Source organism: Actinacidiphila sp. bgisy160 (assembly GCF_965342435.1).
In the GTDB taxonomy this organism is placed as follows: Bacteria; Actinomycetota; Actinomycetes; order Streptomycetales; family Streptomycetaceae; genus Actinacidiphila.
The window spans coordinates 1-216,852 of sequence record NZ_CBDRCM010000004.1 but is presented as its reverse complement, the minus strand read 5'-3'; the positions used below and the strand labels follow the sequence as shown (position 1 = coordinate 216,852).

General features: G+C 72.2%; 192 protein-coding genes, 1 tRNA gene, 4 pseudogenes and 2 riboswitches. Of the genes and pseudogenes, 132 read left to right on the top strand and 65 right to left on the bottom strand.

Annotated features, from left to right (window positions below):
• Positions 1-32 precede the first annotated feature (32 nt).
• Positions 33-1,427, bottom strand: coding sequence for a cysteine desulfurase/sulfurtransferase TusA family protein (locus ACRWNP_RS06635; protein WP_431960032.1), 1,395 nt, complete (start codon positions 1,425-1,427; stop codon positions 33-35).
• Positions 1,428-1,697: 270 nt separating this feature from the next.
• On the opposite strand from ACRWNP_RS06635, the gene ctaC reads away from it, so the two are divergent.
• The 4 genes from ctaC to ACRWNP_RS06615 all read left to right on the top strand — a co-directional run bounded on the left by ctaC (position 1,698) and on the right by ACRWNP_RS06615 (position 6,183).
• Positions 1,698-2,663 (top strand): aa3-type cytochrome oxidase subunit II, encoded by a 966-nt coding sequence (gene ctaC, locus ACRWNP_RS06630; RefSeq protein ID WP_431960031.1) that lies wholly within the window; start codon positions 1,698-1,700, stop codon positions 2,661-2,663.
• Positions 2,660-4,402, top strand: a complete 1,743-nt coding sequence (gene ctaD / locus ACRWNP_RS06625) for an aa3-type cytochrome oxidase subunit I (RefSeq protein WP_431960030.1) — start codon at positions 2,660-2,662, stop codon at positions 4,400-4,402. The genes ctaC and ctaD overlap by 4 nt, the downstream gene beginning before the upstream one ends.
• Positions 4,399-4,797: a cytochrome c oxidase subunit 4 gene (locus ACRWNP_RS06620; RefSeq protein WP_431960028.1), complete on the top strand. Its 399-nt coding sequence runs from the start codon at positions 4,399-4,401 to the stop codon at positions 4,795-4,797. Before ctaD ends, ACRWNP_RS06620 begins: the two co-directional genes overlap by 4 nt.
• A gap of 120 nt (positions 4,798-4,917) precedes the next feature.
• Positions 4,918-6,183: an Ig-like domain-containing protein gene (locus ACRWNP_RS06615; RefSeq protein ID WP_431960027.1), complete on the top strand. Its 1,266-nt coding sequence runs from the start codon at positions 4,918-4,920 to the stop codon at positions 6,181-6,183.
• 2 nt (positions 6,184-6,185) lie between these two features.
• Here the strand turns inward: ACRWNP_RS06615 and ACRWNP_RS06610 are convergent, their stop codons facing one another.
• Positions 6,186-6,587: a hypothetical protein gene (locus ACRWNP_RS06610; protein WP_431960026.1), complete on the bottom strand. Its 402-nt coding sequence runs from the start codon at positions 6,585-6,587 to the stop codon at positions 6,186-6,188.
• Between the two features lie 169 nt (positions 6,588-6,756).
• Here ACRWNP_RS06610 and ctaE point away from each other — a divergent pair, with 169 nt between their 5' ends.
• The 6 genes from ctaE (at position 6,757) to ACRWNP_RS06580 (ending at position 13,912) form a co-directional block, all read left to right on the top strand.
• Positions 6,757-7,377: an aa3-type cytochrome oxidase subunit III gene (gene ctaE / locus ACRWNP_RS06605; protein ID WP_319163544.1), complete on the top strand. Its 621-nt coding sequence runs from the start codon at positions 6,757-6,759 to the stop codon at positions 7,375-7,377.
• Between the two features lie 80 nt (positions 7,378-7,457).
• A complete protein-coding gene (gene qcrC, locus ACRWNP_RS06600; RefSeq protein ID WP_431960025.1) occupies positions 7,458-8,267 on the top strand; it encodes a cytochrome bc1 complex diheme cytochrome c subunit in 810 nt (269 codons plus the stop codon).
• An 8-nt stretch (positions 8,268-8,275) separates the two neighbouring features.
• On the top strand, positions 8,276-9,316 hold the full coding sequence (qcrA, locus tag ACRWNP_RS06595; RefSeq protein WP_431960024.1) for a cytochrome bc1 complex Rieske iron-sulfur subunit: 1,041 nt from the start codon (positions 8,276-8,278) through the stop codon (positions 9,314-9,316).
• Positions 9,313-10,950: a cytochrome bc1 complex cytochrome b subunit gene (qcrB, locus tag ACRWNP_RS06590; RefSeq protein ID WP_431960023.1), complete on the top strand. Its 1,638-nt coding sequence runs from the start codon at positions 9,313-9,315 to the stop codon at positions 10,948-10,950. Before qcrA ends, qcrB begins: the two co-directional genes overlap by 4 nt.
• A 127-nt stretch (positions 10,951-11,077) precedes the next feature.
• Entirely contained in the window at positions 11,078-12,142 is a 1,065-nt protein-coding gene (gene trpD, locus ACRWNP_RS06585) for an anthranilate phosphoribosyltransferase (protein WP_431960022.1), read from the top strand.
• Between the two features lie 128 nt (positions 12,143-12,270).
• A riboswitch (SAM riboswitch) is annotated at positions 12,271-12,387 on the top strand.
• Positions 12,388-12,538: 151 nt separating this feature from the next.
• Entirely contained in the window at positions 12,539-13,912 is a 1,374-nt protein-coding gene (locus ACRWNP_RS06580) for an aminotransferase class V-fold PLP-dependent enzyme (RefSeq protein WP_431960021.1), read from the top strand.
• 42 nt (positions 13,913-13,954) lie between these two features.
• On the opposite strand, the gene ACRWNP_RS06575 is transcribed toward ACRWNP_RS06580, so the two are convergent.
• Together ACRWNP_RS06575 and ACRWNP_RS06570 are read right to left on the bottom strand one after the other, a co-directional pair.
• On the bottom strand, positions 13,955-14,236 hold the full coding sequence (locus tag ACRWNP_RS06575; RefSeq protein WP_018557042.1) for an Lrp/AsnC family transcriptional regulator: 282 nt from the start codon (positions 14,234-14,236) through the stop codon (positions 13,955-13,957).
• Positions 14,233-15,012 carry a rhomboid family intramembrane serine protease gene (locus ACRWNP_RS06570; RefSeq protein WP_431960020.1) on the bottom strand — a complete coding sequence of 260 codons (780 nt, stop codon included), beginning with the start codon at positions 15,010-15,012 and terminating at the stop codon, positions 14,233-14,235. The genes ACRWNP_RS06575 and ACRWNP_RS06570 overlap by 4 nt, the downstream gene beginning before the upstream one ends.
• Before the next feature lie 116 nt (positions 15,013-15,128).
• Here ACRWNP_RS06570 and ACRWNP_RS06565 point away from each other — a divergent pair, with 116 nt between their 5' ends.
• The 6 genes from ACRWNP_RS06565 (at position 15,129) to ACRWNP_RS06540 (ending at position 21,719) form a co-directional block, all read left to right on the top strand.
• Positions 15,129-15,380 carry a hypothetical protein gene (locus tag ACRWNP_RS06565; RefSeq protein WP_431960019.1) on the top strand — a complete coding sequence of 84 codons (252 nt, stop codon included), beginning with the start codon at positions 15,129-15,131 and terminating at the stop codon, positions 15,378-15,380.
• 134 nt (positions 15,381-15,514) lie between these two features.
• Positions 15,515-16,873: an NYN domain-containing protein gene (locus ACRWNP_RS06560; RefSeq protein WP_431960042.1), complete on the top strand. Its 1,359-nt coding sequence runs from the start codon at positions 15,515-15,517 to the stop codon at positions 16,871-16,873.
• 315 nt (positions 16,874-17,188) lie between these two features.
• Complete coding sequence (locus tag ACRWNP_RS06555) at positions 17,189-18,214, top strand: NlpC/P60 family protein (RefSeq protein ID WP_431960018.1); 1,026 nt, start codon at positions 17,189-17,191, stop codon at positions 18,212-18,214.
• Positions 18,215-18,368: 154 nt separating this feature from the next.
• Positions 18,369-19,424, top strand: a complete 1,056-nt coding sequence (locus ACRWNP_RS06550; RefSeq protein WP_431960017.1) for an NlpC/P60 family protein — start codon at positions 18,369-18,371, stop codon at positions 19,422-19,424.
• A 31-nt stretch (positions 19,425-19,455) separates the two neighbouring features.
• The gene (locus ACRWNP_RS06545) at positions 19,456-20,631 is read left to right on the top strand and encodes a hypothetical protein (RefSeq protein ID WP_431960016.1); all 1,176 of its coding nucleotides are present in this window, start codon (positions 19,456-19,458) and stop codon (positions 20,629-20,631) included.
• Positions 20,628-21,719 (top strand): M48 family metallopeptidase, encoded by a 1,092-nt coding sequence (locus tag ACRWNP_RS06540; RefSeq protein WP_431960015.1) that lies wholly within the window; start codon positions 20,628-20,630, stop codon positions 21,717-21,719. Before ACRWNP_RS06545 ends, ACRWNP_RS06540 begins: the two co-directional genes overlap by 4 nt.
• Before the next feature lie 471 nt (positions 21,720-22,190).
• Here the strand turns inward: ACRWNP_RS06540 and ACRWNP_RS06535 are convergent, their stop codons facing one another.
• A complete protein-coding gene (locus ACRWNP_RS06535; protein ID WP_431960014.1) occupies positions 22,191-22,715 on the bottom strand; it encodes a PadR family transcriptional regulator in 525 nt (174 codons plus the stop codon).
• A gap of 108 nt (positions 22,716-22,823) precedes the next feature.
• Between ACRWNP_RS06535 and ACRWNP_RS06530 the strand changes: the two genes are divergently transcribed.
• Positions 22,824-24,224 carry an MATE family efflux transporter gene (locus ACRWNP_RS06530; RefSeq protein ID WP_431960013.1) on the top strand — a complete coding sequence of 467 codons (1,401 nt, stop codon included), beginning with the start codon at positions 22,824-22,826 and terminating at the stop codon, positions 24,222-24,224.
• On the opposite strand, the gene ACRWNP_RS06525 is transcribed toward ACRWNP_RS06530, so the two are convergent.
• On the bottom strand, positions 24,106-25,356 hold the full coding sequence (locus ACRWNP_RS06525; RefSeq protein WP_431960011.1) for a glycosyltransferase 87 family protein: 1,251 nt from the start codon (positions 25,354-25,356) through the stop codon (positions 24,106-24,108). The genes ACRWNP_RS06530 and ACRWNP_RS06525 overlap by 119 nt on opposite strands.
• Before the next feature lie 134 nt (positions 25,357-25,490).
• Here ACRWNP_RS06525 and ACRWNP_RS06520 point away from each other — a divergent pair, with 134 nt between their 5' ends.
• Positions 25,491-26,621 carry a glycosyltransferase family 4 protein gene (locus tag ACRWNP_RS06520; protein ID WP_431960010.1) on the top strand — a complete coding sequence of 377 codons (1,131 nt, stop codon included), beginning with the start codon at positions 25,491-25,493 and terminating at the stop codon, positions 26,619-26,621.
• A 266-nt stretch (positions 26,622-26,887) separates the two neighbouring features.
• On the opposite strand, the gene ACRWNP_RS06515 is transcribed toward ACRWNP_RS06520, so the two are convergent.
• Complete coding sequence (locus ACRWNP_RS06515) at positions 26,888-28,684, bottom strand: AMP-dependent synthetase/ligase (RefSeq protein WP_431960009.1); 1,797 nt, start codon at positions 28,682-28,684, stop codon at positions 26,888-26,890.
• Positions 28,685-28,967: 283 nt separating this feature from the next.
• On the opposite strand from ACRWNP_RS06515, the gene ACRWNP_RS06510 reads away from it, so the two are divergent.
• The 6 genes from ACRWNP_RS06510 (at position 28,968) to ACRWNP_RS06485 (ending at position 34,237) form a co-directional block, all read left to right on the top strand.
• Positions 28,968-29,735 (top strand): metallophosphoesterase family protein, encoded by a 768-nt coding sequence (locus ACRWNP_RS06510; RefSeq protein ID WP_431960008.1) that lies wholly within the window; start codon positions 28,968-28,970, stop codon positions 29,733-29,735.
• 97 nt (positions 29,736-29,832) lie between these two features.
• Complete coding sequence (locus tag ACRWNP_RS06505; protein WP_431960007.1) at positions 29,833-30,276, top strand: SRPBCC family protein; 444 nt, start codon at positions 29,833-29,835, stop codon at positions 30,274-30,276.
• Between the two features lies 1 nt (position 30,277).
• Positions 30,278-31,510: an ArsA family ATPase gene (locus ACRWNP_RS06500; RefSeq protein WP_431960006.1), complete on the top strand. Its 1,233-nt coding sequence runs from the start codon at positions 30,278-30,280 to the stop codon at positions 31,508-31,510.
• Positions 31,511-31,577: 67 nt separating this feature from the next.
• Positions 31,578-31,979, top strand: coding sequence for a DUF5304 family protein (locus tag ACRWNP_RS06495; protein WP_431960005.1), 402 nt, complete (start codon positions 31,578-31,580; stop codon positions 31,977-31,979).
• A gap of 104 nt (positions 31,980-32,083) precedes the next feature.
• Positions 32,084-33,025 (top strand): ROK family glucokinase, encoded by a 942-nt coding sequence (locus tag ACRWNP_RS06490; protein ID WP_431960004.1) that lies wholly within the window; start codon positions 32,084-32,086, stop codon positions 33,023-33,025.
• A 444-nt stretch (positions 33,026-33,469) separates the two neighbouring features.
• On the top strand, positions 33,470-34,237 hold the full coding sequence (locus ACRWNP_RS06485; RefSeq protein ID WP_431960003.1) for an endonuclease/exonuclease/phosphatase family protein: 768 nt from the start codon (positions 33,470-33,472) through the stop codon (positions 34,235-34,237).
• A gap of 91 nt (positions 34,238-34,328) precedes the next feature.
• On the opposite strand, the gene ACRWNP_RS06480 is transcribed toward ACRWNP_RS06485, so the two are convergent.
• Together ACRWNP_RS06480 and ACRWNP_RS06475 are read right to left on the bottom strand one after the other, a co-directional pair.
• Positions 34,329-34,895, bottom strand: coding sequence for a hypothetical protein (locus ACRWNP_RS06480; protein WP_431960002.1), 567 nt, complete (start codon positions 34,893-34,895; stop codon positions 34,329-34,331).
• Positions 34,888-35,673: an alpha/beta hydrolase gene (locus ACRWNP_RS06475; RefSeq protein WP_431960001.1), complete on the bottom strand. Its 786-nt coding sequence runs from the start codon at positions 35,671-35,673 to the stop codon at positions 34,888-34,890. Before ACRWNP_RS06475 ends, ACRWNP_RS06480 begins: the two co-directional genes overlap by 8 nt.
• A 127-nt stretch (positions 35,674-35,800) precedes the next feature.
• On the opposite strand from ACRWNP_RS06475, the gene ACRWNP_RS06470 reads away from it, so the two are divergent.
• From ACRWNP_RS06470 to ACRWNP_RS06450, 5 genes are all read left to right on the top strand, one after another.
• The gene (locus ACRWNP_RS06470) at positions 35,801-36,517 is read left to right on the top strand and encodes a lysophospholipid acyltransferase family protein (protein WP_431960000.1); all 717 of its coding nucleotides are present in this window, start codon (positions 35,801-35,803) and stop codon (positions 36,515-36,517) included.
• Positions 36,518-36,631: 114 nt separating this feature from the next.
• A complete protein-coding gene (macS, locus tag ACRWNP_RS06465; RefSeq protein ID WP_431959999.1) occupies positions 36,632-37,771 on the top strand; it encodes a MacS family sensor histidine kinase in 1,140 nt (379 codons plus the stop codon).
• Positions 37,772-37,788: 17 nt separating this feature from the next.
• A complete protein-coding gene (locus ACRWNP_RS06460) occupies positions 37,789-38,448 on the top strand; it encodes a response regulator (RefSeq protein WP_431959998.1) in 660 nt (219 codons plus the stop codon).
• 179 nt (positions 38,449-38,627) lie between these two features.
• Entirely contained in the window at positions 38,628-39,656 is a 1,029-nt protein-coding gene (locus ACRWNP_RS06455) for a 6-phosphofructokinase (protein WP_431959997.1), read from the top strand.
• A gap of 131 nt (positions 39,657-39,787) precedes the next feature.
• Positions 39,788-40,450 carry a uridine kinase family protein gene (locus ACRWNP_RS06450; RefSeq protein ID WP_431959996.1) on the top strand — a complete coding sequence of 221 codons (663 nt, stop codon included), beginning with the start codon at positions 39,788-39,790 and terminating at the stop codon, positions 40,448-40,450.
• A 144-nt stretch (positions 40,451-40,594) separates the two neighbouring features.
• Here the strand turns inward: ACRWNP_RS06450 and ACRWNP_RS06445 are convergent, their stop codons facing one another.
• Entirely contained in the window at positions 40,595-42,538 is a 1,944-nt protein-coding gene (locus tag ACRWNP_RS06445; protein ID WP_431959995.1) for an anthranilate synthase family protein, read from the bottom strand.
• A 284-nt stretch (positions 42,539-42,822) separates the two neighbouring features.
• On the opposite strand from ACRWNP_RS06445, the gene ACRWNP_RS06440 reads away from it, so the two are divergent.
• Positions 42,823-43,407, top strand: coding sequence for a Uma2 family endonuclease (locus ACRWNP_RS06440; RefSeq protein WP_431960041.1), 585 nt, complete (start codon positions 42,823-42,825; stop codon positions 43,405-43,407).
• Positions 43,408-43,429: 22 nt separating this feature from the next.
• Here ACRWNP_RS06440 and erm read toward each other — a convergent pair whose 3' ends face one another.
• Positions 43,430-44,182: a 23S ribosomal RNA methyltransferase Erm gene (erm, locus tag ACRWNP_RS06435; RefSeq protein ID WP_431960040.1), complete on the bottom strand. Its 753-nt coding sequence runs from the start codon at positions 44,180-44,182 to the stop codon at positions 43,430-43,432.
• Between the two features lie 252 nt (positions 44,183-44,434).
• Here erm and ACRWNP_RS06430 point away from each other — a divergent pair, with 252 nt between their 5' ends.
• On the top strand, positions 44,435-44,959 hold the full coding sequence (locus ACRWNP_RS06430; protein ID WP_431959993.1) for a DUF1772 domain-containing protein: 525 nt from the start codon (positions 44,435-44,437) through the stop codon (positions 44,957-44,959).
• Here ACRWNP_RS06430 and ACRWNP_RS06425 read toward each other — a convergent pair.
• Positions 44,910-45,428: a hypothetical protein gene (locus tag ACRWNP_RS06425; RefSeq protein ID WP_431959992.1), complete on the bottom strand. Its 519-nt coding sequence runs from the start codon at positions 45,426-45,428 to the stop codon at positions 44,910-44,912. The genes ACRWNP_RS06430 and ACRWNP_RS06425 overlap by 50 nt on opposite strands.
• Before the next feature lie 280 nt (positions 45,429-45,708).
• On the opposite strand from ACRWNP_RS06425, the gene ACRWNP_RS06420 reads away from it, so the two are divergent.
• Entirely contained in the window at positions 45,709-47,058 is a 1,350-nt protein-coding gene (locus ACRWNP_RS06420; protein WP_431959991.1) for a class II 3-deoxy-7-phosphoheptulonate synthase, read from the top strand.
• A gap of 136 nt (positions 47,059-47,194) precedes the next feature.
• Complete coding sequence (locus tag ACRWNP_RS06415; protein ID WP_431959990.1) at positions 47,195-47,503, top strand: (2Fe-2S)-binding protein; 309 nt, start codon at positions 47,195-47,197, stop codon at positions 47,501-47,503.
• A 26-nt stretch (positions 47,504-47,529) separates the two neighbouring features.
• On the opposite strand, the gene bfr is transcribed toward ACRWNP_RS06415, so the two are convergent.
• A complete protein-coding gene (gene bfr / locus ACRWNP_RS06410; RefSeq protein WP_431959989.1) occupies positions 47,530-48,009 on the bottom strand; it encodes a bacterioferritin in 480 nt (159 codons plus the stop codon).
• A gap of 161 nt (positions 48,010-48,170) precedes the next feature.
• On the opposite strand from bfr, the gene ACRWNP_RS06405 reads away from it, so the two are divergent.
• Positions 48,171-48,785 carry a sulfite oxidase-like oxidoreductase gene (locus tag ACRWNP_RS06405; RefSeq protein WP_431959988.1) on the top strand — a complete coding sequence of 205 codons (615 nt, stop codon included), beginning with the start codon at positions 48,171-48,173 and terminating at the stop codon, positions 48,783-48,785.
• Positions 48,786-48,819: 34 nt separating this feature from the next.
• Here ACRWNP_RS06405 and ACRWNP_RS06400 read toward each other — a convergent pair whose 3' ends face one another.
• The 6 genes from ACRWNP_RS06400 to thiO all read right to left on the bottom strand — a co-directional run bounded on the left by ACRWNP_RS06400 (position 48,820) and on the right by thiO (position 54,591).
• On the bottom strand, positions 48,820-49,353 hold the full coding sequence (locus ACRWNP_RS06400) for a DUF4396 domain-containing protein (RefSeq protein WP_431959987.1): 534 nt from the start codon (positions 49,351-49,353) through the stop codon (positions 48,820-48,822).
• A 90-nt stretch (positions 49,354-49,443) separates the two neighbouring features.
• Entirely contained in the window at positions 49,444-50,346 is a 903-nt protein-coding gene (locus tag ACRWNP_RS06395) for a deoxyribonuclease IV (RefSeq protein WP_431959986.1), read from the bottom strand.
• Positions 50,334-52,232 carry a Stk1 family PASTA domain-containing Ser/Thr kinase gene (gene pknB, locus ACRWNP_RS06390; protein WP_431959985.1) on the bottom strand — a complete coding sequence of 633 codons (1,899 nt, stop codon included), beginning with the start codon at positions 52,230-52,232 and terminating at the stop codon, positions 50,334-50,336. Before pknB ends, ACRWNP_RS06395 begins: the two co-directional genes overlap by 13 nt.
• A gap of 187 nt (positions 52,233-52,419) precedes the next feature.
• On the bottom strand, positions 52,420-53,223 hold the full coding sequence (locus ACRWNP_RS06385; protein ID WP_431959984.1) for a thiazole synthase: 804 nt from the start codon (positions 53,221-53,223) through the stop codon (positions 52,420-52,422).
• A gap of 4 nt (positions 53,224-53,227) precedes the next feature.
• Positions 53,228-53,446, bottom strand: coding sequence for a sulfur carrier protein ThiS (thiS, locus tag ACRWNP_RS06380; protein ID WP_431959983.1), 219 nt, complete (start codon positions 53,444-53,446; stop codon positions 53,228-53,230).
• On the bottom strand, positions 53,443-54,591 hold the full coding sequence (thiO, locus tag ACRWNP_RS06375; RefSeq protein WP_431959982.1) for a glycine oxidase ThiO: 1,149 nt from the start codon (positions 54,589-54,591) through the stop codon (positions 53,443-53,445). The genes thiS and thiO overlap by 4 nt, the downstream gene beginning before the upstream one ends.
• A riboswitch (TPP riboswitch) is annotated at positions 54,588-54,701 on the bottom strand. (Overlaps the previous gene by 4 nt.)
• Positions 54,702-54,782: 81 nt before the next feature.
• Here thiO and ACRWNP_RS06370 point away from each other — a divergent pair.
• From ACRWNP_RS06370 to ACRWNP_RS06350, 5 genes are all read left to right on the top strand, one after another.
• Positions 54,783-55,988 carry an NAD(P)/FAD-dependent oxidoreductase gene (locus tag ACRWNP_RS06370; protein ID WP_431959981.1) on the top strand — a complete coding sequence of 402 codons (1,206 nt, stop codon included), beginning with the start codon at positions 54,783-54,785 and terminating at the stop codon, positions 55,986-55,988.
• 100 nt (positions 55,989-56,088) lie between these two features.
• Entirely contained in the window at positions 56,089-56,454 is a 366-nt protein-coding gene (locus tag ACRWNP_RS06365; RefSeq protein WP_431959980.1) for an Rv2175c family DNA-binding protein, read from the top strand.
• A 46-nt stretch (positions 56,455-56,500) separates the two neighbouring features.
• Positions 56,501-57,205: a thiamine phosphate synthase gene (gene thiE, locus ACRWNP_RS06360; RefSeq protein WP_431959979.1), complete on the top strand. Its 705-nt coding sequence runs from the start codon at positions 56,501-56,503 to the stop codon at positions 57,203-57,205.
• A 137-nt stretch (positions 57,206-57,342) separates the two neighbouring features.
• Positions 57,343-58,260 carry a methylenetetrahydrofolate reductase [NAD(P)H] gene (gene metF / locus ACRWNP_RS06355; RefSeq protein ID WP_431959978.1) on the top strand — a complete coding sequence of 306 codons (918 nt, stop codon included), beginning with the start codon at positions 57,343-57,345 and terminating at the stop codon, positions 58,258-58,260.
• 56 nt (positions 58,261-58,316) lie between these two features.
• A complete protein-coding gene (locus ACRWNP_RS06350) occupies positions 58,317-59,264 on the top strand; it encodes a hypothetical protein (RefSeq protein ID WP_431959977.1) in 948 nt (315 codons plus the stop codon).
• Between the two features lie 745 nt (positions 59,265-60,009).
• Here ACRWNP_RS06350 and ACRWNP_RS06345 read toward each other — a convergent pair.
• The 6 genes and pseudogenes from ACRWNP_RS06345 to ACRWNP_RS06320 form a co-directional block, all read right to left on the bottom strand.
• Entirely contained in the window at positions 60,010-61,539 is a 1,530-nt protein-coding gene (locus tag ACRWNP_RS06345) for a phytoene desaturase family protein (protein WP_431959976.1), read from the bottom strand.
• Positions 61,540-61,549: 10 nt separating this feature from the next.
• The gene (locus ACRWNP_RS06340) at positions 61,550-62,164 is read right to left on the bottom strand and encodes a DUF4126 domain-containing protein (RefSeq protein WP_431959975.1); all 615 of its coding nucleotides are present in this window, start codon (positions 62,162-62,164) and stop codon (positions 61,550-61,552) included.
• Between the two features lie 28 nt (positions 62,165-62,192).
• A pseudogene (locus ACRWNP_RS06335) lies at positions 62,193-62,405 on the bottom strand (IS200/IS605 family accessory protein TnpB-related protein); the annotation flags it as partial.
• A gap of 618 nt (positions 62,406-63,023) precedes the next feature.
• A complete protein-coding gene (locus tag ACRWNP_RS06330) occupies positions 63,024-63,635 on the bottom strand; it encodes a TetR/AcrR family transcriptional regulator (protein ID WP_431959974.1) in 612 nt (203 codons plus the stop codon).
• A gap of 43 nt (positions 63,636-63,678) precedes the next feature.
• On the bottom strand, positions 63,679-65,793 hold the full coding sequence (locus ACRWNP_RS06325; RefSeq protein ID WP_431959973.1) for a YhgE/Pip family protein: 2,115 nt from the start codon (positions 65,791-65,793) through the stop codon (positions 63,679-63,681).
• Positions 65,765-66,580, bottom strand: coding sequence for an ATP-binding cassette domain-containing protein (locus ACRWNP_RS06320; RefSeq protein WP_431959972.1), 816 nt, complete (start codon positions 66,578-66,580; stop codon positions 65,765-65,767). Before ACRWNP_RS06320 ends, ACRWNP_RS06325 begins: the two co-directional genes overlap by 29 nt.
• A gap of 200 nt (positions 66,581-66,780) precedes the next feature.
• On the opposite strand from ACRWNP_RS06320, the gene ACRWNP_RS06315 reads away from it, so the two are divergent.
• The 3 genes from ACRWNP_RS06315 (at position 66,781) to ACRWNP_RS06305 (ending at position 68,771) form a co-directional block, all read left to right on the top strand.
• On the top strand, positions 66,781-67,272 hold the full coding sequence (locus tag ACRWNP_RS06315) for an SAV_6107 family HEPN domain-containing protein (RefSeq protein WP_431959970.1): 492 nt from the start codon (positions 66,781-66,783) through the stop codon (positions 67,270-67,272).
• Between the two features lie 87 nt (positions 67,273-67,359).
• The gene (locus ACRWNP_RS06310; protein WP_431959969.1) at positions 67,360-68,130 is read left to right on the top strand and encodes a methyltransferase domain-containing protein; all 771 of its coding nucleotides are present in this window, start codon (positions 67,360-67,362) and stop codon (positions 68,128-68,130) included.
• Between the two features lie 233 nt (positions 68,131-68,363).
• Positions 68,364-68,771: a DUF3040 domain-containing protein gene (locus ACRWNP_RS06305; RefSeq protein ID WP_431959967.1), complete on the top strand. Its 408-nt coding sequence runs from the start codon at positions 68,364-68,366 to the stop codon at positions 68,769-68,771.
• A 240-nt stretch (positions 68,772-69,011) separates the two neighbouring features.
• On the opposite strand, the gene ACRWNP_RS06300 is transcribed toward ACRWNP_RS06305, so the two are convergent.
• The 4 genes from ACRWNP_RS06300 to ACRWNP_RS06285 all read right to left on the bottom strand — a co-directional run bounded on the left by ACRWNP_RS06300 (position 69,012) and on the right by ACRWNP_RS06285 (position 74,561).
• Entirely contained in the window at positions 69,012-71,555 is a 2,544-nt protein-coding gene (locus tag ACRWNP_RS06300; protein WP_431960039.1) for a transglutaminase TgpA family protein, read from the bottom strand.
• Positions 71,555-72,898, bottom strand: coding sequence for a DUF58 domain-containing protein (locus ACRWNP_RS06295; protein WP_431959966.1), 1,344 nt, complete (start codon positions 72,896-72,898; stop codon positions 71,555-71,557). Before ACRWNP_RS06295 ends, ACRWNP_RS06300 begins: the two co-directional genes overlap by 1 nt.
• Positions 72,899-72,932: 34 nt before the next feature.
• Entirely contained in the window at positions 72,933-73,910 is a 978-nt protein-coding gene (locus tag ACRWNP_RS06290) for an AAA family ATPase (protein ID WP_431959964.1), read from the bottom strand.
• A 108-nt stretch (positions 73,911-74,018) separates the two neighbouring features.
• Positions 74,019-74,561: a beta-class carbonic anhydrase gene (locus tag ACRWNP_RS06285; protein ID WP_431959963.1), complete on the bottom strand. Its 543-nt coding sequence runs from the start codon at positions 74,559-74,561 to the stop codon at positions 74,019-74,021.
• 235 nt (positions 74,562-74,796) lie between these two features.
• Between ACRWNP_RS06285 and mraZ the strand changes: the two genes are divergently transcribed.
• The 17 genes from mraZ to ACRWNP_RS06200 all read left to right on the top strand — a co-directional run bounded on the left by mraZ (position 74,797) and on the right by ACRWNP_RS06200 (position 93,682).
• Complete coding sequence (gene mraZ, locus ACRWNP_RS06280) at positions 74,797-75,228, top strand: division/cell wall cluster transcriptional repressor MraZ (RefSeq protein WP_431959962.1); 432 nt, start codon at positions 74,797-74,799, stop codon at positions 75,226-75,228.
• A gap of 156 nt (positions 75,229-75,384) precedes the next feature.
• Positions 75,385-76,353 carry a 16S rRNA (cytosine(1402)-N(4))-methyltransferase RsmH gene (rsmH, locus tag ACRWNP_RS06275; protein ID WP_431959961.1) on the top strand — a complete coding sequence of 323 codons (969 nt, stop codon included), beginning with the start codon at positions 75,385-75,387 and terminating at the stop codon, positions 76,351-76,353.
• A complete protein-coding gene (locus ACRWNP_RS06270; RefSeq protein ID WP_431959960.1) occupies positions 76,350-76,781 on the top strand; it encodes a hypothetical protein in 432 nt (143 codons plus the stop codon). Before rsmH ends, ACRWNP_RS06270 begins: the two co-directional genes overlap by 4 nt.
• A 73-nt stretch (positions 76,782-76,854) precedes the next feature.
• Complete coding sequence (locus ACRWNP_RS06265) at positions 76,855-79,215, top strand: peptidoglycan D,D-transpeptidase FtsI family protein (RefSeq protein ID WP_431959959.1); 2,361 nt, start codon at positions 76,855-76,857, stop codon at positions 79,213-79,215.
• A 169-nt stretch (positions 79,216-79,384) separates the two neighbouring features.
• Entirely contained in the window at positions 79,385-80,980 is a 1,596-nt protein-coding gene (locus tag ACRWNP_RS06260) for a UDP-N-acetylmuramoyl-L-alanyl-D-glutamate--2,6-diaminopimelate ligase (RefSeq protein WP_431959958.1), read from the top strand.
• Positions 80,977-82,401 carry a UDP-N-acetylmuramoyl-tripeptide--D-alanyl-D-alanine ligase gene (locus ACRWNP_RS06255; protein WP_431959957.1) on the top strand — a complete coding sequence of 475 codons (1,425 nt, stop codon included), beginning with the start codon at positions 80,977-80,979 and terminating at the stop codon, positions 82,399-82,401. The genes ACRWNP_RS06260 and ACRWNP_RS06255 overlap by 4 nt, the downstream gene beginning before the upstream one ends.
• Positions 82,401-83,465: a phospho-N-acetylmuramoyl-pentapeptide-transferase gene (gene mraY, locus ACRWNP_RS06250; RefSeq protein ID WP_361811110.1), complete on the top strand. Its 1,065-nt coding sequence runs from the start codon at positions 82,401-82,403 to the stop codon at positions 83,463-83,465. The genes ACRWNP_RS06255 and mraY overlap by 1 nt, the downstream gene beginning before the upstream one ends.
• A 74-nt stretch (positions 83,466-83,539) precedes the next feature.
• Positions 83,540-84,955, top strand: coding sequence for a UDP-N-acetylmuramoyl-L-alanine--D-glutamate ligase (gene murD / locus ACRWNP_RS06245; RefSeq protein WP_431960038.1), 1,416 nt, complete (start codon positions 83,540-83,542; stop codon positions 84,953-84,955).
• A 40-nt stretch (positions 84,956-84,995) separates the two neighbouring features.
• Entirely contained in the window at positions 84,996-86,396 is a 1,401-nt protein-coding gene (gene ftsW, locus ACRWNP_RS06240; RefSeq protein WP_431959956.1) for a putative lipid II flippase FtsW, read from the top strand.
• A 6-nt stretch (positions 86,397-86,402) separates the two neighbouring features.
• Positions 86,403-87,494 carry an undecaprenyldiphospho-muramoylpentapeptide beta-N-acetylglucosaminyltransferase gene (murG, locus tag ACRWNP_RS06235; protein ID WP_431959955.1) on the top strand — a complete coding sequence of 364 codons (1,092 nt, stop codon included), beginning with the start codon at positions 86,403-86,405 and terminating at the stop codon, positions 87,492-87,494.
• Between the two features lie 184 nt (positions 87,495-87,678).
• On the top strand, positions 87,679-88,452 hold the full coding sequence (locus ACRWNP_RS06230) for a cell division protein FtsQ/DivIB (protein WP_431959954.1): 774 nt from the start codon (positions 87,679-87,681) through the stop codon (positions 88,450-88,452).
• Positions 88,453-88,698: 246 nt separating this feature from the next.
• The gene (gene ftsZ, locus ACRWNP_RS06225) at positions 88,699-89,946 is read left to right on the top strand and encodes a cell division protein FtsZ (protein ID WP_431959953.1); all 1,248 of its coding nucleotides are present in this window, start codon (positions 88,699-88,701) and stop codon (positions 89,944-89,946) included.
• Positions 89,947-89,961: 15 nt separating this feature from the next.
• Positions 89,962-90,702, top strand: coding sequence for a peptidoglycan editing factor PgeF (gene pgeF / locus ACRWNP_RS06220; RefSeq protein WP_431960037.1), 741 nt, complete (start codon positions 89,962-89,964; stop codon positions 90,700-90,702).
• Positions 90,695-91,435 (top strand): YggS family pyridoxal phosphate-dependent enzyme, encoded by a 741-nt coding sequence (locus ACRWNP_RS06215; protein ID WP_431959952.1) that lies wholly within the window; start codon positions 90,695-90,697, stop codon positions 91,433-91,435. Before pgeF ends, ACRWNP_RS06215 begins: the two co-directional genes overlap by 8 nt.
• A 63-nt stretch (positions 91,436-91,498) precedes the next feature.
• Positions 91,499-92,080 carry a cell division protein SepF gene (locus ACRWNP_RS06210; RefSeq protein ID WP_431959951.1) on the top strand — a complete coding sequence of 194 codons (582 nt, stop codon included), beginning with the start codon at positions 91,499-91,501 and terminating at the stop codon, positions 92,078-92,080.
• A 62-nt stretch (positions 92,081-92,142) separates the two neighbouring features.
• Entirely contained in the window at positions 92,143-92,433 is a 291-nt protein-coding gene (locus ACRWNP_RS06205) for a YggT family protein (RefSeq protein WP_018557120.1), read from the top strand.
• 46 nt (positions 92,434-92,479) lie between these two features.
• Positions 92,480-93,682, top strand: a complete 1,203-nt coding sequence (locus tag ACRWNP_RS06200; protein WP_431959950.1) for a DivIVA domain-containing protein — start codon at positions 92,480-92,482, stop codon at positions 93,680-93,682.
• Positions 93,683-94,444: 762 nt separating this feature from the next.
• Here ACRWNP_RS06200 and ileS read toward each other — a convergent pair.
• Entirely contained in the window at positions 94,445-97,573 is a 3,129-nt protein-coding gene (gene ileS / locus ACRWNP_RS06195) for an isoleucine--tRNA ligase (protein WP_431959949.1), read from the bottom strand.
• Between the two features lie 554 nt (positions 97,574-98,127).
• Between ileS and ACRWNP_RS06190 the strand changes: the two genes are divergently transcribed.
• From ACRWNP_RS06190 to ACRWNP_RS06170, 5 genes are all read left to right on the top strand, one after another.
• On the top strand, positions 98,128-99,354 hold the full coding sequence (locus tag ACRWNP_RS06190; protein ID WP_431959948.1) for a TraR/DksA family transcriptional regulator: 1,227 nt from the start codon (positions 98,128-98,130) through the stop codon (positions 99,352-99,354).
• Positions 99,355-99,473: 119 nt separating this feature from the next.
• Complete coding sequence (lspA, locus tag ACRWNP_RS06185; protein ID WP_431959947.1) at positions 99,474-100,034, top strand: signal peptidase II; 561 nt, start codon at positions 99,474-99,476, stop codon at positions 100,032-100,034.
• Positions 100,035-100,092: 58 nt separating this feature from the next.
• Positions 100,093-101,028: an RluA family pseudouridine synthase gene (locus tag ACRWNP_RS06180; RefSeq protein ID WP_431960036.1), complete on the top strand. Its 936-nt coding sequence runs from the start codon at positions 100,093-100,095 to the stop codon at positions 101,026-101,028.
• Positions 101,021-101,458, top strand: a complete 438-nt coding sequence (locus ACRWNP_RS06175; RefSeq protein WP_431959946.1) for a GNAT family N-acetyltransferase — start codon at positions 101,021-101,023, stop codon at positions 101,456-101,458. Before ACRWNP_RS06180 ends, ACRWNP_RS06175 begins: the two co-directional genes overlap by 8 nt.
• A 35-nt stretch (positions 101,459-101,493) precedes the next feature.
• On the top strand, positions 101,494-103,089 hold the full coding sequence (locus tag ACRWNP_RS06170; RefSeq protein WP_431959945.1) for a Na+/H+ antiporter: 1,596 nt from the start codon (positions 101,494-101,496) through the stop codon (positions 103,087-103,089).
• A gap of 17 nt (positions 103,090-103,106) precedes the next feature.
• On the opposite strand, the gene ACRWNP_RS06165 is transcribed toward ACRWNP_RS06170, so the two are convergent.
• Positions 103,107-104,210, bottom strand: coding sequence for a mechanosensitive ion channel family protein (locus ACRWNP_RS06165; protein ID WP_431959944.1), 1,104 nt, complete (start codon positions 104,208-104,210; stop codon positions 103,107-103,109).
• 58 nt (positions 104,211-104,268) lie between these two features.
• Here ACRWNP_RS06165 and ACRWNP_RS06160 point away from each other — a divergent pair.
• From ACRWNP_RS06160 to ACRWNP_RS06150, 3 genes and pseudogenes are all read left to right on the top strand, one after another.
• Positions 104,269-104,379: pseudogene (locus ACRWNP_RS06160) on the top strand (RNA-guided endonuclease TnpB family protein); the annotation flags it as partial.
• A gap of 73 nt (positions 104,380-104,452) precedes the next feature.
• Positions 104,453-105,040: a dienelactone hydrolase family protein gene (locus tag ACRWNP_RS06155; RefSeq protein WP_431959943.1), complete on the top strand. Its 588-nt coding sequence runs from the start codon at positions 104,453-104,455 to the stop codon at positions 105,038-105,040.
• A gap of 51 nt (positions 105,041-105,091) precedes the next feature.
• The gene (locus tag ACRWNP_RS06150) at positions 105,092-105,544 is read left to right on the top strand and encodes a hypothetical protein (RefSeq protein ID WP_431959942.1); all 453 of its coding nucleotides are present in this window, start codon (positions 105,092-105,094) and stop codon (positions 105,542-105,544) included.
• Here the strand turns inward: ACRWNP_RS06150 and ACRWNP_RS06145 are convergent.
• Complete coding sequence (locus tag ACRWNP_RS06145; protein WP_431959941.1) at positions 105,523-105,924, bottom strand: hypothetical protein; 402 nt, start codon at positions 105,922-105,924, stop codon at positions 105,523-105,525. The genes ACRWNP_RS06150 and ACRWNP_RS06145 overlap by 22 nt on opposite strands.
• 45 nt (positions 105,925-105,969) lie before the next feature.
• The gene (locus ACRWNP_RS06140) at positions 105,970-106,590 is read right to left on the bottom strand and encodes a hypothetical protein (RefSeq protein ID WP_431959940.1); all 621 of its coding nucleotides are present in this window, start codon (positions 106,588-106,590) and stop codon (positions 105,970-105,972) included.
• Positions 106,591-106,679: 89 nt separating this feature from the next.
• Between ACRWNP_RS06140 and ACRWNP_RS06135 the strand changes: the two genes are divergently transcribed.
• Entirely contained in the window at positions 106,680-107,288 is a 609-nt protein-coding gene (locus tag ACRWNP_RS06135) for a helix-turn-helix domain-containing protein (RefSeq protein ID WP_431959939.1), read from the top strand.
• 351 nt (positions 107,289-107,639) lie between these two features.
• On the opposite strand, the gene ACRWNP_RS06130 is transcribed toward ACRWNP_RS06135, so the two are convergent.
• Positions 107,640-108,224 (bottom strand): GNAT family N-acetyltransferase, encoded by a 585-nt coding sequence (locus tag ACRWNP_RS06130; RefSeq protein ID WP_431959938.1) that lies wholly within the window; start codon positions 108,222-108,224, stop codon positions 107,640-107,642.
• Between the two features lie 595 nt (positions 108,225-108,819).
• Here ACRWNP_RS06130 and ACRWNP_RS06125 point away from each other — a divergent pair.
• Entirely contained in the window at positions 108,820-109,272 is a 453-nt protein-coding gene (locus tag ACRWNP_RS06125) for a hypothetical protein (protein ID WP_431959937.1), read from the top strand.
• Between the two features lie 355 nt (positions 109,273-109,627).
• Here ACRWNP_RS06125 and ACRWNP_RS06120 read toward each other — a convergent pair whose 3' ends face one another.
• The 3 genes from ACRWNP_RS06120 to ACRWNP_RS06110 form a co-directional block, all read right to left on the bottom strand.
• A complete protein-coding gene (locus ACRWNP_RS06120; protein WP_431959936.1) occupies positions 109,628-110,218 on the bottom strand; it encodes a DUF4240 domain-containing protein in 591 nt (196 codons plus the stop codon).
• 261 nt (positions 110,219-110,479) lie between these two features.
• Positions 110,480-110,830, bottom strand: coding sequence for a hypothetical protein (locus ACRWNP_RS06115; RefSeq protein ID WP_431959935.1), 351 nt, complete (start codon positions 110,828-110,830; stop codon positions 110,480-110,482).
• Between the two features lie 1,019 nt (positions 110,831-111,849).
• The gene (locus ACRWNP_RS06110) at positions 111,850-112,386 is read right to left on the bottom strand and encodes a hypothetical protein (RefSeq protein WP_431959934.1); all 537 of its coding nucleotides are present in this window, start codon (positions 112,384-112,386) and stop codon (positions 111,850-111,852) included.
• Positions 112,387-112,544: 158 nt separating this feature from the next.
• On the opposite strand from ACRWNP_RS06110, the gene ACRWNP_RS06105 reads away from it, so the two are divergent.
• From ACRWNP_RS06105 to dnaE, 6 genes and pseudogenes are all read left to right on the top strand, one after another.
• Positions 112,545-113,861: a DUF2252 domain-containing protein gene (locus ACRWNP_RS06105; RefSeq protein ID WP_431959933.1), complete on the top strand. Its 1,317-nt coding sequence runs from the start codon at positions 112,545-112,547 to the stop codon at positions 113,859-113,861.
• Between the two features lie 62 nt (positions 113,862-113,923).
• On the top strand, positions 113,924-114,571 hold the full coding sequence (locus tag ACRWNP_RS06100) for a hypothetical protein (protein WP_431959932.1): 648 nt from the start codon (positions 113,924-113,926) through the stop codon (positions 114,569-114,571).
• Positions 114,572-114,624: 53 nt separating this feature from the next.
• Positions 114,625-115,431 (top strand): DsbA family protein, encoded by an 807-nt coding sequence (locus ACRWNP_RS06095; RefSeq protein ID WP_431959931.1) that lies wholly within the window; start codon positions 114,625-114,627, stop codon positions 115,429-115,431.
• A 127-nt stretch (positions 115,432-115,558) separates the two neighbouring features.
• Positions 115,559-117,223, top strand: a complete 1,665-nt coding sequence (locus ACRWNP_RS06090) for an alkaline phosphatase D family protein (RefSeq protein WP_431959930.1) — start codon at positions 115,559-115,561, stop codon at positions 117,221-117,223.
• A gap of 228 nt (positions 117,224-117,451) precedes the next feature.
• Positions 117,452-118,042 (top strand): annotated as a pseudogene (locus tag ACRWNP_RS06085) (zinc metalloprotease); the annotation flags it as partial.
• Positions 118,043-118,159: 117 nt separating this feature from the next.
• On the top strand, positions 118,160-121,738 hold the full coding sequence (dnaE, locus tag ACRWNP_RS06080) for a DNA polymerase III subunit alpha (protein ID WP_431959929.1): 3,579 nt from the start codon (positions 118,160-118,162) through the stop codon (positions 121,736-121,738).
• Positions 121,739-121,831: 93 nt separating this feature from the next.
• Here dnaE and ACRWNP_RS06075 read toward each other — a convergent pair whose 3' ends face one another.
• On the bottom strand, positions 121,832-122,005 hold the full coding sequence (locus tag ACRWNP_RS06075; RefSeq protein ID WP_431959927.1) for a hypothetical protein: 174 nt from the start codon (positions 122,003-122,005) through the stop codon (positions 121,832-121,834).
• Between the two features lie 204 nt (positions 122,006-122,209).
• On the opposite strand from ACRWNP_RS06075, the gene ACRWNP_RS06070 reads away from it, so the two are divergent.
• The 4 genes from ACRWNP_RS06070 (at position 122,210) to ACRWNP_RS06055 (ending at position 126,133) form a co-directional block, all read left to right on the top strand.
• Entirely contained in the window at positions 122,210-123,457 is a 1,248-nt protein-coding gene (locus ACRWNP_RS06070) for an NYN domain-containing protein (RefSeq protein WP_431959926.1), read from the top strand.
• A gap of 61 nt (positions 123,458-123,518) precedes the next feature.
• Entirely contained in the window at positions 123,519-124,532 is a 1,014-nt protein-coding gene (locus ACRWNP_RS06065; RefSeq protein ID WP_431959925.1) for an ABC transporter ATP-binding protein, read from the top strand.
• A gap of 100 nt (positions 124,533-124,632) precedes the next feature.
• Positions 124,633-125,460 (top strand): ABC transporter permease, encoded by an 828-nt coding sequence (locus ACRWNP_RS06060; RefSeq protein WP_431959924.1) that lies wholly within the window; start codon positions 124,633-124,635, stop codon positions 125,458-125,460.
• Between the two features lie 67 nt (positions 125,461-125,527).
• Positions 125,528-126,133, top strand: coding sequence for an ABC transporter permease (locus ACRWNP_RS06055; protein ID WP_431959923.1), 606 nt, complete (start codon positions 125,528-125,530; stop codon positions 126,131-126,133).
• Positions 126,134-126,289: 156 nt separating this feature from the next.
• On the opposite strand, the gene ybaK is transcribed toward ACRWNP_RS06055, so the two are convergent.
• The 3 genes from ybaK to ACRWNP_RS06040 form a co-directional block, all read right to left on the bottom strand.
• Positions 126,290-126,790 (bottom strand): Cys-tRNA(Pro) deacylase, encoded by a 501-nt coding sequence (gene ybaK, locus ACRWNP_RS06050; RefSeq protein ID WP_431959922.1) that lies wholly within the window; start codon positions 126,788-126,790, stop codon positions 126,290-126,292.
• A 17-nt stretch (positions 126,791-126,807) separates the two neighbouring features.
• The gene (locus tag ACRWNP_RS06045; protein WP_431959921.1) at positions 126,808-127,524 is read right to left on the bottom strand and encodes an LON peptidase substrate-binding domain-containing protein; all 717 of its coding nucleotides are present in this window, start codon (positions 127,522-127,524) and stop codon (positions 126,808-126,810) included.
• Positions 127,525-127,830: 306 nt separating this feature from the next.
• Complete coding sequence (locus tag ACRWNP_RS06040) at positions 127,831-129,402, bottom strand: oxidoreductase (RefSeq protein WP_431959920.1); 1,572 nt, start codon at positions 129,400-129,402, stop codon at positions 127,831-127,833.
• A 130-nt stretch (positions 129,403-129,532) separates the two neighbouring features.
• Between ACRWNP_RS06040 and hisD the strand changes: the two genes are divergently transcribed.
• Genes hisD through hisF form a run of 8 tightly spaced genes read left to right on the top strand, consistent with a single transcriptional unit; the run spans position 129,533 to position 135,279 of the window.
• On the top strand, positions 129,533-130,855 hold the full coding sequence (hisD, locus tag ACRWNP_RS06035) for a histidinol dehydrogenase (RefSeq protein ID WP_431959919.1): 1,323 nt from the start codon (positions 129,533-129,535) through the stop codon (positions 130,853-130,855).
• Positions 130,852-131,952: a histidinol-phosphate transaminase gene (locus ACRWNP_RS06030; RefSeq protein ID WP_431959918.1), complete on the top strand. Its 1,101-nt coding sequence runs from the start codon at positions 130,852-130,854 to the stop codon at positions 131,950-131,952. Before hisD ends, ACRWNP_RS06030 begins: the two co-directional genes overlap by 4 nt.
• Positions 131,953-131,956: 4 nt before the next feature.
• A complete protein-coding gene (gene hisB, locus ACRWNP_RS06025; RefSeq protein ID WP_431959917.1) occupies positions 131,957-132,550 on the top strand; it encodes an imidazoleglycerol-phosphate dehydratase HisB in 594 nt (197 codons plus the stop codon).
• Positions 132,550-132,702 (top strand): hypothetical protein, encoded by a 153-nt coding sequence (locus ACRWNP_RS06020; protein WP_361803158.1) that lies wholly within the window; start codon positions 132,550-132,552, stop codon positions 132,700-132,702. The genes hisB and ACRWNP_RS06020 overlap by 1 nt, the downstream gene beginning before the upstream one ends.
• 13 nt (positions 132,703-132,715) lie before the next feature.
• Positions 132,716-133,366: an imidazole glycerol phosphate synthase subunit HisH gene (gene hisH, locus ACRWNP_RS06015; RefSeq protein ID WP_431959916.1), complete on the top strand. Its 651-nt coding sequence runs from the start codon at positions 132,716-132,718 to the stop codon at positions 133,364-133,366.
• Positions 133,367-133,379: 13 nt separating this feature from the next.
• Positions 133,380-134,114: a bifunctional 1-(5-phosphoribosyl)-5-((5-phosphoribosylamino)methylideneamino)imidazole-4-carboxamide isomerase/phosphoribosylanthranilate isomerase PriA gene (gene priA, locus ACRWNP_RS06010; RefSeq protein ID WP_431959915.1), complete on the top strand. Its 735-nt coding sequence runs from the start codon at positions 133,380-133,382 to the stop codon at positions 134,112-134,114.
• On the top strand, positions 134,111-134,518 hold the full coding sequence (locus ACRWNP_RS06005) for a Rid family hydrolase (RefSeq protein ID WP_431959913.1): 408 nt from the start codon (positions 134,111-134,113) through the stop codon (positions 134,516-134,518). Before priA ends, ACRWNP_RS06005 begins: the two co-directional genes overlap by 4 nt.
• Entirely contained in the window at positions 134,515-135,279 is a 765-nt protein-coding gene (hisF, locus tag ACRWNP_RS06000) for an imidazole glycerol phosphate synthase subunit HisF (RefSeq protein WP_431959912.1), read from the top strand. Before ACRWNP_RS06005 ends, hisF begins: the two co-directional genes overlap by 4 nt.
• Before the next feature lie 55 nt (positions 135,280-135,334).
• Here hisF and ACRWNP_RS05995 read toward each other — a convergent pair whose 3' ends face one another.
• From ACRWNP_RS05995 to ACRWNP_RS05985, 3 genes are all read right to left on the bottom strand, one after another.
• Positions 135,335-135,529: a hypothetical protein gene (locus ACRWNP_RS05995; RefSeq protein WP_431959911.1), complete on the bottom strand. Its 195-nt coding sequence runs from the start codon at positions 135,527-135,529 to the stop codon at positions 135,335-135,337.
• Positions 135,526-136,092: a hypothetical protein gene (locus tag ACRWNP_RS05990; protein WP_431959910.1), complete on the bottom strand. Its 567-nt coding sequence runs from the start codon at positions 136,090-136,092 to the stop codon at positions 135,526-135,528. Before ACRWNP_RS05990 ends, ACRWNP_RS05995 begins: the two co-directional genes overlap by 4 nt.
• A 186-nt stretch (positions 136,093-136,278) precedes the next feature.
• Positions 136,279-137,466: an MFS transporter gene (locus ACRWNP_RS05985; protein WP_431959909.1), complete on the bottom strand. Its 1,188-nt coding sequence runs from the start codon at positions 137,464-137,466 to the stop codon at positions 136,279-136,281.
• Between the two features lie 118 nt (positions 137,467-137,584).
• On the opposite strand from ACRWNP_RS05985, the gene ACRWNP_RS05980 reads away from it, so the two are divergent.
• Positions 137,585-138,289 carry a hypothetical protein gene (locus ACRWNP_RS05980; RefSeq protein WP_431959908.1) on the top strand — a complete coding sequence of 235 codons (705 nt, stop codon included), beginning with the start codon at positions 137,585-137,587 and terminating at the stop codon, positions 138,287-138,289.
• Between the two features lie 6 nt (positions 138,290-138,295).
• On the opposite strand, the gene ACRWNP_RS05975 is transcribed toward ACRWNP_RS05980, so the two are convergent.
• On the bottom strand, positions 138,296-138,934 hold the full coding sequence (locus ACRWNP_RS05975; RefSeq protein ID WP_431959907.1) for a TIGR03085 family metal-binding protein: 639 nt from the start codon (positions 138,932-138,934) through the stop codon (positions 138,296-138,298).
• Positions 138,935-138,973: 39 nt separating this feature from the next.
• Positions 138,974-139,756, bottom strand: a complete 783-nt coding sequence (locus tag ACRWNP_RS05970) for a hypothetical protein (protein ID WP_431959906.1) — start codon at positions 139,754-139,756, stop codon at positions 138,974-138,976.
• A gap of 81 nt (positions 139,757-139,837) precedes the next feature.
• Here ACRWNP_RS05970 and hisI point away from each other — a divergent pair, with 81 nt between their 5' ends.
• The 16 genes and pseudogenes from hisI to ACRWNP_RS05890 all read left to right on the top strand — a co-directional run bounded on the left by hisI (position 139,838) and on the right by ACRWNP_RS05890 (position 158,409).
• On the top strand, positions 139,838-140,185 hold the full coding sequence (hisI, locus tag ACRWNP_RS05965) for a phosphoribosyl-AMP cyclohydrolase (protein WP_431959905.1): 348 nt from the start codon (positions 139,838-139,840) through the stop codon (positions 140,183-140,185).
• A 32-nt stretch (positions 140,186-140,217) separates the two neighbouring features.
• On the top strand, positions 140,218-141,738 hold the full coding sequence (locus ACRWNP_RS05960; RefSeq protein WP_431959904.1) for an anthranilate synthase component I: 1,521 nt from the start codon (positions 140,218-140,220) through the stop codon (positions 141,736-141,738).
• A 58-nt stretch (positions 141,739-141,796) separates the two neighbouring features.
• On the top strand, positions 141,797-142,462 hold the full coding sequence (locus ACRWNP_RS05955; protein WP_431959903.1) for a TIGR02234 family membrane protein: 666 nt from the start codon (positions 141,797-141,799) through the stop codon (positions 142,460-142,462).
• 120 nt (positions 142,463-142,582) lie between these two features.
• Positions 142,583-142,795, top strand: coding sequence for an HGxxPAAW family protein (locus ACRWNP_RS05950; RefSeq protein ID WP_431959901.1), 213 nt, complete (start codon positions 142,583-142,585; stop codon positions 142,793-142,795).
• 87 nt (positions 142,796-142,882) lie between these two features.
• Entirely contained in the window at positions 142,883-143,320 is a 438-nt protein-coding gene (locus ACRWNP_RS05945; RefSeq protein ID WP_431959900.1) for a DUF2752 domain-containing protein, read from the top strand.
• 149 nt (positions 143,321-143,469) lie between these two features.
• Positions 143,470-144,279, top strand: a complete 810-nt coding sequence (trpC, locus tag ACRWNP_RS05940) for an indole-3-glycerol phosphate synthase TrpC (protein ID WP_431959898.1) — start codon at positions 143,470-143,472, stop codon at positions 144,277-144,279.
• Between the two features lie 8 nt (positions 144,280-144,287).
• Positions 144,288-144,425, top strand: a complete 138-nt coding sequence (gene trpM / locus ACRWNP_RS05935; protein ID WP_431959897.1) for a tryptophan biosynthesis modulator TrpM — start codon at positions 144,288-144,290, stop codon at positions 144,423-144,425.
• 185 nt (positions 144,426-144,610) lie between these two features.
• Positions 144,611-145,855 carry a tryptophan synthase subunit beta gene (gene trpB / locus ACRWNP_RS05930; protein WP_431959895.1) on the top strand — a complete coding sequence of 415 codons (1,245 nt, stop codon included), beginning with the start codon at positions 144,611-144,613 and terminating at the stop codon, positions 145,853-145,855.
• The gene (gene trpA, locus ACRWNP_RS05925) at positions 145,852-146,661 is read left to right on the top strand and encodes a tryptophan synthase subunit alpha (RefSeq protein ID WP_431959894.1); all 810 of its coding nucleotides are present in this window, start codon (positions 145,852-145,854) and stop codon (positions 146,659-146,661) included. The genes trpB and trpA overlap by 4 nt, the downstream gene beginning before the upstream one ends.
• Before the next feature lie 75 nt (positions 146,662-146,736).
• Positions 146,737-147,633 (top strand): DsbA family protein, encoded by an 897-nt coding sequence (locus ACRWNP_RS05920; protein WP_431959893.1) that lies wholly within the window; start codon positions 146,737-146,739, stop codon positions 147,631-147,633.
• A 76-nt stretch (positions 147,634-147,709) separates the two neighbouring features.
• Positions 147,710-148,756, top strand: coding sequence for a prolipoprotein diacylglyceryl transferase (gene lgt / locus ACRWNP_RS05915; RefSeq protein ID WP_431959892.1), 1,047 nt, complete (start codon positions 147,710-147,712; stop codon positions 148,754-148,756).
• Positions 148,757-148,949: 193 nt separating this feature from the next.
• A complete protein-coding gene (locus ACRWNP_RS05910; RefSeq protein ID WP_431959890.1) occupies positions 148,950-149,681 on the top strand; it encodes a VIT1/CCC1 transporter family protein in 732 nt (243 codons plus the stop codon).
• 274 nt (positions 149,682-149,955) lie between these two features.
• Entirely contained in the window at positions 149,956-154,542 is a 4,587-nt protein-coding gene (gene gltB, locus ACRWNP_RS05905) for a glutamate synthase large subunit (protein ID WP_431960035.1), read from the top strand.
• Positions 154,535-155,995: a glutamate synthase subunit beta gene (locus ACRWNP_RS05900; protein ID WP_431959889.1), complete on the top strand. Its 1,461-nt coding sequence runs from the start codon at positions 154,535-154,537 to the stop codon at positions 155,993-155,995. Before gltB ends, ACRWNP_RS05900 begins: the two co-directional genes overlap by 8 nt.
• Before the next feature lie 224 nt (positions 155,996-156,219).
• Positions 156,220-156,408 (top strand): annotated as a pseudogene (locus ACRWNP_RS05895) (glycoside hydrolase family 113); the annotation flags it as partial.
• 171 nt (positions 156,409-156,579) lie between these two features.
• Positions 156,580-158,409, top strand: coding sequence for an alkyl/aryl-sulfatase (locus ACRWNP_RS05890; protein ID WP_431959887.1), 1,830 nt, complete (start codon positions 156,580-156,582; stop codon positions 158,407-158,409).
• Positions 158,410-158,573: 164 nt separating this feature from the next.
• Here the strand turns inward: ACRWNP_RS05890 and ACRWNP_RS05885 are convergent, their stop codons facing one another.
• The 3 genes from ACRWNP_RS05885 to ACRWNP_RS05875 form a co-directional block, all read right to left on the bottom strand.
• Positions 158,574-159,476, bottom strand: coding sequence for a hypothetical protein (locus ACRWNP_RS05885; protein WP_431959886.1), 903 nt, complete (start codon positions 159,474-159,476; stop codon positions 158,574-158,576).
• A gap of 32 nt (positions 159,477-159,508) precedes the next feature.
• Positions 159,509-160,531, bottom strand: a complete 1,023-nt coding sequence (locus ACRWNP_RS05880) for a class I SAM-dependent methyltransferase (protein WP_431959885.1) — start codon at positions 160,529-160,531, stop codon at positions 159,509-159,511.
• Positions 160,532-160,651: 120 nt separating this feature from the next.
• Positions 160,652-161,050: a VOC family protein gene (locus ACRWNP_RS05875; protein WP_431960034.1), complete on the bottom strand. Its 399-nt coding sequence runs from the start codon at positions 161,048-161,050 to the stop codon at positions 160,652-160,654.
• 195 nt (positions 161,051-161,245) lie between these two features.
• On the opposite strand from ACRWNP_RS05875, the gene ACRWNP_RS05870 reads away from it, so the two are divergent.
• From ACRWNP_RS05870 to ACRWNP_RS05845, 6 genes are all read left to right on the top strand, one after another.
• Positions 161,246-161,488, top strand: a complete 243-nt coding sequence (locus ACRWNP_RS05870) for a hypothetical protein (RefSeq protein WP_431959884.1) — start codon at positions 161,246-161,248, stop codon at positions 161,486-161,488.
• 13 nt (positions 161,489-161,501) lie between these two features.
• Positions 161,502-162,098, top strand: coding sequence for a sortase domain-containing protein (locus ACRWNP_RS05865; RefSeq protein ID WP_431959883.1), 597 nt, complete (start codon positions 161,502-161,504; stop codon positions 162,096-162,098).
• 432 nt (positions 162,099-162,530) lie between these two features.
• Positions 162,531-165,026 carry an aminopeptidase N gene (gene pepN / locus ACRWNP_RS05860; RefSeq protein WP_431959882.1) on the top strand — a complete coding sequence of 832 codons (2,496 nt, stop codon included), beginning with the start codon at positions 162,531-162,533 and terminating at the stop codon, positions 165,024-165,026.
• Between the two features lie 122 nt (positions 165,027-165,148).
• Complete coding sequence (locus ACRWNP_RS05855) at positions 165,149-165,289, top strand: hypothetical protein (RefSeq protein ID WP_431959881.1); 141 nt, start codon at positions 165,149-165,151, stop codon at positions 165,287-165,289.
• A gap of 200 nt (positions 165,290-165,489) precedes the next feature.
• Positions 165,490-166,875 carry a pyridoxal phosphate-dependent decarboxylase family protein gene (locus tag ACRWNP_RS05850; RefSeq protein WP_431959879.1) on the top strand — a complete coding sequence of 462 codons (1,386 nt, stop codon included), beginning with the start codon at positions 165,490-165,492 and terminating at the stop codon, positions 166,873-166,875.
• Positions 166,872-168,305, top strand: a complete 1,434-nt coding sequence (locus ACRWNP_RS05845) for a lysine N(6)-hydroxylase/L-ornithine N(5)-oxygenase family protein (protein ID WP_431959878.1) — start codon at positions 166,872-166,874, stop codon at positions 168,303-168,305. Before ACRWNP_RS05850 ends, ACRWNP_RS05845 begins: the two co-directional genes overlap by 4 nt.
• Here ACRWNP_RS05845 and ACRWNP_RS05840 read toward each other — a convergent pair.
• From ACRWNP_RS05840 to ACRWNP_RS05830, 3 genes are read right to left on the bottom strand one after another with little or no spacing between them, the layout of a single operon-like run.
• Positions 168,247-169,005, bottom strand: coding sequence for a succinate dehydrogenase/fumarate reductase iron-sulfur subunit (locus tag ACRWNP_RS05840; protein ID WP_431959877.1), 759 nt, complete (start codon positions 169,003-169,005; stop codon positions 168,247-168,249). The genes ACRWNP_RS05845 and ACRWNP_RS05840 overlap by 59 nt on opposite strands.
• Positions 169,002-170,936: a fumarate reductase/succinate dehydrogenase flavoprotein subunit gene (locus ACRWNP_RS05835; RefSeq protein ID WP_431959876.1), complete on the bottom strand. Its 1,935-nt coding sequence runs from the start codon at positions 170,934-170,936 to the stop codon at positions 169,002-169,004. The genes ACRWNP_RS05840 and ACRWNP_RS05835 overlap by 4 nt, the downstream gene beginning before the upstream one ends.
• A 2-nt stretch (positions 170,937-170,938) precedes the next feature.
• A complete protein-coding gene (locus tag ACRWNP_RS05830) occupies positions 170,939-171,664 on the bottom strand; it encodes a succinate dehydrogenase cytochrome b subunit (protein ID WP_431959875.1) in 726 nt (241 codons plus the stop codon).
• A 93-nt stretch (positions 171,665-171,757) separates the two neighbouring features.
• Between ACRWNP_RS05830 and ACRWNP_RS05825 the strand changes: the two genes are divergently transcribed.
• Positions 171,758-172,642, top strand: a complete 885-nt coding sequence (locus ACRWNP_RS05825; protein WP_431959874.1) for a LysR family transcriptional regulator — start codon at positions 171,758-171,760, stop codon at positions 172,640-172,642.
• Between the two features lie 107 nt (positions 172,643-172,749).
• Here ACRWNP_RS05825 and ACRWNP_RS05820 read toward each other — a convergent pair whose 3' ends face one another.
• On the bottom strand, positions 172,750-174,567 hold the full coding sequence (locus ACRWNP_RS05820) for a bifunctional metallophosphatase/5'-nucleotidase (RefSeq protein ID WP_431959873.1): 1,818 nt from the start codon (positions 174,565-174,567) through the stop codon (positions 172,750-172,752).
• 172 nt (positions 174,568-174,739) lie between these two features.
• Here ACRWNP_RS05820 and ACRWNP_RS05815 point away from each other — a divergent pair, with 172 nt between their 5' ends.
• Both ACRWNP_RS05815 and pyk read left to right on the top strand, forming a co-directional pair.
• Entirely contained in the window at positions 174,740-175,444 is a 705-nt protein-coding gene (locus tag ACRWNP_RS05815) for an SIMPL domain-containing protein (protein WP_431959872.1), read from the top strand.
• A 140-nt stretch (positions 175,445-175,584) separates the two neighbouring features.
• Positions 175,585-177,024, top strand: a complete 1,440-nt coding sequence (gene pyk / locus ACRWNP_RS05810) for a pyruvate kinase (protein ID WP_431959871.1) — start codon at positions 175,585-175,587, stop codon at positions 177,022-177,024.
• A 251-nt stretch (positions 177,025-177,275) separates the two neighbouring features.
• Here the strand turns inward: pyk and ACRWNP_RS05805 are convergent, their stop codons facing one another.
• Positions 177,276-178,481, bottom strand: coding sequence for a hypothetical protein (locus ACRWNP_RS05805; RefSeq protein WP_431959870.1), 1,206 nt, complete (start codon positions 178,479-178,481; stop codon positions 177,276-177,278).
• A 138-nt stretch (positions 178,482-178,619) separates the two neighbouring features.
• Between ACRWNP_RS05805 and ACRWNP_RS05800 the strand changes: the two genes are divergently transcribed.
• Positions 178,620-179,522, top strand: coding sequence for a DUF4184 family protein (locus ACRWNP_RS05800; protein WP_431959869.1), 903 nt, complete (start codon positions 178,620-178,622; stop codon positions 179,520-179,522).
• Here ACRWNP_RS05800 and polA read toward each other — a convergent pair.
• Entirely contained in the window at positions 179,453-182,188 is a 2,736-nt protein-coding gene (gene polA, locus ACRWNP_RS05795) for a DNA polymerase I (RefSeq protein ID WP_431959868.1), read from the bottom strand. The two genes, ACRWNP_RS05800 and polA, sit on opposite strands and share 70 nt — an antisense overlap.
• Before the next feature lie 67 nt (positions 182,189-182,255).
• On the opposite strand from polA, the gene ACRWNP_RS05790 reads away from it, so the two are divergent.
• Together ACRWNP_RS05790 and ACRWNP_RS05785 are read left to right on the top strand one after the other, a co-directional pair.
• Complete coding sequence (locus ACRWNP_RS05790) at positions 182,256-184,565, top strand: FdhF/YdeP family oxidoreductase (protein WP_431959867.1); 2,310 nt, start codon at positions 182,256-182,258, stop codon at positions 184,563-184,565.
• A gap of 56 nt (positions 184,566-184,621) precedes the next feature.
• A complete protein-coding gene (locus ACRWNP_RS05785; protein WP_431959866.1) occupies positions 184,622-185,107 on the top strand; it encodes a PaaI family thioesterase in 486 nt (161 codons plus the stop codon).
• 87 nt (positions 185,108-185,194) lie between these two features.
• Here the strand turns inward: ACRWNP_RS05785 and ACRWNP_RS05780 are convergent, their stop codons facing one another.
• The 5 genes from ACRWNP_RS05780 to ACRWNP_RS05760 all read right to left on the bottom strand — a co-directional run bounded on the left by ACRWNP_RS05780 (position 185,195) and on the right by ACRWNP_RS05760 (position 190,451).
• Entirely contained in the window at positions 185,195-185,962 is a 768-nt protein-coding gene (locus tag ACRWNP_RS05780) for an ABC transporter ATP-binding protein (RefSeq protein ID WP_431959865.1), read from the bottom strand.
• The gene (locus ACRWNP_RS05775; protein WP_431959863.1) at positions 185,959-186,891 is read right to left on the bottom strand and encodes an ABC transporter ATP-binding protein; all 933 of its coding nucleotides are present in this window, start codon (positions 186,889-186,891) and stop codon (positions 185,959-185,961) included. Before ACRWNP_RS05775 ends, ACRWNP_RS05780 begins: the two co-directional genes overlap by 4 nt.
• On the bottom strand, positions 186,888-188,255 hold the full coding sequence (locus ACRWNP_RS05770; RefSeq protein WP_431959862.1) for a branched-chain amino acid ABC transporter permease: 1,368 nt from the start codon (positions 188,253-188,255) through the stop codon (positions 186,888-186,890). The genes ACRWNP_RS05775 and ACRWNP_RS05770 overlap by 4 nt, the downstream gene beginning before the upstream one ends.
• Positions 188,252-189,181, bottom strand: coding sequence for a branched-chain amino acid ABC transporter permease (locus ACRWNP_RS05765; RefSeq protein WP_018557217.1), 930 nt, complete (start codon positions 189,179-189,181; stop codon positions 188,252-188,254). Before ACRWNP_RS05765 ends, ACRWNP_RS05770 begins: the two co-directional genes overlap by 4 nt.
• A 133-nt stretch (positions 189,182-189,314) precedes the next feature.
• Positions 189,315-190,451 carry a branched-chain amino acid ABC transporter substrate-binding protein gene (locus ACRWNP_RS05760; protein ID WP_431959861.1) on the bottom strand — a complete coding sequence of 379 codons (1,137 nt, stop codon included), beginning with the start codon at positions 190,449-190,451 and terminating at the stop codon, positions 189,315-189,317.
• 283 nt (positions 190,452-190,734) lie between these two features.
• Between ACRWNP_RS05760 and ACRWNP_RS05755 the strand changes: the two genes are divergently transcribed.
• A complete protein-coding gene (locus tag ACRWNP_RS05755; RefSeq protein ID WP_431959860.1) occupies positions 190,735-191,292 on the top strand; it encodes a hypothetical protein in 558 nt (185 codons plus the stop codon).
• A 34-nt stretch (positions 191,293-191,326) separates the two neighbouring features.
• On the opposite strand, the gene ACRWNP_RS05750 is transcribed toward ACRWNP_RS05755, so the two are convergent.
• Complete coding sequence (locus tag ACRWNP_RS05750) at positions 191,327-191,965, bottom strand: ANTAR domain-containing response regulator (protein ID WP_431959859.1); 639 nt, start codon at positions 191,963-191,965, stop codon at positions 191,327-191,329.
• Positions 191,966-192,055: 90 nt separating this feature from the next.
• Between ACRWNP_RS05750 and ACRWNP_RS05745 the strand changes: the two genes are divergently transcribed.
• Positions 192,056-192,139 (top strand) — tRNA-Leu (locus ACRWNP_RS05745).
• A 77-nt stretch (positions 192,140-192,216) separates the two neighbouring features.
• Positions 192,217-193,005, top strand: a complete 789-nt coding sequence (locus ACRWNP_RS05740; protein WP_431959857.1) for a helix-turn-helix domain-containing protein — start codon at positions 192,217-192,219, stop codon at positions 193,003-193,005.
• Here the strand turns inward: ACRWNP_RS05740 and hrpB are convergent.
• Positions 192,986-195,622, bottom strand: a complete 2,637-nt coding sequence (gene hrpB / locus ACRWNP_RS05735) for an ATP-dependent helicase HrpB (protein ID WP_431959855.1) — start codon at positions 195,620-195,622, stop codon at positions 192,986-192,988. The genes ACRWNP_RS05740 and hrpB overlap by 20 nt on opposite strands.
• Positions 195,550-196,410: a class I SAM-dependent methyltransferase gene (locus ACRWNP_RS05730; protein ID WP_431959854.1), complete on the bottom strand. Its 861-nt coding sequence runs from the start codon at positions 196,408-196,410 to the stop codon at positions 195,550-195,552. The genes hrpB and ACRWNP_RS05730 overlap by 73 nt, the downstream gene beginning before the upstream one ends.
• 304 nt (positions 196,411-196,714) lie before the next feature.
• Here ACRWNP_RS05730 and rpsA point away from each other — a divergent pair, with 304 nt between their 5' ends.
• From rpsA to ACRWNP_RS05705, 5 genes are all read left to right on the top strand, one after another.
• The gene (gene rpsA / locus ACRWNP_RS05725; protein ID WP_431959853.1) at positions 196,715-198,211 is read left to right on the top strand and encodes a 30S ribosomal protein S1; all 1,497 of its coding nucleotides are present in this window, start codon (positions 196,715-196,717) and stop codon (positions 198,209-198,211) included.
• Positions 198,212-198,363: 152 nt separating this feature from the next.
• The gene (locus ACRWNP_RS05720) at positions 198,364-199,299 is read left to right on the top strand and encodes a PAC2 family protein (protein ID WP_431959852.1); all 936 of its coding nucleotides are present in this window, start codon (positions 198,364-198,366) and stop codon (positions 199,297-199,299) included.
• 41 nt (positions 199,300-199,340) lie between these two features.
• Positions 199,341-199,943 carry a dephospho-CoA kinase gene (coaE, locus tag ACRWNP_RS05715; RefSeq protein WP_431959851.1) on the top strand — a complete coding sequence of 201 codons (603 nt, stop codon included), beginning with the start codon at positions 199,341-199,343 and terminating at the stop codon, positions 199,941-199,943.
• 288 nt (positions 199,944-200,231) lie between these two features.
• On the top strand, positions 200,232-200,600 hold the full coding sequence (locus ACRWNP_RS05710; protein WP_431959850.1) for a tetratricopeptide repeat protein: 369 nt from the start codon (positions 200,232-200,234) through the stop codon (positions 200,598-200,600).
• 147 nt (positions 200,601-200,747) lie between these two features.
• Positions 200,748-203,852: an alpha-N-acetylglucosaminidase gene (locus ACRWNP_RS05705; RefSeq protein ID WP_431960033.1), complete on the top strand. Its 3,105-nt coding sequence runs from the start codon at positions 200,748-200,750 to the stop codon at positions 203,850-203,852.
• 15 nt (positions 203,853-203,867) lie between these two features.
• Here ACRWNP_RS05705 and ACRWNP_RS05700 read toward each other — a convergent pair whose 3' ends face one another.
• The gene (locus tag ACRWNP_RS05700; RefSeq protein WP_431959849.1) at positions 203,868-204,665 is read right to left on the bottom strand and encodes an N-formylglutamate amidohydrolase; all 798 of its coding nucleotides are present in this window, start codon (positions 204,663-204,665) and stop codon (positions 203,868-203,870) included.
• 119 nt (positions 204,666-204,784) lie between these two features.
• The gene (locus ACRWNP_RS05695) at positions 204,785-205,363 is read right to left on the bottom strand and encodes a methylated-DNA--[protein]-cysteine S-methyltransferase (RefSeq protein ID WP_431959848.1); all 579 of its coding nucleotides are present in this window, start codon (positions 205,361-205,363) and stop codon (positions 204,785-204,787) included.
• A gap of 169 nt (positions 205,364-205,532) precedes the next feature.
• Between ACRWNP_RS05695 and ACRWNP_RS05690 the strand changes: the two genes are divergently transcribed.
• The 8 genes from ACRWNP_RS05690 (at position 205,533) to ACRWNP_RS05655 (ending at position 216,696) form a co-directional block, all read left to right on the top strand.
• Positions 205,533-206,471, top strand: coding sequence for a hypothetical protein (locus ACRWNP_RS05690; protein WP_431959847.1), 939 nt, complete (start codon positions 205,533-205,535; stop codon positions 206,469-206,471).
• Positions 206,472-206,901: 430 nt separating this feature from the next.
• Entirely contained in the window at positions 206,902-207,489 is a 588-nt protein-coding gene (locus tag ACRWNP_RS05685) for a hypothetical protein (protein ID WP_431959846.1), read from the top strand.
• Between the two features lie 6 nt (positions 207,490-207,495).
• Positions 207,496-209,670 (top strand): bifunctional polysaccharide deacetylase/glycosyltransferase family 2 protein, encoded by a 2,175-nt coding sequence (locus ACRWNP_RS05680; RefSeq protein ID WP_431959845.1) that lies wholly within the window; start codon positions 207,496-207,498, stop codon positions 209,668-209,670.
• The gene (locus tag ACRWNP_RS05675; protein ID WP_431959844.1) at positions 209,667-210,821 is read left to right on the top strand and encodes an acyltransferase family protein; all 1,155 of its coding nucleotides are present in this window, start codon (positions 209,667-209,669) and stop codon (positions 210,819-210,821) included. The genes ACRWNP_RS05680 and ACRWNP_RS05675 overlap by 4 nt, the downstream gene beginning before the upstream one ends.
• 49 nt (positions 210,822-210,870) lie before the next feature.
• On the top strand, positions 210,871-212,967 hold the full coding sequence (uvrB, locus tag ACRWNP_RS05670) for an excinuclease ABC subunit UvrB (protein WP_431959843.1): 2,097 nt from the start codon (positions 210,871-210,873) through the stop codon (positions 212,965-212,967).
• A 109-nt stretch (positions 212,968-213,076) separates the two neighbouring features.
• A complete protein-coding gene (locus ACRWNP_RS05665) occupies positions 213,077-213,655 on the top strand; it encodes a TerD family protein (protein WP_431959842.1) in 579 nt (192 codons plus the stop codon).
• Positions 213,656-213,677: 22 nt separating this feature from the next.
• Positions 213,678-215,453: a TerD family protein gene (locus ACRWNP_RS05660; protein ID WP_431959841.1), complete on the top strand. Its 1,776-nt coding sequence runs from the start codon at positions 213,678-213,680 to the stop codon at positions 215,451-215,453.
• A 262-nt stretch (positions 215,454-215,715) separates the two neighbouring features.
• Positions 215,716-216,696 (top strand): TerC/Alx family metal homeostasis membrane protein, encoded by a 981-nt coding sequence (locus ACRWNP_RS05655; protein WP_431959840.1) that lies wholly within the window; start codon positions 215,716-215,718, stop codon positions 216,694-216,696.
• Positions 216,697-216,852: the final 156 nt, after the last annotated feature.

Below are 216,852 nucleotides of genomic sequence, written 5' to 3'. Positions count from 1 at the left end.
CCCCCCCCCCCCCCCCACGACCGCCGGGTTCGTCAGGAGACGCGACGCACCCAGTAGGCGACGCCCCGGGGCGCCGCGTGCGCGCCGAGGTACTCCTGCTCGCGCATGTCGCACCACGCGGGGATGTCGAGCCGGGCGGCCTCGTCGTCGGAGAGCACCGACACGACGCCGCCCAGCGGCACGTCCCCGATGACCTTCGCCAGCTCGATGACCGGGATCGGGCACCGCTTGCCGAGGGAGTCCACGACGAGGTCGGGCTCGCCCTCCGCCCCCGCCTCCGCCGTCCGTACCGCCCCCGCCGCGGGGCCGGACGCCGGCGCGCCGAGCCGCTCCCGCACCGTCCGCACCACCCCCGGCAGCACCTCGAGGAAGCGGTCCACGTCGCCCGCCTCCGCCCCCGCCGGCAGCGAGACCCGCACGTTCCCCTCGGACAGCACACCCATCGCCTTCAGGACATGGCTGGGCGTCAGCGTGCTGGACGTGCACGACGACCCGGAGGAGACGGAGAAGCCCTCCCGGTCCAGTTCGTGCAGCAGTGCCTCGCCGTCCACGTAGAGGCAGGAGAAGGTCACCACGTTCGGCAGCCGCAGCTCGGGGTGGCCCACCACCTCGACGTCCGGGACGAGTTCGGGCACCGCGGTGCGGATGCGGTCGACCAGGGCGGACAGCCGCGCCGCCTCCGCGGACGCCTCGGCGCGCACCGCCCGCAGGGAGGCCGCCGCGGCGACGATCGCGGGCAGGTTCTCGAAACCGGGCGCGCGCCCCGACTCCCGTTCGTCCGCGGGCCCCTGGACGGCGAAGCGGGTGCCCTTGCGGACCGCCAGCAGGCCCACCCCGGACGGCCCGCCCCACTTGTGGGCGCTCGCGGTCAGCAGCGACCAGCCGCCCGCCACCGCGCCCCAGCCCAGCGACTGGGCGGCGTCGACGAGCAGCGGCACCCCCGCCGCCCGGCACAGCTCCGCGGCCTCGTCGACCGGCTGCACGGTGCCGACCTCGTGGTTGGCGGACTGCAGGCAGGCCAGCGCGGTGTCCTCGCGCAGCGCGGCACCGAAGGCGCCGGCGTCGACCAGACCCGTGCGGTCCGTGCCCACCTCCGTGACATCGGCGTCGTCCACCGCGTGCAGCACGCAGGAGTGTTCGACGGCGGAGACGACCACGTGCCGGCCGACCCGGCGCCGGCCGGCGAGCGCCCCGGCCACCCCCGCGTGCACGGCACGTGTACCCGAAGGAGTGAAAACGAGTTCGTCCGGACGGCACCCGACGGCGTCGGCGGCGGCCTCCCGGGCGGCGTCGAGCAGCAGCCGTGCGCGGCGCCCCTCGCGGTAGAGCCGGGAGGGATCGGCCCACCCCTCGTCGAGCGCGGCGAGGAGGGCCTGCCGGGCGACGGGATGCAGTGGTGCGGCGGACGCGGCGTCGAAGTAGGGCACGTGGTGCACGCTACGCCCCGGCCCCGCCCCGAGCGTCTGGGGACCAGTCAAAAGCGCCCGAAACGGGGCCCTCCGCAGGTGCGCGGCGGTGCCCGACACCCCTTCGGGGGCCGCCCCGGCGCGTTGGCCCCCCTCCCCGCGCGCCCCAAAATCGAGTCCAGTAGGGTTTGGTCCGCATAAACATCCACACCACTGCCCGCGCCAGGGCGACCGACCAGCACAGGCCGGGACTCCGGACGCGCGCGGGCGAGACTCTCGGGAAGGCGCTACGTGAGTCCCTACGGCTCCGACCGCTCGTCGCGGCGCCCGATGCGGCGGATTCTGCCGCAGGCGCTGGCCGCGGGCCTGGTCCTTGCGACCGCCACCGGTTGCACATACGAGGACTTCCCCCGCCTCGGCATGCCCAGCCCCGTCACCAAAGAGGCCCCGATCATCCTGTCGCTCTGGCAGGGCTCCTGGGCTGCCGCGCTCGCGGTCGGCGTGCTCGTGTGGGGTCTGATCATCTGGAGCATCATCTTCCACCGGCGCAGCCGCACCAAGGTGGAGATCCCGCCCCAGGTCCGCTACAACATGCCGATCGAGGCGCTCTTCACCACGGTCCCGCTGGTCATCATCTCGGTGCTCTTCTACTTCACCGCCCGGGACGAGTCCAAGCTGCTGGAGACCTCGGCGCGCCCCGACCACGTCGTCAACGTGGTCGGCTTCCAGTGGAGCTGGGCCTTCAACTACGTCGAGGACGTGGACGGCAACCCGTCGACCCCCGCCGCCGGCAAGGTCCCCGCGGAGCTCTCCTCCATCCCGGCGAAGAAGCTGGACGCGCCCGCGGGCGCCGACGGCGTCTACGACTTCGGCACGCCCGCCTCCAAGGACCAGGACACCGGCAACCCGGGCCCGACCCTGTGGCTCCCCAAGGGCGAGTCGGTCCGGTTCGTCCTCACCTCGCGTGACGTCATCCACTCCTTCTGGGTGGTCCCCTTCCTGATGAAGATGGACGTCATCCCCGGCCACACCAACGTCTTCCAGGTGACTCCCAACAAGGAGGGCACCTTCGTGGGCAAGTGCGCCGAGCTGTGCGGTGTGGACCACTCCCGGATGCTCTTCAACGTCAAGGTCGTCTCCCCGGAGGCCTACAAGCAGCACCTGAAGGACCTGGCGAAGAAGGGGCAGACCGGTTACGTCCCGGCAGGCATTGCCACCACCGGCAACGCCAAGAACGCGGAGACCAAGACCCAGTGAGCATTCTCAACGAACCCCACGGTGCGGCCGCCGCGCACGGCGACATGTACGCGGACGAGCTGCCGGTCCGCACCAAGCAGCCCGGCAATGTCATCGTCAAGTGGCTGACCACCACCGACCACAAGACGATCGGCACGCTCTATCTGGCGACGTCGTTCTTCTTCTTCCTCATCGGCGGTGTGATGGCGCTCGTCATGCGCGCCGAGCTCGCCCGCCCGGGCACTCAGGTGGTGTCCAACGAGCAGTTCAACCAGCTCTTCACGATGCACGGCACCGTGATGCTGCTGATGTTCGCGACCCCGCTCTTCGCCGGCTTCGCGAACTGGATCATGCCGCTGCAGATCGGCGCCCCGGACGTCGCGTTCCCGCGGCTGAACATGTTCGCCTACTGGCTCTACCTGTTCGGCTCACTGATCGCGGTCGCAGGCTTCCTGACCCCGAACGGCGCCGCCGACTTCGGCTGGTTCGCCTACGCCCCGCTGACCGACGCGGTCCGCTCGCCGGGCATCGGCAGCGACCTGTGGATCATGGGTCTGGCGTTCTCCGGCTTCGGCACGATCCTCGGCTCGGTCAACTTCATCACCACGATCATCTGCATGCGCGCTCCCGGCATGACGATGTTCCGGATGCCGATCTTCACCTGGAACGTGCTGCTCACCGGTGTGCTGGTGCTCTTCGCCTTCCCCGTGCTGGCCGCGGCGCTGCTGGCCCTGGAGGCCGACCGGAAGTTCGGTGCGCATGTGTTCGACGCCGCCAACGGCGGCGCATTGCTCTGGCAACACCTCTTCTGGTTCTTCGGGCACCCAGAGGTGTACATCATCGCGCTACCGTTCTTCGGCATCATCAGTGAGGTCATTCCGGTCTTCTCCCGGAAGCCGATGTTCGGCTACGTCAGCCTCATCGCGGCGACGATCTCCATCGCCGGCCTCTCGGCGACGGTGTGGGCCCACCACATGTACGTCACCGGTGGTGTGCTGCTGCCGTTCTTCTCCTTCATGACCTTCCTGATCGCGGTACCGACCGGTGTGAAGTTCTTCAACTGGATCGGCACCATGTGGAAGGGCTCACTGAGCTTCGAGACACCGATGCTCTGGGCGATCGGCTTCCTGATCACCTTCACCTTCGGTGGTCTGACCGGTGTCATCCTGGCCTCGCCGCCGCTGGACTTCCACGTCTCCGACTCCTACTTCGTCGTGGCGCACTTCCACTACGTCGTCTTCGGAACGGTCGTCTTCGCGATGTTCTCCGGCTTCCACTTCTGGTGGCCGAAGTTCACCGGCAAGATGCTCGACGAGCGTCTGGGCAAGATCACCTTCTGGACGCTGTTCTTCGGCTTCCACGGCACCTTCCTCGTCCAGCACTGGCTGGGTGCCGAGGGCATGCCCCGCCGCTACGCGGACTACCTGAACGCGGACGGCTTCACCACGCTGAACACCATCTCGACCATCAGCTCCTTCCTGCTGGGTCTGTCGATGCTGCCGTTCATCTACAACGTGTGGAAGACCGCCAGGTACGGCAAGCCCGTAGAGGTCGACGACCCGTGGGGCTACGGCCGCTCGCTGGAGTGGGCGACCTCCTGCCCGCCGCCGCGGCACAACTTCCTCACGCTGCCGCGCATCCGGTCCGAATCCCCGGCGTTCGACCTCCACCACCCGGAGATCGCCGCTCTGGACCAGCTGGAGAACGTCGGCGCGGCTCCGGCCGTCTCCGGCGGCGATGAGAAGGAGAGCGGCAAGTGAAGTTCCAGGGCAAGCTGTTCCTGTGGCTGTCCGTCTTCTTTCTGGGCATGGCCGTGGTCTACGGCCTGTGGTCCAAGGAGCCGGTCGGCACCACGGCGCTGTTCCTCTCCTTCGGCCTCTCCGTGATGGTCGGGTTCTACCTGGCCTTCACCGCCCGGCGCGCCGACACCGGCGCCCAGGACCGCGAGGACGCGGACGTCGCGGACGACTCCGGCGAGCTGGGCTTCTTCAGCCCGCACAGCTGGCAGCCGCTGCTGCTGGCCTTCGGTGGCGCCCTGGCCTTCCTGGGCATCATCTTCGGCTGGTGGCTGATCTACTTCGCGTCGCCGTTCATCCTCGTCGGCCTGTGGGGCTGGGTCTTCGAGTACTACCGGGGCGAGAACCGCACCCAGTGAGCGCCCCGGCGCCCACGCACCGCACCACGATGGTCCGGACCCCGAGCGGGGGTCCGGGCCATCGCCCGTTCGTACGCGCTCGACGAGCGGCGTAGATCATCTCTGCTTAGCGTGGTGACCATGGGTCACTTTTCTCCGCGCCGCATGGCGACCGCGATCGCCGCAGTGACACTCTCCGCGCCGCTGGCCTCCTGTTCGGGCGGCGGCGATCCCCTCGCCACCGCCCCCTACGATGCCGCCGGCCAGGTCGTGTGGACCGGGGGAGCCGCCGGGTCGAAGAAGGCCGACCCCAAGAAGCCGCTGGAAATCACCGTCAAGGGTGAGGGCAACCGCATCACCGACGTGACGGCCACCGACGGTTCCGGACGCTACGTGAGCGGCCGCCTGTCCGCGGACGGCAAGCGCTGGCGCAGCACCTCGAAGCTCTCCGCCGCGGCGCACTACGTCGTCAAAGTGACCACCGAGGACGCGAAGGGCCACCAGGGACGCAGGACGCTCGCCGTCGACACCACGGGTACCAAGCGCCACCTGAAGGTCACCTTCGGCCCGGAGAGCGGCACCTACGGCGTCGGCCAGCCCATCACCGCCGAGCTGAGCGCCCCGGTCAAGGACACCCTCGGCCGGAGCGTCGTCGAGCGCAACCTGCACGTCAACGCCTCACCCGCGGCCGACGAGGGCGCCTGGTACTGGGTCGACGACAAGACCCTGCACTACCGTCCCCGTACCTACTGGCCCGCGCACGCCCGCATCGACGTGCGCAGCACCCTGAACAACGTGCACATCAAGGGCTCGCTCTACGGGGGTGACGTCAAGCCCCTGACGCTGCGCACCGGCGACCGCATCGAGGCCGTCACCGACGCCGCGAGGCACACCATGACCTTCAAGCGCAACGGCAAGCTCGTCCGCACCATCCCGGTGACCACCGGCAAGCCGGGGTTCTCCACCCGCAACGGCATCAAGGTGGTGCTCGGACAGGAGGCCAACGTACGGATGCGCAGCGAGACCGTCGGTATCGCCTCGGGCAGCTCCGACTCCTACGACCTGCCCGTCCAGTGGGCCACCCGGGTCACCTGGAGCGGTGAGTACGTGCACGCGGCGCCCTGGTCGGTGGGCTCGCAGGGGATCGCCAACGTCAGCCACGGCTGCGTCGGCATGAGCACCGAGAACGCCCACTGGTTCTTCGACAACGTGCGCGTCGGAGACCTCGTCTCGGTCGTCAACAGCCTGGGCGACGACATGCCCGCCTTCGGGAACGGCTTCGGCGACTGGAACCTGTCCTGGAGCGAGTGGCGCAAGGGCAGCGCGACGGGAACGCGCAAGGGCGCCGACCCGGCCGTGGCCGACCGTACCGACGCCCCTGGAGCCCGTCTGCGGCCCGAGATGTGACGCTACGCGTCGACGGCCAGCCGCTGCCTCAGCAGCTCCGCCAGGGCCTCGTTCAGCGCGACCGGGTCGACCGGGTGGCTCACCGCCGCGTCGGCCCGGCTCCAGCTGGCCAGCCAGGCGTCCTGGGGACGCCCGATGAGTACCAGCACCGGCGGGCAGCGGAAGATCTCGTCCTTCACCTGACGGCACACCCCCATGCCGCCGGCCGGGACGGCCTCGCCGTCGAACACGCACGCGTCGATGCCGCCGTTCTCCAGCGCGCTGAGGACCGCCGGGAGGGTCGCGCACTCCAGGTACTCGACCGGCGGCAGGTCGCTCGCAGGGCGGCGGCCGACGGCCAGACGGACCTGTTCCCGGGTGTTCCTGTCGTCGCTGTAGACCAGCACCGTCGCGGTCGTCTGCATCCGTGCCTCCTCGCCTTCGTGGAGTCGCCTGCCTGTGGCCGAACCTTACTCCCGAGCAGGGTCCTTCGAGGAGGGTTAGCTCCTTCGGGCGACGCCTTTCCCTACCTCAAGGGCCTTGACACACCGAATGGCACCCCCCGGAGTGAGCGCGAGATAAGCGACCGACATAATGTCGGTCGTGGCGACAGCAACAGCAGTAGAAACCGGGCACGCGCACCCGTCGGTCAACCGGCCGAACCTCACCAGCGTCGGAACCATCATCTGGCTGAGTTCCGAGCTGATGTTCTTCGCGGCCCTCTTCGCGATGTACTTCACCCTTCGCTCGGTGACGGGTGCCGAGTACTGGAAGGCGCACGCCGACGTCCTGGACATCCCGTTCTCGGCGACGAACACCACGATCCTCGTGCTCTCCTCCTTCACCTGCCAGATGGGTGTCTTCGCCGCCGAGCGCGGCGATGTGAAGAAGCTGCGCGCGTGGTTCATCGTGACGTTCATCATGGGCGCGATCTTCATCGGCGGTCAGATCTTCGAGTACACCAACCTGGTGAAGGAGGACGGCCTCTCGCTCTCCTCCGACCCGTACGGTTCGGTGTTCTACCTGACCACCGGATTCCACGGTCTGCACGTGACGGGTGGTCTCATCGCCTTCCTGCTGGTCCTCGGACGGACCTACGCGGCACGGCGGTTCACCCACGAGCAGGCCACCGCGGCCATCGTCGTGTCCTACTACTGGCACTTCGTCGATGTCGTCTGGATCGGCCTCTTCGCCACGATCTACCTGATCAAGTAGTCGGACCCCCGCGCCCGTTGCGCGCACGGTCACGACATCCAGAACCATCGACGCAAGAGATCCTGACACCGGGGTAATCCGTGAAAAAGCTCTCCGCACGACGGCGCCACCCGCTGGCGGCGCTCGTCGTCCTACTTGTCGCGCTCACGGCCATCGGGGGGCTGTACGCCGCGCTCGCGCCGGCGCCCAAGGCGCAGGCCGACGACAGCTCGCAGTCCCTCGCCATCGAAGAGGGCAAGAGGCTGTACACCGTCGGCTGCTCCAGCTGCCACGGCACGTCGGGGCAGGGCGGCAGTGACGGCCCCAGCCTCGTCGGCGTCGGCTCCGCGGCCGTGGACTTCCAGGTCGGCACCGGCCGCATGCCGGCCCAGCAGCCCGGCGCCCAGGTGCCGCGCAAGAAGGTCATCTACGACCAGAAGCAGATCGACCAGCTCGCGGCGTACATCGCCTCGCTGGGCCCCGGCCCGGTCACGCCCACCGAGGAGCAGTACGACCCGGCCGGTGCCGACAAGGCGCGTGGCGGGGAGCTGTTCCGCACCAACTGCGCCCAGTGCCACAACTACCAGGGCAAGGGCGGCGCGCTGACGCACGGCAAGTACGCGCCCACGCTGGAAGGCGTGAGCAACAAGCACCTGTACGAGGCCATGCTGACCGGCCCGCAGAACATGCCGTCCTTCCCCGACACGACGATGCCGGAGGAGAACAAGCGGGAGATCATCGCGTACCTCGACGCCGTCAACGGCGAGGGTGCGCCGAGCCCCGGCGGTATGTCGCTGGGCAGCCTCGGCCCGGTCACCGAGGGTCTCTTCGGCTGGATCTTCGGCCTCGGGGCCCTGATCGCCTGCGCCATTTGGCTCGCGGCCCACACCACCAAGGCGAAGAAGTCATGAGTCAGGACATGTCAGAAGAGAACCTGCCGGACAGGCCGGCACACGAGGGCGGCGGCCAGGTCGCGACCGCGGAGAACCCGTTCGCGGACCCGGGTCTCCCGGCGCACCAGCCGCGTCGCCAGGACATCGACGAGAAGGCCGCGAAGTCCTCCGAGCGCACGGTGGCGTTCCTGTTCACCGTGTCGATGCTCGCCACGCTGGGCTTCATCGCCAGCTTCGTGGTCCTCCCGATCGACAAGATCGTCTACATCTGGCCGCTGGGTCACATCAGCGCGCTGAACTTCGCGCTGGGCATGACCCTCGGCGTCTCGCTCTTCGCCATCGGCGCCGGCGCGGTCCACTGGGCCCGCACGCTGATGTCGGACGTCGAGGTCGCCGACGACCGCCACCCGATCGCGGCGAGCCCCGAGGTCAGGTCCCAGGTCCTGTCCGACTTCGCCACCGGTTCCGAAGAGAGCCAGATCGGCCGCCGCAAGCTGATCCGCAACACCATGCTCGGCGCGCTGACCCTGGTGCCGCTCTCCGGGCTGTTCCTGCTGCGCGACCTCGGCCCGCTGCCGGAGGACAAGCTCCGCCACACGCTGTGGTCCAAGGGCAGGCTGCTGATCAACCAGAACACCAACAAGCCGCTGCGTCCCGAGGACGTCGCCGTCGGCTCGCTGACCTTCGCGGTGCCCGAGGGCCTGGAGGAGGAGCAGCACGACTACCAGGAGCAGCTCGCCAAGGCGGCCCTGATGATCGTCCGTATCCAGCCGGACGACATCAAGGACAAGAAGTCCCGCGAGTGGGCGCACCAGGGCATCCTGGCGTTCTCCAAGATCTGCACTCACGTCGGCTGCCCGATCAGCCTCTACGAGCAGCAGACGCACCACGTGCTCTGCCCCTGCCACCAGTCGACGTTCGACCTGTCCGACGGTGCCCGGGTGATCTTCGGCCCCGCCGGTCACGCCCTGCCGCAGCTGCACATCAGTGTGAACGGCGAGGGTTATCTCGAGGCGCTGGGCGACTTCGATGAGCCCGTGGGCCCGGCCTTTTGGGAGCGTGGATGAGCACCAACACGAGCGCGAGCGGGAAGCCGCGCGGAAAGGCTCCGGCCGGCGAACGCGTCGCCGACTGGGCCGACGGCCGGCTGGGCATCTACAGCCTGAGCAAGGCCAACCTGCGGAAGATCTTCCCGGACCACTGGTCCTTCATGCTGGGCGAGATCTCCCTCTACAGCTTCATCATCATCATCCTGACCGGTGTCTACCTGACGCTGTTCTTCCACCCGGCGATGAACGAGGTCGTCTACGACGGCTCCTACGCGCCGCTGCAGGGCATCAAGATGTCCGAGGCGTACGCCTCGACCCTGCACATCAGCTTCGACGTGCGCGGCGGTCTGCTCGTCCGGCAGATCCACCACTGGGCGGCCATCGTCTTCGTGGCCGCGATGCTCGTGCACATGATGCGCGTCTTCTTCACCGGTGCGTTCCGCAAGCCGCGCGAGATCAACTGGGTCTTCGGCTTCCTGCTGCTGTTCCTCGGCATGTTCGACGGCTTCATGGGCTACTCGCTGCCGGACGACCTGCTGTCGGGCACCGGTATCCGCTTCATGGAAGGCGCCGTGCTGTCCGTGCCGATCGTCGGCACGTACCTGTCGTTCTTCCTCTTCGGCGGTGAGTTCCCCGGCACCGACATCGTGCCGCGGTTCTACACGATCCACGTGCTGCTGATCCCGGGCATCATGGCGGGCCTGCTGGTGGCCCACCTGATCCTGATCGTCTACCACAAGCACACGCAGTGGCCCGGCCCCGGCAAGTCGGAGAAGAACGTCGTCGGCATGCCGTTCTTCCCGGTCTACACCGCCAAGGCGGGCGGCTTCTTCTTCGTGGTCTTCGGTGTCATCTCGGCCATGTCCGCGCTGGTCTCCGTGAACCCCGTGTGGGCATACGGGCCCTACCGTCCGGACCAGGTGTCGACCGACGCCCAGCCCGACTGGTACATGGGCTTCTCCGAGGGCCTGATCCGCATCATGCCGGGCTGGGAGATCAACTTCCTGGGCCACACCCTCGTACTGGGCGTGTTCATCCCGCTGGTGGTCTTCCCGCTGGTGCTGGGCTTCATGGGGGTCTACCCGTTCCTGGAATCCTGGGTCACCGGTGACAAGCGCGAGCACCACCTGCTCGACCGGCCGCGCAACCGTCCCGTGCGCACGGGCATCGGCGCCGCCTGGATCAGCCTCTACCTGATCCTGCTCGTCGGTGGCGGCAACGACCTGTTCGCGACCCGCTTCCACCTGTCGATCAACGCGATCACCTGGGTGGTCCGGATCTCGTTCTTCGTGCTGCCGGTGCTGGTCTTCTTCGTCACCAAGCGGATCTGCCTGGGCCTGCAGCGGCGCGACCGCGACAAGGTGCTGCACGGTCGCGAGACCGGCATCATCAAGCGGCTCCCGCACGGTGAGTTCATCGAGATCCACGAGCCGCTGGAGCAGGGCGCGCTGTTCAAGCTCACCCAGCACGAGCAGCCCAAGCCGCTGGAGATCGGTCCCGAGGTCGACGAGAACGGCGTGGAGAAGAAGGCCGGCCGTACGGCGAAGCTGCGCGCGAGGCTGTCTCGCGGTTACTACGGCGAGGGGACGCAGATCGACAAGCCCACCGTCGAGGAGTACGAGGAGATCACGAGCGGCCACGGTCACCACTGATCACTGAAGCTGTGCCACCGGGCAGGGTCCCGTCCATTCGATGGACGGGACCCTTTCCCGTTCCCCGGCGCCGATAGGCTGGGGCGAAGGTTTCCCGTCGCACGTCAGACCCCATGGAGTGTGGACCATGAGCGTTGTGAACCCCGCCGGAGGCGCATCAATGGCGGGCGGCTCCTGGCCCGACGTCCTGGGTGCGCTGCTGAACGGCAAGGACCTGACCGCCGCCGACACGGCGTGGGCGATGGACCGGATCATGAGCGGTGAGGCCTCCGACGCCCAGGTCGCCGGCTTCATGGTGGCACTGCGGGCCAAAGGGGAGACCGTCGAGGAGGTCACCGGCCTCGTCGAGTCGATGTACGCGCACGCCGAGCCGCTGCACATCCCCGGCCCCGCCGTGGACATCGTCGGCACCGGCGGCGACCGCGCCAGGACGGTGAACATCTCCACGATGTCCGCCATCGTCATCGCCGGCACGGGCGCCAAGGTCGTCAAGCACGGAAACCGCGCCGCCAGCAGCGCCAGCGGCGCCTCCGACGTCCTGGAGAAGCTCGGCATCAACCTCGACCTGCCCGCCGACCGGGTGGCGAAGGTCGCCGAGGAGACCGGGATCACCTTCTGCTTCGCGGCGAAGTTCCACCCCGCGATGCGGTTCGCCGCCCCGGCCCGCCGCGACCTGGGCATCCCCACCTCGTTCAACATCCTCGGCCCGCTGACCAACCCGGCACGCGTGGGGGCCTCGGCCGTGGGGTGCTTCGACACCCGGATGGCCGGGCTGATCGCCGGCGTGCTGGCCCGCCGGGGCTCCTCCGCGCTGGTGTTCCGGGGCGACGACGGACTGGACGAGCTCACCGTCACGGCCACCTCCCAGGTGTGGGTGGTGCGGGACGGGAAGGTCGAGCAGGAGTCCTTCGACCCGCGCGACGTCGGCATCGAACTGGTGCCGATCGAGGCGCTGCGGGGCGCGGACGCGGCGTACAACGCCGATGTCGCCCGGCGGCTGCTGGCCGGCGAGACCGGCCCGGTCCGCGACGCCGTGCTGCTCAACTCGGCCGCCGCGCTGGTGGCGCTGGAGGGCGCGGGCGGTTCGCTGACCGAGCGGATCGCGGCCGGCATCGCCCGTGCGGCCGAGTCGGTCGACTCCGGCGCGGCGGCGCGGACGCTGGAGCGGTGGGCCGCGGCCACGCAGGCGTAGTCACCGAACCACCGTGCAGGGCCGGGGCCGTTGGCCCGGCCCTGCGTGCTGTCCGCCCGCGGGGGCGGGGCGTCCGCGATGCGGATCGCGGCTTGCGGCGCCCCGTGCGTGTGGCATGATGCTGGGCAGGTCACGAGTGACAGCGAAACGGCCCCGGCCCGCTGTCCGGCAACCCTCCTTCCGTGGCGGGGTGCCCCGGGTGATGACCAGGCCGCAGGCAGCGAGGTCTGCGGCAAGCGCGGTCAGAGGAGTTCTTCCATGAGCAAGCGAATGCGCTAGGGCCTTCGGGGCCCCAGCCGTATCCCCACCCTCCCCGGGCCTTCGCCCGTCGTGCCGAGGGCTGTTCCGTCTTCACTGACGTCTCGTCACTTCTGCTCGCTCCCAGGAGACTTCGCCATGTCGCTGCGCCCTGCCGCCCTGCCCTCGTCCGTCCATGCCCCGCTGCCCGTCCTCGGGCGCGACGTCCTCGTGCCGCTGGTGACCGGGGGCGAGGTCGGCTACGCGGCCCTGGACTACGCGGCCAGCGCGCCCGCGCTGCAGCGGGTCTGGGACGACGTGGCGGCCTATGCGCCGTACTACGGCAGCGTGCACCGGGGGGCCGGCTACCTCTCGCAGCTGTCGACCGACTTGTTCGAGCAGAGCCGGGCCACGGTCGCGGATTTCCTCGGCTGCCGCCCCGGCGACCAGGTGATCTTCACTCGTTCGACCACCGACTCGCTGAACCTGCTGGCCACCGCCGTGCCGGCCGGCACGAGCGTCTTCGTCTTCGAGACCGAGCACCATGCCTCCCTGCTGCCGTGGCGCGCCTCCGACGTGAGCTACCTGGCCGCCCCCCGCACGCCGGGGGAGGCCGTGACGACGCTGGAGAAGGCCCTGGCCGCCCGGGAGCAGCGCGGACCGGCGCTGGTCTGTGTGACGGGGGCGTCCAATGTGACCGGTGAGCTGTGGCCGGTGCGGGAGCTGGCCGCGGCGGCCCACGCGCACGGTGCCCGGATCGTGCTGGACGCGGCGCAGCTGGCCGCGCATCACCCGGTGGACATCGCCGAACTCGACGTGGACTGGGTGGCCTTCTCCGGGCACAAGCTGTACGCGCCCTTCGGCTCCGGTGTGCTGGCCGGCCGCGCCGACTGGCTGTGCGCGGCCGAGCCCTACCTGGCCGGCGGCGGCGCCTCGCGGCGGGTGGCCCGGCGCGCCGACGGCGGGGTGGACGTCGACTGGCACACCACGGCCGCCCGGCACGAGGCCGGCTCGCCCAACGTCATCGGGGCCTACGCCATCGCCTCGGCCTGCCGCGCGCTGGCGGAGGCCGGTTTCGCCCGGCTGGTCGAGCGTGAGCAGGCGCTGGTCGCCCGGGTGCGGGCCGGACTGGCCGAGGTCCCCGGGGTCAGGGTGCTCTCGCTGTTCGGCGAGGACGCCGCCCGGGTCGGCGTCATCTCCTTCGTCGTCGAGGGCTGGAACAGCTCCCACTTCGCGGCGGCGCTCTCCGCGGAGTACGGGATCGGCGTCCGCGACGGCCTCTTCTGCGCGCACCCCCTGGTGCGCACCCTGCTCGGCGGCACCGAACAGGAGCCGGGCGAGTGCGCAGCGCCCGACGCCGCCCCGGGCGAGCTCCCCTCGCTCAACGCCGTCCGTGTCTCCTTTGGCGCGGGCACCCCGGAGGAGCACGTGGAGCGTTTCGTCGACGCGGTGCGGGAACTCGTGGCGGACGGTGCCAGGTGGCGCTACCGCACCGAGGACGGCCGCTGCGTGCCGGACCGGGACCAGGCCTGAGCGGCGCGGCCCGACCCCGCGGGGCCGTGCAGGGCGGACCGGTTACGCGTCCAGGCCGATGGCGAAGGCCGTCTCGAGGTCGTGCTGGGAGTAGGTGCGGAACGCCACGTGGGTGTCCGTGGCCTCGACGCCGGGGATCTTGCTGATCCGGCCCGGGATGACGTCAGCGAGCTCGTCGTGCCGGGCCACCCGCACCATGGCGACCAGGTCGTAGGTCCCCGTGACGGAGTAGACCTCGCTGACACTGTCGAGCGCGGCGATGGACTCCGCGATCTCGGGGATACGGTCGACGCTGGTCTTGATGAGCACGATCGCGGTGATCACGGCTGTAGGTCTCCTTGGGTCGCCCTGCCTGCGGGCTCCAGCTTAGGCGTTGCGCGATAGCACACCCACGCGCACAGGAAGCCGAAGACGAAGCCGGTGATGTGGGCGAGGTAGGCGACCCCGGGGCCGGTCTGCTGGATCTCTCCGGCGAGCCACTGCAGGACGAACCAGAAGATCAGCACCATCCAGGCCGGGAAGCGCAACGGCAGGAAGAACAGGAAGGGGAAGACACTGGTCACCCTGGCCCGGGGATAGAGGTAGAGGTACGCGCCGAGCACCCCGGAGATCGCCCCGGACGCGCCGACCAGGGTCTGGACGGAGGAGGTGTGCCCGAGCGCGTAGCCGTAGGTCGCCAGGTAGCCGGAGGCGACGTAGAAGAGGAGGAACCGGAAGCGGCCCATGCGGCTCTCGACGTTGTCGCCGAAGACCCAGAGGAAGAGCATGTTGCCGAGCAGGTGGACCCAACTGCCGTGGACGAACAGCGCGGTGAGCACCGACGCGAACGGCGAGGTGGCGAAGGACCGCAGGGGCGGGCAGCCGGTCGGCATCGGCACCCGCGCCGGCGGGATCCGGCCGTGCCAGAGCTCGCTCGGGATGACACCCCAGCGGGCGAAGTACGTCGCCTGGGCACACACCTGATCGTGGCCCACGCCGTACATGAGGTTGAGCCCGGAGGACGGGCCGATGAGGAAGAGCACCGCGCACAGCCCGATCAGGGCGTACGTCACCACGGGTGTGCGGCGGACGGGGTTCTTGTCGTACACCGGGATGACCATGGACCGATCATGACGGAACGGGTGTAACGGACGTGGGGAGCCTCGCCGCAGCGCGTGGGACCACCGAGGCCGTAGGGTGACCGGAACACATCCGCGCGCGACCGAGGAGACGACCGATGCCGGTGCCCCTGCCGACCGCCACGACCCGCTGGCGTTGCACCCTGTGCGGCAATCTGACCCGGTTCGACGTCACCCGTTCCAGCAAGGTCGTCGAGTACGTCCACCTGGACCTGGCGGGCGAGCCCTCGGTCGAGGAGCGCGAGGTGCTCAGCGAGACCGTGGAGTCGGTGCGGTGCCGCTGGTGCAACGCCGTGGACCAGGTCGAGCTGGTCGACCGCCCCGACGCGGCGGCGGCGACGCAGGCCTGAGCGCCGCCGGGGACAATAGAAGAATGCGGCGCGGCCAGAGAGTTTGAAGGAGGCCGGGGAGGCGCCCACGGACTGGACGGGAGTGACGGGTGGACGGGACCGGCGGTAACCCGGGCCGCGGCGACGAAGCGGCCGTGCCCGGGGCCGCGGCTGCGCCGGAGGAGTCCGTCCACGGCGAGACGTTGGACCGTCCGCTGCCCGAGGGCGTGCGCCACCGCGTAGTAGCCCTGGCGGCGGAGGCGTTCGGCGGGCTGACCCCGGGCGAGCTGCCCGCGGTGCTGCGTCCGTACGCCCGGTTCACCCCGAGCCGCCGCGCCAAGTTCGCCGCGACCGCGCTCGCCACGGCCCTGGAGGGCGACCCGTCCTTCCGGCAGCGGGTGGGCGCCCGGCTGCGCGAGTCCGAACCGGAACTGTGCGAGGCGCTGGACGCCGGCACCCCGCCCCCCGCGGTCGACCCGCTGGATGTGGCGGCCGCCGCGTACCTGCTGCGTCCCGCGGGCTGGGCCAAGCTGGTGGCCGCGGCGGGCGAGGAGGCCCAGCGGGTCAGCGCCGAACGGGCGGGCGAGGAGGCGCAGCGTGAGCTGCGGCAGCTGAAGACGGAACTGGACGAGGTTCGCGCCCAGGCCCGTAGCGAGGCCGTGCGGGTCCGCACCGAGCTGGAGGCGGCCCGCAAGGAGGCCGAGTCGCTGCAGCGGAAGCTGCGCAGCGCGGCGAGCGACGTGAAGCGGGCCGAGGCCGCGCTGCGCAAGGTCGAGGCCGCACTCGACGAGACGCGCGCGGCCGCGGCCGCGGAGAAGGCCTCGGCGGACGGCGAGGCGCGCCGGCTGCGCGCCCGGCTCGCCGAGGCCGAGCAGGCCGTGGAGGCGTCCCGCCGGGCGGCCCGGGAGGGCCGCAGCACCGAGGACATGCGGCTGCGGCTGCTGCTGGACACCGTGCTCGACGCCGCCTCGGGACTGCGCCGGGAGCTGGCGCTGCCGCCGCGGGACACCATGGGGGCCCGGCCCGCTGACAGCGTCGACGCGGTGACGCCGGGGACGATCAGCCCGAAGGACATCGCGCGGCGCGCCCTGTCCGAGGACGACCCGGCGCTGCTGGACCAGTTGCTGGCGCTGCCGCAGTCCCATCTGGTGGTCGACGGCTACAACGTGACCAAGACCGGTTATCCGGCGCTGCCGTTGGAGAAGCAGCGGCTGCGGCTGCTGGGCGGTCTGGCGGTGCTCGCGGCGCAGAGCGGTGCAGAGGTCACCTGCGTCTTCGACGGGGCCGATCTGGACGCCCCGGTGCTGCTGGCGCCGCCGCGCGGGGTGCGGGTGCTGTTCAGCAAGGCCGGTGAGACGGCGGACGAACTGATCCGGCGTCTGGTTCGGGCGGAACCTCCCGGTCGTCCGATTGTGGTGGTTTCTTCCGATCGCGAAGTTGCTGACGGTGTGGCCCGCGCCGGCGCCCGGCCGGTCGCATCCACCCTGCTGCTGAAGCGACTTGCCCGGGTGTGACCTGGAGCACACCGTGGGGCGCGTGAGGCGCTTTTCGTGGACGCAGCGTCAACTGGTCATCACTGCACGTGCGATGTGTGTAAAGAAAACGTGGCCGAGCGACTTTTTTTCTTCAGGGATTTGATCCGATCACAAGATGGTCACTAGGGTCGTGCCTCGAACCTCTGCCCAGTCGATCATCCAGCCCGGATGGCGGTGGAGGTCCCGCCGATCTGAAGTGCCGTGCGTACGACGGGGGACGCCGGTGCTTGGAGCCGGGGAACGCAGTTCCCGATGCATGCGGCAGGCGGCTGGAGGAAGAAGGAGCTCGCCCGAGTGGCGTCCCACCGTCGTCCCAAGCAGGCCAGTCGCACACGTGTCACCGTGCTCACCGCGACCGCCGCCGCAGCCGTCGCCCTGTCCGCGCAGGCGGCCCAGGCCGCCCCTGCCAAGCCGTCCGTCAAGAGCGTCAAGGCCAAGGTCGACGGCCTGTACGAGCAGGCGGAGCAGGCGACCGAGAAGTTCAACGGCGCCAAGGAGAAGCAGGGGAAGCTGCAGAAGCAGGTCGAGGACCTCCAGGACGAGGTGGCCCGCGAGCAGTCCGAGCTCAACGACCTCCAGGACGACCTCGGCACCCTGGCCAGCGCCCAGTACCGCAGCGGTGGCATCGACCCGTCGCTCCAGCTCTTCCTCTCCTCCGACCCGGACACCTACCTCGACAAGGCGTCCACCCTCGACCAGCTGAGCACCAAGCAGGCCGAGGCGCTCAAGCAGATCGCGGAGAAGAAGCGCACCCTCAACCAGCAGAAGGCGGAGGCCGCGAGCAAGCTCAACGAGCTCGACGAGACCCGCACCGAGCTGGGCAAGAAGAAGAAGGAAGTCCAGGCGAAGCTCGCCGAGGCGCAGCGGCTGCTCAACTCGCTGACCGCCGCCCAGCGTGCCTCCCTTGCCGCCGCCGACGCCCGCGCCAGCCGCTCCAACGAGCGCGTCGACCTGGGCAACGACACCCCGGCCTCCTCCCTCGCTGCCGCCGCCCTCTCGGCCGCCAAGACCAAGCTGGGGTCGCCCTACGTCTACGGCGCCACCGGCCCGAGCTCCTTCGACTGCTCCGGCCTCACCTCCTGGGCCTACGCCCAGGCCGGCGCGTCCATACCGCGCACCTCGCAGTCCCAGGCCAACGCCGGCACCCGGCTGTCGATGAGCCAGCTGGCGCCCGGCGACCTCGTCATCTTCTACGGCGACCAGCACCACGTGGCCCTCTACGCGGGCAACGGCATGGTCCTGCACGCGCCGCGCACCGGCACGGTCGTGCGCTACGAGTCCATCAACAACATGCCGTTCCAGTTCGGTGTCCGCATCTGAGACGCGGGCGGAACCACCGGAACCCGTTGAACCTATCGGGTGATCTCGTACGGTGACGGCCTGGCGGTGACCTGCGCAAGCGGAGCGCCGCCCGGCCGCCCGGCGGTACCCGGTCTTTGAACTCTGCGCGTCCGGCTGACTACTGTCGGTCGACGTGCCATCCCATCGACGCATCCCGCAGCCCGGCCGGGCCCCGCGTACCTCCAGGGCCACGGTCCTGACGGCGGCGGCCACCGCCGCCGCCGCGATGGCGGGCGCGGCCGGCGCCGCGCAGACGGCCGCCGCCGACCCGGCGGACACCTCCGTCGATGTCGCGGCTCGCATCGACCACCTCTACACCCAGGCCGAGCGGGCCACCGAGCAGTTCAACGCCGCCCGCGAGAACACCCGGCGGCTCCGGCGCGAGGTGGAGGTGCTCCAGGACCGGGCCGCCCGCGGCCAGGAGCGGGTCAACCGACTCCGGGACGAACTCGGCACGTACGCCGGAGCCCAGTACCGCGGCGGGGGAGTGGACCCCACCCTCGCGCTGCTGCTCTCACCCGACCCCGCGACCTACCTCGAGCGCGCCGCCACCCTCGACCGGATCAGCAACCGCGGCAACGCGCGCCTGGGCGAACTCCGCTCCGCCCAGCGCTTCCTGGACCAGGAACGCTCCCGGGCCACCGAACGGCTCGGCGAGCTCGAGCGGGCCCGCAGCAGCCTCACGGCCCGCAAGAAGGCCGTGCAGCACAAGCTGATGGCGGCCGCCCGCCTGGTCAACTCCCTGTCCCCGGAGGAACGGGCCCGGCTCGCCCGCCGCCTGGAGGCCCGCGCCTCGCGTTCCGGCCGCATGGTCGACATCCCCGACCTCGGCCCGCTGTCCGTACGCGCCGCGACAGCCGTCGCCGCCGCGCGCTCCGCCGTGGGCGCCCCCTACGTGTGGGGTGCCACCGGCCCCGGCTCCTTCGACTGCTCCGGCCTGATGGTCTGGGCGTACCGCCAGGCCGGCGTGGGCCTGCCCCGCACCTCCCAGGCCCAGCTGAACGCCGGGCGGCACGTGCCGCTCAGCCAGGCCCGCCCAGGCGACCTGGTCATCTACCGCGGCGACGCCAGTCACGTCGCCATGTACGTCGGCGGCGGCCAGGTCATCCACGCCCCCTACCCCGGCGCCCGGGTCCGCTACGACCCCGTCGCCATGCTGCCGATCTCGGCCGTGACCCGGCCCACGTGACCGTCCACGCCGGGACCGTACGATCGGCGGCGTGGCCCTCTTCCGTTCGCCGACCCGCGCCGTGGCCGCCGCGCTGTGCTGCGCGGCGCTGCTCCTCGCGGGCTGCGGGCCCGCGGGCGACCGCGCGACGGGGCAAGGGCGCCCCGGGGACCCGGTCGTCCGGCAACTGCTGGAACGGCGGGCCGACGCGGTCCTGGACCGCGACGAGAAGGCGTACCTGGCGGATGTGACGCCCGCCCGGCGCGCCGCCGAGCGCCAGGTCTTCCACAACCTGGAGGAGCTCCCGCTCGCCTCCTGGTCGTACCGGCTGGTCTCCACGGAGGGCACCGACCCGGCGACCGTCCGCGTCCAGCTGCGCTACCGCCTGGGGGGCTACGACAGCGCCCCGGTCACCACCGACGAGTCACTGCTGCTGCGCGCGGACGGCGCCGGACACTGGCGGGTGGCCGGTGACGGCGACCCGGGCGGCCTGCTGTGGGAGCAGGGCGCGCTGCACGTCGTCCGCGGCAGCCACAGCCTCGTCCTCGGCACCGGTGACCGGGCGGTGCTCGCCGGGTACGCCACCGACGCGGACCAGGCCGTCCCGCAGGTGCGGCGGGCCTGGGGCGGGAAGGGCTGGACCGGGCGGGTGGTGCTCGAAGTGCCGTCCTCCCTGCGGCGCATGGGGCAGCTCCTGGACGCTCCCGCGCAGACGTACGCGGACGTCGCGGCCGTCACCACCGGGGAGGCCGGGGGCAGCGGCACAGCGCCCGCCGGACGCGTCATCGTCAACCCCGAGGCCTTCGCCGGGCTGTCGGCCTTCGGCCGTCAGGTCGTGCTGACCCACGAGACCACCCATGTCGCCACGCGCGCCGCGACGACCTCCCGCACCCCGCTGTGGCTCTCCGAGGGCTTCGCCGACTGGGTCGCCTACCGGGACTCCGGCCGCCCGGCGGCGAGCCTGGCACCGGAGCTGCGCCGCGACGTCATCGCCTCGGGCCCGCCCGGGCACCTCCCGGCAGACGCCGGCTTCGCGCCCGGCGCGCCCGGTCAGGCCCAGGCCTACGAGGGCGCCTGGCTGGCCTGCCGGCTCATCGCCGACACGTGGGGCGCCGACCGGCTGGTCGCGCTGTACCGTTCCGGTGCGGATCCGCACGGCACGCTCGGCATCGGCGAGGACGCCCTCACCGCGCGCTGGCGGGCCTACGTCAAGGGGGAGTTGGGATGACCGGCACGGACGCGGACTTCACGCCGGAGGAGACCGCCCGCGGCAGGGCGCTGCGCCGCGCCCAGCTGCCGGCCCTGCTCGGCGGCCGGGCCGCCGGGCTCGCCCTGCTGCTCGTGCTCGGGCTGACTCCCGCGGGCGCCGCCCTGGCCGGGCTGTTCGGCGACACCCAAGTGTTGCGCGTCCTGGCCGGCGGCCTGTCGCTGGTGCTGCTCCAGCAGGCGGTCACCCTGCCGTTCTCGGCCCGGGTCCGCGTCGTGCGGCGCCGGTACGGGCTCGTCACCCAGGGCTGGGGCGGCTGGGCCCTCGACGTCCTGCGCGGGCTGCTCGTCTCCGTGCCGCTGGTGCTGGCCGCGCTGTACGGCTACTACGGCCTCGGCTGGGCCTGGGCGGCCCTGGGCGCGGTCTGCGCGGCCGTCGTGCTGTCCTGGCTCGCCCCGGTCGTCCTGGAACCGCTCTTCAACCGCTTCCGGCCGATGGAGGACGGGCCCCTGCGCGACGCGCTGCTGGCGCTGGCCGAGCGGGACGCGATCCCCGTACGGGCGGTGCTCGTCGCCGACGCGTCCCGGCGGACGACCGCGCTCAACGCGTACGTCTCCGGATTCGGGCGCACCCGGCGGATCGTCGCCTACGACACGCTGCTGGGCACGGCCCCGGCGGAGGAGGTCGAACTCGTCGTCGCCCACGAGCTGGGGCACGTCAAGCACCGCGACGTGCTGCGCGGCACGCTGCTCGGCGCCGTGGGCGCGGGGGCGGGGGTCTGCGTGCTCTCCGCGGTCATGGCCGCCTCCTCGTACGGCACCGGTGATCCCCGCGGGCTGTTCCTGCTGGCCGCGGTGGCCGCGGTGCTGTCGGCGTGCGCCGGGCCGCTCGGCTGCGCCCTGAGCCGGCGGATCGAACGACGGGCGGACGCGCACGCCCTGGAACTCACCGGGGACGCCGAACGGTTCATCGCCATGCAGCGCCGACTCACCGTCGCCAACGTCTCCGACCCCGACCCCCCGCGCGTGCTGCACGCCCTCTTCGGCACCCACCCCACCCCCGTCCAGCGCATCGCCGCCGCCCGCGCCTTCGCCGCCACCACGCCCTAGCGGATCCGCCCCGCGCCCGGCCCCGCTGCTTACCGCCGGCCGGCCCATGGGTGGTCCGCGGCTCGCCGCGCATCGGCCCTTCGCGGTCGGCGGGCGTCCGCGGGAACGCCACTTGCGCCCGCGCGTCCGGCTCCCGCGGCGGCCTGGCCGCAGGCGGCGGGCGTCGTCCCCGGACGCGGTCCGCGAGGGCTTCTGTCCGGTCCCGGGTTGTTTGCTCGGGCCGTGGGTCGTCCGCGGCTCTTCGCGGTCGGCGGGCGTCCGGGGGAAGGCAGTCGCGCCCGCGCGTCCGGCTCCGGTCGCAGGCCATCCGCCTCCGGGCGGCTCGCGCTCAGGTCGTGCGCCCCTGCCGCGGTTGGTTGGCCCGGCCGTACGCACCGTCCCGGATGCGCGGTGCTCGCTTCCTTCCGCTCAGCGGGACGGCATGCGCGTGGCCCCGCGTATGCGGCTGTCGCGGGTCGGGCGGGCCGTTGCTCAGGCGGTGAGGTCGGCCAGGGTCTCCGTGAGCCATTCGCGTTCCGCTCGGCCCGTGGCGCGGGCGACGCGGAGCATGCCCTGGCGGAAGGGGTCGTCGGCCTCCTCGGCGCGGACCGGTCTGCCGCGGTCGTAGAAGAAGCTGGCGGGGGTCTCCAGGAACTCCAGGCGGCGTCGTAGCACCGTGGCCTGCGCTGTCGCGTCGGGCAGGTGCCTGAGGAAGGCCAGCACCGCGAAGAAGCGCGTGGAGTCGGTGATCTCGATCGGCTTGGGGTCGCGGAGCCGGGCGAGCAGCCGCGCGCGTCCGCTGTCGGTGAGCGAGAGCACGCGGCGCGGGGCGGCGCCGACGCCCGGCTCGCTGTGCTCGCTGACCAGTCCGGCCGCGGTCAGGCGGTTGATGGCCGGGTAGAGCGCGCCGTCGCTGACCGGGCGGACGTGGCCGTTGAGTGCGGCGATGCGCTCCTTGAGCTCGTAGCCGTGCAGGGATTCCTCGTACAGGAAGCCCAGGATCGTGAGCTCCAGCACCGCTGGCCGCCTTTCTCGATCACGCGTTCGGACTTGTCCGTTCGATGCCATCATGGTACCTCTAAACGCGGTATCTCGAAACGAGGTAACCCTTTGGGGAGGGGACCCATGACGCACCGCGCCCGACTGGTCGCGCTGGCCGGCCCGGTCTATCTGGAACTGCTCGCCGGCGTCGTCGCCGGGATCATCGACGTGCTGTGGGTGGCCCGGCTCGGCGGCGGGGGAGCGGCCGTCGCGGCCGTGGCGGTGGCCACGAACACCGAGAACGTGCTGCTCGGGGTCGTGCTGATGGCCGCGCAGGGGACGACGGTGCTGATCTCCCGGGCCGCCGGGGCGCGGGACCCGGCGGCGGTCAGGGCGGCCGTCCGCGGCGGGTGGGCGCTGTGCGCGCTGCTGATGCCGGCCGTGGCCGCCGGCGGCTTCCTGTGCCGGGAGCCGCTGGCGGCGCTGCTGCTCGGCGCGCACGGCGACCCGGAGGCGGTCCGCCTCGCCGCGGGGTACTTCGCGGTGTCGCTCCCGGGTACGGCGGTGTTCTACGCCCAGAACACCCTGGATGGCGTCTTCAAGGGCGCCGGCGACACCCGCACCCCGATGCGGCTCGCCCTGCTGGCGGGCGGGCTGATCCTGCTCCTGGACCCGTTCCTGATCCACGCCCTCGGGGTGCGGGGCGCGGCCGTGGCCACCGTCGTGGGCCGTGCGGTGGCCCTGGCCGCCGGGCTGGCGCTGCTGCGCTGCGACCCGCTGATGCGGCGGGCCGCGGCGGTGCCGGCCGCCGAACCGGTGGCGGCCGCGCTGCGCCGCACGGCCGTGACCGGGGCGCCGATGGCGGCGGACTTCCTCGTCCGGATGGCCGGCACGCTGACCCTGGTGGCGATCGTGGCCCGGCTGGGCGTCGACCGGGTCGCGGCGTACGGGATCGCGACCAAGGCGATGTACGTGGCGACCATGGGCTTCTACGCCGTGCGCCAGGCGGCCTCGATCCACACCGCGTACCACCTGGGTGCCGGCCGCGACGAGCGGCGCGCGATCGGCCGCCAGGCGTTGCTGCTCGGCGGCGGGCTGGGACTCCTCGCGGCGGTCGCGCTGCAGCCCACCGCGCCGTGGATCATGGCCGCCTTCGGCGCGGAGCCCGCCGTGGCGGCGGAGGGCACGGTGTTCCTGCGCACCCTGGGGCCGTACCTGGTGCTGCTCGCGTGCTTCATCGCGCTCGGCGGTGTCTTCCAGGGCGGCGGCGGGGCCGCGCTGCTGGTCCGGGTGACCCTGGTGGGCACGGCGGTGCAGCTGCCGCTCGCCTACGTGCTCGCCGTCCCGGCGGGGCTGGAACTCGTGGGCGTCAGCGTGGCGCTGGCCGTGGCCGCGGGGCTGCAGTGCCTGGCCGTGACGGCGGCCTTCACCAGGTCAGCAGCTTCTCGGCGTCCTGGCCGTGTTCCGGCTGAGCCGTCGTCGGCGCGCTGCGCGGCCGCTTCGGCAGGCGCGCCGAGGCCACCCACAGCCGGCGGCACGCGATGACCGAGGCCGCGACCAGCAGCCCGTTGCGCAGCAGCAGCAGCGTGATGCCGAGGTCGGTGCTGCCGACGACGTCCCCGAAGCGCACCGGGAACTCGTACAGGGTGAGCACCGTCGCCACCAGCACCAGCGTCGCGGGTACCGCCATCACGCTGGCCCGCAGCGTGAGGCAGACGGCCGCCAGGCCGATCAGCCAGATCATGTACTGGGGGCTGATCACCCGGCTGGTCGTGGTGAACAGCAGCACCGCGGTGAACGCCGCGTCGAAAGGCGTCTGCGGGCCGTACGTCCGCGCCCGCAGCCGCCACAGCAGCAGCCAGGCGAAGGCGGCGATGGTCAGCCCGAGCGCGATGTCGCTCACCAGGCCCACATGGGGCCCGAGGAACTCCATGGAGCCGTAGTTGAGCTGCACCTGCCCCTGCCAGCCGTGGTGTCGGGCGATGTGGAAGACCAGGGCGCCCAGGGACTCCACCTCGGTGCCCCGCTCGCCCTGGAAGCGCAGGAAGGCGAAGGCCCCCGGCATCCACAGCCAGAAGCCCAGGGCCAGGACGCCCGCTCCGGCCACGGCCGCCGCCCAGACCCGGCGGTCGCGGACCCCGGTGAGCAGCAGCACCGGCCAGACCTTGAGCATCGCGCCGAACGCGATCAGCGCGCCGGCGACCCTGGGGCGGCGCACCGTCGCCAGCAGCGCGGCCACGGCCACGGCGGTGACCATCACGTCGTAGCGCGCGTACGCGGTGGGCCCCAGCAGCGGCACTCCCAGCACCCACACATAGGCGCCGGCCACCCGCCGCCCCTTGCCGCGCGAACCGCGCAGCAGCAGCGCGAATGCGGCCAGGTCGGCGGCGCAGGCGAGCCAGAAGAAGGCGGTCGTGTAGTCGAGGAACGGCAGCATCGCGGGGGAGAGCACCGCGAGCGCGGCGGCGGGCGGGTACTGCCAGGTGACGTCCTGGTGGGGGAAGCTGCCGGCCCGCAGGACCTCGTACCAGCCGTGGTAGATCGCCGAGACGTCGGTGGTCACGTCCAGCGGGGACAGGCTGAGCACCTTGAACACGTAGAGCAGCAGCAGGACCCTGGTGGCCACCCAGGCGAGGACCGGCCCGACCGGGAGCCGCTTGCCGCTGTCGCCTGCCATGTCCACCTCGTCGAATCGGTTCTGCTGTGATGATGCATGATGCCGGTCTCACCCGTGGACAGGCGTGTGGAGCATAGACGCGCGGGGGGCCGCGGTCGGTTGCCGCGGACCGCACCGGATACCCTCGGCGCCGTATGGACAAGACCCTGATCGTCACCAACGACTTCCCACCACGTCCCGGTGGCATCCAGGCGTTCGTGCACAGCATGGCGCTGCGCCTCGATCCCGGCCGGGTGGTGGTGTACGCGTCGACCTGGCGGGACGGCTCCGAGGTCGCCGCGTTCGACGCCGAGCAGCCCTTCCCGGTCGTACGTGATCGTACGACGATGTTGCTGCCGACCCCGAGAGTGACCCGGCGGGCCGCCGCGCTGCTGCGCGAGCACGGCTGCACGTCGGTGTGGTTCGGGGCGGCGGCGCCGCTCGGGCTGATGGCGCCCGCGCTGCGGAAGGCGGGGGCGCGCCGGCTGGTGGCGACGACCCACGGGCACGAGGCGGGATGGGCACAGCTGCCCGCGAGCCGTGGCCTGCTGCGGCGCATCGGCGAGGGCACCGACACGATCACCTACCTGGGCGAGTACACCCGGTCCCGGATCGCCCGGGCGCTGACGCCCGGGGCCGCGGGGCGCATGGTGCAGTTGCCGCCGGGCGTGGACGAGAAGACCTTCCACCCGGCCTCCGGCGGCGAGGCCGTGCGTGCCCGCCTGGGCCTCACCGACCGGCCGGTGGTCGTCTGCGTCTCCCGCCTGGTGCCGCGCAAGGGCCAGGACACCCTCATCGAGGCGATGCCGCTGATCCTGGCCGCCCAGCCGGACACCGTCCTGCTGGTAGTGGGCGGCGGCCCGTACGCGGACGAGCTGAAGCGGCTCGCCGAGCGGACCGGGGTGGCGGAGTCGGTGCGGTTCACCGGCGCCGTGCCCTGGGAGGAGCTACCCGCGCACTTCGGGGCGGGGGACGTCTTCGCCATGCCGTGCCGCACGCGCCGCGGCGGGCTGGACGTCGAGGGGCTCGGCATCGTCTACCTGGAGGCCTCGGCCACCGGCCTGCCGGTCGTCGCGGGCGACTCCGGCGGGGCGCCGGACGCGGTGCTGGACGGCGAGACCGGCTGGGTGGTGCGCGGCGGGGAGCCCGGGGAGGCCGCCGAGCGGATCCTGGCGCTGCTGGGCGACGAGGAGCTGCGGCGCCGGATGGGCGAGCGCGGCCGCAAGTGGGTCGAGGACGCGTGGCGGTGGGATCTGCTCGCCGGGCGGCTGAAGGCACTCCTTTGACGTGCCCCCCGGCGTGAGGCCTGGGGTTCCGGCCCGGGTCGTCCGGGCCTTCGACAGCCGCGCGCGAACGGCCAGGACGGCCTCCTCCCCGGCTCCATCGGGGTCGAACCGTTCGTCACCATCACCGCCCCGGCCGAGCGCACCATCGCCAGGGTCCTGGCCCAGGACGGCATCACCCGGGAACGCCGGTGGCCGCCGCACGCCCAAGGCGTACGGCGGCCACCGTCAACGTGAGTGAGGGCCTGTCAGGCCCGTGCGGGGAGGGTTCACTTGCCGTAGATCGCGGCGATCTCGTCCGCGAAGTCCCGCAGCACCACGTTGCGCTTCAGCTTCAGCGAGGGCGTCACGTGACCGGACTTCTCCGTGAACTGCGTCGCCAGAACACGGAACTTCTTGACCGCCTCAGCCTTGGACACCGCGGCGTTGCCCTCGTCGACCGCCGACTGCACCTCGGCCAGCAGCTCCGGGTCCTCGCGCAGATCCGCGACGGTGCGGCCGGACTTGCCGTGCTGCTCGGCCCAGCGCGGCAGGAACTCCTCGTCCAGGGTGACCAGCGCCCCGATGAAGGGCTTGCCGTCGCCGACCACCATGCACTCGGCGACCAGCGCGTGGGCGCGGATCCGGTCCTCGATCACGGCCGGGGCGACGTTCTTGCCGCCCGCGGTGACGATGATCTCCTTCTTGCGGCCGGTGATGGTGATGTAGCCGTCCTCGTCCAGCGTCCCGATGTCGCCGGTGTGGAACCAGCCGTCGGTGACGGCCTCGGTGGTGGCCGCCTGGTTGTTCCAGTAGCCGGAGAACAGGTGCTCGCCGTGGAGCAGGACCTCGCCGTCGTCGGCGATGCGGACCGTGGAACCAGGCAGCGGCTGGCCGACAGTGCCGATCTTGGTGCGGTCCCAGGGGTTGAAGGCGGTGGCCGCACAGGACTCGGTCAGGCCGTAGCCCTCCAGCACCGTGAAGCCGATGCCGCGGTAGAAGTGTCCCAGCCGCTCGCCCAGCGGAGCCCCGCCGGAGATCGAGTACTCGGCGCGGCCGCCGAGCACGGCGCGCAACTTGCTGTAGACCAGCCGGTCGAAGACCTTGTGCCGGAACTTCAGGCCGAGCGAGGGGCCACCGGCCGAGTCCAGCGCGCGACTGTACTCGATCGCCACGTCGGTGGCCTTGTCGAAGATCTTCCCCTTGCCGCCGGCCTGCGCCTGGGCGCGTGCGGAGTTGTAGACCTTCTCGAAGACCCGCGGCACGCCCAGCAGCAGCGTCGGGCGGAAGGCGGCCAGTTCGCCGGTGAGGTTCTTGATGTCGCTGACGTGCCCGAGCTTGATCGGGGCCATGATGCTGGCGACCTCGACCAGCCGGCCGAAGACGTGCGCGAGCGGCAGGAAGAGCAGGATCGAGGAGTCGCCGGTGCGGAAGAGCGGCCTCAGGCGTTCCACGACGTTGCCGCACTCGGCGAAGAACGCGCGGTGCGTGAGCACGCAGCCCTTGGGGCGACCGGTGGTGCCCGAGGTGTAGACGATGGTGGCGGGGGAGTCGGCCTTGGCCCAGGCACCGCGCTCGTCCACCGTCGCCTCGGCGACGTCCGTGCCGGCCGCGCCGAGGGTCTCCACGGCGCCCGCCTCGATCCGCCACACGTGCTTGAGGTGCGGCAGGCGGTCGCGCACCGACTCCACGGACTTCTCGTGGGCCTCGCTCTCCACCACGGCGGCGACGGCCCCGGAGTCGCCGAGGATCCACTCGATCTGCTCGGCGGAGGAGGTCTCGTAGACCGGGACGGTCACCGCGCCCGCGCTCCAGATGGCGAAGTCGAAGAGGGTCCACTCGTACCGGGTGCGGGAGATCAGGGCCACCCGGTCGCCGGGCTGCACGCCGGAGGCGATCAGGCCCTTGGCGGCGGTACGGACCTCGGCCAGGAAGGCGGTCGCGGTCACGTCCGCCCAGTCGCCGGCCGCGGTCTTCCGGGCGATGACGGGAACGTCGGGATGCTGAGCGGCGTTGCGGCGGATGAGATCCGTCAGATTCCCGTCCGCGGGGACCTCGTACAGGGCCGGAAGGCTGAACTCGCGCAAAACTGCTGCTCCTCATCGGCGCCGGCGGCGGTGCTGGCTGCGTCCACTGCATGGTTGAGCGTGGAACGGTCGGCCTGGACGTTACCCACCGGTAAAGCTTCTCCGGTAGGGGTGCCGTGTAGATGTTTTGTGTGTCACATCGTCGTCACACGCCGGACGCCCGCCGCGGCACAGTGCGGATCCACTGGTCGGAAGCGTAGTCGAGGCCCCTGGTGACCCGCAGGTAACAGGGGCCCCGGTGTGCCCTCCCCAACCCCGCCCGGCGCGTCCTACAGTGATCGTCATGCGGGTCCATGTCGTCAGTGACGTCCACGGTGCCTCCGAGGCCCTCGCCAGGGCCGGGGACGGCGCCGACGCGCTGATCTGCCTCGGCGACCTGATCCTCTTCCTCGACTACGCCGACCACTCCCAGGGCATCTTCCCCGACCTCTTCGGCGCCGAGAACACCTCCCGCATGGTCGGCCTGCGCACCGCCCTGCGCTGGGACGAGGCCCGCGCCCTCGACCGCGAACTGTGGGCGGGGCTCGGCACCGACCGGCGCACCGCCATCGAGTCCGCCGTGCGGCGGCAGTACGCCGAGCTGTTCGCCGCGTTCCCCACCCCGACGTACGCCACCTACGGCAACGTCGACATCCCCGCGCTCTGGCCGGAGTACGCCCGGCCCGGCACCACCGTGCTCGACGGCACCACCACCGAGATCGGCGGTCTGGTCTTCGGCTTCGTCGGCGGCGGGCTGCGCACCCCCTACCGCACCCCGTACGAGATCGACGACGAGACGTACGCCGCCAAGGTGGAGGCCCTCGGCGAGGTCGACGTGCTGTGCTCGCACATCCCGCCGGCCGTTCCCGAGCTCTGCTACGACACCGTCGCCCGGCGTCTCGAACGCGGCAGCGAGGCCCTGCTCGAGGCGATCCGCCGGGTCCGGCCCCGCTACGCCCTCTTCGGCCACGTCCACCAGCCGCTCGTACGGCGGATGCGCCTGGGGGCGACCGAATGCGTCAACGTCGGTCACTTCAACTCCACCCGAACGCCGTGGGCACTGCACTGGTGACCGCCCCGGCGGTCTCCGGCCGCCCGACCAGGCGGTAGCCTTCACCAGCAGACATACGACAGCAGGTACGACGCGACGTCCCGGAGGGGCCACGGCGATGGCGGAACACACCAGGTCGAGCATCACGATCGACGCGGCCCCGGCCGATGTCATGGGCGTCATCGCCGACTTCGCCCGGTACCCGGAGTGGACCGGCGAGGTGAAGGAGGCCGAGATCCTCTCGGCCGGCGGTGACGGCCGCGCCGAGCAGGTCCGGCTCCTCCTGGACGCGGGCGCCATCAAGGACGACCACACCCTCGCCTACACCTGGGTCGGAGACAACGAGGTCCGCTGGACCCTGGTCAAGTCCCAGATGCTGCGCACCCTGGACGGCGCCTACGTCCTGGCCCCCATCGAGGACGGCAAGCGCACCGAGGTCACCTACCAGCTGACCGTCGACGTCAAGATCCCCATGCTCGGCATGATCAAGCGTAAGGCCGAGAAGGTCATCATCGACCGCGCCCTCGCCGGCCTGAAGAAGCGCGTCGAGTCCCAGGGCTGACGTGCGCACGCTCCTGGTCACCGGCACGGGCGGCGCCGGGCGCACGACGGTCGCCGCCGCCACGGCCGTGGCCGCGAGCACGCCCGGGCGGCGCGTGCTGCTGCTCTCCGCCGACCGTGACGCCTCCCTCGACAGGGTGCTGGGCCCGGTGCCCGCCCCGGCCGGGGGTGAGGGCGCTCCGCGGACGGACGAAACCGCAGCCCTGCCCATCGCCCCCGTCGCGTCCGTCCCCGGCCTGTGGGCCGCGCGCATCGACGCGGCCGCCGCCTTCCGAGCCGACGCCGGGGCCGTCCAGGAACGCCTCGGGTCCCTGCTCGACCTGCTCGGCGCGGCCCCGCTGGACCCCGAGGAGCTGACCGAACTCCCCGGCGCCGACGCCTTCGCACTGCTGCGCGCCCTGCGGGACACCGCCGGCGGCTGGGACCTCGTGGTCGTCGACCTCCCGCCGGTCCACGACGCCCTGGCCGCACTCGCGCTCCCCGCGCAACTGCGCCGCTACATCGCCCGGCTGGTTCCCCAGGAGCGGCAGGCCGCCCGCGCCCTGCGCCCCGTCCTCGCCCAGCTCGCGGGCGTGCCCGCGCCCGGTGCCTGGGCCTACGAGGCGGCCGCCCGCGTCGACCGGGAACTGGCCACCGCCCAGGCAGTGATCGAGGACTCCGCCACGACCGTCCGGCTCGTCGTGGCCCCCGGCACCCACGCCGCCGACGCCGTGCGCCGGGCCCGCACCGGACTGGCCCTGTACGGCCACCGCCTCGAAGCCGTCGTCGCCAACCGGCTGCTGCCCGCCGATTCCCCGGACCCCTGGCTCGCCGAACTCGCCGGCCACCGCCGCAAGGAAGTGCGCGCCCTGCGCGCGGAACTGGCCGGCACGCCCACCGCGCTCCACGAACTGCCGCACCTCGGCCGGGAACCACGCGGCGCCGAGGACCTCGCCCGGCTCGCCGCCCTGCCGCCGGCCGAGGTGCCCGAGGGCCCCGCCGCGCAGCCGTGGACCACCGAGGACCGGCTCGCCGCCGAGGGCCACTTGCTGTGGCGGCTGCCGCTGCCGGGCGCGACACGCGACACCGTCGACCTCGTACGCCGCGGCGACGAACTCGTCGTCGACGCCGAGGGATACCGCCGCATCCTCCCGCTGCCCTCCGCGCTGCGCCGCTGCACCGTGGCCGGTGCCGCGCTCCGTGACGGCGCGCTGCAGGTCCGGTTCGCCCCGGATCCCGGTCTTTGGCCCCGCTGAGCACTGAAAGCGCCGCCCCCGTTCGGGTACCGTCGTTGGTACCAAGCCGGAGCCTTACGGAGCCACCATGAGCGAATCCACGGACCGCGCGGGCCGCCCCGACACCGATTCCGACGCCTGGGCCAAGGCGAGCGCGGAGGACATCGCCGCGGAGAACGCCCGCCGACGGCAGCAGAGCGGCCAGACCGCCGGCAGCGCCGGCGAGGAGCTGAGGCGTCTCGCGGAAGCCGTCACCGACCGGTTGTCGATGCTTCGCGGCCCTGCCGCGGAGATGGCCGCGCAGGGGCTGATCTCGCAGGTCAAGCAGGCCGTCGAGCCGATCGTCGAGCGCAACCCCGAGGTCTTCGACCACCTCGCCGCCGCGGGCGCCGAACTCCTGGCCGCCTACCGCGCGGCGGTGAGCGGACAGGAACGCCGCTGGACCTCCGGCGGTGACACCCCGCCCAGCGAACGCATCGACCTGGACTGAACGGCGCGACGCGGACCCGGGAGGAACATCGGGCCCGAACAGGGCGCGGGTCGCCCTCCGGTACGGTTGGACGCAGCGGGGCTCGACCGAATACTGAGGGATACATGGGACTCACCATCGGCGTCGACATCGGCGGCACGAAGATCGCGGCCGGCGTGGTCGACGAGGAAGGCGCGATTCTCGAGATCGTCAAGGTGCCGACCCCGCAGACCTCCGGGGGCGTCGTCGATGCCATCGCGACAGCGGTGCACGACGTCAGCGCCAACCACACGGTCGAGGCCGTCGGCATCGGCGCCGCCGGCTACGTCGACGACAAGCGCGCCACCGTGCTCTTCGCGCCCAACATCCGGTGGCGCCACGAGCCGCTGAAGGACAAGGTCGAACAGCGCGTCGGCCTGCCCGTCGTGGTCGAGAACGACGCCAACGCCGCGGCCTGGGGCGAGTACCGCTTCGGCGCGGGACAGGGCCACGAGGACGTCATCTGCATCACCCTGGGCACCGGGCTCGGCGGCGGCATCATCATCGGCAACAAGCTGCGCCGCGGCCGCTTCGGCGTGGCCGGCGAGTTCGGCCACATCCGCATGGTGCCGGACGGTCTGCTCTGCGGCTGTGGCAGCCAGGGCTGCTGGGAGCAGTACGCCTCCGGCCGGGCGCTGGTGCGGTACGCCAAGCAGCGGGCCGTCGCCCAGCCGGAGAACGCCGCGCTGCTGCTGTCGTTCGGCGACGGCACGCCCGAGGGCATCCAGGGCCAGCACATCAGCCGGGCCGCGCGCGAGGGCGACAAGGTCGCCGTCGACTCCTTCCGCGAGCTGGCCCGCTGGGCCGGCGCCGGCCTCGCCGACCTGGCCTCGCTCTTCGACCCCTCCGCCTTCATCGTCGGCGGCGGTGTCTCCGACGAGGGCGAGCTCGTCCTCGAGCCCATCCGCAAGTCCTTCCGCCGCTGGCTGGTCGGCGGTCAGTACCGCCCGCACGCCCAGGTCCTCGCCGCCCAGCTCGGCGGCAAGGCCGGCCTGGTCGGCGCGGCCGACCTCGCCCGCCAGGGCTAGCCCCCCGGCGGTCACCCGCACGGCATCCGGTGCCCCCGTCGCTCCCGCCCAGGAGCAACGGGGGCACCCGCCCTTCCCGGGCGCGGCGGATGCGCGGCCGTGTGGGTGCGCACCCGGGCTGCGCCGTGCTTCGCGGCGACTTCGGCGAGCGGACGGGCGAGTTCGCGGGCGCCGTCCCGGGCGACGTCCCGGGCGCCGTCGAGCGGATCCGTGCCGGCCCCGCAGGCCGCCTCGCCCGACCTCGTGGCGCTCAGCCGCACCTCGGCGACGCAACCGGTGGTCCCCGGCGAACTCCGCCCGCGCGGAGGTGAAGGCGGCGACCCCGCAGACCTCCGACGGAGTCGTCGACGCCGTCGCGACAGCGGTGCGCGAGCCTCGGCACCGACCACACGCACGGGGCCGTCCCGCCGTCGCGCCCGACCGGGGCGCCGCTACAGTGACCCCGTGAGCCAGGGCCCGCCGCCGGAGCTGCCGGCGTCCCGTACCGAGCCGGACGGCTCCGCCGTCGTCCGCGTGCTGAGCTACAACATCCGCTCGATGCGGGACGACACCGCGGCGCTCGCCCGGGTGATCCGCGCCTGCGACCCCGACGTCGCGCTGATCCAGGAGGCCCCGCGCTTCTTCCGCTGGCGCAAGGCCGTCGCCCGTCTCTCCCGCGCCTGCGGACTGGTCGCCGTCACCGGCGGGGCCACCGCCACCGGCCCCCTCGTGCTGTCCTCCCTGCGGGTACACGTGGAACGCGCCGAGGACGTCCTGCTGCCCCGCACCCCCGGCCTGCACCGGCGTGGCTTCGCCACCGCCGTCGTGCGCGTCGGCGGCGCCCGCCTGTCCGTCGTCAGCTGCCACCTCTCGCTCCACGCGCGCGAACGCTACGAGCAGGGCGGCATGCTGCTCGACCGGCTCGCCGCCATGGGCGAGCCGCACGCGGTCGTCGGCGGCGACCTCAACGACCGCCCCCACGGCAGGACCTTCCGCCGGCTCGCCGACGACCTGCAGGACGCCTGGGCGGTCCGGCCCTGGGGCGGCGAGTACACCTCCACCCCCGAGGACCCGCACCAGCGGATCGACGCGATCTTCACGACCCCGGGTATCGAGGTCCTCGGCTGCGGCGTCCCGCACGGCCTGCCCGGCGTCACCCCGTACGACCTGCGGGCGGCCACGGACCACCTCCCGGTCCTGGCCGCCCTCAGGGTGCCCGCCTCCGCCCGATGACGGCGCGGCCTCAGGACCGCTGCATGGAACGGTCGCCGACCGTCCGGCTGCCGGGCCTCCGGTCCCGGACGAGAGCAGTACGTGGCGCCGGTCAGACGACGGCGCCGCCGCCCGGCAGGTCGTCGTCCTCGTCGCCGCCCGGACGCATCCGCGTCACCAGGGTGGCGAAGCCGCCGAGGAAACCGCCGACGCCGACCGTGAGTGCCCACCACGGCATCGGCTCCTGAAAGAGGACGAAACCGAAGATCAGCAGCGGCCCGCCCACGGCGGCGAGCCAGGCGAACTTCGTCGTCACGTCCGCCTCCGGCAGCGGCGGCGGCTCCGGCGGCTCGTAGTGGCCCTCGTCCTCGTCCTCGTCCAGTTCGTAGTCACGCGGACCGGACAGCACGGGGTGGATGACGATGCGCGTCGCGTCCGGCGCCGAGGGCAGTGCGGACGGGTCCGCCGTGCCCTCGCCGCCTTCCCGGTCGGCCTCGCCCTTGCCGTCCCGGTCCGCCGCCGGGACGTCCTCGGCCGCGGGCCAGGAGCCCGTCCCGGGCTCGGGGTCCTTCTCGTACGCCGCGACGAGCTCGGCCCACGCCGACTCCTCGTCCAGCGGCGTGCGCTCCGGCTCGCCGCCCTCCGGCACCTGCCGACGCTCCTCCTCGGGCTCAGCCACTGGCGGCGTCCTCCTTGTCCGCCCGCTCCCCCGCACCCGACAGGCGCTCGACGAAGGCGTACGACTCCTCGAAGACCGTCTCCGCGTCATGGTCCAGCGTCGCGACGTGGTAGCTGCGCTCCAGCACCGTCTCCGTGACGTCCGCCGACGACACCCGGCTCAGCACGACCGCCGAGTTCGACGGGTGCACCACGTGGTCGACCCGGCTGTGCAGCAGCAGGAGCGGCTGCGTCACCTGCGGCAGCTCGTGCCGGACCAGCTTCCAGAAACGGCTCAGCGAGTGCACCGCCCGCAGCGGGGTGCGGTCGTAGCCGACCTCCTCCGAGCCCTCCTTGGCGATGTCGCTCACGATGCCCGGCACGGAGGGCACGAAGTGGCGCAGGAGGGGGACGGCCTTCAGCCGATGGCTGTCGGCCTTGACCGAGGGGTTGACCAGGGCGATACCGCTGACCGCGGCGCCGTGCTGCGCGGCCAGCCGCAGGGTCAGGGCCCCGCCCATCGACATTCCGAAGACAAACACGCGGTCACAGCGTTCGGACAGTGCGCGGAATTCCCGGTCCACCTCCGCGTACCAGTCCTCCCAGCCCGTCAGCTGCATGTCCTGCCAGCGCGTGCCGTGCCCCGGCAGCAGCGGTGCGGACACGGTCAGGCCCCGCTCGGCGAGGTACTCGGCCCACGGCCGCATGGACTGCGGCGTGCCGGTGAATCCGTGGCACAGCAGCACGCCGACCTCACCGCCGTCCTGGCGGTAGGGCTCGGCTCCGGGCATCAGCGGCACCGTACGTCTCCTGTTCGGTGGAATGCGCGAAAAGCAATACCTCACAGTACGCGGACGGCCGACACCGGGGGAGAGCACCGGCGGATCTGGCGTTATGGTCTTCCCGTCAGACACAGGAGGTCATCGGTTGTTGTACGGCGTGATGAAGATCGCCATCGGCCATCCCCTGCGAGCCGCGTTCCGGCCGTGGGTGGAGGGCCTCGAGCACATCCCCAAGCAGGGACCGGCGATCCTGGCGAGCAACCACCTGTCCTTCTCGGACTCCTTCTTCCTGCCCGCCGTGCTCGACCGCAAGGTCACCTTCATCGCCAAGGCCGAGTACTTCACCACACCCGGCATCAAGGGCAAGCTCACCGCCGCCTTCTTCAAGGGCGTCGGCCAGCTCCCCGTGGACCGCTCCGGAGCGCGCGGCGCCGGTGAGGCCGCGATCAAAAGCGGGATAAAGGTCATCGAGGCGGGCGAGCTCTTCGGCATCTACCCCGAGGGCACCCGCTCGCCCGACGGCCGCCTCTACCGCGGCAAGCCCGGCGGACTGGCCCGCATCGCGCTCGCCACCGGCGCGCCCGTGATCCCGGTCGCCATGATCGACACGGAGAAGATCCAGCCGCCCGGCCAGGTCATGCCCAAGCTGATGCGCCCCGGCATCCGGATCGGCAAGCCGCTGGACTTCAGCCGCTACATGGGCATGGAGCACGACCGCTTCATCCTGCGCTCGGTCACCGACGAGGTGATGTACGAGATCATGAAGCTCTCCGGCCAGGAGTACGTGGACATCTACGCGACCGCCGCCAAGCGGCAGATCGCCGAGGCGGCGAAGAAGGAACAGCAGCACGGCGAGTCCTAGCCGGACGCGCCCGGGGGGAAACGGGGGGGACGGCCCATGGCCGGGGAGAAGACCGGCGCGACCGGGCGGAGAACCGCCGCGCCCGCCGCGGCGCGGCCCGCACGCGTCACACGCATGTCCGTCGAGCAGCCGCTGTGGCGCGCCCTCACCGGCTACCGGGTGCTGACCGCCGCCTACGCCATAGGGCTCTACGCCGTCGCCTACCACGAGCACGCGCACCCCCTGGCGGGCGCGGCCTACCTGACGGTGCTCGCCGTGTGGACGCTGGCCACCATCGGCAAGGTGAGCTCGCCCCAGCGCTGCACCAGGCCCTTCCTCATCGCCGACCTCGCCGTCGCGCTCACCGGCATCCTCATCACCCCGCTCGTCGAGGCGCACCAGCGCATCCTCGACGGCGGCCCCACCCTGCCGTCGATCTGGACCGCCGGCTCCGTGCTCGCCTTCGCCATCAAGGGCGGCTGGCGCTGGGCCGCCGCCGCCTCCTGCCTCGTCGGCGGCGCCAACATCGTCGAACGCGGCGCCCCGGCCCGCGACACCCTCCACAATGTGCTGCTGGTCGCCATCGCCAGCATCGCCATCGGATACGTCGTCGAGGTCGCCCGCGCCAGCGAACGCACCCTCGCCCGCGCCCTGCAGATCGAGGCCGCCACCCGCGAGCGGGAGCGGCTGGCCCGCGACATCCACGACAACGTGCTGCAGGTGCTCGCCATGGTGCAGCGGCGCGGCGCCGAGATCGGCGGCGAGGCCGAGGCCCTTGGCCGCATGGCGGGAGAGCAGGAGGCGGCCCTGCGCGCCCTGGTCACCGACGCCGCCCTGCCGTCCCCCCGCGACGGCACCGACGCCGAAGCCGCCGGCGAGGACGCCGACGCGCCCCGCGACCTGCGCGGGCTGCTCGCCCCGTACGGCAGCGCCCGGGTCACCGTCTCCGCCCCCGGCACCCCCGTCCTCCTCCCGGCCCGCGCCGCACGCGAGCTCACCGCCGCCGTGGGCGCCGCCCTGGAGAACGTCCGCCGGCACGCCGGAGAGGACGCACACGCCTGGATCCTCGTCGAGGACGAACCCGGGGCCGTGCTGGTCAGCGTCCGCGACGACGGCCCCGGCATCCCCGAGGGCCGCCTCGCCGCCGCCGAGGCCGAGGGCAGGCTCGGGGTCGCCCAGTCCATCCGCGGCCGGCTCCGGGACCTCGGCGGCACGGCGGAGTTGGTGTCGGTGCCCGGGCAGGGGACAGAAGTCGAGTTGAGGCTCGTCAAGTGAGGGAGGAGATTGGGGTCATGGCCGTGAAGGTGATGGTGGTCGACGACCACCCCATGTGGCGGGACGCGGTCGCCCGCGACCTCACCGAGGCCGGATACGTGGTGGTCGCCACCGCCGGCGACGGACCGGAGGCGGTGCGGCGCGCCAAGGCGGCCATGCCCGAGGTGCTCGTCCTCGATCTCAACCTCCCCGGCCTGTCCGGCGTCCAGGTCTGCAAGGACGTCATCGCCGACAACCCCGCCCTGCGGGTGCTGGTGCTGTCCGCCAGCGGCGAGCACGCGGACGTCCTGGAGGCCGTGAAGTCCGGTGCCACCGGCTACCTGCTGAAATCCGCCGGCCGCGAGGAACTCCTCGACGCCGTCCGGCGCACCGCCGTCGGCGACCCGGTCTTCACCCCCGGCCTCGCCGGCCTCGTCCTCGGCGAGTACCGCCGCCTCGCCTCCGACCCCGCCCCCGCCGCGGCCGACACGCCCGAGGCACCCCGGCTCACCGACCGCGAGACCGAGGTCCTGCGGCTTGTCGCCAAGGGACTCAGCTACAAGCAGATCGCCGAACGGCTGGTCATCTCCCACCGCACCGTCCAGAACCACGTCCAGAACACCCTCGGCAAGCTCCAGCTGCACAACCGCGTCGAACTCGTCCGCTACGCCATCGAACGAGGACTGGACGAGGAGTAGCCCCGACGCCGTCCCGGGGGCGCCCGGCCCCGCGCCGCGCGCCGCCCGGAAGGGTGAAATCGGCGCGCCAACATCCCCGTAGATCAAGGGATTTCACCGAACGGCCCATCCCACCTGTGACGCCGGTCACGCTAGCGTCGTGGGCGCAGGCAAAAGGTGCGAACGGGAAGGGATGGATCATGCGAGTTGGCGTGCTGACCGGCGGCGGAGACTGCCCCGGGCTCAACGCGGTCATCCGTGCCATCGTGCGCAAGGGTGTCCAGGAGTACGGATACGAGTTCACCGGTTTCAGGGACGGCTGGCACGGCCCCCTCAAGGGCGACACCGTGCCGCTCGACATCCCCGCGGTGCGCGGCATCCTCCCGCGCGGGGGCACCATCCTCGGCTCGTCCCGCACGAACCCGCTCAAGGCGGAGAACGGCGTGCGGCGCGTCAAGGAGAACCTCGCCAAGTACGAGGTCGACGCACTCATCGCGATCGGCGGCGAGGACACCCTTGGCGTCGCCACCGCCCTGTCGGACGAGTACGGCGTCCCCTGCGTCGGCGTACCCAAGACCATCGACAACGACCTGGCGGCCACCGACTACACCTTCGGTTTCGACACCGCCGTCAACATCGCCACCGAGGCCATCGACCGCCTCCACACCACCGCCGAGTCGCACATGCGCGTCCTCGTCGTCGAGGTGATGGGCCGCCACGCCGGCTGGATCGCCCTCCACTCCGGCCTCGCCGGCGGGGCCAACGCCATCCTCATCCCCGAGCAGCGCTTCGACGTCGACCAGGTCTGCGCCTGGGTGGAGAGCCGCTTCAAGATCCGCTACGCACCCATCGTCGTGGTCGCCGAAGGCGCCATGCCCAAGGACGGCGACATGGTGCTGAAGGACCAGTCGCTCGACTCCTTCGGCCACGTACGGCTCTCCGGTGTCGGCGAGTGGCTCGCCAAGGAGATCGAGCGGCGCACCGGCAAGGAGGCCCGTACCACCGTCCTCGGCCACATCCAGCGCGGCGGCACCCCCAGCGCCTTCGACCGCTGGCTCGCCACCCGCTTCGGCCTGCACGCCATCGACGCGGTCCGCGATCAGGACTGGGGCAAGATGGTCGCACTGCGTGGCACGGACATCGTCCGCGTTCCGCTCCGCGACGCGACGACCCAGCTCAAGACGGTCGATCCGCGCCTCTACACGGAGGCAGGCGTCTTCTTCGGGTAAACACCGCGTTTCCTCGGCGCCGTCTGCGCTTTCACCGCTTGCCATGGGCGATCACGCGGCCGTACATTCCCTGCACCCGGCTTGTCCGGCCGCTTCGTTTATCCCCCTTGAGCACATGAGGAGCGCCCGGCATGACGGGTGTACTGGCGGTCGCAGGCGGCACCGCATCCGGCAAGTCCACCCTTGCCGAGGCCCTGTCGCTGCAGTGTCCCGAGAGCATCGCACTGGTCCATCTGGACGACTACTACGTGCCCGCGCACGATCCCCTCAGGGGCGTGTGGACGGTCAGCGCCGCCGGGCACGCCATCCTCGACTGGAACCATCCCGGCTCCATCGACGAGGCCGCCGTCAGCGCCGCGATCGACGCGGCGCTGGCCCGGCCCGGCGTGCGCCTCGTGGTGGTCGAGGGCCTGTTCGCCCTGACGCTGCCGTCGGTACGGGAACGGGCGGACTGGCGGGTGTACGTGGACGCCCCCGACGACGTCCGGCTGGCCCGCAAGATCCTGCGCAAGATCGAGGTCCAGCGGCAGGACCCGCGGCTGTCCCTGCTGAACTATCTGCAAAGCGGCCGGGAGCGGCACGTCGCCCACGTCGCGCCCTCCCGGGCGCTGGCCGATCTGGTGGTGGACGGCACGAACGAGGGCCCGGAGATGGTGGCGGCGGTGCTGGGCCTCGTCGGCCCGCTCCTGTCGCCCGTCCCCGAGTCCGTACCCGACCCGGTCCCGGCCGCCCGCCCCCGCCGGCCCCGCGCGGTCACCCCGCGGACGCACCAGTTCCCCGCGGCGGCCGTCTGACGCGCCGGGGGTGCAGACCCGTCGGGGTGCAGACGCGTCGGCGGGCCCGGCGAGGACGGTCGCGCCGACGTACGACTCGACCCCTGCGCGGGCACTTCCCGCGCAGGGCCCGGCGGCGGCACCGGTCCCCCCCCACGCCCGTGGCTACCCGGCGACCGTCACTCCCGCCAAGAGCTCCGCCACGATCGCCGTGCCGTTCAGGCTGAGCACGGACTCCGGGTGGAACTGGACGCCCGCGAAGCCCGGGCCGCGCAGGGCGTGGACGTCGCCGGTGGCCCGGTCGCGGCTCAGCTCGACGCGGTGCATGGCCAGTTCCTCCGCCGTCGTGTCGTCGCAGCGGGCGGTGAAGGAGTTGTAGAACCCCACGGTCTCCGTTCGTCCGAACAGGTCGATCGGTGTCTGCGCGCCCTGGAAGGGGACGTCCTTGCGGACGATGTCGAGGCCGAGCTCGGCGGCGATCAGCTCGTGGCCGAGGCAGACGCCGAGCAGTCCGTGCCGGTGGCCGCGCACCAGCTCGGCGGCGAGGCCGCGCAGCAAGACCATCTTGGGGTCGTGGGTGTCGGACGGATCGCCCGGGCCCGGTCCGAGGACGACCGGGCCGCGGTGGGCGAGGGCGGCCTCGCGCAGACCCGGCTCGTCGAAGCGGCGCACGGTGACCTCCGGCCCGGACGACCGCAGAACGTGTGCGAGCATCGCGGTGAAGGTGTCCTCGCCGTCCACCACCAGGGCGTGCCCGGTCAGCGTGCGGGGCTGCTCCGCGGTCCGCATCCGCAGCCAGAAGGGCGCGAGGTTCCTGCGGCGCCCGTCCAGTGCGGCCCGCACCCGGATGTCGTCGCCGAGCCGCGGCCGCTCCGCCGCCGGCCGCGGCTCCCGCCCCGGCCGCACCCCGAGGGCGGCCAGCACGGCCGCCGCCTTGGCGTGCGTCTCGGCGACCTCCGCGTACGGGTCGGAGCGCCGCACCAGCGTCGCGCCCACCGGGACCTTCAGCCCGCCCGCGGCGTCGACGTCCGCGGTGCGGATCAGGATGGGGGAGTCCAGGGTCTGCGCGCCGCCCGCGTCCCGGCCGATCAGTGCCAGCGCGCCCGCGTAGTAGCCGCGGCCGCCGGGCTCGTACCGCTCGATCACCCGGCAGGCGTTCTGCACCGGCGACCCGGTGACCGTCGCGGCGAACATCGTCTCGCGCAACACGTCCCGCACGTCCATGGTGCTGCGGCCGCGCAGCTCGTACTCGGTGTGCGCCAGATGTGCCATCTCCTTCAGGCGCGGGCCGACGACGACGCCGCCGAGGTCGCCGACGGTGCACATCATCTTCAGTTCCTCGTCGACCACCATCGTCAGCTCCTCCACCTCCTTGGCGTCTCGCAGGAAGGCGAGCAGGCCCGCCGCGTCCGGCCCCTGAGCGGGGTAGCGGTAGGTGCCGCTGATCGGGTTCATGACGACCGTGCCCCCCGCCATCCGCACGTGCACCTCGGGGCTCGCGCCGACCAGGGTGCGCTCGGGCGTGCGCACCACGAACGTCCAGTAGGCGCCGCGCTCGCCGTCGAGCAGCCCGCGGAACAGCGCGAGCGCGTCCGCCGCCCCGAAGCCGGGGATCTCGCCGCGGAAGGTGCGCCGGATGACGAAGTTCGCGCCCTCGCCGCGGCCGATCTCGTCCTCGATGACACGCTCCACGATCCCGGCGTACGTGTCGTCGTCGACGTCGAAGGCCCCGCCCTGGACGCGCACCGCGTGCCCGGGCAGGGCCGCCATGAGCTCGGGCAGCGGCAGCTCGTACGTCTCCCGGGGGCGGAGCACGACCAGCGGCGCCCCGTCGTCGCGGACGTCGAAGCCGCGCTCCCTGATCTGCCGGTACGGCACCAGAGCCAGCGCGTCCACCGTCGGCCGCGCCGCCTCCGGGGCCCCGGTCGGCAGCGCGACGTCCGTCAGCCGCTCCGCCGTCCCGACCGGGCCGAGCAGCACTTCGACGGTGTCCGCGTACCGGCCCGGCGTTCTGCGCCTGAGCAGCGCGAAGGGTGGGCACGCGGGGTCCAGCAGCCGTTCGACGAGCGCGGCGGCGGAGGGTGCGGTGCGGGAATCGTGGTTCTCCACGGCGGTTCCTTCCGGTCTTCGGCGAGGGAAGGGACGGCCGCAGAAACACCGAAGGCCGCCCCTCGGGCGGCCTGAGCGTCTGCCTGTGCGTACGCGCTGCTAGTGGGCCGCCGGATCCGCGGTCCACCACCACTGCAGGTGCGTCTGCTCTGCGTACATGTTCCGCACCCTAACGCATCGGCTCACGACGCGGCGGCGGTGTCTCACGCTTTCGGGGCATCGCGGTGAGGTACTGCCCCGGTACGCTCGGGGATGCGTCCAGAATCCCGTCCATGGGAGGAACCATGACCGCCGAACCGCTGCCGGCCTGGGCGATTCCGCCGCGTGGCGGCTTCACCTCGGACGACCTGGACCGCATTCCCGACCTCCCGCCGCACACGGAGTTGATCGACGGGAGCCTGGTTTTCGTGAGCCCGCAGAAGAGTTTCCACTCGCTGGCCATGTACCTGCTGGAGCAGGGCCTGCGGGCGGCGGCCCCCGAGACCCTGCGGGTGCGGCGGGAGATGAGCGTCGTCCTGAACCGGCGCAACCGGCCCGAGCCGGACCTCGTCCTGGTGCGGGCCGAGGCCGCGAGCGACGGGGCCGACGAGACGGGGTACCAGGCGGCCGACGCCGTGCTGGTCGTCGAGGTCGTCTCGCCGGACTCCGAGGAACGGGACCGCAAGCGCAAGCCGCAGTTGTACGCCGAGGCGGGCATCCCGCACTTCTGGCGGGTCGAGAAGGGCGAGGGCCGGCTCCCCGTCGTCTACGTCTTCGAACGGGAGCCGGCCACCGGGACCTACGTCGCCACCGGCATCCACCACGAACGTCTCAAGGTGTCCGTGCCGTTCGCCGTGGACATCGACCTCGGCGGGATCGAACGGCTGTAGCCGCCCCTCCCGCCGGGTTGGCTCACCGCACCAGTCGCCACAGGGACGCCCACTGCTCGGCCGAGAGGTCCTTGGGGAGGGCGTACGGGGGGACGCGCTCGGCGCGGAGCCAGTCGCGCAGCGCCGCCCGGTCGAAGTGGCCGGTGCGGGTGAGGACTTCGCGCAGACCGCGGCCCGGGCCGGTGAACACCCGCTGGACGAAGGCCTGGTAGGCGCGCCGGTCGCCCGGGACGAGTGGCTCCGGGCGCCGGCCCATGCTGAGCAGGCCGCCGTCGACCGAGGGCGCCGGGCGGAAGGCGCGCGCGGGGACGCGGGAGTGGAGGGTGAAGTCGTACCAGGGCCACCAGGAGGCGGTGAGCATGCTGGCGCCGCCGACGCCGGCCCGGCGGCGGGCGACCTCCCACTGGACGAGCAGCACCGCGGACTCCCACCGGTCGGCGGCGAGGATCCGCCGCATGATGGTGGTCGTCAGGTGGAAGGGCAGGTTGCCGACGATCACGTGCGGCTCGCGCGGGAAGCGGTAGCGCAGGACATCGGTGTTGACGACGTGCGTGCCGCGCGGGAGCCGCCGCTGCAGGCGCTGTGCGCGCCGGGGGTCGGTCTCGACGGCCGTGAGGGGACGGCCGGTGCGGCTGAGGGGCAGGGTCAGCGCCCCGTCGCCGGGGCCGATCTCGACGATGGGCCCGCTGGTGGCGGCGACGAGGGCCTCGATGGAGGCGATGACGGTGCGGTCGGTGAGGAAGTTCTGGCCGAGCTCGTGCCGGCCACCCACCATGGACCGGTGGTGAGGCATGGGTGTGCACTCCGCGACATAAGAGGTTCCGACGGTGGACCCGATGCCGCGGCGAAGAGCGCCGCGGCTATGCCCGGCGCAGCCTGATGCAGTAGGTGCAACCCATGTGCCGCACGGTATCCCGCTCCCTGCCGGTGCCGCATCTGGTTTTCCAGGGGTCCGCGTGGACGCTCGCGCATGGGGTCGAGCGTCCGGGCCATGTTCCGTCTCACCGGGCGTGGCTTCACTGGGCGCATGACTTCCCGAGACGCCGTCCTCGTCGCGGCCACCGTCGCCGTCGGCCTCATGGCCGGGCTCTTCTTCGCCTTCTCCGTCGCCGTCATGCCGGGTCTGGCCAGGGCGGCCGACCGCACGCTCGTCGACGCGATGCAGCGCATCAACGTCGCCATCCAGAACGGCTGGTTCCTGCTGGCCTTCGGTGGTTCGCTGCTGCTGTGCGCCGCCGCGGTGGCGCTCTGCCCGCGCGACGGCGAGCGCGGCCCGCTCCCTTGGGTGATCGCCGCGATCGTGCTCTACCTGGCGGTGCTCGTCGTCACCTTCGGCGTCAGCATTCCGCTGAACGACCGGCTGGACGCGGCGGGCGACCCCGCACGCCTCGCAGACATCGCCGCCGTGCGCGAGCGGTTCGAGGCGGCCTGGGTCCGCTGGAACCTGGTGCGCACGCTCCTGTGCACGGGTGCGCTGGGCTGCCTGAGCTGGGCGCTCGTCCTCAGCGGCCGGGTCGCCGCGGAAGCGGCGCGTCGCGCAGGGCACATGTGAAGTCGCCGTCCTTGACGAGGCTGCGCTCGCCGCAGCGGGGGCAGTGCCGGAAGACGACCGCCTGCGTGAACCACCCGGGGCGGGCGAGCCCGGCGCGGTCGAGGGCAGCCGCCAGGGCCGGCCAGGACGCTTCGGGGTCGGGGCAGTAGCCGGTCGACTGATTGCCGACCTCGCTCACCTCCCACCCGCCGTCCTCCCGTACGGCGAACGCGATCTCCCCGGCGGCGAGCACGGGCCCGGCCCCGGCGCACGCCACGGGCTCGCTGCGGCGCGGTGCCAGCAGGAGCGTGCTGCCGGGGCCGACTACGTAGGTGAAGGGCTCCTCGCGTTCGGCAGTGCCGGTGCCCTCCAGCCACTCCCGGAAGTCGTCCGGCGACCGCACGGCCCGGCCCGCCGCGCCCGGCCGGACGACGGCGGCGCGGATGTCGTCCGGTGCCACGTAGGTGAACGTCCCGGACGGCGTCGGCATGGCGGCGGCCCCCTTCTGTCCCGGCTTCGGCGTGGGGTGCGCCGAGCGTATGTCCCGGCTGAGGGTCGTCTCACTGGGTGGACTCCGCGGCTGGGGGCGGGCCGGACGCGCCGTTGCCGCGCGCCGGGTTGCGCCGGTGCACGGGCCGGGCGGGCGCGCCCCTCCCGGGCCGTCGAGCCGCTCCGGGCGCCTCGAAAAGGGATCCGCGCGGTTCACCCCGTCGTCTCATCCTCTGGTCCGATGCGCAAAGGAACGGACACGACCACGTAATGTGGGCTTTGTGACCGTGAACGCTGAAACCCACGCCGGGCGCCAGACCTGGCGCTCACTGCCCGCGGCGCAGCAGCCTGAGTACCCCGACCCCGAGGCTCTGCGCGAAGTGATCGCGGACCTCGAGTCGTATCCGCCGCTCGTCTTCGCAGGCGAGTGCGACCAGCTGCGCGACCGCCTGGGGGCCGTGGCCCGTGGTGAGGCGTTCCTGCTGCAGGGCGGGGACTGCGCGGAGGCCTTCGACCAGATCGGGGCCGACCAGATCCGCAGCAAGCTGAAGACGCTGCTGCAGATGGGCGCCGTCCTCACCTACGCCGCGTCCGTGCCGGTCGTGAAGGTGGGCCGGATCGCCGGTCAGTACAGCAAGCCGCGTTCGAAGCCGACGGAGACCCGGGACGGGGTGACCCTCCCCACCTACCGCGGTGACTCGGTCAACGGCTTCGAGTTCACCGAGGCGGCCCGTGTGCCGGACCCGGAGCGGCTCAAGCGCATGTACAACGCGTCCGCCGCGACGCTCAACCTCGTACGGGCCTTCACCACCGGCGGTTACGCCGACCTGCGGCAGGTGCACGCCTGGAACCAGGACTTCGTGCGGTCCTCGCCGTCCGGGCAGCGATACGAGGCCCTTGCCCGGGAGATCGACGGCGCGCTGAACTTCATGCACGCCTGCGGCGCGGACCCGGAGGAGTTCAAGACCGTCGAGTTCTACGCCTCGCACGAGGCGCTCCTGCTCGACTACGAGTCGGCGCTCACCCGCGTGGACTCGCGCACCGGTCGGCTGTACGACGTGTCCGGGCACATGGTCTGGATCGGTGAGCGCACCCGTCAGCTCGACCACGCGCACGTCGAGTTCGCCTCGAGGATCCGCAACCCGCTCGGTGTGAAGCTCGGCCCGACGACCACGCCCGAGGAAGCGCTGGCGCTGATCGACCGGCTGGACCCGGACCGCGAGCCCGGCCGCCTGACCTTCATCACGCGCATGGGCGCCGGCAAGGTCCGCGAGCTGCTGCCGAACCTGGTGGAGAAGGTCACCGCCTCGGGCGCGCAGGTCGCCTGGGTGTGCGACCCGATGCACGGCAACACCTTCGAGGCGGCCTCGGGCCACAAGACGCGCCGCTTCGATGACGTGCTCGACGAGGTCAAGGGCTTCTTCGAGGTGCACCACGGCCTCGGCACCCACCCCGGCGGCATCCATGTGGAGCTCACCGGCGACGACGTGACCGAGTGCGTGGGCGGCGGCGACGAGATCTTCGTCGACGACCTGCACCAGCGCTACGAGACGGCCTGCGACCCGCGGCTCAACCGCAGCCAGTCCCTCGACCTGGCCTTCCTGGTGGCGGAGATGTACCGCGGCCAGTAGCCGCGGCCGTTCGCCAAGGACGCTCGGAGGGGCGCGGATCACATCGATCCGCGCCCCTCGTCGGTTTCCAGCCACTCGCCCGGCGGGTAAGGTTAGGTTTGCCTCATCAGGTCGGGATCGGAGAGAGGGGAACCGCGTGTACGTCTGCTCGTGCTTCGGCATCACCGAAGAGCAGGTCAAGCAGCATGCGGACGCCGGCCGCTGCACCCCTCGCCAGATCGCCTCCGCCTGCAAGGCGGGCACGGACTGTGGTTCCTGCGTGCGCCGGATACAGGCGCTTCTCGGCCGGGGCGAGGGCTGTGCCACCCGTACGAAGCTCGACACGGCGAAGCCCGGGACATCCGTCGCGCCCGTCGCCGTCCCCGCGCCGGCCACCCTGCCGGCCCCGTCGGCGCTGCCGGTGCCGGCCACGGCACCGCTGCCCGCGGCAGCCGGCGCCGCCTGAGCGACTCCGGCCCGGCCGTCCGACGTTCAGCTGTCGGGCTGCTCGATCACCTGCGCGATGTACAGCGGCTCCCCGAGCTTCTCGATGAGCTCGAGCTGGGTGTCCAGGTAGTCGATGTGGTGCTCCTCGTCGGCGAGGATGTCCTCGAAGATGTTGGCCGAGGTGATGTCGCCCTTGGCCCGCATGACCTCGATGCCGCGCCGGAGGCGGTCGATCGCCTCGACCTCGACCTGGCGGTCGGCCTGGAACATCTCGGTGACGGTCTGACCCACTCGGACATGGAAGAGCCGCTGGTAGTTCGGCAGCCCCTCGAGGAAGAGGATGCGGTCGGTCAGCACCTCGGCGTGCTTCATCTCGTCGAAGGACTCGTGCCGGGTGTACTGGGCGAGCTTCGTCCAGCCGAGGTTCTCCTGCATCTTGGCGTGCAGGAAGTACTGGTTGATCGCCGTCAGCTCGCCCGTCAGCTGCTCGTTCAGGAACTCGATGACCTCGGGGTCGCCCTGCATGGCAAGCCCGTCCTTTCGGGAGGAATCCACACGATGGGCGCATCTTCGCACCGCCGGTGGAAGCGATCCAGTAAGCCCACGCTTACTCCGCCGGCCCGGGTTGCCGTACTTTGCCCGGGTGCTGGTCGGTAGCACTGCGTCCGGTCTGTCACCATGGACGCATGGGTCAGTCCGAACGCCGCGAAGGGGAGCTTCCTCCCGGACAGCGGCTTCAGCGGGGCTGGCCGGTCACCCACTACGGTCCGGTACCCAGGTTCAAGCCCGAACGGTGGGAGTTCCAGGTCTTCGGCGCCACGGCGGACGGCGGCAAGGTCGCCTGGGGCCATGAGGAGTTCACGGCGCTGCCCTACACCACGGTCATGGGTGACTTCCACTGTGTGACCAAGTTCAGCATGCTCGGAGTCGAGTGGGGCGGTGTCCGCGCCGCCGAGATCCTGCGGCTGGCGCCGCCCGCGCCGGACGTCACGCACGTCATGGTGTGGGCCGAGTACGGCTTCAGTTCCAACCTGCGGCTGGCGGACTTCGCCGACCCCAAGTCGATATTCGCGACCCATCGCGGCGGCGAGCCGCTGACCGCGGAGCACGGCTTCCCGGTCCGGCTGATCGTGCCCCACCTCTACGCCTGGAAGGGCCCCAAGTGGGTGCGCGGCGTGGAGTACATGACGTCCGACCGCCGCGGCTTCTGGGAGGAGCGCGGCTACCACAACCTCGGCGACCCGTGGACCGAGCAGCGCTACTCCTACCAGGAGGAGCCCGGCGACGGCCCGGAGTTGTAGCCGTAGCCGTTGCCGCCGGGCTCCCGCCGCCGGATCAGTGGTACCGGTGGACGACCGCGTGGCCCTTGCCGCGGCCGATCATCCACTTGTTGACGGGTGTGGTCACCAGGAAGGCGACCGCGAAGGCCAGCGCGAGGCTGAACCAGAACAGCCCTTCCGACAGCGTCGCGTCCATCGCGCCCGGGAAGAGCAAAATCGTCCCGTTGTCCGCGAGTTCCATGAAGACGATCGAGACGGTGTCGGCGGCTAGCGCCACCCGCACCGCGCTGCGCAGGTCCAGGCCGGCCCGCAGGACGCCGCGCATGGTGAGCGAGTAGCCGAAGGCGAAGGCCAGCACGATCGCCAGGACCATCGTCGGGACGTTGTGCCAGCCGAGGGCCGTGCCGATCGCCATGCCGAGGACCTCGCCGATCGCACAGCCGGTGAGGCAGTGCAGCGTGGCCTGGACGGCGGTACCCCAGGAGGCCGGGCCGGAGTGGTGCTCGTGGCGCGTGGCCTGGTGGTGCCCGTGGTGCGCGGCTTCGTGCTGCGCGTGCTGTTCATGGTGGGAGTGTTCGACGTGCTGCATCCTTCGTCCCCCAGGGATGAGTGCGGGTGTCGTCGTGCGGTGCTTCCGGCCCAACCGTATACCCCCCTGGGGTATTCCCCGGTGGTCCGGTCAGGCCGGGCGCAGCGACTTCAGCACGGCCACGTCCGTCGCCATCCCGGTGCCCTTGGGGCCGCCGTTCGGCGTCTCCACGATCAGCGGCACGCCCCGCGTGGCGGGGTGCCGGAACAGTTCCCCGAAGGCGGCGGCACCGATGTGACCGGCGCCGATGTTCTCGTGGCGGTCCTTGTGGGCGCCGGCGACGTCCTTGGAGTCGTTGGCGTGGATCAGCTTCAGCCGCCCCTCGCCGACCGTCGCCACCAGCTCGTCCAGCACGGCCTTGACCCCGCCCGCCGCCGCGAGGTCGTGCCCGGCCGCGAACACATGGCAGGTGTCCAGGCAGACCCCCAGCAGCGGATGGTGGTCCAGGGCGTCGAAGTACGGGCCCAGGTCCTCCACCAGCGAGCAGAGCGAGAACCCCTGCCCCGCGGTCGGCTCCAGCAGCAGCCACGGGTCGTCGTCGCGCGTCAGCTCCTCCAGCAGCGGCAGCATCCGCTCCCGTACCTGCGCCAGCGCCGTGGCCCGGGAACGGCCGCCGGTCGCCGACCCGGTGTGCACGACGGTGCCGAGTGCGCCGATCGCCCGCCCGCGGCGCAGCGAGTGGCGCAGGGAGTCCACCGAGTGATCGACGGTCGCTGCGGTGTGCGAGCCGAAGTTGATCAGGTACGGCGCGTGGACGTACGCGGGGACGCCCTGAGCGGCGCAGCGCTCGCGGAACTCCTCGTCCTGCCGCGGACTGCCGGGCGGGGTCGCCCACCCGCGCGGGTTGGCGACGAAGACCTGCACGGTCTCGGCGCCCATCCGCGCGGCCTCCGCCAGCCCGGTGGTCGCCAGGCCCCCGGCCACGGCGACATGAGCGCCGACGGGGTTGCGGAGCGCCACGGCACCGCCGTCGGAGGTGGCTATCGCACCCACAGTGTGATCGTGCTGCCCTTCGGTGCCTCGGTGCCGCCGGCCGGCGACTGGTTGTTGACCTGACCGGTGAAGAAGAACTGGATCACGCGGACGTCGAAGCCCGCGGCCTCCAGCTTCGCCTTCGCCTCGTCGACGGCCAAGCCTTCCACGTCCGGGACCTCGACCATCTGCTGGCCCTTGGAGACCTTCAGCGTGACCGTGTCCCCGCCCGCCAGCCGCGTGTTGGGGCCGGGCGTCTGCCCGGCGACGGCGCCCTCGTCCGCCTGGTCGGAGTAGACCCGCCGCGGGTCGACCTTCACCCGCAGCCCGGCGTCCTCCAGCTGCCGGCGGGCGTCCTCCAGCGGCTGCCCGATCACGTCGGGGGCGTCGACGGGCACGCCCTTGCTCACCACCAGCGACACGGCCGAGTCCGGCCGCCGGCTCGCTCCCGAACCGGGGTCGGTGGAGATCACCCGGCCCTGCGGAATCTCGTCGCTGAACTCCCGGGTCACGGTCCCCGGGCTCAGGCCCGCGGCCTTCAGACGCCGCCTCGCCTCCGCCAGCTCCTCGCCCACGACGCCGGGGACCTTCACCCGCTCCGGGCCCTTGGACACGGTGATCGTCACCGTGCCGTTGTCCCGGATGCGCTCGCCGGTGCCCGGGTCGGTGGAGGCCACCTTGCCCTTGGTCATGGTCGGGTCGAACGCCTCGACGACCTCGACCCGCAGCCCGGCGTCGCGCAACTGGCGCTCCGCCTGCGCCTGCGGCAGCCCGACGACGGCGGGCGTCCTGGTGAACTGGCCGTCGTTGATGTACCAGACGCCCGCGCCGACGCCGACGATCAGCAGCAGGGCCGTCACCAGGGCGATCACCCCGGGACGCCGGCGGCGCCGGGCCCCCGGCCCGGCGACCGTCCGGGGTTGGTGCCGGGTCGGCTCGGGCGGCAGCTCCAGCCGCGCGGTGCGGTGCACCACCGTCGTCGGCTCCTCGGAGCCGGCCGGTGCCGCGGGACCCGGCGCGGGGATCCGCGCGGCCGGCGGCACCAGGTCGATCTGCTCCGGTGTCATGAGCCGGCGCACCGCGTGCAGCCGCCGCAGCAGCTCCGCGGCGTCGGCCGGACGCCGGGCGGCGACGCGCGCGGTCGCCTCGGCGACCAGCGCGTCCAGTTGCGGGGGCAGCCCGGGGGAGGCCGCGGAGGGGGCGGGCACGTCCTCGTTCACGAGCTGGTGGATCACCTGCACCGGGGTCCGGCCGCTGTGCGGCTTGCGGCCGGTGAGCATCTCGTAGAGCAGCACTCCGCAGGCGTACACATCGGTGCGCTCGTCGGCCGTGAGGTTCTCGACCTGCTCCGGCGCCATGTACGAGACCGTGCCGAGGACGCCGCTCGCGGAGGTGTCGGTGTGGGTGCCCGCGACCCTGACCAGGCCGAAGTCCGCCACCTTGACCCGGCCGTCGTCCCCTATGAGGACGTTCTCCGGCTTCATGTCGCGGTGCACCAGCCCTGCCCGGTGCGCCGCGCCGAGCGCGGCCAGCACGGGCTCCAGGATGTCCAGCGCGGCGCGCGGCGGCAGGGCGCCGCGGTCGCGCAGCACGTCGCGGAGGGTGCAGCCCGCGATGTACTCCATGGCCAGGTACACGTAGGTGCCGTCGGTGCCCTGGTCGTAGACCTGCACCACGTTGGGGTGGTCGAGGCGTGCCACCGTCTTCGCCTCGCGGATGAAGCGCTCCACGAAGCCGGGCTCGGCCAAGAGGGCGGGGTGCATGACCTTCAGGGCCAGCACCCGGTCCAGGCGGATGTCCAGTGCCCGGTACACCGTCGCCATGCCGCCGACCGCGATCCGGGACTCCACCCGGTAGCGGCCGTCGAGCGTCTGCCCGACCAGCGGGTCCTGAAGCGTCCTGTCCACGAAGGTGCAGTTTACGGTGCCGACATGACCCTTCTGGGCTAACCCGCGCAGGTTGTACCCCACCCGTGCGGTACCGCAACCGCCCCGTGACCCGGCGCGGTGGCGGTGTCCCTGGCGGGTACTGCCCCGCCCCGCCGCGGTTCCGGGGCGGTCCCGCGCAGGTCGCCGCCGTACGCCGGGCCGCTCGTCAGGAGGCGCCGAAGGCGGGGCGTTCGGGGTCGAACGTGGCGAGACCCACAGCGGGGGAGGACGCGGTCGCGTGGTGGCGGCGGGGGATACGCCCCGCCCGGTACGCCAGGCGCCCGGCCTCGACGGCGTGCCGCATGGCCTCCGCCATGAGCACCGGTTCCCTCGCCCGTGTGACGGCGGAGGCCAGCATGACGGCCGCGCAGCCCAGCTCCATCGCCAGGGCCGCGTCCGAGGCCGTCCCCGCCCCCGCGTCCAGGATCACCGGCACGGTCGCCCGCTCGACGATCAGCTCGAAGTTGTGCGGGTTGCGAATGCCGAGCCCCGATCCGATGGGCGAGCCCAGAGGCATGATCGCCGCACAGCCCACGTCCTCCAGCTTCCGGGCGAGCACCGGATCGTCGCTGGTGTAGGGCAGCACCGTGAAGCCGTCGTCCACGAGGGTCTCCGCCGCGTCCAGCAGCTCCACCGGGTCCGGCAGCAGGGTGCGCTCGTCGGCGATGACCTCCAGCTTCACCCAGTCCGTGCCGATCGCCTCGCGTGCCAGGCGCGCGGTGAGCACGGCCTCGCCGGCGGTGTAGCACCCGGCGGTGTTCGGCAGTACGCGGATGCCGTGCCGGGTGAGCACGGACAGCACGGAGCCCTTGACCGTGGGGTCCAGCCGCCGCATGGCGACCGTGGTCAGCTCGGTGCCGGAGGCGAGCAGCGCCTGCTCCATGATCTCCAGGCTGGGCGCACCGCCCGTGCCCATGATCAGCCGGGAGCCGAAGGTGGTATTGCCGATGGTCAGCGGGTCGTCGGCCATGGGGTCAGCCTCCCTGGACCGCGGTGAGCACCTCGACGCGGTCGCCGTCGCGGAGCGCGGTCGCCTGCCACTGGGCGCGGGGGACGACGGTCTCGTTGAGGGCGGCCGCCACTCCGGAAGGAGCGGCGGTCAGGGTCGCGACGAGGCGGTCGAGGGTGACGCCCTCGGCGACCTCCCGGGCCTCGCCGTTGACGGAGACGGACAGAAGGAGGGGCGCGGTCATGCGTGCTGCTCCTGGAGGGCGAAGCGGTCGGGGGAGAAGGGCCGGGCCGGTGCGGGGACCTCCGACCCGGTGAGGACCTCGGCCATCACGTCGCCGGTCAGCGGGGTCAGCAGGACGCCGTTGCGGTGGTGGCCGGTGGCGAGCACCAGTCCGTCCAGCGCGCCGCGGCCGAGCAGCGGGGCGTTGTCGGGCGTGCCGGGACGCAGTCCCGCCCGCGTCTCGGCCAGCGGGAGTTCGGTGATGCCGGGCAGCAATGCGTGGGCGTCGCGGAGCAGTTCGTACACCCCGCCGGCGGTGACGGTGGTGTCCCAGCCCATCTCCTCGCTGGTGGCGCCGACGACCAGTTCGCCGTTCTCGCGCGGCACCAGGTAGACGTGGCCGCCGCGCACCACGGCCCGAACCGTCCGTGACAGGAACGGCGCGTACGCCGCGGGCACCCGCAGCCGCAGCACCTGCCCCTTCACCGGCCGTACGGGCGGCAGTGCCCGTGCGGGCAGCCCCCCGACGCGGCCGCTGAGGCTTCCGGCGGCCAGCACCACCTGCCCGGCGGTGACCCGGGTGCCGTCCTCCAGGACCACCCCGTGGGCGCGGTCGCCCCTGACGTCCACCCGGGCCACCCGCGACCGCCGGAACTCCACCCCGGACAGCTCGCAGGCGCGCACCAGCGCCGCGGCCAGCCGCCGGGGGTCGATCTGGTGGTCGCCGTCGACCCGCAGCCCGCCGTGCACGCCGGGGGAGAGCATCGGCTCCAGGCGGCGGCACTCACGGCCGCCGAGCCACTCCGAGGCGAGGCCCAGGGACTGCTGGAAGGCGTGGAGTTCGCGCAGCTGTGCGCGGTCGTCGGCGTCGAGGGCGACGGCGAGGGTGCCGCAGGTGCGGTAGCCGAGGCCGAGACCGGTGGTCTCCTCCAGCTCGGCCACGAAGGACGGATAGCGGCGCGCCGCCGCGAGGTTGAGCTCGAGCAGCGCCTGCTCGCCGTACTGCACCTCGGTGACAGGGGCCAGCATCCCCGCGGCCACCTGGGCTGCGCCGCCGCCCGGTTCGGGGTCCGCGACCGCCGTGCGCAGGCCGCGCAGGCCGGCCCGCCACGCGGTGACCAGTCCGATGATCCCGCCGCCGACCACGACGACGTCATGACGGTGCATGATGTTCCCGCTCCTCCCTTCGCCGGCATGACCCGGATCAGGTTCGTACGGTCGGCGGCCGCTCCAGCCGCCCTCTCAGCCCGGTGCGCCGGGCTCCCGCGAGTGTTCCCGGCCCACCTTAGTACGCACCGTCCGCGGCGAGTAGGGCACGGGTACCGGCGGGCGACGCCCCGCGGCGTTACCGTGATCGCGTGACCAGCAGCAGTGAACAGCGCGTCGTCGTCGTAGGGGCAGGAATGGCCGGGGTGCAGACCGCCGTGTCCCTGCGCGAGCAGGGGTGGGGCGGGGCGATCACGCTGATCGGCGCGGAGCCGCACGCCCCCTACGACCGGCCGCCGCTGTCCAAGGGGGTGCTCTTCGGCGCCGAGGAGGGCCCGGCGCTGGACGTCGACTTCGCGGGCATCGGCGTCGAACTGCTGCTCGGGCGGCACGCGAGCGCCCTGCGCCCCGGCGAGCGGCAGGTCCACACCGACGCCGGCCCGGTCGGCTACGACAAGCTCGTCCTGGCCAGCGGCGCCGAGCCCCTCATGCTGCCGGGCAGCGAGGGCACGCCGGGGGTGCATGTGCTGCGGACCCTGGACGACGCCACCGCGCTGCGCCCGGTGCTGGAGGGCCGGCGCCGGGTCGTGGTGGTCGGCGCGGGCTGGATCGGCGCGGAGTTCGCCACGGCGGCACGTCACGCCGGGTGCGAGGTGACCGTCGTCGAGGCCGCCGGCCATCCGCTCGCCGGGGTGCTGCCCGAGCACATCGCCGAACGGATGCGCGGCTGGTACGCGGAGGAGGGCGTGGAGCTGCGCACCGGCGCGGTGGTCTCCTCCGTCGAACCGGGCGCGGTGCGCCTGGCCGACGGCAGCGTGCTCGCCGCCGAGGCGGTCGTCATCGGTATCGGCGCCCGGCCCGCCACCGGGTGGCTGGCCGGTTCCGGCGTCGAGCTGGGGCCGGACCGCTCGGTCCTCGCCGACGACCGGCTGCGCACCTCGGTGCCGGACGTGTACGCCGTGGGGGACTGCGCCTCCTTCCCCTCGGCGCGGTACGGGGAGCGGCTGCTGATCCACCACTGGGACAACGCCGTGCAGGGACCGCGCACGGCCGCCGCGAACATCCTGGGCGGCGACGAGCCCTACGACCCCGTCCCCTACTTCTGGTCGGAGCAGTTCGGGCGCTTCGTGCAGTACGCCGGGCACCACGGGGACTGCGACCGCATGCTGCTGCGCGGGGACCCGGACGGGCCCGCCTGGTCGGTGCTGTGGCTGCGCGACGGCCAGTTGGTCGCGCTGTTCGCCGTGGGCCGGCCCCGCGACCTGGCGCAGGCCCGCAAGCTCATCGGGCGCGGCGCCCACCTCGACGGTGCCCTGGCCACCGACCCTGCGGTGCAGCTACGGGCCGCGGTCGTCTGACACCCGTGGTGGTGCCGGAGGCGTGGCGGACCCGTCAGGACGGAGCAACGGGTGGCGTGAGCGGTTCCATGGTGTCGGTCCGGGATGGCACGCTTGTCCTGTGACCGAGATCGACGCAAAGATTGACTCCCTCATCCCCTCCTGGCTGTACGTCCCCGACGTCGCCGAGCGCCTCGGCGTGGAGGTGACCCGGGTCCGCCAGCTCATCAAGGAGGGCCAGCTCATCGCCGTACGCCGCGGTGAGAACCGGGTGCTCATGGTTCCCGCCGACTTCATCGGCGAGGAGAAGATCGTCAAGGGCCTCGCGGGCACCCTCACCCTGCTCAAGGACGACGGGTTCAGCGACGAAGAGGCCCTGGAGTGGCTGTTCACCCCGGACGAGAGCCTGCCCGGCACCCCCGTCCAGGCGCTGCGGGACAACCGCGGCACCGAGGTGAAGCGCCGCGCCCAGGCGCTCGCCGTCTGACCGAACGACCCGCCAACGCCGCAGCCACCGAGGGGGACCCTCCCGTATGAGCACGCGTACGAGCACGAGCAGCCGTGCCCAGCTCGCCGACGCCCGGCTTTACCTGTGCACCGACGCGCGCAAGCGCCACGGCGGCCTGAAGGAGTTCGCGGCGTTCGCGGACGCCGTGCTGGCCTCCGGGGTCGACGTCATCCAGCTGCGCGACAAGGGACTGGAGGCCCGCGAGGAGCTGGAGTACCTCGCGGTCCTCTCGGAGGAGTGCGGACGGCACGGCCGGCTGCTCGCGGTGAACGACCGCGCCGACGTGGCGCACGCGGCCGCGGCGGACATCCTCCACCTGGGCCAGGGCGACCTGCCCGTGCCGGCCGCCCGCGCGATCCTCGGCGACGAGGTGATCATCGGGCGGTCCTGCCACTCCGAGTCCGAGGCGGCAGCCGCGGCCGGGGTCCCCCATGCCGAAGGCCAGGGGCCCGTGGAGCCCGGTGCGGACTACTTCTGCACCGGGCCGGTGTGGCCCACCCCGACCAAGCCCGGCCGGCCCGCGCCGGGCCTCGGCCTGGTGCGGTACGCGGCCGGCCTGGGCACGGACCGGCCGTGGTTCGCGATCGGCGGGATCGACCTGTCCAACGTGGATCAGGTGCTCGACGCCGGGGCCCGCCGGATCGTGGTGGTGCGGGCCGTCACCGAGGCGGCCGAGCCGGGTGCCGCGGCGGCCGAGCTGGCCAAGCGGGTGCGCTCGTACGAGGCCTGAGCGACGACCCGCGCCGCTCGGCGCGCAGCGGGGCCCGCGCGGGGCCGTCTCGTGCCGCGAGTGCGGGATGTCCAAGGGGTGGACATTCGGGCCTCATCTGTTGGGACGGTCCGGCCCTCGCCGTTAGCCTGAGGCGCATGGCCCTCGGAACCGCCTCCACCAGGACCGATCACGCGGTCACCATTCGTGAGCTGCTGGCCTCCGGCGAGCGCTCGTACTCCTTCGAGTTCATGGCACCGAGGACCGAGAAGGGCGAGCGGACCCTGTGGAACGCGATCCGCCGCATCGAGGCGGTGGGTCCGACCTTCGTCTCCGTCACCTATGGCGCGGGCGGCAAGTCCCGTGAGGGCACGGTCCGGGCGACGGAGCGGATCGCCTCCGACACCACGCTGACCCCGGTGGCCCACCTGACCGCGGTCAACCACTCCATCGCCGAGCTGCGCAACATCATCGGCCAGTACGCGGACGCGGGCATCCGCAACATGCTCGCGCTGCGCGGCGACCCGCCCGGCGACCCCATGGGGGAGTGGCTGCGGCACCCGGAGGGCGTGGACTACGCCTACGAACTGGTCCGGCTCATCAAGGAGTCGGGCGACTTCTGCGTGGGGGTCGCCGCCTTCACGGAGATGCACCCCCGCTCGACCGACTGGGAAAGTGATACGCGTCACTTCGTCGAGAAGTGCCGGGCGGGCGCCGACTACGCCATCACCCAGATGTTCTTCAACGCCGAGGACTACCTCCGCCTGCGCGACCGGGTCGGCAAGGCGGGCTGCGAGACCCCGATCATCCCCGAGATCATGCCGGTCACGAACGTGAAGCAGATCGAGCGCTTCGCCCAGCTCGGCAACGCGCCTTTCCCGCAGGAGCTCGCGGACCGTATCCTCGCGGTCAAGGACGATCCGGCCGCGGTGCGGGCGATCGGGGTCGAGTACGCGACGGAGATGTGCCGGCGGCTGATGGCCGAGGACATCCCGGGGCTGCACTTCATTACCCTTAATCACTCCACGGCGTCGTTGGAAATCTACGAGAATCTGGGACTGCACCAGAGGTCGTGAGGGCGGACCCGCCGCCCCTGTGGGCCGACGACGGTGAACGGTGAGGAAGTGCGCTCATGGCCTACACAGTGCTCTACATCGCCTTCGGGGTGGTCGCGCTGTGGCTGCTCGGTGAAGTGCTCCTGCAGTACAAGGCGCGGCTGAGGTGGCGGCTGCTGGCCTTCGCGGGGTTCCTTGGCGTCGTCCTGGGCGTCAATCTGCCCTCGGTGCTGGTCATCGTGGTCGGCGCGGTCGCCTTCGGCGCAGGCCAGACCTTCGTCACGCTCTCCTACCGCCGCGGCTTCGTCGAGGGTTGGGCCCTGCGGTCCCCCAAGGAGGACGCCGACCAGGACGACGAGGAGGCGCCGCCGCTGCCGCGCCGTGCCGCCGGCCGCCGGGGCCGGGACGCGCAGCGCGACGAGGCGCAGGCCGACGACCTGGCGACGCCGTACGAGGAGCCCATCAACGAGGCCCCGGCCGGTGTGGGCGTCGGGCAGTCCTACGACAGCTACGCCACCGGCGGCCCGGCCGCCGCGGCACCCGCCGGGATGGACTCCACGCAGGTGTACCAGCCCATGCCCATGCACGAGGACAGCGGCGAGTACCCGATGTACAACGGACAGCCGAACTACACCCAGGACCCCTACGCCGGAGCCGGCGCCGGATACCAGAACTACGACGCCACCACAGGCTACGGCGACTGGAACGGCGGGCAGCAGCAGCAACAGCAGCCCGCCGCCTCGTACGAGGCCTACGGACAGCAGCAGAACGGTGGCTGGGAGCAGCAGCAGACGGCCTACGGCACTTACGCGGGCGGCTACGAGGACCCATACCAGGGCCAGGGCGCCCCTCAGCAGCAGCAGTACGGCTACGACACCCCGGCGGGCGGCGTGTGGGTGCCGCAGCAGGGCGGGGAGCAGCAGCCCTACATCCCGCAGCAGCAGAACACCTACGACCAACAGGGCCAGCAGCAGGGTCAGGGCCAGGGCCAGTACGACCCCTACGACCCCTACCGCTACAACTAGCGCCCGCGGCGCGCCCGTCAGCCGAGGCCGACCCACTCCAGCCGGAAGTCCGGCAGCCCGGCGTCGCCGAGGACCGGGGGCCGCCGCCGGTGGACCAGCGGCAGCAGTTCGAGCGGCGGGCCGCGCACCGCGACGGCCGCCTTCCGTGCGCGCGGCGCCAGATGATGACCACGCGGGTCAAGCAGACCACCCGCGCGGCCGCCGCTGCCGGCGCGGTGCCGGTGGCGTGGAGGTGGCGGGTGCGGCCGGGCCGAGCCGTTCACGCGTCCACGGATGGAGCCCCAAGTGCACCGGCAGCGAGGCGAGTTCCACCCACTCGTCGAGGGGGGGAGCGTGGAAGGCCGCCGTGCCGTTCGAGCCGGCGTCCACGGCAGGGCGGCCGGCCCGGCAGCCCGCAGGGTGTCCGCGAGGCGGGCGGCGCCGTCGGTGAGCCGGGGAACCAGTACGGCGGGGTCCATGTCGTCCAAGCAGGGCGAGGAGGCGGAACTTCCCCTCCGGCACGGGCACCGGCGCGGGGCCACGCACCACCTCCTCGGCCCGGCGCTGGGCGCCCCCGGGATGCCGCAGCCACTGGCCGGCGTTCCAGCTGGGACAGGGGGTACGGGGGAGGTCAGGTCCGCGCCCTCCAGGGCGTAGCGCAGCAGCCGGTCCGCGCGACGATCCCGCAGCACAGGCGGTCGTGGTTCAGACGGCCCATCGCATCACCGTAGGGGGTGCCACCGGTGTCCGGGCGTCGGCGCGCGCCTCAGCGGCTGCCGCCCGGACCGCCCATGATGAGGTCGGCGGCGATGGCACCGGACATGCCGGTGTGGGCGAGGCCCCCACCGGGGTGGGACCAGCCGCCCACCAGATACAGACCGGGGACGAGCAGCCGGTTGCCGGGGTGCAGATGCGCCCCGTCCGCGCCGGCGAGGGCGGGGCGGGGGAGCCGGCCGCCCGGGGTGCCCGTCTCCTCCTCGGTGTCGGCGGGCGTGTGCACGGCCCGCCACAGCAGGCGGTCCGTCAGACCGGGCAGCACCGCGGCCGCGGCCGCCTGCACCGCGTCGGCGGCGCGCTCGGCCAGACCCGGGGCCCGCCAGTCCACCCCCGAGGGGCCGTGCGGCGGGACCGTGACGTTCAGGGTGACCGACTCCGAGGCGTCGTCGGGCCGCAAGGTGTCGTCGTCGGGGCGCAGCACCGTGACGGTCGGGCGGTCGTACAGCTCGCCGTGCGCCAGGGCGGCCGCCTCGGCGTCCGGGTCCGCGCTGTGGACGACCGTACGGTGCACGGCGTCCGAGGGCCGGGCCCCGCGCAGCGCCAGGCAGACCGTGAGGCGCCCCGGGCCCTCGCAGCGGGGCCCGGGACCGACACCGTCCCACATCCGGTCGGCGTGCCAGGTGCCCCCGGCGCCGTGCGACAGCAGTGGGGGCAGCAGCCACGGGGCGGCACCGGCGACGACGGTGTCGGCCTCCACCCTTGTGCCGTCGGCGAGTTCGAGCCCGGCCGCGCGGCCGTCCTTCTCCACGATCCCCGCAACCTCGGCCCCGAGGTGGAACTCCACCCTCCGCGCCACGCACCGGGCGTGCACGGCGTCGGCGAGCGCCCGCATGCCGCCGCGTACGTACCAGCTGCCGAAGGTCTGCTCCATGTACGGCAGCACCGTGGCGCTGCCGGGCGCGGTGCGCGGGTCGAAGCCGTACGCCAGGGCGTAGGAGCCGAGGAGCGCGGCGAGCCGCGGGTCGTCCAGTTCGCGCCGGGCGATGTCGGCGAGGGTGGGCGCACCGCGCCGGAACAGCCCCCGACGCACGGGAGGCGCCGGATAGGGATCGCGGCCGAGCGCGGCCGGATCCCGGGCGAGGGCGTCCTCCAGCAGGGGGCGGCGCGTGGCGTCCCAGACCTCCCGGGCCCGCACCAGCAGCTCGCTCCAGCGCTCGCCCGCGCCGGCGCCGAGCGCCGCGTCCAGCACCGCGACGACTCCGCCGCGTGACGCGTTGGGCAGCGACACGGACGTGCCGTCGGAGAAGACGTGGCGGCTCGCCGGGTCGACCTGGCTCAGGGTGACGCTGCCCTCCAGGCTCTCCCTGCCGGTCTTGACGAACAGGTCGCGGTAGACCGCGGGCAGGTGCAGCAGGCCCGGGCCGGTGTCGAACCCGAAGCCCGCCCGCTCCAGCCGCCGCACCCCGCCACCGTGGGTGCCGGTCCGCTCGTACACCGCCACCCGGTGCCCGCCGGTGGCGAGCCGGGCGGCGGCAGCCATGGCGCCCATCCCCGCGCCGATCACCGCAATCCGTGCCATGAAGGGGACTCTAACCCCAGCCACCGACAACGCCGCGACCGGCCTTGCGGCGTTCCCTGCGGGCCGTCCAGCGCTGCCAGGCGCGCCGGATGCGCGACAGTATGAAGAACACCAGGACGACGCCCAGTACGAGCAGCACCGCCGCGATGCTCGCCGCCGCCACCGGGTGGAACAGCGCGAAGACGACGATCGCGGCGACACCGACGTCCTCCGCGAGACTGATCATGATGTTGCTCGCGGGTTCCGGCGAGGTGTTGACCCCCAACCGGATCCCGGCCTTCACCAGGTGGCTCACCAGCGCCGTCGTCCCGCCGACCGCGCCCGCCACCAGCTGCGGCAGCGAGCCGTCCTGCCCGGCCAGCAGGGCCGCCACCACGCCTCCGGCGACCGGCCGGATCGCGGTGTGCACCGCGTCCCAGGTGGTGTCGACGTAGGGGATCTTGTCCGCGACCGCCTCGCAGAGGAACAGCACCCCCGCGGCGACCAGCACGTCGGTGCGCTCCAGGGCCGGCGGCACCTCGTCGCTGAGGCCCGTCACGCCCATCAGGCCCAGCAGGAAGACCACGGCGTAGGCGTTGATCCCGCTCGCCCAGCCGCTGGTGAACACGAGCGGAAGTACAGACATGGGCGGTGATGCTACCGAACCGTTCCTGATCAGTGAGCAGGAGCGAGTCTTGTACCCGTGCCTGGTCGCTGAGGACATCCCGAACGGTTTTGGGTGTCCTGGTCGCCCGCGTACTCGCCGCGTTCGGCGGCACGGATCGTGTCCGCGGTCCGGGGTTGCGGGGGCGGGTTCCCTCACGCCCAGGAGTCTCCGGTCGGGCCTGGACGGTCCGATGCCCGCGACGATCGCTCTGGTCGTGCCGGACGCAATCTCGGACTCGACCCGGACGACCATGCCGCCCGCCCTGGCCGCCCACGCGGACAACCGCACCAACTGCCGCTCCAGATCGCTGGTCGTGCGAGCAGACGCGGGCATACAGACGCAGGCCGCCCACCGCTTCCGGAGCGGTGTTGGTCTCGATGTTCACCAGGATCGTGCGCGGCCCGACTCGCTGAGCCGGCACCGGCAACGTCCCCTCACGAAACCAGCGATACGCGGTCTGCGGATGCACCCCTGCGTCTTCGCCCATTCCGTCAGATTCACACTCTCACAACGACACTCACTCACACATGGTTACCCTCACTTACTCGATCTCGAGGACCAGCAGGCGAAAACCCCCGGAAAAGTGCCGCCGCCTTTGAGCGATAGGACTCGGTCATGAGTACCTGTACTCAGACCCCCACTTGAGTACCCGCGCGGATGAGCGCGGGCCGGCCCGGACGCCAAGGTGGAGGCAACGGAAGGGCACGGCACCGGCACCGCCGACACGGGGCGGCGGAACGGCGCGCGCCTTGCCGGAGCGGGGGTGCACGGAGCGCCGTCCCGGAACGGCCCGACGGGGGATCGGGCCGCGCCGGGGCGGCGCGCCGTCGTGCGGCGTTCAGGCGCGGGCGTGCCCCGCGACCCGTCCCTGCAGGAGCCGCGACAGGGCCGCGTGCACGTCGTCGATCGACCGCTCGGGCTGGAAGGACAGCCAGTCCAGCGCCGCGACGAGCACCATCCCGAAGAGCGCGGCCGCCGTGAGCGGCACGTCGATCTCGTCGCTGAGCTCGCCCGCCGCCACCGCGTCGCGCAACGCCTGTTCCACGACCGCGACCGCCTCCTTGCGCAGCACCATGAGCGTGTCCTGCCAGGCGCGGTTGGTCCGCCACAGCTCGGCCACGTACAGCTGCGTGAAGGACGGGTACTCGGCGATGAAGGCGAGCCCGGCCCGGATCATCGCGTCGATCGCGTCCACGTGGCTGCCGCCGCGGGCGGTCACGTCGGCACCCGCCTTCCGCAGGGAGGCCGTCAGCAGGCCGACGCCGTGCCGCAGCAGCTCCTCGAAGAGCTCGTTCTTGCTGGCGAAGTTGTAGTAGACGGTGCCCTTGGCCACCCCGGCGCGCTCGGCGATCTCGTCGACCGTGGTGGCGGAGAAACCCTGCTCGGCGATGAGCGTGACCGCGGCCTGGAAGAGCTTCTGCCGGGTGGCCTGCCGTCGTGCACTGTTCATGACGACGATTCTCTACGCTCCGGGCGGCCGGATCCGCGCGGCCTCACAGGGAAAGCTCCGGATGCAGCCGGTCCACCGTCCACACCTGCTTGCGGCGGGCGGACACCGCGGTGAGCGCCAGCGCGCCCGCGGTGAAGGCGAGCAGCACCAGCACCGCCCGCCACACCGGCCCGAGCCCGCCGCCTGTGATGAGGTGGCGCAGCCCCTCGACGACGTAGGTCATGGGGAGGAAGGGGTGGATCGCGTTGAAGAAGTCCGGGCTGGTCTGCACCGGGTAGGTGCCGCCCGCCGAGGTGAGCTGCAGCATGAGCAGTGCCAGCACCAGTACGCGTCCGGCCGGCCCGAAGCGGGCGTTGAGCCACTGCACGATGGCGGCGAAGCAGGCGGTCACCAGCACGAGGAAGCCGACCGTCCCGGCCGCCCGCACCATCTGCAGGCCGATCGCCCAGTGCAGCACCGCCATCAGGGCCAGCGTCTGCAGCACGCCGATGGTGAACACCGGCAGCCACCCGGCCATCGCGATCCGCCACGCGGGGGCGCCCGCGGCCATGGCACGCCTGTTCAGGGGCTGCAGCAGCATGTAGGAGACCATCGCGCCGACCCAGAGCGAGAGCGGGATGAAGTAGGGGGCGAAGCCCGTCCCGTAGTTGGGCGCCTTGTGCGCAGACTGCGCGGCGAGCCGGACCGGGTCGGCCATCACCTGGGTGCGGCCGGCGCGCTCCTCGCCGTCGTAGTCGGGGATCCGGGACGCGCCGTGGTGCAGGCCGTCGGCGAGCTGCCCGCTGCCGTCGGTGAGTTGGGTCAGGCCGGCCGTCAGCTGGTTGCTGCCGTCCGACAGCCGGTACATCCCGCCCACCAGGGTGTCGGCTCCCGAAGCCAGGTCCCGGAGCCCCGCGTCGAGGGCGCCCGCGCCGGCCGACGCCGATCGCAGGCCCTTCGCCACCTTGTGGGCGCCGTCGTTGAGCTGGTTGACACCGTCGACGGCGTTCTGCAGCTTCGTGGCGAGTGCCGGGTCCGACAGCTCCACGGCGGCCGAGTGCAGCGTGCCGAGGTCGTCGCGGAGCCCGTCGAGGGCGGCGGAGTGCCCGTGCACATAGGTGTCGAGGCGGGCGGCCACGCCCGCGACCTCGTCGGCGGCGTCGACGGCCTTCATCAGCGTCCGGCACTGTGGGGTGACGCCGCCCACGGGGCACTGCCCGGCGTAGGCGTCGTGGACCGCGGCGGCTGCCGCTGCGGCGTCCCGGGCCGCCCGCGCCGACTGCCGCGGCAGGTCGCCGATGCCGTCGCGGGCGGCCTGCGAGCCGCGGGCGACGACCCGCGCCACCGCGTTGATCTCCTTGACATGCTGCTTGACGAAGGTCAGTTCGTCCGAGGCGCCGTTGACCTCGTCGGCCAGGGCCTGGGTCCCCGCGGCGACCTGGCCCGCGCCGGTGTCGAGCGTTCCCAGCCCGCCGGCGAGCGAACTGCTGCCCTTCTTCGCCGTGTGCAGGCCCCCGGCCAGTCGCCGCGCGCCGTCCTCGGCGGTCGAGATGCCGTCGCCGAGCTTCTTGGAGCCCGTACGCGCCGTGCCCGCGCCCTTGGTGACGTCGTCGGCGCCGTCGGCGGCCTCGACCGTCTCGTCGTGGAGGTCGGAGAAGGCCACGAAGATCCGGTCGTAGAAGTCCCTCGACGCCTTGGTGGACGCGGCGGACCGAACTTCGGAGAAGACCGTGCGGGAGATCTGCCCCACGATGTAGTTGTTGGCGTCGTTGGTGCGCACCTGGAGCGCGCTGGTGCGGGGTCGGTCGCCGGAACTCGAGGCGACGCGAGCGCTGAAGTCCCGCGGGATGGTGAGCGACAGGTAGTAGGTGCCGTCCTCGACGCCCTTGGCGGCCTCGGCGGCGCTGGTCTCGCGCCAGTCGAAGGTGTCGCTCTCCCGCAGGCCGTCGACGATGGAGTCGCCCGCGGCGAGCCGCCGCCCGTCCACGGTGGTGCCCTTGTCGGAGTTCACCAGGGCGACGGGGATCTTGTCCAGCCGCCCGTAGGGGTCCCAGAAGGACCACAGGTACAGGGCGCCGTAGAGCAGGGGCAGGAGCAGCAGCGACACCATGGCCGCCCGTGGCAGACGTCCCCTGCCGAACTTCCTCAGCTCAAGCGCTGCCAGCCTCGGCGTGCGCATCGGCCGCCCCCTCCTCGTCGGTGTTCTCGTCGTTCGTCTTCGCGTCAGCCTCGTCGCAGGCCTCGTCACAGGCCTCGTCACAGGCCTCGGCGGCGACCTCGGCGGCGGCGTCCTTGTCCGCCGCGGGCGCCCGGGTGCGGACCACCACGGCGTCCTCCGGCGCCTCGGTGCACACCGCCAGCACGGTCGTGCCGCACGCGGCGATGCCGCGCAGCATCGCCCAGGCCTGCTCGCGTTCGGCCGGGGCGAGTTTGTGGTCGGCGTCGTCCACCGCCAGCACCTCGGGCCGGGCCAGCAGCGCGAGAGCGGTGCCCAGGCGCAGGGCCTCGAGCCGCTCCAGGTCCCGGGCAGCGGTGCGTTCGCCCTTGGGCAGTGTCGACAGGTCCAGCCCGGCCGCCGTCAGCGCCCCGTCGACGCGCGCCCCGTCGGTTCCGCCGGGCCGCACCAGCTCGCGCAGCGAGCCACCGAACCGACGCCGCAGCAGCACGCGTTCGCGCAGGTGCTCGCCGACGGTGAGGGCCGGGTCGAGTTCCGCGACCCCGGTGACGGGGCCGAGCGCGGCGACGCGGCGGACCGCGGCGAGCTGTTCGGGCAGCCGGAGCCCGGCCACCTCGGCCCGGCCCTCCGTGGCGCGCATCCGCCCGGTCAGCGACAGCAGCAGGCAGGTACGGCCCGAGCCGGAGGCGCCCTCGACGGCGATCAGACTGCCCGCCGGCGCGGTGAAGGTGATGTCGCGGAACACCCAGCCCGGGGACCCCTGAAGTCCGAACCCCTCCGCGGTGATCACGTGGCCGCCCCCTTTCTTTGCACTGACCAGTCAGTATAAAAACTGTACCCCAAGGGTCGGCGGCCCGCGAATCCCGGGAGACGTTGTCCGGCCATCACGCCCGTTTGTGCAGGTCGGCGTGATTGTCAGAGGTGTGCCTCACGATGAGTGGTGGAAGCCAGGAACTGTCGGACGCGTCATACGAAGACAGGAGGTATGTGATGACCGTGCCAGCCCGCAGCGCCGCCGTGGCCGGCGGCAGTGCCGCCGACGTCCACCCCGTGCTGCGCAGGGCCAACGCCCCCGCGGCCGCGCTCGACCTGCTCGTTCAGGCCCGGCGGGGACTCGACGAGGCCGCCGTCCTGCAGGCCCCCAACGACCGCTTCGCCACCGCCCACTTGGCCGCCCTGCGCACCGCGGCCGCCGTCCTCGCCGTACGCGGCCGCCCCGAGACCACCAGGCGGCGCCGTCAGCGGATACGCAGTGCCTGGGAGGTGCTGCCCGAGATCGCGCCCGAACTGTCCGAGTGGAGCGCCCTGTTCGAGGCGGGCGCCCTTCAGCGGGCGCGCGCCGAGGCCGGCATCCAAGGCGCGGTCAGCCCCCGCGAGGCCGACGACCTCGTCCGTGCGACGGGTATGTTCCTGCGCCTCGTGGAGCGCCTGCTGGTGCTGCGGCCCGTGCTGGACCGGCCGCAGACCGGTCGTCCCGCTTGATCGGCCGCCGGGCGGCCGCCCACTAGAGTGGGTCCCAGGCTGGGCCGACCGGTCCCCAGCCCCGTCCGTCCGCTAGGAGCCGTCCGCATGTCCCGTCCAGGAGGGGCCGAACCGCTGCGGCCCCGCGCAGCCCTGCGTACCGCCGTGGTCTGGGAGGTCCTGCGCGATGCGCTGGACCGGCAGGCCAAGGCCGCCGGACGGGACGTCCTCGACGTGCTCGACACCGGTGGCGGCACCGGCAACTTCGCGGTTCCCGTGGCCAGTCTGGGCCACCGGGTGACCGTGGTCGACCCCAGCCCCGACGCCCTGTTCGCCCTCGAACGCCGCGCGGCGGAGGCAGGCGTCACCGAACGCGTCCGCGGGGTGCAGGGCGACGCCCACGGACTGCTCGACGTCGTGCCGGCCGGCAGCCACGACGTCGTGCTCTGTCACGGCGTACTGGAGTACGTGGACGACCCCGCCGAGGGCGTGCGCAACGCCGCGGGCACCCTGCGCGGCTCCGGCGCCCTCAGCCTGCTCGCCGCCGGCCGCCACGGGGCCGTGCTCGCGCGCGCGCTCGCCGGTCACTTCGGCGAGGCCCTGCACACCCTGGACGACCCCGACGGCCGCTGGGGCGAGGGCGATCCGATGCCCCGCCGCTTCACCGCGGACGAGCTGACCGCGCTGGTCGCCGAGGCCGGGCTGCGGGTCGGCTCGGTGCACGGCGTCCGCGTCTTCGCCGACCTCGTACCCGGTGTCCTGGTGGACACCGAACCGGGCGCGATGGACGCCCTGCTGAGGCTGGAACTGGCCGCCGCAGAGCAGCCGGCCTTCCACGCCGTGGCCACCCAGTTGCACGTTCTGGCCGAGCGCGGCTGAGCGGGAGGGGGGCCGTTCCCCTTGCCTCTTCCGGTCACCCAGCGGGAGGAGTCCGTCACACGCCCCCCGATTCCCGGTGCAGGGCCGTATGCTGGCATGACGTGGCGTTCGACGGGGAAAACACCCCCCGTCGGATTGGCGTAGTGGGGCGGGTTTCACGGGGGCGATTCCCTGCCTATCCTGGAAGGGTCGTACCGGTCGCTCCCCCCGCGACCGACGAGGAGGAGGACTCCGTGCCGCTCTCGGAGCACGAGCAGCGCATGCTCGAGCAGATGGAGCGAGCGCTGTACGCCGAAGATCCCAAGTTCGCGTCGGCGCTTGAGGGAAGCGGGCTGCGCACCTACACCAGGCGGCGCGTCTACCTGGCTGTGGCGGGCTTCCTGGTGGGCATCGGGCTGTTGATGGGCGGAATGATCGCCCAGCAGCCCTGGATCAGCGTCGTGGGCTTCCTCGTGATGCTCGGCTGTGCCGTTCTCGCCGTCACCGGCTGGCGCCGTGCCGCCAAACCGGGTGCGGCCACCGCTCCCGCGCACCCGCTGCAGGGTGCGGCCGGACGGGGCCGTCGCCACCAGCCGCGGCGCAAGATGATGGACCGTATCGAGGAGCGCTGGCAGCGTCGGCGCGACGAACAGGGCCACTGACCCACAGACGAACACGAAGGGGGCGGGGTTCCGGTCGGAACCCCGCCCCCCTTCGTCATGCCGTCCTACGCGGCCCTCCTGCGGCCTGTGGTGTACCGCGTCGCACGGCCAGGCCGCTCACGCATCGCGTACGGACGCACACCCGGGATGCGGCGGGGTCCTGAGGGCCGGCCGTCCGGCCGGCCCTCAGGACCATCTGGCCCCTCAGGACCATCTGGCCCCTCAGGACCATCTGGCCCCTCAGGGGCTCCGGCGCTGCCGCAGCTGCCGCAGCACGCCATCGCCCGCACCGCGCAGCCGGGCCGAGAGGCGGGCCGAGCCCGCCGACCAGCGCTCCGTGGACCGCCAGACGATCCGGACCGTGGAACGCGGCAGCAGCACCGCACGGATCCGCGTCATGACGTCCGCGTTGGCGCTCAGCCCCTCGCGCACCAGCCGGACGTCCTTCGCCGAGCCCGTGGTGACCGGAGGCCGCGGCGAGAACAGGGCCTGCTCCACCGCGGTCGCCAGACGCCGAGCCGCCTCCGCCGCGGGCCCTTCCAGGCCGCCGTCGCGGATGAGGCGCGCCGCGACCCGGCGCGCGGTGTCGGACTCGTCGGCCCGCAGACCGTAGTCCCAGGCGGTGTCGATCAGCTCCAGCCAGGCGGCCAGGGTCCGGGCACCGTCCCGGGCGCCCATGGCGTCCAGCTCGTCGGGAGTCGGGCCCCGCGGGGTGCCGCCCTGCGCGTCCCCGTCGGCTCCCGCCGTGCCCCGGGCGCGTCCGGTGAGCTCCAGCCACGCCGCCAGGGCGGCCGGGTCCTGGCCGCCGTGCAGCCGCTGGAAACGCTGCCTGCGGCGCCAGAGCAGCGGCAGCAGCAGGAGCAGGACGACCAGCGGCAGCAGGGCCCAGGCGAGGACGCGCACCGTCCATTCGAGGATCCGCGGCCACAGCCGCTCGTCCTCGGTGCCGATACCCGAGGCCTGCCCCAGGGGGTCGCAGTTGCCGAGCTGGGCGTCCTTGCCCAGGCACGACGGGGAGGCGCTCGGGCTGCTGCCGGCCCCGGTCCCCGCGGACTGCTCCGGCGTGTCGGGCACCGAGGGCCCGGTGTCGGAGGCGGCCGTGTCCTGGGTGTAGCCCGGCACGGTGCCGCGGGTCGGCGTGGGCTCGAAACGCGTCCAGCCGACGCCCTCGAAGTACAGCTCGGGCCAGGCGTGCGCGTCCTTCAGCCCCACCGCGTACGCGCCGTCCGACTCCGCGGTGCCGGGCGTGAAGCCGACCGCCACCCGCGCCGGGATGCCCAGGGTCCGTGCCATCGCCGCCATCGTGAAGGCGAAGTGGATGCAGAACCCCTCCTTGTTGCGCAGGAAGCGGGTGATGGCCTGCACGCCTGTGCCGGAGCGCACCGAGGTGTCGTACGAGAAGGCGCCGGAGGTGAACCACCGCTGCAGCGCGACGGCCCGCTCGTAGTCGTTGGTGGCGTCCTTGGTGACCTCCATGGCCGTCCGCGCGACCACGTCGGGCAATGAGTCCGGCACCTTCGTGTACTCGGCCCGCAGCCGGGCGTCCGCAGGCGGCGCGCTCGCCAGCTGCTGCGCGGTCGGCTCCAGCGCCAGGCTGCTGACCTGGTAGCGGGTGTCGGAGGTGGTCTGACCGCGGTCGCCGATGATGGTGCGGCCGGTGGGCTCGTAGCGCCAGCGCCCGTCGACCTGCACCTGCGTGGCCGGGTACGGCAGCGGCAGCCACATCTGGACGTAGCTCTTGTCCGCCGCGACCGAGGTGGCGACCTCCGTCGCCTTCACGTCGGGACCGAGTCCCTGCGGGCTGGGCAGCACCTTGGGCACGCCGGTGAGGGAGCGCTGCGCGGGCTCCCATTTGTCACCGGTGAAGCGGTCGAGCGCCACGATCCGCAGGTACATGTCCGCGTTGGAGACGGCGTTCGTCCGGTACCGGAGCACGACCCGGTCGTCGGACTGGTTGAGGTTGTCCTGGAGCGCGACCACGGGGTTGACCGCGGAGATCGTGCCGCCGCCGCGTCCGTTGCCCGTGCCCGAGCCCCCGGTCGGCAGCAGCCCCACGCCCATCGAGGGGAGCACGGCCGGCGCCACCAGGGCGATGCCGAGCGCCAGCGCCCCGATTCGGCGGCCGGTCCGCACCGGGGCCACCGCCCCGGTCGGTCCGCCGTACCCGGCGCGCGCCCCGGAGCCGACACCGCCGAAGACCCGGCCCCAGCGCGAGATCCGGTCCCGGCCCTCGGCCAGCAGGAGCAGCAGATAGCCGACGGCGGCCAGCAGGAAGTACGGCCAGCGGGTGCCGTCGCCCCCGGCCAGTCCCGCCGCGATCGAGTACAGGGCCAGCAGCGGCAGCCCGGCCGGGGCCGCGCTGCCGTAGGTCACCGCCAGCGCGTCCACGATCAGCCCGATCAGCAGCACCCCGCCGAGCAGCAGCAGCCGAATGCCCGGGGTGACCGGCGCCGGGATGGCGAACTGGGTCACGTCCTGCATCGCGGCCGTCAGCAGGTTGCCGAACCGGGTGTACGCGGCGGGGCCCGGCAGGAATCCGAGCACGGCCTGTTCGCTCGCGAACATCAAGGTCAGCACCAGCAGCGTGAACACCGCCTGCGCCAGCACGGTCAGCGGCCGGGCCAGCGGCACCCGCCGGGCCAGCGCACCCACCCCGGTCTGGAGCAGCACCAGGAACACGGCCTGCAAAATCCACGAGTTCGGCGTCGCCAGCGGCAGCAGCGAGCAGGCGGTCATCAGTGTCGCCGCCGCCGCGCAGAGCGCGAGCCGTCCCCGTCCGCTCATCATCGCGTCCCCGCCTCCTCACGCGACCGGTACCGGTCGGCGCGCTGCCACAGGTCGGGCAGCCCGTCGCCGGCGGCGGCCGGGAGCACCGTCCAGCCCGCCTCGTGCAGCATCCGCACGGCCCGCGCCGCGCCGCCCTCGGGAGCATCGCCGTCCGCGTCCGGGCGCGGTGCCTCGGACCGTCCCGGCCCGTCCTCCTCCGTCGCCCCCCAGGCGGCGCTGTCCAGGACGAAGGCGACGGCGGCCCCCGCCCGCTGCCGCATCCGGCCGGCCATCGCGGCCTGCTCCTCGTCGAGGTCCCCGAAGAACGCCACCAGCAGGCCCTCGCTGCCCGTGCGCAGCACGTCGAGCGCACGGGAGAGTCCCGCGCCGTCCGAGTGGTCGATCACGGCCAGGGTGTCCAGCATCGTCCCGGCCGCGTCCGAGGAGTCGGCGCCGCCGAAGCCCTCGGCCCCCGGCGCCGTGCTGCCGGTGTCGGTGAGCAGCCGGACGGAGTAGCCCCGCTCCAGCATGTGCACCGCCACCGACGCCGCCCCGGAGACCGCCCACTCGAAGGCCGAGTCGGGGCCGGCGCCGAAGTACGCCACGGCACGGGTGTCCAGCAGCACCGTGCACCGGGCGCGGTGCGGCTGCTCCTCGCGGCGCACCATGAGCTCGCCGTACTTGGCGGTCGAGCGCCAGTGCACACGGCGCAGGTCGTCGCCGTGGCGGTAGCCGCGCGGGATCACGTCGTCCTCGCCGGCCAGGGCCAGCGCGCGGATGCGGCTCTCCCCGTAGCCGGAGGAGTCGCCCCGGAGCTTGACCGGTGGCAGCGGCTCCACGCGGGGCACCACCGTCAGGGTGTCGTACGCGCTGAAGGAGCGGGTCAGCTCGCACATGCCGAAGGGGTCGGTCAGCCGCAGCTGCAGCGGCCCCAGCGGGTAGCGCCCGCGCAGGTCCGAGCGCACCCGGTAGGACACCTCGCGATGCCCGCCGGGCTCCACCCGGTCCAGGATGAAGCGGGGCCGGGGCCCCAGCACGTACGGCACCCGGTCCTGGAGCATCAGCAGCCCGGTGGGCAGCCGCGACACGTTGTCCACCCGAAGGTGCACGCGCGCCTCGGTCATCGCCGGCACACGCGAGGGCGACAGCCGGCGGCTGCCGGCGACGCGGTAGCGGGTGCGGTACAGGACCGCCACACAGGCCAACGGCAGCACGGCCAGCAGCAGGCCGACCCGCAGCAGGTCCGGCTGTCCCAGCACGTAGGCGCAGACGGCCGCCGCGATCCCCGCGGCGAGGAACGAGCGGCCCCGCGTGGTGAGGCCGCCCAGGGCGGCCCGGAAGCCGCTTTCACGCTCGGTCACGCGGCACCTCCAGCGCCCCAGCCCGTCGTCCGGGTCACCGGCTGCCGTACGGGTCGGGGACCGGCGTGCGCTGCACGATCTCCGTGATGACCTGCTCCGGGGTGCGCCGGTTCAACTGGGCCTGCGCGGTCGGCAGCAGACGGTGCGCCAGCACGGCGCCGGCCAGCGACTGGACGTCGTCGGGGAGCACGTAGTCCCGCCCGTCCAGGGCCGCCGCCGCGCGCGCCGCGCGCACCAGGTGCAGCGTGGCGCGCGGTGAGGCGCCCAGCCTCAGGTCCGGGTGGTCCCGGGTGGCCGAGACCAGACTCACCGCGTAGTGCCGTACGGCCGGGGACACGTGCACCGTCCGTACCGCGTCGACGAGTTTGACGATCTCGTGCGCGTGGGCGACCGGCTGCAGGTCGTCCAGCGGGCTGACGCCCGCGTGCACGTCGAGCATCTCCAACTCGGCCTCGACGCTGGGGTAGCCGATGGAGACCCGGGCCATGAAGCGGTCCCGCTGCGCCTCGGGCAGGGGATACGTTCCCTCCATCTCCACCGGGTTCTGGGTGGCGATGACCATGAAGGGGCTCGGCAGCGGGTACGTGCTGCCGTCGATGGTGACCTGCCGCTCCTCCATCGACTCCAGCAGCGCCGACTGCGTTTTGGGCGACGCGCGGTTGATCTCGTCGCCGACGACGATCTGCGCGAAGATCGCACCCGGCTTGAACTCGAAGTCGCGGCGTTGCTGGTCGAAGACGCTGACCCCGGTGATGTCCGACGGCAGGAGGTCCGGCGTGAACTGGATGCGCCGCACCGAGCAGTCGATCGACCGGGCCAGCGCCTTGGAAAGCATCGTCTTGCCGACGCCGGGGACATCCTCGATCAGCAGATGTCCCTCGGCGAGCAACACCGTCAGCGCAATCCGTACGACCTCGGGCTTGCCCTCGATCACGTTCTCCACCGACCGGCGTACGCGGTCCGCCGTGGCAGTCAGATCGCTGAGGCTCGCTCGCGCGTCATAGGTCGTCACCCGGTTCTCCTCGGCCCGTTCCTAGGGACGCGGTCATCCCTGGACCGGCCCTCCCCGTTACACGGAGCATTCTCCCCTTCAACTATGCTCCGCGTCACTCCGCTTCCGTTACTCGTTTGTGATTTCGCGCAGCAGGCCGGTGTGCACGTCGAACACAAACCCCCGCACATCGTCCGTGTGGGTCAGGAAAGGGGAGGTCCGGACCCGCTGGATCGACTGCCGCACGTCCTGGTCGACGTCGCGGAAGGACTCCACCGCCCAGGTCGGGCGCTGGCCCACCTCCTGCTCCAGTTCCGTGCGGAACTCCTCGGTCAGCGACTCCAGGCCGCAGCCGGTGTGGTGGATCAGCACGACCGAGCGGGTGCCCAGTGCGCGCTGGCTGATGGTCAGCGAACGGATGGTGTCGTCGGTGACCACGCCGCCCGCGTTGCGGATGGTGTGGCAGTCGCCGAGTTCCAGGCCCAGCGCTTGGTGCAGGTCGAGGCGGGCGTCCATACAGGCGACGACGGCCACCTTGAGAACGGGACGGGCGTCCATGCCGGGGTCGCGGAACTGCTCCGCGTAGCGCCGGTTCGACTCGACCAGCCGGTCGGTGACGGACGCCGTGCCGGTGCCGGCGGGAACCGCGGTCTCATGCGCGTTTATCGACATGACACGACCGTAGAGGGCGCGGTCACTTCCGACCTGCTGGGGGGTCGGCAAATCTCGGTCAAACCGGTGCACTGTGAGGTAACCCACAGGCGTCGCGCGCGCTCGCCCGTGCGGGTGATTCGGGCGCTCGGTGCCCACGAGGGCGCCTGTGCCAGGGCAGGCTCTTCGTTGACCGTGGGGGCCGGTGGAGTAAAGTGGCGCGAAGTGGGTCGCCAACCTAGCGCGGGAGGTGCGGATGTTCCTCGGGACGTACGCGCCACGGCTGGACGACAAGAGCCGGCTGGTCCTCCCCGCGAAGTTCCGCGAGCAGTTCGCGGACGGCCTGGTCATCACCAAGGGCCAGGAGCGCTGCCTGTACGTATGGCCGGCCGAGGGCTTCCGCGCCCTCACCGAGGAGCTCCGCCGAGCCCCTCTCACCTCCAAGGCCGCACGCGACTACATGCGCGTGCTCTTCGCCGGCGCTCACGACGAGGTCCCCGACAAGCAGGGCCGGGTCACCCTCCCGCAGCCCCTGCGCGACTACGCCGGACTGCGCCGCGACTGCGCGGTGATCGGCGCCAACACCCGGGTCGAGGTGTGGGACGCGGCGGCCTGGGAGGACTATCTGGCGGGTCAGGAGGACGCCTTTTCGGCGTTGTCCCAGGAGGTGCCTCCCGGCTTACTGTGACCTCGCCCGTAGCCTGATGACTCACGTACGAGTACGTGACGCTCGGCCTCCTCCCGCTCCCCGGTCCGCTGGCACTCCTTCCCCGGTGCCAGATGGCCGCCCACGAGCGGGCGGGGACCCAGTGGTACGTCCCCGAGAGCAGATGAGAAGGGCTTCATGAGCACCACCCCGTCCGAGCCACGCCACGTCCCGGTCATGCTGGACCGCTGCCTGGACATGCTGGCCCCCGCCGTCGGCGCGCCGGGCGCCGTGGTCGTGGACGCCACCCTCGGCCTCGGCGGGCACAGCGAGGCGCTGCTGCAGCGGTTCCCCGGGGTCCGGCTGATCGCCGTCGACCGCGACCCCGCCGCGCTCAAGCTCGCCGGTGAGCGGCTCGCGCCGTACGGGGACCGGGCCACCCTCGTGCACGCCGTCTACGACGAGATCCCGCAGGTGCTGGAGCGGCTGGGCGTACCCAGGGTGCAGGGCGTCCTGTTCGACCTGGGCGTGTCCTCCATGCAGCTGGACGAGGCCGACCGGGGCTTCGCCTACGCCCAGGACGCGCCGCTGGACATGCGCATGAACCAGACCGCGGGCATGAGCGCCGCCGAGGTCCTCAACACCTATCCCCCGGGCGAGCTGGTGCGGGTGCTGCGCGACTACGGCGAGGAGAAGTTCGCCCGCAAGATCGTGGAGGCGGTCGTCCGCGAGCGGCAACGCGAGCCCTTCACCACCAGCGCCCGGCTCGTCGAGCTGATCCGCGAGGCGCTGCCGCAGGCCGCCAAGCGCACCGGCGGCAACCCGGCCAAGCGCACCTTCCAGGCGCTGCGCATCGAGGTCAACGGGGAGCTGACCGTGCTGGAGCGGGCCATCCCGGCGGCCGTCGCCGCGCTCGCGGTCGGCGGCCGGATCGTCGTGCTGTCGTACCACTCCCTGGAGGACCGGCTCGTCAAGGGCGTCCTCGCGGCCGGCGCTGCCACCACGGCGCCGCCCGGGCTGCCCGTGGTCCCGGAGCAGTACCAGCCGCGGCTCAAGCTGCTCACCCGCGGCGCCGAGCTGCCCACGGAGGACGAGATCGCCGCCAACCGCCGGGCGGCCCCGGCCCGCCTGCGCGGCGCCCAGCGGATCCGCGAGGCCCTGGCGTGAGGCGGCGCACCTCGGCGGCGCGCTCGCCCTTCGTCCTGCTGATCGTGCTGCTGCTGGGCGGCGGCCTGATCACCTTGCTGCTGCTCAACTCGGCGGTGAACCGGGACTCCTTCAAGCTCAGCGAGCTGCAGAGGAAGACCACCCAGTACACCGATGAGGAGCAGGCGCTGCAGCAGGAGGTCGACGAGTACTCGGCGCCGGACGCGCTGGACGATCAGGCCCGCGAGCTGGGCATGGTTCCCGGCGGCAACCCGGCCTTCCTCGCCCCCGACGGCACCGTCCTCGGCAAGCCCGGCGCCGCGCCGTACGTGCCGGCGCCCAGCCCGAGCACCGCGCCCGCCACCGTCGCGCCCAGCGGCTCCGCGGCCGCCTCCCTGGGCCCGACGCCGTCCGCCAGGCCCAGCACGAGCCCCAGGGAGACCCCGTGACCGCCGCTCCGGGGCCCCGCGCCCTGCGCCCACCACGATCCGCCCGCCCGGCCGGCAGGGAAGGTGCCGGGGCGTGGTGACCCGAGACGGGGAGCCGCCGCGCGACCGCGCCGAACGCAGTGACCGGGAGAACGGCTCCGGCCGCCCCGGGCGCGGCGCCCAGGGCCGTGGCGGCCGCGGTGACGCCGGAGGGACAGCCCCCCGGCGCCGGCCGGTGCCCCGGGGACGCGACGGCGACGCCGGCACCCCCGCACGCCGCGGCGAGCCCGGGGAACCCCGCCGCGGGACCTCGCCCGGGCAGCAGCCGGGAGCACGTCAGCCAGCCGCACGCGGCGCCCGGCCGCGCGACGACGGCGGCCGGGCAGCCCGCGAGACGGGCCGCGCCCCGCGCGCCCGCAGGCCCACGCCCCGCCGCGAGGGATCCGGCGCGTCCGGCGCCTCCGGCAGCGCCCGCGCCTCCGGCGTGCCGCGGGGACGCACCTCCGGGGCCCCCAGGCCGGCCGGCGGGCGCGAACGCGACGCCCAAGCCTCCCGGGACCGGGCCGGCCGCGCTGCCGTACCGCCGCGGCGCAGGCCCCCGCGCCCGGTCACGCCGGCCGGTGCCCCGCTGCTGCGGCTGGGCCGGCCCCGTCCCCGCCTGCGGCTGGTCAGCTTCGCGCTGACGCTCGTGATGCTGACCTTCGTGATCCGGCTCTTCCAGGTGCAGGCCGTGGACGCCGCGACGTACGCCGCCAAGGCCGAGGTCAACCGCAACGTCAAGGTGACCCTCGCCGCCGAGCGCGGGACGATCACCGACCGGAACGGGGTCGACCTGGCCACCACGGTCGACGCATACGACATCACGGCCGATCCGATGCTCTTCACCCCCAAGTACGCGAAGGCCGAGGACGCCCCGGCGCGTGCCGCCGAACTGCTCGCGCCGATCCTCGACGGCGACGAGAAGAAGATCGCCAAGCAGCTCGCCAACTACCCGGGGTCCCGCAACGAGATCATCGCCCGCCAGCAGTCCCCGCAGGTCTGGAACCAGATCAAGGACCTGCAGGGAGCGCTCGCCGACCGGGCCGAGAAGGGCGACGGCGTCAACTACCTCGCCGGGATCTTCCGGCTGCGGCACGCCAAGCGCGTCTACCCCGCGAGCGACCTCGCGGCGGGCGTGATCGGCTGGGTGAACGCCGCCGGCGCGGGCGGCGGCGGCCTGGAGAGCCGCCTCGACAAGGCGCTGGCGGGCAAGGACGGCACCATCACCTACGCTCAGTCCGGCGGCCGCCGGGTGCCGACGGCCAGCGTGCAGGAGCGCGCCGCCGAGCCCGGCACCGACGTGGAACTGACCCTGGACCGGGACATCCAGTGGGCCGCCCAGCGGGCGATCACCCAGCAGGTACGGGCGTCCGACGCCGACCGCGGCTACGTGATCGTCCAGGACACCCGCACCGGCGAGGTGCTGGCCATGGCCAACGCCCCCGGCTTCGATCCCAACGACCTGACCCGGGCCGACCCCACCGCGCTCGGCAACGCCGCGCTGCAGGACGCCTACGAGCCCGGCAGTGTGAGCAAGCTGATGTCCATGGCCGCGGTCCTCGACGAGGGCGTGGCCGCCCCGGACACCCACGTCACGGTGCCCGGCACCCTGCCCCGCGCCGACCGGGTCTTCCACGACGACGTGGACCACGGCACCTGGCACCTGACCCTGAACGGCGTGCTCGCCAAGTCCAGCAACATCGGCACGATCCTGGCCGCCGAGCAACTCGGCAAGAACCAGAAGCAGGCAAACCGCGTCCTTTACTCATACCTGAGGAAATTCGGCATCGGGCGGCCCACGGGGGTCGGCTTCCCCGGCGAGACGCCCGGCATCCTTGCGAGGCCGGACCAGTGGAACGCGTCCCAGCAGTACACCATCCCCTTCGGGCAGGGCCTGTCGCTGAACGCGCTGCAGGCAACGTCGGTCTACTCGACGATCGCCAATGGCGGGGTAAGGGTCGAGCCCAGTCTGGTGCGCGGCACGACCGGACCGGACGGCCGCTTCGTGCCGTCCCCGGAGGCGTCCAGGACCCGGGTGGTCAGCACGAAGACCGCCAAGACGCTCTCCACCATGCTGGAGTCCGTGGTCGGCGACGAGCAGGGCACCGGCACGAAGGCCCGGATCGCGGGGTACCGCGTCGCGGGCAAGACCGGCACGGCCAACCGGGTGGACCCGGAAACGGGCACCTACAGCGGCTACACGGCGTCCTTCATGGGCTTCGCCCCCGCAGACGACCCCCGGCTGACCGTGTCCTGCGTGATCCAGAACCCGACCCGCGGCAGTTATTTCGGTGGCCAGATCTGCGGCCCGGTGTTCAAACGGGTCATGGAGTTCGCCCTGAAGTCCCTGCAGGTGGCGCCCAGCGGAGCGAAGACCCCGAGCCTGCCGGTCGAGTGGGACCCCTCGAAGCCGTGACCGGCGCGCAGGGGAGGAAGGAACGGCGGCCGTGAACGGACACGAGCCCGCAGCGGCGGGTACGGACGGTAGCCCCGCGCACGCGGACCGTACCGGAGGAAGCGGCAGGCCGGAAGCCCGGCGAGGGGCTTTTGGCCCGGAGCCCGGCCCGGCGGGTACTCTCACCGCCGTGTCACTCGCCGATCAGTCCCCCCACCCCGAACAGACGCAGCCGGGCGCACCCCGCCCCACCCGGGTCCGGCCCGTACCGACCGCGGAACTGGCCGCGCGGCTGGGCACGGAACCGCCCGCGCCCGGTGCCACCCCGGTCACCGGGATCACGCACGACTCGCGGGCCGTCCGCCCCGGCGACCTGTACGCCGCGCTGCCCGGCGCCCGCTTCCACGGTGCCGACTTCGCCCCGCAGGCGGCCGAACTGGGCGCCGCGGCGATCCTCACCGACCCGGCGGGCGCCGAGCGCGCCGCCGCGACCGGCCTGCCGGTGCTGACGGTCGGGGATCCCCGGTCCCGGATGGGGGAACTGGCCGCCGAGATCTACGGCCGGCCGGGTGAGGACCTGCTGCAGATCGGGATCACCGGCACCTCCGGCAAGACCACCACCGCCTACCTCGTCGAGGGCGGCCTGCGGGCCGCGCACGGGGGCAGGACGGGACTGATCGGCACGGTCGAGTCCCGGATCGGCGACGAGCGGATCAAGAGCGAGCGCACGACCCCCGAGGCCACGGACCTGCAGGCGCTGTTCGCGGTGATGCGCGAGCGCGGTATCGAGGCCCTGGTCATGGAGGTCTCCAGCCATGCCCTGGTGCTGGGACGGGTGGACGGCGCGGTCTTCGACGTCGCCGTCTTCAGCAACCTCAGCCCCGAGCACATGGAATTCCACTCGGGCATGGAGGACTACTTCCAGGCCAAGGCGCAGCTGTTCACCCCGCGCCGCAGCAGGGCCGGCGTGGTCAACATCGACGACGAGTACGGCCGGCGCCTGGTCCGCGAGTCGCAGGTCCCGGTCACCACCTTCTCCGCCGAGGGCCATCCGGACGCCGACTGGCGCGCGGAGCACGTCGTGACCGGGCCGCTGCGCTCCACCTTCACCGTCGTCGGCCCGGGCGGCGTGCGGATCGAGGCCGCCTCGCCCCTCCCCGGCCCCTTCAACGTCGCCAACGCGCTCGCCGCCATCACCGCCCTGGCGGTGGCCGGGATCGACCCGCAGACGGCCGCCCAGGGCGTCGCCGCCGTCCCCGGCGTGCCCGGCCGGCTGGAGCGCGTCGACGCGGGACAGCCGTACCTGGCGGTCGTCGACTACGCCCACAAGACCGACGCCGTCGAATCGGTGCTGCGGGCCCTGCGCAAGGTCACCAAGGGCAGCCTGCACATCGTCCTCGGCTGCGGCGGGGACCGCGACGAGACCAAACGCGGCCCGATGGGCGCCGCCGCGGCACGGCTGGCCGACACGGCCGTGCTGACCTCCGACAACCCCCGCTCCGAGGACCCGCTCGCGATCCTCACCGCGATGCTGGCCGGAGCGGCCGGGGTGCCCGCGCACGAGCGGGGCCATGTCGTCGTCGAACCCGACCGGGCGGCGGCCATCGCGACCGCCGTCGCCCTGGCCCGGCCGGACGACACCGTACTGGTGGCCGGCAAGGGCCATGAGCAGGGCCAGGACATCGCCGGAGTGGTACGCCCCTTCGACGACCGAGAAGTGCTGCGCGCGGCCGTCGAACGGGCCGCCGGCACACCAGCGCAGGAGAAGGACCAGGACCAGCTGTGATCCCACTCACCCTCGCCGAGGTCGCACACGCGGTCGGCGGGAGCACGCACGACATACCGGACCCGACGGTGCCCGTCACCGGGTCCGTGGAAATCGACTCCCGCAAGGTGACGCCGGGCGGCCTCTTCGTCGCCTTCCAGGGCGAGCGCGTGGACGGCCACGACTACGCGGAGCAGGCCGTCGCGGCCGGAGCGCTGGCCGTGCTGGCCGCCCGGCCGGTCGGCGTGCCCGCGATCGTCGTGGACGACGTCCAGGTCGCCCTGGGTGCGCTGGCCAGGCACGTCATCGAACGGCTGGGCGCGACCCTGGTGGCGCTGACCGGATCGGCGGGCAAGACCAGCACCAAGGACCTCATCGCCCAGTCGCTGCAGCGGCTGGCGCCCACCGTGTGGCCGCCGGGCTCGCTCAACAACGAGATCGGACTGCCGCTGACCGCGCTGCGCGCCGACGCCTCCACCCGGCACCTGGTGCTGGAGATGGGCGCCCGTGGCATCGGCCACATCCGCTACCTCACCGGGCTGACCCCGCCGCGCATCGGCGTCGTCCTCAACGTCGGCACCGCCCACATCGGCGAGTTCGGCGGCCGCGAGCAGATCGCCCAGGCCAAGGGCGAGCTCGTCGAGGCGCTGCCGGAGGCCGCCGACGGCGGCATCGCGGTGCTCAACGCGGACGATCCCCTCGTACGCGCCATGTCCTCCCGCACCAAGGCGCGCGTCGTGCTGTTCGGCGAGTCCGCCGACGCCGACGTCCGCGCCGAGAACGTCCGCCTCAACGACCGAGGTCAGGCTGTCTTCACGCTCACAACACCTACCGGGTGCAGCGAAGTGACCTTGCGCCTGTACGGTGAGCACCACGTGTCGAACGCGCTTGCCGCGGCCGCCGTAGCCCGTGAACTCGGCATGCCCGTCGACGAGATCGCCACCGCGCTCTCGGAGGCGGGGACGCTGTCCCGCTGGCGCATGGAGGTCGTCGAACGGCCGGACGGCGTGACGGTCGTGAACGACGCCTACAACGCGAACCCCGAGTCCATGCGAGCCGCCCTGCGCGCGCTCGCGGCCATGGGCCGTGCCGCCCAGGCACGTGGGGGACGCACGTGGGCGGTGCTGGGCGAGATGGCGGAGCTCGGCGGGGAGGCCCTCGCGGAGCACGACGCTGTCGGACGGCTCGCCGTCCGGCTCAACGTCAGCAAGCTCGTGGCAGTCGGCGGCCAGGCGGCCGCCTGGGTGCAAATGGGCGCCTACAACGAGGGTTCGTGGGGTGAGGAGTCGGTGCACGTGTCCGACGCTGAGGCGGCGATCGACCTGTTGCGCAGTGAACTGCGTCCGGGGGACGTCGTGCTGGTGAAGGCATCGAGGGCGGTCGGCCTGGAGCGGGTCGCACTCGCGCTGCTCGACGGCGTCGAGGGCGGGGGCGCTCGGTAATGAACCAGATCCTGGTCTCGGGCGTGCTCGGGCTGTTCCTGTCCCTCATCGGCACCCCGATGCTGATCAAGCTGCTGGCCCGCAAGGGCTACGGGCAGTTCATCCGCGACGACGGCCCGAAGGAGCACCACAGCAAGCGCGGTACGCCCACCATGGGTGGCATCGCCTTCATCCTGGCCACGCTCGTCGCGTACGCGCTCACCAAGGTCATCACCTCCGAGCGCCCGACGATCTCCGGCGTGCTGGTGCTCTTCCTCTTCACCGGTCTGGGCGTGGTCGGCTTCCTGGACGACTACATCAAGATCGTCAAGCAGCGCAGCCTCGGTCTGCGGGCCAAGGCGAAGATGGCCGGCCAGCTGATCGTCGGCATCACCTTCGCGGTGCTGTCGCTGCAGTTCGCCGACTCCCGCGGTGTCACCCCGGCGTCCACCAGGCTGTCCTTCACGCAGGACTTCGGCTGGTCCCTCGGCCCGGTGATCTTCGTGATCTGGGCGCTGTTCATGATCCTCGCGATGTCGAACGGCGTGAACCTCACCGACGGCCTCGACGGCCTGGCCACCGGCGCCTCGGTGATGGTCTTCGCCTCCTACACCGTCATCGGCGTCTGGCAGTACGGCCAGTCCTGCTCCAACGTCATCACCGCGGGACCCGGCTGCTACGACGTACCGCACCCACTCGACCTCGCGGTCGTGGCCGCCGCGCTCATGGGCGCCTGCTTCGGCTTCCTGTGGTGGAACACCTCGCCGGCCAAGATCTTCATGGGTGACACCGGCTCGCTCGCGCTCGGCGGCGCCCTGGCCGGTCTGGCCATCTGCTCCCGCACCGAGCTGCTGCTGGCGATCCTGGGCGGCCTCTTCGTCCTGATCACCCTCTCCGTGGTCATCCAGGTCGGCTCCTTCCGCCTGACCGGCAAGCGCGTCTTCCGCATGGCCCCGCTGCAGCACCACTTCGAGCTCAAGGGCTGGAGCGAGGTCCTGGTCGTCGTCCGCTTCTGGATCATCCAGGGCATGTGCATGGCCGTCGGCCTCGGTCTCTTCTACGCGGGCTGGGTGGCCGCGCAGTGACCTCGGTCCCCGGGCAGGAACCCGGCCCCCGTCGAGGCGGACTTCCGCCGGCCGCCGTCGAGGCGGCCGCGCGGCTGGGCCTGCCGGGCCGCCGGGTCACCGTCGCCGGCCTCGGCGTCTCGGGCGTGCCCGCCGCCAAGGCGCTGCACGCCCTCGGCGCCCGTGTGACGGTCGTCAACGACGGCGACGACGAGCCGGCCCGGGCCCAGGCCGCCGAACTGGAGACGCTCGGCGTCACCGTACGGCTGGGGGACGGCCGGACCCTGCCCGAGGGCACCGAACTGATCGTCACCTCGCCCGGCTGGAAGCCCGCCAGCCCGCTCTTCGCGGCCGCCGCGGCCGCGGGCGTGCCCGTGTGGGGCGACGTGGAGCTGGCCTGGCGGCTGCGCGGCCCCGGGGCGGCGCCCTGGCTCGCCGTCACCGGCACCAACGGCAAGACCACGACCGTGCAGATGCTCGCCTCGATCCTTTCCGCGGCGGGCCTGCGCACGGCGGCGGTGGGCAACATCGGCACGCCGGTCCTGGACGTCGTCCTGTCCGGCGGGGAGTACGACGTCCTCGCCGTGGAGCTGTCCAGCTACCAGCTGCACTGGGCCCCCTCGGTCCGCCCGCACTCGGCGGCGGTCCTCAACCTCGCCCCCGACCACCTCGACTGGCACGGCTCCATGGCCGCCTACGCCGCCGACAAGGGCCGCATCTACGAGGGCAACAAGGTCGCCTGCGTCTACAACCTCGCCGACCCGGCCACCGAGGCGCTGGTGCGCGAGGCCGACGTCGAGGAGGGCTGCCGCGCGATCGGCTTCGGCCTCGGCAGCCCCCGGCCCTCGGAACTCGGGGTCGTCGACGGCATCCTGGTCGACCGGGCCTTCGCACCCGAGCGGCACAAGAGCGCCCAGGAGCTGGCCGAGGTCTGCGACGTGCACCCGCCGGCGCCGCACAACATCGCCAACGCCCTGGCGGCGGCCGCCCTCGCCCGCGCGTTCGGTGTCGCGCCGGCCGCCGTCCGGGACGGCCTGCGCGCCTTCCGGCCGGACGCGCACCGCATCGCCCACGTGGACCGGATCGACGACGTGGACTACGTCGACGACTCCAAGGCCACCAACACCCACGCCGCCGAGGCATCCCTCGCCGCGTACGAGCACATCGTCTGGATCGGCGGCGGCCTCGCCAAGGGCGCCACCTTCGACGAGCTGGTCACGGCCGCGGCCAAGCGGCTGCGCGGCGCCGTGCTGATCGGGGCGGACCGCGGCCTGATCCGTGAAGCGCTCGCGCGACACGCCCCCGAGGTCCCGGTCGTCGACCTCGACCGCACCGACACTGGGGCGATGGCGGCGGCCGTCCGCGCCGCGCGGGACCTCGCCCACCCGGGGGACACGGTGCTCCTGGCACCGGCCTGCGCCTCGATGGACATGTTCGCGAACTACAAGGCTCGCGGAAACGCCTTCGCGGAGGCCGTACGGGATCTGCGGGCGCCCGGCGCCGGGCAGTAGCCGGAGCCGCTCCGGCCCGCACCGCGACCTAGGAGGGGACATGACGGCAGCCGACCACGGTGACGCCTCCGGTTCTCGTTCCCGCAACGCCCTCAAGGCGCCCGCCCGCCCCCCGCGGGCGGCGCCGCCCCGGCCCTCGGCCGCCGCCTCCGGGGCGCGCACGCCCGGCGGGAAGGGGTCCAGGGGAAGCGCGCTGCGCGGCGCCAGGGTCGTACTGGACCGCGCCATGCGGGCCTGGGACCGCCCGCTGACCGCGTACTACGTCATCCTCGGCAGCAGTCTGCTGATCACCGTGCTCGGCCTGGTGATGGTCTTCTCCGCCTCGCAGATCAAGGCGCTGGAGTACGGGCTGCCCTCCACGTACTACTTCCGCAAGCAGCTGTTCGCCGCTGTGCTCGGCACCGGCCTGCTCGTGGCGGCCTCGCGCGTGCCGGTACGGCTGCACCGCGTGCTGTCCTACCCGCTGCTCGTCGGCTCGGTGTTCCTCATGGCCCTGGTCCAGGTGCCGGGGATAGGGCAGTCCGTCAACGGCAACCAGAACTGGCTCTACCTCGGCGGCCCCTTCCAGCTGCAGCCCAGTGAGTTCGGCAAGCTGGCGCTCGTCCTGTGGGGCGCGGACCTGCTGGCCCGCAAGGAGGACCTGAAGCTCCTCGTCCAGTGGAAGCACCTGCTGATCCCGCTGGTGCCGGTGGCCTTCCTGCTGCTCGGCCTGATCATGCTCGGCGGTGACATGGGCACCGCGATCATCCTCACCGCCATCCTGTTCGGCCTGCTGTGGATCGCCGGCGCCCCCACCCGGCTGTTCGCGGGCGTGCTGGGCGTCGCGGGCGCGATCGGCTTCCTGCTGATCAAGACGAGCGGCAACCGCATGGACCGGCTGGCCTGCATCGGGGCGACCGACGTCACTCCCGGTGGCGGCTGCTGGCAGGCCGTGCACGGGATCTACGCCCTGGCCTCGGGCGGATGGTTCGGTTCCGGACTCGGCGCGAGCGTGGAAAAATGGGGTCAACTGCCCGAACCGCACACCGACTTCATCTTCGCCGTGACCGGGGAGGAACTGGGGCTGACGGGCACGCTGTCGGTGCTCGTCCTCTTCGCGGCTCTAGGCTATGCGGGTATCCGCGTGGCCGGTCGAACGGAGGACCCCTTCGTGAGGTTTGCCGCGGGAGGCGTGACGACGTGGATCACGGCGCAGTTCGTGGTCAACATCGGTGCGGTGCTCGGCCTGCTGCCGATCGCCGGAGTCCCGCTCCCGCTGTTCTCCTACGGGGGCTCGGCCCTCCTGCCGACCATGTTCGCGATCGGGCTGCTCATCTCCTTCGCGAGGAGCGATCCCGGTGCGCGAGCGGCGCTCAACGCGCGGGGGCCCGGCTACTGGCCGGGGGCAATGACACGGACGATGAGGCGGTTCGCCAGACGGCGGCCGTCCGGAGAGCGGTGAATTTCGGTGCATGTCGTACTCGCCGGTGGGGGGACCGCCGGCCACATCGAGCCCGCGCTCGCGCTCGCCGACGCCCTGCGCAGGCAGGACCCGACCGTGGGGATCACGGCACTCGGCACCGAGCGGGGCCTGGAGACCCGGCTGGTGCCCGAACGCGGCTACGAACTGGCGCTCATCCCCGCCGTCCCGCTGCCACGCAAGCCCACCCCCGAGCTGATCACCGTCCCGGGGCGGCTGCGCGGCACCATCAAGGCCGCGGAGCAGATCCTGGAGCGCACCAAGGCCGACGCGCTCGTCGGCTTCGGCGGTTACGTCGCGCTGCCCGGCTACCTGGCCGCCAAGCGCCTCGGCGTGCCGATCGTGGTGCACGAGGCCAACGCCCGCCCGGGCCTCGCCAACAAGATCGGCTCCCGTTACACCGACCACGTGGCCGTGAGCACCCCGGACAGCAAGCTCCGGCACTCCCGCTACGTCGGCATCCCGCTGCGCCGGTCCATCGCGACCCTCGACCGCGCCGCGGTCCGCGCGGAGGCGCGTGCCGCCTTCGGCCTCGACCAGAACCTGCCGACCCTGCTGGTCTCCGGCGGCTCCCAGGGCGCCCGGCGGCTCAACGAGGTGATCGCCTCCGTCGCCCCGCGCCTGCAGCAGTCCGGCGTCCAGATCCTGCACGCGGTCGGCCCGAAGAACGAGCTCCCGCACGCCGACAACATGCCCGGCATGCCGCAGTACATCCCGGTGCCCTACCTGGACCGGATGGACCTCGCCTACGCCGCCGCCGACATGATGCTCTGCCGCGCCGGCGCCATGACCGTCGCCGAGCTCTCCGCCGTGGGCCTGCCGGCCGCGTACGTCCCGCTGCCGATCGGCAACGGCGAGCAGCGGCTGAACGCCCAGCCGGTCGTCAAGGCGGGCGGCGGCGTCATCGTCGACGACGCCGACCTCAGCGCGGATTGGGTGCTCGGCAACGTACTGCCGGTCCTGACCGATCCGCACCGTCTGTACGAAATGTCGCGCGCCGCGGCCGAGTTCGGTCGCCCGCACGCCGACGAGCTGCTCGTCGGCATGGTCTACGAGGCGATCGCCGCCCGCCGCGGCTGAACCGCGGTGCCGGCCGGGCACCTCCGGCACCCCCGGCGGGCGACGCCGAGGGTGCCCCGTGCTCCGTTGGGGTCACGGGGAAGGGGCCCGGCCCGCCGGGCGGCGCGCGGCCGCCCCGGCACCACAGCACGACGACTAGCCTGCCCGGAAGCGGAAGGCAGTTCCGACGACCCCGGAGGCGAACGTGGCCGTACCGACGACCGTCGAGGCGGCCGGCGACCAGGACGGCGGGGCCGAGCGCCCGCCGCGGCGGAGCCGGCGCGTCATCGTCCTTTCGGCGCTCGCCGCGGTCACCGTGCTGGGCGGCGCGGGCGCCTGGCTGTTGTACGGCTCCGCCTGGCTGCGCGCCACGCATGTCCGCGTGACGGGCGTTGAGGCGCTCTACCCCGACGAGGTGCGCGACGCCGCGCAGGTCCCGCTCAACGGGCCGCTGGTTTCCGTGGACACGGACGTGATCGCCCGCCGGCTGAAGGTGCGGCTGCCGCGCATCTCCGCCGTCGAAGTGGAGCGTTCGTGGCCGCACACGATCACGCTGAAAGTAACGGAGCGAACTCCCGCCGCCCTTGTGAAAGGTGACGGGTACTACATCGAAGTCGACGCGGACGGCTTCCGGTTCGACGAGCGGGACACTCCCCTCAAAGGTGTGCCCATCATCGAATTGAGGCCCGACCGCGGCTCCGCGAGCAATCGACTTTTCGGGACAAAGCGCCTAGTGGCGGCGGCGGTTCAGGTCGCGGCGGACCTGCCGAAAGTCGCATACCGGGACGCGCAGCTCATCGAGGTGCGCTCATATGACGACATTACGGTCGAACTGACCGGCGGACGTGCGGTGATGTGGGGGAGCGCGGATCAAGGGGCGGAGAAGGCGGTTGCCCTTGCGGCGCTGATGAAAGTCGAGCGCGATGCCGAGTTCTTCGACGTGAGTGCCCCAACAGCCCCTGCCGCGTCGGACGGTTGACGTCCCAGCCTTCTGTTCGACACCCTGGTTGGTCCGGCTCTGGCGTGATCACATAGGGTCAAAAGAAAAACGGGAGGTTCGGCGTGTTCGTTGAACGCGAACCGCTTGTCGATTTAGTGTCCTGTCCCAAAGACAGTGCGGGACAGACATACTGGTAACCCTAAACCTCAGGGTTAGGGTTCGGATCGGCCGGCCTTCCCGACCGTCCCCACAGGTATACGTAACTCGAGGCGAGAGGCCTTCGACGTGGCAGCACCGCAGAACTACCTCGCAGTCATCAAGGTCGTCGGCATCGGCGGCGGTGGCGTGAACGCCATCAACAGGATGATCGAGGTCGGTCTCAAGGGCGTCGAGTTCATCGCGATCAACACCGATGCACAGGCCCTGCTGATGAGCGACGCCGACGTCAAGCTGGACGTCGGCCGTGAACTCACGCGTGGACTCGGTGCCGGGGCCAACCCGGACGTCGGCCGCAAGGCCGCCGAGGACCACCGCGAGGAGATCGAAGAGGTGCTCAAGGGCGCCGACATGGTCTTCGTCACCGCGGGCGAGGGCGGCGGGACCGGCACCGGCGGCGCTCCCGTCGTGGCCAACATCGCCCGGTCGCTGGGTGCCCTCACCATCGGTGTGGTCACCCGGCCCTTCACCTTCGAGGGGCGCCGCCGGGCCAACCAGGCCGAGGACGGCATCGCCCAACTGCGCGACGAGGTCGACACCCTCATCGTGATCCCCAACGACCGGCTGCTGTCCATCTCGGACCGCCAGGTGAGCGTGCTGGACGCCTTCCGCTCCGCGGACCAGGTGCTGCTCTCCGGTGTCCAGGGCATCACCGACCTGATCACCACCCCGGGTCTGATCAACCTCGACTTCGCCGACGTGAAGTCCGTGATGTCCGAGGCGGGTTCGGCCCTCATGGGCATCGGCTCCGCCCGCGGTGACGACCGCGCGGTCGCCGCCGCGGAGATGGCCATCTCCTCGCCGCTGCTGGAGGCGTCCATCGACGGTGCCCGGGGCGTGCTGCTCTCCATCTCCGGCGGTTCGGACCTGGGCCTGTTCGAGATCAACGAGTCGGCCCAGCTGGTCAGCGAGGCCGCCCACCCCGAGGCCAACATCATCTTCGGCGCGGTCATCGACGACGCCCTGGGCGACGAGGTCCGGGTCACCGTCATCGCGGCCGGTTTCGACGGCGGGCAGCCGCCGACCCGCAACCGCGACAAGGTGCTCGGCTCGTACTCCTCCCGCGAGGAGAGCTCCTCCCCGGCGCCGTTCCGTCCGGCCACCCCGCCCGCCGAGCCGGCTCGCCCCGCCTTCAGCGGCCTGGGCAGCGTCACCCAGCGTGAGGAGGAGCCGCTGGGGGCACCCCCCAGCCGCCAGGCCGGGGGAGAGCCGGTCGCCGAGGTGCCGGCCCAGCCGATCGCCCCGCAGGTTCCGCCGGCGCGTCCTTACCAGGACACCGCCGCCGAGGAACTCGACGTCCCCGACTTCCTGAAGTAAGCACAATCACACGTGATAACGCTCAACCACGCACATCCGGGCGGCGCCCACTTCGCCTTCACCGACAGGTGGGGCGGGGTGAGCGCCGCTCCGTACGACAGCCTCAACCTCGGCGGCGCGGTCGGTGACGACCCGGCCGCCGTCCGTTCCAACCGCGACATCGCCGCACGCGAGCTGGGCCTCGACCCCGCCCGCGTGGTGTGGATGAACCAGGTGCACGGCAATGACGTCGCCGTCGTCGCCGCCCCCTGGGCCGACGGGCGGGTCCCGGAGGTGGACGCCGTCGTCACCACCCGGCCCGGCCTCGCCCTCGCGGTGCTCACCGCCGACTGCGTCCCGGTCCTGATGGCCGACGTGCACGCCGGGGTGGTGGCCGCGGCTCACGCCGGCCGCCCGGGTCTGCTGGCCGGCGTCGTCCCCGCGGCGGTCGAGGCCATGGTCGGCCTCGGCGCCCGCGCCGAGCGGATCACCGCGATGACCGGGCCCTCTGTCTGCGGCGCCTGCTACGAGGTGCCCGAGTCGATGCGCGACGAGGTCGCCGCGGTGGTCCCCGAGGCCCGTGCCACCACCAGCTGGGGCACCCCCTCCCTGGACATCGCCGGCGGAGTGCACGCCCAACTCGCGCGGCTCGGCGTCCCGGTGGGTGATAAATCCCATATTTGTACGATGGAGTCCGGGGACCACTTCTCCTACCGCCGCGAGCGGACCACCGGACGACTCGCGGGTTACGTCTGGCTGGACGGACCGAGTGACTGACCGCACGCAAGAGCGAAGGGCCGAGCTGGCCGGCAACCTGGCCGCGGTCGAGGAGCGCATCGCCGCGGCCTGCGCGGCGGCCGGCCGGGCGCGGGACGAGGTGACCCTGATCGTGGTCACCAAGACCTATCCGGCGAGCGACGTGCGGATCCTGTCGGAACTCGGCGTCCGCCAGGTCGCGGAGAACCGCGACCAGGACGCCGCCCCCAAGGCGGCGGCCTGTGCCGACCTCCCGCTGACCTGGCACTTCGTGGGGCAGTTGCAGACGAACAAGGTGCGCTCGGTGGTGCGCTACGCCGACGTCGTCCACTCGGTCGACCGCCCCCGGCTGGTCGACGCGCTCTCCGCGGCCGTCATGAAGTCCGAGCGGGCCGACCGCGAGCTCGGCTGCCTGGTCCAGGTCGCGCTGGACGCCGAGTCCGGGACGCAGGGCTCCCGCGGCGGAATCGCACCGGATGCCGTCGAAGGGATCGCCGAAGCCGTCGCCGCCGCTCCCGGGCTACGCCTCGACGGACTGATGACGGTCGCACCGCTGGCGGGGCTGTACGCCGGTCAACCCCGCGCCGCCTTCGATCGGCTGGCGGAAATCGCATCCTGCCTGCGCGCGGCGCATCCGGCTGCAAACATGGTCTCGGCAGGGATGAGCGCGGACCTCGAAGAGGCCATCGCCGCCGGTGCGACACACGTACGCATCGGTAGCGCGGTACTCGGAGTCCGGACCGGGCTCGGGTAACGTCACCAAACAAGTCGGACCACACAAAAAATATGGTCTTTCCCCGCTGAGAGGACGCAGAGCATGGCCGGCGCGATGCGCAAGATGGCGGTCTACCTCGGCCTCGTGGAGGACGACGGGTACGACGGCCCGGGATTCGATCCCGACGACGAGTTCGAACCCGAACCCGAGCCGGAGCGCTCCCGCCGACCGCACCAGTCCCACCAGCCACCACATCAGGCACAACCGGAGGAACCGGCACGCCTCGTGCACGCTCCGGTCCCCCGGGAGCCACGGATCGCCCCAGTGGCATCCATCACACAAGAACGCCATAGCCTGGAGAAGAACGCACCGGTGATCATGCCTAAGGTCGTGTCGGAACGAGAGCCGTACCGGATCACGACACTCCACCCCCGGACGTACAACGAAGCCCGTACGATCGGGGAACACTTCCGCGAGGGCACGCCGGTGATCATGAATCTGACGGAGATGGACGACACGGACGCGAAGCGACTTGTCGACTTTGCCGCCGGGCTGGTCTTCGGGCTGCACGGCAGCATCGAGCGGGTGACGCAGAAGGTCTTTCTGCTGTCGCCTGCTAACGTCGATGTCACGGCGGAGGACAAGGCCCGCATCGCCGAAGGCGGGTTCTTCAATCAGAGCTGAGATACACAACCGTACGAAACCGGCCGCGAGGCCCATGAACGAGCAGGGGAGAGGGAAGCGCGATGGACATCGCACTCCAGGTGCTGTGGATCGCGCTGATGTGTTTCCTGCTTGTCCTGATCTTCCGGTTGGTGATGGACTATGTTTTCCAGTTCGCTCGATCGTGGCAGCCAGGGAAGCCCATGGTGGTCGTCCTGGAGGCCACCTACACTGTCACCGATCCGCCACTCAAGCTTCTGCGGCGGTTCATCCCGCCGCTGCGTCTCGGGGGCGTGGCGCTCGACCTGTCCTTCTTCGTATTGATGATCATCGTGTACATCCTGCTCACCGTCGTAGGGGGCTTGCGAGGATGACCGATGCGGGCTCCCGATATGTCGACGATCACGTTGAGGTGAAGAGATGCCACTGACCCCCGAGGACGTGCGGAACAAGCAGTTCACGACCGTCCGCCTCCGAGAAGGCTATGACGAGGACGAGGTGGATGCCTTCCTCGACGAGGTCGAGGCGGAACTGACCCGACTGCTCCGTGAGAACGAGGACCTGCGGGCCAAGCTGGCCGCGGCGACCCGTGCCGCCGCCCAGAACCAGCAGCAGGGCATGCGCAAGCCCGAGCCGCAGGACGGCCGCGGTCCCGGGGCCCCCGTGCCCGCCGCCATATCAGGACCGCAGCCGGTGCCGCCCCAGCAGATGGGCGGCCCCGGTCCCCAGGGACCCGGCAGTGGCCTCGCCCTGCCCGCCGGGCCCAGTGCTCAGCAGGGCCCCGGTCCGATGGGCCAGGGTCCGATGCAGGGCGGCCCCATGGGTCAGGGTCCGATGGGGCAGGGTCCGATGCAGGGCGGCCCCATGGGTCAGGGTCCGATGGGGCAGGGTCCGATGCAGGGCGGCCCCATGGGTCAGGGCCCGATGGGCCAGGGTCCGATGGGCCAGCACCCCATGGGTGGTCCCGGTCACCCGATGCAGCAGCAGGGCCCCGGTGGCGACAGCGCCGCCCGTGTGCTCTCGCTCGCCCAGCAGACGGCCGACCAGGCCATCGCCGAGGCGCGCGCCGAGGCGAACAAGATCGTCGGCGAGGCCCGCAGCCGTGCCGAGGGCCTGGAGCGCGACGCCCGCGCCAAGGCCGACGCCCTTGAGCGGGACGCTCAGGAGAAGCACCGCGTCGCCATGGGCTCCCTGGAGTCCGCCCGCGCGACGCTGGAGCGGAAGGTCGAGGACCTGCGCGGCTTCGAGCGCGAGTACCGCACGCGCCTGAAGTCGTACCTGGAGAGCCAGCTGCGTCAGCTGGAGAACCAGGCCGACGACTCGCTCGCCCCGCCGCGCACCCCCGCGGCCGCGTCCCTCTCCTCCGGTTCCGGCGCAATGGGCGGCGGCACCATGGGCGGCGGCATGGCCACGGCCGGTGCCGGCACCATGGGCGGCGGCCAGACCTACGGCGGCCAGGGCATGGGCGGCCACGGCGGCCCGAACCCGACCTACGGCGGTCAGCAGCAGATGTCCCCGGCCATGACGCAGCCGATGGCACCGGTCCGGCCGCAGGGCCCGGCGCCGCTGCAGCAGGCGCCGACGCCGATGCGTGGGTTCCTGATCGACGAGGACGACAACTAGTCGCCGGCGCGACCGCAGCGCCATAGGGCCGGGCCCCCAGGGAAACGCTTCCCTCGGGGGCCCGGCCCTTGCGCGTGGGGGCGGCCCGGTTGCTTGTGTGCGGGTGCGTTGTGGTTTCTGTCGGGGGTTCCCCCGCCCTCCCGCCCGATTGCCCGGCGCGGTTGGTGGGGTATCGCGCGTACGTTGTGGGGTCGGGGCCGCGCCGGCGCACGTCCTCGACGCTCGCGGTGTGCGCCCCACATCCTTGGCGCCGGGTCCGCCGCTCGTCTCCCCCCGGCCTTCGGCCAGGGGGAGCACCCCGCCGCACCCCCTCCCTGTTGCGCGGGCGCAGGGTGTCCAGTTGATGGGTGCGCCGGACAGGTGCGGTGCCCCCGGACTGCCTTCTGGCCCCCACCGGCCGTTGGTCGCCGTCGATTCGGAGGGGGTGGGGCCGTAGGGGTGGGCGTTCTGGACGCTGACGTGTATTCGATGTGCGGCACAGACGGCACCGACGAGTGGTGCCCGCCATGCACATGAATATGCGGTACGGAATGCCCACCCCGCAGGCCCCGCCCCCGGCCCACCCAGCCACAGAGCGAGGCCCGCACCAACCGTGCCGGGCAATCGGGAGGGAGGGCGGGGGAGAGACCCGATCCCGGTCACAAACGCCCCGCAGACAACGACGGGCCGCAAGCAAGGGGCACCCCGGGCACACAGACGGCTGCGCCGTCGTCCGCCGGGGCGGACGACGGCGCAGCCGTCACGCGCGGGCCCCCCGGAGGGTTACCGCTTGCGGAGGTGGAACGTCAGGCCGAGCGCCTCGTCGGTGAAGGCGGGGCCGTAACCCTCCTCCGGGGCGCCGGAGGAGAAGTCCGTCGCGAGGACCTCGTCCGCCACGAGCCGCGCGTGCTCCGCGAGTGCCTCCGCCAGTTCCGCGTCGGCCGCGGCCCAGCGCAGCGCGATGCGGTCCGCGACGTCCAGGCCGCTGTTCTTGCGGGCCTCCTGGACGAGCCGGATGACGTCACGGGCCAGGCCCGCCCGGCGCAGCTCCGGGGTGATCTCGAGGTCGAGCGCCACGGTCGCGCCGGAGTCGGACGCGACGGACCAGCCCTCCCGCGGGGTCTCCGTGATGATCACTTCCTCCGCCGACAGGGCGACCGGCTCGCCGTCCACGACCACCGACGCGTTGCCCTCGCGCAGCGCCAGCGACAGCGCCGCCGCGTCGCAGTCGGCGATGGCCTTGGCGACGGCCTGGACGCCCTTGCCGAAGCGCTTGCCGAGGGCGCGGAAGTTGGCCTTGGCCGTGGTGTCGACCAGGGAGCCGCCGACCTCGCTCAGGGACGCCAGGGAGGCGACGTTGAGCTCCTCGGCGATCTGCGCCCGCAGCTCCTCGCCCAGCGCCTCGAAGCCCGAGGCGGCCACCAGGGCCCGCGAGAGCGGCTGGCGGGTCTTGACCCCGGACTCGGCACGCGTGGCGCGGCCCAGCTCCACCAGACGGCGCACGAGGGCCATCTGGTGGGACAGGACGGGGTCGACCAGCGCCACGTCCACCGTGGGCCAGCTCGCCAGGTGCACCGACTCGGGGGCGCCCGGGGTGACCGGGACGACAAGGTCCTGCCAGACGCGCTCGGTGATGAACGGCACCAGCGGCGCCATCAGCCGGGTCACGGTCTCTACGACGTCGTGCAGGGTGCGCAGCGCCGCCTTGTCGCCCTGCCAGAAGCGGCGCCGCGAGCGGCGCACGTACCAGTTGGACAGGTCGTCGACGAAGGACGAGAGCAGCTTGCCCGCGCGCTGGGTGTCGTACGACTCCAGGGCGTCGGTGACGTCCCGCACCAGCGTCCCCAGCTCGCCCAGCAGCCAGCGGTCCAGCAGCGGGCGGTCGGCCGGGGCCGGGTCGGCCTCGCCCGGGGCCCAGCCGGAGGTGCGGGCGTACAGGGCCTGGAAGGCGACCGTGTTCCAGTACGTCAGGAGGGTCTTGCGGACGACCTCCTGGATCGTGCCGTGGCCGACCCGGCGGGCCGCCCAGGGCGAGCCGCCGGCCGCCATGAACCAGCGCACGGCGTCGGCGCCGTGCTGGTCCATGAGCGGGATGGGCTGGAGGATGTTGCCCAGGTGCTTGGACATCTTCCGGCCGTCCTCGGCGAGGATGTGACCCAGGCAGACCACGTTCTCGTAGGCGTTCCGGTCGAAGACCAGGGTGCCGACCGCCATCAGCGTGTAGAACCAGCCGCGGGTCTGGTCGATCGCCTCGGAGATGAACTGCGCCGGGTACGTCCCTTCGAAGAGCTCCTTGTTCCGGTACGGATAGCCCCACTGCGCGAACGGCATGGAGCCCGAGTCGTACCAGGCGTCGATGACCTCGGGCACGCGCACGGCCTGGGCGGAGCACTGCGGGCACGCGAAGGTGACGTCGTCGATGAAGGGGCGGTGCGGGTCGAGGCCGGTCTGGTCGGTGCCGGTCAGCTCCGACAGCTCGGCCAGCGAGCCGACGCAGGTGAGGTGGTTCTCCTCGCAGCGCCAGATGGGCAGCGGCGTGCCCCAGTAGCGGTTGCGGGACAGCGCCCAGTCGATGTTGTTGTTGAGCCAGTCGCCGAAGCGGCCGTGCTTGACCGCCTCCGGGTACCAGTTGGTGCGCTCGTTCTCGCGGAGCAGGGCGTCCTTGACCGCGGTCGTGCGGATGTACCAGGACGGCTGCGCGTAGTAGAGCAGCGCGGTGTGGCAGCGCCAGCAGTGCGGGTAGCTGTGCTCGTACGGCAGGTGCCGGAAGAGCAGCCCGCGCGCCTGCAGGTCGTCGACGAGGGCCTCGTCGGCCTTCTTGAAGAACTGGCCGCCGACGAGCTCCAGGCCCTCCTCGAAGGTGCCGTCGGGGCGCACCGGGTTGACCACGGGCAGGCCGTAGGCGCGGCAGGTCTTGAGGTCGTCCTCACCGAAGGCGGGCGCCTGGTGGACCAGGCCGGTGCCGTCCTCGGTCGTCACGTACTCGGCGTTGACGACGAAGTGCGCGCCCTCCATCTCCACCAGGGCGAAGGGCCGTTGGTAGGACCAGCGCTCCATCTCGCGGCCGGTGAAGCTCTGCCCGGTGGCCTCCCAGCCCTCGCCGAGCGCCTTGTCCAGCAGTGGCTCGGCGACGACCAGCTTCTCCCGGCCGTCGGTCGCGACGACGTAGGTGACGTCGGGGTGGGCGGCGACCGCGGTGTTGGAGACCAGGGTCCAGGGGGTGGTCGTCCACACCAGGAGTGCGGCCTCGCCCGCGAGCGGGCCGGAGGTGAGCGGGAAGCGCACGTAGACCGAGGGGTCGACCACGGTCTCGTAGCCCTGCGCCAGCTCGTGGTCGGACAGGCCCGTGCCGCAGCGCGGGCACCAGGGTGCGACGCGGTGGTCCTGGACCAGCAGGCCCTTGTCGAAGATCTGCTTCAGCGACCACCAGACGGACTCGATGTACTCCGGGTCCATGGTCCGGTAGGCGTCGTCGAGGTCCACCCAGTACCCCATGCGGGTGGTCAGCTCGGCGAAGGCGTCGGTGTGCCGGGTCACGGACTCACGGCACTTGGCGTTGAACTCGGCGATGCCGTACGCCTCAATGTCCTTCTTGCCGGAGAAGCCCAGCTCCTTCTCGACGGCGAGCTCGACCGGCAGTCCGTGGCAGTCCCAGCCGGCCTTGCGGGTCACGTGGTGGCCCTGCATCGTCTTGAAGCGCGGGAAGACGTCCTTGAAGACGCGGGCCTCGATGTGGTGGGCGCCGGGCATGCCGTTGGCGGTCGGCGGGCCCTCGTAGAAGACCCACTCCGGCCTGCCCTCGGTCTGCTCCAGGGAGCGGGCGAAGACCTTGTTCTCCTGCCAGAACGCGAGCACCTCGTGCTCCAGCGCGGGCAGGTCGACCTGGGCGGGGACCTGGCGGTACTGCGTCATCGGATCTGCCTCCGGCGGACACGTTCGCGTGCGTATTCCGTCGGAGGGACGAGAGCACGTGCTGCCACTGCTCCCGCGGTACCACCCTCCTTGGCTGCGGACGGGCCCTCGCGGGCTCGCTCCGCAACCCCCTCATTGGGGTCGCGCTGCCGGGTCTACTCGCCCTTGCGGGCTTTCTTCCGGCGGCTCCGGGGTGATCTTCACGTCGCGCTGGCCCCCGGGCTTCCACCGTCCCCGGGTCGCTATGGGCTGCGTACGGCGCTACTCGTCCCCTTCCACGCCTTTCGCTCCGCCCAGTGTAAGGGGCCGCGGGGCGCGGTGTCGGCCGGGTTTCGGCGGCGGCCGGTGTGACCCGAATGGCCCGGTCCGCACCCTGTTACCCGTTGGTACCGGAATACCTCGCGGAGAGCTGGGCACAACGGATGCAGACCTGCCTCCCGACCCGGCGCGGCAGGCGAATCCGGCGGCGTGCCCCGTTGCCGCGGGCCCGGAGCCGATTTATCGTTCCGGCACGATTCGCGAGCAAGATCACAATATGTGAAGGGGCCTCGGCCATGGTGGCGAAGAAGACCACCGTCACGAAGAAGACGACGGCGAAGAAGACGGCACCGGCGGCCGCCCCCGCGGCCCGCAGGAACGCCGCGCCCGCCGCGCGGAAGGCCGCGGCCAAGCGCCCGGCCAAGGCCGCGTCCCCCGCTCGCAGGAAGACCGCCACGGCCGGCGAAGGAGCGGCCGAGGCCGGGCGGGCCCCCGAGAAGCGGGCGCTCCCGGTCACGTCCGTGCCGCCCAAGAAGGCCGCACCGTCCACCAGGACCGCCGCGAAGAAGGCGGCGGACGGGAAGAAGGCGCCCGCGAAGAAGGCTGTCGTACCCAAGGCGGCACCCGCCGCGAAGAAGGCCGCGGCAGCCGCCGCGGGAAAGACCGCGGCCAAGGCCGCAGGAAAGAAGGCGGCCGTGGCGGAGGAGACGACGGCCAAGGCGGCGTCCGCGCGGAAGACCACGGGACGTACGGCGAGGAAGACCGCGCCACCCGCCAGGAAGACGGTGACGGCGGCCGAGAAGCCCGCGAAGGCGCCGGCCGCGGCGAAGAAGGCCGCACCGGCGAAGAAGGCCGCACCGGCGAAGAAGGCCGCCAGGACCGTCAAGACCACCAAGACCACCGGCACGACCGCGGCGGCCGCACCCGCCGGGACCACGAAGTCCGTGACCACGAAGACCGGCACGACCGCCCGCGCGGCGGCGAAGACCACGAAGGCCGCGAAGGCCACGAAGACGGGAGCCAAGAAGGTGGCAGCGAAGAAGACGGCGGCCGGGTCGGCCGCGGCAGGGGCGTCCGCCTCCCCGGTCCCCACGGCCCGAATCGCCGAGGCGGCGGGTGCCGTCGCCGCGGGCGACCTGGCGGTTCGTCCGGACGAGGAGCCGTGGTCCGAGGAGGAGGTGGACGCGGCGCGCGCCGAGCTGCTGGCCGAGATGGACCGGCTTCGGTCCGAGATCTCCACCTCGGAGGACGCCATCACCGGGCTGCTGCGCGACTCGGGCGACGGTGCCGGCGACGACCAGGCCGACACCGGCACCAAGAACATCACGCGCGAGCACGAGATGGCGCTGGCCGCCAACGCGCGCGAGATGCTCGCGCAGACCGAGCACGCGCTGGAGCGGCTGGACTCCGGCACGTACGGGCTCTGCGAGTCCTGCGGCAAGCCGATCGGCAAGGCGCGGATGCAGGCCTTCCCCCGTGCGACGCTCTGCGTGGACTGCAAGCAGCGCCAGGAGCGCCACTGACCATGGGCACGGGGAATCGCGGGGCCCGGGTCCCCGCAGCCCCGCTGTTCGGACGTATGTGCCGTAACCTCGTCTGCGTCAGGATCCGGACTGGCGCAGATCAGGGCTGAAGGACTCACATGGCGAAGGCACAGGAGACCGCGGCGGACACGGCCGAGGAGCCGACCGGCGGTACGGACGAGGTCACCGGCAGGGGGCCGCGGCGCATCGCCGTGCTCCTCGGCGTCGCGGCGCTCGCGTACGTCCTCGACCTCCTCTCCAAGATCTGGGTGGTGACCAGCCTCGAGGGGCACGAGCCCATCGACGTGTTCGGCAGCTACCTGCGCCTGGAGGCGGTGCGGAACGCCGGCGCGGCCTTCGGCTTCGGCCAGGGCATGACCATCGTCTTCACGGTGATCGCGGTCACGGTGGTGGTGGTGATCGCCAGGATCGCCCGCAAGCTGCACAGCGTGCCGTGGGCGATCGCGCTGGGGCTGCTGCTCGGGGGTGCCTTCGGTAACCTCACGGACCGCGTGTTCCGCGCGCCGGGCTTCCTGCAGGGGCACGTGGTCGACTTCATCGCGCCGACCCACTTCGCGGTCTTCAACCTGGCCGACTCGGCGATCGTCTGCGGCGGCGTCCTGATCGTCCTGTTGTCCTTCCGCGGTCTCGACCCGGACGGAACCGTCCACAAGGACTGAGCCGGGAGCCGGGCGGCGAGGGACGCCCCGCGGATCCGGCATACTCGATCAGGTGAGTATGCCTGCCGAAGTTCGGTCCCTCCCTGTTCCCGAAGGCCTCGAGGGCGAGCGTGTCGACGCCGCCATCGCCCGCATGTTCGGTTTCTCGCGGACCAAGGCGGCCGAGCTGGCCGCCGCCGGGAAGGTGACGATCGACGGCAGCGAGGCCGGCAAGTCCGACCGGGTCTCGGGCGGTGCCTGGCTCGAGGTCGAGATGCCCGCGCCGCCCCGCCCGGTGGAGGTCGTCGCCGAGCCGGTGCCCGGCATGCGGATCGTGTACGACGACGACCACGTGGTCGTGATCGACAAGCCCGTCGGCGTGGCCGCCCACCCCAGCCCCGGCTGGACCGGCACCACCGTCATCGGCGGCCTGGCCGCCGCCGGCTACCGGATCTCCACCTCCGGCGCCGCCGAGCGCCAGGGCATCGTCCACCGGCTCGACGTCGGCACCTCAGGCCTGATGGCCGTCGCCAAGTCGGAGATCGCCTACAGCGACCTCAAGCAGCAGTTCCGGGAACGCACCGTCGACAAGCGCTACCACGCGCTGGTCCAGGGCCACCCGGACCCGCTCAGCGGCACCATCGACGCCCCGATCGGCCGTCACCCGAACCACGACTACAAGTGGGCCGTGACCGCCGACGGCAAGCCCAGCGTCACGCACTACGACCTCGTCGAGGCGTTCCGCGCGGCCTCCCTGCTCGACATCAAGCTGGAGACCGGCCGCACCCACCAGATCCGGGTCCACATGGCCGCCCACCGCCACCCCTGCGTCGGCGACCTCACCTACGGGGCCGACCCCACCCTCGCCAAGCGGCTGAAGATCGGCCGCCAGTGGCTGCACGCCGTCCGCCTGGGCTTCTCCCACCCCGAGGACGGCCGCTGGGTGGAGTTCGAGAGCCCCTACCCGGACGACCTGCAGTACGCCCTCGACACCGTGCGAGCCGACAGTGTCTGAGAACTACCAGGTGCGGGTCGCAGCCGACCCGGACGACCTGAAGGCGTACTACGCGGTACGGCACGAGGTCTTCGTCATCGAGCAGCAGGTCCCCGCCGATCTGGAGTACGACGCCCATGACGCCGACGCCGTGCACGTCCTGGCCACCGGCCCCGACGGAGCCCTCGGCGCCGGCCGGCTGCTGCTCGGCGAGGACGGCACCGGCATCCTCGGCCGGCTCGCCGTGACCGGCGCATCCCGCGGGCTGGGCATCGGCGTGGCCCTGGTGCGCGCCATCGAGGACGAGGCCCGCAAGCACGGCCTGTCCGCCGTCGAGTTGCACGCCCAGACCCACGCCGTCGGCTTCTACGAGCGCCTCGGCTACACGTCCTTCGGCGAGGAGTACGAGGAGGCGGGCATCCCGCACCTCTCGATGAGGCGCGTGCTCTGACCGGGCCGGGGCGGCCGGCATGCCACGCTAGGGGTGTGGATCAACTCGCGCTGTTCTTCGCCCTGATGCTCGCCGCCATCGTCATGGTGCCGCTGGGTGACCGGACGGGGCTGCCGTCGCCCGTTCTGATGACTCTGCTCGGGGTCGTGCTGGCCCTCCTGCCGTTCGTGCCGAACGTCCAGATCAACCCCGAGCTCATCCTGCCACTCGTGCTGCCGCCGCTGCTCTACGCCTCCGTACAGCGCACGTCCTGGCGGCAGTTCGCCGCCAACAAGAAGGCCATCTTCCTGCTGGCCGTCGCCCTGGTGCTGATCACCACCGCGGCGGTGGGCGCCATCGCCAACGCCATCGTCCCCGGCATCTCGCTGGCCGCGGCCCTCGCGCTCGGCGCGCTGGTCGCCCCGCCCGACCCGGTGGCCGCGACGGCCGTCGCCGGACGCCTCGGCCTGCCGCGCCGCATGGTGTCGACCCTGGAGGGCGAGGGGCTGTTCAACGACGTCACCGCGATCGTCGTCTACAACGTGGCCGTCGCCGCGGCTGTGACGGGCTCCTTCTCCTGGCCGGAGGCGTTCGGCGAACTGCTGCTGTCGGCGGTCGTCGCGGTCGCCGTCGGTGTCGTGCTGGGCTGGACGGCCTCCAAGCTGATGGGGGTCGTGGGCGACCCGACCCTGCAGATCGGGCTCTCGCTGCTCGTCCCCTTCGCCTCGTACGCGATCGCCGACGAGGCGCACGGCTCGGGCGTCCTGGCCGTGCTCACCACGGCGCTGTTCCTCGCCGAACATGCCAGCGACGCCGACGACGTGACCGGACGACTGGTCGGCGCCACCTTCTGGGAGGTCGTCGACACACTCGTCACCGGCGTCGCCTTCGGCCTGATCGGTTTGGAGCTGCACAACGTCTTCGGTGTCGGCGCCGGCCGCTGGGGCACGATGGTCAGCCACGCGGCGATCGTCGTCGGCGCGGTCGTCCTCGTACGGCTGGCCTACCTGATGCCGGCCGCCGCGGTGACCAAACGGCTGCACAAGCGGCGCGACCTCGACGAGGACATCCCGTTGTCCTGGCGCGAGACCGTCGTCATGTGGTGGTCCGGGATGCGCGGCGTGGCGTCCGTCGCCCTGGCGCTGGCCATCCCGCACACCACGGAGACCGGCGAGCCCTTCCCGGCGCGGGACGAGATCCTCTTCATCGCGTTCTCCGTCGTCCTCGCCACCCTTGTGCTGCAGGGACTCACTCTTCCGCAGGTCGTCAAGCGACTCGGGGTGAGCAGCGACACCCAGGTGGAGCACGACATGGAGATGATGCTCGCGCTGCGCGCCATGGCGGCCGCCAAGCAGCGGCTGAGGGAGGTCGAGGAGACCGAGGACTTCTCCGAGGAGGTCTCCGAACTCCTGCACCGCCGCGCCTTCGACGTCGGGGCCCGGATCTGCCCCGACATCGTCGACGACGAGAAGCGCGAGCGGCACACCGCCCGCGTGGGCCGCATCAGGACCGTCGAGCGCGTCCAGCGCGACATGCTCTCCGCCGCGCGGCACGAGGTCCTCGCCGCCCGCAGCGAGCCCGGCTACGACCCCGAGATCGTCGACCGGGTACTGCGTCAGCTCGACGTGCGCAGCCTGCGCGTGTCGCGGTAGGCGGTGCGGTTTGTTCCCTACCGGGCCCCGGGGCCGGGACCGACGTCCTCGGCCGCGGGCGTGGCCTGCTCCCGGTCCGGGGCCTCGGCCAGTCCGGGGGCGATGGCGGTGTTGATGCGCGGCAGCGCGTACGGGTGCTCGCGGCGCAGCCAGTCGATCATGTGCTCCCGCACCACACAGCGCACCGTCCAGATGTCGTCCGCGTCCTTCGCCGTGGCCAGGGCGCGCACCTCGATCGTCGACGGGGTGGTGTCCGTCACCACCAGGCCCCAGGCCCGGCCGTCCCACTGCTCGCACTCCTTGAGGACGTCGTGGAGGTGCTCGCGCATCAGGTCGACGGGCGTGGCGTGGTCCAGGTGGAAGTAGACGGTACCGGTCATCCGGGCGTTGCCGCGGGACCAGTTCTCGAAGGGCTTGCTGGTGAAGTACGAGACCGGCATGGTGATCCGCCGCTCGTCCCAGGTGCGGACCACGAGGTAGGTGAGGGTGATCTCCTCCACCGTCCCCCACTCGCCCTCCACGACCACCGCGTCGCCGATCCGGACCATGTCCCCGAAGGCGATCTGCAGCCCCGCGAAGAGGTTGCCCAGCGTCGACTGGGCGGCGATGCCCGCGACGATGCCGATCAGCCCCGCGGAGGCCAGCATCGAGGCGCCGAAGCCGCGCATCGCGGGAAAGGTCAGCAGCATGGCCGCGACCGCCACCACGCCGACGACCGCGGTGACCACCCGCTGGATCAGCGTCACCTGCGTCCGTACCCGCCGCACCCGAGCCGCGTCCTGCGCGGCGGAGGCGTACCGCGAGTAGGACGCCTCCACGATGGCCGCCGCGACCCTGACGACCAGCCAGGCACAGGCCCCGATCAGTACCAGCGTCAGCAGCTGCCCGATCCCGCGGGTGTGGCCGCGGGCCAGGTGCGCCTGTTCGTACGAGCCGCGCAGCAGCGAGCCGCAGATCACCAGCTGGAGGGGCAGGCGCGCGCGCCGCAGCAGGTTCCACAGCGGGGTCTCCCGGTGCCGGGCGTCCGCCCGGCGCAGCGCGTGGTCCACGGCCCAGCCCACGGCGAGCGTCACAATGAGGGAGCCGCCCACCACGCCGAGCGGCCGTATGACGGAATCCATCAATCCTCCTGGCAAGGGGACGTCCACCTGTTCGTCAAGCACGACCCGAGGTCTTCAGCGTCAGGCCACGCCGCGCCGTCCGGGCAGGGCGTTCCAGGCGTTCTTCCGCAGGGTCAAGGCCGGGCAGACCCCGGGCTACCCACGCTTCAAGGGCGTCGGGCACTTCGACGGTGACGGGGGGCATGATGGAGCCCGTACCCGACCGTGCGCCGATCATGGGAAGTGAAATTGTGACCTCGGGCATGACCATCGTGCTGTTCCACTCGGCCTACGGACTCCGTCCGGCCGTGCACGCCGCCGCCGACCGGCTGCGCGCGGCCGGCCACGAGGTGCACGTTCCCGACCTCTACGAGGGCCGCACCGCGGAGACCGTCGAGGAGGGCATGGCCATCAAGGACGAGATCGGCCGCGACGAGCTGCTGATGCGCGCCGTCACCGTCTCCGGGCCGCTCTCCGAGCGCGGCCTGGTCTACGCCGGGTTCTCGCTGGGCGGCTCCATCGCGCAGAACCTCGCCCTCGCCGACGCCAAGGCGCGGGGCCTCCTGCTGCTCCACGGCACCTCCGACATCGCCGACGACGCCACCACCGACATCCCCGTGCAGCTGCACGTCGCCGAACCCGACCCCTTTGAGCCGGACGACTGGCTGAACGCCTGGTACCTGCGCATGCGCAAGGCCGGCGCCGACGTGGAGGTCCACCGCTACCGCGGCGCCGGCCACCTGTTCACCGACCCGGACCTCGATGACTACGACGCGGAGGCGGCGGAGCGCGCCTGGGCGACCGCCCTGGACTTCCTCGCCGACCTCGCGGCGGAGGCGGATGACGCGTAACGCCCATGTGAGCGGGAGCCGTTGTCAGTGCCCGCTGAGATCATCCGGGACATGGGTGTTCTCTACGGGTACTACTCCGCCGCCGACGACAAGGACGCCGCCCGCGCCGTGGTCCGCGAATTCCACCACGCCGAGGGCGGCGGCCGCGACCAGCACGTGACCCAGGGCATCGACCCGGTGGTGGAGTTGCTCCCCGCGGAGGTGCTCATCACCGGCCGCGCCCCTGAGGACGTGCGCTCCGATCCGCGCCGCGGCGCCCTGGTGGGAGTGGCCGGTGAGGGCAGAGTGGTCGCCGTCTCCCTCACCGACAGCTTCCGCGACGCGCTCGCCGCCTTCGACGTGGACCTGCTGGACGACGTCGCCATGGGGTGGTCCCGCACTTCCGGAGGCCTCCACGGCGTGCACGGACCGGACGTCCTCGGGCCGTTCCTCAAGGAGCTCGCCGGGCTGGCCGGCCGCGCGTCGGCCGACGGACGGCGTCTCTACTGCTGGATACGCCCCTGAGCCGCGTCGGCCACCTCGGCCACCTCGGCCACCTCGGCGGCGTCGGCCGGGCCGGCCCGGCGCGGCCCGGCCGACGCGGCGAGCAGCAGGAGCGCGGCCGAAGGCAGGAACAGGTACATCGCGATCGCCGCGCCGATGACGGACCAGGCGACCAGCGCCAGTGCGATGACGACGCAGGCCTGGGCGAAGACCCTGGGGAAGCGCCCCAGGAGCGGCGGCAGCGTCAGGGGCACCACGGTCAGCACGAAGAAGCCGCCGTAGTAGCTGTCCAGCCCGTAGAGCAGTCCGGGCACCGCAGCGGCGAGCGCCCCCATCGCGAGCACCCACTGCCGGCGCGCGATCCCCAGCCGTACCTCCGGCCGCCCCGACCCAGCCCTCATGGCCGCCCCTTCCCCCTGGCGAACACCGCTTTGAACGCGTTCAACCTAGCGGATCGCGGCCCGGCTCAGTACCAGCGGCTGAACGCGGCGGCGCCGAGACCGGACCGGGCGGCGTGACGGAGCACGCGCAAGGGCGCGTCGAGCAGTTCCGCGGCGCCGAAGTCCGCGTCGCCCACGACGCGCATCCAGTCGGCCACGCGGGCGAGGACCTCCTCCCGCCGGGTGCCGGACGTCCAGGGCCCGCTCGACCCGGGGGAGTGCCGCCACCACTTCGTCGTGGGTCAGCAGGAACTCGCCGAATCTGCCGGGCAGCAAGGCTGTGGCTCCGGGGCCGAGCGCGTACACGAGCGCCGCGACCGGGCTCGCCTTGCGGGCGGCGACGGCGAACGGGCCGTCGCCGCCGGTCCGCGGCATGAGGTCCATGAGCTCGTCCTGCAGCGTCAGCGTCGGCTGGTCGTCCTCGGCGGCGGTCGCGCAGTGGACGAGTTCGGCGAACCGCAGCACGGCCGGGGCGTCCGCCAGGAAGCGCTGCCCGGCACCGCCCGCCGGCAACAACTCCTCTTCTCCGGTGGCGTGCGGGGACGTGTGCCCGGACAGCGCACGTGCCCGCGCCCGTGCCTCGTCGTCGGGGACGGCCCCGACCACCCAGACGCCCGTCACACTCACGGCCCCCACCTCCCTCCCGGCTCGGCTCCGACCGTATCCGCCGGCAGGGTTCGTTGCCGTTCCCGGGACGGCCGGGGTGGAATGGGCGGATGGAAGACCTGTCCCCGATCGCCGCAGCCCTGGCGGAGGTCGGCCCCCGCCTCAAACGCCTGCGCAAGGAGCGGGGTGTCACCCTGGCCGCGCTCTCCGCGGCCACCGGCATCTCCACGAGCACCTTGTCCCGCCTGGAGACCGGCGGGCGCCGCCCCAGCCTCGAACTCCTCCTTCCGATCGCCCAGGCCCACCGCGTGCCGCTGGACGAACTGGTCGGCGCCCCCGAGGTCGGCGACCCCCGGGTACGCCTCGAAGCCCGCCGCGTGAACGGCCGTACCGTCCTGCCCCTGACCCGGCAGCCGGGTTCGCCGCAGGCCTGGAAGGTCGTCGTCGCCGCGGGCCAGTGCGAGCCCGACCTTCGCGTCCACGAGGGCTACGAGTGGCTGTACGTGCTCTCCGGACGTCTGCGGCTCCTGCTGGGCGAGCGCGAGGTCGTCCTCGGCGCCGGCGAGGCCGCGGAGTTCGACACCCGGATGCCGCACTGGTTCGGCAGCGCCGGCGACCAACCCGTCGAGATCCTCAGTCTCTTCGGCCGCCAGGGCGAGCGCATGCACGTCCGCGCCAGGCCCGGCCGGAGGGAAGGGGCCGGCGGCGGTGCCGACTGAGGTCCCGCTGGTGCCGTCGCAGGGACGCGTTGACCGCGCATTCCCTGTCCCGGTGACCTCCGTCGAAACGGGGGAGAGACGGGTGGAAACGATGGGGGAACCAGGGGTCACTCGCGTCCGTCCCCATCCACGACAAGCTCCGGGCTGATCCGGCGGAAGCCCGACTCCACATCCTGCACAGGGTCGCGCCGCTGACGGTGCTCGGGCTGCTCGCGACCGGCACGTGGCACGACGAGAGTGTCCGCCGGCACCCGGCGAGCGGACGGGCCGCGCTCGTCGCCGCCGTCGCCACGCCGGTGACTCGGCCGGCGGGCCGTGTTCCACACCAGCGCAGCCTGTCCGGCGGGTTGGTCAGGCGCCGAACTCGAGACGAAAGCTCAACTGGGCCCCCACCTCTCGAAATCCGAGCGCGCCCGCGACCCTTCGGGACGGCTCAGGCCGAGCTCTCCATTGAGGCAGGAGACCCGCATCGAGAGCATGAGCCACTGCCGCGGAGGCCACGGTCCTCGCCAACCCACGGCCGCGGCGCTGCGGTGCCGTCAGTACCGACACATGAGCCGTGCCCCCGGGCCAGATCCGGTATCCCGCTGCGGCCACGGCCTCGCCGCCGTCGAGGATGACGAACGCGGGCGAGGAGATCTCACCCAGGCCGCTTTCGCCGGCGTCTTCGTGCCCCGCTGTCGCGAGCAAAGCCAGCACGTCAGGGTGTTTCACTGACAGACGCGCCACCGCGTGGTCCGTGGACACAGGACGGAACTCCACGTCAGACACGTAGGCGAGCGTGGCCGGACCCAGCACCTCGGCGACGGGCAGTACCGTCCGGAGCGCATCCGCCCGGACGAGGGTGTCCGGGGGAATACCAGCGGTGGCTTTGCGGAGCAGTACGGCAGCCTCGGCTGTCGGAACCGTGAGAATCCCTGCTGCGCCCAGCACCACGACCCCACACCACGAAGGGGGACACAACGCCGACCCCGGTGAGACGACCACGTCGGCAGCGGAGCGTCTGAATTCAGCGGGTGCGCAGGCCAATTCCCGCCACATGGCTCGAGCGCGAGCCATCAGGTCGTCAGGCATCCCTGCATCCTGCCATCGGAGCGCCGCGGAGGCGGGGAGCAGGGTGAGACGATGGGTCTCCTGCCGGACCTCGCCGCTCACTTGTCCCCGTGTTGCCCGGCTGACCCGCGCCCGTTCCACATGCGTGGGGGTCGACGCGGACGGGATGACAGCGGGGCAGGCTGTGGCTGGGGTGCGTGTCCCCCCGCGTGCCCGACCTGTCGGGAAGCCGGGGGGAACCACGAGGCGTTACAGGAAGGCTCCGACCCAGGTCAGCGAAGGTGCAGGTGCTCGGACCACGGCAGCTCCCGCCCACAGTCTCTCCGTGCCGACCTTCGCTGCCGGGCGCACGGGATCGTCACCGCGAAGTGGGTCCCGGCCCTGGTTGACACCAGGACTTGAACGCGTTCAAGATGATGTCCGCCGTCTACGTGGGGCGCCGCTCCCGGGCGTGTGCGAGACACGAGAGGCGGGGCGTATGGCTGTCGACCGGCATCAGCGGATACGACGTGCGTTCACGGGCGCTGCGTTGGGAGGCGCGGTGACATTCCTGTTGGCCTCCTGCTCCGGCTACTACCCGGTCGAGGTCGACACCGTTGATCAGCTGACGGGCGTGTGGTCGGACTGGAGCGGGGCCACAGTCGAGTTCAAGGACGGCGGCACGTTCACAGCCAAGGGCTTCGACAAGGCGGAGGTCGTCCGGGAGTGTCCGGGCGTCGCCGACGTGCAACATGGAACCTGGTCTCCCTCCGGAACGTCCGGCACGGTCACCTTCGACGGCGTGGACTGCGACGGCATGAAAGTGGCCTTCTACGGCTCCCCGAGTTCCTTCGTCGCCTGCTTCACTCGGGACGAGACTTCCGGGGGGTGCACGCACGAATTCAGCCGGCAGGCTGATCCGAGTGGTCCCGGTCGCGAACCGACTACGTGATCGCCACGTCACGGGACCTGTGCGGGACGACTCGTCAGCCGGAGGGCGAATCATGCGCTTGAACTGCATCGACATAGAGAATCGAACCGGCCTCCGGAGCCGTGCGTGCTGAGGCGTCATGTTTCTCCACGACCTCCGAACCCAGCAGGGCCCCTGCTCAGAGCACCCGAGTTACGGCCGTGCCCGATGATGTCGCGCAAGTCTTCACGCGGGAGGCGGACGTGCGGATCGAGGTTCGGGACCTCGGGGGAGAAGTCGTCATCGAGGCAAATGCGGCGCAGCCTCAATCTTCCAAACTGGGGCTCCGGGCCATGTTCGTCCCCGGTCAGCCCGCAGCCCCCAACGCACCGGGATCTCATGTCCCGATGGCGAGCGGGAAGGCGCTGCTCAACCTCGGCAGTTTGCGGCTTGCTTCCTCTTCATCGCGGACGTCCCAACGCTCGCCGGCGGGGTGTCGGGGCTCCGCATCACTACTCGCCCGGGCCTTCACGGCGTCATAGAACGCATCGCCGCAGTCGCCGGATTCTCCTGCCACCAGCTCATGGGCTTCCAGCGCAACGTAATCGAGCGACTCCCATCCCGGCCAAGCACCGCCCCACTCGCTCCGAGGAAGCCCCACCAGACGCCGGACCTCAGGCGTGCGGGCCAGGGCGTCAGGATCGGCCACCGCGCGTTCGAAAGCCTCGCGCCCCAGCCCCACCATCCAGAGACCGAAATAGCAGAAGCCGTCGTCCGAACACCAACCGCCGAAGATCCGCTCTGCGGCTGCCACCAGATCCCAAGTGAACGCATCCGCAGTCACCTGATTCAGGCATACCTGAAACTCCACGATCTCCGCCGGTGACCTCTGCGCCAACTCGCCGCGCAGCCACTCAAGCCGATCATCCTGACTCAGGGCTTGCTGTCGGCACGCCTCGATGAGAGTCCAGAAGGGATCAACGTCCACGTGGGCACTTTGCCAGGCGCCTCTGACAAGACCTGTCGGGGCCTGCCCCTGAATCGTGCAGTCCTTCCCAGGCGTCGTGCCCCTGGCGTGCCCGATCGCACGGGAAACCGCGGGGAACTACGGTGCCATCGAGCACGAAGAAGGGGCGCCCCCGTGTCTTGGGGCACCCCTTCTGTCCAGCGCCTTCGCCGGCCATTGCGGAGAGTGTGGGATTTGAACCCACGGTGACATCGCTGCCACGACGGTTTTCAAGATCGTGTATTAGCTTTGGACCGGAGCCCGACGCTCGTATCCGAGGATGTCGTGGACCCAACGATCGAAGTACTCGGCTTCGGCCTGTTGGTCACCCTCGATGGTCAGCCACTCACGGGCCGCCGTGACCATGTGCGCCTCAGCTTGATCCGTTTCCGTGGGCCGGAGCTCGACCCAATCCGTCAGCGCACCCCAGATGAGATGCAGCGAAATGCCTGCTTCGTCTCCGTCAGGCCCAGGCCACTCACCCATAGCGAGACGCCAAATCTCCAACGTCCGGTCGTACGGTGAAGCATCGCCCTCCAGCATGGCCGCCGCTTGCGCTCTGACCGCTACGCGAAACGCCTCGGAGTCCTCCATGCCTAGAGAGTAGGTGACGTGATCCCCTAGCTTGCACGGCAGAAAATCGCGTAGAAGCCACACCGCTACACCTCAGCCCGGGCCGTCTCTGGGCCGTCCGACGTAGCCAACGACGACAGATGACGACAGTCGCCGACGGCCCTTCCCCTGCTCAGGGGCGGTGCTCCGATCACCGGCGCAGGTGCTCATCCCCGAACGTCAGTTGTGGAAGAACTGATCTCGCTGCGGTACAGGGTGGGACGTAAAGTCGGCGCGTGACGTGCGAGCGTGGGGAGACAGGCTCTCCCGGCTGGGTCTACAGCTGGGCCGACGGTACAGGCCTGCTCGGGATGGACAAGCCAGCGGAAGTAGATGCGGCTTTTGACCGCGGGGAGCCTCACGTCGGAGTAGCCGTGATCGGCCTTGCCCTCAATCACTCCGATCCCCTTGCCATCCTTCCCAGGGTCGCCCGCGCTCTCCGCTCGGACTCGGAAGAGCTGCGCCGGCAGGGCACGATCGCTCTAGCGCACGTTGCACGTCTGCACCGCACGGTCGATGCCGAGTGCCTGGCCCTCTTGCGAGCCCGCACCAGGGGCAACGAAGCCGACGACGATCTCTGGTCGTTTGTCCCGCACCGTCACTTGCCGGTCTGGCTCTGGCGTCACCACCTGCCCCAGTACGTGAAGTGGCTACTCTGGAGCCGTTGGCGATCTTGACAGCCCGGCACGCGCCCGACCGCGATGGAGTTCCCTGGACCGTGCCACTCTCGTGCCAGAACGGTCGGGGCCTCACGGGGAACCAGGGTGCGCAAGGGTACGTGCTGCCAGACTCCGCCCAGGACAAGGAACCCCAGGTCAGGACCAGAACCGCCCCACCTCGCTCCTAAAGCGGGTGTCGCCCTGCAAGTTGAACACCGTCGCGGGGCCGTCCCTGGGCCGTGGGAGGTGGACCAGTGCTGACCAACGTTGACAACCAGTGACGGCATCAACGCTGGTCAGCGGGCCGTTCCGTCCGAAGCTGCAGCTCAGTTAGGCAGCGGCTCAGTAGACCGATATGTGCACGTGGTCGAAGTGGTTCTGCGTGATGGATCCGCGGTCCTCCATCAGCTTCCAGCCCTGCTGCGGGAGCCGGCTGGACCAGATGTGCTGTTCGTAGATGACGTACCAGATGCCGTATTCGTCCGCGTGCTCGCGGACCCAGGCCACGATGTCCTCGCCCAGGGCGTCGGGCTTGCCGGTGGCCTTCTCGCCGGCGGGCATGAGCATGAAGTCGCAGGCGCGGCCCAGGGGGTGTTCGCCGCCGCCGGCGATGCCGCCCTCCTCGCGGTAGCAGCCAGGGGCGCCCTTGAGACCGCGGGGGCCGAACTCCTTGACGACGGCGTCGCGGACGGTCTCCATGCGGGCGGTGATGTGCTGCGGCCCCCGGGGTTGCTCCTTCGGCCAGTTGGCCGCGCGGACCTGCGCGGAGAGCGTGGGCCACGCTATGGCGGCCAGTGCGAGGCCGCCGATCAGCAGCAGCCCGAATATGGTGCGCCGCCGGCCGCGACGCGCGGTGTCCCGCCCCCTGGTGGTGTTCATCGCAAGCCAGAACGCGCGACGGTGGCCGGAAGTGCCCGCTTGAACGCGGTGCGACGGTGACGCGAACGACACCCCGCCCGGGGTCGTCCCCGGGCACGCGAGCGTACGCTCCTGCGTTGACCCGGCAGACACGGACCAGCCCAGGAGGCACAGCACCGATGGCCACAGGCATGACGACGGACGAAGAGCGCGGCGAGCGGATCCTCGAGGTCTTCGGCACCGCGTTCGGGGAGCTGCTGGCCGCCGATCCGGCCGCGTTCCGGGTCAAGTTCCGCAAGATGGCGGCGTCGGCGTTCGCCTTCTACCGGGGCACCGCGTGCCTTTACTACGCCGACCTGGCCGACGCCGAGGACGGCAGCCCGTTCCTGGACGAGCGCACGTCCCGGGTGTGGATCCACGGCGACCTGCACGCCGAGAACTTCGGCACGTACCTGGACGCCAACGGCCGCCTGATCTTCAACGTCAACGACTTCGACGAGGCCTACGTCGGCCCGTTCACCTGGGACCTGCAGCGCTTCGCCGCCTCCGTAGCCCTGATCGGCTACGGCAAGGCCCTGGCCGACGACGTGATCTCCGGCCTGGTGCGCAGCTACGCCACGGCCTACCGCGGGCGGATCCGCGCCCTCGCCCGGGGCGAGGCGGTCCCGTCGCTGACGCTGGACTCCGCGCAGGGCCCGCTGCTGGACGCGCTGCGCCACGCCCGCTCGCAGACCCGGTTCGGGCTGCTGGACTCGATGACGGAGATCCGTGCCTGGGACCGCCGCTTCACCGCGGGAGGTGGCGCCGTGGAACTGGACGGCGGCACCCGCGAGAAGGTGCTGCGGGCCTTCGAGGCGTACCTGGACACGCTGCCGGAGACCAGCCGGATCAACCCGGACAGCCACCGGGTCAAGGACGTCGTGGGCCGGCGCGGCGTGGGCATCGGCAGCGCGGGCCTGCCCTCGTACAACATCCTCCTCGAGGGCCACACCGACGCCCTGGAGAACGACGTCGTGATCTACATGAAGCAGGGGCAGACCCCGGCGGTCTCCCGGCACATCACGGACCCGGCGGTGCGCGCGTACTTCCGCCACGAGGGTCACCGCACCGTGATCTCGCAGCGCGCGCTGCAGGCGCACGCCGACCCGTTCCTGGGCTGGACCGAGCTGGACGGCGTCGGCCAGCTGGTCGCCGAGGTGTCGCCTTACGCGGTGGACCTGGACTGGTCGGACATCGACGACCCGGAGCAGATCGAGGGCGTCGTCGCGGACCTCGGCCGGGCCACCGCCGGGATGCACGCGGCGGCGGACGACGAGAGCGGGCACTCGCTGGTGCCGTTCTCCACTGAGGACGCCATCGACGCGGCCATCGCGCGGGACGAGGAGGGCTTCACCGAGTCGCTGGTGGAGTTCGCCCACTCCTACGGCGCCCGGGCCCGCGCCGACCATCAGGTCTTCGTGGACCTGTTCCGCAACGGCCGCATCCCGGGGCTGTGATCCCGGGCCCTTGTTCCGGGGTTTAGGCATTGCTTACCCACCGGCATGGCACACTCTGCGCCATGGAAGGGACCGGACCCCGGCTGAGGGCACTGCGCGCGGGATGCTTCGCCGCGCTGTGCGTGACGCTGTCCGCGACCGCCCACATCATGCTCTCGCGGGAGCCCCTGCCGATGACGACCACGGCGGGGGCCTTCGCGGCCGTCTTCGCGGTCGCGTACGCGCTCGGCCGCCGCGAGCGCGGCTACTGGCCGATCGCCGGCCTGCTCGTCCCGCTGGAACTGGCCGTCGACACGCTGTTCACCGCGGGCCGGCACACCTGTTACGGCCCCGGCGGCGGGCCCGTCACCGGCTCGTGGCGCTCGATCAACGAGGTGCTGGTCTGCCACGGTGACGTCGGCGGCTCGCTCGCCGCCACGGCGCCGCAAGGGTCCGGCCCCACCACCTCCCCGTGGCTGCTGCTCCTGGCGCACGTCTGCGTCGGCCTGGTCGCCGCCGGGTGGCTGCGGTGTGGTGAGGACGCGCTGCACCGCCTGCTGCGCGCCGCCTTCCGGCCGCTGCTCGTCGCGGTGGCCGTCTTCCGGGCGGCCGGGCCGCTCGGCACCACCCGCCCCGGAGCGGCCGGGCCCGCGGCCGCCGCGCCGCCGCTGCCCCTGCTCCTGCACTCCGTCCTACGGCGAGGGCCGCCCGCCCGCCTCGGCTTCCGCTGAGCACGGCGCACCATCCCTCACCCACGTACGTACGAGTCGGAGATCACATCATCATGAGCAAGCGGAACAGCCAGGCCGCCAAGAACGCCGCCCGCGAGCGGCTGCGCGCGGAGCGCGAGCGGCAGCAGAAGCGGGAGCGGCTGCGGCGGCAGTTCTTCGTCGTCGGCGGCGTGCTGGGCGTGCTGGCGCTCGGCGCCGGCATAGCCGTGGCCGTCGTCAAGATGAACGCGCCGGGCTATTGGGAGAAGGCCGCGGAGAAGCCGCTGGTGAAGCCCGCCAACTCCTCGGGCAAGGACGGCACGTCGATCGTCATCGGCGACGAGAACGCCAAGCACACGCTGAAGGTGTACGAGGACCTGCGCTGCCCGGTGTGCGCGCAGTTCGAGCAGACCTCGGGCGAGACCGTCCAGAAGGACGCCAAGGACGGCAAGTACAAGATCTCCTACACCATGGGCGCCTTCCTCGACAACAGCCTCGGCCAGGGCCAGGGCTCGAAGAAGGCGCTGAGTGCGCTGGGCGCCGCCCTGAACGTCAGCAAGGAGGCGTTCGTCGACTACCACACGCTGCTGTACTCCAAGGACGTCCACCCCGAGGAGACCAAGGACGACTTCGGCAGCGCCGACAAGCTGATCGAACTGGCGCAGAAGGTCGACGCGCTCAAGGGCAACAAGACCTTCGAGAACGCGGTCCGCAACGGCACCTACGACAAGTGGGCGCTGACCATGGACAAGCAGTTCAGCGCCGACGGTGTCAACGCGACGCCGACCGTGAAGCTCGACGACAAGCCCATCGAGAGCGTGCAGGCGATGACCCCCGATCAGTACACGGCCGCGGTCGACCAGATCATCGGCAAGGGCTAGCACCGGCTCGCGGGTCCGCCCGCCCTCCGGTCCCCGGCGACATGCCGGGGACCGGGGGGCGAAGTCGTCCTGAACTCTTGTGCATTCTGGTCCGGAAAGGGGTTACTGGCGCGTAATCTGACCGCCCGTGACCGAGACCTCTGCACCCTTACAGACCTCATCGAGAACACCGAGCCGCCGTTCGGTCGTCAAGGCCGGCGCCGTCGTGACCGGTGCCGCGCTGATACCGCTGGCCGCGGGCGCCGCCCCCGCCACCGCCGCCGTGGCCCCCTCCTTCCTGCACGGCGTCGCCTCCGGTGACCCGCTGCCGGACGGCGTGCTGCTGTGGACGCGGGTGACCCCCGTGCCGGAGGCCGTCCCGGGTTCCGGGCTGGGCCCGGCGACCGAGGTGAGCTGGACCGTCGCCAGGGACAAGGCGTTCACCTCCGTCGTGGCGACCGGCACGGCGGCCACCACCGCCGCCTTTGACCACACCGTCAAGGCCGACGTGCGCGGGCTGCAGCCCGCCACGGACTACTGGTACCGCTTCACCGCCGGCGGCGTGACCTCGCCGGCCGGCCGTACCCGCACCGCGCCCGCCGACAATGCCACCGCCGACCGGCTGCGCCTCGGCGTGGTCTCCTGCGCCAACTGGGAGGCCGGGTACTTCTCCTCGTACCGGCACCTGGCCGCCCGCGGCGACCTGGACGCCTGGCTGCACCTGGGCGACTACCTCTACGAGTACGCCACCGGTGGCTACGCGGCCCGCGGCACCGTCGTCCGCCCGCACGCGCCCGCCCACGAGATCGTCACGCTGGCCGACTACCGCACCCGGCACGGCCGCTACAAGACCGACGGCGACCTGCAGGCGCTGCACGCCGCGGCCCCGGTCGTGGCGATCTGGGACGACCACGAGTTCGCCAACGACGCCTGGTCCGGCGGCGCGGAGAACCACACCGAGGGCGCCGAGGGCGCCTGGACGGCCCGGGTGGCCGCCGCCAAGCAGGCCTACTTCGAGTGGATGCCGGTGCGCCCCTCGGTCGCCGGCACCACCTACCGCCGCCTGCGCTTCGGCAAGCTCGCCGACCTGTCCCTGCTCGACCTGCGCTCCTTCCGCTCCCAGCAGGCCTCGCTCGGCAGCGGCTCGGTGGACGACCCGGACCGTACGATCACCGGACGGGCCCAGCTGGACTGGCTGAAGACCGGCCTGAAGGCTTCGGACACCACCTGGCGGCTGATCGGCAACTCGGTGATGATCTCGCCGGTCGCCTTCGGAGCGCTGCCGGACCACCTGCTGGCCCCGCTGGCGAAGCTGCTCGGCCTGCCCGCCGAGGGCCTGGCGGTCAACGTCGACCAGTGGGACGGCTACACCGACGACCGCCGCGAGCTCCTCGCCCACCTGCGGGACAACGGCATCCGCAACACGGTCTTCCTGACCGGCGACATCCACATGGCGTGGGCGAACGACGTCCCGGTGAAGGCGGCTACCTACCCGCTGTCGGCCTCGGCCGCCACCGAGTTCGTGGTCACCTCGGTCACCTCCGACAACCTGGACGACATCCTCAAGGTCGCCCCGGACACCGTCTCCACGGTCGCCGAGGCCGCCGTGAAGGCCGCCAACCGCCATGTGAAGTGGCTGGACATGGACTCCCACGGCTACGGCGTGCTGGACATCACCGGCGAGCGGGCGCAGATGGACTACTACGCGCTCTCCGACCGTACCGACCCGAACGCCTCGTCGACCTGGGAGCGTTCGTACCGCACCCGGTCGGGCACGCAGAAGGTCGAGCGGGTCTACTCGCCGGTACGCTGAGCCTCCCGAACGGCGATTTCCGGCCACCCCCCTCGTCATGCGGGGAGCGGCCGTCGGGGGCGGGCGGTGGGGAGACCCTCGGGTCCGAATCCGGACACACCGCCCGCCCCGCGTTCCGGCGCCGTCGCGCCGGCCGCCGCGGACCCTCAAGGGCCCTTCGTTGTCCAGGGTCCGCCAATGAGCCGGAAGGAGGCTGCACCGGTTCTGGCATGGACACATAGCCTCCGGGCGGTGCTCAACGCCGCCTACGCCGGACAGTGCACCGGCAACGTCGACTCCGGCTTCCGGTTCTCGCTGGCGGCGACGGACTACACCGACAAGGCGGCCTGGTACGACCTGACCGAGGGCTCGTCGGCCGAGACCGCGATGGAGACCGCTCTCCGCAAGGGCGGCGCGAGCGCGCTCAACATCTACTCGGCCAACCTCCAGGAGGACCTGCTCGGCTGGGCCACCTTCCCGAGCTGGTACGCGGGCAACCCCGAGGACGACGGCGTCGTCATCCTCGACGCGTCCGTGCCCGGCGGTTCCGCCACCAACTACAACCAGGGCGACACCGCCACCCACGAGGTCGGGCACTGGATGGGCCTGTACCACACCTTCCAGGGCGGCTGCAGCGCCAACGGCGACTACGTCTCCGACACGCCCGCCGAGAAGACCGCCGCCGGCGCCTGCCCGACCGGCCGCGACACCTGCACGGCCAGTGGGGTGGACCCGATCCACAACTTCATGGACTACACCTACGACTCTTGCATGTACCAGTTCACCGCCGGCCAGGTGAGCCGCATGAAGAGCTCGTGGACCGCCTACCGGGCCGGCTGACGCCACCGTCCGCGGCCGGCCGGTCACGGGGCCGGCCGGCCGCGGCGGGACGTGCGGGAATGGCTTCGGCTGTCGGACCCCCGGCGTAGGATTCCCAACGCCGCCAGATGACGACCGATGCCGGAGGTGTCGCTTCCCGTGACCACGCCGTTCACCCACCTGCATGTCCACACCCAGTACTCCCTGCTCGACGGGGCGGCACGGCTCAAGGACATGTTCAAGGCCTGCGGTGAGATGGGCATGACGCACATCGCCATGACCGACCACGGCAACCTGCACGGGGCGTACGACTTCTTCCACCAGGCCAGGGGTGCCGGGATCACGCCGATCATCGGCATCGAGGCGTATGTGGCGCCGGAGTCCCGGCGCAACAAGCGGAAGATCCTCTGGGGCCAGCCGCACCAGAAGCGCGACGACGTCTCCGCCTCCGGTTCCTACCTGCACAAGACCATCTGGGCGGCGAACGCGACGGGACTGCACAACCTCTTCCGGCTCTCCTCCGACGCCTACGCCGAGGGCTGGCTGACCAAGTACCCGCGCATGGACAAGGAGACCATCGCGCAGTGGTCGGAGGGCCTGATGGCCTCCACCGGCTGCCCCTCGGGCGAGGTGCAGACCCGGCTCCGCCTCGGCCAGTTCGACGAGGCGCTGAAGGCCGCCGCCGAGTACCAGGAGATCTTCGGCAAGGAGCGGTACTTCCTGGAGCTGATGGACCACGGCATCGAGATCGAGCGCCGGGTCCGCGACGGGCTGCTGGAGATCGGCAAGAAGCTCGGCATCCCCCCGGTCGTCACCAACGACTCGCACTACACCTACGCGCACGAGGCCGAGGCCCACGACGCCCTGCTGTGCATCCAGACCGGTAAGAACGTCTCCGACCCGGACCGCTTCCGCTTCGACGGCACCGGCTACTACCTGAAGACGACGGACGAGATGTTCGCCGTCGACTCCTCCGACGCCTGGCAGGAGGGCTGCCGCAACACCACGCTGCTCGTCGCGCAGCAGGTGGACACCGACGGCATGTTCCAGGCGCGGAACCTGATGCCCCGCTTCGAGGTCCCCGAGGGCTACACCGAGGTCACCTGGTTCCGCGAGGAGACCATGCGCGGCATGCAGCGCCGCTACCCGGGGGGCATTCCGGACGACCGCATGAAGCAGGTCGAGTACGAGATGGACACCATCATCCAGATGGGGTTCCCGGGCTACTTCCTCGTCGTCGCCGACTTCATCATGTGGGCCAAGAACAACGGCATCGCCGTCGGCCCCGGCCGAGGCTCCGCGGCCGGCTCGATCGTCGCGTACGCCATGGGCATCACCGACCTCGACCCGATCGACCACGGCCTGATCTTCGAGCGCTTCCTCAACCCCGAGCGCATCTCCATGCCCGATGTCGACATCGACTTCGACGAGCGCCGGCGCGCCGAGGTGATCCGGTACGTCACCGAGAAGTACGGCGCCGACAAGGTCGCCATGATCGGCACCTACGGCACCATCAAGGCCAAGAACGCGATCAAGGACTCGGCCCGCGTCCTGGGCTACCCGTACGCGGTCGGCGACCGCCTCACCAAGGCGATGCCCGCCGACGTCCTCGGCAAGGGCATCCCGCTCTCCGGCATCACCGACCCCGCGCACCCGCGCTACAGCGAGGCCGGCGAGATCCGCTCGATGTACGAGAACGAGCCCGACGCGAAGAAGGTCATCGACCTCGCTCGCGGCGTGGAGGGCCTGGTCCGGCAGATGGGCGTGCACGCCGCCGGCGTGATCATGTCCAGCGAGCCGATCGTCGACCACGCCCCGGTCTGGGTGCGGCACTCCGACGGCGTCACCATCACGCAGTGGGACTACCCGAGCTGCGAGTCGCTCGGCCTGCTGAAGATGGACTTCCTGGGCCTGCGCAACCTCACGATCATGGACGACGCCGTCAAGCTCGTGAAGGCCAACAAGGGCGTCGACATCGAGCTGCTGGCCCTGCCCTTCGACGACCCCAAGACCTTCGACCTGCTCGCCCGCGGCGACACCCTCGGCGTCTTCCAGTTCGACGGCGGTCCCATGCGGTCCCTGCTGCGCATGATGAAGCCCGACAACTTCGAGGACATCTCCGCCGTCTCGGCCCTCTACCGGCCGGGCCCGATGGGCATGAACTCGCACATCAACTACGCCCTGCGCAAGAACAAGCAGCAGGAGATCACCCCGATCCACCCGGAGCTCGAGGCCCCCCTCAAGGAGGTCCTCGACGTCACCTACGGCCTGATCGTGTACCAGGAGCAGGTGCAGAAGGCCGCGCAGATCATCGCCGGTTACTCGCTCGGCGAGGCCGACATCCTCCGCCGCGTCATGGGCAAGAAGAAGCCCGAGGAGCTGGCGAAGAACTTCACCATCTTCCAGGAGGGCGCCCGGAAGAACGGCTACAGCGACGAATCGATCCAGGCGCTGTGGGACGTCCTGGTGCCGTTCGCCGGCTATGCCTTCAACAAGGCACACTCCGCCGCGTACGGCCTGGTCTCCTACTGGACGGCTTATCTCAAGGCCAACTACCCGGCCGAGTACATGGCGGCGCTGCTCACCTCCGTGCGCGACGACAAGGACAAGTCGGCGATCTACCTCAACGAGTGCCGCCGCATGGGCATCAAGGTGCTCCCGCCGAACGTGAACGAGTCGGACGCGAACTTCACCGCGCAGGGCGACGACGTCATCCTGTTCGGCCTCACCGCCGTCCGCAACGTCGGCCAGAACGTGGTGGACTCGATCATCCGCTGCCGCAAGGCCAAGGGGAAGTACACCTCCTTCCCCGACTTCCTCGACAAGGTCGAGGCCGTGGTCTGCAACAAGCGCACCGTCGAGTCGCTCATCAAGGCCGGCGCGTACGACGAGATGGGCCACACCCGCAAGGGCCTCACCGAGCACTACGAATCGATGATCGACAACGTGGTCGCGGTCAAGCGCAAGGAGGCCGAGGGGCAGTTCGACCTCTTCGGCGGGATGGGCGACGACACCGGGGGCGACGAGCCGGGCTTCGGCCTCGACGTCACCTTCTCCGACGTCGAGTGGGACAAGACCTACCTGCTCGCGCAGGAGCGCGAGATGCTCGGCCTGTACGTCTCCGACCACCCGCTCTTCGGCATCGAGCACGTCCTCAACGACAAGGCGGACGCCTCCGTCTCGGCGCTGGCCGGCGACTACGCCGACGGCTCGATCGTCACCATCGGCGGCATCATCTCCGGCCTGCAGCGCAAGATGACCAAGCAGGGCAACGCCTGGGCCATCGCCACCGTCGAGGATCTCGGCGGCTCCATCGACTGCATGTTCTTCCCGGCCACCTACCAGTTGGTCTCGACCCAGCTCGTCGAGGACGCCGTCGTCTTCGTCAAGGGGCGGCTCGACAAGCGCGAGGACGTCCCGCGCCTGGTGGCGATGGAGCTGATGGTCCCCGACCTCACGGACGCCGGGACCAACGCCCCGGTGACGATCTCCATTCCGACGGTGAAGGTGACCCCGCCGCTGGTCGCCCGCCTCGGCGAAGTACTCGCCAGCCACAAGGGGAGCACCGAGGTCCGGGTGCGGCTGCAGGGCGCCCGCAAGACGACGGTGCTGAGGCTCGACCGCCATCGCGTCACTCCCGACCCGGCGCTCTTCGGTGACCTCAAGGCCCTCCTGGGCCCCTCCTGCCTCGCCACCGCCCAGCAACAGGCGGGCTGATCACCCCTCGCGCGAGCGGGGACAACGTGCCGAGGGTGGCACCCCTTCCGGACGGGGTGCCACCCTCGATCATGAGCGACCGGCGCTCGCGCGCTAGTTGTGGCCGAACTTCTTCTGCCGCTTCTGCGACACGTGCGGTTCGGCGCCCGGGGCCGTCATCGCCATCTGCTCGCGTCCGCCTGCGCTCCTCGCGTGCTCTTCGGTGGTCGCGGCGCTGCGGTCGTGGTGCTGGCCGGTACGTTCGCCCCGGTTCTTGTTCTTGCCCACGATTCCTCCTTGGGGGAAATCTCGGATGATGGGCCGCACTCAGGCTTGCACGGGAGTACGAAGGTCGCATTTCGGGCAGTTGCAGGGTGGGGCGCGCCGATGATCGCGTAACCGGTCACAACGCCCCGGTGTTCGGGCAGACTCGGGGCAACAGTGTTACCGGGGGGTCGGACGGCAGGACTTTCGGAAAAGAGGGTGAGACCGATGGACCGCTGCGTCGTCCTCGTGGACGCCGGCTACCTGCTCGGAGCGGCCGCGAGCCTCCTCGCCGGAGAGCCCTCCCGGTCCCGGATCACCGTCGACCACGCCGCGATCGTCGCGGGTCTGCGGGAGCGTGCCGAGCAGGAGACGGGCCAGCCGCTGCTGCGGATCTACTGGTTCGACGGCGCCCCCGACCGTGTCCCCCAACCGGAGCACCGGAGGCTGCGCGTGATGCCCCGGGTGACGGTCCGCCTCGGCGCGCTGACCCGGACCGACGGACGCTGGGCGCAGAAGGGCGTCGACGCGGCCATGCACGCCGAGCTGTCCGAGCTGGCGCGCAACCGCGCCTGCTCCGACGTGGTCCTGGTCACCGGCGACGGCGACCTGCTGCCGGGCATGATGTCGGCGAAGGAGCACGGGGTCGCCGTCCACCTGTGGGCCGTGCAGGCCGCGGACGGCGACTTCAACCAGTCCGAGGATCTGGTCGCCGAGGCCGACGAACGGCGCGTCCTGGACCGGGAGTGGATCACCCGGGCCATCCAGGTGCGCGAGCCCGCAGGGGTCTGCGCGCCCCTCACCCCACGGCCCGAGATCGCCGCCATCCTCTCCGCGCCGCTGCCCGAGTCAGCCCAGGGGGCCGAGCCGCAGCCCGCCGCCGAGCAGCCCGTGGAGCCGGCCGCCGCCGCGCCCCAGGTCGTCACCGCGGACCGCAACGGCACCCGCCCAAGCCCCGGGGTACCCGCCGTGACGACCGGCAAGGGCATGGTGCCCACCCCCAAGGACGTCGCCGGCATCGTCCACCGCGGGCACTCCTCCCCGCACCCGGCCTCCCCGGCCGGCACCGGGGCCACCCTGCGCTGGTCCTCCGACCGGGGGCTGGTCGGCGGCGCCGAGGGCGCCGACGCCGCCCTGCCCACGCTGGCCCAGCTCACCAGCCCCGAACAGCGCTGGGCGGACCGCGAGGAGGACATCACCGCCATCAGCGGCGACCCGTACGAGGTCGGCCAGGTCTTCGCCCGCCGCTGGATCGGCCGGCTCACCGACACGTCCCACCTCCAGGTGCTCTCCGCCGAGTACCCGCGCGTCCCGCACCGCATCGACGGCGAGCTGCTGCGCTACGCCGCCCGGTTCGGGCTGCTGGCCCACAAGGACGACCAGATCGACGAGCACGACCGTTACGCCATCCGGGCGGGGTTCTGGCGCGAGATCGACGCCCGCGCGGTCGTCGCCCGAGCCTCTCCGGGGGAGTGAGCGCGCCCGGACCCGACCCTGCGGCATGTCCCGGCCGGGATGCAGCGTAGGCTCGATCCTCGTGAGTACGGGCACGGAACAGGGCGCCACCGCGCGGACGGCGGTGGTGGTGACCGTGCGCGGGCTGGTGAAGAGCTATCCGGCCGGGCGGGGTCGGCGTGGCGCCGCGAGTTCCCCGGTGCGCGCCAACGACGGCATCGACCTGGACATCCGCGGCGGTGAGATCTTCGGGCTGCTCGGCCCCAACGGCGCCGGGAAGACCACCCTCGTACGCCAGTTGACGGGGCTGCTGCGCCCCGACGCGGGCACCGTCCACCTGCTCGGGCACGACCTCGTCCGGCACCCGGAGCGCGCGGCGCGGCTGGTCGGCTACCTCGGGCAGGAGTCGAGCGCGCTGGACGAGCTGACCGTCGCCCTCGCCGCCGAGACCACCGGACGGTTGCGGGGCCTGGACGCGAGGGCCGCGCGCGCCGAGCGGGACGCCGTCCTGGAGGAACTGGACCTGACAGCCCTCGCCTCGCGGCCCCTGAAGAAGCTGTCGGGCGGGGAGCGGCGGCTCGCCTGCTTCGCCGCCGCCCTGGTGGGTGAGCGGCCGGTGCTCGTGCTGGACGAGCCGACCACCGGCATGGACCCGGTGGCCCGGCGCGCGGTGTGGTCCGCGGTCGACCGGCGGCGCGCCGAACACGGCACGACGGTCCTGCTGGTCACCCACAACGTGATCGAGGCGGAGACCGTGCTCGACCGGGTCGCGGTCATCGACGACGGCCGGGTCATCGCCTGCGACACCCCGGCCGGGCTCAAGGCGCTGGTCGCCGACGAGGTGCGGCTGGACCTGGTGTGGCGGGACGAGCCGCCGCTGGCCGTGCCCGCCGTGGCCGCCCTGCGCGATGGCGCCCGTGTCACCGGGCGGCGCTGGACGCTGCGGCTGCCGCAGCAGCGGGCCCGTGCGGTGGTCGCCGAGCTGACCGGCGGGCCGGCCTTCACCGCGCTCGACGATTTCACCCTGACGGCGCCGAGCCTGGAGGATGTCTACCTGGCGCTCGGCGGCCGCCGGAAGGGACTGGTCAAGGCGTGAACGGCGGCAAGGGCGAGAACGTGACCCTGGACGGGTACCGGTACGTGAACCGGAACGTGGACCTGTACGTGCGCGGCACCGCGCGGTGGGGCGGCGCGCAGTGACGATCCTCTCCGCGGGAGCGGACACCCGGACGGCGGCACCGGCGGCGCCCGCCGCCCCCTTGGACGCGGCGGCGGCGCTCGCCCCGCGCGCCCGGCTGCTGCCGGCGATGGCCGCGGTGTACCGGGCGCAGCTGTCCCGGGCGAAGGTCGCCCGGATCCCGCTGCTGTTCGTGGCGACCTTCCAGTCGTTCGGCATCATGATCATGATGCGTGGTGTCGTCGACGGCGGCCCGGCCGCGCGCGCGGTGGTCGCCGGGTCGAGCGTGCTGGTCGTCGCCTTCGTGGCGCTCAACCTGCTGGCCCAGTACTTCGGGCAGCTGCGCGCTTCCGGCGGGCTCGACCACTACGCCACCCTGCCGGTCCCCCCGGCCGCCGTGGTGCTCGGCGCGGCCGGCGCGTACGCCTCCTTCACCGTGCCGGGGACGCTCGTGACGGCGGGCATCGGCTGTGCGCTCTTCCAGCTGCCGTTCGCCCACCTGTGGATCCTTGCCGCGGTCATCCCTTTGGCGGGGGCCGCCCTGTCCGGGCTCGGCGCGGCGCTCGGGCTGCTCGCGCCGCGGCAGGAGCTGGCCACCCTCGCAGGTCAGCTCGGCATGTCCGCGGCGCTGCTGCTGGGCGTGCTGCCGGCCGGCAACCTCCCGGAGCCCATCGGCTACGTACGGGACCTGCTGCCCTCCACCTACGGCGTGGAGGCCTTCATCCGCAGCTTCGACGCCCGCCCCGACTGGCTGGCGATCACCGCCGACCTGTCGGTGTGCGCGGCCGTGGGGCTGGTGTCGCTGGCGGTGGCCACCTGGGCCTACCGTCGCGCGGCCTGCCGCTGACCCGCGGGTGTGGTGCCGGTGAGGTGCCGGTGACGCGAGCCACGGACGGACCTGGCACGATGGCAGGGTGACCGCACCCCTGACGCCCCATGATCAATGGCCGCCCGCGCCGCTGCCGCCGTTCCCGGAGCGGGACCGCATGGACCCCGTCCGGGAGCTCAAGAACGGTGTGCTGACCGCGGTTCTCGTGGCCGTGGCGGGAGTGGTCCTCGGTCTGCTGTGGCTGTGGCTCGCGCCGCGGATCCCGCTGGTGTCGGACGGCAAGGCGGTCTACCTCAAGGACACCGAGGGGGAGCAGGCGATCGGCGCCGACGGCACCTTCGTGCTGCTCGCGCTCGCCGTCGGGGTGCTGACCGGGGCCGTCGTCTTCTGGCGGAACCGGCGCGGGGGAGTCGGTGTCGTTCTCGGCATGGCCGTGGGCGCCGTACTGGGCTCCGTGCTGGCCTGGCGGCTGGGCACCTGGCTCGGCCCCACCAGCGACCTGATCGCGCACGCCAGGGCGGTCGGCGCGAAGAAGGTGTTCGACGGCCCCTTGGAACTGCAGGCCAAGGGCGCGCTCCTGGCCTGGCCCGTAGGGGCCGTCCTCACCCATCTGCTGCTCACCACGGGCTTCGGCCCGCGCGACGAGCAGCCCCCCGCGGTGCACTGGAACCCGCCGCCCCCGGGCGTCTGACCCGGGGCCCGGGAGTCACGCCGGGCGCCTGCCGTGGTTGGCGTTGCGCTTCTTGATCCGCCACTTGCGCTTGCGGGTGCGCTTGGACATCGGACCTCCCCTGAACCGGCTGGGTCTGCGGGCAGAGTGCGCCCGTACGGCCCCGCCGTCCAGGGGTCAGGCGCGTCCGATCGGAGCGACCACCGCGTCCGTGAGCCGCACCAGGTCCTGCGGCGCCAGCTCGACCTCCAGGCCGCGCTTGCCCGCGGAGACGAAGACCGTGGGGTGTTCCAGCACGGAGGCGTCCACGACGGTGCGCAGCCGCTTGCGCTGCCCCAGCGGGGAGATGCCGCCCCTGACGTAGCCGGTGGTCCGCTCGGCGGCGGCCGGGTCCGCCATGCCGGCGCGCTTCCCTCCGGCCGCGGAGGCCAGCGCTTTGAGGTCCAGCGAGCCCGCCACGGGGACGACGGCGACGGTCAGCGCCCCGTCCACCTCGGCGACGAGGGTCTTGAACACCCGGTCGGGGGAGGTGCCCAGCGCCTGCGCCGCCTCCTCCCCGTAGCCGAGCTCCGAGGCGGGGTCGTGGGCGTAGGCGTGCACGGTGAAGGCGGCGCCCGCCTTCTCCAGGGCGACGGTGGCGGGCGTGCCGCCGGATGGTGACTGCTTCTTCTTGGCCATGTCGCTGTGAGAATACGTCAGTTCGGGCTCGGGACCTGCCGGGTCAGGTCCACGGCGGGCAGGGTGCGGAGCTTGTCGATGACGGCCGCCTCGCGGCGCAGCAGCCCCAGCTCCCGCTCCAGCCGGGCCGCGGTGTCCGGGGCCTCCAGCAGGGTCTGCTTCGCCGGGGTCTCGGCGACGGTGGCGGCGGCCACCAGGTACGACAGCACGGTCGGGTCGTCCGGCAGCTCCTGACTCCCCGCCATGCTCCGCTCCCGCGCTCCGGCCAGCCGCTTCTGGTAGGTGCGGAACGCCCGCGCGACGTCGGCCGCCAGCGCCCCCGACCCGGTGCCGGGCTCCTCCGCGACCTCCTCGACCTCACCGATCAGGTACGGCCCCGTGGAGTCCACCGACAGCAGCCGGAAGCGCGTCGTGCCGGTCGCCACGACGTCGAAGCCGCCGTCCTCGCGCTCCCCGATCGTCGCCGCGTCCGCGGTGCAGCCCAGCGCGTACAGCGCTCCGGACAGGTCCGCCGCGTACCCGGCCGCGGCCTCCACCGCCCCCGCGGGGGCCACTTCGTGGCCGTCCCGGATCGCCACGACGCCGAACCGGCGCGGCGTGTCCTCCGGCAGGGCCAGCAGGTCGCGGAAGAGCGCGCGGTAGCGCTCCTCGAAGACGTTCAGCGGCAGCACGAGCCCCGGGAAGAGGACGGAGCCGAGCGGGAAGAGCGGAAGACGAGCGGTCACGGTCAGCAAGCCTAGGGCCTGCGGCGCCCACCCCCATCGTCGCCCTCGTCCCCCGCCGCCCGTCCTGGCCGGGCGGCGGTCGCGCCTGCGGCGCCCACTTCGTGGAGGACGGCGCACCCGCGGTCATGGCGGCGACCGCGCGCCTCGCCCGGCAGGGCTGTGCCCTCGGCGCCTTCGGCCTCGCCGCCGGCCGGGGCGGCGCGTGCGCGTGCGCCCTGCGGTTCGCGCTGGTGGCGGCGTTCGCCCGGCGGCCTCGCCACGGGGTCCCGGTTGCCGCCGGACGGCGCGTCCGGGGCTGCGCCGCACGCCGCGGCGTCAGCCGCGGCGGAGGAGGCGGGAGGCGCCGGCGGCGACGGTGGTGGCGAGGATCCAGCCGAGCATGGTGAGGGCCGCGGCGGCCCATTGGGTGCTGCCGCCCAGGCGCCACGCGTTGTCCTGGCCGAGGTTGATCACCGGGAGGAGCAGGTCGAGGGCGAACAGGGGGGCGTTCCAGTGGGGGAAGGCGCCGTCGTCGACGGGCTTGGGCTCGCCCTGGACGGTGAAGAAGACCGCGCCGATCGCCCAGAGCAGTGCCATCCATATGGCGGCGCGGCCCGGGCGGTAGCCGTAGCCGACGGTCACGTCCTGCAGATAGCCCCACAGCTTGCCCGCGAGCGGGAGGGTTTCGCGGCGGCGGCGGTGCTTGGCCAGCAGCACCTCGCGGGCGTCGGCGTCCTCGCCGCTCGCACGCAGCGCGGCCGACAGGTGCTCGTACGGCTCGGGGCTGTACTCCGGGGTGGCCGCGGCCAGCCAGTCGATCCGGGCGCGCAGCGGGAAGGCGCCCTCGGGGCTGAGGGAACCGTAGGCGAAGCCGGTCAGGTCGAGGCCGCCGGCCTCGGGCCAGCAGGTGCGGCTGTCGGTGAGGTTGCCCACGCGCGCGCCGGCCAGCGAGATCGTCCCGGACGGCGGCTGGTCCAGGGTGAGCCGCAGTTCGGGCGTCTGGATCCGGCGCAGCGACAGTTGCTGGCCGCCGGTGAGCCGGAACCGCGCCTGGTGGATGATCACCGCGTTGCCGAACCGGCCGTCGTCCAGCCGCACCCCGCCGTCCGAACTGAAGCGCCGGGTGCGCACGCCCAGCGGCGGGGTGCCGCCGCCGGAGCCGCCGGTGCCGACGTATCCCGCGCTGAGGTAGAGGGTGTGCTCCACGGTGACCCGGGCCGCGTTGAGTGCGTAGCGCCCGTACGGGTTGTGCAGCCGGCTGCCGCGCAGGCTGAGGCGGCCGCCGATCCGGGCGCTGCGCAGGCTGATCTCGCCGGTCGCCTCGATCAGCTCGGCCTCGACGTCCTGGGCGACGCTGAGCCCGTCGGCCGCCAGGGCCCGGCCGTGCCGGTCCTTGCGCAGGGTGATCTGGTTGAGCAGCAGGTCCGTGCCGATGTGGGCGTCGGTGAGCCGGATCCCGCCCTCGATCGTGCACTGCGGCAGGTGCAGGTCGCCCGAGGTGTGCAGGCGGGCCGCCTCCAGCCGCGGTATCGCGCAGCGCACCATGCGCAGGGTCGTGAAGTTGCACTCCGCCAGCAGCACCTGCTGCTCGAAGCGGCAGTCGTGCAGCTCCACATACGGCACCACCGTGCCGCCCGAGAGGTTGAGCTGCCCGCTGATCTGGGCCCCGGACAGCTTCACGCACGACACGCGCCCCGACGCGGCCTGCGGCCCGTCGAGCAGCAGCTTGGCGATCACCTCGGCCCGTACCGTCCGGTCCGGGCCCCAGAAGCGGTCCGCGGCCGGGTCGTCCCGCTCGGGGATGCCGGTGCGCAGGTCGTACAGCTCACCCCGGCGGAAGGCCTCCCACAGGCCCTGCTCCACAGCGGTCCAGTCGTGCGGCGGCGCGACGTCCGACGGCTCGGTCACCGGTTTCCCTCCCGTGGCTGGCGACGACGACGGAAACGCTAGCCGGGGCGATCACGGGCCGGGGCCGGTACGCGTATCACGGACTGATACTCGACGAAGTCCCTGAGGGCGGTTCTCTACACTTGGGAGGGTGATCTCCCGAATCGATCTGCGCGGCGACGCCTTCCCGGCGGACGGCATCGACCGCGATCTGCTGCCCCGTGCCGAGCTCGACGTCGAGGCCGCACTGGAGAAGGTGCGCCCGATCTGTGAGGACGTGAAGCATCGTGGCACCGCGGCACTGATCGACTACGCGGAGAAGTTCGACGGTGTCACCATCGACCGGGTGCGTGTTCCGGCCGAGGCGCTGACCCGGGCCCTGGAGGGGCTGGACCCCAAGGTGCGGGCCGCGCTGGAGGAGTCGATCCGACGCGCCCGGCTCGTCCACGGAGAGCAGCGCCGCACCGACCACACCACGCAGGTCGTCCCGGGCGGCACGGTCACCGAGCGGTGGCTGCCGGTGGAGCGCGTGGGCCTGTACGTGCCCGGCGGCCGCTCGGTCTACCCGTCCTCCGTGGTGATGAACGTCGTGCCCGCGCAGGAGGCCGAGGTCGGCTCGATGGCCGTCGCGTCGCCGCCGCAGAAGGAGTTCGGCGGACTCCCGCACCCGACGATCCTCGCCGCGTGCGCCCTGCTCGGCGTCGACGAGGTGTACGCCGCGGGCGGCGCCCAGGCCGTGGCGATGTTCGCGTACGGCACCGAGGAGTGCCGCCCGGTGAACATGGTCACCGGCCCCGGCAACATCTGGGTCGCCGCCGCCAAGCGCCTGCTCAAGGGCCGCATCGGGATCGACGCCGAGGCCGGCCCCACGGAGATCGCCGTCCTCGCCGACGCCACCGCCGACCCGGTGCACGTCGCCGCCGACCTCATCAGCCAGGCCGAGCACGACCCGCTGGCCGCAGCCGTCCTGGTCACCGACTCCGTGGACCTCGCCGAGGCGGTGGAGAAGGAGCTGCAGCGGCAGGTGGTCGCCACCAAGCACGTCGAGGACCGGATCGCCCCCGCGCTGTCCGGCCGTCAGTCCGGCATCGTCCTTGTCGACGGGATCGAGCAGGGCCTGCAGGTGGTGGACGCCTACGCGGCCGAGCACGTGGAGATCCAGACCGCGGACGCCGCCGCCGTCGCCGCCCGGGTGCGCAACGCCGGCGCGATCTTCGTCGGCGCCTACGCCCCCGTCTCGCTCGGCGACTACGCGGCCGGCTCCAACCACGTGCTGCCCACCGGCGGCTGCGCCTGCCACTCCTCGGGCCTGTCCGTGCAGTCCTTCCTGCGCGGCATCCACGTCGTGGACTACAGCCGCGAGGCGCTCGCCGAGATCGCCCCGCACGTGGTGACCCTGGCCGACGCCGAGGACCTGCCCGCGCACGGCGCCGCGGTCCGCGCCCGATTCGATTGGACGGTACCGGGTTCGTGACCGGCATCGACGACCTGCCCATCCGGGACGAACTGCGCGGCAAATCCCCCTACGGCGCCCCGCAACTCGACGTACCCGTACGGCTGAACACCAACGAGAACCCGTACCCGCTGCCCGAGCCGCTGGTCGAGCGGATCGCCGAACGGGTCCGCGAGGCCGCCCGCGACCTCAACCGCTACCCCGACCGGGACGCGGTGGAGCTGCGCACCGAGCTGGCGAAGTACCTGACCCGCACCGCCGGCCACGCGGTGGGCCTCGCCAACGTGTGGGCCGCCAACGGCTCCAACGAGGTCATCCAGCAACTGCTGCAGACCTTCGGCGGGCCCGGCCGCACCGCGATCGGCTTCGAGCCCTCGTACTCCATGCACGGCCTGATCTCCCGCGGCACCGGCACCGGCTGGATCCCCGGCCCGCGCCGCGAGGACTTCACCATCGACGTGGCCGCCGCCGAGCGGGCCATCGCCGAGCACCGGCCGAACGTGGTCTTCGTCACGTCGCCGAACAACCCGACCGGCACGGCCGTCGCCGCCGACACCGTCCTGGCGCTGTACGAGGCCGCCCAGGCCGCCCGTCCCTCGCTGGTGGTGGTCGACGAGGCGTACGGCGAGTTCAGCCACAGCCCCTCCCTGCTGCCGCTGATCGAGGGCCGCCCCAACATGGTGATCAGCCGCACCATGTCCAAGGCCTTCGGCGCGGCCGGACTGCGGCTGGGCTATCTCGCCGCCGACCCGGCGGTCGTGGACGCGGTCCAGCTGGTGCGCCTGCCGTACCACCTGTCCGCCGTCACCCAGGCCACCGCGCTGGCCGCGCTGGAGCACACCGATACGCTGCTCGGGTACGTCGAACAGCTGAAGACCGAGCGGGACCGCCTGGTCGGCGAGCTGAGGGCGATCGGCTACGAGGTCACCGACTCCGACGCCAACTTCGTGCAGTTCGGCCGCTTCGAGGACAGCCACCGCGCCTGGCAGGCGATCCTCGACCGCGGCGTGCTCGTCCGCGACAACGGCGTACCGGGCTGGCTGCGGGTCACCGCGGGCACCCCGGCCGAGAACGACGCGTTCCTCGAAGCGGTACGCGAGCTGAAGAAGGAGCAGTAACCACATGACCCGCGTCGGCCGCGTGGAGCGCACGACCAAGGAGACGTCCGTCGTCGTCGAGCTCGACCTCGACGGCACCGGCAGGACCGAGATCTCCACCGGAGTCGGCTTCTACGATCACATGCTCGACCAGCTCGGCCGCCACGGCCTCTTCGACCTCACGGTCAAGACCGAGGGCGACCTGCACATCGACACCCACCACACCATCGAGGACACCGCCCTCGCGCTCGGCGCCGCCTTCAAGCAGGCGCTCGGCGACAAGGTGGGCATCCACCGCTTCGGCAACTGCTCCGTGCCGCTGGACGAGTCCCTGGCCCAGGTCACCGTCGACCTGTCGGGCCGTCCGTACCTGGTGCACAGCGAGCCCGAGAACATGGCGCCGATGATCGGCTCCTACGACACGACGATGACCCGGCACATCCTGGAGTCCTTCGTCGCCCAGGCCCAGATCGCCCTCCACGTCCACGTCCCGTACGGGCGCAACGCCCACCACATCGTGGAGTGCCAGTTCAAGGCGCTGGCCCGGGCCCTGCGCCACGCCTCCGAGCGCGACCCGCGCGCCGCGGGCATCCTCCCGTCGACGAAGGGCGCCCTCTGATGAGCAAGGCCGCTGTCCTCTTCATCCTGCTCGGTCTCTTCCTGGCCGGAGGGGTGTACTCCTTCTGGAAGCAGAAGATGCCCAAGAGCGTCGTCGTGCTGCTCGGCATCGGCTCCGCCATGTCGCTGGCGGCCGGCCTGCTGCGGCTGTAGGGGGGCTCGGTAGATGAGCAAGGCCGCCAAGAAGGTCGTGGTCCTCGACTACGGTTTCGGCAACGTCCGTTCCGCGGAGCGCGCGCTCGCCCGGGTCGGCGCGGACGTGGAGATCACCTCCGACTTCGATCAGGCGATGAACGCCGACGGGCTGCTCGTCCCCGGCGTCGGCGCCTTCGCCGCCTGCATGGCCGGGCTGAAGGCGGTGCGCGGTGAGTGGGTCATCGGCCGCCGGCTGTCGGGCGGCAGGCCCGTGATGGGGATCTGCGTCGGCATGCAGATCCTCTTCGAGAAGGGCGTCGAGCACGGCGTCACCACGGAGGGCTGCGACGAGTGGCCCGGCACCGTCGAGCCGCTGCGCGCGCCGGTCGTGCCGCACATGGGCTGGAACACCGTCAAGGCGCCCGGGGACTCGCGGCTGTTCGCCGGCCTGGACGCCGACGCCCGCTTCTACTTCGTGCACTCGTACGCGGTGCGCACCTGGGAGCTGGAGACCGCCAACCCCAGCATCCGGGCCCCGAAGGTCACCTGGGCCACGCACGGCGAGCCCTTCGTCGCCGCGGTGGAGAACGGCCCGCTGTGGGCCACCCAGTTCCACCCCGAGAAGTCCGGCGACGCCGGCGCCCAGTTGCTGACCAACTGGCTCGACACCCTCAAGGACTAGGACGTACGCCGTTATGAGCACGACGCACCGCCTCGAACTCCTTCCCGCCGTCGACGTCCGCGACGGCCAGGCCGTCCGCCTCGTCCACGGCGAGTCCGGCTCCGAGACGTCCTACGGCGACCCCATGGCCGCCGCCCTGGCCTGGCAGCAGGCGGGTGCCGAGTGGCTGCACCTGGTCGACCTGGACGCCGCCTTCGGCACCGGGGACAACCGCGAGCAGATCGCCGGTGTCGCCCGCTCCATGGACATCAAGGTCGAGCTGTCCGGCGGCATCCGCGACGACGAGTCGCTGGCCGCGGCCCTCGCCACCGGCTGCACCCGGGTCAACCTCGGCACCGCCGCGTTGGAGTCCCCTGAGTGGGTCGCCAAGGTCATCGCCGAGCACGGTGACCGGATCGCGGTCGGCCTGGACGTCCGCGGCACCACCCTGCGCGGCCGCGGCTGGACCCGCGACGGCGGCGACCTCTACGAGACGCTGGCCCGCCTCGACTCCGAGGGCTGCGCCCGGTACGTCGTCACCGACATCGCCAAGGACGGTACCCTGCAGGGTCCCAACCTGGAGCTGCTGAAGAACGTCTGCACGGCCACCGATCGTCCGGTCGTCGCCTCCGGCGGCGTCTCCTCCCTTGACGACCTGCGGGCGATCGCCACGCTGGGTCCCGAGGGGGTCGAAGGTGCCATCGTCGGAAAGGCCCTCTACGCCAAGGCGTTCACCTTGGAAGAGGCCCTGGAGGCAGTGTCCCGATGACGGAGACCCCCGGCGTACGGCGAGTGCAGAGCGACAGCCCCTGGGAGGAGCAGTTCGGCTTCGCGCGCGGTGTCGCGGCGGGGGACCGGGTCCACGTCGCGGGCACCATGCCGTTCGTCGGCACCGTGCTCTACGGCGAGGGCGACCCGTACGAACAGGCCAAGGTGGCCTTCACCAACGCCCTTGCCGCGCTCGAGGAGTTCGGCCTGGGCGCCGAGTCCGTCGTCCGTACCCGTATGTACCTCACCCACACCCGCGACGTGGACGCGGTGGGCCGGGCCCACAAGGAGTTCTTCGACGCCGTGCGCCCCGTCGCCACGGTGGTCGTGGTCTCCGGGTTCGTGGACTCCCGCGTCCTGGTCGAAGTCGAGTTGGAAGCATTCCGAGGAGCCCGAGAACAATGACCGTGGCGGTCCGAGTCATCCCCTGCCTGGACGTGGACAACGGCCGGGTCGTCAAGGGCGTCAACTTCCGGAACCTGCGGGACGCGGGCGACCCCGTCGAGATGGCCAGGCTCTACGACGCCGAGGGCGCCGACGAGCTGACCTTCCTCGACATCACCGCCTCGTCCGGCAACCGTGAGACGACCTACGACGTGGTGCGGCGCACCGCGGAACAGGTCTTCATCCCGCTCACCGTCGGCGGCGGCGTGCGGTCGGCCGACGACGTCGACAAGCTGCTGCGCGCCGGGGCCGACAAGGTCGGCGTCAACACCGCGGCGATCGCCCGGCCCGAGCTGCTGCGCGAGATCGCCGAGCGGTTCGGCCGGCAGGTGCTGGTGCTGTCCGTGGACGCCCGGCGCACCGACGCCGGGACCCCGTCCGGCTTCGAGGTGACCACGCACGGCGGCCGCCAGGGCACCGGCATCGACGCCGTGGAGTGGGCGCACCGCGCGGCCGAGCTCGGCGCCGGCGAGATCCTCCTCAACTCGATGGACGCGGACGGCACGAAGGACGGCTACGACACGGAGATGATCGCCGCCGTCCGCAAGCACGTCACCGTCCCGGTCATCGCCTCCGGAGGCGCGGGCCGCCTCACCGACTTCCCCCCGGCCATCGCCGCCGGCGCCGATGCCGTCCTGGCGGCCTCCGTCTTCCACTTCGGCGACCTGCGCATCGGCGAGGTCAAGCGGACGCTGCGCGACGCCGGGCACCCGGTGCGCTGAGGCGCTCGCCCAGGCACATCCGGGGCACCCGGGCACCCGCGCCCTGGGACGTGGTTCACGGTTCGCGCAGCAGCTCCGCACGCCACTGGAGCGGGCCGCGGGCGACCGCCTTGGGCACCTCCTCGTTCCACCGCTCGGCCAGTCCGTCCAGGGAGCGCACCAGAGCGCGGCGCATCCACGGCCGGGCGAGCCGCGCGACGACGGCCGCGGCCGGGCGCAGCAGCCACCGGCCGCGCACGGACACCGTCACACGGACCTGCCAGCCCCCTTCTGCCGGACGGGGAGCCACGGTGACCTCCGCCCGTGCCAGGGGATGGGCCAGACGTGCGCGCGCGGGTCCGCCGCGCGCGGGCACTCCGGCGTCCGCCGCGGTCCACCAGGCGTCGAAGTCCACCCGGGCGCTGCCCGCCGCCCGTGACAACCCAACCACGGCAGCGCTCCCACGCCCTGGACCGTGCCGTCCACCTCCACCAGCCGGGGCCGCCGGGCGTCCTTCAGCAGGCCCACCAAGCGGATGGTGCCGTCCGGCGCGGTCGTCACGTGCTCCAGGCGCACCCCGCGCCTGCGGTCCCAGTCCTTGACCGTGAACCGGACCTGCGCCTCCTCGTCCGAGGCGTCGTACACCGCCCCCGGCCGCAGGTGCCGCCCGGTGACCAGTGAGACGTCCGGCACGGTGCGCCCCCCGGGCAGAAGCACCCGCCCTCCGTCGGTCCGGGACTGCTCCGCGACCTCCGCGAGCATGCCGGCCATGCCCGTGAACCAGGCACGGGGTACCCGCGCCACGTGTACGGCATGACTGACGATGCGGACCACGGCGTCAGCATGGAGGCGGCGCGGTCGCGGCGACAGACGACGAACACGGCAGTCTCGTTCCCGGAAGCCTGCCGGAAGCGGGCACCGGGGGACGGCCTCCGGTGCCGGGAGCCTTCCACTCTCGTGTGGGCGGTGCTGTCCGCGGTATCGCGGCCGGCACCAAGGGCCGGCCGGCACCCCCCGGGCCTAACCGGCGGGCTGGACGGCGGCGCGGTCGCGGGCCAGGACGGGGCGCGCGGCGGCGAGGGTGAGGGCGGAGAGGGTGACGCCGCTCGCGGCGCTGACGGCGGCCGCCGGGAGGGAGCCGTCGGCGAGGATCAGCCCGCTGACGGCGGAACCGCCCGCGATGCCCGTGGTGACCAGGGTGACCAGCCAGGCGAAGGCCTCGGTGACGGTGCCCGCCGGGGCCAGTTCGCCGGTGAGGCCGAAGACCATGGTGAGCAGCGGCGCGAAGAACACCCCGCTGAGCAGGGCGACCAGCGCCATCGGCAGCGGGCCGGGGACCAGGGTGAAGGGCCAGAAGGTGACGGCCATCCCGGCGCCGGTGACGGCCGCCTTGGTGGCCGCGTCCGCCCGCCAGGGCAGGGCGGCGATCAGCAGGGCGCCGACCAGGGCGCCGGTGGAGTTCAGCGCCAGCAGGGTTCCGGCGCCGCCGGGCAACGGGTGCCGCTCGGCGTAGGCGACGGCGAGGACGTTGAACGTGCCCAGCGCCCAGCCGCAGCCGGTCAGCGCGCACAGCAGCACCACCAGGGCCCGGCTGCGCAGCGGCCCCAGCCAGTGGACGGAACGCGCGGCGGAGGCCCAGGCACGGGACGGCGCGGAGGTCGCGACGCAGATCGCGCCCACCACCCCGAGGACGGCCGCGGCCAGCAGCGCCAGCCGGGCCGGGCCGGCCACGGCCAGCCCGCCGACGAGCAGCGGGCCGCCGATGAAGACCAGTTCCTGCGCGCCCGCGTCCACGGCGTACGCCGACTCCAGTTCGTCCGGCTCCACCAGATCGGGCCACAGCGCGCGCAGGCACGGCTCCAGCGGCGGCGACGCGGCCCCGGCGACGGCCGGGCTGAGCACCGCCACCGCCGTGCTGCCCGGTGCGGCGGCCAGCGCCGCGAAGCCGGCGGCCGAGACCAGCGAGGAGACGATCAGCACACGCGGCTGGCCCAGCCGGTCGACCCAGCGACCGAGCAGCGGCCCGCCGATCGCTCCGGACACCGCGTAGACGCCCCCTGCGGCGCCGACCAGTCGGTAGTCGGCGCCCGCCGCGCGCAGCGCCAGGGCGATGGCCAGGGCCGCCATGGCGGTCGGCAGCCGTCCGACGAGCGAACCGGACAGCACCCGGCCCACATGGGGCCGGCGGAGCAGTTTCAGGTATGGCACACGTCACCCACGGAGGTCGAGCGCTGCGGCGATCACGTCGTGCACCAGGGTCTCACCAGGCGCGCGGTTCTCCTTCAGACGTTCGAGGTCCTCCGGGCCGAACCAGCCGGTCGCGGGGGTGCTGTTCGCGGTCTCGCTGGTGCTGCTGCTCGCCGTCCGCGTCGCCCCGCCGCCGCCCGACGACCGGGCCGCACGGGCGGGCGGCACCGCGTGGCGGGACTTGGTGGAGGGCCTGCGCTCCATACGCGGACGGCACGTGCTCACCGTGCTCGTGGTCGTCATCGCGGTCGGCGAACGCGGCTTCGCCGGGCCGTTCGACATCGGCCTCACACTGGTCGCCGCCGGCCGGGGCTGGGGCACCGCCGGGCTCGGCTGGATCGTCAGCGGCTTCGGCGCCGGGGCGGGCGCCGCCTCGCTGCTGCTGACGGTGCGCGGCCGACTGCCGCGTGCCGGGCTGGCCCAGGCCTGCTGCCCGGGACTGGGGGCGGCCGCGGTGGCCGGGTTCGTCTTCGTCCCCGTGCTGCCGGGGGCGGTCGCCGTCGCGGTCGTGGGCGGCCTGGTGGCGGGACTGAGCGGCGCGTTGTGCGGAGCCCTGCTGCAGACCCTCACCGACCCCGCCTACCTCGGCCGGGTCGGTTCGGTGGCCGCCCTGTTCTCGCTCGGCGTCGCACCGATGAGCTTTCCGCTCACCGGTGCCGCCATCGGCGCCTGGGGCCCGGCGCCGGTGTTCGTCGCCAGTACGGCGGTCGCGGCCGCGGGGGCCGTCGTGGGACTCGCCGCGCCGGCGCTGCGGCGGGCGGAACTCGCCCGCCGCCCCGGGTAGCCGGACTCAGGCGGTGATCCCCAGCCTGGCGTCGTACAGCCGGGTCACCGCGTCCTTGTCGCCCTCCGTCTCCACCCGGGCGGAGTCCTGCCGGCCGAAGGCGAACAGCAGCAGCTCGCCGGGCTCCCCGGTGACGGTGACGACCGGGGCGCCGCGGTGTGCCACCGCGGTCTGGCCGTCCGGACGGCGCAGCACCACGCCGACCGGGGCCTTGCGGCCCAGCAGGCGGGCGGAGCGCTCCAGACGGGACCAGAGCAGGTCGGCGAAGACGGGGTCGAGTTCACGCGGGGACCAGTCCGGCTGGGCCCGGCGCACGTCCTCGGCGTGGACGTAGAACTCGACGGTGTTGGCCGCCTCGTCGATCTGCTTGAGGGCGAACGGTGACAGCCGCGGCGGCCCGGTGCGGATCAGCCGGATCAGTTCCTGGTAGGGGCGTTCCGCGAACTCCTTGCGCACGCGCTCCGACCGGTCCGCGAGGAAGGGGATGACCAGGCCGGCCGAGGCGTCACCACGGCGCTCCCGCACCACGATGTGGGCGGCGAGATCGCGGGTGGTCCAGCCCTCGCAGAGGGTTGGCGCCTCGGGTCCGGCACTGTCCAGCAGGTCGGCGAGGAGCAGACGTTCACGCTGGGCATGAGTCGACATACCGTCAGCTTACGTCCGGCCCCCGCCTGCGGGCAGCAGCTACGGCAGCGGTTTGGTCAGCTTCTTGCCGTCCGGCCGGTTGCTGAGGGTCAGGGAGCACGAGACGGTGTCCTTGCCCTGCAACTGGTAGCCCGTGAGCTTCGGGTACAGCGCGTAGTAGAAGTACCCCGGGTTGTCCTTGACGTTCTTCAGGCGCTTCGCGGCGTCCGCCTCGCACAGCTTCAGGACCTTGGCCTTGAGCGCGCCCTCGGTGGCGAAGGTGCCCGTGATGGTCTCGTTGGCGATGACCTCGGCGTCGTGCGGTCCGTTGCAGGAGACCGTCGTGACCTCGGTGACGCTGCTGTCCAGGCCCGGGTCGTCGAAGCACTGGCCGGGGCTGAGCACGACGTACTTGCGGAAGGTCTCCGAGGGGTCCGGCTGCGTGGACGCGGTCGCCGTGTCCTCGGTGGTGGGGGCCGAGGCGGTGGGGCTGCTGCTCGTGGAACCGGTGGCGCCCTTGTCGTCGTCCTCGCCGCCGCTCAGCGCGACCGCCAGACCGCCGACGACGACGGCTGCCAGGACGATCGCGCCGATGACTATCGCGGCGACCTTCGCGCCACCACCGCTGCGCGGCGGCTGCGGCGGGGGCGGGTAGCCGTAACCGCCGCCCTGCTGCGGCGGTCCGGGGAAATGCGACTGGTTCTGGTACGGCGGCATCGGCTGCGGCTGGTACTGCGGTTGGGGCTGGTGCTGCGGCGGGCCGAAACCCCCCGGGGGCGGCCCAAAACCGCCGCCCTGTCCGGGGCGCGGGTCGTCGGGCGGCGACGGCGGAGGAAAACTCATGGACGAAGCATGCCCCATGCGGGTGACCGGGGTGGGAGCAGGAGCCGAAGTCACGTCGCCCGGAGCGGGCAGAATGGGGGTATGGAATCCCCGCTCGACCCCGCCGTCGCCGCCCGTCTCAAGCGCACCGCCGACGGCCTCGTGCCCGCCGTCGCGCAGCAGTACGACACCGGCGAAGTCCTCATGCTCGGATGGATGGACGACGAGGCGCTGCACCGCACCCTCACCACCGGCCGCTGCACCTACTGGAGCCGCAGCCGCCAGGAGTACTGGGTCAAGGGCGATACCTCCGGGCACGTCCAGCACGTGAAGTCCGTAGCCCTGGACTGCGACGGCGACACGATCCTGGTCAAGGTCGACCAGGTCGGCGCGGCCTGCCACACCGGCGACCGCACCTGCTTCGACGCCGGTGAACTGCCGCCGGCCTGAACCGGCCGCCCCCGGGCACTAGGCTGCGGACCATGACCACGGGCACCGTCACCCCCGACCTCGACACCTTCCGCAAGCTGGCACAGGACCGCCGGGTGATCCCGGTCAGCAGGAAGCTGCTGGCCGACGGGGACACCCCGGTCGGTCTGTACCGGAAGCTCGCGGCCGAACGGACCGGCACCTTCCTGCTGGAGTCCGCGGAGAACGGCCGCTCGTGGTCGCGTTACTCCTTCGTCGGCGTCCGCAGCGCCGCCACCCTGACCGAACGCGACGGCCAGGCCCACTGGCTCGGCACGCCCCCGATGGGCGTGCCGGCCGGCGGCGACCCGCTGGAGGCGCTGCGGGCCACCGTCGAGGCCCTGCACACCCCGCGAGACCTGCACGACGACGCCGGGCTGCCGCCGTTCACCGGGGGCATGGTCGGCTACCTCGGCTACGACGTCGTACGCCGCCTGGAGCGCATCGGCGACCACGCCCGCGACGACCTGGGGCTGCCCGAGCTCACCATGCTGCTCACCTCCGACCTGGCGGTCCTCGACCACTGGGACGGCTCGGTGCTGCTGATCGCCAACGCGATCAACCACAACGACCTCGACACCGGAGTCGACGAGGCGTACGCCGAGGCCGTGCGGCGGCTGGACGCCATGACCGCCGACCTGGCCCGCCCCGTGGACTCCGCGCCCGCCCAACTGCCGCCGTCCCGGCTCCCGGAGGAGGTCACCTCGCGCTTCGGGGGGGCCGCCTACCAGGCCGCGGTGGAGACGACCAAGGAGTACATCCGGGCCGGCGACGCCTTCCAGGTCGTGCCCTCGCAGCGGTTCGAGACGCCCTGCCCGGCGAGCGCGCTCGACGTCTACCGCGTGCTGCGGGCGACCAACCCCTCGCCGTACATGTACCTGCTGCGCTTCGACGGATTCGACGTCGTCGGCTCCAGCCCCGAGGCGCTGGTGAAGGTCGAGGACGGCCGGGCCATGGTGCACCCCATCGCCGGCACCCGGCCGCGCGGCGCGACGCCGCAGGAGGACCAGGCGCTCGCCGACGAACTGCTCGCCGACCCCAAGGAGCGCGCCGAGCACCTGATGCTCGTCGACCTGGGCCGCAACGACCTCGGAAGGGTCTGCGAGCCGGGCAGCGTCGAAGTCGTCGACTTCATGTCGATCGAGCGCTACAGCCACGTCATGCACATCGTCTCCACCGTCACCGGCAGCCTCGGCGCCGGCCGCACGGCCTTCGACGTCCTCACCGCCTGCTTCCCCGCGGGCACCCTGTCGGGGGCGCCCAAGCCGCGCGCGATGCAGATCATCGACGAACTGGAGCCCACCCGGCGCGGCCTGTACGGCGGCGCCGTGGGCTACCTGGACTTCGCCGGGGACTCCGACACCGCCATCGCGATCCGCACCGCGGTGCTGCGCGACGGGACCGCCTACGTGCAGGCAGGCGCCGGCATCGTCGCCGACTCCGACCCCGCCAGCGAGGACACCGAGTGCCGCAACAAGGCCGCCGCGGTGCTCCGCGCCGTCGCCACCGCAGGCCGGATGCGCACCGGGGCGTGACCGCCGCCGGACGGGCCCCGCGTGCCGGGGCGGGGGAGCGACGGGGGATAGTGGTCGGGTGAGCAGTTCCGTGCCCCAGCCCCACACCGTCGCCGAACCGGCCGCCGAGCCCGCACCCCGCCCGGCGGTCGGCCGCGGCAGTCTCCTGCTCGCACTGGCGAGCGGTGTGCTCGGCGCCGCGGTCGTGCTCCTGGCCTCGGGCAAGACCTGGCAGAAGGGCAGCGCCCCGTTCGCCGACGGCGGGATGCCGGTCAGCGTCTCCGGCCACCAGGTCACCGCAGTGCCGGGCGCGCTCGCGCTGGTGGGCCTGGCCGCCCTGGTGGCGGTCTTCGCCGTACGGGGAGCGGCCCGGCTGATCGTCGGGGGGCTGCTCGCGCTGTGCGGGGCCGGGGCACTGGCGGCGGCGCTGCTCGCGCTCGGCGACACCTCGGCCCTGGACGCGGCCGCCGCGACGGCCAGCGGCCTGTCCCGTACGACCGTCACCGGGGCCGCCACCAGCGCCTGGCCGGGTGTCTCGGCGGCGGGCGGCGCGCTGCTGCTGCTCGCCGGCGCCGTGGCCCTCCTGCGCGCGCGGACCTGGCCCGCCATGTCGAACCGGTACGACCGTGACACCCCCGGGGCGGCGCGTCCCGGCCGCACCCCCGCACCCGCCGCCGGGGAGGAGCGCCCCGAGGACCTGTGGAAGGCGCTGGACCGCGGCGAGGACCCAACCGAGACCTCCTGACGCGCCGGGCCACCCCCGCGCGCGGAGCGTGAGCGGAACGGGGGACAATGGCGCGTGACGCGCGTCATCGCGCGGGCGAACGAACTGACGACCCTTTTGTAGAACGACTTGGGAGCACTCATGGCGGGCAACAGCCACGGACACACCCCTGCCGCCTGGACCGGCGTGACCATCGCCTTCATCGGCTTCTGCGTCGCGGCTGCCTTCGTCGTCCTGGCGGAGCCGATCGGGATGTTCGCCGGCCTGGCGGTCGCCGCCCTCGGCGGTCTGATCGGTCTCGGCATGCGCGCCGCGGGTCTCGGCAAGCCGATGCCGGAGAAGCAGCGCGGCTGAGCGCAGCACGCACTACGGAGCCGCCGCCGGCGCATCCGCCGGCGGTGGCTCCGCGCTTTCCGGCCACCCCGGGTGTCCCCGGCGGCCATGGCGCGGGACAATCACCGCGTGACCGAGACTGCCGCCAGGCCGAAGCCGATTGCCCTCGCCGCCCCGCTGGGCGTCCTCGGCGGTGTCGCCGCCGCCTTCGCGTACGTCGGCACCTTCGACCCGAATGAGGCCGGGCACTACCCGGTCTGCCCCCTGCTGCACTACACGGGCCTGTACTGCCCGGGCTGCGGCGGACTGCGCAGCGCGTACGCGGTCGTGCACGGCGACTTCGGCACGGCGCTCGGCCTCAACGCGCTGGCCGTGGCGGGCTACGTGCTCTTCGCCGTGGTGTGGACGGTCTGGCTCACCCGGGTGCTGCGCGGCAGGCCGTTCGTGCTCCCGCTGCGGGCCGTCCACTGGTGGGCGATCGCGGGCGTCGCGCTGCTCTTCACCGTCGTCCGGAACCTTCCGTTCGGGGCCGCGCTGGCGCCCTGACCCGCGTCGATGGGGCGCCCGGGTCGTCCGCCGGGTGGCTCGGCGCTCCGCCGGATGCGGGTCCTCCGCCCCCCGGCGGTTACCATCGCAGTGCTGGTGGAACATCTCACTGGCTTGATCGTTTCGCTTTTCGGAAGGGGTCCTCTCGCGTGAGTGTGCTCGACGAGATCATCGACGGCGTCCGCGAGGACCTCGCCGAGCGGCAGGCCCGGGTCTCCCTCGACGAGCTCAAGGAGCGGGCGGCGAAGGCACGCGACGCCAAGGACGGCGTGGCGGCCCTGCGGGGGGACAGCGTCAAGGTCATCTGCGAGGTCAAGCGGTCCAGCCCCTCCAAGGGCGCCCTCGCCGCCATCGCCGACCCCGCGGGCCTCGCCGCGGACTACGAGGCGGGCGGTGCCGCGGTCATCTCGGTCCTCACCGAGCAGCGCCGCTTCGGCGGCTCGCTGGCCGACCTGGAGGCCGTCCGGGCCAAGGTCGACATCCCCGTGCTCCGCAAGGATTTCATCGTCACCGCCTACCAGCTCTGGGAGGCCCGTGCCTACGGCGCTGACCTGGCGCTGCTGATCGTCGCCGCGCTGGAGCAGGACGCGCTGGTCTCGCTGGTCGAGCGGGCCGAGTCCATCGGGCTCACCCCGCTGGTCGAGGTGCACGACGAGGAGGAGGCCGAACGGGCCGTCGACGCGGGCGCCCGCGTCATCGGCGTCAACGCGCGCGACCTCAAGACCCTCGAGGTCGACCGCGGCACCTTCGCCCGCGTCGCCCCGGAGATCCCGGACCACATCGTCAAGGTGGCCGAGTCCGGGGTCCGCGGCCCGCACGACCTCATCGCCTACGCCAACGACGGCGCCGACGCGGTCCTCGTCGGCGAGTCCCTGGTGACCGGCCGCGACCCCAAGGGCGCCGTGGCCGACCTCGTCGCCGCCGGCGCGCACCCCGCGCTGCGCCACGGGCGGGGCTGACCGGCACCATGACGACCTACGCGCGACTGGCCCGGGGCTGCCGTCCCCGTGGCTGCCGCGCGCCGGCGCGGCGCGTCCTCGGTCGCCGCGTGCGCTACCACATCGGCTGCGAGCCGGGTCAGATCAACGGGCGCCGATGGCGTTGACGGCAGCGCCGTCCTCCCGATGACCGGGGCACGGGTGTGCTCACCGGCGTCCCGCCGGTGAGCTCCGCCGTGTTCCCCGGCCGGGGGCGCGCATGCCGCCGACGGCGCCCACCGCGCCGTGACGTGACCATCGGTACGCCAGACCCTGGGGGCCCCGACGTGCCCCCGAAGGAGCCGAGAACGACATGTCCGAAGACTTCTTCATCCCCGACCCCGAGGGCCGGGTGCCCAGCGCCGACGGCTACTTCGGCCGGTTCGGCGGCAAGTTCATCCCGGAGGCGCTGGTCGCCGCCGTGGACGAGGTCGCCGTGGAGTACGACAAGGCGAAGTCCGACCCCGCCTTCGCCGCGGAACTGAACGACCTGCTGGTGCACTACACCGGCCGCCCCAGCCCGCTCACCGAGGTGCCGCGCTTCGCGGAGCACGCCGGCGGGGCACGGGTCTTCCTCAAGCGGGAGGATCTCAACCACACCGGCTCGCACAAGATCAACAACGTGCTGGGCCAGGCGCTGCTCACCAAGCGCATGGGCAAGACCCGGGTCATCGCCGAGACCGGCGCCGGCCAGCACGGCGTGGCCACGGCCACCGCCTGCGCCCTGTTCGGCCTGGAGTGCACCGTCTACATGGGCGAGGTCGACACCGAGCGCCAGGCACTCAACGTGGCCCGCATGCGCATCCTCGGTGCCGAGGTCATCCCCGTGAAGTCGGGCAGCCGCACCCTGAAGGACGCGATCAACGAGGCGTTCCGCGACTGGGTCGCCAACGTCGACCGCACCCACTACCTCTTCGGCACGGTCGCGGGCCCGCACCCCTTCCCGGCGATGGTGCGCGACTTCCACCGCGTCATCGGCGTCGAGGCGCGCCGCCAGATCCTGGAGCGCGCGGGCCGACTGCCGGACGTGGTCGCCGCCTGCGTGGGGGGCGGATCCAACGCGATCGGCCTGTTCCACGCCTTCATCCCGGACGAGGGGGTGCGCCTGCTGGGTCTGGAGGCGGCCGGCCACGGCGTGGACTCCGGTGAGCACGCGGCGACCCTGACCGTCGGCGAGCCCGGCATCCTGCACGGCTCCCGCAGCTACGTCCTGCAGGACGACGAGGGCCAGATCACCGAGCCGTACTCGATCTCGGCCGGCCTGGACTACCCCGGCATCGGCCCCGAGCACGCCTACCTCAAGGAGACCGGCCGGGCCGAGTACCGCCCGGTCACCGACGACGAGGCGATGCAGGCGCTGCGCCTGCTGTCCCGCACCGAGGGCATCATTCCGGCCATCGAGAGCGCCCACGCGCTCGCCGGCGCGCTGCAGGCCGGCCGGGAGGTCGGCGAGAAGGGCCTGCTCCTGGTCAACCTCTCCGGGCGCGGCGACAAGGACATGGACACGGCCGCCCGCTACTTCGGGCTGTACGACGAGGCTGAAGGAGCGCAGCGGTGAGCGGGCAGATCGAGCTGCTGGACCGGACCCTGGCCGGCGCCAGGGCCGAGGGCCGCGCCGCCCTGGTGGCCTACCTCCCGGCGGGGTTCCCGACTGTCGAGGGTGGCATCGAGGCGGCGAAGGCGGCGCTGGAGGGCGGTGCCGACGTCGTCGAGATCGGCCTGCCGCACAGCGACCCCGTGCTGGACGGCCCGGTCATCCAGACCGCGGACGACATCGCGCTGCGCGGCGGCGTACGGATCAAGGACGTGCTGCGCACGGTGCGCGAGGCGCACGCCGCGTCCGGGAAGCCGATCCTGGTCATGACCTACTGGAACCCGGTCGACCGCTACGGCGCCGAGCGCTTCGCCGCCGGGCTGGCGGAGGCCGGCGGCGCCGGCTGCATCCTGCCGGACCTGCCGGTGGAGGAGTCCGAGGTGTGGCGGAAGGCCGCCGAGCAGCACGGACTGGCCACCGTGTTCGTGGTGGCCCCGAGCAGCCGGGACGAGCGACTGGCGAAGATCACGGCGGCGGGCTCCGGCTTCGTCTACGCGGCCTCGCTGATGGGCGTCACCGGCACCCGTGAGAGCGTCGGTGCGGAGGCGGCCGACCTTGTGCGGCGCACCCGTGCCCGGACCGAGCTGCCGGTCTGCGTGGGGCTGGGCGTCTCCAACGCCGCCCAGGCGGCGGAGGTGGCGGGCTTCGCGGACGGGGTGATCGTCGGCTCGGCGTTCGTCAAGCGGCTGCTGGACGCGCCGGACCTGGAGCGGGGCCTCGCCGGCGTGCGCGAGCTGGCGGCGGACCTCGCCCGGGGCGTCCGCCGGTAGCTGCGCCTCACTCTTCCGGGCGAAACATGGGCCGGGGGTACGCGTGAGCGTGCCCCCGGTTCGTTGTGCCTGGGTGTGAGCGAGAAGAACCGTGAAGGAAAGCGCAGTGCCCGGGACCGGCTGCAGGAGCAGCGCGCGGTGGACCAGCGGCGGCAGAAGCGCAAGAGGACGGCGATCGTCGCCGGCTCCGTGGTGGGGGTCCTGGCCATCGGCGCGATCATCGGGGTCGTGGTGGCCAACAGCGGCGGCGGTGCCGGTGCCCCGGCCGTCACCCCGGTGGGCGCGACGGGCAAGGACAAGCTGGCCCTCCCGAACGGAGCGAGCGACGCCCCGTCCACCCTGACCGTGTACGAGGACTTCCGGTGCCCGGCCTGCGCGGCCTACGAGAAGGAGCTCCGCGACACCATCCACGGACTCCAGGACCAGGGCCAGCTCAAGGTCGAGTATCACCTCGTCCGGCTGATCGACGGGAACCTTGGCGGCACCGGCTCGCTCAACGCCGCCAACGCCGCGGCCTGCGCGCAGGACGAGGGCAAGTTCCGCGCGTACCACGACGTCCTCTACCAGAACCAGCCGGAGGAGAACGACGACCGCTTCGCCGACAAGACCTACCTGCTGGAGCTGGCGGGCAAGGTGCCGGGGCTGAAGACGCCCGCCTTCACCACCTGCGTGAAGGACGGCACGTACGACGACTGGGTGAACGCCAACAACGAGGCCTTCGGCGCCGCCGGCTTCAACTCCACGCCCACCATCCTGCTCAACGGCGGGGATAACCTGCTCGGCAAGGGCCAGCCCAACCTGACCGCGGACCGGCTGAAGCAGCTGGTCACCGAGGCCAACAAGGGCAAGAAGCCCGGCACCGCGACCCAGGGCGCCACCCCGAAGAGCGCGTCCGGGGCCCCGGGCGCTTCGGGACCGGGGAGCGGCTCGGCCCCCGCGCAGGGCTCTGCCCCGGCCTCGCAGAGCGGCTGAGCGTGCCTCCCGTTATCCAGCCGTTGCCGGGCGGGTGCCCGCCGCACCCGCCCGGCACGGTAGCGTCGGCAGTGCCATGGAACTCATCGCCTTCATTCCCAGCCCGTCGCGCGGGGTCATCCACCTCGGCCCCATCCCTCTGCGCGGCTATGCCTTCTGCATCATCATCGGTGTCTTCGTGGCCGTATGGCTCGGCGGCAGGCGATGGGCCGCCCGCGGCGGACTGAAGACCACGGTCGCGGACATCGCCGTCTGGGCCGTGCCGTTCGGCCTGGTCGGCGGTCGCCTCTACCACGTGATCACCAGTTACGAGCTCTACTTCGGCGAGGGCAAGGACTGGGTCAACGCGTTCAAGATCTGGGAGGGCGGCCTCGGCATCTGGGGGGCCATCGCCCTGGGGGCCCTCGGTGCCTGGATCGCCTGCCGGCGCCGTGGCATCTCGCTGCCCGCGTACGCCGACGCCGTGGCGCCCGGTATCGCCTTCGCCCAGGCCATCGGCCGCTGGGGCAACTGGTTCAACCAGGAGCTCTACGGGCGCGCCACTGATCTGCCCTGGGCGCTGAAGATCGACAGTGCCCACCGGCCGGCGGACAGCCTGGACGTCGCGACGTACCACCCGACCTTCCTGTACGAGTCGCTGTGGTGCGTCGGCGTGGCCCTGCTGGTCATCTGGGCCGACCGCCGCTTCAGCCTCGGCCGCGGCCGCGCCTTCGCGCTCTACGTCGCGGCGTACACCGTCGGCCGCTTCTGGATCGAGTACCTGCGCGTCGACGACGCGCACCACGTCCTGGGCCTGCGCCTGAACGACTGGACGTCCATCCTGGTCTTCGCCGCCGCCGTGGCCTACATCGTGGTCTCGGCGAAGCTGCGGCCGGGCCGTGAGGAGGTCGTCGAGCCGGCGGCCGTCGCCGCAGCCGACGCCTCCGCGCAGGGGACGGACCCCGACGCCAAGGACACCAAGGACGCCAAGGACGCCAAGGACGTGGACGCCAAGGACGCGGACGGGCACGCGGCTGACGCGAAGAAGACGGAAGCCGGCGAAGCGGAGTCCGATCAGAACCGGGACGAGGAGGACGGCGCCGCGGCCGTCGACGCCGGGGCCAAGACCGCCAAGAACCTCTGACGCGCACGTCGCGCAACCCGCGGCCGCCGTTCACCACCCCGGTGACGGCGGCCGCGGCGTTTCCCCTCTTAGACGCGTTTTCGCAGGTAAGGCAGGCTTTCCTTGCTGGAAGCGCAGGGAATTCGAGCGTACGGTCGAGGTGTTCGAGGGAGGGACGCGGGGATCGCCGCCCCGGGGAAGGAGCAACTGGACCATGCCGTCAGCCGTGGAGGATGAGCAGGTCGCGCCGTATCACGTCGCGCACCACACCCACCGGGACGTGAACGGCGGCTGGCTGCGTCCGGCCGTGTTCGGTGCGATGGACGGTCTGGTGTCGAACCTCGCGCTCATGACCGGCGTCGCCGGCGGCAACGTCGCCCCCTCCACCATCGTGATCACCGGATTGGCGGGACTCGCGGCGGGCGCGTTCTCGATGGCCGCGGGCGAGTACACCTCGGTCGCCTCCCAGCGGGAACTGGTCCAGGCCGAGCTGGACGTCGAGCGGCTGGAACTGCGCCGCAATCCCAAGGACGAGCTGCGCGAACTGGCCGCCCTGTACGTCGCCCGGGGCGTCGAGCCGGAGCTGGCCGAAGAGGTGGCCCGGCAGATGTCCAGGGACCCCGAGCAGGCCCTGGAGATCCACGCCCGCGAGGAACTGGGCGTCGACCCGACCGACCTGCCGTCGCCGCTGGTCGCGGCCGGTTCCTCGTTCCTGTCCTTCGGTGTCGGCGCCCTGCTGCCGGTACTCCCGTACCTGTTCGGCGCAACGGTGGTCTGGCCCGCCGTGATCGTCGCGCTGATCGGCCTCTTCCTCTGCGGGGCGGCTGTGGCCCGTGTGACCGCGCGCAACTGGTGGTTCAGCGGACTTCGGCAGCTCGTCTTGGGCGGAGCCGCCGCCGGGGTTACCTTCGTTCTGGGCGCGCTGTTCGGCACCGCCGTCGGTTGAGCCGGGTAACGGCCACAAGCCACGTGTTTCCCGCTCGTTTCAGCGCGACCGACACAGGGCATCAGTCTGTGGCGCCGTGGGCAGTGTCGCCTACGTCTCACGTGAGCGATGCTGGCCCGTACTGCCTGCTCGTAGCGCTGTCCAGTCCACATGATGGAACCAGGTATCCACTTTTCGGCCATCGGGCCATCATGTAACCTGCACGAAATCGCAGAGGGCCAACGTCGTCCCTAGTGCGCATGTCATATGCCAGATGACGACGACGGGAGAGCCGATGCGTTCCGCGTCCACGCACCCCCAGGCCGCCGGCTCCGGTTCCGGCCGGTCCCACATGGACGGGCGTCCCGCCCCCCAGGGGATGTACGACCCCCGCAACGAGCACGACGCCTGTGGCGTCGGCTTTGTGGCCACCCTCACCGGTGAGGCTGACCACGCGCTCGTGGAGCAGGCCCTGACCGTGCTGCGCAACCTGGAGCACCGCGGGGCCACCGGCTCCGAGCCGGACTCCGGCGACGGTGCGGGCATCCTGATGCAGGTCCCGGACGCGTTCCTGAGGGCGGTCGCCGGCTTCGAGCTCCCCGCCGCAGGCCGGTACGCGGTCGGCACGGCCTTCCTGCCCGTCGAGGACGAGGACCGCCGCAAGGCCGTCGAGTCCATCGAGCGGCTGGCCGCCGAGGAGGGCCTCGCCGTCCTCGGCTGGCGCGAGGTGCCGATCGGCCCCGACGCCCTCGGCGCCACGGCCCGCTCGACGATGCCGTACTTCTCCCAGCTCTTCGTCGCGGACGCCGCGGGCACCCGGTCCGGGATCGACCTCGACCGCCCGGCCTTCGTGCTCCGCAAGCGCGCCGAGCGCGAGGCGGCCGTCTACTTCCCGTCGCTGTCGGCCCGGACGCTCGTCTACAAGGGCATGCTGACCACCGGCCAGCTGGAGCCCTTCTTCCCGGACCTGTCCGACGAACGCATCGCCACCGCGATCGCCCTGGTGCACTCCCGCTTCTCCACCAACACCTTCCCCAGCTGGCCGCTGGCGCACCCGTACCGCTTCGTCGCCCACAACGGTGAGATCAACACCGTCAAGGGCAACCGCAACTGGATGCGCGCCCGCGAGTCGCAGCTCGCCTCGGGGCTCTTCGGCGGGGACCTGGAGCGGATCTTCCCGGTCTGCACCCCGGACGCCTCGGACACGGCGACCTTCGACGAGGTGCTGGAGCTGCTCCACCTCGGTGGCCGCTCGCTGCCGCACAGCGTGCTGATGATGATCCCCGAGGCGTGGGAGAACCACGACTCCATGGACCCGGCCCGGCGGGCCTTCTACCAGTACCACTCCACCTTGATGGAGCCCTGGGACGGCCCGGCCTGCGTCACCTTCACCGACGGCTGCGTCGTCGGCGCCGTCCTGGACCGCAACGGCCTGCGCCCCGGCCGCTACTGGGTCACCGACGACGGCCTGGTCGTGCTCGCCTCCGAGTCCGGCGTGCTGGACGACATCGCCGCGGACAAGGTGGTCCGCAAGGGCCGGCTGCAGCCCGGGAAGATGTTCCTTGTCGACACGGTCCGGCACCGGATCATCGAGGACGACGAGATCAAGGCCCAGCTCGCCGCCGAGCACCCCTACGAAGAGTGGCTGGACGCCGGCCTGATCCACCTCAACGACCTGCCCGAGCGCGAGCACATCGTGCACACCCACGCCTCGGTCACCCGCCGCCAGCAGACCTTCGGCTACACCGAGGAGGAGCTGCGGGTCATCCTGGCGCCGATGGCCAAGACCGGCGGCGAGCCGCTGGGCTCCATGGGCACCGACTCGCCGATCGCGGCGCTGTCCGAGCGACCCCGGCTGCTCTTCGACTACTTCACCCAGCTGTTCGCGCAGGTCACCAACCCGCCGCTGGACGCCATCCGCGAGGAACTGGTCACCTCGCTGATCAGCGCCGTCGGCCCGTCCGGCAATCTGCTGGAGCCCTCCCCGGCCTCCTGTCGCAACATCACCCTGCCGTTCCCGGTGATCGACAACGACGAGCTGGCCAAGCTCATCCACATCAACGCCGACGGCGACCTGCCGGGCCTGAAGGCCGCGACCCTGTCGGGCCTGTACCGGGTCTCCGGCGGCGGCGAGGCGCTGGCCGCGCGGCTCGCCGAGATCTGCGCGGAGGCGGACGACGCCATCGAGGACGGCGCCCGGCTGATCGTGCTCTCCGACCGGCACTCGGACGCCGAGCACGCGCCGATCCCGTCGCTGCTGCTCACCTCCGCCGTGCACCACCACCTCATCCGTACCAAGCAGCGCACCCAGGTGGGCCTGCTGGTCGAGGCCGGTGACGTCCGCGAGGTGCACCACGTCGCGCTGCTCATCGGCTACGGCGCCGCGGCGGTCAACCCGTACCTGGCGATGGAGTCCGTCGAGGACCTGCTGCGGGCGGGCACCTTCATCTCGGGCATCGAGGCCGAGGTCGCCATCAAGAACCTGATCAAGGCGTTGGGCAAGGGCGTGCTGAAGGTGATGTCCAAGATGGGCATCTCCACCGTCGCCTCCTACCGCGGCGCGCAGGTCTTCGAGGCCATCGGCCTGGACGGCGACTTCGTCGACACCTACTTCCACGGCACCACCACCAAGATCGGCGGCGCCGGGATCGACGTGGTCGCCAAGGAGGTCGCCGCCCGGCACGCCAAGGCCTACCCCGCCTCCGGCATCGCCCCGGCGCACCGCCGGCTGGAGATCGGCGGCGAGTACCAGTGGCGCCGCGAGGGTGAGCCGCACCTGTTCGACCCCGAGACGGTCTTCCGGCTGCAGCACGCCACCCGCTCGCGCCGCTACGACATCTTCAAGCAGTACACGGACCGGGTGAACGAGCAGTCCGAGCGCCTGATGACGCTGCGCGGCCTGTTCGCGTTCAAGGACGGCGAGCGCGCCCCGATCCCCGTCGAGGAGGTCGAGCCGGTCTCGGAGATCGTCAAGCGGTTCTCCACCGGCGCCATGTCGTACGGCTCCATCTCGCGCGAGGCGCACGAGACGCTGGCCATCGCCATGAACCAGCTGGGCGGCAAGTCCAACACCGGCGAGGGTGGCGAGGACCCGGACCGCCTGTACGACCCGGCGCGCCGCTCGGCGATCAAGCAGGTCGCCTCCGGCCGCTTCGGCGTCACCTCGGAGTACCTGGTCAACGCCGACGACATCCAGATCAAGATGGCCCAGGGCGCCAAGCCCGGCGAGGGCGGCCAGCTGCCCGGCCACAAGGTCTACCCGTGGGTGGCCAGGACCCGGCACAGCACCCCCGGCGTCGGCCTGATCTCGCCGCCGCCGCACCACGACATCTACTCCATCGAGGACCTGGCACAGCTCATCCACGACCTGAAGAACGCCAACCCGGCCGCCCGCATCCACGTGAAGCTGGTCTCCGAGGTCGGCGTCGGCACGGTCGCGGCGGGCGTCTCCAAGGCCCACGCGGACGTCGTGCTGATCTCCGGCCACGACGGCGGCACCGGCGCCTCCCCGCTGACCTCGCTGAAGCACGCGGGCGGCCCCTGGGAGCTGGGCCTGGCCGAGACGCAGCAGACCCTGCTGCTCAACGGCCTGCGCGACCGCATCGTGGTGCAGACGGACGGCCAGCTGAAGACCGGCCGCGACGTCGTGATCGCCGCCCTGCTGGGCGCCGAGGAGTTCGGCTTCGCGACCGCCCCGCTGGTGGTGTCCGGCTGCGTGATGATGCGCGTCTGCCACCTGGACACCTGTCCGGTCGGTATCGCCACCCAGAACCCGGTGCTGCGCGACCGCTTCTCCGGCAAGGCCGAGTACGTGGTGAACTTCTTCGAGTTCATCGCTCAGGAGGTCCGCGAGCTCCTGGCCGAGCTGGGCTTCCGCTCGATCGAGGAGGCCGTCGGTCACGCCGAGCTGATCGACACCACCGCGGCGGTCGATCACTGGAAGGCGCAGGGCCTGGACCTGGCCCCGCTCTTCCACGTGCCGGAGCTGCCCGAGGGCGCGGCCATGCACCGCACCACCGACCAGGACCACGGCCTGGCCAAGGCGCTCGACAACGAGCTGATCGCGCTCGCCAAGGACGCCCTCGACAAGGGGGACCCGGTCCGCGCCCAGATCGCGATCCGCAACGTCAACCGCACGGTCGGCACCATGCTCGGCCACGAGGTGACCAAGAGGTACGGTGGCGCGGGCCTGCCCGACGACACCGTCGACATCACCCTGACCGGCTCCGCCGGCCAGTCCTTCGGCGCCTTCCTCCCCAAGGGCATCACGCTCCGCCTGGAGGGCGACGCCAACGACTACGTGGGCAAGGGCCTGTCCGGCGGCCGGATCATCGTCCGCCCCGACCGGGGCGCCGACCACCTGGCCGAGTACTCGACCATCGCGGGCAACACGATCGCCTACGGCGCCACGGGCGGTGAGCTTTTCCTGCGCGGCACCACCGGCGAGCGCTTCTGCGTCCGCAACTCCGGTGCCACCGTGGTGTCCGAGGGCGTCGGCGACCACGGCTGCGAGTACATGACCGGTGGCCGCGCGCTCGTGCTCGGCCCGACGGGCCGCAACTTCGCGGCGGGCATGTCCGGCGGCATCGCGTACGTCCTCGACCTCGACCCGGACAACGTCAACACCGGCATGGTGAACGTCGAGGAACTGGACGCCGACGACATCAAGTGGTTGCACGACGTGGTGCGCCGCCACCAGGAGGAGACCGGCTCGACCGTCGCCGAGCGCCTGCTCGCCGACTGGGGCCGCACCCTCACCCGCTTCGGCAAGGTCATGCCGAGGGACTACAAGGCAGTGCTCGCCGCCAAGAACGCCGCCGAGCAAGCCGGGCTCTCCGAGTCCGAGACCGTCGCGAAGATGATGGAGGCGGCAAATGGCTGACCCGAAGGGCTTCCTCACCACGCCCCGCGAGACCGCTCCGACCCGTCCGGTAGAGGAGCGCAAGCAGGACTGGAGCGAGGTCTACGTTCCCGGCGGCCTGCTGCCGATCATCACCAAGCAGGCTGGACGCTGCATGGACTGCGGCATCCCCTTCTGTCACAACGGCTGTCCGCTGGGGAACCTGATCCCCGAGTGGAACGACTACGCCTACCGTGAGGACTGGAAGGCCGCCAGCGAGCGCCTGCACGCGACCAACAACTTCCCGGAGTTCACCGGCCGCCTCTGCCCGGCCCCCTGCGAGTCCGCCTGTGTGCTCGGCATCAACCAGCCGGCGGTGACCATCAAGAACGTCGAGGTCACCATCATCGACCGGGCCTGGGACAACGGGGACGTCACCCCGCAGCCCCCGGACCGGCTCTCCGGCAAGACCGTCGCCGTCATCGGCTCCGGCCCGGCGGGCCTGGCCGCCGCCCAGCAGCTGACCCGGGCCGGCCACACGGTCGCGGTGTACGAGCGGGCCGACCGTATCGGCGGTCTGCTGCGCTACGGCATCCCCGAGTTCAAGATGGAGAAGCGGCACATCAACCGCCGCATCGAGCAGATGCGCGCGGAGGGCACCAAGTTCCGCACCGGTGTCGAGATCGGCCGCGACATGGACGGCGCCAAACTGCGCAAGCGCTACGACGCCGTGGTCATCGCCGCGGGTGCCACCCAGTGGCGTGACCTGCCCGTCGAGGGGCGCGACCTCAAGGGCGTCTACCAGGCCATGGAGTACCTGCCGCTGGCCAACAAGGTGCAGGAGGGCGACTTCGTGACCCCGCCGGTCTCGGCCGAGGGCAAGCACGTGGTCGTCATCGGCGGCGGCGACACCGGCGCCGACTGCGTCGGCACCGCGCACCGTCAGGGCGCCCGCTCGGTCACCCAGCTGGAGATCATGCCTCGGCCGTCGGACGAGCGCCCGGCGCACCAGCCCTGGCCGACCATGCCGATGACGTACAAGGTCACCTCCGCCCACGAGGAGGGCGGCGAGCGGGTCTACGCCGTCAACACCGTGCGGTTCGAGGGCGACGAGGACGGCAACGTCAAGGCGCTGCATCTGGTCGAGGTCGAGTTCAAGGACGGGAAGTTCGTCCCGCAGCCCGGCACCGAGAAGGTCATCCCGGCCGAACTGGTCACCCTCGCCATGGGCTTCACCGGCACCGACCAGAAGAACGGCCTGGTCGAGCAGCTCGGCCTGGAGCTCGACGCTCGCGGCAACATCGCCCGCGACAAGGACTTCACCACCAACGTGGATGGGGTCTTCGTCGCCGGTGACGCGGGCCGGGGCCAGTCGTTGATCGTGTGGGCCATCGCCGAGGGCCGTTCCGCGGCCCGCGCGGTGGACCACTACCTGACCGGCGCGAGCATCCTGCCGGCCCCGATCCGCCCGACGGATCGCCCGCTGACGGTCTGACCCCCGTCACTCCCGAGACGTCCCGTACAAGGGCGTACGGAACGAAGGCGGCGCCTGCCCTCACCCGACCGGGGGCAGGCGCCGCACCGCCATGTGGTGGAACTCCACCCGGGCGCCCCCGGTGCGGGCGCCCACGCCGCCCCGCGCGGGGCGGGCAGCTGACGGAGCGTCCGCGCCCCGTACAGCCGGGCCCGTCCGCGCCGCGCCCCTGGCACGCGTGCACCATGCCGCCTGCCGCCGGCGCAGGCGGCTTCTGCGCCCGGGACCTCCGCCGTGTGCTGTTCACCGAGGCCGGCTGCGTCAGCCGGCGCGGGTCGACCGCGGCGCCGTGCTCCTGGACCGTGAGCCGGCAACTGCGGGAGGCCGAACAGGCGGCCGCGTACCGAGCGCTGCTCGCCGCCCTGGACGGGGAGGGCTGGCGGGCCGGAGGTGTGCTGGCGGATGTGGGACGACCGGCCGCACAGCGGGCAGACGCCGCCCCGGCTCGCGTACGGCCCGCACGGCGAACCCGCGGAGGAGGTACTGCGCCGCTGGTGGCGCACATGGGCGTGACAATTCAGACGAAACGCTGACATTGTGTCGTCATGACGGCTCTCGCGCCCGGCGCAACCGACGACACGACGGACTTCGCCGACGCCGACCGGGGATTCCTCGGTGCCCTGACCCCCGGCCGCGTCACCGACGGCGACGGCCGGGTGGTCTGGGACGGCGACGCGTACTCCTTCCTGCAGGGCCCGTGCCCCGACACGGCGCACCCGGGGTTGTGGCGACAGAGCCGGCTCGCCTCCAAACAGGGGCTGTTCGAGGTCGTCGAGGGGGTCTACCAGGTACGCGGCCTGGACCTGTCGAACATGACCCTCGTCGAGGGTGACCGCGGGGTCGTCGTCATCGACCCCCTCCGCTCCGCCGAGTGCGCCGCCGCCGCCCTCGCCCTCTACCGCGAGCACCGGGGGGACCGGCCCGTCACCGCCCTCATCTACAGCCACTCGCACGTCGACCACTTCGGCGGTGCCCGCGGCGTCCTGCCGCACGGCCACGACCCGGTGCCCGTCCTCGCCCCGGCCGGTTTCCTGGAGCACGCCGCCGGCGAGAGCGTGGACGCCGGGGTCGCGATGACCCGCCGCGCCGTCTACATGTACGGCTCCGAACTGCCCAAGGGCCCCGCCGGGCAGATCGGCTGCGGCCTCGGCCAGACCGCCTCCACCGGCACCGTCACCCTGATCCCGCCCACGGTGCACGTCACCCGCACCGGGCAGGACGAGACGATGGACGGGGTCCGGATCATCTTCCAGCTCACCCCGGGGGCCGAGGCGCCCGCCGAGATGAACTTCCACTTCCCCGGCAAGCGGGTGCTGTGCATGGCCGAGAACGCCACCCACACCATGCACAACGTCCTCACCCTGCGCGGGGCGCAGGTCCGCGACGCCCGGCTGTGGGCGCACTATCTCAACGAGGCCCTCGTCCTGTTCGGCAACGCCTCCGACGTCGTCATCGCCTCGCACCACTGGCCGACCTGGGGCCGAGAGGGCATCCACCGGCTACTGTCGCACCAGCGCGACCTGTACGCCTACCTCCACGACCAGACCCTGCGGCTGGTCAACCAGGGCCTGACCGGCAGCGAGATCGCCGAGGAGCTGACGCTGCCCCCGGCCCTGGAACGGTTCACCTCCAACCGCGGCTACTACGGCTCCCTCAGTCACAACGTGAAGGCCGTCTACCAGCGCTATATGGGCTGGTTCGACGGCAACCCGGCCCACCTGTGGCAGCACCCCCCGGCGGCGGAGGCGCGGCGCTACGTGGACTGCCTCGGCGGCACCGACGCCACCGTCGCCAAGGCACGGGAGTACGCCGACGCGGGCGACCTGCGCTTCGCCGTCACCCTGCTGGGCCACGCGGTCTTCGCCGACCCCGGGCACGCCTCCGCGGCGGAGGAGCTGGCCGTGCTCTACGAACGCCTGGGGCACGGCTGTGAGAACGGGCCCTGGCGCAACTTCTACCTGATGGGCGCCCTGGAACTGCGGCAGGGCGTCACGCGGACACCGGTCGTCATCGCCAACCCGGCGCTGATGGCCGCCCTGACCGTCGACCAGCTCATCGACTCCCTCGCCATCCGGGTCAACGGCCCCAAAGCCTGGGATGTCCACCTGACCATCGACTGGCGCCTCACCGACGAGCGCCGCACCTGGCACCTGACCCTCTCCAACGGCGCCCTCACCTACTTCTCCACCCAGGACGGGCGGCCCGCCGTCCGCCACGCGGACCTGACGCTCACCCTCAGCCGGCCCGAACTGCACCGGCTCCTTGCGGGCGGGCGCTTCGAGGGCGTCGAGCACGAGGGGGACCTGAAGGTGGTCGCGACCCTCGTAGGGCTGCTGGACACCGCCGACCAGGACTTCAGGATCGTCACACCGTGAGGATCGTGGACGCACGTGAAGAAGGTGCTCCGTTCGCTCCGCCCGCGTGATGCGGGTCCGGGCTGGTCTCAACCCGGCTGGTGCCGATCGTGTAAGCGCTGGCGGACCGCTGGTCCCCAGCCAACGTGAGCCAGGAATCCCCGTCCCATAGGGCGGGGAGGATGTCAAGTGTCGCACTCCAGCACGGTGCGGCACAGCCCGCACCGTGCCCTCACCCGGCCCCGTACGGGCACCCGGATCCGCTGGTGACACGTGGGGCAGGGAAAGGAGACCCGCTGGGGCTCGCCGCCCTCGAAGGCGTAGCCGGCGGCCGGGTAGGCGCCGCCGCGCCGCCGGTCGTGGGCGTACCGGCGACGGCCCGCCCAGCCGCAGCCGACCATCGGCGGATGGCGCAGATCGTCCTCGGCGACCCGCAGCCCGGCCCGGTAGGCCTCCTGGGCCCTCGGGCTGGTGAGCCACGGCTCGATGTCGTCGCCGAAGGCCTGTGCCCGCTTGGCCAGGACGTAGCCGAACTCCTCGGGGGTGAGGTAGCCCAGCTTGGACGCGGCCGTGGTCAGCCGCTCCCCGTGAAGCGCCGGCTCCTCCCGGTAGGAGTCCAGCAGTAGCCAGCCCGCGCCCAGATACGTCGTGGCGGTGTCGGTGAGGATCTCGTTCTCCCGCACCCCGGGGAACTCCAGGCCGAGCCGGTGCAGATAGACGTGCATGACCTCGTGCGCCAGCACCGCCCCCACGTCCCGCCGGTCGTCCCGGAAGCGCGCGTGCAGCTCCACGAAGTACTCCGGTCCGGCGGCCAGTTCCACGTTGCCCGCGTGCACCATGTCCCGGAAGCTGACCACCATGCGGGCCTCCGGCAGCCGGAAGTGCTCGACGATGGCCCGGGCCACCCGCTGGGCGCCCAGATGGAGGTCCTCGTCCGCGGGGAACGCCACCGACTCCGGGCGCACACTCGCCGGGAAGCGGCTCACCGTGTCGTACGACAGCCGCCGGTAGAGCGCGGTCAGGGCGGCCCGCACCTTCTCCAGGTGCGGGAAGCCGTGCTCGATCGGGCTGGACGACGGCTCGGTCACGGCGCCTCCCAAGCGGGTACGACGCTTCGAGCCTACGCGTCGACCCAGGCCGTTGTCGCCGTGCGTTCCGGGCCCGTGCCGCTCGCCGAACCGGCCACCGGCACGCCCAGCGCGGCCAGCCGCTCCGCGGCCGTCGGCGCGGATCCGCCCTCCGCCTGGTACACGCTGACCAGCAGCCGCCCGCCCGGCTCCACGAGCTCGGCCAGCAGCCTGCGGACCAGGTCGCCCAGCCTGCGCTCGGGCACGCAGTCGGTCAGGGTGTGCACGAAGGTGAACCGCCCGCCGTCGGCCGGCCGCCAGTCCAGCGCGTTGCCCACCGATATCCGCCCGGCCCACCGCGGCAGCCGGCGCCGGGCCAGCTCCACCAGGCGCGGCGCGAAGTCCACACCGTGGGGCTCGATCACCCGCCCCCGCTCCGCCGCCCACTGCCGTACCGACTCCATCAGCAGCCCGTTGGCACAGCCGACGTCCAGGAAGGTGCCGTCCTTGTGCAGTGCCTCGACCACCATCGAGCGCCGCGCCCGCCACTGCTCCGGCTCCCGGCCGAAGCCCGAACCGCCCTCGGGCGTGGTCGCCCGCAGGTAGGCGGGCTCCAGCAGGCGCAGGTTGTCGGCGAAGTACGAGGTGTCGTCCTGCTCCCGGAAGGAGCGCGCCGCGTCCAGCACCGCGCGCCGCTCGGAACCGTGGGAAAGCATGCCCGCGATCGTGGCGGCGTCGGCCACGACCAGGTCCGCGTCCGTGGCGTGCGGCCGCCGGCCCCGGTAGCGGTCGCCGTCCAGCCAGGCGTAGAGCCGTTGCCGCCCCGCCTCCCAGGCGAAGGGGTGGACGCGCTGCCGGTAGTAGCCGGCGGTCTCCAGCGGCACCCGGGCAGCCGTGTCGAGCATCCAGTCCTCGCCGGGCAGCACCTCCCCGGACGGCAGGCGCACCACCCCGTCCCTGCCGCGCACCGCGCCCGTCAGACCGCCCGGGAGGAACGGCACGAACGTGACCCGGCGCACCGAGGCCGGGTCAGGGTCCTCCTCGACCGGCTCGTACGCCGTCCGCCCCGCTTCCATGCCGTCCCCCTCGGCCGTGTGTGCGTCCACCCCCGGCCCGGCCGCGCGCGAGGCGATGCCGTCGCACCCGGCGCCGGCATGTGGACACCGTACAAGGCGCCACTGACACCGGGCAGCCGCTCATCCTGCGACGGCCGGCTCCGGCGTCTGCCCGTAACACAGGCAGAACGGGTGCCCGGCCGGGTCGGCGAAGACCCGGAAACCGCTGCGCCTGCCGCCGCTGTCGTGCAGGAAGGCGGCGCCCAGCGCGACCACCTCCTCGTGGGCCCGCTCCACGTCGGCGCGGGTGGGGACTTCGAAGTCCAGATGGAACTGCTGGGGGTGCTCCGGGTCGGGCCAGCGCGGAGGCCGGTGGAAGGGCACCTCCTGGAAGGCGATCCGGGTGCCGTCCGGGGCCGTCAAGGTCACCCACGAGGGGTCCGCGGTGTCCAGGGCCCCGCCGAGAATCCCCTGGTAGAAGGTGCCCAGCGCCGTCGGGTCCGGGCAGTCGATCACGGTGCACTGCAAGGTGGCGATCACCCAAAGAGCCTGCCCGGCGTCCTCCTCGGGACGCAGCACCATTTCCGGGACCATACTTTCGGCTGATACGGAACCGGTCGGCCGGGGGAGGCCCCGGCACCCTCGGGCTCCGTACGGTGGACCCGTGTCCGGCCGCCCGTCGCCCGGCGGCCGGACACCGCGTCCCTACCCTCGTCGTCCGAAGGACCCCGCCCCATGTCCGCCGCCTGTGCCGCCTCCGCCGCTGCCGTCCGGACCGGCGCGGCCGTCCGGACCACCGCCGTCGCCCGGCGTGCGGCGCTCATGACGGTGCTCGGGGCGCTGGCCTTCCTCGCGGTGTGCGGGGCCGGGAAGGCCGGGGTCCCGGACGCCCTGGGCGTCCCCGGACCGGCCCTGGCCGGCGCGCTCCTGCCTGCGGCGGGCGTCGGCGGCGTCCTGTACGCCGTCCGCCCGAGGTGAGAAGGCGGTGAGGATGACGCACCGTCGCATCAACGTCCTCGCCCTCGTCCTGCTCGCCGTCGCCGCCGCGAGCGCCTGGGCGGTCACCCACGCGGGGCGGGGCGAGGCGGCCGCCGTGGTCCACGGCAGCACACCCGCCCGCGCCTCCGACCCCGCCGGTCACACCCCCGTGCGCATCGACATCCCCGGCGCCGACGTGCACGCCCGCGTGGTCGACCTCGGGGTGACCGAGGACGGCACCCTACAGACCCCCACGAGCGAGCAGGGCCGCTACGCCGGCTGGTACGACCGCAGCGCCACCCCGGGCGACACCGGCACCTCCGTGATCGTCGGCCACGACGACGGCGGGCACGGCCGCGCGGCCTTCCACGGCCTCCACCGCGTACGGCCCGCCGACACCATCGTGGTCACCCGCCGTGACGGCAGCCGCGCCCGCTTCACCGTCACCAGGGTCGAGCACGTCCCATGGCACTCCCGCCGCGCGCAGGACCTGCGCACGGACGGCGGCGTACCCGCCCTGCGGCTCGACACCTGCGCGGGCGACCGGCACGACGGCCGCGGGCCCGCCGGGGCGCTGGTCGTGCACGCGACCGCCGCCCGCCACTCCTGACCCGCGCCGCCCGGGGGTGCCACGGCATGTGCGGCGGAGGACCGGGGGAGCGGGGCTGCCCTCGCGTCGGATGACGGAGTCGAGCGCCCTCGCCGCCGCGGGCCCCTCGGCTCCCCGCCGCCTCCGGAGGCCGGGCCGGCGGACACCGGGTGACGCCTCGTCAGCCGGAGCCGGTCCGGTACCGCCGGTGTCGGCAGCCCGGGCGGCAGGCACGCAGGACCGGCCGCGGCCGCCCCGCCGGCACTGGCCGCGGGTGGCGGAACGGCCGGCGGCACGGGGGAGTCCCCGGCGCCGGTGGACGTGACGACGGGACCGGACGGGAACAGGTCGTGGACGGGTTCGGCCACGTGCCGCACAACCCCCCGCCCGCGCGACGGCGGGCCGCGGGTATCCCCCGTGCGCGGCGGGCCGGGCATGGGGCAGCATGACCGCATGCCTGCTCTCACACGTGCCGAGGCCGAGACCCGCGCCCGGCAGATCGCCGTCCAGCACTACACCGTCGACCTGGACCTCACCCGCGGCGACGAGGTGTTCGGATCGACCACGGTCATCGGCTTCACCGCCCTCGCGGACGGCGACACCTTCGTCGAGCTGAAGCCCGCGGCGCTCCACGGCGCCGTCCTGGACGGGCGGCCGCTGGACGTCGCGACTCTGGACGACAACCGGCTGCCGCTCACCGGGCTCGCGGCCGGCCCGCACGAACTGCGGGTCGAGGCCGACATGCGGTACTCCCGCACCGGTGAGGGCATGCACCGCTTCACCGACCCGGCCGACGGCGAGACCTACCTGTACACGCAGCTCTTCCTGGACGACGTGCAGCGCGTCATCGCCGCCTTCGACCAGCCCGACCTCAAGGCCGTCTTCGAGGTCGCCGTGACCGCGCCCCCCGCGTGGACCGTCCTCGGCAACGGCGTCGCCGAGCGCACCGGGGAGGCCGAGGGCCGCTGGCGTGTCGCGGCGACCCCGCCGATCAGCACCTACCTGCTCGCCGTCGCCGCCGGACCCTGGCACTCGGTGCGCACCGGACACGCGGGCCTGCCCTTCGGGCTGCACTGCCGTCGTTCCCTCGCCCCGTACCTGGACGCCGACGTCGAGGAACTCCTCGACATCACCCGGCGCTGCTTCGACCGCTACCACGAGCTGTTCGAGGAGCCGTACCCCTTCGACTCCTACGACCAGGCCTTCGTCCCCGAGTTCAACGCGGGCGCGATGGAGAACCCGGGCCTGGTCACCTTCCGCGACGAGATGGTCTTCCGCTCCGCCGTCACCGACACCGAACGGCAGACCCGCGGCATGGTCGTCGCCCACGAGATGGCCCACATGTGGTTCGGCGACCTCGTCACCCTGCGCTGGTGGGACGACATCTGGCTCAACGAGTCCTTCGCCGAGTACATGGGCTACCAGGTGCTCTCCGAGGCCACCCGGTTCACCGGCACGTGGACCGACTTCGCCGTCGCCCGCAAGGGCTGGGGGTACGACGCCGACCAGCGCCCCTCAACCCACCCCGTCGCCCCCGCCCCGGAGGCCGTCCCCGACACGGCCTCGGCGCTGCTCAACTTCGACGGCATCTCCTACGCCAAGGGCGCCTCCGCGCTGCGCCAGCTCGTCACGTGGCTCGGCCGCAAGGACTTCCTCGCCGGCATCAACGAACACTTCGCGCGGCACCGCTTCGGCAACGCCGCCCTCGCCGACTTCATCGACTCCCTCGCCCACGCCACCGACCGCGACGTCCACGCCTGGGCCGACCGCTGGCTGCGCACGACCGGTGTCGACACCCTCACCCCCGTCCCGGTGGGCGCCGACGGCGGCTGGCGGCTCGACGTCACGCACCAGGGCAGCCGCCCGCACCGCATCTCCGTCGCCGCGTACGACCGCGCCGACGCCGACCCGGCGCAACTGGTGCTGCGCGAGCGCTTCGAGACCGATGTGCCGGCCGACGGCCAGGAGCCCGGCGCGCGTCCCGGCCCCCGCCCCGACCTGGTGCTCCTCAACGACCAGGACCTGACCTACGCCAAGGTCCGCTTCGACGCGCGTTCCTGGGACACCCTGGTGGCCGCACTGCGCGGCCTGCCGGACCCGCTCAGCCGCGCCCTGGTCTGGAACGCCGCCCGCGACCTCGTCCGGGACGGCGAACTCCCGCCCGCCGCCTATCTCGACGTCGCCCGCGCCCACCTGCCGTACGAGACCGACATCGCCGTCGTGCAGGGCGTGCTCGGCTTCGCCCGCGGGCAGATCGCCGACCGCTACCTCCCCGCGGCCGACCGCTCCGCCGCGCTCGCCACCCTGGAGGCGCTCGCCCGCGACCTGCTCACCCGCGAGGACCCCGGGCTGCGGCTGGCCGCGGCCCGCGAGCTGATCGCCGCCACCGCCGACCCCGGCGCCCTGCGCGGCTGGCTCACCGAGGGCACCCTGCCCGGCGGGCCCGCGCTCGACCCCGAACTGCGCTGGCAGATCCTCACCCGGCTCAGCGTCCTGGGCGCGGCCTCGGCCGAGGACATCGCGGCCGAACTGGCCTCCGACCCCAGCGCCACCGGCCAGGAAGGCGCCGCCCGCTGCCGGGCCGCGCTGCCCGACCCGGAGGCCAAGCGGGACGCCTGGGCGCGGATGTTCGACGGCGACACGCTGTCCAACTACCTCTTCACCGCCACCGCACAAGGCTTCTGGCAACCCGAACAGCTCGACCTCGTCCGGGAGTACGTGCCCCGCTTCTTCCCCGCCGCCGCCGCGGTCGCCGCCCGACGCGGCCCCGCACTCGCGGAGGCCGCGGGCCGTTGGGCCTTTCCCGTCCCCGTCGTCGAGAGCGCCGTGCTCGACCTCGGTGAGGAGTGCCTGCGCTCCGGCGACCCCGCACCGACGCCCGCGCTGCGCCGTCGCCTCGCCGACCAGCTCGACGATCTGCGCCGCGCCCTGCGGGTCCGGGGTGCCTGAGGGCGCCCGCGGGGAGCCGGGCGGCGAACACGGTCACGGTGACCGCTGTCGCCCGGCATTCGGCGGAAGCATCCCGCCGCGCAGTGAGCGGCGCTCAACCAAGAAGCAACCTGGAGGTACGCATGTTCGGCAGAATCGGGGCACCCGAGTTGCTCCTGATTTTGGTCATACCGGCCGCCGTCGTCTTCGGCATCGTGCTCGCCGTCGTGCGCAAGCGGCAGCCCCGGCCCGACCCGGCGGCGTGGCAGGAACGGCAGCACTGACCGCGCCGCGCGCGGGCTTCGCCGTCGTCCGGGCCCACGGGGCCCGGGGTGGCGCCGCGGCTTGTGGACGGTCCGCGGGTGCGCCGGGGCGGCGCCCGTTCCGGCGCAGCTGGGCAACACCCCCGGCGGGGGAGCGTCGTTACGCAGGTCGCCCGGCGCGCACGCGCCGGTGACCCGCGACCCCGGAGGGTGCCGAGCCCATGCCCCCCCACCTCGCCGGCGGCAGTGACGGTCCGCACCGGCTGCGCCCGTTGATCGAGGCCGCGCTCGGCGCGCTCGCGGCGGGCGCGGCCGCCCGCGGTGGACCGCTTCCCGCGGGCGGCCCCGAGGCCGTCGCGTTCCGCGTGCGGGAGGCATGGGGGGAAGCCCTGCCGGAGGAAGGCATCGGGGCGGTCGAGGCGCTGAGCGCGTTGGTCGGCGTCGTCGCCGAGGGCGCGGCCGACCCGGCGGACCCGTTGTGCGCCGCCCATCTGCACTGCCCGCCGCTGGGGGCGGCCGTGGCGGCCGACCTGGCCGCGAGCGCGCTCAACCCGTCGATGGACTCCTGGGACCAGGCCCCGGCCGCGACCGCGCTGGAGGCGGAGGTCACCCGCGCGCTGGCCCGGCTGGTCCACCCGGGGGCGGCCGCGCCGGACGCGCTGATCACGACCGGCGGCACGGAGTCCAACCAGCTCGCCCTGCTCCTCGCCCGCGAGGACGCCCCGGGCGTGCGCGTCGTCGCCGGGGCCAACGGCCACCACAGCGTCCCGCGCGCCGCCTGGCTGCTGGGCATGCCCGCTCCCGTCGTCGTGGACACTCCTGGCGGCGTGCTCGACCCGGAGCGGGTGCGGACCGCGCTCGCCGCCGGTGGGGGCCCGGCCCTGCTGGTCGCCACCGCTGGCACCACGGACTCGGGCGACATCGACCCGCTCCCCGAACTGGCCCGCGCCGCGCGGGAGCACGGCGCGCGCCTGCACGTCGACGCCGCGTACGGAGGGTCGCTGCTGTTCAGCGACCGGGAGGCGGCGCGGCTCACCGGCCTGCGGGAGGCCGACTCCGTCACCCTCGACCTGCACAAACTGGGCTGGCAGCCCGTGGCGGCCGGGGTGCTCGCGGTACGCGAGGCCGCGCTGCTGCGCCCGCTGGGCCACCGCGCCGACTACCTCAACGCCGCCGACGACACCGAGGCCGGCTTCCCCGACCTGCTCGGCCGCTCGCTGCGCACCTCCCGCCGCCCCGACGTGCTGAAGATCGCCGTCACGCTGCGCGCCCTGGGCCGCCGCGGGCTGGGCGGGCTCGTCGAGGCGGTCTGCGACCGGGCCCGGCACCTCGCGGACCTGGTGGACCGGCACCCCGCACTGGCCCTGCGCGCCCGCCCGGCCATCAGCACCGTGCTCTTCCGCCCCACCGGCGCCGGCGACGAGGAGGTCGCCGCGATCCGCCGCCGGCTCATGCTCGACGGCCGCGCCGTCCTCGGCCGGGCCCGCGCCGACGGACGGCTCTGGCTCAAGGCCACCCTGCTCAACCCCACGACCACGCCCACGGACCTCGAGGCACTGCTCACGCTCGTGTGCGCGACCCACCAGGAAGGCAACACCCCCCGATGACCCCCACCGACGATCACGACCCGCACCGGGACCAGCCCTTCGACCTGCTCGGCATCGGGATCGGCCCGTGCAACCTGTCCCTGGCCGCCCTCGCCGACGGCGTCCCGTACCTCAGCGCGGCCTTCTACGAGCAGGAGCGCTCCTTCCGCTGGCACCCCGGGCTGCTGCTCGACGACGCCACCCTCCAGGTGCCGTTCCTCGCCGACCTGGTGAGCCTGGTCGACCCCACGAGCCGGTGGAGTTTCCTGAACTACCTCAGGACCCGCGAGCGGCTCTTCCCCTTCTACTTCGCCGAGCGCTTCCACACGTACCGCGCCGAGTACGAGGCCTACTGCCGCTGGGTCGCCGAGTCGCTGCCCACCACGTACTTCGGCCACCAGGTCGACACCGTCCGCTGGAACCCCGGGCGCGCCGTCTTCGAGGTGGACCACACCCGTCTGGACGCCGACGGCCAGGCCGAGGCCCTCGGCCGTACGTACGCCCGCAACCTGGTGCTCGGCGTCGGCAGCGCGCCGTACGTGCCCGAGCCGCTGCGGCCGCTCGCCGAGTCGCCCGCCGTCCCCGTCGTGCACTCCGCGCACTATCTGGAGCACCGGGAGCGGCTGCTGGCCGCCGAGCACGTCACCGTCGTCGGCGCCGGGCAGTCGGGCGCCGAGGTCCTCCTGGACCTGCTGCGCGCCAGGCCAGCGGGGCACGAACGGCTGACGTGGATCGCGCGCAGTCCCGCGTTCGCCCCGATGGAGTACAGCAAGCTCGGCCTGGAGCAGTTCACGCCGGACTACACGCGGTTCTTCCACGGGCTGTCCGAGCCGGTCCGCGACACGCTGCTCCCGCGGCAGTGGCAGTTGCACCGGGCCATCGACCACGACACGATCGGCGCCGTCCACGACGAGCTGTACCGCCGCACCCTGGGCGGCGGCTGGCCGGACGTCGTCCTCACCCCCGGAGTGACGGTCCGCACAGCCGGCCGGATGGGCATGGGAGCCGTCGAACTCCACCTGGAGCACGAGCAGCAGGGCACCCGCAGCCGGCTGATCACCAACGCGGTCGTCCTCGCCACCGGCTACCGGGAGCGCTCCCTGGACGCGTTGCTCGGCCCGATCCACCCGTACATCCGCCGCGACGCGGCCGGCCGGCCCCGGATCGACGGGTGCCACCGGCTGGAGCTCGACCCGGTCGTCGCCGGCACCGGCGCGGCCGTCCACGTGCAGAACGCCGAGCGCCACACCCACGGCGTCGGCGCCCCCGACCTGGGGCTGTCCGCGTGGCGCTCGGCGGTCGTCCTCAACGCGGTGACCGGCAAGGAGCCCTACCCGCTGCCCTCCCGCACGGCCTTCACGACCTTCGGGCTCAGCGCCGCCACCAACCCGGTCAGCCCTTGGACCGAGACTTCTCCTTCCGCAAGGCCCGCAGGTACTCGCGGTTCATAGCGGCGATCGACGGCAGTGGGATGCCCTTGGGACAGGCCGTCGCGCACTCCCCGGTGTTGGTGCAGCCGCCGAAGCCCTGGTCGTCCATGGCCGCGACCATGTCCAGCACCCGGGTCTCGCGCTCGGGCTGGCCCTGGGGCAGCACATTGAGGTGGTTGACCTTGGCCGAGGTGAAGAGCATCGCTGAGCCGTTGGGGCAGGCCGCCACACACGCTCCGCAGCCGATGCACTCCGCGTGCTCGAAGGCGAAGTCGGCGGCCTCCTTCGGCACGGGCGTGGCGTGCGCCTCGGGCGCGCTGCCGGTCGGGACGCTGATGTAGCCGCCGGCCTGGATCACCCGGTCGAAGGCGGAGCGGTCGACGACCAGGTCCTTGACCACCGGGAAGGCGGCCGCCCGCCACGGCTCGACGTCGATGGTGTCGCCGTCCTGGAAGTGCCGCATGTGCAGCTGGCAGGTGGTGGTCCGCTCCGGGCCGTGCGCCTGCCCGTTGATCACCATGCCGCAGGCGCCGCAGATGCCCTCGCGGCAGTCGTGGTCGAAGGCGACGGGCTCGTCGCCCGCCAGGATCAGCTCCTCGTTGAGGACGTCGAGCATCTCGAGGAACGACATGTCGGGACTGATGTCCTCGACGCGGTAGGTGACCATGGAGCCGCTGTCCCCGGAGGACGGCTGGCGCCAGATGCGCAGGGTGAGGTTCACGCGTAGCTCCGCTGGGTGGGGTGTACGTACTCGAAGTCGAGGGCCTCCTTGTGGAGCACCGGGTCCTGGCCGGCACCGGTGAACTCCCAGGCCGCGGCGTACGAGAAGGCCACGTCGTCGCGCAGCGCCTCGCCGTCCGGGGTCTGGCTCTCCTCGCGGAAGTGGCCGCCGCAGGACTCGGCGCGGTGCAGGGCGTCCAGGCACATCAGCTCGGCCAGCTCCAGGAAGTCCGCGACCCGGTTGGCCTTCTCCAGCGCCTGGTTGAGCTCGTCGCCGCTGCCGGGCACCTTCACCCGGCGCCAGAACTCCTCGCGCAGGGCGGGGATCCGTTCCAGCGCCTTGCGCAGGCCCGTCTCGTTGCGGGCCATGCCGCACTCGTCCCACAGCAGCTCGCCGAGCTCGCGGTGGAAGGAGTCCGGGGTGCGGTCGCCGTCGACGGCGAGCAGCAGGTTCAGCCGGTCCTCGACCTCGGCCACGGCCTCGGCGACCGCGGGGTGGTCCGGCGTCACGGTGTCGTGCGGGCCGCGGGCCAGGTAGTCGTTGATCGTGGCCGGGAGCACGAAGTAGCCGTCGGCCAGGCCCTGCATGAGGGCGCTGGCGCCGAGGCGGTTCGCGCCGTGGTCGGAGAAGTTGGCCTCGCCGATGGCGAACAGGCCAGGGACGGTGGTCTGCAGGTCGTAGTCGACCCACAGGCCGCCCATCGTGTAGTGCACGGCGGGGTAGATCCGCATGGGCCGGGTGTACGGGTCCTCCGCGGTGATCCGCTCGTACATCTCGAAGAGGTTGCCGTACTTCTCCTCCACCTTGGCGCGGCCCATGCGGGCGATCGCGTCGGCGAAGTCCAGGTAGACGCCCTGGCCGCCGGGGCCGACGCCGCGGCCCTCGTCGCAGACGTTCTTGGCGGCGCGGGAGGCGATGTCGCGGGGCACCAGATTGCCGAAGGAGGGGTAGATCCGCTCCAGGTAGTAGTCGCGCTCGTCCTCGGGGATCTCGTGCGGCGGGCGGGTGTCGCCCTTGGCCTTCGGTACCCATATGCGGCCGTCGTTGCGCAGCGACTCGCTCATCAGGGTGAGCTTGGACTGGTGGTCGCCGGAGCGCGGGATGCAGGTGGGGTGGATCTGCGTGAAGCAGGGGTTGGCGAAGTACGCGCCGCGCCGGTGGGCCCGCCAGATGGCGGTGGCGTTGGAGCCCTTGGCGTTGGTCGACAGGTAGAAGACGTTGCCGTAGCCGCCGGTCGCCAGCACCACGGCGTCGCCCATGTGCACCGAGACCTCGCCCGTCACCAGGTCGCGGGCGACGATGCCGCGGGCCCTGCCGTCCACCACGATCAGGTCGAGCATCTCGGTGCGGGGGTGGAGCTCCACGTTGCCCGCGTCGATCTGCCGGGACAGCGCCTGGTAGGCGCCGAGCAGCAGCTGCTGGCCCGTCTGGCCGCGGGCGTAGAAGGTGCGGGAGACCTGCACGCCGCCGAAGGAGCGGGTGTCCAGCAGGCCGCCGTACTCACGGGCGAAGGGCACGCCCTGTGCCACGCACTGGTCGATGATCTGCACCGACACCTCGGCGAGGCGGTGCACGTTGGACTCGCGGGCGCGGAAGTCGCCGCCCTTGACGGTGTCGTAGAACAGGCGGTGCACGCTGTCGCCGTCGTTGCGATAGTTCTTCGCCGCGTTGATGCCGCCCTGGGCGGCGATGGAGTGCGCCCGGCGCGGTGAGTCCTGGTAGCAGAACTGCACGACGTGGTAGCCCTGTTCGGCCAGTGTCGCCCCCGCGGAGCCGCCCGCGAGGCCGGTGCCGACCACGATCACCGTGTGCTTGCGGCGGTTGGCCGGGTTGACCAGCTTCGCCTCGAACCTGCGGCGGTCCCAGCGCTCCGCGATAGGGACGTCCGGCGCCTTGGTGTCGGCGATCGGCTCGCCCAGTCGGTAATCCATGGTCAGTCCACCAATCCGGTCATCACGGAGACGGGTACGACGAGGAAGCCGGCGGTCAGCGCGGCCGCCAGCACGTTCGCCGTGATCTTCAGCGCGCGGTCGCGGCGCTTGTTCACCGCTCCCAGGGTTTGCGCGGCGCTCCAGAAGCCGTGCCTGATGTGCATGCCGAGGGCGAGCATCGCGACGATGTAGAGGATGTCCACGTACCAGAGCTGGAAGCTGGCCACCAGATTCTCGTACGGGTGGTGCTCCTTGCCCAGCGGATTCACGGTGAGCGTGGTCTGGTCCAGGATGTGCCAGACGATGTAGAGGCCGAGGATGACCCCGCCCCACCGCATCGTGCGGGTCGCGTAGCTCGTACGCGGCCGCTTGTGCTCGTACTTCGTCGGGCGCGCCTTGATGTCGCGCTTGCTCAGCTGGTAGGCGGCGACGCCGTGCAGCACCACCGCGACGACCAGTCCGGTGCGCTGGATGTACAGGTACCAGCTGTTGTGCAGGGCGGGCTCACCGATGGTGCGCAGCCACGCCGCGTACCCGTTGAACTCCCCCGGGCCGAAGAAGATCTTCAGATTCCCCAGCATGTGCGCGACCAGGAACAGCAGCATGATCACGCCGGTCCCGGCCATGACCGCCTTCTTGCCCACGGTCGAGCCCCACAGTGCCCGTAGGAGCGAAGGGCGGCGCCCGGTGCCCGTCGTCGCCCTCGTCCTCGTCGTCGCCAAAGCCATGCGCTTGACGCTAGGTCTGCCTGCCACGACAGGTCCAAGACATGTTCCGGCTCGTTTCGATAGGGCACGCCTATCGTGGGTTAGGGTGCTGGCATGCAGCTGCAGCAGCTCGTGTACTTCCTGGCGGTCGCCGACACCCTGCACTTCACCCGCGCCGCCGAGCGCGTCCACGTCGCCCAGCCCTCCCTGTCGCAGCAGATCAAGGCCCTGGAGCGGGAGCTGGGCGCGAACCTGTTCAGCCGCGCCCGCGGCAACATCGCGCTGACCGACGCCGGGGAGGCCCTGCTGCCGCTGGCGCGCCGCATCATCGCCGACACCGAGACCGCCACCCAGGAGGTCCAGGAACTGGTGCACCTGCGCCGCGGCCGGGTGCGCCTCGGCGCGACCCCCAGCCTGGCCACCGGCCTGCTGCCGGACGTGCTGCGCGACTTCCACGGCCGCTACCCCGGCATCCGGCTGGTCGTCGAGGAGGGCGGCTCACGCGACCTGGTGCGGGAGCTCGCCTCCGGCAGCCTCGACCTCGCCCTGATCGTGCTGCCGCTGCAGAGCCACGACCCCGCCCTGGACGCCACGCCGCTGCTCCACGAGGACCTGGTGGTGGTGACCGCCGCCGACGCGCCGCCGCCCTCCGCGGGCCCCATCGGCGTCGCCGAGCTCAGGGACCGGCCGCTGGTGATGTTCCGCAGCGGCTACGACCTGCGGGAGCTCACCGTCGCCGCGTGCCGGGCGGCGGGTTTCGAGCCGCGCTTCGCGATCGAGGGCGGCGAGATGGACGCCGTGCTGGGCTTCGTGGAAGCGGGCCTCGGGCCCGCGGTCGTGCCCAGCATGGTCGCCGGGCGCCGGCCCAGGCTGCGCACGACGCCCTTCGAGGCCCCCGGACTGCAGCGCACCGTCGCCCTGGCGCACCGCAAGGACGCCGAGCCCCCGCGCGCCGCCCGGGAACTACGCCGCGTGCTGCTGGAACACGTACCGACCTGAGGCGCAGGGGGGCCGACGACGGCACGACGCCACCGGGAACGCCCGGAGGGCATGCGCGCGCCCGCACCTGCCCTCCGGGCCACCGCCGGGAGCCGGTGGACGACGGCCTAGAAGACCGGCACGCCGCCGCGGGTCAGCTTCCAGTCCTGCGAGCCGAACTGCGCCGGGTCGATGGAGCCGTTGGCCTGCACCCAGGCGATGATGGTGTTGCGGATCTCCTCGGAGTTCGCCCACACCTGCTGCGCCGTGGCGACGGCGGGGAAGTTGCCGCCGCCGTTGGCCCGGTAGTTGTTGACGGCCAGGACGAAGCGGGCCGACTCGTCGATCGGCGCGCCCTGGAAGAGCACGTTCGACACCCGCGAACCGGCGGGCCGCGAGATGTCGATGTCGTAGGTGACACCGCTGACCACGTCGTAGTTGTAGTCGGGCGTCCCGCCGGCGTTCGTCAGCTTCGAGACGTCGACGACCGCGTCGGGCGCCGTCTGCACGAAGTAGTTCGCGGAGAACTCGATGTACGCCTTGATCTGGGCACCGGTCAGGATCCGGGCCTCCAGGGTGTTCTCGAAGACGTACAGCCCGGCGACGTCGCGGATGGTGACCTGGCCCGCCGGGATGGCGGCCGTGCGCGAGAAGCACGCGGCCTGCGACAGCACCGGCAGGGAGGCGTGCTCGGTCCCGGCGAGCGCCGCCCTGACCGTCTCGGCCTGGACGAAGTTGATGAAGTCGATGATCGGGGTGTCCTTGTAGGGGGACTCCTCGGCCGACATCGCGGCGGCCGACGTGCCGATCACCTGGTTGACGTACGCCACGACCTCCTTGTGCTCGTCCGTGAGCAGCCGGACGATCCGCGGGTCCTCCTCGACCGTGTTGGAGTTGAGGACGGACGCGCCGACGGTGACGACCTCCCACTTGCCGCGGACCAGCTCCAGGTCGAAGTCGAAGACGGTGAGGCGCTGGCCCCACTTCAGCGGCTCGGACAGCACCACGCCCTGGCCGGTCTGCTTGTTGGCCACCACGTACTCGGGGATCTCGGAGTGGGCGTGGCCGACCAGGATCGCGTCGATGCCGGGCACCTGCTCGGCGACGAGCGCCGCCGCGTTCTCGATCCAGGGCAGCTGGTCACCGTAGGAGGAGGTGCCGGAGGAGCCGCTGTGGGCCGAGACGACGACCACGTCGGCACCCATCGCGCGCAGCCGCGGCACGTACTTCGCGGCCTGCTCCTCCAGACCCGGGAAGGTCATCCTGCCCTGCACGTTGGCCTTGTCCCAGATCGCGATGCCGGGGTTGGTCAGGCCGAGGACCGCCACCTTCACGTCGGGCGCGCCCTTCACGCGCAGCCGGTGGAAGGAGTACGGCGGGAAGGCCGGGCGGCCCGTTCGCGCGTCGAGCGCGTTGGCGCCGAGCAGCGGGAAGTCGCACTGCTCCTCGAACTTGCGCAGCACGGGGATGCCGTAGTTGAACTCGTGGTTCCCCAGCGCCGCCGCGTCGTAGCCGATGGCGTTCATGGCCTGCGCCATCGGGTGCACCGGGCCGTGCTTGGCGGTGATCGGGTCGACCCTGGCGTAGTAGTACGACAGCTGGGTGCCCTGGATGGTGTCGCCCGCGTCGATGAGCAGGGTATTGCCCCGGCCCTTCGCCGCGCGCTGCTGCTCGACCAGGGTGGAGATCTTGGCGAGGCCGACGTCGTTGTGCGCCTTGTCGTCGTACTCGGCGTCGGTGAAGTAGTCCCAGTTGAAGACGTTGCCGTGCAGGTCGGTGGTGCCGAGGACGCTGAAGGAGTACTTTTTCGGCGCGTGTCCGTGCCCTTGGCTGCCGGTGGCCTGGGCCGGAGCCGCGCCGGCCACGGCGCCCGCCGTGCCGGCCAGCGCGAGTCCCGCGCCGGTGGCGGCGGACCGGTTGAGGAAGTCCCTGCGGTTCAGCGGCATACGTCGGCTCCTGGAATCCGGGGCGCCCCGGGCGGTCACCAGGGCGGGATGATCGTCTGTTTGTGGTGTTAACGCGCGTAGATTCTGGCGCAAGCGTGCTCCCGGCAACACCCCCGCCAGGTTGCGAACAGATGACTCGTCACGGCCGCACCTGACTGGCAGGGTGGGACACATGACCACAGAACCGGCCAGGACGTATCCGACGCCCGAGACCCCGCACGTGGGAGTACGGGGTGAGGCGACCCTCGAGGTCGAGCCCGAGCTCGCCCGGATCGCCGTCACCGTCAGCGCCCGCGGCACCGACCGCCGTGCCACGCTGGACGACCTCAGCCGGCGCAACGCGCAGGTGCTCGACCTCGTCAAGGGCTATGCCGACGCGGTCGAGAAGCTGGAGACCGGTGCCTTCGTGATCACCCCCGAGCTGCGGGAACGGGGCCGCGGCGAGCGGGTGCGGGCGTACCACGGCAGCGTGCGCGTGGGGGTTGCCCTCACCGACTTCACCGCTCTGGGGGAGCTCACCACCCGACTGGCCGATCTGGAGCTCGCCCGCGTCGACGGTCCCTGGTGGTCGCTGCGGCCCGACTCCGCGGCCTACAGCGAGGCCCGCCGGCAGGCCGTGCGCGACGCGGTGCAGCGCGCCCGCGAGTACGCGCAGGCGCTCGGCGCCCGCCTGGTCGCCCTGGTCGAACTGGCCGACGAGGGAGTGCAGCAGTCGGCGCCCTTCCGTGCCCGTCCGGCGATGCGGACCGCCGCCTTCGCGGCCCCCGGCGGCGCCGGGGAGATGGCCCAGGCCCTTGACATGGAGCCGGAGCGACAGAGCGTGTACGCGCAGGTCACCGCGCACTTCACCATGACGGCGCCGGACCTGTCGGGCTGAGGGCGGCGTCCCCCGGTGGTGTGCTCATCAGAGCGGACTTCAGCTCACTTCACCACTTGTCAACAACCGTCAAGCAGGCAGACGTTGGACAGTCGCCTTCCATGAGGGCCCTACTGTGAAGTAGGTCATAGGCTCGCTCCATGCGCCGAGCAAAAATCGTCTGCACCCTCGGGCCCGCCACCGATTCATACGACCAGATCAAGTCCCTGGTCGAAGCCGGTATGGACGTCGCCCGCCTGAACATGAGCCATGGCTGCCACGCCGATCACGAGGAGCGTTACCGGCGCGTGCGAAAGGCCGCCGACGAGAGCGGCCGCAGCGTCGGCATCCTCGCGGACCTTCAAGGCCCGAAGATCCGGCTGGGACGCTTCGCGGAAGGCCCCGTACTCCTTGAACGCGGTGACGAGTTCACGATCACCACCGAGGAGATCGAGGGCGACCGCCTGATCTGCGGCACCACCTACAGGGGCCTGGCCGCCGACGTCACGCGCGGTGAGCGGATCCTCGTCGACGACGGCCGCGTCACCCTGGAGGTCACCGGCGTCGAGGGCTCCCGGGTCCGCACCCTGTGCATCGAGGGCGGTCTGATCTCCGACAACAAGGGGCTGAACCTCCCCGGTGTCGCGGTCTCCGTGCCCGCCTTGTCCGAGAAGGACGTCGAGGACCTGCGCTGGGCGCTGCGCACCGGTGCCGACTTCATCGCGCTGTCCTTCGTGCGCAGCGGCCGGGACGCCGAGGACGTGCTGCGCATCATGCGCGAGGAGGACCGCCGGGTCCCCGTCATCGCCAAGATCGAGAAGCCCCAGGCGGTCGACAACCTCGAGGAGATCGTCGCCGCGTTCGACGGCATCATGGTGGCCCGCGGCGACCTCGGCGTCGAGATGCCGCTGGAGGCCGTGCCCATGGTGCAGAAGCGCGCGGTGACCCTCGCCCGGCGCAACGCCAAGCCGGTGATCGTCGCGACGCAGATGCTGGAGTCGATGATCGGCTCCTCGCGCCCCACCCGCGCCGAGGCCTCCGACGTCGCCAACGCCGTCATGGACGGCGCCGACGCGGTCATGCTCTCCGGCGAGACCAGCGTCGGCAAGCATCCCGTCGAGACGGTCCGGACCATGGGCCGGATCGTCGCCGCCGCCGAGGAGGACATGCTGGCGGCCGGCCTCCCGCCGCTGACCGGGCAGAACAAGCCCCGCACCCAGGGCGGCGCCGTCGCGCGGGCGGCCGCGGAGATGGGCGACTTCCTGGACGCCGAGTACCTGGTGGCCTTCACCCAGTCAGGCGACACCGCCCGGCGGCTCTCCCGTTACCGCTCGCCGATCCCCGTGCTGGCCTTCACCCCCGAGCCGGCCACCCGCTCCCAGCTCAGCCTCACCTGGGGCGTGGAGACCTTCCTCGGCCCGATGGTGCAGACGACCGACGAGATGGTGGACCAGGTGGACGAGCAGCTGCTGCGCATCGGGCGCTGCCAGGAGGGCGACATCGTCGTCATCACGGCGGGCTCGCCGCCCGGCGTCCCGGGGACCACCAACCTCGTGCGCGTGCACCACATCGGGGAGGACGACTCCCCTTCGCGCCACTGACGTAGCCGACGCCGCGCGCCTCCCGGGCGAGCGCGAGCGACAGCAGCGCGGCGCCCGGCACAAGGGAGCGCCACGGCAGGCAGGAGGTCATCAGCAGCACCGCCTGCCGCCGGGACTTCACCTCCTCCCCGTTGACCGGGGCCCCGGTGACGAGGTCATCCCCGAACATGCGCCGGGTGGTGTCCCGGCCGTACGGCTACGCCGGCGCACCGTGGCGACCGGGAGCTGAAACGCGAACAGGTTCTACGGCGTCAGTTGACCGGGCCGGAGGCGGTGGCGCCCTCGGTCTCCGTCGGCGACGGGCTGTCGCTGGGGGATGCCGTCGCGCACGGGTCGGGAGTACCGGTCGGCGACGGGGAGGCCGTGGCGGTGGGGGTCGCCGTGGGCGACGCGGAGTCCGTCGGGCAGGTCGGGGGGTCCGTCGGGTCGTCCGTCGGGCCCGTGGTGGGGCTCGTCGTCGGGGAATCGGTGGGCGAGGTCGTCGGTGAGGGGTTCCCCGACGGGGTCCCGATCGTGCCGCTGGCGGTCGCGGTCGGGGTGGGCGACTTCGTCGGCCTGGGCGAGGTGCTCGCGTTCGGGGACTTCGTCGGCCTGGGCGAGGCCGTGGGGGACGCGGAGGACGGCGGGTTCTCCCCCGTGTCGCTGCCCGCGCCGCCGACGTCGGGGACGGAGACGACGTCACCCTTGCCGAAGTGGTCGTACCAGGACAGGACGGTGTTCAGGTACGCGGTCGAGTTGTTGTAGCCCAGGATCGCCTGGTGCAGGTCGCGTTCGACGGACAGGTCCCGGTTGCCCGCGCACAGGTAGCGGCCGGCGGCGAGCGCCGCGTCGAATATGTTGTTCGGGTCGGTGGCGCCGTCGTCGTTGCCGTCGGCGCCCCAGGTCTGCCAGGTCGACGGGATGAACTGCATCGGGCCGACCGCGTGGTCGTGGACCTTGTCCCCGTCCCAGGCGCCGTTGTCGGTATCCGTTATCTTCGCGAAGCCGTTGCCGTCCAGGGTCGGGCCGATGATCGGTGAGATCGTGGTGCCCTCGGAGTCGACGTTGCCGCCCCGCGCCTGGTTGGACTCGACCTGGCCGATCGCGGCCAGCAGCTCCCAGCGCATGTTGCAGCCCGGGTCGCTGGCGGCGAGCGCCGTCTCGGCCCTGCGGTAGGCCTCCAGGACGGTCGCGGGCAGGCCCGTGCCGTCGGTGGTCACCGTGCCGGTGCCGGTGCCCGGAGTGGCGGAGGTGCCCGGAGTGGGGGTGTTGAGTGGCGGGAGCTCGGTGAAGTACTCCGACGAGTTGCCGTCGATGGGGTCGCCGGGAGGGGGCACGATCGGGGCGCCGGCACTGGTGTTGAGGATGCCCGGCAGCAGTCCGGGAGCCTGGGAACCCGTCAGCGCCGCCATGGCCGCGGCGGCAACCGCGGTGCCCGCGACTCCCCTGCGGATCCGCCGTCCGTACCGCGCTCGCATACCCGTTGCCCCTCCCGAAAGCCGCGTCGCCCGTCTCCCTGCGTGGCAACCCTGGTGACCCTACGACAACTTCCTGAAAGGAGCCACCGTCCCGCAGGTCGCATACTGATCGGACCGATGTGTTCCGGAAGAGGTTGCATGCCGTTCACGATGAGTCATGCGTTGGCTGTGCTGCCGGGTCTGCGGCAGGACCGCGCCGGCACCGTACGGGGACGCGGCCCGCTCGTCGCGGCCGCCCTCGTCGCCGGCTCCTTCGCCCCCGACGTGCCCTTCTTCGCCGATTCCCTGGTGCGGGGCCTGTTCGGCTACGGGCAGCTCACCCACGCCCCCCTGGGCGTCGTCCTCGTGGACCCGGTCATCGCCGCCGGGCTGGTGGGCGGCTGGACGGTGCTGCGCGGCCCCCTGGTGGCCCTGCTGCCCGAGCACCGGCAGGCGGCCATCGCCGCCCTGGCGGGCGTCGGCGACCGCCTGCGGCCCTCGGCGCGCTCGGTCACGGCCTTGTGGGTGTCGGCCGTTGCCGGGGCGACGACCCACGTGGTCTGGGACGCCTTCACCCACCCCGGGCGGTGGGGCGTGCGCCTGCTGCCCGTGCTCGACCACGAGGTGCACGGCACCGCCCTGCACAAGTACGTCCAGTACGGCAGCTCGGCCGTGGCGCTGGCCCTGCTGGGCTGGTACGGGCTGCGCGCCCTGAGGGCCGTGCCCGAAGCGGCCGAAAACCGCCCCTCGCATGTGCCCCGGCTCTCGCAGCGGGCCCGGCGGCTCGCCCTGGCCGTCCTCGGCGCCACCACGGCCGGCGGAGCCGCCGTCCGGGCGGAGCAGTGGTACGGCGCGACCGGTGACGCCGCCGGGATGATCCCGGCCGGGCTCTTCGGCGCCGGGGCGGGGCTCGCCCTGGCCGCCGCGACCTGCGCCGGCGCGGTCCACCTCACGCACCGCGCCACCCGCCGCGACGGCCGGGGGGCCGGCGGTCAGTGGGCCGCCGACTCCCAGTCGGAACCGGCGCCCACGGAGACGTCCAGCGGCGCCCGCAACGGATAGGCGGCCGCCATCTCACGGCGGACCAGCTCCTCCACCGCGGCCCGCTCGCCCGGAGCCACCTCGACCACGATTTCGTCGTGCACCTGGAGCAGCAGCCGGGACCGCAGTCCCTCCCGGGCGAGCGCCGCGTCCACCTTCAGCATCGCGATCTTGACAATGTCGGCGGCCGAGCCCTGGATCGGCGCGTTGAGCGCCATCCGCTCGGCCATCTCGCGACGCTGCCGGTTGTCGCTGTTGAGGTCCGGCAGGTAACGGCGGCGGCCCATCAGCGTCTCGGTGTAACCCGTGACGCGCGCCTCCTCCACCACGCGCTGCAGATAGTCCCGCACCCCGCCGAACCGCTGGAAGTACGTCTCCATCAGGCCGCGCGCCTCGGCTGCCTCGATGCCCAGCTGCTGCGACAGGCCGAAGGCCGACAGCCCGTACGCCAGGCCGTACGACATCGCCTTGATCTTGCGGCGCATCTCGGCGTCCACCTGCTCCGGCGGCACCGAGAAGACGTAGCTGCCGACGGTGGTGTGCAGATCCTCGCCGGAGTCGAAGGCCGCGATCAGCCCCTCGTCCTCCGACAGGTGGGCCATCACCCGCAGTTCGATCTGGCTGTAGTCGGCGGTCAGCAGCGTCTCGTAGCCCTCGCCGACCACGAAGCCGCGGCGGATCGCCCGGCCCTCGTCGGTACGCACCGGCACGTTCTGCAGATTGGGGTCGGTCGACGACAGCCGGCCCGTGGCCGCCACGATCTGGCTGAACGTGGTGTGAATCCGCCCGTCCGGGGCGATCGTCTTGACCAGCCCCTCGACCGTCACCCGCAGCTTCGCCTGCTCCCGGTGCCGCAGCATGATCACCGGCAGCTCGTGCTCGGTCTGCGCCGCCAGCCACGCCAGCGCGTCAGCGTCGGTGGTGTAACCCGTCTTCGTCTTCTTCGTCTTGGGCAGCCCCAGCTCACCGAAGAGTACTTCCTGCAGCTGCTTGGGGGAGCCCAGGTTGAACTCGTGCCCGACCGCGGCGTGCGCCTCCTTCACCGCGAGCTGCACCTCGCCCGCGAACCGCTGCTCCAGGCGCTCAAGATGCTCGCGGTCCGCCGCGATGCCCGCCCGCTCCATCCGCGCCAGCAGCGCCGAGGTCGGCAGCTCCACCTCGCGCAGCAGCCGCAGCGCGCCGTCCTGCTCCAGCCGCGCGGCGAACGCGTCGCCCAGGTCCAGAACGGTGCGCGCCTGCACCATCAGGGCCTCGGACTCGGCCTCGTCGTCGGCGCCGAAGGCCAACTGGCCGTCCTCACCGCCCGCGGGGGCCAGCTCCCGCCCCAGGTACTCCACCGACAGGTCGTCCAGCGCGAACGAGCGGCGCCCCGGCTTCACCAGATACGCGGCCAGCGCCGTGCACATCGCGACCCCGTCCACGCTCCAGCCGTGCTCGGCGAGCACCCGCATCGCGTTCTTGGCGTTGTGCAGCACCTTCGGCCGGGCGGCGTCCGCCAGCCACGCCGCGAAGGCCCGCTCGTCCTTCTCGTCCAGCGCCGCCGGGTCGAACCACGCCGCCGGCCCCTGTGCCGTCGCCAGCGCCACCTCGGACACGCTGCCCGCGCCCAGCGCCCACGCGTCGACCGTCGCCACGCCCAGCGTCCCGCCGGCGTGCTCCACCAGCCAGTCGGCCAGCTCGCCCGCGGCCAGCACCCGGCCCTCGACGGCGACGCCGCCGGCGACCTCGCGCGCGCCCTCCTGCGCGGCGCCAGGGTCGGCCGCGTACAGCCGCTCACGGAAGTTGGGGTGGCGGAACTCCAGGGTGTCCAGCACCACGTTGAGCGCGTCCCGGTCGTACGGCTGCCGCCCCAGCTCCTGCGGCCCGCACGGCAGCTCCACGTCCCGCACCAGCTCCGTCAGCCGGCGATTGCGCTTCACCGACTCCAGGTGGGCGCGCAGGTTCTCACCCGCCTTGCCCTTCACCTCGTCCGCGCGCTCCACGAGTTCCGCGAACGAGCCGAACTGGTTGATCCACTTGGCCGCGGTCTTCTCACCGACGCCCGGGATGCCCGGCAGGTTGTCGGACGGGTCGCCGCGCAGCGCCGCGAAGTCCGGGTACTGCGCGGGGGTCAGCCCGTACTTCTCCGCGACCTTCCCCGGGGTGAACCGGGTCAGCTCCGAGACGCCCTTGGTCGGGTACAGCACCGTGACGTGGTCCGAGACGAGCTGGAAGGAGTCGCGGTCACCGGTGACGATCAGCACCTCGTACCCCAGCGCCTCCGCCTGCGTCGCCAGTGTGGCGATCACATCGTCCGCCTCGTAGCCCTCCGTGGCGAAGCGCCGCACGTTCATCGTGTCCAGCAGCTCGCCGATCAGCGCCACCTGGCTGCGGAACTCGTCCGGCGTCGCGGACCGGGTCGCCTTGTACTCCGGGAACGCCTCCAGGCGCCACGTGCGCCGCGAGACGTCGAACGCGACCGCCAGATGCGTCGGCTGCTCGTCACGCAGCGTGTTCGCCAGCATGGAAGCGAAGCCGTACACCGCGTTCGTCGGCTGGCCGGTGGTGGTGTTGAAGTTCTCCACCGGCAGCGCGTAGAAGGCCCGGTACGCCAGCGAATGCCCGTCCAGCAGGAGCAACCGGGGCCGCTCACCCCCCTGGGGTGCCGTGCCGGTCGCTGTGTTCGTCTTCTCTGCCTTTGCTGCCACGTCCCCGATCCTCCCACGCCCGACTGACACTGCCGGTCCGCCGCCTGGTCGTGGCAGGATCGGAGCCATGGCAGGCAAAGCACCAGCAGGCGACCCCGTCCAGGACGCACCCGAGGTCAGCGCCCCGCAGCAGGCTGCTGCCGGGCTCCCCGCCATCGGGCACACCCTCCGCATCGCGCAGCGGCAGATGGGAGTGCGCCGCACCGCGCTCACCCTCCTCAAGGTCAACCAGAAGGACGGCTTCGACTGCCCCGGCTGCGCCTGGCCCGAGCCGGAGCACCGGCACACCGCCGAGTTCTGCGAGAACGGCGCCAAGGCCGTCGCCGAGGAGGCCACCCTGCGCCGGGTCACCCCGGACTTCTTCGCCGCGCACCCCGTCGCCGACCTCGCCCGGCGCAGCGGCTACTGGCTGGGCCAGCAGGGCCGTCTCACCCAGCCCATGTACCTGCCGGACGGCGCCGACCACTACGAGCCCGTCCCGTGGGAGCGCGCCTTCGAGATCGTCGCCGACGAGCTGAACGGCCTGGCGGGCCCCGACGAGGCCGTGTTCTACACCTCCGGCCGCACCAGCAACGAGGCCGCCTTCCTCTACCAGCTCTTCGCCCGCGAGTTCGGCACCAACAACCTGCCCGACTGCTCCAACATGTGCCACGAGTCGTCCGGCTCGGCGCTCGCGGAGACCATCGGCATCGGCAAGGGCAGCGTCCTGCTGGAGGACCTGTACCGCGCCGACCTGATCATCGTCGCCGGGCAGAACCCGGGCACCAACCACCCCCGCATGCTCTCCGCCCTGGAGAAGGCGAAGGAGAGCGGCGCGAGGATCGTCACGATCAACCCGCTGCCCGAGGCCGGCCTGCAGCGTTTCAAGAACCCGCAGACCCCCAAGGGCCTGGCCGGCGGCGGCACCCCGCTCGCCGACCTCTTCCTGCAGATCCGGCTCGGCGGCGACCAGGCCCTCTTCCGCGCCCTCAACAAGGCGCTTCTGGAGGCCGAGGACCAGGCCCCCGGCACCGTCCTCGACCAGGCCTTCATCGCCGGGCACACCCACGGCTTCGACGAGTGCGCCGCCGCGGCCCGCGCCACCGACCCCGACGAGGTGCTGCGCGTCACCGGGCTGCCGCAGTCCGACATCGACCGGCTGCTCGCCATGGTGCTCGACGCCAAGAGTGTCATCGTCTGCTGGGCCATGGGCCTCACCCAGCACAAGCACTCCGTGCCCACCATCAAGGAGGTCGTCAACTTCCTCCTCCTGCGTGGCAACATCGGCCGCCCCGGCGCCGGCGTGTGCCCCGTGCGCGGCCACAGCAACGTCCAGGGCGACCGCACCATGGGCATCTACGAGAAGCCGGCACCCGCCTTCCTCGACGCCCTGGAGAAGGAGTTCGGCTTCGCCCCGCCCCGCGAGCACGGCCTCGACACCGTCGCCGCCATCCGCGCCCTGCGCGACGGCGACGCCAAGGTGTTCTTCGCCATGGGCGGCAACTTCGTCGCCGCCTCACCCGACACGAACGTCACCGAGGCCGCCATGCGCCGCGCGCGCCTCACCGTGCACGTGTCCACCAAGCTCAACCGCTCCCACGTGGTCACCGGCGCCCGCGCCCTGATCCTGCCCACCCTGGGCCGCACCGAGAGGGACGTCCAGGCGGCCGGCGAGCAGTTCGTCACCGTCGAGGACTCCATGGGCATGGTGCACGCCTCCCGCGGCGGCCTGGAGCCCGCGGGCCCCTTGCTGCTGTCCGAGCCGGCCATCATCTGCCGCCTCGCCCGCGCCGTCCTCGGCCCGGACAGCCGGGTGCCCTGGCAGGAGTTCGAGGGCGACTACGACCGGATCCGCGACCGCATCTCCCGCGTGATCCCCGGCTTCGACGACTTCAACGTCAAGGTGCGCCGCCCCGGCGGCTTCACCCTCCCGCACGCCCCGCGCGACTCCCGCCGCTTCCCCACCGCCACCGGGCTCGCCAACTTCACCGCCGCGCCCCTGGAGTACCCCCACGTGCCCGAGGGCCGGCTGCTGCTGCAGACGCTGCGCTCGCACGACCAGTACAACACCACCATCTACGGCCTCGACGACCGCTACCGCGGCATCAAGGGCGGCCGCCGCGTCGTCCTGGTCCACCCCGACGACGCCGCCGCCCTCGGCTTCGCCGACGGCGCCTACACCAACCTGGTCAGCGAGTGGACGGACGGCACCGAACGCCGCGCCGAGGGCTTCCGGGTGGTCCACTACCCGACGGCCCGCGGCTGCGCCGCCGCCTACTACCCGGAGACCAATGTGCTGGTCCCGCTCGACCACACCGCCGACACCAGCAACACCCCTGCGTCCAAGTCCGTCGTCGTCCGGCTGGAACAGACCACCCCGGTCGGCGGTCCCCACTGACCGTCCGGTAGAAAACGGGCCAGTACACCGAACGACGACGATCGGAGCCACCGTCCATGGGCGAGCAGACCAGCACCAGCCTTTTCTCCCCGGAGGTCATCGAGCAGTACGCCGGACTCGGCGTCGACCTGGTGGCGCTGTTCTCCGCCGGCGACCTCGGCTCCCGCATGGGCATCGAGATCGTCGAGGCGTCCGCGGAGCGCGTCGTGGGCACCATGCCCGTCGAGGGGAACACCCAGCCCTATGGGCTCCTCCACGGCGGCGCCTCCGCCGTCCTGGCCGAGACCATGGGCTCCATCGGCGCCATGCTGCACGGCGGCCCCGGCAAGCTCGCCGTCGGGGTCGACCTCAACTGCACCCACCACCGCGGCCTGCGCTCCGGCAAGGTGACCGGGATCGCCACCCCCGTCCACCGCGGCCGCTCCTCCGCGACCTACGAGATCGTCATCAGCGACGAGCAGGACCGCCGGGTCTGCTCCGCCCGCCTCACCTGCATGCTGCGCCCGGCCACGCCCGCCGCCCCGGGCACCGTCACCCCCTGACGCACGGCCGTCGCGAACGCCGCACACACGCGGAACGGCCCCCGGTATCCTCCGGGGGCCGTTCCGCGTACCAGGTGACGCCGAACGCTACGCCGCACCCTCACCGAGGTATGCGGCACGCACGCGCGGGTCGGACAGCAGGGCCGAGGCGGCGTCCTCCATGACGATCTCGCCCGTCTCCAGCACATAGCCGCGGTCGGCCAGCTGCAGCGCCTGGGAGGCGTTCTGCTCCACCAGCAGCACCGTGGTGCCCTGGTCGTTGATCTCCTTGATGATCTCGAAGATCTGCTGGACGATCAGCGGCGCCAGACCCATCGACGGCTCGTCGAGCAGCAGCAGATTCGGGCGGCCCATCAGGGCCCGGCCGATGGCCAGCATCTGCTGCTCACCGCCGGACAGGGTGCCCGCCAGCTGCGTACGCCGCTCCGCCAGGCGCGGGAAGAGGGTCAGCACGCGGTCCAGGTCGTCCTTGGGGACGCCCTTGAACCGGTACGCACCCATCTCCAGGTTCTCCAGCACCGTCATCACCGGGAAGACCCGGCGGCCCTCCGGGGACTGGCCGATGCCGAGCTCCACGACCTTGTGCGCCGGAACGCCGTCGATCCGCTCGCCGCCCAGCCGCACCTCGCCGTGACGGGGCTGCAGCAGACCGGAGATCGTGCGCAAGGTGGTGGTCTTGCCGGCGCCGTTCGCGCCCAGCAGGGCCACGACCTCGCCCTGCCGGACCGTCACGTTAATGCCCTTCAGCGCCTGGATGGCGCCGTAGAACACCTGCAGGTCGACCAGCTCCAGCATCGCCGGGGCCTCGGTGACGGAACCAGCCGTCGCCTTCTCGAACTCGGCGGCCTCGGTCATCGGCCCTCCTCCTCGGACTCACGCGGCGCGGGGACTTCCGGAGCATCGGCCGCGTGGTGGGACTCGACGATCTCCACCATCTCCGCGACGGCCTCCACGGCCTCCTCGTCGGCCGCACCCAGGTACGCCTCGATCACCGCGGGATCGCGCTGCACCTCCTCGGGCAGACCCTCGGCGATCACCTTGCCGAAGTTGAGCACCATGACACGGTCCGCGACCGACATCACGAGCTTCATGTCGTGCTCGATCAGCAGCACACTGACGCCCAGGTCCCGGTTGATCCGGCGGATCAGCTGCTCCAGCTCCAGCTTCTCCGTCGGGTTAGTACCGGCCGCCGGCTCGTCCAGCAGCAGCACCTTCGGGTCGGTCGCCAGCGCCCGGGCGATCTCCAGACGCCGCTGGTCACCGTAGGAGAGGCCGGCGGCGAGCTCGTTGTGCTTGCCCGACAGGCCCACGTACGACAGCAGTTCCTGCGCCCGCTGGTCGCTGGCCTTCTCGTCCCGGCGCGCCCACGGCAGGCCCAGCATGATCGAGATCGCTCCCGACTTCTGCCGCGACTCCGCCGCGATCTTGACATTCTCCAGCGCCGTCAGGGCGCTGAAGAGCCGGATGTTCTGGTACGTACGGGCCACACCGTAACGGTTCACCAGGTAGGGCTTGGTGCCGAGCAACTTGTGCTCCGCACCGCCCTCCTCGTGGAAGGTGATCGCGCCCTCCTGCGGGACGTACACACCCGTCAGGGAGTTGAACAGCGAGGTCTTGCCCGCGCCGTTCGGGCCGATCACCGCGAGGATCTCGCCCCGCCGCATCGTCAGGTTGACGTCCGAGAGGCTGGTGAGACCACCGAACCGCAGCGTCACGCCACGGGCCTGCAGCACCGTCCCGCCGGTCTGCGCGGGCTCCACGCCCGCGTCCTTCACCGCGTTCACGACTTCACTCCTCCCGCCGGCTCGGTCATCGCATCGGCGTCACCGATGCCCGCCTCCGCCATGTGCAGCTCGCGCTGCCTGCGGCGGGAGGGGATCACACCCTGCGGACGGAAGATCATCATGATGACGAGCAGCGCACCCAGGTAGATGAAGCGGTCCTGCTCCGGGACGTAGTCGCGCAGCGCGTTCGGCAGCCACACCAGCAGCGCGGCACCGAACAGCACGCCCGCGATGGAGCCCATGCCGCCGAACACCACGTACGCCAGCGCGAGCACCGACAGCACGATGGTGAAGTTCTCCGGGTTGATGAAGCCGACCTTGCTGGAGTACACCACGCCCGCCAGACCCGAGGTCGACGCACCGATCGCGAACGCCAGCAGCTTGTACCGGACGGTGTTGATGCCCGTCGCCGAGGCGGCCACCTCGTCCTCCCGGATCGCCGTCCAGGTCCGGCCGATCCGCGAGTGCTCCAGGCGGTTGTACAGGAAGATCAGCACCACCAGGAAGAACAGCAGCAGGTACCAGTACGGCAGCGGGTCCAGCGTCCAGTCGTAGTTGATCGGACCGATGTGGATCGACGGGTGCGGGATGCCGATGACACCACGCGAACCGTTGGTGAACCCGTCCGAGTTCTTGGCGACCAGGTACACGATCTCGTGGAAGCCCAGCGTCACGATCGCCAGGTAGTCACCGCGCAGCCGCAGCGTCGGGGCGCCCAGCAGCACACCGGCGATCAGGCAGGTGACGATGGCGAACGGGATCGACTCCAGCGCGCCCACCGTGAACGGCGGCTTCACCGGCATGTGGCCGGTCCAGAAGGCACAGGAGTACGCGCCGATCGCGTAGAAGGCGATGAAGCCCAGGTCCAGCAGACCGGCCCAGCCGACCACCACGTTCAGACCGACCGCGATGATCATGAAGATCCCCATCTGCGTGACGAGGACCTCCTGCCAGAACAGGCTGGTGTTGGCGGGGATGACGATCGCCAGCACCAGGACGAGCACCAGGGCGCCCAGCCGCAGCCAGCCGTTGGACCGGAACATCGCCCGGGTCGGCTCCAGCGACTTGTTGACGCCCTGCGCGCCCTGCCGGGCCGCCTGGCGCACCGGAGCACCGAACTCCACCAGCGCCCACACACCCACCAGGATGGCGATGCAGATGTACAGCCGCGCCGACTCGAAGGCGCCGGTGAAAGCCGACAACTTCTCCGCCGGGTTGCCGTCCTCGCCCGTCATCAGCGCGAGGATGAAGCCCAGCGCCACCATGCCGAGCAGGCGGGTCCAACGGGGCTCCTGGTACCACGCCTTGCGGCGCAGCTTCGCCACGTCCACCGAGAAGGACTTGGAAGCGGTCGCGTCGCTCATGCCGACCTCCCCAGACGCTCGCCCATGATGCCCGTCGGACGGAACATCAGCACCAGGATCAGGACCACGAACGCGGTCACGTCGATCCACTGGGTGCCGAAGAGCGGGGAGCTCAGGTTCTCGACGATGCCCAGCAGCAGGCCGCCCAGCATCGCGCCACGGATGTTGCCGATGCCGCCCAGCACCGCCGCGGCGAAGGCCTTGATGCCCGGCAGGAAGCCCACCGTGAACCAGACCTGGCCGGAGATGCCGAAGCCGTACAGGAAGCCGGCCGCACCACCCAGCAGACCGCCGATGATGAACGTACGGGAGATGATCTTGTCGATGTCGACACCCATCAGACCCGCCGTCTCGGCGTCCTGCGCGACGGCCCGGATGCCCGCACCCATCTTCGTGCGGTTGACGACCAGGTCCAGACCGATCATCATCGCGACCGCGGAACCGATGATGATCAGCTGCGTGATCTTCACCGGGGTGCCGAAGACGCTGAAGACCTCACCGTTGGTGTACAGCTCCGGCATCGGCACGGGGTTGCGGCCCCACAGCTTGCCCGCCAGGTTGTACAGGAAGAACGACGCGCCGATCGCGCTGATCAGGAAGACCAGCTTCGGGGCGTTGCGCTTGCGCAGCGGCTTGTACGCCGCCTTCTCCAGCCCGAACGCGGTCAGTGCTCCGACCAGGGCGCCGGCGATCATGCCGACGATCACCCAGACGACGGAGGTGAACCCGTGCGGGGACTGCGGGGCGAGCTCGGAGAGCACGACGAGCGAACCGAAGCCGCCCATCATGAAGACCTCGCTGTGGGCGAAGTTGATGAGCTGGAGCACGCCGTAGACCAGGGTGTACCCGATCGCGATGACGGCGTACATGGAGCCCGTCGTCAAGCCTGGGATGAAGTAGTCCCAGAAGTTGTGGAAGAGATTCATGCTGCGTGGGAATCCTTGCTGAAGCCGGTGAAGGGCGGCGAAGACGCGTCCGGCACGACGATGGGGAGCGCGGGGCGGCGGCCGGAATCGGTGCCGCGCCCCACGCCCCCCACCTCAGGTGCCGGTTGCCGGATCAGCCGTTGCTGAGGGTGGCAACGTCACCCAGGTAGCCGATCTTGCCGTCGGCGACCTGGTACAGGTACACGTTCTTGATCTTCAGCTCACCCTTGTCGTCGAAGGAGAACTCCTTGGTCAGGCCCTTGTAGTTGACACCCTTCAGGGCCGCCAGCAGCTTCTCGCGCGTGACGTCCTTGCCGAGCTTCTTCATCTCGGAGATGACCAGGTTCGCGATGTCGTACGACTCGGCCGAGTAGGTGCCCGGAGGCGTGTTGAACTTCTTGGTGTACGCCTCGGTGAACGCCTTGGTGCTCTCGTTCTTCGTGGCGTCGGTGCACGGGCAGGTCAGGAACCAGTTGTCGGCCGCGGCGCCGGCCAGCTCCACGAACTTCGCGTCGTTGGAACCGTCACCCGAGATGCCGATACCCTTGAAACCGCCGTCGGCCAGCTTCTTGGCGAAGGGCGCCAGGTCCGCGTAGTAACCCGCGTAGATCAGCGCGTCGGCCTTCGAGTTGACGACCTTCGTCGCGGCAGCGGTGTAGTCCGGGGTCTTCGCCGGGACGGAGTCCGTCTCCACCGTGACACCCGCGGCCTTCAGGCTGTCGATCGCGACCTTCGCCAGACCGACGCCGTACTCGCTCTTGTCGTCGATGACGAAGACCTTCTTGGCCTTCTCCTTCTTCGACAGGTACTCGGCCATGCCGGCACCCTGCTCGTTGTCGTTCGGAGCACCGCGCAGGAACGAGGTGAAGCCCTGGCTCGTCAGGTCCGGGTTGGTCGCCGACGGCGACACCGCGGCGAGCTGCGCCTGGGCGTACAGGCCACCCGAGGCCTTCGTCGGGCCGGAGAACGCCGGGCCGACGACGGCGACGACGCTGGTGTCACCGATGAGCTTCTGGGCGGCAGCGGGCGCCTGGTCCGGCAGACCCTGGTCGTCACCGTCCACGACCTTCAGCGTGAAGGGCAGGTCGCCCTTCTTGTTGGCCTCTTCGACGGCCAACTTCACGCCGTTGTCCTCGTTGATGCCCAGCGCGCTGTTGTCGCCGGACAGCGGCCCCTGGAAGCCGATGGAGAACGTCGGCTTGCCGCCGCCCTTGCCGCTGTCGTCCTTGCCGCCACCGCACGCGGTGAGTGCAAGAGCGCCAACTGCCACCGGGATAGCAAACTTGACGAACTTCTTGTTGAGCACTACGACCCCCTGGAGCCGCCCAATGAGATTACGAGTCGGCGGGCCGTAGGCCCTCCGGATTGCGACCGCGTGAACATCACGCGGGTTGGCGGGAATGTAATCCGCTGATCAGGCACACAGATAGGTCGTAGGAAGATATGTGATCGGACGGTGACCTGGGTCATGTGCCGGAAACAGAACGGTCCTTACCGGTAACCGGACGACCCGAGGGGGAGAGATGCAGTCAAAGGTCCGATTTAGCGGCCTTTTGCGACGGCCGGCCCGCCGACCCGCGCTGACCGCCCTGGCCGGAGCGCTCGCCGGAGCCACGGTAGCGGCCCTCACCGCCGCCGCGATATGGCCCCACCCTTCCCCGTCCGCGGCCGGCCAACCCCTCCGTCAGCTCGAAATCCCCCTCGACGCACCCGCCGTCAAGGCGGGGAACCTCGAATTCCGCGCCCTCGCCCTGCGTTGCGGCATCGCCGTCATCGTCGGCACCCACGCCGAACACCCCGCCAAAGGCCGCCTCTGCCGCATACGCGTCCTCGTCACCGTCGACGACTCCGTCAGCGCACGCCTCGACAACGACCTCCACCGCCTCGTCCTCGCCGACGGCAGCCGGCACCCCATGGACTGGGAGGCCATGCAGATCAAGCGCCAGCCGCTCACCATCGACATCGGCGCCCACGACAGCGCCCAGTACGACCTGTGGTTCGACATCCCCCGCGACGCCGCCGTCCACCACCTCGCCGTCACCAACGACAAAGGGATGCCCGCATCGGACATCCCCCTGCCACAACGCGACTGGCCCGACCACTCGGCCTGAACGGCCGCCGGCCGGAACCAGCCCCCGGCCGACGCTACTTGGCGCCGCCGTCCACCTCGTCCAGCACGGCCTGAGCCACCGCCTGCATCGTCATCCGGCGGTCCATCGACGTCTTCTGGATCCACCGGAAAGCGGCCGGCTCGGTCAGCCCGTACTTCGTCTGCAGGACGCTCTTCGCCCGGTCCACCAGCTTCCGGGTCTCCAGCCGCAGACTCAGGTCCGCGATCTCCTCCTCCAGCGCCCGCAGCTCCGTGAAGCGCGACACCGCCATCTCGATCGCGGGGACGACATCGCTCTTGCTGAAGGGCTTCACCAGGTAGGCCATGGCGCCCGCGTCCCGGGCCCGCTCCACCAGCTCGCGCTGCGAGAAGGCGGTCAGCATCAGCACCGGCGCGATCTTCTCCTTGGCGATCCGCTCGGCGGCGGAGATGCCGTCCAGCACGGGCATCTTCACGTCCAGGATCACCAGATCCGGCCGCAGCTCCTCGGCGAGCTTCACGGCCGTCTCGCCGTCCCCCGCCTCGCCGACGACGGAGTAGCCCTCCTCCTCGAGCATCTCTTTCAGGTCGAGCCTGATCAGCGCCTCGTCCTCGGCGATCACCACGCGGGTGGTCTGCGGCGGTACGTGCGACTGCTCGTCGACGTGCTCGTGCTCGGGCTCGGCGGCGCTCACGGGACTCCTCGTTCCAGGGCAGGTGCTGCGTTTAGAGCCTACCTAGCTGCGGTGCCGACTTCCCACACGGTACGCTGTGATCCGCAACTAGCCGGGTTGATGGAATCGGCAGACATGATCGCCTCAAAAGCGATTGCCCGAAAGGGCGTGCGGGTTCAAGTCCCGCACCCGGCACACCTCAACGAATCCTCGTTCGTGTGAACGTTCACTGTTTGTCAGTGCGACAGGTGCGCCTTGCGCAGAGTAGTGGCATGGTCGCACACGGGAACGAATTGCGTCATCAGGCAGTCGCCTTGTGCCGTGCTGGTGTAAGAAACGCCGAAGTGGCTCGCAGGCTCGGAGTACCGCTGGGCACCGTCGGCTACTGGCTGCATCTCGACCGAGCCGAACGCGGTGAATGCCCTGGGCGGCCTGCCCCGTCATGCCCCCGCTGTGACGGCTCCACACTCGACGAGGCTGCCTACTCGTACCTGCTCGGCCTCTATCTCGGTGACGGCCACATCATCCAGTACTCCCAGCATCGCGTGCCCAGCCTCATGATCACCTGCTCGGAGGAGTGGCCTGGTCTCATGGACGAGGCCGAAAGGGCGATGCGGGCCGTCTTCCCGCAGAACAAAACGTGCCGCGTGCGCAGAACCGGGTGCCGCAACGTCAAGGTCTACTCGAAGCACCTGTGGTGCATGTTCCCGCAGCATGGCGCGGGCAGGAAACACGAGCGCCGCATCGTGCTGGAGCCATGGCAGCAGGCCGTCGTGGACGGGCATCCGTGGGAGTTCATCCGGGGGCTCATCCATTCCGACGGGTGCCGCATCACCAACTGGACCACGCGGACCGTGGCCGGGGAGCGCAAGCGCTACGAGTACCCGCGGTACTTCTTCACCAACAAGTCCGGCGACATCCGCGAGCTTCTCTCCGACACGCTCGACAAGGTCGGCGTGGAATGGAAGGTCACCCGGCGCGGCAAGGACCCGTACAACATCTCGGTCGCCCGCCGGGAGTCCGTCGCGCTCATGGACCGCTTCATCGGCCCGAAGTATTGAGGCGCGCCTTCGTGTGCCGGGTGGCGACCGCCGTCGTGGGGTCCTCGGGCCAGGGGTGCTTGGGGTAGCGGCCGCGCAGTTCCGCGCGCACCGCGCGGTAGCCGTCGCGCCAGAAGGAGGCGAGGTCGGCGGTGACGGCGGCGGGGCGGCCGGCGGGGGAGAGGAGGTGGACGAGGAGGGGGACGCGGCCGCCGGCGATACGCGGGGTGGCGGTCCAGCCGAAGAGCTCCTGGAGCTTGGCGGCGAGGACGGGACGGTCGTCGTCGTAGGAGATGCGGACCCGGGAGCCGGAGGGGATCTCCAGGCGCTCCGGGGCGAGTTCGTCCAGGCGGGCGGCGTCGCCGGCGGCCCAGGGCAGGAGGCGGCCCAGGGCCGCGGCGGCGTCGACGCGGGCGAGGTCGGCGCGGCGGTGGGCGGTGGCGAGTTCGGGGGCGAGCCAGTCGTCCGCGCGGGAGAGCAGGGCCTCGTCGGAGACGTCGGGCCAGGGGGCGCCGATCTCGCGGTGGAGGAAGGCGAGGCGCCGGCGCAGGGTGTCGGCGTCGCGGGTCCACCTCAGCAGGCGCGGTCCCTCGCGGCGGAGGCCGTCGAGGAGGGCGGTGCGCAGTTGTGCGGGGTCGGGGTCGGCGAGGGGGCGGGCGGTGAGGGTGATCGCACCGAGGCGGTCGGTGTGCTGGGCGGTGACGTCGCTGTCGGTCCAGGTGACCTCGTCGTTCTCGGTGAGCAGGGGCGCGGCCGCGGTGCGGGCGGTGTCCTCGTCGATGGCCGCGGCGAGGCGTACGCGGGCGGAGGGGGAGCCGACGGGGCGGTCGGCCACGGCGATGGCGAGCCACTGGGGGGTGCCGAGTCGGGTGCCGTCGGCCAGGTCGGCGGCGGTGCCGGAGGCCATCAGGTAGCCGGAGCGGGAGCCGGAGCCGGAGCCAGGGCCCGCCACCGTGCCCGCGCGGCGGCGGGCGACGCGTTCGGGGAAGGCGAGGGCGGTGACGAGGCCGGCGGCGGTGTCGTCGGTGAGCGCGGTGGCGGGGTGGTCGGGGGCCGCGGCGGCGAGCCGGCGAGCTTCCCGGCGCCAGCGGTCGGCGTGGGCGTCGCGGGAGCGGCGGGCGGTGCGCCAGGCGGCGGCGAGGTCGTCGCCGTGTTCGCGCGGGGGCTGTTCCGACAGCAGGGCGACGATGTCGGCGGCCCTGCGGGTGCCGGTGTGGGGGGCGCCGTCGAGCAGGGCGCGGGCGAGGCGGGGGTGGAGGCCGATGCGGGCCATGCGGTCGCCGCGGTCGGTGGTGCGGCCGCCTTGACGGAGGGCGCCGATGGCCGTGAGGACGTCGTGGGCGGCGGCCAGGGCGCCGGGCGGGGGTGGGTCGAGGAGGGCGAGCCCGGTGGCGTCGGGGTCGCCCCACGCGGCTGCCTGAAGGGCGAAGGGGGTGAGGTCGGCGACGGTGATCTCGGGGGAGGGGAAGCGGGGCCGGGCGGTGTCCTCGGCCTCGTGCCAGCAGCGGTAGGCGGTGCCGGGGGCCTCGCGTCCGGCGCGTCCGGCGCGCTGGGCGGCGGTGGCGAGGGAGGCCCGGACGGTGGTGAGGGAGCCGAGTCCGCGGGCGTGGTCGGTGCGGGGTTCGCGGGCGAGGCCGGAGTCGACGACGACCCGTACACCGGGGACGGTGAGGCTGGATTCGGCGACGGAGGTGGCGAGGACGACGCGGCGCCGGGTGCCGTCGCCGCCGCGGAGCACGGCGTCCTGGACGGCGGCGGGTGCCTGGCCGTGGAGCTGGAGGACCTCGGCGTCCGTGCCGGCGAGCAGGCCCGCGACACGGGCGATCTCGCCGGTGCCGGGGAGGAAGCAGAGGACGTCGCCGTGGGCGGTGCGCAGGGCGGTGCGGACGGTGGCGGCGACGTGGTCGAGGAACGCGGGGTCGACGCGCGTGCCGTGCGGTGGGCGGATGCCCTGCGGCGGCGGTACGTGCGTGACGGTGACGGGGTGGAGGCGGCCTTCGGCCTGGACGACGGGTGCGTCGCCGAGCAGCCGGGACCAGGCGTCGGCGTCTGTGGTGGCGGAGGCGGCGACGATGCGCAGGCCGGGGCGGAGGGTGGCGCGCACGTCGAGCAGGAAGGCCATGGCGGTGTCGGCGTCGAGGTGGCGCTCGTGGCACTCGTCGAGGAGCACGGTGGTGGTGCCGGGGAGTTCCTGGTCGCGCTGGAGCCGCTGGAGGAGGACTCCGGTGGTGACGACTTCGACGACGGTGGCGGGGGAGACCCTGCGGTCGCCGCGTACGGTGTGGCCGACACGGCCGCCCGGCTCCTCGCCGAGGAGCCAGGCCATGCGGCGGGCGGCGGCTTTGGCGGCCATGCGGCGTGGTTCGGCGACGACGACGGTCCGGCGGGGCCGGTCGTCGAGCAGTCCGGCGAGGGCGAGCGGGACGAGGGTGGTCTTGCCGGTGCCGGGCGGGGCGGCCAGGACGGCGCAGCCGTGGCTGTCGAGGGCGTCGTGGAGGGCGGGCAGGGCGGTGCGCACCGGGAGCGCGGCGAGGGCGTCCTCGCGGAGGCCCGCGGGTCGGGGGGTCACGGGGCGACGCAGACGAAGATCGCGGTACCGGGGATGACGTGGCCGCGCAGCGGGGACCAGCCGCCCCATTCCGCGGTGTTCCAGGCGGGCCACTCGGGTTCGACGAGGTCGACGAGGTGGAAGCCGGCGGCGGCGAGTTCGCGGACGCGGTCGCCGAGGGTGCGGTGGTGTTCGACGTAGACGGCGTGCCCGGTCTCGTCCTGTTCGACGTAGGGGGTGCGGTCGAAGTAGGAGGCGGAGGCGGTGAGCCCCTCGGGGCCGGGTTCGTCGGGGAAGGCCCAGCGGATGGGGTGGGTGACGGAGAAGACCCAGCGGCCGCCGGGGCGCAGGACGCGCCGGACCTCGCGCATGACGTGGGCGGTGTCGGCGATGAAGGGGAGGGCGCCGTAGGCGGAGCAGACGTGGTCGAAGGAGGCGTCGGCGAAGGGGAGGGCGCCGGCGTCGGCCTGGATGAGGGGGAACGCCGGGGCGGGAGGGGCGGAGGTGGACGCGGTGCGTGCGTCGTCGATGCGGCGGGCGTGCTGGAGCTGGCGGTGGGAGAGGTCCAGGGCGACGGGCCGGGCGCCCTGCGCGGCGAGCCAGCGGGAGCACTGGGCGGCGCCGGCGCCGATCTCCAGGACGGCCGCGCCCTTCAGTCCGGCGGTGGGTCCGAGGAGGTGGAGCTCGTCCTCGGTTGCTCCTTCCGGGCCCCAGACGAAATCGGCGTCCCCGAGGAACTCTCCATGATCGTTCTGGTATTCGTCGGCGTTGCGGTCCCACCATCCGCGGTTGGCTCGACTGCTCTCCGTGGTGCCCGCGACACGGCGCGTGGCCTCGGGTTCTTCGGGATCGGGCCGGGGGGCCGGTGCTTGGATCATCGCGCTGCTCGTCGTACCCTCTGTGGTGACCTGTGGCTGCGGTGCCGCCGCTGCACGTCCATGTACCAGTGCCCGGTACGGGGTGTTACGCCCGTGGTGTGCTCTTCGTGCATTGACCGTGCCCGGCTGCCCCCGTATGCTACAAGTTGCGCTGCGAGCCTGCGCGCCTCGGACGGAGCAGGCTGCGCTCACATCTGTTGTAAACCTCTCGGCCTTGCGGGCTGTCCGGAATCGGCAGGAGCGAAACGGGCTTACGGCGTAGCAGTACCTACGACTTCATGTCCGTACCGGAGCCCTTTTCCTAATGACGAGCAGCACCGAGGCCCAGGCCCCTCGTACCACCCCGCAGGTGGCGGTCAACGACATCGGTTCCGAGGAAGCCTTCCTCGCCGCGATCGACGAGACGATCAAGTACTTCAACGACGGCGACATCGTCGACGGCGTCATCGTGAAGGTCGACCGGGACGAGGTCCTGCTCGACATCGGTTACAAGACCGAGGGTGTCATCCCCTCGCGCGAGCTTTCGATCAAGCACGACGTCGACCCCAACGAGGTCGTCGCCGTGGGCGACGAGATCGAGGCCCTGGTCCTCCAGAAGGAGGACAAGGAGGGCCGTCTGATCCTGTCCAAGAAGCGCGCCCAGTACGAGCGCGCCTGGGGCACGATCGAGAAGATCAAGGAAGAGGACGGCATCGTCACCGGTACCGTCATCGAGGTCGTCAAGGGTGGTCTCATCCTCGACATCGGCCTCCGCGGCTTCCTCCCCGCCTCCCTGGTCGAGATGCGCCGTGTCCGCGACCTCCAGCCGTATGTCGGCAAGGAGCTCGAGGCCAAGATCATCGAGCTGGACAAGAACCGCAACAACGTGGTCCTCTCCCGCCGTGCCTGGCTGGAGCAGACCCAGAGCGAGGTCCGCCAGACCTTCCTCACCACCCTCCAGAAGGGCCAGGTGCGCTCCGGCGTCGTCTCCTCCATCGTCAACTTCGGTGCCTTCGTGGACCTGGGTGGCGTGGACGGCCTGGTGCACGTGTCCGAGCTGTCCTGGAAGCACATCGACCACCCCTCCGAGGTCGTCGAGGTCGGCCAGGAGGTCACGGTCGAGGTCCTGGACGTCGACATGGACCGCGAGCGCGTCTCGCTGTCGCTGAAGGCGACCCAGGAAGACCCGTGGCAGCAGTTCGCCCGGACCCACCAGATCGGCCAGGTCGTCCCCGGCAAGGTCACCAAGCTGGTGCCGTTCGGTGCGTTCGTCCGCGTGGACGAGGGCATCGAGGGTCTGGTCCACATCTCCGAGCTGGCCGAGCGCCACGTGGAGATCCCGGAGCAGGTCGTCCAGGTCAACGACGAGATCTTCGTCAAGGTCATCGACATCGACCTCGAGCGTCGTCGCATCAGCCTCTCGCTGAAGCAGGCCAACGAGTCCTTCGGTGCCGACCCGGCCTCGGTCGAGTTCGACCCGACCCTGTACGGCATGGCCGCGTCCTACGACGACCAGGGCAACTACATCTACCCCGAGGGCTTCGACCCCGAGGCCAACGACTGGCTCGAGGGTTACGAGAAGCAGCGCGAGGAGTGGGAGCGCCAGTACGCCGAGGCGCAGGCCCGCTTCGAGCAGCACCAGGCGCAGGTCATCAAGTCCCGCGAGGCGGACGCCGAGGCCGCGGCCGCGGCCGGCGAGGCGGCTCCGGCCGGCCCGGCCGGTGGCTCGTACTCCTCGGAGTCCGGCGACCAGTCCGGCGCCCTCGCGTCGGACGAGGCGCTGGCCGCGCTCCGCGAGAAGCTGGCCGGCGGCCAGAGCTGATCGCAGGGCGTATCGCCCACGCACCACGGAAGGACCCGCTCTCCCCTGGAGGGCGGGTCCTTCCGCGTTCGTTCGCCAAGTCCGGGCGGGAATGCGCGGGCCGTACGGGCCGTTGCACCCAGAGTTGACGAAGACCGAGGGAAGGGTGCGCAGTGCTGGATCCGCAGGGGCTGTACGCATACGAGCCGGGCGGGGCAGAGGCGGTCGACGAGGCGTTCGGTGAGACCGGACCCGTGCTGCTGTACCACTTCGACGGGTACATCGACGCCGGGGAGACCGGTGCGCAGGTCGTCGAGGAGCTGCTGGAGCGGCAGGAGCACCAACTGGTGGCGCGTTTCGACGCGGACCGCCTGGTTGACTACCGGGCGCGCCGTCCGCTGATGACCTTCAAGCGCGACCGCTGGTCGGGGTACGAGGCCCCGCAGATCGCGCTGCGGCTGGTCCGGGACAGCACGGGCTCGCCGTTCCTGCTGCTGTCGGGCCAGGAGCCGGACATCGAGTGGGAGCGTTTCGCCGCGGCGGTGGTGCAGATCGTGGAGCGTCTGGGCGTGCGGCTGGCCTTCAACTTCCACGGCATCCCCATGGGCGTACCGCACACCCGCCCGGTGGGGCTGACGCCGCACGGCAACCGGTTGGACCTGGTGCCGGGGCACCGCACCTGGTTCGACGAGGCGCAGGTGCCGGGCAGCGCCGAGTCGCTGATCGAGTACCGGCTGGCCGAGGCGGGCCGTGACGTGCTGGGTGTCGCCGCGCACGTACCGCACTACCTGGCACGTTCGGGTTACCCGGACTCGGCGCTGGCCGTGGTGGAGACGCTGACGGCCGCCACCGGCCTGGTGCTGCCGCAGGTGGCGCACGCGCTGCGGATGGAGGCGCACACCGTACGTGCCGAGATCGACCGGCAGGTCGCCGACGGCGACGCGGAGCTGGTCGCGGTGGTGCAGGGTCTGGAGAACCAGTACGACGCGCTGGCGGGCGGCAGCAGCCGGCAGAACCTGATCGCCGAGCCGGTCGAGCTGCCGTCGGCGGACGACCTGGCGGCGGAGTTCGAGCGTTTCCTGGCCGACCGCGAGGACGACGGCTCCTGACCCGGCTCGTGGGCGGACGGCGGCCCCGATAGTCTCGCGCCATGGTCAAGGTGGGGCTGACGGGCGGGATCGGGGCGGGCAAGAGCGAGGTGTCGCGATTGCTGGTCTCCTATGGGGCGGTGCTGGTCGACGCCGACCGGATCGCGCGCGAGGTGGTGGAGCCGGGCACACCCGGGCTGGCGGCGGTGGTAGCCGAGTTCGGTGAGGGGGTACTGGCCGCCGACGGCACCCTGGACCGGCCGAAGCTGGGCGCGATCGTCTTCTCCGACCCCGAGCGGCTGCGGGCGCTGAACGCGATCGTCCACCCCCTGGTCCGGGACCGCTCGGCGGCGCTGGAGCGGGCCGCGGGCACGGACGCGGTCGTCGTGCACGACGTGCCGTTGCTGGCCGAGAACGACCTGGCACCGCTGTACGACGTGGTCGTGGTGGTGGATGCCGCCCCCGAGACTCAGCTTGACCGGCTGGTGCGCCTGCGCGGCATGGCCGAGGAGGACGCCCGGGCCCGGATGGCGGCCCAGGCCACCCGGGAGCGGCGGCTGGCGATCGCCGACGTCGTGATCGACAACGACGGGCCGCTGGAGGCGCTGGAGCCCCAGGTCCGGCAGGTGTGGGAGCGGTTGCGTCAAAAGATCGTCAAGAGCTGATCCGGAACCACCCGGCGGGACGCCATCCCGCCGATCCGGCCGCTGCTCCCTGCTCCCTGCTCCGGCTCCGGCCGCCGAGCCCGCGCGGCCCGTCACCGAGGTCGACGGCGCGACGCCGCAGCCTCTGGAGGCGCCGAAGGGCCCGGCCGGGCCCACGGTGCCGACGGAACGGCGGCCGGCCGACGGGGAGGCCTGAGCGACCTCCGCGGCGTTCCGCAGGGGAATGCATATACGGATGGTGATGTTGGGTAGTTGTGACCTGTTGAGCGCCCGGGGAAGGAGGCGGCTGTGCCCGAGCAGAGCCCCGAGAACCACGTCATCGACTTCCGCGCGGCGGAGCAACTGCTGGCGGTCCGCGACGCCCGTGGGGCGGTGAAGCTGCTGGATTCGGTCATCGCCGCCCACCCGGAGAACACGGCCGCGCGGCTGCTGCGCGCCCGTGCCTTCTTCCTGTCCGCGCAGCTACGCCCCGCCGAGCTGGAGTTCCAGGTCGTCCTGGAGCGTGAGCCGGACAACGCGTACGCGCACTTCGCTCTCGGCCGCACCCTGGAGCGTTCCGGCCGTTCGGGGGAGGCGCTGCGGCACTTCCGGCTGGCGGCGGCGCTCGACCCCAAGCCCGACTACCTGCAAGCGGCCCGCTTCCCATACCCGGCGTGAGCCAGAATGGGGAGTTCGCCCGGTTTTACGCCGGGCGCCCCTCGCGTCACATTGATCCATATCGTCGCTCTCGTTACGGTTCCGGGGCACGTGTTCTGACGCAGCCTCAACTGTGGGGAGCCGGCCGTGACTCGAGTGACCAGGCGGATGCTGCTGGGTTCGGCCGCCGTGACCGCCGCGGGCGCGGTGTTCCCGGCGGGGGCGGCGGGCGCGACCATGGCCGGCGCCTTCGACACCGCTCCCGCGCGGGCCGCGCTGGGCCGGTTGCTGCCACGGCATGCGGGGCAGTTCCGGCTGACCGCGCAGGCCCGGGGGAACGGCGGCAAGGACGGCGGAGGGCCCGACCGCTTCCGGATCGCCGGCGCGCGGGGCCGGATCGAGGTGGCCGGGACGTCCCCGGCCACACTGCTGTGCGGTGTGCGCTGGTACCTCAAGCACGTGTGCGGCGTGGGCGTCTCCTGGGCGGGCGACAGTCTGGACGCCCTGCCCGCGACGCTCCCTGCGCCGCCCCCGGGCGGCATCACCCGGCGCGCCACCGTGCCGCACCGCTTCGTCCTCAACGACACCAACGACGGTTACACCGCCCCCTACGCCGACTGGCCGCGCTGGGAGCGCTTCATCGACGTACTCGCACTGCACGGCTGCAACGAGGTGCTGGTCGTCGCCGGTGCGGAGGCCGTCTACCGGCGCGTGCTGCGCGAGTTCGGCTACTCCGACCGGGAGGCCCTGGCCTGGCTGCCGGCCCCGTCGCACCAGCCGTGGTGGCTGCTGCAGAACCTGTCCGGGTACGGCGGCCCGTTGACTCCGGGCCTCGTCGACGCCCGCGCCGCACTGGGCCGCAGGATCACCACGCGGCTGCGCGAACTGGGCATGACCCCGGTGCTGCCGGGCTACTTCGGCACCGTCCCGGACGGCTTCGCCGGGCGCAACGCGGGGGCGCGCGTCGTCCCGCAGGGCACCTGGCACGGCTTCGCCCGCCCTGACTGGCTGGACCCGCGTACCGGTGCCTTCGGTGCCGTGGCGGCCTCCTTCTACCGGCACCAGAAGGAGCTCTTCGGCGAGGCCGCGTACTTCAAGATGGACCTGCTCCATGAGGGCGGCACCGCCGGCGGCGTGCCCGTGGCCGCGGCCGCCCGCGGCGTCCAGGCGGCGCTGCGTGCGGCGCACCCCCGCGCCACCTGGGTGATCCTCGGCTGGGAGAAGAACCCGCGGGCCGATCTGCTGGGAGCCGTCGACAAGGAGCGGATGCTCGTCGTGGACGGCGTCTCCGACCGGTTCGCCTCGGTCACCGACCGCGAGCGGGACTGGGCGGGCACCCCGTACGCCTTCGGCTCCATCCCCAACTTCGGCGGCCGGACGACGATCGGTGCCAAGACGCACGTGTGGGCGGACCGCTTCTTCAGCTGGCGGGACAAGCCCGGCAGCGCCCTGGTCGGCACCTGCTACCTCCCGGAGGCCGCCGAGCGCGACCCGGCCGCCTTCGAGCTGTTCTGCGAACTGCCCTGGCACGAACAGCGGGTGGACCTGCCGACCTGGTTCGACACCTACGCGCGGACCCGCTACGGCGCCGCGGACGGCCAGGCCCGCGTCGCCTGGCAGGCCCTGCGCCGCACCGCCTACCGGCACGACGCGCTGGAGCGCGCAGACGCCCACGACAGCCTCTTCACCGCCCGCCCCTCACTGACCGCCGACTCCGGCAGCGTGTACGCCCCCAACGCCCTCACCTACGATCCCGCCGGATTCGACACGGCGTTCGCCGCGCTGCTGGCGGTCTCCGCGGGGGCGCGTGACCGCGACGCCTACCGTTACGACCTGATCGACGTCGCCCGGCAGGCCGTCGCCAACCGCAGCCGGCAGCTGCTGCCGCAACTGCGTGCCGCGTTCGCGCGCGGCGACGCGGCTGTCTTCCGCCAGCTGTCCGAGCTGTGGCTGCGGCTGATGCGGCTGGCCGACGAGGTCGCGGGCGGCCACCGCGCGTTCCTGCTGGGCCCCTGGCTCGCGGAGGCCCGGGCCTGGGGCAAGGCGGACGCGCAGCGCGCGGAACTCGAGCGCACCGCCCGGGTGCTGACCACCACCTGGGGCGGGCGCGCGACCTCGGCGTCACTGCACGAGTACGCCAATCGGGACTGGAACGGGCTGGTCGCGGACTTCTACCTGCCGCGCTGGCGGACCTTCCTGGACGAGTGCGCGGCGGCCCTCACCACCCGGCGCGCACCGCGGGCCGTCGACTGGTACCGCGCCGAGGAGCCCTGGACGAAACGCACCGGAAGCTACCCCACCCGGCCCACCGGCGACGCGCACACGCTTGCCCGGCGGGCCTACCAGGCCCTCGCCGCCGCCCCCTACCAGGGCACGCTGACCGTGACCGCGGAACCCGCGACCCTGGTGCCGGGCGGCCGGACCCTGGTCACCGCGGAGTTCATCAACACCAACGGTCTCGCCCCGACGGGCACCGTCGGCTTCTCCCTGACCGCGGACGGCGTGCGGGCCGTGCCGCGCGGGGCGCTGTCGCTGCCGCGCGTGGCGGCCGGCGGCACCGGCCGTGCGACCTGGCATGTCACCGCGCCCGAGACACGTCCGAAGCGGCCCCTGTCGCCGCTGCGGTACGAGGCGCGGGCCGCGTACGAGCCGGTGCCGGGCGGCGCGAGGGTGCCCGCGGTCGCCACGGGGGACCTGTACGTCGCGGGCCCGCTGGAGCGTGCGTACCGCACCGTCAACGGCACCGGCGCGGTCTTCGGGCAACTCGGCGACCGCTTCGCCATCGACGGCGCCGGGCGCGACCTGTGGAAGGGCACGGCCGAGTTCGCGGCGGTCCTGCGGCGCGGCGCGCTGCGGGACGGCGTGACGGTCACCACCCGGGTCGACAGCCAGGCCGAGACGGCCGCATGGGCGCGGGCGGGCATCGTCGTCCGCGACGACCTCGACGACCCGGCCGCCCCGGGCTTCCTGAACCTGGCCGTCAGCCCCGGGCACGGGGTGACGCTGTCGTACGACTCCGACGGCGGCGGCCGGCTGAACCGCTACCGGCGGCTCGCCGGGGTGCGCGCCCCGGTGCTGCTGAGGCTGCGCCGCCGGGGCCGCGCCTACACCGGGGAGTGCAGCACCGACGACGGGACGACGTGGCGGAAGGTCGCGACCGTGACCGTCCCCGCGGCGGCCCGGACCCAGGACGTGGGGCTCTTCATGACCGCGGGGAACGGCGGCACGGGGGACCGCGGCCTGGTGGAGTTCACCGGCTTCCGCGTCACCTGAGGCCGCCCGTCCCCTTCAGCCCCGACCCGTGCCCACGGCGGCGACCAGGGCGGCCAGGGCGTCACCGAGCCGGTCCAGCCCGTCACCAGGGGCGCCACCGGGCTCCGTCATGTACCCGTCCCGGCGGATCTCGACCATCAGCGCCGACACCTCGCGGACCTCGCCGTAGTGCTTCAACGGCACGTAGGTGCCGGCGAACGGTGAGTCGAACCCGACCTCGCCGCACGACGCGAAGGCCTCGCGGGCCGCGTCGAGCAGCCAGGGCGGAGTGTGGAAGATGTCGGTGCCCAGGCAGACGGCGGGGCGGGGCCCGTCGCCGTGCAACTCGTAGGGGAGCGGCGCGCCGGGGTAGGAGTGCACGTCGATGACGACCGCCCGTCCGGTGGCTTCCAGCCGGTCCTGCACGGCCGCCGTCATGGCGGCCGCGTACGGCTCGAAGTAGGTTTCCAGCAGGGCCCGTTCGTGCTTGCGGTCGTCCTCGCGCAGCGGCGCCCCGTGCGAGGTGCGGGTGTAGACGGCGCCCATGCCGACGGCGCGCATCTCCTCCCGTTCGTCCGGGAACCGCTCGGGGTCGACGACAAGCCGCGACAGGCGGTTGGTGAACTGCCAGGCCCCGGTTGGCGCGGCGGCGCGCGCGGCGATCAGGTCGGTGTACGCGTCGGTCATGTGGTCGAGTTCGGCCGCCAGCCCGGCGTCGTCCAGGAGGATGCGCTCACGGACGTGCCCGGGGACGGCGCGGGCACTGTGCGGAACGTGGAGGAGCACCGGTGAGTCCGGCGCGCCCTCGGTGATCCGGAAAGCCTCTTCGTTCATTTCTCCACCCCTCCCCGGCCCCCGCCGGTGTGACCCGCCGTCGCGGCGGGCGTTGATCAGTACAGATGCCATCGCCGGCGCCGGCCATCGGTCGCCACCCGCAGTGCGTTGACGACGCGTCAGAACAGCGGCTCCGGCAGGACACCCTCCAGGGCCAGCAGCGAGCGCTTGATGTCGAGCATGCGCAGGCCCCCGCCGAAGCCTCCGATGCCCCCGTCGCTCTCCAGGACCCGGTGACACGGGACGACGACAGGCAGCGGGTTGGAGCCCATGGCCACCCCCACGGCCCGGGCCGCGCCCGGCTCGCCGACCCGGTTCGCGAGGTCCTGGTAGCCGACCACGCTGCCGAAGGGGACGCCGGCCGACAACTCGCGCAGCACACGGCGGTTGAAGCCCGTCGTCAGCGACCAGTCGAGGTCGAGGTCGAAGGTGTGTCGCTCCCCGGCGAAGTAGGCCTCCACCTGGCGTATCGCCTCGTCCAGCCGGACTCCCGCGGCGCTCGCGGGCCCGGGCCTGCGCGAGGGCACGGCGCCCAGCCGGGAGCAGATCCGCTCCAGTACGGCGGGCGCCTCCTCCTCCCCGGTCCGGAAGGCCACGTGGACCAGGCCCTGCCCGGTCGCGGCGAGCAGCAGCCGCCCGATCGGTGCCTCCAGCACCGTCCAGGCGACCTCGGCGGAAGGGGTCTGCGGTTGCGTCACGGTCCCCAGGGTAGGACGGGGCACTGACAGCCGGTCCGGACGCGGTCCCGCCGGTCCCCGCTCCGGCGACGGCAACCGGCCGCACGCTCCGCCACCCGGGAGGGTGGCCGTTCTCGACAGGTGTGTCACAGGCAGTGGTTGACAGGTCCCGGGAGGGGATGGGGCGCGCATGACGCGAAACGACTTCGTCCCCGCCGTCCGCCGCCTCGCCCGTGAACAGGACCGGGTCACCACTGTCGCCCAGCTCGCCGCGCTGGGCGTGCCGCAGAGCAGGCTGCGCGAATGGTGCCGACCCGGCGGCCGGTGGCAGCGGCCACTGCCACGGGTGGTCGTCCTCCAGCCCGGTCCGCTCAGTGCCGCCCAGCGCTCCAGGGCGGCCCTGGCCTTCGCCGGGTACCCGCAGGTCCCGGCCATGATCACCGGTGTTGCGGGGCTCGCCCTGCACGGGGTCGAAGTGGCCGCGCCGCCGTGCGGTCTCCCGGTGGTGGACGTGCTCGTCCCGAGCGAGCGCCGCATCCGCACCCACACCTGGGTGCGGGTCCACCACGGCCGCGGTCTCCCCGCGCCCGGGACCGTCGATGGTGTTCCCGTGGCGCCGGTGGCCCGGGCCGCGGCCGACGGCGTACGGGAGTCGATCGACCCCGAGTGGGCCCTGGAGGTGGTCCGCGAACTGGTCATAGCGCTCGGCGTGCCCGCTCCCGTGCTCGCCGCCGAACTGGGCGGTGCGGTGCTCGCCCGGCGCCCCGCCGTGGCCGCCCTGCTGGACGCCATGGACGCCGGCCCGCGCGCCGCCTCCGCCGAGCCGAAGGCCCGCGCCTTGGTGTCCCGGTCCGGGCTGCGGCAGCCGCTGTGGCGTCCCACCCTCCAGTTCGACGGCGCCTTCCTGGGTACGCCCGACGCCTACTGGGTGCGCGACGGCCTCGTCCTGGACCTCGGCCCGGGCGCCGGGCGCGGCCGGCTGGAGTCGCTGGGACTGCGTGTGCTGCGGGTCGCGCCCGCCGCGCTCACCCGCAGTCCTGCCGAGGTCGTCGCCGCCCTGCGCACGGCGCTGGCAGCAGGGCCGTACGGGCCGCTGGAACGGATCACGGCGCTGCCCGGGGCGATGTGACGTCCGGGTGTACGCGGCGGCCGCACGGGAGCCGTCGCGCGCGGTCACGAACCCGAGGGCGAAGCCGTCGGCCCCCATCCCGCGCGCAGCACCCTCCATGTCGTACGCGGTGGAGCGCGAGGCGTCCACGTACGGGCTGAAGGCCACCGCGGCCACCGGTTCGCTCCCCTCGGGCGCGCGGGGTGCCGCGGAGCCGGCGGGCTCCGTGCCGGTGAGGAGGGAAGCGGTCGTGGCGGCGACGGCGACCGCCACGAGTCCGGTGATCAGCTGTGCCGTGCGGCTCTTCACGACGGAGAGACCATCTGCCCCGGAAATCCAGGATCTCACTTCCCCGGAATTTTGGAAAAGGGTCCGCGATTCATTCGTGGGATTAATTCGCCGGGGGGATCCGTGGAATTCAAGGAGGGGATTTACTGCTAGCATTCCGCCCATGCATTTCCTCTCCCGGCGGGCGTGTCCCCGTGGGCAGTCCACGGCGGAAGGGCCCGTGTTCGTCGACGCCTCGGGCCGCCGGGCGCGCATTATCCGGCGCGCCGGACTGGCCGTCGGGGTCGCCTGCGCGGGATATGCCGTGCTGCTCGGGGTGGCTTTTGTGGGAGGCACCCCTTTCGCGCCGGCGACCCTGATTCCGGGCGCCGACGTCCCCGGGGGCGCGTCGGCGCAGGCCGGGGCGGGTGGAAGAACCGGCGGTGCCGCGGAACGCGTCGCGAGCGCCCCGGCCGCCGTCCACGCCCCCAATCCCGCGGTCCGCGGCCCTGCCACGGCGCCCACCGTCGTCGCGGCCGCCGAGGTCACCCCCTCCGCCACCGCGGGCCGTGCGACGGCCTCCGCCGGTCCCCGCGGGACCGGTGCCACCGCGACGGCGAGCACCTCCCCGCGGCCCACGACCCACCGCACCCCCACCGCCAGTGCCCCGCCGTCCGCCTCCGTCCCCGTGACACCCGGTCCTGACACCCCCGCCTTCCCCCCGGGCGACGCGGGCGGCGACCCGGTACCCGGTGACGGCTGGGACGACTGAGCGGCCATGACGCGGACGGCCCGGCACGCGGCACCCGGCGCGATCACCAAGGTGGCGTCGGCCGGTCGGCAGGCCGTACCCAGACCCCGCGTCGTCATGGCCGTGCTGGGGCTGTGGGCGCTGGTGTGCGTGCTGCTGCTGGACGGCTACCTGCACTCGGAGATCGGCAACGACAGCCGTGTCCACGAGTCCGGGAGCGCGGGCCGGGTGCCCGCCTCCGTCCTCGACGGCGGGCCGGTCCTGACCTTCGACGCCGACGGCGAGCCCGTCAGCCACACCCTGCCGCCCCGGACGATCGCGCTCACCTTCGACGACGGCCCCGACCCCCGGTGGACCGCGAAGGTGCTCGCCGTACTGCGCGAGCACGACGTGCCGGGCACCTTCTTCGTCGTGGGCCAGCTGGCCGCCCGGTACCCCGCGCTCATCCGCGACATCGTCGACTCCGGCGGCGAGATCGGCGTCCACACCTTCTCCCACGTCGACCTGGCGTACCAGAGCAGGGGAAGGATCGACCGCGAACTCGCCCAGACCCAACTGGCGCTCGCGGGCGCCGCGGGCATCACCACCTCCCTCTTCCGGGCCCCGTACTCCTCCGAGCCCGACGCCGTCGACGACGCCACGTGGCCCGTCTACCGCTACCTCGGCACCAAGGGCTACATCAGCGCCTTCGTCGACACCGACAGCGAGGACTGGCGGCGCCCCGGCGTCGCCGGCATCGTCCGCGGCGCGACCCCGAGCGGCGGCAAGGGCGCCTCGGTGCTCTTCCACGACGCCGGGGGCGACCGCTCCCAGACCGTGGCGGCGCTCGGCACGTACATCGACGCCATAAAGGCGAAGGGATACACCTTCACCACGCTGACCGCGAGCCTGGGCGCCACGACCGCCAACCACCGGGCGAGCGGCGCCGAGTTGTGGCAGGGTCGCGCCCTCGTCGGGGTCGTGGCGCTGGCCGAGTTCACCATGCCCGTCCTGTTCTGGCTGCTCGTCGTGGTCGGCGTCGCCGTCCTGGCCCGCTTCGCCCTGATACTCGTCCTCGCCCGCCGGCACGCCAGGATCCGCGGCCGCCGCCGCTTCAGATGGGGGCCACCGGTCACCGAACCGGTCAGCGTCATCGTGCCCGCCTACAACGAGAAGGAGTGCATCGCCAACACGGTCGGCTCGCTCGTGTCGAGCACCCATCCGGTGGAGATCATCGTGGTGGACGACGGCTCGACCGACGGCACCGCCGGCATCGTCGAGGCGATGGGCCTGCCCCAGGTGCGTGTCGTGCGCCAGGAGAACGCGGGCAAGGCCGCCGCGCTCAACCACGGCCTGGAGTGCGCCCGTCACGACCTCGTCGTGATGATGGACGGCGACACCGTCTTCGAGCCCGACACCGTGCACCGGCTCGTCCAACCCTTCGCCGACCCCCGCGTGGGCGCCGTCGCGGGCAACGCCAAGGTCGGCAACCGCGCCACGCTGATCGGCTCCTGGCAGCACATCGAGTACGTGATGGGCTTCAACCTCGACCGCCGCATGTACGACCTGCTCGGCTGCATGCCCACCGTCCCGGGCGCCGCCGGCGGCTTCCGCCGCGCCGCACTGCTCTCCGCCGGGGGCATGAGCGGGGACACCCTCGCCGAGGACACCGACGTCACCATCGCCCTGCTCCGCGCGGGATGGCGCGTGGTGTACGCCGAGCACGCCCGGGCCTGGACCGAGGCGCCGGGCACCATCGGCCAGTTGTGGCGGCAGCGGTACCGCTGGAGCTACGGCACCATGCAGGCGCTGTGGAAGCACAGGCGCTCCCTGGTGGACCGCGGGCCCTCCGGACGCTTCGGCCGGGTCGGCATGCCACTGGTCGTGCTCTTCCAGATCGTCACGCCCCTGTTCGCGCCGCTGATCGACCTCCTGACCGTCTACGGCGCCGTCTTCGTCGACCCGGTCAGGTCGCTCGTCTCCTGGGCCGCACTGATGAGCGTCCAGGTGATGTGCGCGGCCTACGCCTTCCGCCTGGACGGCGAGCGGTACCGGCACCTGCTGATGCTGCCGCTGCAGCAGATCGTCTACCGGCAGTTGATGTACCTCGTCCTGATCCACTCCTGCGTCACGGCCATGACCGGAGGCCGGCTGCGCTGGCAGAAGCTCGAGCGCACCGGCGAGGTCGGCTCCCCGCAGGCGTCCGCGGGAGCCGCCCGATGACCGCGTCCGACACCTCCTCCCTGCCCCGGCCCAGGGCCTCCGGCCGGCACGCCGCCCGCCGCGGCGCGCGGGCCGTCACCCGCGCCGTCCCTGGCGCCCCGGGCGGCCGCGACCGCTACCTGGACCTCCTGCGCGTCCTGGCGCTCGTCCGCGTCGTCACCTACCACACGTTCGGCTGGCCCTGGCTGAGCCTGGCGTTCCCCTCCCTCGGCGTGATGTTCGCCCTCGCGGGCTCGTTCATGGCGCGGTCGCTGGAGGGGCCCGCACTGCCGGTGGTGCGGCGCCGGCTGCGCAGGCTCCTGCCGCCGCTGTGGTGCCTTGGCGCCGTCCTGGTGCCGGCGATGCTGTTCCACGGCTGGGCGCCCGGCGAGCACCACGCAGCACGCTGGTGGGCGCGGCTGCTCCTGTGGGTGGTGCCGGTGGCGGACCCGCCGGGCAGCGCCTGGGCCGAGCAGGCCACGGGGGTGCTCTGGTACGTGCGTGCCTACCTGTGGTTCGTCCTGCTCTCGCCCCTGCTGCTGCGCGTGTTCCGGCGGTCGCCCTCCGCCACGCTCGTCGTCTCCCTCGTCCCCATCGTGCTCCTGCAGACGGTCTGGAGTCCGCCGGAAGGCCGGGCCGGGAGCGAGGTCATCGACCTTGCGACCTTCCTCACCTGCTGGCTGCTCGGCTTCGCCCACCGTGACGGGCTGCTCGACCGCGTGCGGGCGGGACTGGTGCTGGTCCTGGCCGCCCTCGCCATGGCGGCCGGCGCCTGGTGGGCCTCGTCCCACCGCGTGGACGGCTCGCACGACCTCAACGAGATCCCCCTCGCCCAGGCCCTGTGGTCGGCCGGCCTCGTGCTGCTCCTGCTGCGCTTCCGGCCATGTGCCGGCCTGGTCGAGCCGGCCGGGCGGATCCGGCCGCTGGACCGGCTGGTGCGGATCGTCAGCGCGCGGGCCGTGACGGTCTACCTGTGGCACGAGGTCGCGCTCATGCTCAGCGTCCCCCTGATCGACCTGATGTGGCGGGTCAGGGCCTTCGAGCTGTCGCTGCCGCTGGGCAGCACCTGGTTCCAGTTCGGGGTGGCGTGGGTGCTGATCGCGGTGGCCATGCTGCTCCCGGGCCTGGTGGAGGACCTTGCCGCGGGGCGCCGTCCCCGCCTCCTGCCCTGATCCGGGCCGGTCGGAGCCGGTTGTCAGTGGGGGGTCGTACCGTTGACCCATGCGGCCCGTATCAGACATCGAACGCAGTGTGGCGCCCTTCGAGGTCGTCAGCCCCTACCAGCCCAGCGGCGACCAGCCGACCGCCATCGACGACCTCGAGCGGCGCATCCGCGCGGGTGAGAACGATGTCGTCCTGCTCGGCGCCACGGGTACCGGCAAGTCGGCGACCACGGCCTGGATGATCGAACGGCTGCAGCGCCCGACCCTGGTCATGGCGCCCAACAAGACGCTGGCCGCCCAGCTGGCGAACGAGTTCCGCGAGCTGCTGCCGAACAACGCGGTCGAGTACTTCGTGTCGTACTACGACTACTACCAGCCCGAGGCGTACGTCCCGCAGACGGACACCTACATCGAGAAGGACTCCTCGATCAACGAGGAGGTCGAGCGGCTGCGCCACTCCACCACCAACTCGCTGCTGACCCGCCGCGACGTGGTCGTCGTCGCCTCGGTGTCCTGCATCTACGGCCTGGGCACGCCCCAGGAGTACATCGACCGCATGGTCCGGCTCAAGGTCGGCGACGAGATCGACCGGGACGCCCTGCTGCGCAAGTTCGTCGACATCCAGTACGCGCGCAACGACGTGGCGTTCACCCGCGGCACCTTCCGGGTGCGCGGCGACACCATCGAGATCTTCCCGGTCTACGAGGAGCTAGCCGTCCGCATCGAGATGTTCGGCGACGAGATCGAGGCCCTGTACACGCTGCACCCGCTCACCGGTGAGATCGTCACCGACGACCAGCAGCTGTACGTGTTCCCCGCCACCCACTACGTCGCCGGCCCCGAGCGCATGGAGCGCGCCATCGCGGGCATCGAGAAGGAGCTCGGCGAGCAGCTCGCTGTCATGGAGAAGCAGGGCAAGCTGCTGGAGGCGCAGCGGCTGCGGATGCGCACCACCTACGACATCGAGATGATGCGGCAGATCGGCACCTGCTCCGGCATCGAGAACTACTCGCGGCACATCGACGGCCGTGAGGCGGGCTCCGCCCCCGACACCCTCATCGACTACTTCCCCGAGGACTTCCTCCTCGTCATCGACGAGTCGCACGTCACCGTGCCGCAGATCGGTGCCATGTACGAGGGCGACGCCTCCCGCAAGCGGACCCTGGTCGACCACGGCTTCCGCCTGCCCTCCGCCCTCGACAACCGGCCGCTGAAGTGGGAGGAGTTCCTGGGGCGGGTCGGTCAGACGGTCTACCTGTCGGCCACCCCGGGCAAGTACGAGCTCTCCCGCGGCGACGGCGTCGTCGAGCAGATCATCCGCCCGACCGGCCTGGTCGACCCCGAGGTGATCGTCAAGCCCACCAAGGGGCAGATCGACGACCTGGTGCACGAGATCCGGGTGCGCGCCGAGCGCGACGAGCGCGTCCTGGTCACCACCCTCACCAAGAAGATGGCCGAGGACCTCACCGACTACATGCTGGAGCTGGGCATCCAGGTGCGGTACCTGCACAGCGACATCGACACCCTGCGCCGGGTGGAGCTGCTGCGCGAGCTGCGTGCGGGTGAGTTCGACGTGCTGGTCGGCATCAACCTGCTCCGTGAGGGCCTGGACCTGCCCGAGGTGTCGCTTGTCGCCATCCTCGACGCCGACAAGGAGGGCTTCCTGCGCTCCGGCACCTCCCTGATCCAGACCATCGGCCGTGCTGCGCGCAACGTCTCCGGCCAGGTCCACATGTACGCCGACAAGATCACCCCGGCGATGGAGAAGGCCATCGACGAGACCAACCGGCGCCGGGCCAAGCAGATCGCCTACAACGAGGAGCGGGGGATCGACCCGCAGCCGCTGCGGAAGAAGATCGCCGGCATTCTGGACTCCTTCGCCCGCGAGGACGCCGACACCGAGGAGCTGCTGGGCTCCGGCCGCCAGCGCTCGCGCGGCAAGGCACCGGTGCCGGGGCTGTCCGCTAAGGCGGGCGAGAAGCGCGCCGCCAAGAGCCTGCCCGCCGCCGAACTGGCCGAGCTCATCGGCGAGCTGACCGACCAGATGCACGCCGCCGCCGCGGATCTGCAGTTCGAGGTCGCGGCCCGGCTGCGCGACGAGGTGGGCGAGTTGAAGAAGGAACTGCGGCAGATGCGGGAGGCCGGGGTGGCCTGACCGTACCGGCTGTCGAATCTCTTGCCGAACCACGGTGCCCTACCCGTGCGTCTCCCCATAGGGTGCGGAGCAACCGCACGTCGGCAAAACGGTTGAGAGGGGACAGCGCGTGACGGTCAATATGACCAAGGGTCAGAAGATCAGCCTGCAGAAGTCGGACGGGGGGACCCTCACGGCGGTCCGTATGGGGCTCGGCTGGCAGGCCGCCCCGCGTCGCGGTCTCTTCGGTTCCCGTACCCGGGAGATCGACCTTGACGCCTCCGCGGTCCTGTTCGCCGACAAGCAGCCCGTGGACGTGGTGTTCTTCCGGCACCTCGTCAGCGATGACGGCTCCGTCCGGCACACCGGCGACAACCTGGTCGGCGGTGCCGGACAGGGCGGTGACGACGAGTCGATCCTGGTCGACCTGCAGCGGGTTCCGGTGCACATCGACCAGATCGTCTTCACCGTCAACTCCTTCACCGGGCAGACCTTCCAGGAGGTGCAGAACGCCTTCTGCCGCCTGGTCGACGAGACCAGCGGGCAGGAGCTCGCCCGCTACACCCTGACAGGAGGCGGTGGCTACACCGCCCAGATCATGGCGAAGGTTCAGCGCAACGGTGACGGCTGGTCGATGACCGCGATCGGCTCCGCGGCCAACGGCCGCACCTTCCAGGACCTTATGCCGGCGATCCTGCCGGCGCTCTGACCGGGCACAGGGGGGCGCGGGCATGACCATCGAGCTGGTCCACGGGCAGAACCATCCGCTTCCCGGCACCTCGCTGGAGGTACGGGTGTCGGCCGGCACGCCGGTGGTGGCCGGTGTCTCGCTGGGCGACGGGCAGGGGCGCGTGAGCGGCCCCGGGTCCGTCGCCCACCCCGGGGCGCCGCGGCTGCCCGGCATCGAGGTGCCCGCGCGCCTCGCCGCCGAGCAGCGCGTCACCGCGGACCTGGCGGCCGTCCCGGCGGACGTGGACCGCGTCCACGTCCTGCTGGCGCTGCCGCCGCTCGCGGGGGCGCCGACCCGCTTCGGGGCCTGTCCCGCGCCCCACCTGACCGTCGCCGGACCCGACGGGATACCGGTGGTGAGCTTCACCGCCACCGGGCTCGGCGCCGAGGCCGCGATCGTCGTCCTGGAGCTCTACCGTCGCCAGGGCGCCTGGAAGGTGCGGGCGCTCGGCCAGGGGTACGCGGGCGGGCTCGCCGAGCTGTTGCGCGACCAGGGGCTGGGCCGCTCCGACGCGGACGCGGTGGCCGCCCGCGTGGCGGACGCCGTACGCCCCGCGCCCGCGCTGCCCAGCACGCCCTCCGCCCCGCCTCCCCCGGCCTCCCCGCCCCCGCCTCCCCCGGCCTCCCCGTCTCCGCCACCCGCGGACTCCGTGCCGCACATGGCGACCCCGGCGTCCGCGCCCGTCGCGGGTGACGCCGCGGGCTGGAGCATGGAGGAACGGCTCTACAACCAGGTCTGGGGCATGTTCGAGGACCTGGCCCGCACCATCGCGGCCTACCGCAGCGCCGTCGACTTCGCCGAGTCCCGGCTCGACCAGGAACTGGACACGCTCCTCGCCGACCCGCGCACCCGCGTCGGCCCCGCCGCCGAGGCCGCCCGCGACCAGGCCAGGGCCCGCCAGGCCGAGCTGGTGGACCGGGCCCGTGCCGTGCTCGACCGTGATCTGGCACAGCTGACCGCCGAGGCCGAGGTGGTCGAGCCCGCGCTGCCGGCGCCCTATGCGGGCTGGGAGAGCCCGGTCTGGCACGGCTACCGCGTCCCTGCCGAGCCGCCCATGGCGGTCCGGCTCGGCGACCTCCACCTGCCCGAGCGTCCTGAGCTGCGCGTCCCCCTGCTCGTACGGCTGCCACTGGAACGGGGTCTGTGGGTGGACAGCGCCCAGGACCGCCGCCGGGCCGTGGACGTGGCCGTGGCGCTCGCCGCCCGACTGCTCGCCTCCCACCCGGCGGGGGAGTGCGCCGTCCACGTGATCGACCCGGCGGGCTCCGCCGTGACGGCGCTGACCCCGTTCACGGACTCCGGCGCGCTGCGCGAGCCGCCCGCCACCGGCGCCGCCGGGGTGGCGGCACTGCTCGCCCGGCTCACCGAGCGGGTCGACCTGGTGCAGATGGCCCTGCGCGCCGGCGTGCCCTTCGAGGTCCCCCCGGGCGTCGACCCGGCCCGCCAGGTGCTGGTGGTCAACGACTTCCCGTACGGTTTCGACGACCGGACGATCAACCAGCTGCGCTACCTCGCCGACGAGGGCCCGCAGGTCGGCGTCCACCTGGTGGTGGTCGCCGACCGCGACGACGCCCGCGAGTACGGTCCGCTGCTCGACCCGCTGTGGCGGTCGCTGATGCGCCTTACCCCGCAGCCCGACGACCACCTCGCCGACCCCTGGGTCGGCCACTCCTGGACGTACGAACCGCTGCTCGCCCCGGCCGGCAGCGCGGTCCTGTCGCAGGTGCTGCGCCAGGTGGCCGCCGCCCGCCGGACGTACGACCCGGGCCGCCACTGACCGTTCGATCGGGCGACAGGGCCCAGCCTCGCCCTCCTCGACAACCATCACGATTGACCGTTGCTTTACTCTCTTTACCTTTCCTTGGGATTTCATGTACTCTCCTTTACGCGGAGGGGAGTACTCCCTGCATTGCGGTGCCTCCCGTCATCACGGGCCGAAACGGCCCCGGGACACCGGCCCCGGCCCACGGGCCCGGGTGGAAGAGACCTCCGGCAGCGACAACGCTGACAATCGCCAGCCCATCTGCCGGAGGCATCGCGTGGATGTATCCCTGACCCTCTGGGCGCTGACCATCGCCGGTCTGTGCGCCCTGATCGCCGCCGACTTCTTCATCGGGCGCAAGCCCCATGAGGTGTCGGTCAAGGAAGCGGGGATCTGGACCGTCGTCTGGATCGTCCTGGCCGCCCTGTTCGGGCTCGGCCTGCTCCTCCTCGCCGGCGGACAGCCCGCGGGCGAGTTCTTCGCGGGCTACATCACCGAGAAGTCGCTCAGCGTCGACAACCTCTTCGTCTTCGTCCTGATCATGGCGAAGTTCGCGGTGCCGTCCCAGTACCAGCAGCGCGTCCTGCTCTTCGGCGTGCTCATCGCGCTGGTCCTGCGCGCGGTCTTCATCGCCGCCGGCGCCGCCATCATCGCCAGCTTCGCCTGGGTCTTCTACATCTTCGGCGCCTTCCTCATCTGGACCGCGTGGAAGCTGATCCAGGAGGCCCGTGCCGAGGAACACGACGAGGAATTCGAGGAGAACCGGCTGCTCAAGGCCGCCGAGCGCCGCTTCGGCGTCGCCGACCGCTACCACGGAACCAAGCTCTTCATCCAGCAGAACGGCAAGCGGGTCATGACCCCGATGCTCGTGGTCATGCTGGCGATCGGCACCACCGACGTCCTGTTCGCGCTGGACTCCATCCCGGCGATCTTCGGCCTCACCCAGGACCCGTACATCGTCTTCACCGCCAACGCCTTCGCCCTGATGGGCCTTCGCCAGCTGTACTTCCTCATCGGCGGCCTGCTGAGGAAGCTCGTCCACCTCTCCTACGGGCTGTCGATCATCCTCGGCTTCATCGGCGTGAAGCTCGTCCTGCACGCCCTGCACGAGTCGGGGGTCCACGTCCCCGAGATCAGCATCCCGTTCTCCCTCGGCTTCATCGTCGTGGTCCTCGCCGTCACCACGGTGACCAGCCTCATGGCGTCGAGGAAGCAGGCGACCGCGGAGCAGCACGACGAGGAGCACGTCGACGCCTGACCGTGGGGCCACCCCGCCGTTCGTCCGCCGCGTCGCGGAACTCGATCGCGGTCCCGGCCGCCGACGCGGCGGCGATCCGGGCCATATAGGGAAGGACGCGCACGTGGGTCCGATGCCCCGCGTGCGCGGGGGTGGGGGAGGACAGGGGGGGGCGGC

Excerpts from the sequence above, each read along its gene's own strand:
- rpsA (WP_431959853.1), top strand. The coding sequence starts at position 196,715 with ATGACGAGCAGCACCGAGGCCCAGGCCCCTCGTACCACCCCGCAGGTG.
- bfr (WP_431959989.1), bottom strand. The coding sequence starts at position 48,009 with ATGCAGGGCGACCCCGAGGTCATCGAGTTCCTGAACGAGCAGCTGACG.
- ACRWNP_RS06125 (WP_431959937.1), top strand. The coding sequence starts at position 108,820 with ATGGCTGTCGACCGGCATCAGCGGATACGACGTGCGTTCACGGGCGCT.
- metF (WP_431959978.1), top strand. The coding sequence starts at position 57,343 with ATGGCCCTCGGAACCGCCTCCACCAGGACCGATCACGCGGTCACCATT.
- ACRWNP_RS06145 (WP_431959941.1), bottom strand. The coding sequence starts at position 105,924 with ATGAGGGCTGGGTCGGGGCGGCCGGAGGTACGGCTGGGGATCGCGCGC.
- ACRWNP_RS06385 (WP_431959984.1), bottom strand. The coding sequence starts at position 53,223 with ATGGCCGACGACCCGCTGACCATCGGCAATACCACCTTCGGCTCCCGG.
- ACRWNP_RS05770 (WP_431959862.1), bottom strand. The coding sequence starts at position 188,255 with ATGAGCGACGCGACCGCTTCCAAGTCCTTCTCGGTGGACGTGGCGAAG.
- ACRWNP_RS05900 (WP_431959889.1), top strand. The coding sequence starts at position 154,535 with ATGGCTGACCCGAAGGGCTTCCTCACCACGCCCCGCGAGACCGCTCCG.
- ACRWNP_RS05815 (WP_431959872.1), top strand. The coding sequence starts at position 174,740 with ATGACCACAGAACCGGCCAGGACGTATCCGACGCCCGAGACCCCGCAC.
- trpD (WP_431960022.1), top strand. The coding sequence starts at position 11,078 with ATGAGCGTTGTGAACCCCGCCGGAGGCGCATCAATGGCGGGCGGCTCC.
- ACRWNP_RS06495 (WP_431960005.1), top strand. The coding sequence starts at position 31,578 with ATGAGCGAATCCACGGACCGCGCGGGCCGCCCCGACACCGATTCCGAC.
- ACRWNP_RS05850 (WP_431959879.1), top strand. The coding sequence starts at position 165,490 with ATGCCCCCCCACCTCGCCGGCGGCAGTGACGGTCCGCACCGGCTGCGC.
- ACRWNP_RS05730 (WP_431959854.1), bottom strand. The coding sequence starts at position 196,410 with ATGATCCAAGCACCGGCCCCCCGGCCCGATCCCGAAGAACCCGAGGCC.
- ACRWNP_RS05765 (WP_018557217.1), bottom strand. The coding sequence starts at position 189,181 with ATGAATCTCTTCCACAACTTCTGGGACTACTTCATCCCAGGCTTGACG.
- ACRWNP_RS06100 (WP_431959932.1), top strand. The coding sequence starts at position 113,924 with ATGGAAGGGACCGGACCCCGGCTGAGGGCACTGCGCGCGGGATGCTTC.
- coaE (WP_431959851.1), top strand. The coding sequence starts at position 199,341 with ATGGTCAAGGTGGGGCTGACGGGCGGGATCGGGGCGGGCAAGAGCGAG.
- trpB (WP_431959895.1), top strand. The coding sequence starts at position 144,611 with ATGTCCGAAGACTTCTTCATCCCCGACCCCGAGGGCCGGGTGCCCAGC.
- ACRWNP_RS05880 (WP_431959885.1), bottom strand. The coding sequence starts at position 160,531 with ATGGAAGCGGGGCGGACGGCGTACGAGCCGGTCGAGGAGGACCCTGAC.
- ACRWNP_RS05960 (WP_431959904.1), top strand. The coding sequence starts at position 140,218 with ATGACCACGGGCACCGTCACCCCCGACCTCGACACCTTCCGCAAGCTG.
- ACRWNP_RS06610 (WP_431960026.1), bottom strand. The coding sequence starts at position 6,587 with ATGCAGACGACCGCGACGGTGCTGGTCTACAGCGACGACAGGAACACC.
- ACRWNP_RS06565 (WP_431960019.1), top strand. The coding sequence starts at position 15,129 with ATGCCGGTGCCCCTGCCGACCGCCACGACCCGCTGGCGTTGCACCCTG.
- hisF (WP_431959912.1), top strand. The coding sequence starts at position 134,515 with ATGACCGTGGCGGTCCGAGTCATCCCCTGCCTGGACGTGGACAACGGC.
- ACRWNP_RS05820 (WP_431959873.1), bottom strand. The coding sequence starts at position 174,567 with ATGCCGCTGAACCGCAGGGACTTCCTCAACCGGTCCGCCGCCACCGGC.
- dnaE (WP_431959929.1), top strand. The coding sequence starts at position 118,160 with ATGCCGGAGGTGTCGCTTCCCGTGACCACGCCGTTCACCCACCTGCAT.
- ACRWNP_RS06330 (WP_431959974.1), bottom strand. The coding sequence starts at position 63,635 with ATGAACAGTGCACGACGGCAGGCCACCCGGCAGAAGCTCTTCCAGGCC.
- ACRWNP_RS06150 (WP_431959942.1), top strand. The coding sequence starts at position 105,092 with ATGGGTGTTCTCTACGGGTACTACTCCGCCGCCGACGACAAGGACGCC.
- pyk (WP_431959871.1), top strand. The coding sequence starts at position 175,585 with ATGCGCCGAGCAAAAATCGTCTGCACCCTCGGGCCCGCCACCGATTCA.
- ACRWNP_RS06200 (WP_431959950.1), top strand. The coding sequence starts at position 92,480 with ATGCCACTGACCCCCGAGGACGTGCGGAACAAGCAGTTCACGACCGTC.
- ACRWNP_RS06440 (WP_431960041.1), top strand. The coding sequence starts at position 42,823 with ATGACCGCCGAACCGCTGCCGGCCTGGGCGATTCCGCCGCGTGGCGGC.
- ACRWNP_RS06135 (WP_431959939.1), top strand. The coding sequence starts at position 106,680 with ATGGAAGACCTGTCCCCGATCGCCGCAGCCCTGGCGGAGGTCGGCCCC.
- ACRWNP_RS06455 (WP_431959997.1), top strand. The coding sequence starts at position 38,628 with ATGCGAGTTGGCGTGCTGACCGGCGGCGGAGACTGCCCCGGGCTCAAC.
- ACRWNP_RS06580 (WP_431960021.1), top strand. The coding sequence starts at position 12,539 with ATGTCGCTGCGCCCTGCCGCCCTGCCCTCGTCCGTCCATGCCCCGCTG.
- ACRWNP_RS06520 (WP_431960010.1), top strand. The coding sequence starts at position 25,491 with ATGGACAAGACCCTGATCGTCACCAACGACTTCCCACCACGTCCCGGT.
- ACRWNP_RS05890 (WP_431959887.1), top strand. The coding sequence starts at position 156,580 with ATGACGGCTCTCGCGCCCGGCGCAACCGACGACACGACGGACTTCGCC.
- ACRWNP_RS06115 (WP_431959935.1), bottom strand. The coding sequence starts at position 110,830 with ATGGAGGACTCCGAGGCGTTTCGCGTAGCGGTCAGAGCGCAAGCGGCG.
- ACRWNP_RS06490 (WP_431960004.1), top strand. The coding sequence starts at position 32,084 with ATGGGACTCACCATCGGCGTCGACATCGGCGGCACGAAGATCGCGGCC.
- ybaK (WP_431959922.1), bottom strand. The coding sequence starts at position 126,790 with ATGGCCAAGAAGAAGCAGTCACCATCCGGCGGCACGCCCGCCACCGTC.
- ACRWNP_RS06510 (WP_431960008.1), top strand. The coding sequence starts at position 28,968 with ATGCGGGTCCATGTCGTCAGTGACGTCCACGGTGCCTCCGAGGCCCTC.
- ACRWNP_RS05805 (WP_431959870.1), bottom strand. The coding sequence starts at position 178,481 with ATGCGAGCGCGGTACGGACGGCGGATCCGCAGGGGAGTCGCGGGCACC.
- ACRWNP_RS06400 (WP_431959987.1), bottom strand. The coding sequence starts at position 49,353 with ATGCAGCACGTCGAACACTCCCACCATGAACAGCACGCGCAGCACGAA.
- ACRWNP_RS06570 (WP_431960020.1), bottom strand. The coding sequence starts at position 15,012 with ATGGTCATCCCGGTGTACGACAAGAACCCCGTCCGCCGCACACCCGTG.
- ACRWNP_RS06155 (WP_431959943.1), top strand. The coding sequence starts at position 104,453 with ATGACCATCGTGCTGTTCCACTCGGCCTACGGACTCCGTCCGGCCGTG.
- ACRWNP_RS06615 (WP_431960027.1), top strand. The coding sequence starts at position 4,918 with ATGGGTCACTTTTCTCCGCGCCGCATGGCGACCGCGATCGCCGCAGTG.
- ACRWNP_RS05870 (WP_431959884.1), top strand. The coding sequence starts at position 161,246 with ATGTCCGCCGCCTGTGCCGCCTCCGCCGCTGCCGTCCGGACCGGCGCG.
- ACRWNP_RS06525 (WP_431960011.1), bottom strand. The coding sequence starts at position 25,356 with ATGGCAGGCGACAGCGGCAAGCGGCTCCCGGTCGGGCCGGTCCTCGCC.
- ACRWNP_RS06340 (WP_431959975.1), bottom strand. The coding sequence starts at position 62,164 with ATGTCTGTACTTCCGCTCGTGTTCACCAGCGGCTGGGCGAGCGGGATC.
- ACRWNP_RS05740 (WP_431959857.1), top strand. The coding sequence starts at position 192,217 with ATGGTCGCACACGGGAACGAATTGCGTCATCAGGCAGTCGCCTTGTGC.
- ACRWNP_RS06190 (WP_431959948.1), top strand. The coding sequence starts at position 98,128 with ATGGTGGCGAAGAAGACCACCGTCACGAAGAAGACGACGGCGAAGAAG.
- macS (WP_431959999.1), top strand. The coding sequence starts at position 36,632 with ATGTCCGTCGAGCAGCCGCTGTGGCGCGCCCTCACCGGCTACCGGGTG.
- ACRWNP_RS06325 (WP_431959973.1), bottom strand. The coding sequence starts at position 65,793 with ATGCGCACGCCGAGGCTGGCAGCGCTTGAGCTGAGGAAGTTCGGCAGG.
- hisB (WP_431959917.1), top strand. The coding sequence starts at position 131,957 with ATGACCCGCGTCGGCCGCGTGGAGCGCACGACCAAGGAGACGTCCGTC.
- gltB (WP_431960035.1), top strand. The coding sequence starts at position 149,956 with ATGCGTTCCGCGTCCACGCACCCCCAGGCCGCCGGCTCCGGTTCCGGC.
- ACRWNP_RS05700 (WP_431959849.1), bottom strand. The coding sequence starts at position 204,665 with ATGAACGAAGAGGCTTTCCGGATCACCGAGGGCGCGCCGGACTCACCG.
- ftsW (WP_431959956.1), top strand. The coding sequence starts at position 84,996 with ATGACGGCAGCCGACCACGGTGACGCCTCCGGTTCTCGTTCCCGCAAC.
- ACRWNP_RS06285 (WP_431959963.1), bottom strand. The coding sequence starts at position 74,561 with ATGTCGATAAACGCGCATGAGACCGCGGTTCCCGCCGGCACCGGCACG.
- ACRWNP_RS06450 (WP_431959996.1), top strand. The coding sequence starts at position 39,788 with ATGACGGGTGTACTGGCGGTCGCAGGCGGCACCGCATCCGGCAAGTCC.
- thiO (WP_431959982.1), bottom strand. The coding sequence starts at position 54,591 with ATGCACCGTCATGACGTCGTCGTGGTCGGCGGCGGGATCATCGGACTG.
- ACRWNP_RS05800 (WP_431959869.1), top strand. The coding sequence starts at position 178,620 with ATGCCGTTCACGATGAGTCATGCGTTGGCTGTGCTGCCGGGTCTGCGG.
- ACRWNP_RS06005 (WP_431959913.1), top strand. The coding sequence starts at position 134,111 with ATGACGGAGACCCCCGGCGTACGGCGAGTGCAGAGCGACAGCCCCTGG.
- ACRWNP_RS05910 (WP_431959890.1), top strand. The coding sequence starts at position 148,950 with ATGCCGTCAGCCGTGGAGGATGAGCAGGTCGCGCCGTATCACGTCGCG.
- ACRWNP_RS05970 (WP_431959906.1), bottom strand. The coding sequence starts at position 139,756 with ATGAGTTTTCCTCCGCCGTCGCCGCCCGACGACCCGCGCCCCGGACAG.
- thiS (WP_431959983.1), bottom strand. The coding sequence starts at position 53,446 with ATGACCGCGCCCCTCCTTCTGTCCGTCTCCGTCAACGGCGAGGCCCGG.
- hrpB (WP_431959855.1), bottom strand. The coding sequence starts at position 195,622 with ATGGGGCGGCTGGTCCCCGCTGCGCGGCCACGTCATCCCCGGTACCGC.
- ACRWNP_RS05675 (WP_431959844.1), top strand. The coding sequence starts at position 209,667 with ATGACCGCGTCCGACACCTCCTCCCTGCCCCGGCCCAGGGCCTCCGGC.
- ACRWNP_RS06530 (WP_431960013.1), top strand. The coding sequence starts at position 22,824 with ATGACGCACCGCGCCCGACTGGTCGCGCTGGCCGGCCCGGTCTATCTG.
- ACRWNP_RS06425 (WP_431959992.1), bottom strand. The coding sequence starts at position 45,428 with ATGCCGACGCCGTCCGGGACGTTCACCTACGTGGCACCGGACGACATC.
- ACRWNP_RS06405 (WP_431959988.1), top strand. The coding sequence starts at position 48,171 with ATGGGTCAGTCCGAACGCCGCGAAGGGGAGCTTCCTCCCGGACAGCGG.
- ACRWNP_RS06300 (WP_431960039.1), bottom strand. The coding sequence starts at position 71,555 with ATGAGCGGACGGGGACGGCTCGCGCTCTGCGCGGCGGCGGCGACACTG.
- ACRWNP_RS06345 (WP_431959976.1), bottom strand. The coding sequence starts at position 61,539 with ATGGCACGGATTGCGGTGATCGGCGCGGGGATGGGCGCCATGGCTGCC.
- ACRWNP_RS05835 (WP_431959876.1), bottom strand. The coding sequence starts at position 170,936 with ATGGATTACCGACTGGGCGAGCCGATCGCCGACACCAAGGCGCCGGAC.
- ACRWNP_RS06460 (WP_431959998.1), top strand. The coding sequence starts at position 37,789 with ATGGCCGTGAAGGTGATGGTGGTCGACGACCACCCCATGTGGCGGGAC.
- ACRWNP_RS06205 (WP_018557120.1), top strand. The coding sequence starts at position 92,143 with ATGGACATCGCACTCCAGGTGCTGTGGATCGCGCTGATGTGTTTCCTG.
- ACRWNP_RS06110 (WP_431959934.1), bottom strand. The coding sequence starts at position 112,386 with ATGAACACCACCAGGGGGCGGGACACCGCGCGTCGCGGCCGGCGGCGC.
- lspA (WP_431959947.1), top strand. The coding sequence starts at position 99,474 with ATGGCGAAGGCACAGGAGACCGCGGCGGACACGGCCGAGGAGCCGACC.
- thiE (WP_431959979.1), top strand. The coding sequence starts at position 56,501 with ATGAGCACGCGTACGAGCACGAGCAGCCGTGCCCAGCTCGCCGACGCC.
- ACRWNP_RS05690 (WP_431959847.1), top strand. The coding sequence starts at position 205,533 with ATGACGCGAAACGACTTCGTCCCCGCCGTCCGCCGCCTCGCCCGTGAA.
- ACRWNP_RS05790 (WP_431959867.1), top strand. The coding sequence starts at position 182,256 with ATGGCAGGCAAAGCACCAGCAGGCGACCCCGTCCAGGACGCACCCGAG.
- ACRWNP_RS05825 (WP_431959874.1), top strand. The coding sequence starts at position 171,758 with ATGCAGCTGCAGCAGCTCGTGTACTTCCTGGCGGTCGCCGACACCCTG.
- ACRWNP_RS05685 (WP_431959846.1), top strand. The coding sequence starts at position 206,902 with ATGCATTTCCTCTCCCGGCGGGCGTGTCCCCGTGGGCAGTCCACGGCG.
- ACRWNP_RS06210 (WP_431959951.1), top strand. The coding sequence starts at position 91,499 with ATGGCCGGCGCGATGCGCAAGATGGCGGTCTACCTCGGCCTCGTGGAG.
- ACRWNP_RS06095 (WP_431959931.1), top strand. The coding sequence starts at position 114,625 with ATGAGCAAGCGGAACAGCCAGGCCGCCAAGAACGCCGCCCGCGAGCGG.
- ACRWNP_RS06180 (WP_431960036.1), top strand. The coding sequence starts at position 100,093 with ATGCCTGCCGAAGTTCGGTCCCTCCCTGTTCCCGAAGGCCTCGAGGGC.
- ACRWNP_RS05855 (WP_431959881.1), top strand. The coding sequence starts at position 165,149 with ATGTTCGGCAGAATCGGGGCACCCGAGTTGCTCCTGATTTTGGTCATA.
- ACRWNP_RS06350 (WP_431959977.1), top strand. The coding sequence starts at position 58,317 with ATGGCCTACACAGTGCTCTACATCGCCTTCGGGGTGGTCGCGCTGTGG.
- erm (WP_431960040.1), bottom strand. The coding sequence starts at position 44,182 with ATGGTGGGTGGCCGGCACGAGCTCGGCCAGAACTTCCTCACCGACCGC.
- pepN (WP_431959882.1), top strand. The coding sequence starts at position 162,531 with ATGCCTGCTCTCACACGTGCCGAGGCCGAGACCCGCGCCCGGCAGATC.
- ileS (WP_431959949.1), bottom strand. The coding sequence starts at position 97,573 with ATGACGCAGTACCGCCAGGTCCCCGCCCAGGTCGACCTGCCCGCGCTG.
- ACRWNP_RS06540 (WP_431960015.1), top strand. The coding sequence starts at position 20,628 with ATGACCGGCACGGACGCGGACTTCACGCCGGAGGAGACCGCCCGCGGC.
- qcrB (WP_431960023.1), top strand. The coding sequence starts at position 9,313 with ATGAGCACCAACACGAGCGCGAGCGGGAAGCCGCGCGGAAAGGCTCCG.
- ACRWNP_RS05780 (WP_431959865.1), bottom strand. The coding sequence starts at position 185,962 with ATGACCGAGGCCGCCGAGTTCGAGAAGGCGACGGCTGGTTCCGTCACC.
- ACRWNP_RS05845 (WP_431959878.1), top strand. The coding sequence starts at position 166,872 with ATGACCCCCACCGACGATCACGACCCGCACCGGGACCAGCCCTTCGAC.
- ACRWNP_RS06505 (WP_431960007.1), top strand. The coding sequence starts at position 29,833 with ATGGCGGAACACACCAGGTCGAGCATCACGATCGACGCGGCCCCGGCC.
- ACRWNP_RS06070 (WP_431959926.1), top strand. The coding sequence starts at position 122,210 with ATGGACCGCTGCGTCGTCCTCGTGGACGCCGGCTACCTGCTCGGAGCG.
- ACRWNP_RS06105 (WP_431959933.1), top strand. The coding sequence starts at position 112,545 with ATGGCCACAGGCATGACGACGGACGAAGAGCGCGGCGAGCGGATCCTC.
- rsmH (WP_431959961.1), top strand. The coding sequence starts at position 75,385 with ATGAGCACCACCCCGTCCGAGCCACGCCACGTCCCGGTCATGCTGGAC.
- ACRWNP_RS05865 (WP_431959883.1), top strand. The coding sequence starts at position 161,502 with ATGACGCACCGTCGCATCAACGTCCTCGCCCTCGTCCTGCTCGCCGTC.
- ctaE (WP_319163544.1), top strand. The coding sequence starts at position 6,757 with ATGTCGGTCGTGGCGACAGCAACAGCAGTAGAAACCGGGCACGCGCAC.
- ACRWNP_RS05975 (WP_431959907.1), bottom strand. The coding sequence starts at position 138,934 with ATGTCGACTCATGCCCAGCGTGAACGTCTGCTCCTCGCCGACCTGCTG.
- ACRWNP_RS05830 (WP_431959875.1), bottom strand. The coding sequence starts at position 171,664 with ATGGCTTTGGCGACGACGAGGACGAGGGCGACGACGGGCACCGGGCGC.
- hisI (WP_431959905.1), top strand. The coding sequence starts at position 139,838 with ATGGAATCCCCGCTCGACCCCGCCGTCGCCGCCCGTCTCAAGCGCACC.
- mraY (WP_361811110.1), top strand. The coding sequence starts at position 82,401 with ATGAACCAGATCCTGGTCTCGGGCGTGCTCGGGCTGTTCCTGTCCCTC.
- ACRWNP_RS06310 (WP_431959969.1), top strand. The coding sequence starts at position 67,360 with ATGTCCCGTCCAGGAGGGGCCGAACCGCTGCGGCCCCGCGCAGCCCTG.
- hisH (WP_431959916.1), top strand. The coding sequence starts at position 132,716 with ATGAGCAAGGCCGCCAAGAAGGTCGTGGTCCTCGACTACGGTTTCGGC.
- ACRWNP_RS06430 (WP_431959993.1), top strand. The coding sequence starts at position 44,435 with ATGACTTCCCGAGACGCCGTCCTCGTCGCGGCCACCGTCGCCGTCGGC.
- ACRWNP_RS06315 (WP_431959970.1), top strand. The coding sequence starts at position 66,781 with ATGACCGTGCCAGCCCGCAGCGCCGCCGTGGCCGGCGGCAGTGCCGCC.
- ACRWNP_RS05660 (WP_431959841.1), top strand. The coding sequence starts at position 213,678 with ATGACCATCGAGCTGGTCCACGGGCAGAACCATCCGCTTCCCGGCACC.
- ACRWNP_RS05705 (WP_431960033.1), top strand. The coding sequence starts at position 200,748 with ATGCTGCTGGGTTCGGCCGCCGTGACCGCCGCGGGCGCGGTGTTCCCG.
- priA (WP_431959915.1), top strand. The coding sequence starts at position 133,380 with ATGAGCACGACGCACCGCCTCGAACTCCTTCCCGCCGTCGACGTCCGC.
- trpM (WP_431959897.1), top strand. The coding sequence starts at position 144,288 with ATGACGACCTACGCGCGACTGGCCCGGGGCTGCCGTCCCCGTGGCTGC.
- ACRWNP_RS05680 (WP_431959845.1), top strand. The coding sequence starts at position 207,496 with ATGACGCGGACGGCCCGGCACGCGGCACCCGGCGCGATCACCAAGGTG.
- uvrB (WP_431959843.1), top strand. The coding sequence starts at position 210,871 with ATGCGGCCCGTATCAGACATCGAACGCAGTGTGGCGCCCTTCGAGGTC.
- ACRWNP_RS05785 (WP_431959866.1), top strand. The coding sequence starts at position 184,622 with ATGGGCGAGCAGACCAGCACCAGCCTTTTCTCCCCGGAGGTCATCGAG.
- lgt (WP_431959892.1), top strand. The coding sequence starts at position 147,710 with ATGGAACTCATCGCCTTCATTCCCAGCCCGTCGCGCGGGGTCATCCAC.
- qcrA (WP_431960024.1), top strand. The coding sequence starts at position 8,276 with ATGTCAGAAGAGAACCTGCCGGACAGGCCGGCACACGAGGGCGGCGGC.
- ACRWNP_RS05950 (WP_431959901.1), top strand. The coding sequence starts at position 142,583 with ATGGCGGGCAACAGCCACGGACACACCCCTGCCGCCTGGACCGGCGTG.
- ACRWNP_RS06165 (WP_431959944.1), bottom strand. The coding sequence starts at position 104,210 with ATGGATTCCGTCATACGGCCGCTCGGCGTGGTGGGCGGCTCCCTCATT.
- mraZ (WP_431959962.1), top strand. The coding sequence starts at position 74,797 with ATGTTCCTCGGGACGTACGCGCCACGGCTGGACGACAAGAGCCGGCTG.
- ACRWNP_RS05945 (WP_431959900.1), top strand. The coding sequence starts at position 142,883 with ATGGCGCGGGACAATCACCGCGTGACCGAGACTGCCGCCAGGCCGAAG.
- ACRWNP_RS06020 (WP_361803158.1), top strand. The coding sequence starts at position 132,550 with ATGAGCAAGGCCGCTGTCCTCTTCATCCTGCTCGGTCTCTTCCTGGCC.